Source organism: Actinomadura rupiterrae (assembly GCF_024172125.1).
GTDB lineage: Bacteria > Actinomycetota > Actinomycetes > Streptosporangiales > Streptosporangiaceae > Spirillospora > Spirillospora rupiterrae.
This window is the reverse complement of sequence record NZ_JAMZEA010000005.1, coordinates 1-230,686: the sequence shown is the minus strand read 5'-3', so window position 1 is coordinate 230,686 and position 230,686 is coordinate 1. Positions and strand designations below refer to the sequence as shown.

Annotated in this window: 178 protein-coding genes, 1 tRNA gene and 1 pseudogene (1 of these 180 cut by a window edge); 117 read left to right on the top strand and 63 right to left on the bottom strand. The window is 72.3% G+C overall.

The genetic code is table 11. The features are described 5' to 3' along the window. The 13 genes from mraY to FHU30_RS17880 all read left to right on the top strand — a co-directional run. Positions 1–995, top strand: partial view of a phospho-N-acetylmuramoyl-pentapeptide-transferase gene (mraY, locus tag FHU30_RS17940; RefSeq protein WP_253877130.1) — the 3' portion only. Its footprint begins 64 nt before the window's first position; the window shows 995 of its 1,059 coding nt (coding positions 65–1,059); the start codon falls outside the window, past its left edge; the stop codon is at positions 993–995. Next, the gene (gene murD, locus FHU30_RS17935) at positions 992–2,470 is read left to right on the top strand and encodes a UDP-N-acetylmuramoyl-L-alanine--D-glutamate ligase (RefSeq protein ID WP_308211328.1); all 1,479 of its coding nucleotides are present in this window, start codon (positions 992–994) and stop codon (positions 2,468–2,470) included. The genes mraY and murD overlap by 4 nt, the downstream gene beginning before the upstream one ends. Then, positions 2,467–3,753, top strand: coding sequence for a putative lipid II flippase FtsW (gene ftsW / locus FHU30_RS17930; RefSeq protein ID WP_253877128.1), 1,287 nt, complete (start codon positions 2,467–2,469; stop codon positions 3,751–3,753). The genes murD and ftsW overlap by 4 nt, the downstream gene beginning before the upstream one ends. Positions 3,754–3,844: 91 nt before the next feature. Next, entirely contained in the window at positions 3,845–4,948 is a 1,104-nt protein-coding gene (murG, locus tag FHU30_RS17925) for an undecaprenyldiphospho-muramoylpentapeptide beta-N-acetylglucosaminyltransferase (protein ID WP_253877126.1), read from the top strand. Continuing rightward, entirely contained in the window at positions 4,945–6,366 is a 1,422-nt protein-coding gene (gene murC / locus FHU30_RS17920) for a UDP-N-acetylmuramate--L-alanine ligase (protein WP_253877125.1), read from the top strand. The genes murG and murC overlap by 4 nt, the downstream gene beginning before the upstream one ends. Positions 6,367–6,633: 267 nt before the next feature. Further along, complete coding sequence (locus FHU30_RS17915; protein WP_253877123.1) at positions 6,634–7,518, top strand: cell division protein FtsQ/DivIB; 885 nt, start codon at positions 6,634–6,636, stop codon at positions 7,516–7,518. Between the two features lie 360 nt (positions 7,519–7,878). Further along, complete coding sequence (ftsZ, locus tag FHU30_RS17910) at positions 7,879–9,450, top strand: cell division protein FtsZ (RefSeq protein ID WP_253877122.1); 1,572 nt, start codon at positions 7,879–7,881, stop codon at positions 9,448–9,450. Between the two features lie 2 nt (positions 9,451–9,452). Then, a complete protein-coding gene (pgeF, locus tag FHU30_RS17905) occupies positions 9,453–10,223 on the top strand; it encodes a peptidoglycan editing factor PgeF (RefSeq protein WP_253877121.1) in 771 nt (256 codons plus the stop codon). After that, complete coding sequence (locus FHU30_RS17900) at positions 10,204–10,926, top strand: YggS family pyridoxal phosphate-dependent enzyme (protein ID WP_253877120.1); 723 nt, start codon at positions 10,204–10,206, stop codon at positions 10,924–10,926. The genes pgeF and FHU30_RS17900 overlap by 20 nt, the downstream gene beginning before the upstream one ends. A 120-nt stretch (positions 10,927–11,046) precedes the next feature. Next, entirely contained in the window at positions 11,047–11,610 is a 564-nt protein-coding gene (locus tag FHU30_RS17895) for a cell division protein SepF (RefSeq protein ID WP_253877119.1), read from the top strand. Between the two features lie 45 nt (positions 11,611–11,655). Beyond that, on the top strand, positions 11,656–11,940 hold the full coding sequence (locus FHU30_RS17890; protein ID WP_122199692.1) for a YggT family protein: 285 nt from the start codon (positions 11,656–11,658) through the stop codon (positions 11,938–11,940). 50 nt (positions 11,941–11,990) lie between these two features. After that, positions 11,991–12,929, top strand: a complete 939-nt coding sequence (locus FHU30_RS17885) for a DivIVA domain-containing protein (RefSeq protein WP_253877118.1) — start codon at positions 11,991–11,993, stop codon at positions 12,927–12,929. Between the two features lie 149 nt (positions 12,930–13,078). Beyond that, positions 13,079–14,494, top strand: a complete 1,416-nt coding sequence (locus tag FHU30_RS17880) for a hypothetical protein (RefSeq protein WP_253877117.1) — start codon at positions 13,079–13,081, stop codon at positions 14,492–14,494. A 661-nt stretch (positions 14,495–15,155) separates the two neighbouring features. On the opposite strand, the gene FHU30_RS17875 is transcribed toward FHU30_RS17880, so the two are convergent. Beyond that, positions 15,156–16,043, bottom strand: a complete 888-nt coding sequence (locus FHU30_RS17875; protein WP_253877116.1) for a DUF1707 SHOCT-like domain-containing protein — start codon at positions 16,041–16,043, stop codon at positions 15,156–15,158. A 476-nt stretch (positions 16,044–16,519) separates the two neighbouring features. Then, entirely contained in the window at positions 16,520–19,708 is a 3,189-nt protein-coding gene (gene ileS, locus FHU30_RS17870; RefSeq protein WP_253877115.1) for an isoleucine--tRNA ligase, read from the bottom strand. A 771-nt stretch (positions 19,709–20,479) separates the two neighbouring features. Between ileS and FHU30_RS17865 the strand changes: the two genes are divergently transcribed. From FHU30_RS17865 to FHU30_RS17850, 4 genes are all read left to right on the top strand, one after another. Then, entirely contained in the window at positions 20,480–20,857 is a 378-nt protein-coding gene (locus tag FHU30_RS17865) for a TraR/DksA family transcriptional regulator (protein ID WP_253878032.1), read from the top strand. Next, positions 20,858–21,508, top strand: coding sequence for a signal peptidase II (lspA, locus tag FHU30_RS17860; protein ID WP_253877113.1), 651 nt, complete (start codon positions 20,858–20,860; stop codon positions 21,506–21,508). Continuing rightward, complete coding sequence (locus FHU30_RS17855) at positions 21,505–22,434, top strand: RluA family pseudouridine synthase (RefSeq protein ID WP_253877111.1); 930 nt, start codon at positions 21,505–21,507, stop codon at positions 22,432–22,434. Before lspA ends, FHU30_RS17855 begins: the two co-directional genes overlap by 4 nt. 562 nt (positions 22,435–22,996) lie before the next feature. Then, on the top strand, positions 22,997–24,439 hold the full coding sequence (locus FHU30_RS17850) for an amino acid permease (RefSeq protein ID WP_253877109.1): 1,443 nt from the start codon (positions 22,997–22,999) through the stop codon (positions 24,437–24,439). Positions 24,440–24,781: 342 nt separating this feature from the next. Here the strand turns inward: FHU30_RS17850 and FHU30_RS17845 are convergent, their stop codons facing one another. Next, positions 24,782–25,111 carry a chorismate mutase gene (locus FHU30_RS17845; RefSeq protein ID WP_301323339.1) on the bottom strand — a complete coding sequence of 110 codons (330 nt, stop codon included), beginning with the start codon at positions 25,109–25,111 and terminating at the stop codon, positions 24,782–24,784. Between the two features lie 196 nt (positions 25,112–25,307). On the opposite strand from FHU30_RS17845, the gene FHU30_RS17840 reads away from it, so the two are divergent. Both FHU30_RS17840 and dnaE read left to right on the top strand, forming a co-directional pair. Next, complete coding sequence (locus tag FHU30_RS17840; RefSeq protein ID WP_253877105.1) at positions 25,308–26,495, top strand: AI-2E family transporter; 1,188 nt, start codon at positions 25,308–25,310, stop codon at positions 26,493–26,495. Positions 26,496–27,507: 1,012 nt separating this feature from the next. After that, complete coding sequence (gene dnaE, locus FHU30_RS17835; RefSeq protein WP_253877103.1) at positions 27,508–31,038, top strand: DNA polymerase III subunit alpha; 3,531 nt, start codon at positions 27,508–27,510, stop codon at positions 31,036–31,038. A 63-nt stretch (positions 31,039–31,101) separates the two neighbouring features. Here the strand turns inward: dnaE and FHU30_RS17830 are convergent, their stop codons facing one another. Together FHU30_RS17830 and FHU30_RS17825 are read right to left on the bottom strand one after the other, a co-directional pair. Beyond that, a complete protein-coding gene (locus FHU30_RS17830) occupies positions 31,102–31,986 on the bottom strand; it encodes an LLM class flavin-dependent oxidoreductase (protein ID WP_253877101.1) in 885 nt (294 codons plus the stop codon). Positions 31,987–32,327: 341 nt separating this feature from the next. Then, on the bottom strand, positions 32,328–33,056 hold the full coding sequence (locus tag FHU30_RS17825) for a DUF6882 domain-containing protein (RefSeq protein WP_253877099.1): 729 nt from the start codon (positions 33,054–33,056) through the stop codon (positions 32,328–32,330). A 203-nt stretch (positions 33,057–33,259) separates the two neighbouring features. Here FHU30_RS17825 and FHU30_RS17820 point away from each other — a divergent pair, with 203 nt between their 5' ends. Next, positions 33,260–34,117, top strand: coding sequence for a hypothetical protein (locus FHU30_RS17820; protein WP_253877097.1), 858 nt, complete (start codon positions 33,260–33,262; stop codon positions 34,115–34,117). Here FHU30_RS17820 and ybaK read toward each other — a convergent pair. Both ybaK and FHU30_RS17810 read right to left on the bottom strand, forming a co-directional pair. Beyond that, a complete protein-coding gene (ybaK, locus tag FHU30_RS17815) occupies positions 34,001–34,501 on the bottom strand; it encodes a Cys-tRNA(Pro) deacylase (RefSeq protein WP_253877095.1) in 501 nt (166 codons plus the stop codon). The two genes, FHU30_RS17820 and ybaK, sit on opposite strands and share 117 nt — an antisense overlap. A gap of 41 nt (positions 34,502–34,542) precedes the next feature. Then, on the bottom strand, positions 34,543–35,466 hold the full coding sequence (locus FHU30_RS17810) for an LON peptidase substrate-binding domain-containing protein (RefSeq protein ID WP_253877093.1): 924 nt from the start codon (positions 35,464–35,466) through the stop codon (positions 34,543–34,545). Positions 35,467–35,718: 252 nt separating this feature from the next. On the opposite strand from FHU30_RS17810, the gene FHU30_RS17805 reads away from it, so the two are divergent. Both FHU30_RS17805 and FHU30_RS17800 read left to right on the top strand, forming a co-directional pair. Continuing rightward, a complete protein-coding gene (locus FHU30_RS17805) occupies positions 35,719–35,964 on the top strand; it encodes a hypothetical protein (RefSeq protein WP_253877091.1) in 246 nt (81 codons plus the stop codon). Positions 35,965–36,298: 334 nt separating this feature from the next. Beyond that, positions 36,299–37,120 carry a PhzF family phenazine biosynthesis protein gene (locus FHU30_RS17800; protein WP_253877090.1) on the top strand — a complete coding sequence of 274 codons (822 nt, stop codon included), beginning with the start codon at positions 36,299–36,301 and terminating at the stop codon, positions 37,118–37,120. Positions 37,121–37,368: 248 nt separating this feature from the next. On the opposite strand, the gene FHU30_RS17795 is transcribed toward FHU30_RS17800, so the two are convergent. Further along, on the bottom strand, positions 37,369–37,902 hold the full coding sequence (locus FHU30_RS17795) for a hypothetical protein (protein ID WP_253877089.1): 534 nt from the start codon (positions 37,900–37,902) through the stop codon (positions 37,369–37,371). Between the two features lie 196 nt (positions 37,903–38,098). On the opposite strand from FHU30_RS17795, the gene hisD reads away from it, so the two are divergent. The 9 genes from hisD to FHU30_RS17750 all read left to right on the top strand — a co-directional run bounded on the left by hisD (position 38,099) and on the right by FHU30_RS17750 (position 46,231). After that, positions 38,099–39,406: a histidinol dehydrogenase gene (gene hisD, locus FHU30_RS17790; RefSeq protein ID WP_253877088.1), complete on the top strand. Its 1,308-nt coding sequence runs from the start codon at positions 38,099–38,101 to the stop codon at positions 39,404–39,406. Continuing rightward, positions 39,403–40,491 carry a histidinol-phosphate transaminase gene (locus FHU30_RS17785; RefSeq protein WP_253877087.1) on the top strand — a complete coding sequence of 363 codons (1,089 nt, stop codon included), beginning with the start codon at positions 39,403–39,405 and terminating at the stop codon, positions 40,489–40,491. The genes hisD and FHU30_RS17785 overlap by 4 nt, the downstream gene beginning before the upstream one ends. Then, positions 40,488–41,081, top strand: coding sequence for an imidazoleglycerol-phosphate dehydratase HisB (hisB, locus tag FHU30_RS17780; RefSeq protein ID WP_253877086.1), 594 nt, complete (start codon positions 40,488–40,490; stop codon positions 41,079–41,081). Before FHU30_RS17785 ends, hisB begins: the two co-directional genes overlap by 4 nt. A gap of 92 nt (positions 41,082–41,173) precedes the next feature. Further along, positions 41,174–41,800, top strand: a complete 627-nt coding sequence (gene hisH / locus FHU30_RS17775) for an imidazole glycerol phosphate synthase subunit HisH (RefSeq protein WP_253878030.1) — start codon at positions 41,174–41,176, stop codon at positions 41,798–41,800. A 76-nt stretch (positions 41,801–41,876) separates the two neighbouring features. Next, positions 41,877–42,596 (top strand): bifunctional 1-(5-phosphoribosyl)-5-((5-phosphoribosylamino)methylideneamino)imidazole-4-carboxamide isomerase/phosphoribosylanthranilate isomerase PriA, encoded by a 720-nt coding sequence (gene priA / locus FHU30_RS17770; protein ID WP_253877085.1) that lies wholly within the window; start codon positions 41,877–41,879, stop codon positions 42,594–42,596. Positions 42,597–42,720: 124 nt separating this feature from the next. Further along, positions 42,721–43,482 (top strand): imidazole glycerol phosphate synthase subunit HisF, encoded by a 762-nt coding sequence (hisF, locus tag FHU30_RS17765; RefSeq protein ID WP_253877084.1) that lies wholly within the window; start codon positions 42,721–42,723, stop codon positions 43,480–43,482. Further along, positions 43,479–44,324 carry an ATP-grasp domain-containing protein gene (locus FHU30_RS17760; RefSeq protein ID WP_253877082.1) on the top strand — a complete coding sequence of 282 codons (846 nt, stop codon included), beginning with the start codon at positions 43,479–43,481 and terminating at the stop codon, positions 44,322–44,324. Before hisF ends, FHU30_RS17760 begins: the two co-directional genes overlap by 4 nt. Before the next feature lie 321 nt (positions 44,325–44,645). Next, complete coding sequence (locus FHU30_RS17755) at positions 44,646–45,158, top strand: RNA polymerase sigma factor (RefSeq protein WP_253877080.1); 513 nt, start codon at positions 44,646–44,648, stop codon at positions 45,156–45,158. After that, on the top strand, positions 45,155–46,231 hold the full coding sequence (locus tag FHU30_RS17750) for a hypothetical protein (protein ID WP_253877078.1): 1,077 nt from the start codon (positions 45,155–45,157) through the stop codon (positions 46,229–46,231). The genes FHU30_RS17755 and FHU30_RS17750 overlap by 4 nt, the downstream gene beginning before the upstream one ends. 538 nt (positions 46,232–46,769) lie before the next feature. Here the strand turns inward: FHU30_RS17750 and FHU30_RS17745 are convergent. Both FHU30_RS17745 and FHU30_RS17740 read right to left on the bottom strand, forming a co-directional pair. Beyond that, on the bottom strand, positions 46,770–47,492 hold the full coding sequence (locus FHU30_RS17745; protein ID WP_253877076.1) for a GNAT family N-acetyltransferase: 723 nt from the start codon (positions 47,490–47,492) through the stop codon (positions 46,770–46,772). A gap of 447 nt (positions 47,493–47,939) precedes the next feature. Beyond that, complete coding sequence (locus FHU30_RS17740) at positions 47,940–49,562, bottom strand: alpha/beta hydrolase family protein (protein ID WP_253878074.1); 1,623 nt, start codon at positions 49,560–49,562, stop codon at positions 47,940–47,942. A gap of 65 nt (positions 49,563–49,627) precedes the next feature. Here FHU30_RS17740 and FHU30_RS17735 point away from each other — a divergent pair, with 65 nt between their 5' ends. Further along, entirely contained in the window at positions 49,628–50,065 is a 438-nt protein-coding gene (locus FHU30_RS17735) for a MarR family winged helix-turn-helix transcriptional regulator (RefSeq protein WP_253877074.1), read from the top strand. Between the two features lie 187 nt (positions 50,066–50,252). Here the strand turns inward: FHU30_RS17735 and FHU30_RS17730 are convergent, their stop codons facing one another. After that, entirely contained in the window at positions 50,253–50,654 is a 402-nt protein-coding gene (locus FHU30_RS17730; RefSeq protein ID WP_253877073.1) for a VOC family protein, read from the bottom strand. 80 nt (positions 50,655–50,734) lie between these two features. Here FHU30_RS17730 and FHU30_RS17725 point away from each other — a divergent pair, with 80 nt between their 5' ends. Next, complete coding sequence (locus tag FHU30_RS17725; protein ID WP_253877071.1) at positions 50,735–51,733, top strand: helix-turn-helix transcriptional regulator; 999 nt, start codon at positions 50,735–50,737, stop codon at positions 51,731–51,733. Between the two features lie 1,790 nt (positions 51,734–53,523). Here FHU30_RS17725 and FHU30_RS17720 read toward each other — a convergent pair. From FHU30_RS17720 to FHU30_RS17710, 3 genes are all read right to left on the bottom strand, one after another. Then, complete coding sequence (locus FHU30_RS17720; protein ID WP_253877069.1) at positions 53,524–54,633, bottom strand: alpha/beta fold hydrolase; 1,110 nt, start codon at positions 54,631–54,633, stop codon at positions 53,524–53,526. A gap of 300 nt (positions 54,634–54,933) precedes the next feature. Further along, on the bottom strand, positions 54,934–55,281 hold the full coding sequence (locus FHU30_RS17715) for a VOC family protein (protein ID WP_253877068.1): 348 nt from the start codon (positions 55,279–55,281) through the stop codon (positions 54,934–54,936). A 17-nt stretch (positions 55,282–55,298) separates the two neighbouring features. After that, complete coding sequence (locus tag FHU30_RS17710) at positions 55,299–55,688, bottom strand: RidA family protein (protein ID WP_253877067.1); 390 nt, start codon at positions 55,686–55,688, stop codon at positions 55,299–55,301. A gap of 73 nt (positions 55,689–55,761) precedes the next feature. On the opposite strand from FHU30_RS17710, the gene FHU30_RS17705 reads away from it, so the two are divergent. Continuing rightward, on the top strand, positions 55,762–56,658 hold the full coding sequence (locus FHU30_RS17705) for a LysR family transcriptional regulator (RefSeq protein ID WP_253877066.1): 897 nt from the start codon (positions 55,762–55,764) through the stop codon (positions 56,656–56,658). Between the two features lie 46 nt (positions 56,659–56,704). Here the strand turns inward: FHU30_RS17705 and FHU30_RS17700 are convergent, their stop codons facing one another. The 4 genes from FHU30_RS17700 to FHU30_RS17685 all read right to left on the bottom strand — a co-directional run bounded on the left by FHU30_RS17700 (position 56,705) and on the right by FHU30_RS17685 (position 59,872). Next, positions 56,705–57,034, bottom strand: a complete 330-nt coding sequence (locus tag FHU30_RS17700) for a hypothetical protein (protein WP_253877065.1) — start codon at positions 57,032–57,034, stop codon at positions 56,705–56,707. Continuing rightward, positions 57,024–57,362, bottom strand: coding sequence for a hypothetical protein (locus FHU30_RS17695; RefSeq protein ID WP_253877064.1), 339 nt, complete (start codon positions 57,360–57,362; stop codon positions 57,024–57,026). The genes FHU30_RS17700 and FHU30_RS17695 overlap by 11 nt, the downstream gene beginning before the upstream one ends. A 139-nt stretch (positions 57,363–57,501) precedes the next feature. After that, a complete protein-coding gene (locus FHU30_RS17690) occupies positions 57,502–58,704 on the bottom strand; it encodes a helix-turn-helix domain-containing protein (RefSeq protein ID WP_253877063.1) in 1,203 nt (400 codons plus the stop codon). 430 nt (positions 58,705–59,134) lie between these two features. Further along, positions 59,135–59,872 (bottom strand): class I SAM-dependent DNA methyltransferase, encoded by a 738-nt coding sequence (locus FHU30_RS17685; RefSeq protein ID WP_253877061.1) that lies wholly within the window; start codon positions 59,870–59,872, stop codon positions 59,135–59,137. 107 nt (positions 59,873–59,979) lie between these two features. Between FHU30_RS17685 and FHU30_RS47110 the strand changes: the two genes are divergently transcribed. Further along, entirely contained in the window at positions 59,980–61,731 is a 1,752-nt protein-coding gene (locus tag FHU30_RS47110) for a cytochrome P450 (protein ID WP_253877059.1), read from the top strand. Positions 61,732–61,775: 44 nt separating this feature from the next. Here the strand turns inward: FHU30_RS47110 and FHU30_RS17675 are convergent, their stop codons facing one another. The 5 genes from FHU30_RS17675 to FHU30_RS17650 all read right to left on the bottom strand — a co-directional run bounded on the left by FHU30_RS17675 (position 61,776) and on the right by FHU30_RS17650 (position 69,985). Then, on the bottom strand, positions 61,776–62,576 hold the full coding sequence (locus tag FHU30_RS17675) for an SAM-dependent methyltransferase (RefSeq protein ID WP_253878028.1): 801 nt from the start codon (positions 62,574–62,576) through the stop codon (positions 61,776–61,778). Beyond that, positions 62,573–64,522 carry a GNAT family N-acetyltransferase gene (locus tag FHU30_RS46135; protein ID WP_301323283.1) on the bottom strand — a complete coding sequence of 650 codons (1,950 nt, stop codon included), beginning with the start codon at positions 64,520–64,522 and terminating at the stop codon, positions 62,573–62,575. Before FHU30_RS46135 ends, FHU30_RS17675 begins: the two co-directional genes overlap by 4 nt. 1,045 nt (positions 64,523–65,567) lie before the next feature. Continuing rightward, on the bottom strand, positions 65,568–67,241 hold the full coding sequence (locus FHU30_RS17660; RefSeq protein ID WP_253877057.1) for a CocE/NonD family hydrolase: 1,674 nt from the start codon (positions 67,239–67,241) through the stop codon (positions 65,568–65,570). 26 nt (positions 67,242–67,267) lie between these two features. Next, positions 67,268–68,017 (bottom strand): acyl-CoA dehydrogenase family protein, encoded by a 750-nt coding sequence (locus tag FHU30_RS47105; protein ID WP_253877056.1) that lies wholly within the window; start codon positions 68,015–68,017, stop codon positions 67,268–67,270. An 858-nt stretch (positions 68,018–68,875) separates the two neighbouring features. After that, complete coding sequence (locus FHU30_RS17650) at positions 68,876–69,985, bottom strand: acyl-CoA dehydrogenase family protein (RefSeq protein WP_253877055.1); 1,110 nt, start codon at positions 69,983–69,985, stop codon at positions 68,876–68,878. Positions 69,986–70,055: 70 nt separating this feature from the next. On the opposite strand from FHU30_RS17650, the gene FHU30_RS17645 reads away from it, so the two are divergent. From FHU30_RS17645 to FHU30_RS17630, 4 genes are all read left to right on the top strand, one after another. Next, on the top strand, positions 70,056–70,586 hold the full coding sequence (locus FHU30_RS17645; RefSeq protein WP_253877054.1) for a SigE family RNA polymerase sigma factor: 531 nt from the start codon (positions 70,056–70,058) through the stop codon (positions 70,584–70,586). After that, complete coding sequence (locus FHU30_RS17640) at positions 70,583–71,818, top strand: hypothetical protein (protein ID WP_253877053.1); 1,236 nt, start codon at positions 70,583–70,585, stop codon at positions 71,816–71,818. Before FHU30_RS17645 ends, FHU30_RS17640 begins: the two co-directional genes overlap by 4 nt. Positions 71,819–71,881: 63 nt before the next feature. Continuing rightward, positions 71,882–72,136: a hypothetical protein gene (locus FHU30_RS17635; RefSeq protein WP_253877052.1), complete on the top strand. Its 255-nt coding sequence runs from the start codon at positions 71,882–71,884 to the stop codon at positions 72,134–72,136. 109 nt (positions 72,137–72,245) lie between these two features. Then, positions 72,246–72,992 carry a hypothetical protein gene (locus FHU30_RS17630; RefSeq protein WP_253877051.1) on the top strand — a complete coding sequence of 249 codons (747 nt, stop codon included), beginning with the start codon at positions 72,246–72,248 and terminating at the stop codon, positions 72,990–72,992. Positions 72,993–73,030: 38 nt separating this feature from the next. Here the strand turns inward: FHU30_RS17630 and FHU30_RS17625 are convergent, their stop codons facing one another. The 6 genes from FHU30_RS17625 to FHU30_RS17600 all read right to left on the bottom strand — a co-directional run bounded on the left by FHU30_RS17625 (position 73,031) and on the right by FHU30_RS17600 (position 81,121). Beyond that, the gene (locus tag FHU30_RS17625) at positions 73,031–74,182 is read right to left on the bottom strand and encodes an acyl-CoA dehydrogenase family protein (protein ID WP_253877050.1); all 1,152 of its coding nucleotides are present in this window, start codon (positions 74,180–74,182) and stop codon (positions 73,031–73,033) included. Between the two features lie 28 nt (positions 74,183–74,210). Beyond that, complete coding sequence (locus FHU30_RS17620; RefSeq protein ID WP_253877048.1) at positions 74,211–75,380, bottom strand: winged helix DNA-binding domain-containing protein; 1,170 nt, start codon at positions 75,378–75,380, stop codon at positions 74,211–74,213. A gap of 20 nt (positions 75,381–75,400) precedes the next feature. Beyond that, positions 75,401–75,808 carry a hypothetical protein gene (locus FHU30_RS17615; protein ID WP_253877047.1) on the bottom strand — a complete coding sequence of 136 codons (408 nt, stop codon included), beginning with the start codon at positions 75,806–75,808 and terminating at the stop codon, positions 75,401–75,403. Positions 75,809–75,898: 90 nt separating this feature from the next. Beyond that, positions 75,899–77,215: a HEAT repeat domain-containing protein gene (locus FHU30_RS17610; RefSeq protein ID WP_253877046.1), complete on the bottom strand. Its 1,317-nt coding sequence runs from the start codon at positions 77,213–77,215 to the stop codon at positions 75,899–75,901. Positions 77,216–77,402: 187 nt separating this feature from the next. Beyond that, the gene (locus FHU30_RS17605; RefSeq protein WP_253877045.1) at positions 77,403–79,187 is read right to left on the bottom strand and encodes an ABC transporter ATP-binding protein; all 1,785 of its coding nucleotides are present in this window, start codon (positions 79,185–79,187) and stop codon (positions 77,403–77,405) included. Further along, positions 79,184–81,121 carry an ABC transporter ATP-binding protein gene (locus FHU30_RS17600; protein WP_253878026.1) on the bottom strand — a complete coding sequence of 646 codons (1,938 nt, stop codon included), beginning with the start codon at positions 81,119–81,121 and terminating at the stop codon, positions 79,184–79,186. The genes FHU30_RS17605 and FHU30_RS17600 overlap by 4 nt, the downstream gene beginning before the upstream one ends. Positions 81,122–82,897: 1,776 nt before the next feature. Here FHU30_RS17600 and FHU30_RS17595 point away from each other — a divergent pair. From FHU30_RS17595 to FHU30_RS17535, 13 genes are all read left to right on the top strand, one after another. Further along, positions 82,898–83,104, top strand: coding sequence for a cold-shock protein (locus FHU30_RS17595; RefSeq protein ID WP_030144886.1), 207 nt, complete (start codon positions 82,898–82,900; stop codon positions 83,102–83,104). A gap of 971 nt (positions 83,105–84,075) precedes the next feature. Then, positions 84,076–84,465 carry a phosphoribosyl-AMP cyclohydrolase gene (gene hisI / locus FHU30_RS17590; RefSeq protein ID WP_253877044.1) on the top strand — a complete coding sequence of 130 codons (390 nt, stop codon included), beginning with the start codon at positions 84,076–84,078 and terminating at the stop codon, positions 84,463–84,465. Next, positions 84,462–85,103 (top strand): Trp biosynthesis-associated membrane protein, encoded by a 642-nt coding sequence (locus FHU30_RS17585; protein ID WP_253877043.1) that lies wholly within the window; start codon positions 84,462–84,464, stop codon positions 85,101–85,103. Before hisI ends, FHU30_RS17585 begins: the two co-directional genes overlap by 4 nt. A 4-nt stretch (positions 85,104–85,107) precedes the next feature. Then, on the top strand, positions 85,108–85,785 hold the full coding sequence (locus FHU30_RS17580; protein ID WP_253877041.1) for a winged helix-turn-helix transcriptional regulator: 678 nt from the start codon (positions 85,108–85,110) through the stop codon (positions 85,783–85,785). A gap of 650 nt (positions 85,786–86,435) precedes the next feature. Continuing rightward, complete coding sequence (locus FHU30_RS17575; protein ID WP_253877040.1) at positions 86,436–86,885, top strand: DUF2752 domain-containing protein; 450 nt, start codon at positions 86,436–86,438, stop codon at positions 86,883–86,885. Positions 86,886–87,035: 150 nt separating this feature from the next. Further along, positions 87,036–87,842 (top strand): indole-3-glycerol phosphate synthase TrpC, encoded by an 807-nt coding sequence (gene trpC, locus FHU30_RS17570; protein ID WP_253878024.1) that lies wholly within the window; start codon positions 87,036–87,038, stop codon positions 87,840–87,842. Between the two features lie 228 nt (positions 87,843–88,070). Further along, on the top strand, positions 88,071–89,339 hold the full coding sequence (gene trpB, locus FHU30_RS17565; protein ID WP_253877039.1) for a tryptophan synthase subunit beta: 1,269 nt from the start codon (positions 88,071–88,073) through the stop codon (positions 89,337–89,339). Then, positions 89,336–90,151, top strand: a complete 816-nt coding sequence (gene trpA / locus FHU30_RS17560; protein ID WP_253877037.1) for a tryptophan synthase subunit alpha — start codon at positions 89,336–89,338, stop codon at positions 90,149–90,151. The genes trpB and trpA overlap by 4 nt, the downstream gene beginning before the upstream one ends. A gap of 553 nt (positions 90,152–90,704) precedes the next feature. After that, entirely contained in the window at positions 90,705–91,193 is a 489-nt protein-coding gene (locus FHU30_RS17555; RefSeq protein WP_253877035.1) for a vitamin K epoxide reductase family protein, read from the top strand. Between the two features lie 48 nt (positions 91,194–91,241). Further along, positions 91,242–92,003 (top strand): DsbA family protein, encoded by a 762-nt coding sequence (locus FHU30_RS17550; RefSeq protein WP_253877033.1) that lies wholly within the window; start codon positions 91,242–91,244, stop codon positions 92,001–92,003. Between the two features lie 604 nt (positions 92,004–92,607). After that, entirely contained in the window at positions 92,608–93,375 is a 768-nt protein-coding gene (locus tag FHU30_RS17545; RefSeq protein WP_253877031.1) for a DsbA family protein, read from the top strand. A gap of 143 nt (positions 93,376–93,518) precedes the next feature. Next, the gene (lgt, locus tag FHU30_RS17540) at positions 93,519–95,156 is read left to right on the top strand and encodes a prolipoprotein diacylglyceryl transferase (protein ID WP_253877029.1); all 1,638 of its coding nucleotides are present in this window, start codon (positions 93,519–93,521) and stop codon (positions 95,154–95,156) included. 8 nt (positions 95,157–95,164) lie between these two features. After that, a complete protein-coding gene (locus FHU30_RS17535; RefSeq protein ID WP_253877027.1) occupies positions 95,165–95,896 on the top strand; it encodes a VIT1/CCC1 transporter family protein in 732 nt (243 codons plus the stop codon). A gap of 445 nt (positions 95,897–96,341) precedes the next feature. On the opposite strand, the gene FHU30_RS17530 is transcribed toward FHU30_RS17535, so the two are convergent. Next, positions 96,342–96,518: a hypothetical protein gene (locus FHU30_RS17530; RefSeq protein WP_253877026.1), complete on the bottom strand. Its 177-nt coding sequence runs from the start codon at positions 96,516–96,518 to the stop codon at positions 96,342–96,344. 411 nt (positions 96,519–96,929) lie between these two features. Between FHU30_RS17530 and FHU30_RS17525 the strand changes: the two genes are divergently transcribed. The 8 genes from FHU30_RS17525 (at position 96,930) to FHU30_RS17490 (ending at position 110,537) form a co-directional block, all read left to right on the top strand. After that, positions 96,930–97,781, top strand: coding sequence for a hypothetical protein (locus tag FHU30_RS17525; protein WP_253877025.1), 852 nt, complete (start codon positions 96,930–96,932; stop codon positions 97,779–97,781). Next, positions 97,778–99,337, top strand: a complete 1,560-nt coding sequence (locus FHU30_RS17520; RefSeq protein WP_253877024.1) for a hypothetical protein — start codon at positions 97,778–97,780, stop codon at positions 99,335–99,337. The genes FHU30_RS17525 and FHU30_RS17520 overlap by 4 nt, the downstream gene beginning before the upstream one ends. Before the next feature lie 634 nt (positions 99,338–99,971). Further along, the gene (gene gltB, locus FHU30_RS17515; RefSeq protein WP_253877023.1) at positions 99,972–104,528 is read left to right on the top strand and encodes a glutamate synthase large subunit; all 4,557 of its coding nucleotides are present in this window, start codon (positions 99,972–99,974) and stop codon (positions 104,526–104,528) included. 17 nt (positions 104,529–104,545) lie between these two features. Continuing rightward, a complete protein-coding gene (locus tag FHU30_RS17510) occupies positions 104,546–106,009 on the top strand; it encodes a glutamate synthase subunit beta (RefSeq protein WP_253877022.1) in 1,464 nt (487 codons plus the stop codon). Positions 106,010–107,491: 1,482 nt separating this feature from the next. Then, positions 107,492–108,595, top strand: a complete 1,104-nt coding sequence (locus tag FHU30_RS17505) for an alpha/beta hydrolase (protein ID WP_253877021.1) — start codon at positions 107,492–107,494, stop codon at positions 108,593–108,595. Between the two features lie 394 nt (positions 108,596–108,989). After that, positions 108,990–109,496 (top strand): mycothiol transferase, encoded by a 507-nt coding sequence (locus FHU30_RS17500; protein WP_253877020.1) that lies wholly within the window; start codon positions 108,990–108,992, stop codon positions 109,494–109,496. Positions 109,497–109,522: 26 nt separating this feature from the next. After that, positions 109,523–109,885, top strand: a complete 363-nt coding sequence (locus FHU30_RS17495; RefSeq protein ID WP_253877019.1) for a VOC family protein — start codon at positions 109,523–109,525, stop codon at positions 109,883–109,885. A gap of 295 nt (positions 109,886–110,180) precedes the next feature. After that, complete coding sequence (locus FHU30_RS17490; RefSeq protein WP_253877017.1) at positions 110,181–110,537, top strand: MmcQ/YjbR family DNA-binding protein; 357 nt, start codon at positions 110,181–110,183, stop codon at positions 110,535–110,537. Between the two features lie 326 nt (positions 110,538–110,863). Here the strand turns inward: FHU30_RS17490 and FHU30_RS17485 are convergent, their stop codons facing one another. From FHU30_RS17485 to FHU30_RS47905, 3 genes are all read right to left on the bottom strand, one after another. Next, positions 110,864–111,988 (bottom strand): YncE family protein, encoded by a 1,125-nt coding sequence (locus tag FHU30_RS17485; protein WP_253877015.1) that lies wholly within the window; start codon positions 111,986–111,988, stop codon positions 110,864–110,866. A gap of 31 nt (positions 111,989–112,019) precedes the next feature. Beyond that, positions 112,020–113,477, bottom strand: a complete 1,458-nt coding sequence (locus tag FHU30_RS17480; RefSeq protein ID WP_253877013.1) for an alkaline phosphatase family protein — start codon at positions 113,475–113,477, stop codon at positions 112,020–112,022. Between the two features lie 334 nt (positions 113,478–113,811). Next, entirely contained in the window at positions 113,812–114,600 is a 789-nt protein-coding gene (locus FHU30_RS47905; RefSeq protein WP_504928364.1) for a DUF6597 domain-containing transcriptional factor, read from the bottom strand. Between the two features lie 93 nt (positions 114,601–114,693). On the opposite strand from FHU30_RS47905, the gene FHU30_RS17470 reads away from it, so the two are divergent. Both FHU30_RS17470 and pyk read left to right on the top strand, forming a co-directional pair. After that, positions 114,694–115,248, top strand: a complete 555-nt coding sequence (locus FHU30_RS17470) for a type 1 glutamine amidotransferase domain-containing protein (RefSeq protein ID WP_253877009.1) — start codon at positions 114,694–114,696, stop codon at positions 115,246–115,248. A gap of 262 nt (positions 115,249–115,510) precedes the next feature. Continuing rightward, a complete protein-coding gene (gene pyk, locus FHU30_RS17465; protein ID WP_253877007.1) occupies positions 115,511–116,944 on the top strand; it encodes a pyruvate kinase in 1,434 nt (477 codons plus the stop codon). A gap of 193 nt (positions 116,945–117,137) precedes the next feature. Here the strand turns inward: pyk and FHU30_RS17460 are convergent, their stop codons facing one another. After that, positions 117,138–118,325, bottom strand: a complete 1,188-nt coding sequence (locus FHU30_RS17460; RefSeq protein WP_253877005.1) for an MFS transporter — start codon at positions 118,323–118,325, stop codon at positions 117,138–117,140. An 84-nt stretch (positions 118,326–118,409) separates the two neighbouring features. Between FHU30_RS17460 and FHU30_RS17455 the strand changes: the two genes are divergently transcribed. After that, the gene (locus FHU30_RS17455; protein ID WP_253877003.1) at positions 118,410–118,829 is read left to right on the top strand and encodes a MarR family winged helix-turn-helix transcriptional regulator; all 420 of its coding nucleotides are present in this window, start codon (positions 118,410–118,412) and stop codon (positions 118,827–118,829) included. Positions 118,830–120,554: 1,725 nt separating this feature from the next. Here the strand turns inward: FHU30_RS17455 and FHU30_RS17450 are convergent. Together FHU30_RS17450 and FHU30_RS17445 are read right to left on the bottom strand one after the other, a co-directional pair. Continuing rightward, a complete protein-coding gene (locus tag FHU30_RS17450; protein WP_253877001.1) occupies positions 120,555–121,403 on the bottom strand; it encodes a helix-turn-helix domain-containing protein in 849 nt (282 codons plus the stop codon). 16 nt (positions 121,404–121,419) lie between these two features. Beyond that, positions 121,420–121,492, bottom strand: a tRNA-Leu gene (locus FHU30_RS17445). Positions 121,493–121,578: 86 nt separating this feature from the next. Here FHU30_RS17445 and FHU30_RS17440 point away from each other — a divergent pair. From FHU30_RS17440 to FHU30_RS17415, 6 genes are all read left to right on the top strand, one after another. Then, on the top strand, positions 121,579–122,199 hold the full coding sequence (locus FHU30_RS17440; RefSeq protein WP_253877000.1) for an ANTAR domain-containing response regulator: 621 nt from the start codon (positions 121,579–121,581) through the stop codon (positions 122,197–122,199). 780 nt (positions 122,200–122,979) lie between these two features. Beyond that, on the top strand, positions 122,980–124,152 hold the full coding sequence (locus tag FHU30_RS17435; RefSeq protein ID WP_253876998.1) for a branched-chain amino acid ABC transporter substrate-binding protein: 1,173 nt from the start codon (positions 122,980–122,982) through the stop codon (positions 124,150–124,152). A gap of 105 nt (positions 124,153–124,257) precedes the next feature. Then, a complete protein-coding gene (locus tag FHU30_RS17430; RefSeq protein ID WP_253876996.1) occupies positions 124,258–125,226 on the top strand; it encodes a branched-chain amino acid ABC transporter permease in 969 nt (322 codons plus the stop codon). Next, positions 125,223–126,350, top strand: a complete 1,128-nt coding sequence (locus FHU30_RS17425; protein ID WP_253876994.1) for a branched-chain amino acid ABC transporter permease — start codon at positions 125,223–125,225, stop codon at positions 126,348–126,350. Before FHU30_RS17430 ends, FHU30_RS17425 begins: the two co-directional genes overlap by 4 nt. A gap of 65 nt (positions 126,351–126,415) precedes the next feature. Next, a complete protein-coding gene (locus tag FHU30_RS17420) occupies positions 126,416–127,156 on the top strand; it encodes an ABC transporter ATP-binding protein (RefSeq protein ID WP_301323322.1) in 741 nt (246 codons plus the stop codon). After that, complete coding sequence (locus tag FHU30_RS17415) at positions 127,146–127,982, top strand: ABC transporter ATP-binding protein (RefSeq protein WP_253876992.1); 837 nt, start codon at positions 127,146–127,148, stop codon at positions 127,980–127,982. The genes FHU30_RS17420 and FHU30_RS17415 overlap by 11 nt, the downstream gene beginning before the upstream one ends. Before the next feature lie 108 nt (positions 127,983–128,090). On the opposite strand, the gene FHU30_RS17410 is transcribed toward FHU30_RS17415, so the two are convergent. Together FHU30_RS17410 and FHU30_RS17405 are read right to left on the bottom strand one after the other, a co-directional pair. Then, positions 128,091–128,624, bottom strand: coding sequence for a DUF4352 domain-containing protein (locus tag FHU30_RS17410; RefSeq protein ID WP_253876991.1), 534 nt, complete (start codon positions 128,622–128,624; stop codon positions 128,091–128,093). 454 nt (positions 128,625–129,078) lie between these two features. Beyond that, a complete protein-coding gene (locus FHU30_RS17405; protein ID WP_253878022.1) occupies positions 129,079–129,477 on the bottom strand; it encodes a PaaI family thioesterase in 399 nt (132 codons plus the stop codon). Between the two features lie 83 nt (positions 129,478–129,560). Between FHU30_RS17405 and polA the strand changes: the two genes are divergently transcribed. The 15 genes and pseudogenes from polA (at position 129,561) to FHU30_RS17330 (ending at position 151,982) form a co-directional block, all read left to right on the top strand. Then, positions 129,561–132,257, top strand: a complete 2,697-nt coding sequence (polA, locus tag FHU30_RS17400) for a DNA polymerase I (RefSeq protein ID WP_253876990.1) — start codon at positions 129,561–129,563, stop codon at positions 132,255–132,257. A gap of 171 nt (positions 132,258–132,428) precedes the next feature. After that, positions 132,429–133,556, top strand: a complete 1,128-nt coding sequence (locus tag FHU30_RS17395; RefSeq protein WP_253876989.1) for a polysaccharide deacetylase family protein — start codon at positions 132,429–132,431, stop codon at positions 133,554–133,556. Between the two features lie 565 nt (positions 133,557–134,121). Further along, positions 134,122–135,597 (top strand): 30S ribosomal protein S1, encoded by a 1,476-nt coding sequence (rpsA, locus tag FHU30_RS17390; protein WP_253876988.1) that lies wholly within the window; start codon positions 134,122–134,124, stop codon positions 135,595–135,597. A gap of 320 nt (positions 135,598–135,917) precedes the next feature. Continuing rightward, the gene (locus FHU30_RS17385; RefSeq protein WP_253876986.1) at positions 135,918–137,888 is read left to right on the top strand and encodes an endonuclease/exonuclease/phosphatase family protein; all 1,971 of its coding nucleotides are present in this window, start codon (positions 135,918–135,920) and stop codon (positions 137,886–137,888) included. Between the two features lie 79 nt (positions 137,889–137,967). Beyond that, complete coding sequence (locus FHU30_RS17380) at positions 137,968–138,474, top strand: GNAT family N-acetyltransferase (protein WP_253876984.1); 507 nt, start codon at positions 137,968–137,970, stop codon at positions 138,472–138,474. Between the two features lie 254 nt (positions 138,475–138,728). Next, complete coding sequence (coaE, locus tag FHU30_RS17375) at positions 138,729–139,331, top strand: dephospho-CoA kinase (protein WP_253876982.1); 603 nt, start codon at positions 138,729–138,731, stop codon at positions 139,329–139,331. A 52-nt stretch (positions 139,332–139,383) separates the two neighbouring features. Beyond that, a complete protein-coding gene (locus tag FHU30_RS17370; RefSeq protein WP_253876981.1) occupies positions 139,384–140,145 on the top strand; it encodes a protein phosphatase 2C domain-containing protein in 762 nt (253 codons plus the stop codon). Between the two features lie 65 nt (positions 140,146–140,210). Further along, complete coding sequence (locus FHU30_RS17365) at positions 140,211–141,368, top strand: sensor histidine kinase (protein ID WP_253876980.1); 1,158 nt, start codon at positions 140,211–140,213, stop codon at positions 141,366–141,368. Between the two features lie 133 nt (positions 141,369–141,501). After that, positions 141,502–143,616: an excinuclease ABC subunit UvrB gene (uvrB, locus tag FHU30_RS17360; RefSeq protein ID WP_253876979.1), complete on the top strand. Its 2,115-nt coding sequence runs from the start codon at positions 141,502–141,504 to the stop codon at positions 143,614–143,616. A 68-nt stretch (positions 143,617–143,684) separates the two neighbouring features. Continuing rightward, positions 143,685–144,854 carry an ADP-ribosylglycohydrolase family protein gene (locus tag FHU30_RS17355; protein ID WP_253876977.1) on the top strand — a complete coding sequence of 390 codons (1,170 nt, stop codon included), beginning with the start codon at positions 143,685–143,687 and terminating at the stop codon, positions 144,852–144,854. A 60-nt stretch (positions 144,855–144,914) separates the two neighbouring features. After that, positions 144,915–145,421: a GNAT family N-acetyltransferase gene (locus FHU30_RS17350; RefSeq protein WP_253876975.1), complete on the top strand. Its 507-nt coding sequence runs from the start codon at positions 144,915–144,917 to the stop codon at positions 145,419–145,421. Between the two features lie 637 nt (positions 145,422–146,058). Beyond that, entirely contained in the window at positions 146,059–146,970 is a 912-nt protein-coding gene (locus FHU30_RS17345; RefSeq protein ID WP_253876973.1) for a Cgl0159 family (beta/alpha)8-fold protein, read from the top strand. Between the two features lie 140 nt (positions 146,971–147,110). Beyond that, a pseudogene (iolB, locus tag FHU30_RS17340) lies at positions 147,111–147,947 on the top strand (5-deoxy-glucuronate isomerase); the annotation flags it as partial. A gap of 329 nt (positions 147,948–148,276) precedes the next feature. Then, on the top strand, positions 148,277–150,103 hold the full coding sequence (gene iolD / locus FHU30_RS17335) for a 3D-(3,5/4)-trihydroxycyclohexane-1,2-dione acylhydrolase (decyclizing) (RefSeq protein WP_253876971.1): 1,827 nt from the start codon (positions 148,277–148,279) through the stop codon (positions 150,101–150,103). An 850-nt stretch (positions 150,104–150,953) separates the two neighbouring features. Then, on the top strand, positions 150,954–151,982 hold the full coding sequence (locus tag FHU30_RS17330; protein WP_253876969.1) for an SGNH/GDSL hydrolase family protein: 1,029 nt from the start codon (positions 150,954–150,956) through the stop codon (positions 151,980–151,982). A 69-nt stretch (positions 151,983–152,051) separates the two neighbouring features. On the opposite strand, the gene FHU30_RS17325 is transcribed toward FHU30_RS17330, so the two are convergent. The 15 genes from FHU30_RS17325 to pip (FHU30_RS17255) form a co-directional block, all read right to left on the bottom strand. Continuing rightward, positions 152,052–153,200 (bottom strand): NAD(P)H-dependent flavin oxidoreductase, encoded by a 1,149-nt coding sequence (locus FHU30_RS17325; RefSeq protein ID WP_253876967.1) that lies wholly within the window; start codon positions 153,198–153,200, stop codon positions 152,052–152,054. Positions 153,201–153,403: 203 nt separating this feature from the next. Further along, positions 153,404–155,893, bottom strand: coding sequence for a terpene synthase family protein (locus tag FHU30_RS17320; protein ID WP_253878020.1), 2,490 nt, complete (start codon positions 155,891–155,893; stop codon positions 153,404–153,406). An 85-nt stretch (positions 155,894–155,978) separates the two neighbouring features. Further along, entirely contained in the window at positions 155,979–156,932 is a 954-nt protein-coding gene (gene pip, locus FHU30_RS17315) for a prolyl aminopeptidase (protein ID WP_253876965.1), read from the bottom strand. A 379-nt stretch (positions 156,933–157,311) separates the two neighbouring features. Continuing rightward, on the bottom strand, positions 157,312–157,731 hold the full coding sequence (locus FHU30_RS17310; protein WP_253876963.1) for a Zn-ribbon domain-containing OB-fold protein: 420 nt from the start codon (positions 157,729–157,731) through the stop codon (positions 157,312–157,314). Next, the gene (locus FHU30_RS17305; protein WP_253876961.1) at positions 157,731–158,894 is read right to left on the bottom strand and encodes a thiolase family protein; all 1,164 of its coding nucleotides are present in this window, start codon (positions 158,892–158,894) and stop codon (positions 157,731–157,733) included. Before FHU30_RS17305 ends, FHU30_RS17310 begins: the two co-directional genes overlap by 1 nt. A 129-nt stretch (positions 158,895–159,023) precedes the next feature. Next, entirely contained in the window at positions 159,024–160,556 is a 1,533-nt protein-coding gene (locus tag FHU30_RS17300; protein WP_253876959.1) for an alkaline phosphatase family protein, read from the bottom strand. A 510-nt stretch (positions 160,557–161,066) separates the two neighbouring features. After that, the gene (ehuA, locus tag FHU30_RS17295; RefSeq protein ID WP_253876957.1) at positions 161,067–161,921 is read right to left on the bottom strand and encodes an ectoine/hydroxyectoine ABC transporter ATP-binding protein EhuA; all 855 of its coding nucleotides are present in this window, start codon (positions 161,919–161,921) and stop codon (positions 161,067–161,069) included. After that, entirely contained in the window at positions 161,908–162,561 is a 654-nt protein-coding gene (gene ehuD, locus FHU30_RS17290; protein ID WP_253876955.1) for an ectoine/hydroxyectoine ABC transporter permease subunit EhuD, read from the bottom strand. The genes ehuA and ehuD overlap by 14 nt, the downstream gene beginning before the upstream one ends. Continuing rightward, the gene (gene ehuC / locus FHU30_RS17285; protein ID WP_253876953.1) at positions 162,558–163,265 is read right to left on the bottom strand and encodes an ectoine/hydroxyectoine ABC transporter permease subunit EhuC; all 708 of its coding nucleotides are present in this window, start codon (positions 163,263–163,265) and stop codon (positions 162,558–162,560) included. The genes ehuD and ehuC overlap by 4 nt, the downstream gene beginning before the upstream one ends. Positions 163,266–163,270: 5 nt before the next feature. Then, a complete protein-coding gene (gene ehuB, locus FHU30_RS17280) occupies positions 163,271–164,182 on the bottom strand; it encodes an ectoine/hydroxyectoine ABC transporter substrate-binding protein EhuB (protein WP_253876951.1) in 912 nt (303 codons plus the stop codon). 118 nt (positions 164,183–164,300) lie between these two features. Further along, a complete protein-coding gene (thpD, locus tag FHU30_RS17275; protein ID WP_308211325.1) occupies positions 164,301–165,206 on the bottom strand; it encodes an ectoine hydroxylase in 906 nt (301 codons plus the stop codon). Then, positions 165,203–165,607, bottom strand: a complete 405-nt coding sequence (locus tag FHU30_RS17270; RefSeq protein ID WP_253876949.1) for an ectoine synthase — start codon at positions 165,605–165,607, stop codon at positions 165,203–165,205. Before FHU30_RS17270 ends, thpD begins: the two co-directional genes overlap by 4 nt. A gap of 52 nt (positions 165,608–165,659) precedes the next feature. Continuing rightward, on the bottom strand, positions 165,660–166,922 hold the full coding sequence (gene ectB, locus FHU30_RS17265) for a diaminobutyrate--2-oxoglutarate transaminase (RefSeq protein ID WP_253876947.1): 1,263 nt from the start codon (positions 166,920–166,922) through the stop codon (positions 165,660–165,662). 124 nt (positions 166,923–167,046) lie between these two features. Then, positions 167,047–167,589, bottom strand: a complete 543-nt coding sequence (ectA, locus tag FHU30_RS17260) for a diaminobutyrate acetyltransferase (RefSeq protein WP_253876945.1) — start codon at positions 167,587–167,589, stop codon at positions 167,047–167,049. Between the two features lie 839 nt (positions 167,590–168,428). Continuing rightward, complete coding sequence (pip, locus tag FHU30_RS17255; RefSeq protein WP_253878016.1) at positions 168,429–169,391, bottom strand: prolyl aminopeptidase; 963 nt, start codon at positions 169,389–169,391, stop codon at positions 168,429–168,431. A gap of 538 nt (positions 169,392–169,929) precedes the next feature. Between pip (FHU30_RS17255) and FHU30_RS17250 the strand changes: the two genes are divergently transcribed. The 13 genes from FHU30_RS17250 to FHU30_RS17190 all read left to right on the top strand — a co-directional run bounded on the left by FHU30_RS17250 (position 169,930) and on the right by FHU30_RS17190 (position 184,850). Next, positions 169,930–171,960 (top strand): coiled-coil domain-containing protein, encoded by a 2,031-nt coding sequence (locus tag FHU30_RS17250; RefSeq protein ID WP_253876943.1) that lies wholly within the window; start codon positions 169,930–169,932, stop codon positions 171,958–171,960. Positions 171,961–173,081: 1,121 nt separating this feature from the next. Continuing rightward, on the top strand, positions 173,082–174,770 hold the full coding sequence (gene pyrG, locus FHU30_RS17245; RefSeq protein WP_253876941.1) for a CTP synthase: 1,689 nt from the start codon (positions 173,082–173,084) through the stop codon (positions 174,768–174,770). After that, positions 174,767–175,405: an NUDIX domain-containing protein gene (locus tag FHU30_RS17240; protein WP_253876939.1), complete on the top strand. Its 639-nt coding sequence runs from the start codon at positions 174,767–174,769 to the stop codon at positions 175,403–175,405. Before pyrG ends, FHU30_RS17240 begins: the two co-directional genes overlap by 4 nt. Before the next feature lie 512 nt (positions 175,406–175,917). Then, entirely contained in the window at positions 175,918–176,844 is a 927-nt protein-coding gene (locus FHU30_RS17235; protein WP_253876937.1) for a site-specific tyrosine recombinase XerD, read from the top strand. Positions 176,845–176,993: 149 nt separating this feature from the next. Then, on the top strand, positions 176,994–177,878 hold the full coding sequence (locus FHU30_RS17230; RefSeq protein ID WP_253878014.1) for a ParA family protein: 885 nt from the start codon (positions 176,994–176,996) through the stop codon (positions 177,876–177,878). A gap of 35 nt (positions 177,879–177,913) precedes the next feature. Continuing rightward, complete coding sequence (locus tag FHU30_RS17225) at positions 177,914–179,002, top strand: segregation and condensation protein A (protein WP_308211324.1); 1,089 nt, start codon at positions 177,914–177,916, stop codon at positions 179,000–179,002. A 283-nt stretch (positions 179,003–179,285) separates the two neighbouring features. Further along, positions 179,286–179,867, top strand: coding sequence for an SMC-Scp complex subunit ScpB (gene scpB, locus FHU30_RS17220; RefSeq protein WP_253878011.1), 582 nt, complete (start codon positions 179,286–179,288; stop codon positions 179,865–179,867). Next, complete coding sequence (locus tag FHU30_RS17215; protein ID WP_253876935.1) at positions 179,864–180,595, top strand: pseudouridine synthase; 732 nt, start codon at positions 179,864–179,866, stop codon at positions 180,593–180,595. The genes scpB and FHU30_RS17215 overlap by 4 nt, the downstream gene beginning before the upstream one ends. Before the next feature lie 28 nt (positions 180,596–180,623). Then, positions 180,624–180,986, top strand: coding sequence for a chorismate mutase (gene aroH, locus FHU30_RS17210; protein ID WP_253876933.1), 363 nt, complete (start codon positions 180,624–180,626; stop codon positions 180,984–180,986). A 60-nt stretch (positions 180,987–181,046) separates the two neighbouring features. Next, entirely contained in the window at positions 181,047–182,168 is a 1,122-nt protein-coding gene (locus FHU30_RS17205) for a prephenate dehydrogenase (protein ID WP_253876931.1), read from the top strand. A gap of 139 nt (positions 182,169–182,307) precedes the next feature. After that, positions 182,308–182,970: a (d)CMP kinase gene (cmk, locus tag FHU30_RS17200; RefSeq protein WP_253876929.1), complete on the top strand. Its 663-nt coding sequence runs from the start codon at positions 182,308–182,310 to the stop codon at positions 182,968–182,970. An 80-nt stretch (positions 182,971–183,050) separates the two neighbouring features. After that, positions 183,051–184,472, top strand: a complete 1,422-nt coding sequence (gene der / locus FHU30_RS17195) for a ribosome biogenesis GTPase Der (RefSeq protein WP_253876927.1) — start codon at positions 183,051–183,053, stop codon at positions 184,470–184,472. 132 nt (positions 184,473–184,604) lie between these two features. Continuing rightward, positions 184,605–184,850, top strand: coding sequence for a hypothetical protein (locus FHU30_RS17190; protein ID WP_253876925.1), 246 nt, complete (start codon positions 184,605–184,607; stop codon positions 184,848–184,850). A 103-nt stretch (positions 184,851–184,953) separates the two neighbouring features. Here FHU30_RS17190 and FHU30_RS17185 read toward each other — a convergent pair whose 3' ends face one another. Next, complete coding sequence (locus FHU30_RS17185) at positions 184,954–185,574, bottom strand: hypothetical protein (RefSeq protein WP_253876923.1); 621 nt, start codon at positions 185,572–185,574, stop codon at positions 184,954–184,956. 191 nt (positions 185,575–185,765) lie between these two features. Here FHU30_RS17185 and FHU30_RS17180 point away from each other — a divergent pair, with 191 nt between their 5' ends. After that, complete coding sequence (locus tag FHU30_RS17180; RefSeq protein WP_253876921.1) at positions 185,766–187,013, top strand: nitric oxide synthase oxygenase; 1,248 nt, start codon at positions 185,766–185,768, stop codon at positions 187,011–187,013. A gap of 104 nt (positions 187,014–187,117) precedes the next feature. Here FHU30_RS17180 and FHU30_RS17175 read toward each other — a convergent pair whose 3' ends face one another. Continuing rightward, positions 187,118–187,546 (bottom strand): PPOX class F420-dependent oxidoreductase, encoded by a 429-nt coding sequence (locus FHU30_RS17175; protein WP_253876919.1) that lies wholly within the window; start codon positions 187,544–187,546, stop codon positions 187,118–187,120. 18 nt (positions 187,547–187,564) lie between these two features. Further along, positions 187,565–188,563 carry an alpha/beta hydrolase gene (locus FHU30_RS17170; protein WP_253876917.1) on the bottom strand — a complete coding sequence of 333 codons (999 nt, stop codon included), beginning with the start codon at positions 188,561–188,563 and terminating at the stop codon, positions 187,565–187,567. 288 nt (positions 188,564–188,851) lie between these two features. Here FHU30_RS17170 and FHU30_RS17165 point away from each other — a divergent pair, with 288 nt between their 5' ends. From FHU30_RS17165 to soxR, 6 genes are all read left to right on the top strand, one after another. Next, positions 188,852–189,244: a helix-turn-helix domain-containing protein gene (locus FHU30_RS17165; protein ID WP_253876915.1), complete on the top strand. Its 393-nt coding sequence runs from the start codon at positions 188,852–188,854 to the stop codon at positions 189,242–189,244. A gap of 58 nt (positions 189,245–189,302) precedes the next feature. Then, positions 189,303–190,076 carry a molybdate ABC transporter substrate-binding protein gene (gene modA, locus FHU30_RS17160; RefSeq protein ID WP_253876913.1) on the top strand — a complete coding sequence of 258 codons (774 nt, stop codon included), beginning with the start codon at positions 189,303–189,305 and terminating at the stop codon, positions 190,074–190,076. 68 nt (positions 190,077–190,144) lie between these two features. Continuing rightward, on the top strand, positions 190,145–190,900 hold the full coding sequence (locus tag FHU30_RS17155) for an ABC transporter permease (RefSeq protein WP_253878009.1): 756 nt from the start codon (positions 190,145–190,147) through the stop codon (positions 190,898–190,900). Then, positions 190,897–192,372 (top strand): ABC transporter ATP-binding protein, encoded by a 1,476-nt coding sequence (locus FHU30_RS17150; protein ID WP_253876912.1) that lies wholly within the window; start codon positions 190,897–190,899, stop codon positions 192,370–192,372. The genes FHU30_RS17155 and FHU30_RS17150 overlap by 4 nt, the downstream gene beginning before the upstream one ends. Before the next feature lie 175 nt (positions 192,373–192,547). Next, positions 192,548–194,368 carry a phosphoenolpyruvate carboxykinase (GTP) gene (locus tag FHU30_RS17145; RefSeq protein WP_253876910.1) on the top strand — a complete coding sequence of 607 codons (1,821 nt, stop codon included), beginning with the start codon at positions 192,548–192,550 and terminating at the stop codon, positions 194,366–194,368. A gap of 117 nt (positions 194,369–194,485) precedes the next feature. Beyond that, positions 194,486–195,013, top strand: coding sequence for a redox-sensitive transcriptional activator SoxR (gene soxR, locus FHU30_RS17140; protein WP_253876908.1), 528 nt, complete (start codon positions 194,486–194,488; stop codon positions 195,011–195,013). A 493-nt stretch (positions 195,014–195,506) separates the two neighbouring features. On the opposite strand, the gene FHU30_RS17135 is transcribed toward soxR, so the two are convergent. Next, positions 195,507–197,909: a glycoside hydrolase family 65 protein gene (locus tag FHU30_RS17135; protein ID WP_253876906.1), complete on the bottom strand. Its 2,403-nt coding sequence runs from the start codon at positions 197,907–197,909 to the stop codon at positions 195,507–195,509. Then, positions 197,906–198,658: an HAD family hydrolase gene (locus FHU30_RS17130; protein WP_253876904.1), complete on the bottom strand. Its 753-nt coding sequence runs from the start codon at positions 198,656–198,658 to the stop codon at positions 197,906–197,908. Before FHU30_RS17130 ends, FHU30_RS17135 begins: the two co-directional genes overlap by 4 nt. Before the next feature lie 144 nt (positions 198,659–198,802). Between FHU30_RS17130 and gnd the strand changes: the two genes are divergently transcribed. From gnd to FHU30_RS17110, 4 genes are all read left to right on the top strand, one after another. Next, positions 198,803–200,245, top strand: coding sequence for an NADP-dependent phosphogluconate dehydrogenase (gene gnd / locus FHU30_RS17125; RefSeq protein ID WP_308211322.1), 1,443 nt, complete (start codon positions 198,803–198,805; stop codon positions 200,243–200,245). Positions 200,246–200,331: 86 nt separating this feature from the next. After that, positions 200,332–204,558, top strand: coding sequence for a wHTH domain-containing protein (locus FHU30_RS17120; protein WP_253876902.1), 4,227 nt, complete (start codon positions 200,332–200,334; stop codon positions 204,556–204,558). A 129-nt stretch (positions 204,559–204,687) separates the two neighbouring features. Continuing rightward, positions 204,688–204,834, top strand: a complete 147-nt coding sequence (locus FHU30_RS17115; protein ID WP_253876900.1) for a hypothetical protein — start codon at positions 204,688–204,690, stop codon at positions 204,832–204,834. A 99-nt stretch (positions 204,835–204,933) separates the two neighbouring features. Continuing rightward, positions 204,934–207,441 carry a DEAD/DEAH box helicase gene (locus tag FHU30_RS17110; RefSeq protein ID WP_253876898.1) on the top strand — a complete coding sequence of 836 codons (2,508 nt, stop codon included), beginning with the start codon at positions 204,934–204,936 and terminating at the stop codon, positions 207,439–207,441. A 1,297-nt stretch (positions 207,442–208,738) separates the two neighbouring features. On the opposite strand, the gene FHU30_RS17105 is transcribed toward FHU30_RS17110, so the two are convergent. The 4 genes from FHU30_RS17105 to FHU30_RS17090 all read right to left on the bottom strand — a co-directional run bounded on the left by FHU30_RS17105 (position 208,739) and on the right by FHU30_RS17090 (position 213,389). Then, a complete protein-coding gene (locus FHU30_RS17105; RefSeq protein WP_253876896.1) occupies positions 208,739–209,293 on the bottom strand; it encodes a Clp protease N-terminal domain-containing protein in 555 nt (184 codons plus the stop codon). 3 nt (positions 209,294–209,296) lie between these two features. Further along, positions 209,297–209,530 carry a helix-turn-helix domain-containing protein gene (locus FHU30_RS17100; RefSeq protein ID WP_253876895.1) on the bottom strand — a complete coding sequence of 78 codons (234 nt, stop codon included), beginning with the start codon at positions 209,528–209,530 and terminating at the stop codon, positions 209,297–209,299. A 944-nt stretch (positions 209,531–210,474) separates the two neighbouring features. Beyond that, a complete protein-coding gene (locus FHU30_RS17095; protein WP_253876893.1) occupies positions 210,475–211,509 on the bottom strand; it encodes a hemolysin family protein in 1,035 nt (344 codons plus the stop codon). Further along, positions 211,509–213,389: a hemolysin family protein gene (locus FHU30_RS17090; RefSeq protein ID WP_308211321.1), complete on the bottom strand. Its 1,881-nt coding sequence runs from the start codon at positions 213,387–213,389 to the stop codon at positions 211,509–211,511. Before FHU30_RS17090 ends, FHU30_RS17095 begins: the two co-directional genes overlap by 1 nt. A 295-nt stretch (positions 213,390–213,684) precedes the next feature. Between FHU30_RS17090 and FHU30_RS17085 the strand changes: the two genes are divergently transcribed. Continuing rightward, positions 213,685–214,644 (top strand): MBL fold metallo-hydrolase, encoded by a 960-nt coding sequence (locus FHU30_RS17085; protein WP_253876891.1) that lies wholly within the window; start codon positions 213,685–213,687, stop codon positions 214,642–214,644. A gap of 1,249 nt (positions 214,645–215,893) precedes the next feature. After that, the gene (locus tag FHU30_RS17080; protein WP_308211348.1) at positions 215,894–217,465 is read left to right on the top strand and encodes an FAD-dependent monooxygenase; all 1,572 of its coding nucleotides are present in this window, start codon (positions 215,894–215,896) and stop codon (positions 217,463–217,465) included. A 296-nt stretch (positions 217,466–217,761) separates the two neighbouring features. On the opposite strand, the gene FHU30_RS17075 is transcribed toward FHU30_RS17080, so the two are convergent. Next, positions 217,762–219,150, bottom strand: coding sequence for an EamA family transporter (locus FHU30_RS17075; protein WP_253876889.1), 1,389 nt, complete (start codon positions 219,148–219,150; stop codon positions 217,762–217,764). A gap of 55 nt (positions 219,151–219,205) precedes the next feature. Between FHU30_RS17075 and FHU30_RS17070 the strand changes: the two genes are divergently transcribed. The 7 genes from FHU30_RS17070 to FHU30_RS17040 all read left to right on the top strand — a co-directional run. Further along, entirely contained in the window at positions 219,206–220,180 is a 975-nt protein-coding gene (locus FHU30_RS17070; protein WP_253876887.1) for an ArsR/SmtB family transcription factor, read from the top strand. A 125-nt stretch (positions 220,181–220,305) separates the two neighbouring features. Beyond that, complete coding sequence (locus FHU30_RS17065) at positions 220,306–221,319, top strand: hypothetical protein (RefSeq protein ID WP_253876886.1); 1,014 nt, start codon at positions 220,306–220,308, stop codon at positions 221,317–221,319. Between the two features lie 1,498 nt (positions 221,320–222,817). Then, positions 222,818–223,180 carry a histone-like nucleoid-structuring protein Lsr2 gene (locus FHU30_RS17060; protein WP_253876885.1) on the top strand — a complete coding sequence of 121 codons (363 nt, stop codon included), beginning with the start codon at positions 222,818–222,820 and terminating at the stop codon, positions 223,178–223,180. 14 nt (positions 223,181–223,194) lie between these two features. Continuing rightward, complete coding sequence (locus FHU30_RS17055) at positions 223,195–223,515, top strand: histone-like nucleoid-structuring protein Lsr2 (RefSeq protein WP_253876884.1); 321 nt, start codon at positions 223,195–223,197, stop codon at positions 223,513–223,515. A gap of 2,593 nt (positions 223,516–226,108) precedes the next feature. Further along, positions 226,109–228,538, top strand: coding sequence for a polysaccharide lyase 8 family protein (locus tag FHU30_RS17050; protein ID WP_253876883.1), 2,430 nt, complete (start codon positions 226,109–226,111; stop codon positions 228,536–228,538). 37 nt (positions 228,539–228,575) lie between these two features. After that, positions 228,576–229,430 carry a sugar phosphate isomerase/epimerase family protein gene (locus tag FHU30_RS17045; protein WP_253876882.1) on the top strand — a complete coding sequence of 285 codons (855 nt, stop codon included), beginning with the start codon at positions 228,576–228,578 and terminating at the stop codon, positions 229,428–229,430. A 1-nt stretch (position 229,431) separates the two neighbouring features. Then, on the top strand, positions 229,432–230,686 hold a 1,255-nt coding region (locus FHU30_RS17040), incomplete at its 3' end, for a DUF2264 domain-containing protein (protein WP_253876881.1).

Sequence of the window (230,686 nt, the reverse complement as noted above, 5' to 3'; positions counted from 1 at the left end):
GGATCCGGATCGTGAACCGGCTCGGCTACGGCCAGATGATCCGCCAGGAGGGCCCGGAGGCCCACCTGAAGAAGCGCGGCACCCCCACCATGGGCGGCACGGTGTTCGTCCTCGGGTCGCTCGTCGGGTACGGCGCGGCGCACCTGCTGACCGGCACCAGCCCGACCGTCTCGGGCGGCCTGGTGCTGTTCCTGATGACCGGGCTCGGCGCGGTCGGCTTCGTGGACGACTACATCAAGGTCTTCAAGCAGCGCAGCCTCGGCCTGCGCTCCGGCGCCAAGATGATCGGGATCATCCTGGTCGGCGTCGTGTTCGCGGTCGGGTCGCTGAACTTCCCGAACCACCTGGACGTCACCCCCGCCGACGCGCACCTGTCGTTCCTGCGCGACTTCGGCCCGTCGATCGGCGCGATCCCGTTCGTGATCTGGGCGCTGCTGCTGATCGCCGCGACGTCCAACGGCGTGAACCTCACCGACGGCCTGGACGGCCTGGCCGCCGGCCCGTGCGCGATGGTGCTGGCCGCCTACGTGTTGATCGGCAACTGGCAGCTGCGCAACTCCTGCGAGTTCGCGCTCGCGCCGAACTGCTACAACGTGCGTGACCCGCTCGACCTCGCGGTCGTCGCGGCGGCCGTGCTCGGCGGCGTGTTCGGCTTCCTGTGGTGGAACGCGCCCCCGGCGAAGGTGTTCATGGGCGACACCGGCTCGCTCGCCCTCGGCGGCGTCCTGGTGGGCCTGGCGATCCTGACCCGCACCCAGTTCCTGCTCGGCGTGCTGTCCGGCCTGATCGTGATGATCACGCTGTCGGTGATCATCCAGGTCGGCGGGTTCAAGATGACCAAGAAACGGGTCTTCAAGATGGCGCCCCTGCAGCACCACTTCGAGCTGTCGGGATGGGCCGAGACCACGATCGTCGTGCGGTTCTGGCTGATGTCCGCGCTGTTCACGGCGATCGGCCTGGGCCTGTTCTACCTGGAATGGATGCCCAAGAAGTGACGCAGCAGCCGCCCGAGCCGCCGCAGGCCCGCGAGCCGGACGAAGGGCGCAAGCCGGACGAAGGTGGCCAGTCGTTCGAAGGCGGCGAGTCGTTCGAGGGGCGGCGGGTCGTCGTCGCGGGCCTCGGGGTCTCCGGACGGGCCGCCGCGCGCGTCCTGGCCGGGCGCGGCGCGCACGTGACGATCGTCGACGCCCGCGCGGACGACGCGTCCCGCGAGCAGGCGGCAGAGCTCGAAGCGCTCGGCGTGACCGTCCGGCTCGGTGACGGCGACACCCTCCCCGAGGGGACGGACCTGGTCGTCACCTCGCCGGGATGGAAGCCGGACGTGCCGCTGCTGGCCGCCGCCGCGTCCGCCGGGATCGAGATCTACGGCGAGGTCGAGCTGGCGTGGCGGCTGCGTCCGGCGGGCGCGGCGCCCTGGCTCGCCCTGACCGGCACGAACGGCAAGACCACCTGCGTCCGGATGCTGACGGAGATCCTCGTAGCCGCCGGGCACGACGCGGTGGCGGTCGGGAACGTCGGCACGCCGATCGTCGAGGCGGTCCTGGAGGGCCACGACGTGCTGGCCGTGGAGCTGTCCAGCTACCAACTGCACTGGTCTTCCAGCCTCCGGCCGCTCGCCTCGGCGGTGCTGAACGTCGCGCCCGACCACATCGACTGGCACGGATCGTTCGAGGCGTACGCCGCGGACAAGGCGAAGATCTTCACCCCGGGCGCGGTCGCGGTCGTGAACGCCGACGAACCGGTCTCGGCCGGTCTCGGCCCGGCGGACGCCAAGGCGTTCACCCTCGCGATCCCCGCGCCGGGCCAGGTCGGCGTCGTGGAAGACCTCCTCGTCGACCGCGCCTTCGTGGACGACCCGGCCACCAGCGCCGCCGAGCTGGCCGAGCTGGCCGATGTCAAGCCGTTCGCCCCGCACAACGTCGCCAACGCGCTCGCGGCGGCGGCCCTGGCCCGCGCCTTCGGCGTGCCGCCCGAGGCCGTCCGCGCGGGCCTGCGCGCGTTCGTGCCCGACCCGCACCGCATCGCGCACGTCGCGACCGTGGACGGCGTCGACTACGTGGACGACTCCAAGGCCACCAACCCGCACGCCGCCGCGTCCTCGCTGGCGGCCTGCCGGTCCGCGGTGTGGATCGCGGGCGGCCTGCTGAAGGGCGCCGACGTGGACGACCTGGTGGCGTCCTGCGCCGACCGGCTCCGCGCGGCCGTGCTGATCGGCCGCGACCGGGCGCGGATCGCCGAAGCACTCGCGCGACACGCGCCGGATGTCCCCGTCGTGGACGTTCCGGACACCGACACTGGGGCGATGGACCGAGTCGTGACCCGCGCCGCCGCCCTCGCCGAACCCGGCGACACCGTGCTGCTCGCCCCGGCGGGCGCCTCCTTCGACATGTTCACCAGCTACGGCGCGCGCGGCGACGCGTTCGCCGACGCGGTCCGCAGGCTTTCCGAGCAGGCGTCCGCGCGCGCATGAGCGCGGTGCCCGCCCGGGAGCGGGACCAGGCGAAGACCGGCGGCGACGGCGCCGCGCGGCCCCGGCCGCGCGAGCAGGTCGCCGCCGCCGTCGGGCTGCTGGACCGCCCGCTCACCTCGTACTACCTGGTGCTCGGCTGCTCGGTGATGCTGCTCGGGCTCGGCCTGACCATGGTGCTGTCGGCGTCCAGCGTCAAGCAGCTGCAGGAGACCGGCTCGGCGTACACGCTGGTGCAGAAGCAGGCCATGTGGATGGCGATCGGCCTGCCCGGCATGTGGGCGGCGTCCCGGCTGCCGCTGAAGGGGTTCCGCGCGCTGGCGTTCCCGATGCTGCTGCTGTCGGTCGCCGCGCTCACGCTGGTGCTGGTGCCCGGCCTCGGCCGCGCGGCCGGCGGCGCGACCCGCTGGATCAGCCTCGGCCCGATCCAGATCCAGCCGTCCGAGCCCGCCAAGCTCGGCCTGGTGCTGTGGGGCGCCGACCTGCTCGCCCGCAAGGAGCGGCTCGGCCAGCTCACCGAGTGGCGGCCGCTGCTGATGCCGCTGCTGCCCGGCGCGGGCCTGCTGGTGCTGCTGGTCATGCTCGGCAACGACCTCGGCACCACGCTGGTGCTGCTCACGATCTTCCTCGCGCTGCTGTGGGTGGTCGGCGCGCCCGGCCGGCTGTTCGTCGGCATCGCCGGGCTCGTCAGCCTGCTGGTGTCGATCCTGATCGTGGTCGAGCCGTACCGGATGCAGCGGCTCACCGGCTTCCTCGACCAGTCCGGCAACCAGCTCACCTTCAACTACCAGGGCTCCCAGGGGCTGCAGGCGCTCGCGTCCGGCGGCCTGTTCGGCACCGGGCTGGGGGAGGGCCGCGCCAAGTGGGACTTCCTGCCGCACGCGGAGACCGACTTCATCTTCGCGATCATCGGTGAGGAGTTCGGGCTGGTCGGCACGCTGGTCGTGCTCGGCCTGTTCGGGCTGCTCGCCTACGCCGGGCTGCGCATCGCGCGCCGCGTCAAGGACCCGTTCACCCGGCTCGCGGCGGCGGGCGCGACGGCCTGGCTGGTGGTGCAGGCCATCGTGAACATCGGCGCGGTGATCGGTGTGCTGCCCATCACAGGCATCCCGCTGCCCCTGGTCTCCTACGGCGGATCGGCCCTCATCCCCACGCTGATCGCGCTCGGGATGCTGCTGGCCTTCGCCAAGCGGGAGCCCGGCGCCAGGCAGGCGCTCGCCGCGCGCGGCCCCGGACCGCTGTCGCGGGCCCTAAGCTGGCTAGGACTCGGGCCGCGGGGGTCCTGATCGGACGGAACCGGGGGCGGCCCGTCCGCGAGCGACGCGCACGCCCGCAGACCGAACACGCTGAGGACACGCTGAGGAGTTGTCAACGAGCATGAGGGTTGTCCTGGCCGGCGGCGGCACCGCCGGACACATCGAGCCCGCCCTGGCCCTCGCCGACGCGCTGCGCCGCCACGACCCGAACACCGGGGTCGTCTGCCTCGGCACCGAGCGCGGCCTGGAGACCCGGCTGGTCCCGCAGCGCGGCTACGAGCTCGCCCTGATCCCCCCGGTGCCGCTGCCCCGCACGCTGACCCCGCAGCTGCTCACCGTCCCCGGACGGCTGCGCGGCGCGATCAACGCGGCCGCGAACGTGCTGGACCAGGCGCAGGCGGACGTGCTGGTCGGCTTCGGCGGCTACGTCGCCACCCCCGGCTACCTGGCCGCGCGCAAGCGCAAGGTGCCGATCATCGTGCACGAGGCGAACCCGAAGCCGGGCCTGGCCAACAAGCTCGGCTCCCGGTTCACCGACCACGTGGCCGTGTCGCACCACGACTCGCCGCTGCCGAACGCCAAGTTCGTCGGCATCCCGCTGCGCCGCGAGATCGCCAACCTGGACCGGATGGCGATGGGCGACAAGGCCCGCTCCTACTTCGGCCTGCTGCCCGAGCTGCCGACCCTGCTGATCTTCGGCGGGTCGCAGGGCGCGCGGTCGCTGAACCGCGCCGCGGTCGCCGCCGCGCCCGCGTTCCGCGCCGCCGGGATCCAGGTGCTGCACATCGTCGGCCCGAAGAACCAGGAAGTGCCTGAGCCCGCCCCCGCCGGCGGCCCGCAGTACGTCACCATCCCCTACTGCGACCGGATGGACCTCGCCTACGCCGCCGCCGACATGGCGATGTGCCGCGCGGGCGCGATGACCTGCGCCGAGCTGTCGGCCGTGGCGCTGCCCGCGGTGTACGTCCCGCTGCCGATCGGCAACGGCGAGCAGCGGCTGAACGCCGAGCCGATCGTGCAGAACGGCGGCGGCCTGCTGGTGGACGACGCCGAGCTCAGCCCCGAGTGGATCGCCGGGCAGCTGATCCCGATCCTGCGCGACCCCGCCCGGGTGGCGAACATGTCCGAGGCGGCCGGCCGGATGGGCCGCCGCGACGCCGACGTGGCGCTCGCCCGGATGGTGTACGACGTCGTCCGCGCCGCCCAGCAGGGGCAGGGCCGATGAGCCTGGTCGACCCCGCGGCGGTGGTCCCGGCCGGCGAGCTCGGCCGGGTCCACTTCATCGCGATCGGCGGCGCCGGGATGTCCGGCATCGCGCGGATCATGCTGAAGCGCGGCATCACCGTGTCCGGCAGCGACGCGAAGGACTCCGAGCTGCTCGGGCAGCTCGGCGCGCTCGGCGCGAAGGTGTTCGTCGGGCACGACGCGTCCCACCTCGGGGACGCCGAGACCGTCGTGGTGTCCTCGGCGATCCGGGAGAGCAACCCCGAGCTGGCCGCCGCCCGCGCGCGGGGCCTGCGCGTCCTGCACCGGTCCGCGGCGCTCGCGTCGCTGATGGCCGGGCGGCGCGCGGTCGCCGTCGCCGGGACGCACGGCAAGACCACCACGACCTCGATGCTGACGGTCGCGCTCCAGCACGCGGGGGCCGACCCGTCCTACTGCATCGGCGGCCAGCTGGTCACGACCGGCCTCGGCGCGGACGAGGGCACCGGCGAGGTCTTCGTCGCCGAGGCGGACGAGAGCGACGGCTCGTTCCTGATGTACACCCCGCACGTCGCGGTGATCACCAACGTCGAGGCCGACCACCTGGACAACTACGGCGGCTTCGAGCAGGTCAAGGAGCTGTTCGCGAAGTTCGTCGGGCGGGTGGAGGACGGCGGCGCGGTCGTCGCCGGGGCCGACGACCCGGTCGCTCGCGAGCTGGCCGATCTGGCACGTTCCCGCGGCCTGCGCGTCCTGACCTACGGCGAGGCGGACGACGCCGACCTGCGCGTGACCGGATTCACGCCGCAGGGCCTCGGCTCCCGCTTCGTGATCGAAGGCACTCCGGAGGGGCTGGGCGAGGTCGTCCTCAACGTCCCCGGACGGCACAACTCCCTGAACGCGGCCGCCGTCGTCGCCGTCGCGCACGCGCTCGGCCTCGACCTCGCGGCCGTCCGCGAGGGGCTGCGAGGCTTCGGCGGCGCGATGCGGCGGCTGGAGCTGAAGGGCTCGGCGGCGGGCGTCGAGGTCTTCGACAGCTACGCCCACCACCCGACCGAGCTGACCGCCGACCTGTCCGCTACCCGCGACTACCTGGACGGACGGGACGGCGGCGGCCGCATCGTCGCGGTCTTCCAGCCGCACCTGTACAGCCGCACCCGGTTCTTCGCCGCCGAGTTCGGCGCGGCGCTGGGCCTGGCGGACGTCGCGGTCGTCCTGGACGTCTACGGCGCCCGCGAGGACCCGGAGCCCGGCGTCACCGGCGAGCTGATCTCCGCCCGCGTCCCGGACGGCACCGAGACCGTCTACGCCCCGGTCTTCGACGAGGTCCCGGCCGTCGTCGCCGCCCTGGCCCGCCCCGGCGACATCGTCATCACCCTCGGCGCCGGCGACGTCACCCGCCTGGGCCCCCAGATCCTCACCCACCTAACCCCCTCCTGACCCGCACCAGGCGGCTGCCACCCGCACGGCGGTTCCACGCGTGCGGTGGCTTTCGCCCGGGGTGGCCTTCGCGCGTGCGGCGGGTTTCGCTCGCGTGGCGAGCTTCTCGCGTGCGGTGCTTCGCAGCCGCGCGGGGCTCGTTGCGTTGCGCGGGGGCCGGAATCGGGGGTTCCGGACGGCCGGGGTGGGCGCATGGCGTGACGCGGTGGGCGGGTGGTGCGGCGTGGGGGCGTGGAAACGGGGCGTCCGGCGGCCATCCTTGAGGGCATGACCGAGGCTCGGACGAGGCGGCACGCGGTGCACGGCGGCGGACACGGACGGGACGCGGCGCGCGGGGCCGATGCGGCACGCGGGCGGGACGCGGCCGGGCGCGTTTCGGCGCGTGGTGGGCGGGGCGGCTCCGAGGCGTCCGGTCCGGATGGTCCGGAAGGGCGTGGTCCGGCGCGGCGGCGGGCGCCCTCGCGGCGGCGGCCGAACCGGTGGAAGGTCGCGTTCGTCACGTTGCTGGTCCTCGGCGTGCTCGGCGCGGCCGGGTGGGTGCTGCTCGGGTCGAAGCTGCTCGTCGTCCGCCACGTGGAGGTGACCGGGACGAAGCTGGCACCGCGCGACCGGGTGGAGGCGGCGGCCGGGATCTCGCTCGGCTCGCCCATGGCGAGGCTCGACACCGGCGCGGTGCGCGGCCGGGTGGAGCGGCTGCGCGAGGTCGCCTCGGCGAGGGTCGAGCGGAGCTGGCCCGCGACCGTCCGGATCGTGGTCACCGAGCGGACGCCGCGCGCCGTGGTCGCCGGGCGGGACGGCCGGTACTACCAGCTCGACGCGTCCGGGGTCACGGTCACCGACGGGACGAGCCGCCCGCCGGGCCTGCCGCTGCTGTCGGTGGCGTCGCCGGGGCCGTCCGACCCGTCCAGCCTGGCCGCGCTGCGCGTGGTCGAGGCGCTGCCGGGGGCGCTGCGGCAGAAGCTGGCCGAGGTGCAGGCGCCGTCGCCGGAGGCGGTCACGCTGCGGCTTTCGGACGGCCTGAGCATCGTCTGGGGTTCGAACGAGCGGACGTCCGAAAAGCTGCGCCTGGTGGACGCGCTGCGCCACTCGGCCGCCGGACGCTCGGCGAACACGATCGACGTGAGCTCGCCCGAAGTCGTCACCACGCACTGAGGCGCGTCCGTGCGGGGTAGGCGCGACCACGCTGGGTCAAACTTCCGGAACGCACAGTTCCCGTGTGTCGGAGCGCTTCGGGCGGCGCGATGGGGGAAGCTTGGAGCGGACCGGGGAGCGGGTCGGGGACGGCCGGTACCAACCGGGCAAGTCTCGCCAAGTCCGCGCACCGCGACACGCCGGGGCGGTTGGCGGGAGGTTAGTTGACCCTGGCCGTTAGCCCGCCCTACTGTCCGTATCAGTCATCAGGTTGACATAACTGTAAGCCTCAAGTTGAGGGTGAGGGTTTGTGCCGGGCTCCGCGCCCGGCCCGGTCCCGCCCGCGACTCGATTAGATAGCGAGCGGAAAGGCCCCTCGTCGTGGCAGCACCGCAGAACTACCTCGCGGTCATCAAGGTCGTCGGCATCGGCGGCGGCGGCGTCAACGCCGTCAACCGGATGATCGAGGAGGGACTCAAGGGCGTCGAGTTCATCGCGATCAACACGGACGCCCAGGCGCTGCTGATGAGTGACGCCGACGTCAAGCTGGACGTGGGCCGCGAGCTCACCCGGGGCCTCGGCGCGGGGGCCAACCCCGACGTCGGACGCAAGGCCGCCGAGGACCACCGGGAGGAGATCGAGGAGGTGCTCAAGGGCGCCGACATGGTCTTCGTCACCGCGGGGGAGGGCGGCGGCACCGGCACCGGCGGCGCGCCGGTCGTGGCGAACATCGCCCGCTCCCTCGGCGCGCTCACCATCGGCGTGGTCACCCGGCCGTTCTCGTTCGAGGGCAAGCGCCGCGCGATGCAGGCCGAGGCGGGTATAGAGACCCTGCGCGACGAGGTCGACACCCTCATCGTGATCCCGAACGACCGGCTGCTGTCGATCAGCGACCGCCAGGTCAGCGTGCTGGACGCGTTCAAGGCGGCCGACCAGGTGCTGCTCTCCGGTGTCCAGGGCATCACCGACCTGATCACCACCCCGGGCCTGATCAACCTGGACTTCGCCGACGTCAAGTCGGTCATGTCCGGCGCCGGCTCGGCGCTGATGGGCATCGGCTCGGCGCGCGGCGACGACCGCAGCGTGGCCGCGGCCGAGATGGCGATCTCCAGCCCGCTGCTGGAGGCCAGCATCGACGGCGCGCACGGCGTGCTGCTGTCCATCTCCGGCGGGTCCGACCTGGGCCTGTTCGAGATCAACGAGGCGGCGCAGCTGGTGTCCAACGCGGCCGCGCCGGACGCCAACATCATCTTCGGCGCGGTGATCGACGACGCGCTGGGCGACGAGGTCCGGGTGACCGTGATCGCGGCGGGGTTCGACGAGGGCCGCCCTACCAGGCCGGCGCCGGAGGCTGACGCGCGACGGGTTCCTCCGGCCCGGCAGAGCACCCCCAACCCGTCCCCGGCCCCGGCGCAGCCCGCGCCGCAGCCGCCCGCGAACCCGATCCCGAGCCGCGTCGGCCGCACCGCCGAGCCCGCGTCCGGGACGGGCCAGCCGCACCCGCAGCAGCACGGCCAGCAGCACGCGCAGCCGCACGGCCAGCAGCACCCGCAGGCGCACGGCCAGCAGCACGACCGGGCCGAGCGCCACCAGCCGGACGGGCGGCACGCGCCCACGGTCGCGCAGGCCGCGGCCGCCCCGGCTCCCGCGTCCGCCCCCGCGGCGCAGCCCGAGCGCCCGGCCGCGGCCCCCGCGCCGCAGCCGCAGGCCGCGCCCGCGCCCCCCGCGCAGGCGCCGGCCGGGCAGCCGTCCGCCGCGGCCGACCGCGACGACCGCCGGGCCGAGCCGGCCCCGGCGTCCGACGGCGCCCGCACGCCCTCGCCGCGGCCCGAGCCCGCCCCCTCCCGCGTGCACGCCGGCGAGTCCGGCAACGCCCCCGCGCCGTCCCGCAACCGCCGGGTCGTGTTCGAGGAGGACGACGACGACCTCGACGTGCCCGACTTCCTGAAGTGACCGTGACCTCCTCCCCCCGATTGATCACCCCGGTCGCGCTCGGCGACGGGGTGGGCGCGGCGTTCACCGGCCGGACCGGCGGGGTGAGCTCCGCGCCGTTCGCGGAGCTGAACCTCGGCGGCGCGGTCGGCGACGACCCGGCCGCCGTCCGCGCCAACCGCGACCGCGCCGCCGCCGCGCTCGGCGTCGAGGCCGGCCGCACGGTCTGGATGCGGCAGGTGCACGGCGCCGACGTCGCGTTCGTCAGCTCCCCCTCCGGCCCGGACGGCGCGGTCGACGGCATCGTCACCACCGTCCCCGGCCTGGTGCTCGCGGTGCTGGTCGCCGACTGCGCCCCCGTCCTGCTCGCCGACCCGGTCGCGGGAGTCGTCGGCGCGGCGCACTCCGGCCGCCCCGGCACGCTCCTCGGGGTCGTCCCCGCCCTGGTCGCGCGGATGCGCGAGCACGGCGCGGAGCCCGAGCGGGTGACCGGCGCGATCGGCCCCGCCGCCTGCGGCTCCTGCTACGAGGTGCCCGAGGCGATGCGCGCCGAGGTCGCCGCCCGCGTCCCCGCCGCGTACGCGACCACCTCCGCCGGGACGCCCGGCCTCGACATCCGCGCCGGCATCGTCGAGCAGCTCGCCGCCTGCGGCGTGACCGGCGTGCAGGTCGACCCCCGCTGCACCATCGAGACCCCCGACCTCTTCTCTTACCGGCGGGACGGCTCGACCGGCCGCTTCGCCGGGTTCGTATGGCTGAAGGACGACGAGAGCGATGACCCCGAGGACCTCTAGCGGCACGGCCGCCCGGCAGGACGAGCTGGCGGCCAACCTCGCGGAGGTCAGGGAGCGGATCGCCGCCGCCTGCGCCGCCGCGGGCCGCGCCCCCGAGGACGTCACGCTCGTCGGGGTCACCAAGACCTTCCCGGCGTCCGATGTGCGGCTGCTGGCCGGACTCGGCCTCACCCAGGTCGCCGAGAACCGCGACCAGGAGGCCGCCCCCAAGGCCGCCGAATGCGCCGATCTCGGCCTGACCTGGCATTTCGTGGGCCAGCTTCAGACGAACAAGGTCAAGTCGGTCGCGTCCTACGCCGGGGTCGTCCAGTCCGTGGACCGGTCCCGGCTCGTCCGCGCGCTGTCCCAGGCCGCCCTGCGGGAGGGCCGCACGCTGCGCTGCCTGGTGCAGGTCTCGCTGGACGAGAAGGAGGGCCGGGGCGGCGCGGCCCCGGCCGATGTGCCCGCCCTCGCCGACGAGATCGCCGGTGCGCAGGGCCTTGAGCTGGGCGGGCTGATGGCCGTCGCGCCGCTCGGCGAGGAGCCGCGGCCCGCCTTCGAGCGCCTCGCCCGGATCGGAAATGAGGTGCGGGCCGTCCACCCTGCTGCCACGATCGTGTCGGCGGGGATGAGCGGCGACCTGGAGGCCGCGATCGCGTGTGGCGCGACACACGTGCGTGTCGGCACGGCGTTGCTCGGTGGCCGGAGCGCAATCGTCAGGTAATGTCCCCCCAGTGGCGGCCGTCAGGACGGCGGTTTCCACAGGCAGGCGGAAGAGTCCGACGGCGGCGTCAGGCCCGGCAGGGGGCGCCGGCGCCGCGGCCACAGGACGACGGAGGGGCGTATGGCCAGCGCGATGCGCAAGATGGCGGTCTACCTCGGCCTTGTGGAGGACGACCGCTACGACGAGAAGTTCAGCAAGTACGACAAGTACGACGACTACGACGAGTACGAGGTCTACGACGACGAGACCGACCCGGCCCCCGGCCGGCGCGGCGGCCTCCGCGAGGACGACTCCGGCGGTCAGCCTACCCGAGCCGACGACGCGGCGGACCGGGATCGCGATCTCGTCCCGGCGGCCCCGGACCGGCGTTCGGTGGCGCTCTACGAGTCCTCCGCCACCGCCGACCTTGCGCGCATCACTACGCTGCACCCCAGGACCTACAACGAGGCCCGGACGATCGGGGAGCACTTCCGTGAGGGCACGCCCGTCATCATGAACCTGACCGAGATGGTCGACAGCGACGCCAAACGGCTGGTCGACTTCGCGGCAGGTCTGGTGTTCGGCCTGCACGGGAGCATCGAGCGTGTTACCAACAAGGTGTTCCTCCTGTCGCCCGCCAACGTGGAGGTGACGGCGGAGGACAAGGCCCGCATGGCGGAACGAGGGTTCTTCAACCAGAGCTGAGGGGTTCAGCGCCAGAGCTGAGCAGCCGAGACCGAGAGAGCGTCCGTGCATATCGTTGGACTGATCCTGCAATACGTCCTGTACCTGTTCCTCCTGTTCCTCATCGGGAGGCTGGTCCTCGAAGTCCTGCGGTCGTTCGCCCGGGAGTGGCGGCCGACGGGGGTGGTCCTGGTCATCGCCGAGACCGTCTACACCGTCACCGATCCGCCACTGAAACTTCTCAGGCGTTTCATCCCACCCGTACGGCTGGGTAACGTGGCATTGGACCTCAGCTTCACATTCCTCTTCCTTGTGGTCTGGGTCTTGATCATCTTCGTGCAGATGCTCTGATCAGATACCGTCCTTACCGGACAGACTCCAAGCGCGCCAAGGAGACGAACATGCCGCTGACACCCGCCGATGTGCGGAACAAGCAGTTCAGTACCACCAGGCTCAGGCCGGGGTACGACGAGGAGGAGGTGGACGCCTTCCTCGACGAGGTCGAGTCGGAGCTCGACCGCCTCATCCAGGAGAACGAGGAGCTGCGCGCCAAGCTCGCCGAGTGCTTGCGCGGCAAGGTTCCCGCCATGGCCGCGCCGATCGTCGAGCCCAAGCCGGACGTCACCAAGATCCCCGAGCCGCCGCGGCCGGAGCCGGTGCAGCAGCAGCCCGAGCCCGAGCCCGCGCAGCTCGGCGGCGGGCAGCTGGGCGGCCAGCTCGGCGGCCTCGGCATGGGCCAGCCGTCCGGCGAGGACAACATGGACACCGCGGCCCGCGTGCTGGCGCTCGCGCAGCAGACCGCGGACCAGGCCATCGCCGACGCCCGCCGGGAGGCCGACGAGACGCTCGGCCGCGCCCGCCGCGAGGCCGAGGAGATCCTCGGCAAGGCGCGCCGCCAGGCCGACCAGATCGTCTCCGAGGCGCGGTCCCGCGCCGAGGCCCTCGACCGGGACGCCCAGGAGCGGCACCGCCAGGTCATGGGCTCACTCGTGCAGCAGCGCGAGGAGCTGGAGCGCGAGGTCGACAACCTGCGCGCGTTCGAGCGCGAGTACCGCAGCCGCCTGAAGGTGTACCTGGAGGGCCAGCTGCGCGACCTGGAGGCCGGGTCCGCCGAGAACGGCGCGTTCCCGACCCCCGCCGTCGGCGCCGCGCAGACCGGCCCGCAGCCCATCGCCGCCCCCGCCGACCAGCGCAACGGCGCGTCCTCCGGCGCCGGCTCCCCGACCGGGACCTCCCCCTTCGGCACCCCCGACGCCTCCCAGCACACCCAGCAGGTGCAGCACTCGGCGACCGGGGCCTTCCACGCCGGCGGCGACAACCCGCCGCACGAGAGGCGCTGACGCCCGTCCCGCAGGCGATAGTGTCTTGTCGACAGCCGCGCCGCGGATGGCCACGGGCCATCCCGGCGGCGTCGGCGTCCGGGCACATCGGCGGTGCTCACCGGACCGAACGCGGCCGGGAGCGCGGCCCGTAGGGAGAGAGAGACCCTGTGATCATCCTGAGTGGCGTACTCGTGGTGGTGGCGATCGCCCTGCTGGTGGCGGGGATCGTCGCCGGCAACGGCGACAGCGCGCAGGTGTTCGGTGTGGACGCCATCGTGGTGATCTACACCTCCATCGCGGTCAGCCTGGTGTCGGCGCTCTGCCTGCTCATCGGGGTGTTCCTGCGGCGCAAGGAGATCTTCGGCGGCGGCACCGCGACCTCGCGCCGCGACCGCAAGGCCGCCAAGGGCAAGAAGGGCAAGAAGGGCGCGCCCGCGGGCCGTCCGGTCCCGGCCGGGACCGCGCCGCAGCCCGGCGGTGACGGCGACCCCGACGACGAGGTCGCGATCCCGCCCCAGCCGGTGGACGTCCCGGACGACGCGGTCGTCTTCGTCGTCCGCGGCCGCAAGCGCTACCACCTGGACACCTGCCGCCAGCTCGCCGGACGCGAGAAGGAAGAGCTGACCTACGTCGAGGCGCGCGAGGAGGGCTTCAGCCCCTGCACCGCCTGCCTCCCCGACACCGCGCTCGCCGCGCGCGCGTCCGTCTCGGTCGGCGGGAGCTCCGCCGCCGAGGACGCGAAGCCGGGTGACGCGCCGTCCGGCGCCGGCCCGTCCGGCCCCGTGGCGTCCGCCGCGTCCCCGTCCGCGCCGCCGCGTCCCGAGTCCGCGTCCCCGTCGGTGCCGTCCGCGTGGCCTGCGCCCGCGCCGAGCACGCCGCCGCCCGCCCCGTCCGGACGAGGCGACGTCACGCTCCCCGACATCCGGGTGCCCGCCGAGACCCCGCCGGTGACGCCGACCCTGACCGACCTCCCGGTCGTCACGCCGCCGGAGCCCGCGCCGCGCCCCGAGCCGGAGCCCGAGCCCGCTCCGGAGGCCGCCGCCCCGGCGAAGCCGGACGAAGCCGCCGAGACGCCCTCAGAGCCCTCCAGCGCGGACGAGACGCCCGAACCGGAGGAGAAGAAGGCTCCGGTCGCCACGGTCGCCGAGAAGGCCCCTGCGGCCCCCGCCGAGCCCGAGCCCGCCGAGGAGCCGGAGGTCGAGCCGGCCGAGACGGCCGCCCCCGAGGCCACCGCCCCGCCGCGTCCCCGCGAATCCGCCGACCAGACCGAGGACGACGCGCAGGCTGAGCCCGAAGCGTCCGCAGCCGACGAGCCCGCAGCCCCCGAGGACGCTGAGGACGCCGCGCCTGCCGAGCCCGCCGCCGAGCCGAAGCCCGCCGCCGCGTCCGCCGCCGGGGCCGCGGAGCCGCAGGTGCGCATCCTCAGCGGCACCAAGCGCTACCACCGCCCCGACTGCGCCCTGATCGAGGACATCGGTGACGACGCCGAAGACCTGGAGACCCTCCCGCGCAGCGAGGCCAAGGAGCGCGGCTGCACCCCGTGCCTGGTCTGCCAGCCCGACCGCGAACACGCCCGCGACTGAAAAGACACCACCCGAAACGGCCGCCCCCACAAAGGGGACGGCCGTTTCAATATCTAAACCCCACGTCCAGCCCCCGCCCCCAACGTCCAGCTCCCGCGCCCGCGCCCGCGTCTCAGCCTCCGCGCCCGCGCGTCTCAGCGCCCGCGCCCGCGCGTCTCAGCGCCCGCGCCCGCGCGTCTCAGCGCCCGCGCCCGCGCGTCTCAGCGCCCGCGCCCGCGTCTGGCCTCCGCGTCCGGCCTCCGCGCCCGCGTCCAGCTCCCGTGCCCGCGTCCAGCCCCCCGCGCCTGCGCGTCCAGCCTCCGCGCTCGCGCGTCTCAGCGGCCGCGCCTGTGTCCGGCCTCAGCGCCTGTGTCCGGCCTCCGGCGTCTACGTCCAGCTCCCGCCGCCCGCGTCCAGCCCCGGCGCCCGCGCCCGCGCGTCTCAGCGCCCGTGTCTCAGCGCCGGCGCTCCCGCGTGCGGCCTCCGCGTCCGGCCTCCGCGGCCGGCCTCCCCGCCCGCGTCCAGGTCCCGCGGCTCAGCGGCCGTGTTGTGGGGCCGGCGTGTTGGGCCGCTTCAAGTTCTGCGGCAGAGCGCGCGTTGGGAGGGACGCGGCGCGGGGGTTGCGTGGGCGGGCTCGCGTTGTTGCGCTGGGGCGGTTGTGGGCGGGCGCGTTGGTGGGCGGTCAGTGGCGGTGGCGGCGGCGTTCGTCGCGTAGTTCGCGGAGGTGCTCGCGGCGCTGGTCGCGGCTGCGGATGCGCTCCTCGCGGGCCTCTTCGACCGCGCGGCGGTGCTGCTCGCGGGCGTCCCGGACGGCCTCCCGGCGGCGCTCGTGGCCCAGCAGGTGGTCGTGCACGCGCTCCTCGGCGATCTGCTTGACCCGCTCGGACAGGCTGGCCTCGCCGACCGCGCGGCGGCGGACGCCGATCTGGCCGAGCAGGGTGAAGCCGGTGATCCGCACGGTCGGCGGGTCCGGGTCCTCGGGGTCGTCGAACGGGATCTCGACCTGGCCGAGGACCGCGGTGGCCGAGCACAGCACCCGCACACCCGGCGGGACGATGATCTCGACCTCGCCCAGCACGCAGGAGCAGTTGATCGTCACCTCGCGCTGGGACAGCACGGCCTGCCGCAGGTCCAGCATGACCTTGCCGAGCAGGACGTTGGCGTGCGACTGCGGCTCCACGAGCCAGCGCCCGGCGCGCTTGGTCTCAGTGAGGATCGCGACGGCGGTGCCCGGCTCGGTGCGCGGCGGCGCGGCCGGGGCGCGCCCTGCGGCGTCCACCGGCGCGGACGGCGCGGGACCGCCGCCACCGGGCAGGTCGGCGAGCACCGGTTCCAGCTCGGCGTACGTCTTGGCCTTGTAGACGGCGTCGATCCGCTCGGCGTGCTCCTCCGCGGTGATCCGGCCGTCGGCGAGCGCCTCGCGGAGGCGGTCGGCCACCTTGTCGCGGTCGGCGTCCGAGGCGCGCATGCCGCCCGGGCCGGGGCGCGCCGCCGGGGCCGGCTCCGGTCCCTGCGCCGCGTCCGAGGGCCGCTCCGGCCCGGCGGGAGATGGGGGGTCGGGAAGGTTCACCCCGACATCATGGCAAACGCGATACGTCGTGTCTAAGCCACCCGCCGATCCACCCGCCGCGCCGACCATCGAGACGCACGTCGAGCCCTCCGCCAAGCTCCCCGTCGCGCCGTCCATCGCGTCGTGCCGTCCGCCGTGCCACCGTGCCGACGCGCCGACCGTCGCGGCGTGCCGCCGTGCCATGCCGCCGTGCCGACGTCCCGCCGTGGCGCTGTGCCGACGTCGCGCCGTGCGCCGTGCGGCGTTGCGGTGTGCGGACGTGTCGGTGTGCGGACGTTGCGGTGTGCCGATGTCGCGCCGTGCCGACGTTGCGCCGTGCCGACGTTGCGCCGTGCCGACGTTGCGCCGTGCCGACGTTGCGCCGTGCGGACGTTGCGGTGTGCGTTGCGGCGGGTGTTGAAGGGCGTTGCGTTGTGCGGTGGGGTAATGCGGACGCCGGGCGTCCCTTGGGAGGGGCGCCCGGCGTCGGAGAGGGGTCAGGCGCGGCGGAGGCGGTAGGTGAGGCCGAGCTCGGCGTCGTTGAAGGCCTGGAGGTCGGCGTCGGGGCGTCCCTCGGTGACCGCGACCGCGAGGACCTCGCCCGCCAGGACGCCGGTGTGCTCGCGGAGCGCCTCGGCGAGGTCGCCGCCCGGGGCGTCCCACCACAGCTCGATCCGGTCGGTGACGTCCAGGCCGAGGGCCTTGCGGCTGTCCTGGACGAGCCGGACGACCTCGCGCACCAGCCCGGCCCGACGCAGCTCCGGCGTGACTGTCAGGTCGAGCGCGACGGTCTCGCCCTGCCCGGACTCGACCGCCCAGCCGGACTTCGGCCGCTCGGTGACGATCACGTCGTCCGCGGTCAGCTCGACCGTCCCGACACCCTCGGCGTCCACGCTCGCCGAGCCGGACGGCCCGCGCAGCGCGCCGACCAGCGCGGCCGGGTCGGCGGAGGTGACCGCCTTCGCGACCTTCGGCGCATCCTTCTTGAACCGGCCGCCGAGCGAGCGGAAGTTCGGCTTGACCTCGTACTCGACCAGGTCGCCGCCGATGGACGCCAGGTCCTGGACGGACTGGACGTTCAGCTCGTCGGTGATCTGCGCGCGCAGCTCGTCCGGCAGGGCGGCCCAGCCGGGCGCGCCGGCGAGGGCGCGGCCGAGCGGCTGCCGGGTCCGGACGCCGGACGCGACGCGCGCCGCGCGGCCCAACTCCACCAGCCGCCGGACGAGCGCCATCCGCTCGGTGAGCGCGGCGTCCAGCAGGTCCTCGCGGACGTCCGGCCAGGACGCGAGGTGCACCGACTCGGGCGCGTCCTCGGGCCGGATCACGTCCCACACGTGGTCGGTGATGAACGGCGCGAGCGGGGCCATGAGCCGGGTCAGCGTCTCCAGGCACTCGTAGAGCGTCGCGAACGCCGAGGCGCCCTCGGGCGTCTCCGGGCCCGCCCAGAACCGCCGCCGGGACCGCCGGACGTACCAGTTGGACAGGTCGTCGACGAACTCGGAGAGGCGGCGGCCCGCGCGGGCGGTGTCGAACTCCTCCAGCGCGTCGTCCACCTCGCGGACGGTCCGGTGCAGCTCGGCGAGCGCCCACCGGTCCAGCAGCGGACGGTCCGCCGGAGCGGGCGCCTCGGCGGCGCGGTCCGGCGTCCAGGCGCGCTTGCCCTCGCCCTCACCTGCGGCGTTGGCGTACAGGACGAAGAACGACGCGGTGTTCCAGTAGGTGAGGAGCACCTTCCGGACGATCTCCTCCAGCGCGTTGTGGCCGACCCGGCGGGACGCCCACGGAAGGCCGCTCGCCGCCATGTACCAGCGCAGCGCGTCCGCGCCGTGGTCGTCCATCAGCGGGATGGGCTGCAGCACGTTGCCGAGGTGCTTGCTCATCTTCCGGCCGTCCTCGGCGAGGATCAGGCCGAGGCACAGGACGTTCTCGTAGGACGACCGGTCGAACACGAGCGTCCCGACGGCCATCAGCGAGTAGAACCAGCCGCGCGTCTGGTCCTGCGCCTCGCAGATGAACTGCGCGGGGTAGGACTTCTCGAACACGTCCTGGTTCTGTAGCGGGGCGCCCCACTGCGCGAACGGCATCGAGCCCGAGTCGTACCAGGCGTCGATCACGTCCGGGACGCGCCGGGCGGTGCCGCCGCAGGTCGGGCAGGCGAAGGTGACGTCGTCCACGTACGGGCGGTGCGGCTCCAGCGCGGCCAGGTCGCGTCCGGCCAGCTCACCTAGCTCGGCCAGGGAGCCGACGCAGGTGATGTGGTCCTCGTCGTCCTCGCAGACCCACAGGGGGAGCGGCGTGCCCCAGTAGCGGCTGCGGGACAGCGACCAGTCGACGTTGTTGCGCAGCCACTCGCCGTACCGGCCCTCCTTCACCGTCTCGGGGAACCAGTTCGTCTTCGCGTTCTCCTCAAGCAGCCGCTCCTTGACCGCCGTGGTGCGGATGTACCAGGCGGGGAGCGCGTAGTAGAGCAGCGGCGTGTGGCAGCGCCAGCAGTGCGGGTAGCTGTGGTCGAAGTGGCCGCCCTTGAACAGCAGGCCGCGGATCCGCAGGTCCTCGGTCAGCTCCTCGTCGGCGTCCTTGAAGAACTTGCCGCCGACGAACGGGACGTCCGCGTAGAACCGGCCGTCCGGGCCGATCGGGTTCACGATCGGCATGCCGTAGCTCTTGCAGACGGCCATGTCGTCGCCGCCGAACGCGGGCGCCTGGTGGACGAGGCCCGTGCCGTCCTCGACGGTGACGTAGTCGCCCAGCACGACGTAGTGCGCGTCGGGGATCTCGACCAGGTCGAACGGCCGCTTGTACGGCGTCCGCTCCAGCTCGCGGCCCTGGAAGGACGCCAGGACCTCCGCGCCCTCGCCGAGCACCTGCGCCAGCAGCGGCTCGGCCACCACGAGCACCTCGTCGGAGTCCGCCGGGCGGGCGGCGACGTAGGTGACGTCCGGGTGGACGGCGACGGCGGTGTTCGACACCAGCGTCCACGGCGTCGTCGTCCAGATGAGCAGCTTGGCGCCCAGGTCGGCCAGCGGACCGGACGTGACCGGCATCCGCACGTACACCGACGGGCTGGAGATCGTCTCGTAGCCGCCGGGCTGGCCCAGCTCGTGGTCGGACAGGCCCGTCCCGCAGCGCGGGCAGTACGGCGTGATGCGGAAGTCGCGGAACAGCAGCCCCTTGTCGAAGACCTGCTTCAGCGACCACCAGACGGCCTGGACGTAGGACGGGTCCATCGTGCGGTAGGCCTGGGACATGTCGACCCAGTAGCCCATCCGCTCGGTCATCTCCTCGAAGGCGTCCACGTGGCGCAGGACCGACTCGCGGCAGCGGTCGTTGAACGCCGCGACGCCGTACTCCTCGATGTCCTTCTTGCCGGTGAGGCCGAGCTCCTTCTCGACGGCGACCTCGACGGGCAGGCCGTGGCAGTCCCAGCCCGCCTTGCGCGGGACGTGGTAGCCCTTCATGGTCTTGAACCGCGGGAAGACGTCCTTGAACACGCGCGCCTCGACGTGGTGCACGCCGGGCATGCCGTTCGCGGTGGGCGGGCCCTCGTAGAACACCCAGCGGGGGCCGCCGGCGGTGCGCTCCAGCGACCGCTCGAAGATCTTGTTCTGCTGCCAGCGGCGCAGCATGTCCCGCTCCAGCGCGGGAAGATCGACCTGCGCTGGCAGGGGCCGGAACTGACGGCTCACGGTCGGCGGACCTCCGGATCGGCGTAACGGACGACGTTCCGGAGGGACGAGGCGCGAGCCCCGCGGTACCACCCTCCTTGACCGCGCGCGCGAAGGCGCGGTCCACTTCGTTGAGCCGCTCGGCTGCCGGTTCTACTGGGCCCGGGACGGGCCGTTCCTCCGGCGGCTCCGGGGTGATCAGACCGCCGCGCTCGTCCCCGGGCTCGCACCGTCCCCGGGTCGCTCCTGACTGCCTGCGGCGGCAGGTGTCCCCATCTTCGCCTGCCGACAAGACTGCTGGGACCGAGCGTAACGCACGCCGCCCCCGAACTCTTCCCGATAACCGCGCCACGGGCCGCGCCGCGACCGCGCCGCCTACCGCGCCGCGCGAATTCATGTGAGGTGCGTCACACGGGCAAAGCTTGGGCATCGCTGCCGAACCGGGGGTTTCTCGGCGCGGGGGCACCGGGCATATGTCGGGCTGTACTCGGGCCGGACGCACCGTCCGGACCGCCGCCGCCAGGGGAAACGGGGTCCCTCATGCTGCCCGCACCGTCCGTTGAGAAGTCCAGCGCGAGGGGGACCGGCGAGGCCGCGTCCCACACCACCCGCCCGTCCGCCAAGCGCAAGGCCGCCAAGGCCAAGCCTCCCGCGAAAACCCCCGCCAAGACGCCCGCCAAGGCCAAGACCGCCACCAAGACCGCCACCAAGGCCAAGACACCGGCGGAGACCCCGGTCAAGGCCGCGAAACCCAAGGCCAAGGCCCCTGCCGCGAAGTCGAACGCGGCCGCCCTGCCCGTCCGCCACGGCGAGGGCAACTGGACCGAGAGCGAGCTCGCCGACGTCCGCGCCGGCCTCACCGCCGACATCACCGCCCTCGAAGCGGAGATCGCCGAGCTGTCCTCGCACATCGCCGACGAGGGCGGCGAGGGCGCCGGCGACGACCAGGCCGACGCGGGCGCCAAGACCTACGAGCGCGAACACGAGCTCTCCCTGACCTACAATTCCCGTGACCTGCTCGCCCAGAACGAGCGGGCCATCCAGCGCATGGACGCCGGGACGTACGGGGTGTGCGAGTCGTGCGGCAAGCCGATCGGCAAGGCCCGCCTGCAGGCATACCCCCGCGCCACGCTGTGCGTGACCTGCAAACAACGCGAGGAACGTCGCTGAATGACCTCAGCCAGCCCGCCGGCCGAGACGCCGGAGACGCGAGGAGCCCCACTGAGTGACGAGCGGGGCGCCGGCCCCACCCCCCGGGAGGACGGCGGGCGCGCGCGGCCGCGCCGCGTCGGCGTGCTGGTGGCGGTCGCCGCCCTGGCGCTCGCCGCCGACATCGTGTCCAAGATCGTCGTGGTGGCGACGCTGCGGGACGGTGAGACCGTCCGGCTGCTCGGCGGGCTGCTGACGCTGCGGCAGACCCGCAACAGCGGGGCCGCGTTCTCGATCGGCACGGGCTACACGTTCATCTTCACGATCATCGCGGCCGGCGTGGTCGTGGCGATCGTCCGGACGGCCCGCAACCTGCGCAGCATCCCGTGGGCGGTCTGCCTCGGCCTGCTGCTGGGCGGCGCGCTCGGCAACCTGGGCGACCGGGTGTTCAGGGCGCCGGGGCTGTTCAAGGGGCACGTCGTCGACTGGATCGAGCTGCCGCACTGGCCGGTCTTCAACCTGGCCGACTCGGCGATCTGCTGCGGCGGCGCGCTGGCCGTGCTGCTCGCCGCGCGCGGCCTCCAGGTGGACGGCACCCGCGTCTCGGACGACAGGCGCGAGGGGCGCGGCGGCACCGGCGAGGGCTCCGGCGAGAAGGAGGACGCCGCGTGAGCGACGTGCGCAGCCTCCCCGTCCCGGACGGCCTGGAGGGCGAGCGCGTCGACGCGGCCCTGGCCCGGCTGTTCGGGCTGTCGCGCAGCCGCGCCGCCGACATCATCGCCGCCGGGGACGTCCTGCTCGACGGCAGCCAGGTGTCCAAGTCCGACCGGGTGACCGGCGGCTCCTGGCTGGAGGTCACGCTCCCGCCGCCGCCCTCCGCGCCCGTCCCGGTGGCCGAGCCGGTGCCGGGCATGGGCATCCTCTACGAGGACGACGACATCGTCGTGGTGAACAAGCCGATCGGCGTCGCCGCGCACCCGACGGTCGGCTGGACGGGCCAGACCGTCCTCGGCGGGCTGCTCGGCGCCGGGCACACGATCGCGACGTCCGGCGCGTCCGAGCGGCAGGGCATCGTCCACCGGCTGGACGCCAACACCACCGGCGCGATGGTCGTCGCGAAGAGCGAGATCGCCTACTCGCGGCTGAAGCGCGCGTTCAAGGAGCGCCGCATCGACAAGCGCTACCAGGCGCTCGTCCAAGGCCATCCGGACCCGTTCCGCGGCACCGTGGACGCCCCGATCGACCGGCACCCCTCGCACGACGGCCGATTCGCCGTCGTCGCGGGCGGCAAGCCGTCGGTGACGCACTACGACACGGTCGAGGCGTTCCGCGCCGCGTCGCTGCTGGACGTCGACCTGGAGACCGGCCGGACGCACCAGATCCGCGTCCACATGTCCGCCGTCCGGCACCCGATCGTGGGGGACATGGCCTACGGCGCCGACCCGACGCTCGCCGCCAGGCTCGGCCTGAAGCGCCAGTGGCTGCACGCCGTCCGCCTGGGCTTCGAGCACCCCGTCCAGGGCGACTGGGTCGAGTTCGAAAGCCCCTACCCCCAAGACCTAGCCCACGCCCTAGAAATCGTAGCCTCTGAATCCTGACCCACCCTGTCCCTGACTGGCGCCACCCCCAGCCCCCCGAGCAGCACCCGCCCCGGCCCCCGAGCGGCGCTCGCCCCCGGCCCCTGAGCACGGCGCTGGCCTGTGCGCCTGCCCTGGGGCCTGAGCGGCGCCTGCTCCCGGGCCCTGAGCGGCACCTGGCTCCCCACTTGTGCGGCCTCCGCCCGGCACCCGCCCGCTCCCTGAGCGGCGTCCGCCCTCGGCCCCTGAGCACGGCGTCCCGCCCCCGGCTCCTGACCCCCAACCGGGTGGGTCCTCAGCGGCGCCTGCCTCGGGCCTTGAGCGGCGCCTGCTCCCGGGCCCTGAGCGGGGGCCCGCCTCCGGGACCAGACCCGCAGCCCGGCTGCGGGCGCCCTGAGTGGCGCCCGTACGCGGGATGCAGGCCCTGACCGGCGTCCGGCGCGGGGTGCGGGGCCTGGGCGGCGGTCGGGTGGGGGCCTCCGAGTCTTGATCTTCGTTTGGGGGTCTGCGGTGATGGGGCCGGGTACCACTGCCTGCGTCCCGGCGCCACGGTCCGGCGGCGGACGAGGCGACGGGGGTGCGCGTGACCGACGAGCGACAGGGTGAGGCCGGCGGCCCCGGGGGGCCGCGGGCCGGGCTGCCGCCGGAGGTGCTGCCGGAGGACGAGGGCTACCACAAGTCGCTGAAGCCCCGGCACGTCCAGATGATCGCGATGGGCGGGGCGATCGGCGTCGGGCTGTTCCTCGGCACCTCGCAGCGGCTGCACAACACGGGTCCGGCGCTGGTGCTGGCGTACGCGGCGGCCGGGCTGGCCGCGTTCTTCGTGATGCGCGCGCTCGGCGAGCTGGTCATCTACAAGCCGACCGCGGGCAGCTTCGTCGCCTACGCGCGCGACTTCATCGGCGACTGGGCCGGGTACGCCAGCGGCTGGATGTACTGGCTGAACTGGGCCATGACCGGCGTCGCGGAGATCACCGCGGTCGGGATCTACGTCCACTACTGGGCGCCGGACTTCCCGCAGTGGCTGTCGGCGCTGGTCGCGCTGTCGGCGCTGCTGGCCGTGAACCTGGTGTCGGTGCGGATGTTCGGCGAGCTGGAGTTCTGGTTCGCGGCCCTGAAGGTCCTGGCGATCCTGGCCTTCCTGGTCGTCGGGATCGTCCTGGTGGCCACGCACGCCGGGGTCGGCCCGACCTACCACGCCGAGCTGCCGAACCTGGTGAACAGCGGCGGGTTCTGGCCGAAGGGGCTGTGGGCGGTGCTGCTCAGCCTGCAAGGCGTGATCTTCGCCTACGCCGCGATCGAGATGGTCGGCATCTCCGCCGGGGAGGCGCAGGACCCGCGCAAGGTCATGCCGCGCGCGATCAACGGCGTGGTCGCGCGGATCGCGCTGTTCTACGTCGGCGCGGTGTTCCTGCTGGTCGTCGTCCTGCCGTGGGTGGTGTACCAGCCCGACCAGAGCCCGTTCGTGACGGTGTTCGCCTACCTCGGGGTGCCGGGCATCGGCGGCATCATGAACCTGGTCGTCCTCACTGCCGCGCTGTCGTCGTGCAACTCGGGCCTGTACTCGACCGGACGGATCCTGCGGTCGCTGTCGCAGCGCGGCGAGGCGCCGGCGTTCACGGGGAGGATGTCGTCCCGGCACGTCCCGTACGGCGGGATCCTGTTCACATCGGTGGTCTACTTCGCCGGGGTCGTTCTGAACGTGTTCGTGCCGCACAAGGCGTTCGAGATCGCGACGTCCATCGCGTCCCTGGGCGTTCTGACGACCTGGGCGACGCTGCTGTACGCGCAGATCCGGTTCCGGCGGGCTGCGGCTCGCGGCGAGGTGCGGCGGCCCGACTACCGGATGCCCGGTTCGCCCTACACCAACTGGGTGACCCTCGCGTTCCTACTGGTCATCGTCTGCCTGATGGTGTTCGACAGCGAGCAGCAGTGGGCGGTCGCCGCGATCCCGTTCCTGGCGGTGTTCCTGTTCACCGGCTGGAAACTGATCAACCGCCGCCGCACCGCCGCCACGCGCACCTGACCGAACGCTCGTCCACCCGACCATTTGACCGAACGCTCGTCCACTCGGCCCATTGATCGGACGTTCGTCCACGTGGCCCGTTGATCGGACGCTCGTTCACGCTGTGCTTTGGGCGGAGGTTCGTTCGCGCGGGGCTTTGGTCGGACGCTCGTTCGCGTGGCGCTTTGAGCGGAGGTTCGTTCGGGCGGCGCTTTGAGCGGTCGCTCGTTCGCGTGGCGCTTTGAGCGGTCGACGGTCGTTCGCGGCGACCTGATCGGATGTTCGTTCTTGGTGGTCTGACCTGATGTTCGTTCAGGTGGCCTGCTCGGATGAGCGTTCGTGGGCGACTGATCGGACGTGGGGTCAGGAGGCGGGTGCCGACTCTTGGGCCGATTCGGTGGTGGGCGCTTCGGCGGCTGCTTCCAGGCCGGCCTCGATCACCGCGTTCATGATGCGGGCGAGCCGCTCCTCGCCGAGGGCGGGTGCGCGTTCGGCCATCGCCGCGACGATCTGGCGCTCGCGTTCGGGGTTGCGTCCGGCGAAGCCGCCGACGGGCTTGAGCCGCTGCACCACGGCAGCGACCGCCGCGCGGCGCGCCAGCAGGGCGGCGAGCGCGCCGTCGATGGTGTCGATCGCCTCCCGCGCCGCGGCGAGGTCGGTGATCTCGGCCGGATCGGGCAGGCCGATCCGCAGCTCCTCGCTCGTCCCGGGTCCGCGTGCCACGCCCGCGATGCTACTGGGACGCCGTCGCCGCACGCCAATCCTCAAAACGATCGTCTCAACGGCTGAGACGGCACGGCGCTCGCCTGCCCGAACACACCACACCACCCCGAAGACGCATAACCTTGGCCCAGACGGTTTCCGGGACCATGCACGGACGGGGCGCGCAGTGGCCAACGATCGGACGACGGCCGACCACCAGGCGGCGGGCGGACGCGGTTCGCCGATGGTTCCGCCGCTGCTGAGCTCGGCGGCGGCGTGGGCCTGGCGGCTGATCGCGATCGGGATCCTGGTCTACGGCCTGTCCCGGGTCGTCGGCACGCTCAAGATCGTCTTCCTGCCGTGCGCGGTCGCGCTGTTCCTGACCGCGCTGCTGCGGCCGCTCACCGTCCGGTTCCAGCGGCTCGGCCTGAGTCCGCTGGCCGCGACGTGGCTGACGCTGCTGTTCGCACTGGCCGTCCTCGGCGGCATCGGGACCTACGTCGGCATCCAGGCGAACGAAGAGTTTCCGAAGCTGGTCTCGGAGGTGCAGGACACCTCCAAGTCCGTCCAGCACTGGCTGGAGAACGGCCCGCTGCACGTCCAGCACTCGAAGCTGACCGACGCGGTCGACCAGGGCACCAAGTGGATCGAGGCGCGGCGCGGCAAGCTGGCCAGCACCGCGCTGGACTGGGGCACCGCGACCCTGGAGGCGCTGGCCGCGATCGTCTTCCTGCTGTTCGTGACGTTCTTCCTGCTCAAGGACGGCCCGAACATCTGGCGCTGGACGATCAGCGGCTCCGGCCGGTACCGCGGCCGCATCGACCGGGCGGGACGCGCCGCCTGGGAGACGCTCTCCCAGTACGTCCACGGCACCTGCCTGGTGGCCGCGATCCACGCCGTGGTGCTCGCGATCGTGCTGGCCGTCATGGGCGTCCCGCTGGTCGCGCCGCTGGCCGTGGTGATCTTCCTGGGCAGCTTCATCCCGATCGTCGGGATCTTCGTCGGCGGCGGCCTCGCGGTCGCGGTGACGTTCGGCGCCAAGGGCGGCGTCGCGGCGCTGATCTTCCTCGGCATCCTGCTGGTCGAGCACCAGCTGGAGTCGCACCTGCTGCAGCCGATGGTGGTGGGCCGCTGGGTCCGGCTGCACCCGCTCGCCGTGATCCTCGCGATCACGGTCGGCGGCGTCCTGGCGGGCATCCCCGGCGCGGCCGTGGCGGTGCCGATCGTCGCCGTCGTCTACCGGGCCTGGCCCGCGCTGAGAGGCGATCCCGAACCGACCCCGGCCGAAGATCCCGAGGGCCCACCGGACGACCCGGACACCCCGGCCCGAGCGACCCCCACCGTCACCCCCCCACCCGAACCCGAAGGCACCTGACCACCCGCCCACCCACGCCGTCCGGCCCCGGGACGGGGCGCCCGCACACTCCGTCCGCTGCTGGGCCGGGGCGTCTGCGCACTCCGCCCGCTGTCGGGGCCGGGGCATCCGCGCATGCCGCCCCCCACCGGGGCCGGGCGTCCGCGCACGCCGTCCCCTGCCGGGGCTGAGCGTCCGTGCACCCCGTCCGCTGCTGGGACGGGCGTCTGCGCACCCCGCCCGCTGTCGGGGCCGGGGCATCCGCGCATGCCGCCCCCCGTCGGGGCCGGGCGTCCGCGCATGCCGCCCCCCGTCGGGGCCGGGCGTCCGCGTAGGCCGTCCGCTGCCGCGCTGGGGCGTCCGCGCAGGCCGCCCCCTGTCGGGGCGGAGCGTCTGCGCACCCCGTCCGCTGTCGGGGCCGGGGCGTCCGTGCACGCCGCCCCCGTCGGGGCCGGGGCGTCTGCGCGCGCCGTCCCCTGTCGGGGCGGGGCGTCCGCGCACGTTGTCCCTGTCGGGCAGGGGCGTTCGGGCAGGTCGGCAGCTGCTGGGGCGGGGCGTTCGCGTAGGTCGTCCGCTGCAAGGGGCGGGGGTCCGTGCACGTCGCCCTAGTCCGGGTGGCGGGCTGCAGGCCGTGCGGGTCGGAGGCGGGCCTCCGGGGAGGTCGTTCTGTGCGGGCGAGGGCGTCCTGGGCGGGTGGCGGGGCATCCGCGCGCGCCGTCCGGGGTCTGGAGGTGGGGCGGTCGCGGGCGGGTGTCGGGGGGTTGGAGTGGGGTGGCCGCATTCGGACAGGCGCCAGTGCCGGGCGGGCTTGGCGATCATGGGGTTCGGGGCGGAATGGTCGCCTGATTTCCGGCAAGGCGGGCGTCTGCGTGTCGGGGTCCGGAGTGTCGGCGGGCGGCGTTAGGCTCTTGGAGCCACGTCGTCCCGGAGGGATTCCAGGGCGGCGGTCTTCCCCGGGCCAGGACCGAGCCGCAACGCGTGCCGCCCCGCACGCGGGCGGTCGCATGCGAGACAATCAGGAGGCGCGTCAGCCGTGGCAGACTCGTTCGTACATCTGCATGTCCATACGGAGTACTCCATGCTGGACGGCGCCGCCCGGCTGAAGCAGATGTTCGCCGAGGTCGAGCGGCAGAAGATGCCCGCGATCGCCATGACCGACCACGGCAACATGCACGGCGCCTACGACTTCTGGAAGCAGGCGACGGGCGTCGGGGTCGTCCCGGTCATCGGCATCGAGAGCTACATGGCCCCCGAGTCGCGCTTCCACAAGAAGAAGGTCACCTGGGGCGACCCGTCGCAGAAGCGCGACGACGTGTCCGGCGGCGGTCTGATCAACCACAAGACGATCTGGGCGCGCAACCGGCAGGGCCTGCACAACCTGTTCAAGCTCTCCTCGCGCGCGTACATGGAGGGGTTCGTCTTCAAGTACGCGCGGATGGACGAGGAGCTGCTCGCCGAGCACTCCGAGGGCCTGATGGCCACGACCGGCTGCCCGTCCGGCAAGATCCAGACCCGGCTGCGGCTCGGCCAGTTCGACGAGGCGCTGCAGGCCGCCGCGAACTTCCAGGACATCTTCGGCAAGGAGAACTACTTCCTGGAGCTGATGGACCACGGCCTCGACATCGAGCGCCGCGTCCGCGACGGCCTGCTGGAGATCGGCAAGCGGCTCGACATCAAGCCGGTCGTCACCAACGACTCGCACTACACGCACGAGTCCGAGGCGACCGCGCACGATGCGCTGCTGTGCGTCCAGGTCGGCAAGCAGCTCGCCGACCCGGACCGGTTCCGCTTCGACGGCAGCGGCTACTACATCAAGTCCGCCGACGAGATGCGCTCGATCGACACCTCCGACGCCTGGCAGGAGGGCTGCCGCAACACCCTCCTGATCGCGGAGAGGGTCGATCCGGCCGGAATGTTCGAGTTCCGCGACCTCAGCCCGAAGTTCCCGGTCCCGGAGGGCGAGTCCGAGGAGACCTGGTTCCGCAAGGAGGTCTGGAAGGGCCTGGAGCAGCGGTTCCCGGACGGCCTCCCCGACGGGTACAAGGAGCAGGCCGAGTACGAGATGGGCGTCATCATCGGCAAGGGGTACCCGTCGTACTTCCTCGTCGTGGCCGACTTCATCATGTGGTCCAAGCGCAACGGCATCCTGGTCGGGCCGGGCCGAGGCAGCGCGGCGGGCTCGCTGGTCGCGTACGCGATGGGCATCACCGACCTCGACCCGATCCCGCACGGGCTGATCTTCGAGCGGTTCCTGAACCCCGAGCGCGCGTCGATGCCCGACATCGACATCGACTTCCCTGAAGACCGGCGGGCCGAGGCCATCCGGTACACCACCGAGAAGTGGGGCGCCGACAAGGTCGCCTACATCGCCACGTTCGGCACCATCAAGGCGAAGGCCGCCGTGAAGGACGCGGGCCGCGTCCTGGGCTTCCCGTACGCGCTCGGCGACCGCATCTCCAAGGCGTTCCCGCCCGCCGTCATGGGCAAGGACATCCCGCTCTCCGGCATCTTCGACGACAAGCACCCGCGCTACAACGAGGCCGGCGAGCTGCGCAAGCTGTACGAGGAGGAGACCGACGTCAAGCAGGTCATCGACCTCGCGCAGGGCCTGGAGGGGCTGATCCGGCAGACCGGCGTGCACGCGGCCGGCGTGATCATGAGCGGTGAGACGATCACCGACCACGTGCCGGTGATGCGGCGCGACTCCGACGGCGCGATCATCACGCAGTTCGACTACCCGACCTGCGAGACGCTCGGCCTGCTGAAGATGGACTTCCTCGGCCTGCGGAACCTGACGATCATCCAGGACGCGGTCGACAACATCAAGAAGAACAAGGGCATCGACCTCGACCTGCTGAAGATCCCGCTGGACGACCGGCCCACCTACGAGCTGCTCGGCCGCGGCGACACCCTGGGCGTGTTCCAGCTGGACGGCGGCGGCATGCGGTCGCTGCTGCGGCTGATGAAGCCCACCGAGTTCGAGGACATCTCCGCCGTCGGCGCGCTCTACCGGCCCGGCCCGATGGGCGCGAACTCGCACACCAACTACGCGCTGCGCAAGAACGGCCAGCAGGAGATCACCCCGATCCACCCGGAGCTGGCGGAGCCGCTGGCCGAGATCCTCGGCACGACCTACGGCCTGATCGTCTATCAGGAGCAGGTCATGTCGATCGCGCAGAAGGTCGCGGGCTACACGCTCGGCAAGGCGGACCTGCTCCGCCGCGTCATGGGCAAGAAGAAGAAGGCCGAGCTGGACGCCCAGTTCGAGGGCTTCGAGCAGGGCATGATCGACAACGGCTTCTCCAAGGAGGCCGTGAAGACGCTGTGGGACATCCTCGTCCCGTTCTCCGACTACGCGTTCAACAAGGCGCACTCGGCGGCGTACGGCCTGGTCTCTTACTGGACGGCCTACCTGAAGGCCAACCACGCGGCCGAGTACATGGCGGCGCTGCTCACCTCCGTCGGCGACGACAAGGACAAGAGCGCCCTGTACCTGAACGAGTGCCGCCGCATGGGCATCAAGGTGCTCCCGCCGGACGTCAACACCTCCGAGGCCGACTTCACCCCGATCGGCGAGAAGGAGATCCGGTTCGGGCTGAGCGCCGTCCGCAACGTCGGCGTGAACGTGGTGGACGGCATCATCGCCGCGCGCCGCGAGAAGGGCGACTACACCGACTTCAACGACTTCCTGAACAAGGTGCCCACGCAGGTCTGCAACAAGCGCGTGGTCGAGTCGCTGATCAAGGCGGGCGGGTTCGACGAGCTCGGGCACCAGCGCAAGGCGCTGCTGATGGTGCACGAGCAGGCGATCGACTCGGTCATCGACATCAAGCGCAAGGAGGCGATCGGGCAGGACTCCCTGTTCGGCGCCCTGGAGGACGAGTCGGGCGAGGACGCGTTCGCCGTCGCGATCCCCGAGGACGAGGAGTGGGACAAGACCACCCTGCTCTCGTTCGAGCGGGAGATGCTCGGCCTCTACGTCTCCGACCACCCGCTGCTCGGCATCGAGCACGTGCTGGAGCGCGAGGCCGACTGCTCGATCGCGTCGCTGAACGAGGGCGAGCGCCCGGACGGCCAGGTCGTGGTCGTCGCGGGCCTGCTCAGCGGCCTGCAGCGCAAGGTCACCAAGCAGGGCAACTCCTGGGCCATGTTCCAGCTGGAGGACCTCGGCGGCGCGATCGAGGTGATGTGCTTCCCGTCGTCCTACCAGCTGTGCTCCACGCTGCTGGCCGAGGACGCGATCCTGGTGGTCAAGGGCCGCCTGGACCGCCGCGAGGACGTCGCGAAGATCATCGCGATGGAGGTCACCCAGCCGGACCTCACCGTCACCGACTCGGTCGGCCCGCTCGCCGTGACCCTCCCGATCGGCCGCTGCGTCCCGCCGGTCGTCAGCCGCCTCAAGGAGGTCCTGACCACCTACCCGGGCCACTCCGAGGTGCACCTGCACATCCAGAACGGCCCCCGCACCACGGTCGTCCGCCTGGACGACCGCCTGCGCGTAGCCCCGTCCCCAGCCCTGATGGGCGACCTGAAGCAACTCCTGGGCCCGTCCTGCCTCAGCTGACCTGCACCGCGGCAGAACATGGCCAAGGGGCCGGACGGGATGACCGTCCGGCCCCTTGGCCTGTCAGGAGGCGAGCAGGTCGCGGGTCGCGGGGACGACCTCGTCCGTCCAGAGGCGGAGCTGGTGCTCGTTGGCGTGCTCGGGCCAGTACACGAAGGTGTCGAAGCCGTCCTGCGCGAGGTCGGCGAGGACGCGGGCCCAGGTCGCGGCGTCCGCGCGGATCGGGTTCTCGCCTTCGAGGACGGGCGGACCGGTGGGGGCGTCCTCGATGTGCCCGACCAGCTGCGCCATCCGCATGATCGAGCCCGGGTCGCGGCCCGCCTCGACGGCGGCGTCGGTGATGATCCGCTGCGCCTCGGGCCACTTCTCGTAGTTCAGGTAGTGCGGGATGGGCGCGGCCCAGCCGTCGGCGACGCGGCCCGTCAGCGCGAGCGCGCGCGGGCCGACGCTGCCGAGCCAGATGCCGACGGGGTGCGCGGGCGCGGGCCCGGCGTGCACGCCCTTGACCGTGTAGTACTCGCCCTCGGACCGGACGGTCTCGCCCGTCCGCCACATCGCGCGGACGATCTCGATGGCCTCGGCGAGCGCGGCCAGCGCCTCGGGGTTGGTGCGGGACGGCCCGCCCATCGCCGCGATCGCGGGCCAGAACGCGCCCGCGCCGAGCGCGAGCTCGAACCGTCCGCCGCTGAGCAGGTCCAGCGTGGCCGCCTGCTTGCCGAGCATGGCGGGCCCGCGCAGCGGCAGGGACGCCACGTCCGGGAAGACGGTCAGCCGCTCGGTCTCGGCGAGGACGGTCGCCATCACCGCGAACGTGTCGGCCAGGTCGGCCGCGTAGGGGTGGTCCTGGACGCCGAGCAGGTCGAGCCCGGCCGCGTCGGCCTGGCGGGCGAGCGCGCGGAGGTCGTCCAGCCCGCTCGCCGTGGGGTTGAGTTGGATCCCGAATCGCATGCACCGCAACCTAGCCGAGCATGATCGGCAAAGCCCGCCCGAGGTCCCGCAAGCCCGCGGCGCGACCCCCTGGCCGTCCGGCAACATGCCCCGATCGGCGGCGGGCCGGGCGCGCAGCGCGTGTCGATGGGGCGGACGCCTCAGTGGGCGGAAAGCGTAAGCGTGCGAGTGGGAGGCGTTGGCGGGCGAGCAGGCTGCCCCGGCGGACGGCGGGATGCGTCGGTGGCGGGCGGGGCGTCTCCGCGGATGAGCGGGAGGCGTGAACGGACGAGCGGGGGCGCGTCAGTGGCGGGCAGGCTGCCTCGGCGGAGGGCGGGATGCCTCAGCGGTGCGTGCGTGGGTTAGTGGACGAGGGGGGCGGTTTGGGGGGCTGGGACGGGGGTGGGGGTGAGGTCGGCTTCCCAGCGGGCGAAGCGGCCGCGGTTGTCGAAGACGGCGCGGGCGGTGCCGCCGCCGGGGAGGTAGACCTCGGTGACGTCGCCGCGCTGGCGGTAGGGCACGCGGTGCTGGCTGAGCAGGCGGGCGAGGGTGAGCCGGGGCTCGCGTCCGAACAGGCTGGTCGCGTTGGCGAGGAGGCGGGCGACGGGGACCGGGTCCCAGCCGGCGGGCGGCGCCTGCGGGTCGTCCACGTGCAGGTAGGCAGAGCCGCCGTCGTAGCCCGCGCCGATGTAGCCGCCGCCTCCGAGGACGCCGCCGGCCGCCATGGCGACCAGCTCGCCGCCGTGCCCGGCGGGTCCCTCGTACCAGGACAGGTCGACCTCGGGCGTGGTGAACTCGGGGATGCCGAGCCGCTCGCCGAGCGTCCGGATCGGCAGGGTGGGGACGACGGCGGGGTGGTCCTCGCCGAACTGCGGGTTGGCCCAGCCCCACAGCCAGGTGCGCTCGCGGGTGGCGTAGCTGCCGAGCAGCGCGACGCGGACGGTGACGCCGCCGCTGGTGTAGCTGCGCGCGGTCAGGTCGGCGCTCCAGTCCTCGCGCGGCAGGAACTCCGCGAGCGTCTCCTGCTGCTGCAGGACGACCGCGGAGAGGGCGGCGCCGAGGCGCTCGAACGCGGGGCTGAATCCGGACATGTCGGGCAACATTATCTCAAGAAAACGGCGCTCCGGTGGGGGGAATCCGGCGAAAGAACGCACCCGTTCCCCGTCCGTCCGGGGGCGGCGCGCGGGCGGCGGGGGTACGGTCGTCGGCGGCACCCGGGCGGGCTAGGCTTTCGCTGTTGATCGGTAACGGACGGCGACGGGCGCGGAACGCGGGCCCGTGAGGAGCGTACGACGTGCGGGGACGGTCCCTCAGAGCGGTGCGGACCTTCGCGGTCACCACCGTGGTGGTCGCGGTGCTCGGCCCGCTCGCCGGCGTGCTGTGGCATGCGCTCGCGCCCACGGTCGGCTTCGTCGTCCTGCGCGGCGAGCCCTTCATCTCCGACGGCGAGGGCCAGGGCCCGATCGGCACCGACGCCCGGTTTGCCCTGATCGGCATCGTGGCGGGGCTTTTGTGCGGCGTGGTCGCCTACCGGTTCGGTGGACGCGACAACGACATCCCGCTGATCGCGGGCCTGGCGGCCGGCGGCACGGCGGCGGCGCTGCTCGCCTGGTGGGTCGGCCACCAGTTCGGGCTGTCGCACTACCAGCACGTCGTCCGCACCGGGACGGACGGGACCGAGGTGAACGGCCCGGCCGACCTGCGCGCCCGCGGCGTCCTGGTGTTCTGGCCGCTGCTGGCGGTCGGCGCGTACGCCGTCCTGGAGATGATCGTCAAGCGGCTCCCGGCCGCGGACACCGGCGACCACCCCGCTGACGGCGGTGGCGGACAGGCGGTCGAGGACGGCGGGCACCCCGGCGGCGACGGAGGACAGGCGATCGGAGACGGTCGGCACCCCGGCGGTGGCGGGCAGGCGATCGAGGACGGCGGGCGCCCCGGCGGCGGCGAGGGCGGATTGGCGGCGCGCGATGGCGAGGGCGGGCTGGCGGCGCGCGACAGCGACGATGGGCTGGCGGCGCGCGATGGCGACGGTGGGCTAGCGGCGCGCGATGGGGGCGAGCCGGGCGCCGGTAAGACGGACAAGGTCGGCGGGGGCGAGCTCGATCTGGAGTCCGCGCCGCCCGGCCGAGACGTAGACGGTCGCAAGAGCTGACACCGACGCGTCGATCACGGTCGGCAGGCGCTTCCTCTGGCCGAGCGGGCTGATCCCGCCGACCACGTAGCCGGTGGCGCGCTCGGCGTCCTGCGGATCGGCCATCTGCGCCTTCTTGCCCCCGGCGGCGGACGCGAGGGCCTTCAGGTCCAGCGAGGCCGACACCGGGACGACCCCGACCGTGAGCCTGCCGTCCACCTCGGCCAGCAGCGTCTTGAAGATCCGGTCGTGGTCGATGCCGAGCGCGTCGGCGGCGGCCGCGCCGTACGACTCGGCGTCGGGATCCACCTCGTAGGGGTGCAGCCGGAACTCGACCTTCGCGTTCGCCGCGGCGACCGTGGCCGGGGTCCCGGTGCCGCCCTGCTGCTTCTTCCCCTTCGCCATGCGCCCAGTCTGCCGCAAATGGTGATCAGACGGCGGCCGGGTCAGTTGGGATGGAACGAGGGGTCCAGGAACTGCCCGGCGGGGACGGTCGGCAGCGCGTCCAGCAGGCGGGTCTCGCGGAGCAGCAGGTCGCGCTCGGCGCGCAGCCGGTGCGCGGCGTCCTCGGCGGCGAGCAGCCGCTGCTTGTCCGCCGGGTCGAGCACGGTCGCCGCCGCGACCAGGTAGGACAGCGCGACCGGGTCGTCCGGCAGCTCGGCCGGGTCGCCCGCGTCCGCGCCGGCCGCCGCGAGCCGGTGCCGGTACAGATGGAACAGCCGCCGGACGCGCCGGACCAGATCGCCGCCCGCCGCGCCGGGCTCCTCCGGCAGGAACTCCACGTCCCCGCGCAGGTAGGGCCGGGAACGGTCCAGCTCCTTCAGCCGGAAGCGCCGCCCGCCGACCGTCACGACGTCGAACCGGCCGTCCGGCAGCGGGACGACCTCGTGCAGCTCGGCGATGCAGCCGACCTCTGCCAGCCGCGGTGTCACCGCCGCCCCTGGCGTCTCTGGTCCGCCAAGCCCATCCGACGCGCCCGCCCCACCGAGCCCACCCGGGCCGCCGAGTCCGCCGGGCCCGCCGGGTCCGCCCGCGCCGCCGAGTCCGCCGGGCCCGCCGAGTTCGCCCGGCCCGCCGAGTCCGCCCGGCCCGCCGAGTTCGCCCGCGCCGCCGGGTCCGCCCGCGCCGCCGGGGCCGCCGGGGCGGTCGGAGGCACCGGGATCATCGGGGTGGGCGGGGGCGCTGGGGCCGCCGAAGTCGTCGGTGTCGCGGCCCAGCTCCAGCGCGATCACTCCGAAGCGGCGCGGCTCCGGGCCGTCCATCAGGTCGGAGAGCAGCGCGCGGTACCGGTCCTCGAACAAATGCAGCGGCAGGACGACACCGGGGAACAGCACCGCGCTCAGCGGGAACAGGGCGATCCGATCGGTCATCGCGTCCTCCCCACTCGTGGCCGTCCGGGGCCGTCGGGCGCGACAGGTGCCCTTCCCGCCAGACTACGTCGCCGCATGCGGCGGGCGACAGGAGCGCGACGGGCACTCCGCCGTGGCCGGAACGGGGCATGGATTTATGGTCACCCTGGGCCAGTCCAGGTAAAACCGCCGGTGGCGGGCCCTGCGTGCCGCTAACGTCGTGCCACGTCCCGGGGGGTTCGCCCCCCGGAAAGACCTGGAGAGCGCCCGACAATGTGGCTCAACCTGCTCATGATGGGGGTGGCGAGCCTGGCCGTGGGCTTCGTGCTCGGCTGGATCGTCGCCTGCCCGCGCCGCTGGGACGCGCACTACTGCGACGAGACCGCGCCCGGCCACGACTTCCGCCACGCCCCCGCCCCCCGCGCCGACCAAGCCCCGGCCCCCGCCACGCCCGGCGCCGACCGAGTCCCCGTCCGCGCCCGCCTGACCGCCCTGGCCCGCCACACCATCCGCGCCTAACCCCCGTCCCACACGCCCGTCCCGCGCCCGGCCCGCGCCCGGCCCCGCATCGGTCTCGCACCCCGGGCCGCGGGTCTCGCATCCCGGGCCCGCGGGTCTCGCACCCCGGGCCGCGTCCGGGCCCGCGCTCGTCCCCGCACCGGATCCGCACCCGGCTCCGGCCACGCTGGCCGCGCGCCGGACCGCGTCCGTCTCCGCATCCGGGCCCGTGCTCGGGGCCGCGTTGGGGGCGCGCTCGCGGGGTTGTGCTGGGGTGGGGGTGTGTGGCGGGGAACAGTCCATTGGTGTGGATTGGCCGTTTTGCGGAGGGGACGGCGCGGTTAGCGTCGCAGGCATGAGACTGCTGGTCGTGGACGCCTTTGCCGAGCGCCCGTTCGCGGGCAACCCCGCCGGGGTCTGCCTGCTCGACGCCCCCGCGGACCCGGAATGGATGCAGCGGGTCGCCGCCGAGATGAAGCACTCCGAGACCGCGTTCGTCCGTCCGCTGCAGGACGATCCGGACGCCGACTACGAGCTGCGCTGGTTCACCCCGGTCGTCGAGGTCGTGCTGTGCGGGCACGCGACGCTGGCCTCCGCGCACGCCCTGTTCACCACGGGGACGGCCGCGCCGGACCGTCCGCTGCGGTTCCGCACCCTGCACAGCGGCGTGCTGACCGTGACGCCCTCGCCCGCTGGCGGCGGGCTGGCGATGGACTTCCCGGCCTGCCCGCCCGAGGAGATCCCCGAGGTGGACGGCCTGTCCGCCGCCCTCGGCGCCCCCGTCTCCTGGACCGGGCGGACGCCGGTGAACGACGTGTTCGCCCTGGTCGCCGATGCCAAGACCGTCCGGACGCTCACCCCGGACATCGCGGCGCTGGGCACGGTCGACGCGCGCGGGGTGATCGTCACGGCCGCCGCCGAGCCGGGCGCCGACCACGACTTCGTGTCCCGGTTCTTCGGCGCCCGCTCGCTCCTCGGGGACGGCGAGGACCCGGTGACCGGCTCGGCGCACTGCGCCCTGGCGCCGTTCTGGGCCGCCCGCCTCGGCCGCGGCGACCTCCTGACCGGCTACCAGGCGTCCGAGCGCGGCGGATATGTCCGGACGGAACTGCGCGGTGACCGGGTCGTCCTCACCGGAACCGCCGTGACCGTCCTGGACGGCAGCCTCACCGCCTAACCGACCGTCGGAGGCGCCTTTGCGGGAGCGGACGGCGTAACGCGAGCCGTCCGTGATCGGAAGTCGCCTTTGGAACGTGCTACGCCCCGGCTCCCGCACTGGGAGGGCGGGATCCGGGGCGTGAGCATCGTCAAGCGAGCCACCGCCCGCTCGTCAAGCGCCGCGCCGGGCGCCGCGCCGGGCGTCCGTCAGGCGTGGCACCGCGCGCGCGTCGAGCGAGCCGCCGCGCGCGCCGTGCCGGGGGCTTGTCAGGCGCGGTACCAGACGTAGCCCAGGGGGCCGTCCAGGTGGTAGCCGTGCTTCTTCAGCCACGGGTACTGGGACTTGAGCGCCAGCTTCCAGACCTTGCCGTTGTTCACCCGGAGCAGCAGCGTGCGGGTGGCAGCGGGCTTGGACGAGGCGTACCCGAGGACGCCCTCGTAGCGGAACCGGTGGCTCGCCACGAGCTTGTTCCGCTCCTTGGTGGACATCGTGACCAGGTAGTTCGCGCTCTTTCCGGCCGTCCGCAGCCGGTAGAGGGGCAGGCCGCCGCGGAACGGCTTGGCGCTGAGGTAGCCCAGCTTCGCGCCGGTCGGGCGGAACTTGTACTTGGAGACCGCGAGCTTGGCCTCCGCGGCGCTGGCCGTGTAGAACAGCCCGCCGGTCGGCGTGCTGAACTCGGTCAGCCGCCCGAAGGACGCCTTGGCGGAGGTGACCTCCGAGGCGTTCGCCGGGGCGGCGGCGAGGCCGGCCCCGCCGATCATGGCCGTCGCGGCGACCGCGACCACCGTCGTTCTACGCATGGAACCTCTTCCGGTTGAGGGAGTCTGGTTGGGGGATTCTGGTTGGGGGAGTCTGGCGCAGAGAGAGACGCGCGCCACCGCCGACTGGTTGCACATTTGTCGCATGCGTCACAGGCGTCCCGGAAATGCCCGTGATGAGCGTCTCGGCAGGCGAGACGGTCCCTCGGCGGTTGGACGGCATCCGTAGACTGGCAGGGTGATCTCCCGTATCGACCTGCGCGGCTCGCTTCCCGGCGACCTGCGCTCCGTGCTGCCCCGCGCCGAGCTCGACGTCGAGGCCGCCCTTGAGAAGGTGCGGCCCATCTGCGAGAACGTGCGCCATCATGGGGCTTCGGCGGTGCGGGAGTACACCCGGCAGTTCGACGGGGTCGAGCTGGAGAGCACCCGCGTGCCGGTCGCGGAGATCGAGAAGGCCCTCGCCGAGCTCGACCCGGCCGTAAAGGACGCGCTGGAGGAGTCGATCCGGCGTGCCCGCAAGGTGCACCGCGACCAGCGCCGCACCGACGTGACCACGCAGGTCGTCCCGGGCGGCACCGTCACCGAGCGGTGGGTCCCGGTCAGCCGCGTCGGCCTGTACGTGCCGGGCGGACGCGCCGTCTACCCGTCCAGCGTCGTCATGAACGTCGTCCCCGCGCAGGAGGCGGGGGTCGGCTCCCTCGCGGTCACCTCGCCTGCCCAGCGCGACTTCGGCGGCCTGCCGCACCCGACCATCCTGGCGGCGTGCGCGCTGCTCGGCGTGGACGAGGTGTACGCCGCCGGCGGCGCCCAGGCGGTCGCGATGTTCGCCTACGGCACCGAGGAGTGCCCGCGCGCCGACCTGGTCACCGGTCCCGGCAACATCTGGGTCGCGGCGGCCAAGCGCCTGCTCAAGGGCGTGATCGGGATCGACTCCGAGGCCGGCCCGACCGAGATCGCCGTGCTCGCCGACCGCACCGCCGACCCGGTGCACGTCGCCGCCGACCTGATCAGCCAGGCCGAGCACGACGTGCTCGCCGCGGCCGTCCTGGTCACCGACTCGCCCGAGCTGGCGGACGCGGTCGAGGCCGAGCTGAAGGCCCAGGTGGACCGCACCCGGCACACCGAGCGGATCACCGAGGCCCTCGCGGGCCGCCAGTCCGGCATCGTCCTGGTGGACGACGTGGACGCCGGCCTCAAGGTCGTCGACGCCTACGCCGCCGAGCACCTGGAGATCCAGACCGCGGACGCCGACGCCGTCGCGGCCCGGGTCAGGAACGCCGGGGCGGTCTTCGTCGGGGCGTACGCGCCCGTATCGCTGGGGGACTACCTGGCGGGCTCCAACCATGTCCTGCCGACCGGCGGATGCGCCTGCCATTCGTCCGGCCTGTCGGTCCAGTCGTTCCTGCGCGGCGTCCATGTCGTGAAGTACGACGAGACCGCCCTCGCGGACGCCACCGCGCGCGTGGTGACGCTCGCCGAGGCCGAGGACCTGCCCGCCCACGGGGCCGCGATGAAGGCCCGCTTCAACTGGGAGATCCCCTCTTGACTTCCCTCTCCGAACTCCCCATCCGCGACGACCTGCGGGGCCGGGAGCCCTACGGGGCACCCCAGCTGGACGTCCCGCACGCGCTGAACACCAACGAGAACCCGTACCCGCCGTCCGAGGCGCTCGTGAAGGCGCTCGGCGAGGCCGTCATGGACGTCGCGGGCTCGCTGAACCGCTATCCGGACCGCGACGCCGTCGCGCTGCGCGAGGGCCTGGCGGCGTTCCTCAACTCCGACACGCCCGGGATCGGGCTGACCGGACGGCAGGTCTGGGCCGCGAACGGCTCGAACGAGATCATCCAGCAGATCCTGCAGGCGTTCGGCGGGCACGGCCGGACGGCGCTCGGCTTCGAGCCGTCCTACTCGATGCACCCGATCATCACCGAGGTCACCGGCACCGGCTGGGTGAACGCGTTCCGCGACGAGGACTTCGGGCTGGAGCCCGAGGCCGCGGTCCGCGCCGTCCGCGAGCACCAGCCGGACATCGTGTTCCTGACCTCGCCGAACAATCCGACCGGCACCGCGCTGCCGCTCGCCGCGATCGAGGCCGTCCTGGACGCGGCCCCCGGCATGGTCGTGGTGGACGAGGCGTACGCCGAGTTCCGCCGCGCCGGGACGCCGTCCGCGCTGACCCTGCTGGACGGCCACCCGCGCCTGATCGTCACCCGGACGATGTCGAAGGCGTTCGCGATGGCCGGGACGCGCCTGGGCTACCTCGCCGCCGACCCGGCGGTGATCGACGCGCTGCTGCTCGTCCGGCTGCCGTACCACCTGTCGGCCGTGACGCAGGCCGTCGCGCGCACCGCGCTCGCGCACGCCGCCGAGCTGCTCGGCTCGGTGGACGCGCTGCGCCGCGAGCGCGACGCCATCGTGGAGTGGCTGCGCGGCGAGGGGTTCCGCGTCGCCGACTCCGACGCCAACTTCGTCCTATTCGGGACGTTCCCCGACCGCCGCGAGGTGTGGCAGGGGATGCTCGACCGGGGCGTCCTGATCCGGGAGGTGGGACCGCCCGAGTGGCTGCGGGTCAGCGTCGGCACCCCCGCGGAGATGGCCGCCTTCCAGACCGCTTTGAAGGAGAGCCAGTGAGCCGCACGGGCAGGGTCTCGCGGGGGACCAAGGAGACCGAGGTCTTCGTCGAGCTCGACCTCGACGGGACCGGTGAGGTGGAGGTCGCGACCGGCGTTGGCTTCTACGACCACATGCTCGCCCAGCTCGGCAAGCACGGCTCGTTCGACCTCACCGTGAAGACGACCGGCGACCTGTACATCGACAGCCACCACACGATCGAGGACACCGCGATCGCGCTCGGGCAGGCGTTCCGGCAGGCGCTCGGCGACAAGGCCGGCATCCGCCGGTTCGCCAACGCCTCCGTCCCGCTGGACGAGGCGCTCGCGCAGGTCACCGTGGACATCGCGGGCCGCCCGTACCTGGTGCACAGCGAGCCCGAGGGAATGGCGCCGATGATCGGCCCCGAGTACGACACGACGATGACCCGGCACATCCTGGAGTCGTTCGTGGCGAACGCGGGCGTCTGCCTGCACGTCCACGTCCCGTACGGGCGCAACGCGCACCACATCGTCGAGGCGCAGTTCAAGGCGCTCGCGCGGGCGCTGCGCGACGCCGTCGCGTTCGACCCGAAGGTGCACGGCATCCCGTCCACCAAGGGCGCCCTGTGACCGCCCCGGGCACCGGCTCAGCCGCAGGCACGGGCGCAGCGGCAGGTGCGGACACGAGCGCAGCGGGCGCGGGCGGTGGGCGCGCGAAGAGGATCGTCGTGCTCGACTACGGGTCGGGGAACCTGCGCTCGGCCGAGCGGGCGATCGCGCGGCACGGCGCGGACGTCACCGTGACCTCCGACTTCGACGCCGCGCTCGAAGCGGACGGCCTGGTCGTCCCCGGGGTCGGCGCGTTCGAGGCGTGCATGGCCGGGCTGCGGAAGATCAAGGGCGAGCGGATCATCGGACGGCGCCTGGCGGGCGGCCGTCCGGTGCTCGGCATCTGCGTCGGCATGCAGATCCTGTTCGCGAAGGGCGTCGAGCACGGCGTCACGACCGAGGGCTGCCACGAGTGGCCCGGCACGGTCGAGCGGCTGGACGCGCCGATCCTGCCGCACATGGGCTGGAACACCGTGGACGCGCCCCCCGGCTCGCAGCTGTTCGCCGGGCTCGGCGCGGACGCCCGGTTCTACTTCGTGCATTCTTACGGGGTGCGCACGTGGGAGCTGGAGCCCGACCCGACCGGCAACATCAAGCCGCCGCTGGTCACCTGGGCCGAGCACGGGGACCGCTTCGTCGCGGCCGTCGAGAACGGCCCGCTGTTCGCGACCCAGTTCCATCCGGAGAAGTCCGGCGACGCCGGGGCGCAGCTGCTGGAGAACTGGCTCGCCACGGTCTGACCGACCGTCCGTCCCGTCCTTGTTTCACCCGTCTCGTCCTGATCCACCCGTCCTTCCTGGTAAGGGTCCCTTTCTCATGTCACTGACGCTGCTTCCCGCCGTTGACGTCGCCGACGGCCAGGCCGTCCGCCTGGTGCAGGGCGAGGCGGGCACCGAGACCTCCTACGGCGCGCCGCTGGAGGCCGCCCTCGCCTGGCAGGAGGCGGGCGCCGAGTGGATCCATCTGGTCGACCTGGACGCCGCGTTCGGCCGCGGCTCCAACCGCGAGCTGCTCGCCGAGGTCACCGGGCGCCTGGACGTGAAGGTCGAGCTGTCCGGCGGCATCCGCGACGACGCGTCCCTGGCGGCCGCGCTCGCCACCGGCTGCGCGCGGGTCAACATCGGCACCGCCGCGCTGGAGGACCCGGCCTGGTGCCGCAAGATCATCGCCGAGTTCGGCGAGAGGATCGCGGTCGGGCTGGACGTGCGCGGCACCACGCTCGCCGCGCGCGGCTGGACCCGCGAGGGCGGCGACCTCTGGGAGGTGCTCGCGCGCCTGGAGGACGACGGCTGCCCCCGCTACGTCGTCACCGACGTCACCAAGGACGGCACCCTGCGCGGCCCGAACGCCGACCTGCTCCGCGAGGTCTGCGGCCGCACCGACAAGCCGGTCATCGCGTCCGGCGGCGTCTCGTCCCTGGACGACCTGCGCGTCCTGGCCGGCCTCGTGCCGGACGGCGTGGAGGGCGCGATCGTCGGCAAGGCGCTGTACGCCGGCGCGTTCACCCTGGAAGAGGCCCTGGAGGCCGTCCGATGACCGCCACGCGCATCCGGCCCCGGAACGCCGCCGACACCCGTCGCGCGGCGTCCGCGGCGGGGCGTCGCGCGGCGATCGCCGAGGGGCGTCGTGCGGCGTCCGCCGAGGCTTGCCGGAGGTCGCTGTGAGCGTCGCGGTTCGAGTGATCCCCTGCCTGGACGTGGACGCCGGGCGGGTCGTCAAGGGCGTCAACTTCCAGAACCTGCGGGACGCGGGCGACCCGGTCGAGCTGGCCGCGCGCTATGACGCCGAGGGCGCCGACGAGCTGACCTTCCTCGACATCACCGCGTCCTCCGGGGACCGTTCCACCACCTACGACGTGGTGCGCCGCACCGCCGAGCAGGTGTTCATCCCGCTGACGGTCGGCGGCGGCGTCCGCACCGTCGAGGACGTCGACAAGCTGCTGCGCGCCGGGGCGGACAAGGTGTCGATCAACACCGCCGCGATCGCCCGTCCCGAGTTCCTGCGGGAGGCGGCGCACCGGTTCGGCTCGCAGTGCGTCGTGCTGTCGGTGGACGCGCGCCGTGCCGAGGGCACCGCGTCGGGGTTCGAGGTCACCACGCACGGCGGACGCCGCGGCACCGGCCTCGACGCCGTCGACTGGGCCCGGCGCGGCGAGGAGCTGGGCGTCGGTGAGATCCTGCTCAACTCGATGGACGCCGACGGCACCAAGTCCGGGTTCGACCTGGAGATGCTGCGGCGCGTCCGGGCCGAGGTGTCGGTGCCGGTCATCGCTTCCGGCGGCGCGGGCGCGGTGGGCGACTTCGCCCCCGCCGTCGCCGCCGGGGCCGACGCGGTGCTCGCCGCGTCGGTGTTCCATTTCGGCGAACTCACGATCCCCGACGTGAAGGACGCCCTGCGCCAGGAAGGACTCCCCGTCCGTTGAAGGTAGCCATCGCCACGTTCGCCGCGATCCCCGACGGCGGCGCCGAGGCGGCTCTGCTCCGCTCGTCCCTCGCGAGTCTCGGTGTGACCGCCGAGCCCCTCGCCTGGGACGACCCGGAGGCCGACTGGTCGTCCTACGACCTCACCGTGATCCGCTCCACCTGGGACTACACCGAGCGCCTGGACGAGTTCCTGGCCTGGGCGGACGCCCTGCCAAACGTCGCCAACCCGGCGGCGGTGCTGCGCTGGAACACCGACAAGCGCTACCTGCGCGAGCTGGCCGAGGCGGGCGTCCCGACCGTCCCGACCCTCTGGGACCCGGACGACATCCCCACCGACTGGGACGAGTTCGTCATCAAGCCCGCCGTCTCCGCGGGCTCCCGCGACACCGCCCGCTGGCGCCGCGGTGAGGAGGACGAGCAGGCCCGCGCCCACCTCGCCGCGCTGCGCGGGCGTCCGACCATGGTCCAGCCGTTCCTGTCCGCCGTGGACACCGAGGGCGAGACCGCCCTGGTCTACTGCGACGGCGAGTTCAGCCACGCCGCCCGCAAGGGCCCGATCCTGCGCGCGGGCGCCGGTGTCGAGGGCCTGGTCACCGGCGAGGACGGCCGGGGCGCGATCACTCCCGCCCGGGCCACCGAGGCGCAGCTCGCCCTCGCCGACCGCGCCTTGTCCGCCATCCCGGGCAACCCGGACATCCTCTACGCCCGCGTGGACATGGTCACCGGCCCCGACGGCGCGCCCATCCTGATGGAGCTCGAACTCGCCGAGCCCGCCCTCTTCCTGGACCACACTCCCGAGGCCCCCGACCGCTTCGCCAAGGCCATCGCCGCCCGCCTCTGACCCGCGAGCCTCTGCCCCGTGAGACATCCCCTCACGGGGCATCGCCTTACGACGCACGGCCGCGCGCGGCATGGACGCGCGTGGGCGAGGACGCGCACGGCGAGGACGCGCGGGGCGAGGACGCGCGGGGCGAGGACTTGCGGGGCGAGGACTTGCGGGGCGAGGACTTGCGACGCATGGACTTGCGACGGCGAGGACTCGCGGGGCATTGACCGAATTGCCTGACTCGCGAGCTGACAACGCGCACCCGCCGCACTGACATTCGAGCAAAAAGTTCGGCATCCGAAGCAACCCCGGCCCGTCCGGCGGCGTGTATCCAGTGTGGGACTCGACGTACGAAGACCGATCAGTGATGCGGACGAGGTGCTGGAACCGCTGTTCCGCAGGCACCACCGCCACCTCGTCCGCACCGCGCTGCTCATCGTCGGTGACCGCGCCACCGCCGAGGACGTCGTCCAGGACGCCTTCACGCGCGTCCACCGGCGGCTGCCGAAGCTGACGGACCGCGACGACCTGCTGCCGTACCTCCGGACGGCCGTGGTCAACGGCTGCCGCTCGGTCTTACGGCGCCGGCGCCTGCTGCTGCGCCCGGCGCACGACCCGTCGGTGTGGTCGGCCGAGTCGGCCGCGATGGTCGCCGAAGACCACCGCGAGGTGCACGCCGCCCTCTCCGCCCTCCCGGCCCGGCAGCGCGAGGCGCTCGTCCTCCGCTACTACCTCGACCTGACGGAGGCCGAGATCGCCGAAGCGATGGGCATCTCGGTCGGAACCGTGAAATCGACGACCTCCCGCGCGATGGCCGCGCTCGCGAAGGCACTCGGAGGGAACGCATGAACGACCTGGAAGGAGCGATCCGCGAGGTCTTCGCCGAAGTGGCGGAGAAGGGCGTGCCGAGCACCTCGCCCGTCCTCCTCCCCGAACCGCGCCCGCACCCGGCGGCGGCCCGGCGATGGGCTGTGCCCGCCGCCGCGTCCGCCGTGGTGGCCATCATCGCCATCATCGCCCTGCTCGTCGTAGGAGGAGGCCAAGACGGGAACGCGCCCCGGCCCGGCTCAGTACCGGTGGCCGGCCCGGCCCTGGCGTCGCCCGATTTCATCGTCGTGGCACGAGGCCGCATCGCCGGGGCGCAGGTCCCGTCGATCGAGGTGCGCAACGCCACGTCCGGACGGCTCGTTGCGACCGTGCCGAAACCCCGGGCGGTCCTGTGGTTCGCCGGGGTGACGGCGGCCCGCGACAACCGGATCTTCTTCCTGGACGGCGTGCTCCGCAGCGGCAAGGAGAACTCGCACGGCATCTACCGCCTGCGGCTCGATGACGGGGGAACGCCGAAGGACCTCCAGGAGGTGCGGCTCGCCTCGTTCACCATGGCCGGCTTCCCGGTCATGGCCGCGGCTCCCGACGCCTCGCGCCTGATGTGGACCGAGCCGATGAGGTCCGTCCTGACGATCCTCGATCTGCGCAGCGGACGAATACGCAGGTTCCCCACTGGCGGGATCGTCTCGGCCATCGATCCGCGCTCGACGTTCGACACGGCTCGGGTGATCGGGATCCCGAGGGAGAGCGTCCTGACCCTGTCGGCCAAGGGCGGACGCCCGCACACGTCCCCCCTGCCAGGCGGGATCGTCGCGGCCGCCGCGTTCGCCGGCGACACGATCATCGCCGAGACGGTCGGCTCCGACGCCCGGCGGACGTCGGTGGCGGAGCTGAAGGACGGCACGATGCGCCTGTCCACCGAGACCTGGGACGAGCCGACCGGTTCCTGGGGCGCGATCGTCCCGGACGGCAGCGGCCGACACGTCCTGCTCCAGAAGGACGGCAACCTCGCCCGCTACGACCTGGACACCGGACGCCTAAGCACCCTCCCCGTCCCAGCAGGCAAAAGCGCCCAGCCAGGAGCCGCCTGGTAACCAACCCCCGCGCCGCCACCTGACCAGCGACGCCCACTGCAATCGCCGACCCCAAGCCGTCCGCCTGACGGGCAGTGCTCGGCGCAAGCGTCGATTCCAGCCGGCCCACTTGGCGGACGATGCACCGCGCGAGTGCCGACGCCGGTCGCTCTGCCTGCCGGACAGCGCGCCGCGCCAGTGCCGACCCCGGCTGGTCTGCCTGGCGGGGACGGTGCCCGGCGCGAGCGCCGGATCCAGGCGGCCCGCTTGGCGGCCGGTGTGCCGCGCGACTGCCCACCCCGGTCGGTCTTCCTGGCGGGACGGTGTGCCGCGCGGCCGCCGGACTCAGTCAGTCCGCTTGGCGGCCGGTGTGCCGCGCCAGTGCCGACCTCGCCCGGTCTATCTGGCGGGGACGGTGCTCGGCGCGAGCGCCGCACTCAGTCGGTCCGCCTGGGTGGGTGGAGCGCTGCGCCGCGCCAGTGCCGACCTCGGTCGCTCTGCCTTCGGGACGGTGCTCGGCGCGAGCGCTGACCTCGGTCAGTCTGTCTGGCGGACGGGGTCAGAGGGAGTGGCGGACCCAGACGTTCGGTTCGACGTAGACGGCCTGGTCGTGTTCGAGCGAGCACGTCACCGGAACGAGGGCGCCGGGCACTTCGACCGGGCCGGAGAGGTCGAACGGAAGGTCGGTCCAGTCGCGCCACTGGTCCAGCGAGCCGGCGACGACCATGGAAGCGGGGGCGATCGAGTCGATGACACCGCCGGCCCGGATGTGGACGCGCAGCCACGGGTCGTGGGGCAGGCCGTCCTCGCGGGTGCGGAAGGCGTACTCGGCCATGGACGCCTTGGGTTCGAGGTGCTTGGCGTTCGGCCGGACGGGCGCGACCAGCTCGGAGAAGCCGTGGGCCTTGGCGTTGGCTCGCATCGCCTCCAGCATCCTGCCGGACAGCCCGGTGCCGCGGCGCCCGCCCCGGATGGTGATCTCGATGGCGCTCACCGTGTCGGTCTTCATCTCGGCGGCGTGGTCCCGGAACGCCCAGATCATCACCTGGTCCCAGCCGGTGCCGGGGAGCGCGCCGCGGGAGCGGAACGGGACGCTGAAGCCGCGCGCGACCAGCTCCCGGCCCTCGGTCGCGACGAGCACGAACTCGGGGAAGACCTGCGGGATCTCCGCCCACCGGCTCTGGGTGACGGGCTCATGACCGGTGAATCCGGGCCATTCGCCGCTCAGCTCCAGCAGCGCATGCTCCAACCCCGGCCGCTCCGCCAGCGTGGTGATCTCCATTCCTGCAGGTTAACGCACTGTTGCCCGTTCGTTCACGCGGACGCGGACGCGGGCGCGGCTCACGCGAACCCGGGTGCCCTCCACCCCGGCTCGGTCCGCCGTCCGCGCGGGCTCGGGTGCGGTTGACGCGGGCGCGGGTGCGGGTCGCGCGGCCGGGTGCGCTTCACGCGGGTTTGGGTGCGAGCCACGCGGCCGGGTGCGGTTCACGCGGACTCGGCTCGGGTGCGCCTCACCCCGGCTCGGCCCGCCGTCCACGCGGGCTCGGGTGCGGTTGACGCGGGCGCGGGTGCAGGTCACGCGGCCGGGTGCGCTTCACGCGGGTTCGGGTGCGAGCCACGCGGCCGGGTGCGGTTCACGCGGACTCGGCTCGGGTGCGCTTCACTCGGGCTCGGGCGCGCTTGACGCAGACTCGGGCTTGGGCACCGTTCGCGCGGACTCGGGTGCGGTTCATGCGGGCTCGGGTGTGGTGGCGGTCGCGGCGAGCCACTCGAAGATGGCCTCGTGGGCCTGTTCGAGGGCGCCGGCCTGGCAGTGCAGGTGGCCGCCCTCCGCGGCGGGGAAGCTGTGCAGGCGCGCCGAGCGGGCGTTGACCAGGCGTCCGGTGAAGTCGCGGGCGAGCCCGGGGTCGTAGAAGTGCTCGCCCTCGCCGACCATGACCAGCGTGTCGGCGGTGATCCGGTCGGCCCAGCCGCGGTCGTCGTAGGCGCGCAGCTTGGCGATCAGGTCGGGCAGGCCGTCCGCGCCGAACGTCCAGAGCGCGTTGCCGATCGCCCAGCGGGCTTGCGCGTCGAAGCGGGTGTAGAGCGGGACGGCGGCGCGCAGCCAGCGCGGCACGCGGGTGAACGACCCGCGCAGCGGCGCCGGGACGCTGTGCACGAACGCGTCAAGCATCCCGGGGAAGTAGTCGAACAGGACGACACCGTCATACCGGTCCTCGAACGCGGCGGCGCGGGCGAGGAGGTGGCCGCCGAAGCTGATCCCGATGCCGACGGTCCGGTCGGTGTCGATGTCGTCCTGTCCGTCCAGCCAGTCGAGGACGGCCCGGGTCGGCCGCTCCCACTCGTGCGTGAACGGCAGCCCGTCCTCCCGGAGCGTCGACCCCTGCCCCGGACCGGTGAACATCAGCACGTGGTACCCGCGCTCGGCAGCCCCCGCGCCGACCATGAAGTACAGCTCCTCCAACGTCGAGTCGAACCCGCCCTGCACCACGAGCACCGTCCGCTCACTACGCGCTTTTGGCGAGAGCAACAACGCCTCCAAATGCGCCCCGCCCCCTTCTGGCCGGGCCTCGGACGGCCCGCCCCCGTCCGGTCGGCCCCCATCTGGCTCGCCGCCGTGCGCCCCGCCCGCGTGCACCCCGGCCCCGTGCGGCTCGCCCGTGTGCGCCCCGGCCCCGTGCGGCTCGCCCGCGTGCACCCCGGCGCCGTGCGGCTCGCCTGCGTGCGGCCCGGTGTTGTGCGGCCCGGCGCCGTGTGGGCCGCCCGTGGGCGTCCCAGCGCCGTGCGGCGCGCCACCGTCTGGTTCGTTGCTGTGCGGTCCGCGTTCGTGTGGCCCTTCAGCGTTCGGTGAGTGACCGCTCGGTGTGCGGTGTTCTCTGTCGGTGTCCTGGCGGCTGCGGGCGCCGTGTTCGCCGTGTTCGCGAGGGGCGCCAGGGGCGGAGGAGGGGTTGTAGGGGATGCGTTCGCGGGTGATGGGGATGCCCAGGTAGGCGGTGCCGGCGTCGAAGAAACGGCGTTGTGCGGCGGCGGCGGTGACGCGTCTCGGGTCGTCCGGGCGGAGGAAGAACTCGGCCTCGCGGACGTAGTTGCTCGCCCGCAGCAGCGCCCGCCCGCGCGACACCGGTTCGCCGGTCGCGCGGGCGCGGTCGACGACCCGTCCGGCCATTTCTGACCAGCACCGGTACCAGGACTCGAAGTCGTTCGGCCGCACCCGTTCCATCACCGCGGCGACCTCGCCGAAGTCGCCGCCTCCCGCGGCCGCCGTCCAGACCGCGCGCAGCGCCTCGAAGTGGAACACCGGGGTCCGCGAGAACCTGATCCGCGCCACGCCGACCGCCTCCTTGTATGTCATGACACATATCCAGGGCCGCGGGCAGCATATGCATGTCATGACACATAAGGCAATAGACTCCGGCCGTGGACCCCGTGCTGGAACTGATCATGGCCGTCAAGGTCGCCAACCGTGAGCTGGAGCGCCGGTTCGCGCGGCTGCTGCGCCCGCTCGGCGTCACCCCCGTGCAGGCGGAGGCCCTGGTGATCCTCGCCGAGGACGGCCCGCTCTCGATCGCCGGTCTCGGCGCGCGGATGGCCGCCGACCCCGGGCATCCGAGCCGCCTCGCCGACCGGCTCGGCGCGGCTGGCTGGGTCGAGCGCCGCCCGTCCCCGCTGGACGGCCGGCAGGTCGAGCTCGTCCTCACCGCGTCCGGACGCGAACTCGCCGACCGGATTCGGGCCGCCCGGCAGCCGTTCACGGACTGGGCCGCAACCGCCCTCTCCGAGCAGGGCCTGGACGACGCGCTCCCCACCGTCCGCCGCCTGCTGGAGTTCGTCCGCTCCCTCCCCGAGGTGCCGTAACCCGAAGCCGAGGTGTTGGGCTCCACCGCCCGCACCTGCGTAGGAGCCGCCCGGCCGCCGTCGAGACGCCTCCACGGCACAGATGCTGGCAAAGCGCTCCGTGTCCACCGAGGCATGTAAGGCGCGCCCGCTGGAGCACCTGCACTTTCTCCAGCGGACGGCGTGGTCGTGCAATGCGGACGTCCGGTTATGCGCGTTCCTGCCTCGCGACCGCCTCCGGGGTGACGGGCGTGAAGAAATTGACGAGGTTGCCGTCCGGGTCGCGGAACAGCATCGAGCGGTTGCCCCACGGCATCGTCGTCGGGACGGTGACGAAGTCGTCGACGAGATCGGCCAGGTTCCGGTGCACCTCGTCCACGTCCTCCACGCGGAACTCGATGATCACGCTGTGGTTGTCGGCCGGACGGGCCGAGTCCGGCGCGAACACCGGCACGGTGCGGGTGCTCGCGATCGCGAGCGTGGCGGTGGGGGTCCGGAGCACGGCGAAGTCCTCGGTGGTGCGCGTCGCCGGAAGGCCGGTGGCGCGCTCGTAGAAGTCGGTGAGCCGCGCGACGTCGGCGGTGATGATGCGGATCGAGATGAAGTCCATGTGTTCTCCTTCGGGTTCGCCTCGCACGGTAGACGGGATACTGGACAGAGTCCGTCCGGTATTGGCAATAAACTGGAAACATGTCCCGCCCCACCGGCCGCGTGCTGACCCTCCTGGAGCTGCTCCAGTCGGGCGGCACCCGCACGGTGGCCGAACTCGCCGACCGGCTCGGCGTCGACGGCCGTACCGTCCGCCGGTACGTCGACCAGCTGATCGACCTGGACGTCCCGGTGGAGTCGGTCCGCGGCCGTTACGGCGGCTATCGGCTCGGCCCCGGCTACCGGCTGCCGCCGCTCATGCTCACCGACGACGAGGCGCTTTCGGTGCTGCTCGGCCTGGTCGCGGGCCGCCGCACGGGTCTGACGGCCGACGCCGCCGCGAGCGAGACCGCGTCGGCGAAGATCCGCCGCGTCCTGCCCCGCCACCTGGCCGGACGCCTCGACGGCCTGCTGGAATCCGTGGCCTTCACCGACCGTCCCGGCGAACCCGACGCCCCGGACACCGGCGTCCTGCTCACCCTCGCCGACGCCGTCCGCCACCACCGTCCCGTCTCGATCCGGTACACCGACCGCGAGGGCACGCGCAGCGAGCGCACGCTGCAGGCCTACGGGATCGTCGCCCATTCGGGCCGCTGGTATGTCACCGGTGAGGACGTCCAGATCGGCGAGGAACGCACCTTCCGCCTGGACCGAATCGCGGACGCAAGGACCCTGCCGGGCTCATTCGAACCCCCCGCCAACCAACCGGACCCGGCCGACCGCCTCCTGACGGGTTTCGCGACCGCCGAATACCGCCACGAGGTGTCGCTGCGCATCCAAGCGACCGCCGAGCACATCCGCCGCCACCTCCCCGCCAGCGTCGCCCGCATACACCAGGACGCACCGGACGAAAGCTGGCTCCGTGTCGAACTACGAGCGGAGCGCCTCGACTGGCTACCTCCAGTACTCGCCGCCCTAGACCGTCCTTTCGTCATCGAACACCCCGAAGAACTACGCGCCCTGGTAACCGCCGTAGCCACCCGCCTAGCCACCCACGCCCGCCACCCCCAGCCTCCGCCTCCCAAACCACCCCAAACCTGACAAGCTCGCCCTCGGATTCCGCCGCAAACGCGACTCACCCGCCACGACGGGCACCGACCGCAAACACCTCACGGGACAAACCCCGCCACTCACAGCGCCACCGATCAGGCCCGCCGACCGCGTTGCGCGCAGCCGCGACGGCGCCGGACTTGCCGCCCACCCACCACGACGCGCCAGCCGCAGACACGACGGACCTGACGCCCGCCGAGCATGGCCCGCCGAACACGGCACGCCAGCCGCCTTGCGCGCTGGCCGCGAGGCGCACGGATCGTCGCCGTCCAGCCGCGATGCGCGCCTGCCGCACGCACGCCGGGCATGGCGCGCGGCGTTCATTGCGCCAGCCGGGGACGGCCCGCCGGATGCGCAACGCCGACCGCACTGCGCATCAACCGCGTTGCACGGTGGCCACGAGGCGCGTGGATTTTGCCGCCCTCCCGCTTCGGCGCGCGCTTGCTCTGGGCACGTCGGACGTGACGCTCGGCGCTCGCTGCGCATGGCATGTCGGACGCGGCGCGTCGGCCGCTTTGCGCGCTGGTCGCGAGCCGCGCAGGAATTCCGCCGACCTGCCGAGCGGCGCGCGTGCTGCGGGCAGGTCGGACGTGGTGCCCGGTGGTGGTTGCGTCTGCCGAGGATGGCCCGCCGGACGCGGTGCGTTGGCCGCGAAGCGCGCCGGACGTGATGGCGCTAGCCCTGACAGTCGGCGGAAATGACGCCGCCCGCCGTGGCGCGTGCCGATCGTGGGCGCCTTGGACACGAGGCGGGGCAAGTGCAGCGCTCGTCCAAATGGGCCGCCGGGCGAAGCGTCGGACGTGATGCGCGCTGGTCACGAGGCGCGAGGCGCGTTGATTTTGCCGCCCTCCCGCTTCGATGCGCGCTTGCTCTGGACACGTCGGACGTGACGCGCGGCGGTTGCTGCGTCCGCCGAGCATGGCATGTCGGATGCGGTGCGGGCCGCGTTGTGCGCTGGCATGAGGCGCGCCGGAAGTGCCCTGGCCTGCCACGTTGCGCGCCCGCTGCGGGCATGTCGGATGCAACGCGCGGCGGTTGCTGCGTCCGCCGAGCATGGCATGTCGGATGCGGTGCGGGCCGCGTTGTGCGCTGGCATGAGGCGCGCCGGAACCGCGCTGGCCTGCCACGTTGCGCGCCCGCTGCGGGCATGTCGGACGCAACTCGGCGGTTGCTGCGTCCACCGGGATGGCATGTCGGACGCGGTACGTCGGCCGCTTTGCGCGCTGTTCATGAGGCGCGCCGGAATTTCCGCCGCCTGCGGCGCTGCGCGCCTGTCGCGGTCACGTCGGGCATGATGCCCGGTGCTTGTTGTGCCCGCTGGGGGTTACCCGCCGAATGCTGCGCCGGCCGCGTTGCGCGTTGGCCATGAGACGCGCCGGTTTGGCGCTGGCCTGCTGCGCTGCGCGCCTGCCGCGGGCAGGTCGGACGCGATGCGCGGCGGTCCTTGCGTCCGCCGAGCTTGGCCCGTCGAGCATGGCCCGGCGGACGTTGTGCGCTGGCCGCGAGGCGCGCTGGCCTTGAGAGTTGGCGGAGGTCCCGCCGCCCGCCGTGGCGCTTGCCGATCGTGGTGCCTTGGATACGACGCTGGGCGGGGTGCGATGCCCGCCGAAGCGGCCGTCGGGCGCTGGGTGCTGGAGGTGATGCGTGCTGGTCACGAGTGCCGGGAATCGATATCCGGCTGTCGTGCGGCGCGTTGAGCGTGGCGTCCGGTGGGGACTAAACGATCGGGCCTAGCGGCGGTTGGGGGCGTTGGTGGGCGTCGTCATGCGTGGCGGGCGGGGCTAGGAGTGGTTTGACCTCAAGAAGTGAATGAGGAGGTCGTTGACTCGGGCTGGGCGTTCTTGCTGGGTCCAGTGGCCGCAGCCTGGGAGGATCTCGATGCCTCGCAGGCCAGGGACTCCGGCGCGCATCGGGGTCAGGTCGCTCTGGAAGCGGTAGGCCGAGTCGAGGTCTCCAGTTACGTAAAGGGCGGGCTGGTGGACCTTGATCGTCCCCAGGGACGGCAGGTCGGACCAGTCGAAGTCGAACGTCCGGTAGCGGCGGATCGCTCCGTCGAATCCGGTCCGCCGGAACTCCCGGACGTAGTGGTCGAACTCGGCGTCGGTGAGCCAGGGCGACCAGCGCGACGGGACCCCAGGGTCGGGCAGCGGCGTCAGATATCCGGAGTTCTCGGGCGACTGGAGCAGCCAGCGCGGCACCAGGTCGTCCGGCGCCTGGCCGGACAGCGCGTACATCGTCATGCGCAGCGTCCGGGACGCGTCGGCGTTGAGCTCGGCCTCGGCGACGCCCGGCTCCTGGAAGTACAGGACGACGTTGAACTTGCCCGGATTGTTCTCGCGGATGAGCTGCGTGATCGGCATCGGTAGCCGCGCGCTGTACGGAACGCCCAGCGAAACGACCGACGTGAAGCGTTCCGGATGGAGTTGGGCAGCCGCCCAGGCGATCGTCGAGCCCTGGTCGTGGCCGACAACGGCGGCGGTGCGGACGCTCAGCGCGTCCAGGAGCCCCGTCAGATCGGCCAGGTTCTCGCGCAAGCTGTAGTCGGACGCATCGGACGGCGCGGTCGTCCGGCCGTATCCGCGCAGATCGGGCGCGACGGCATGGAATCCGGCCTCGGCGAGCGCGGGAAGCTGGTGCCGCCACGAGTACCAGAGCTCCGGGAACCCGTGCAGTAGCAGGACGGTCGTGCCGCGTCCCGCCTCGGCCACGTGCATACGGATGCCGTTCGTCTGGACGATCCGGTGCCTGATCTCGTGCCCGCGCGGCTCGGCCCGTCCACCTGCGGCGAAGGCGGCGCCCTCACCACCGGCGGCCGAGGCCGCGAGTGCCAGCCCGGTCGTCCCGGAAACCTGGAGAAAGCGGCGGCGTCCGAACGAATTCGAAATGTCCATGCCCCGATCATCGACACGCCCCGCCGCGCCGGTCGTCGTACGAGCGGAGTGTCCCGGCCTACGCCGAGCGACGTAGGCGGGAATTCGGACGGAAGGGTCTGCCGGACGAGTGTCACCGCCAGAGCGACCGTTGCCCCAAGGGCCAGTGTCGGACGGACCTGTGCTGAGTACGTATTGCGCCGAACGCGTTGTCGGGGGTCAGCCCGCTGCGGGTCAGTCGCCGCCGGAAGGCCCTGCCTCGGACGGGCCTGCGTTGGACGGCCTGCGCTCGACGGGCTTGCGCGGGCGCGCTGCCGCGGGTCAGTCGCCGGTCGGGGGCCCGCCGAAACTGATCTGGTTGCCGTCCGGGTCGTGGAAGGTGGCTTTGCGGACGCCGTTCTCATACGTTTCGGCGGTCGCCGGGGTCAGGCCGCGCTCGGCGATTCCCGCGAGCAGCGCGTCGAAGTCGGCGGCGAAGATGGTCAGCAGCCCGTGTCCCGCGTGCTCGGGGGAGTGGACGACGTACACGTACCGATGCTCGGCGATCTCGAAGACGGACTCGGTGTCGTTCGGGACGAACGCGGGAGCGGCGCCGAAAAGCCGCTCGTACCACTCCAAAGCCGCCGGGTAGTCGCTGACCGGAATCCCCGCGAACAAGTCGATCGACATGTGCCGAGCATAGGAACTCAGGCGCCGGGACGTCGCGCGTCCACCTCGATCTCGATCTTCATCCGGGGATCGGCGAGCCCGCACATCAGCATGGTCGCGGCAGGTCGGACGGCACCGAACGTGCGGCGCAGCAGGGGCCAGCAGGGCTCGAAATCCTCGCGGTCGGGCAGGATGTAGCGGACGCGCACCACGTCGCCGAACCCGCATCCGGCTTCGGCCAGCGCGTCGCCGATGTTGCGCAGGCACTGCTCGGCCTGCTCCCGGACGTCGTCGGAGATCGTCATAGTGGCGTAGTCGAACCCGGTCGTCCCGGAAACGTGCACGCGGTCGCCGTCCACCACGGCGCGGGCGTAACCGATCTGCTCCTCGAACGTGGAGCCGCCGAGGATCGCGCGTCGCTCTGTCATGCGGACGAACCTAGGCTGACCAGCAGCGATATGTCTAATACTTCAATCACTCAACCGTGATATCTCTGGACGTATGGAGCGCCCCGAACTTCCCCTCGCGCAGCTTCACGCGTTCGCCGTCCTCGCCGAGGAGCTGCATTTCGGGCATGCCGCTGCCCGCCTGGGAATCGCGCAGCCGCCGCTCAGCCAGCAGATCCGGCGGCTCGAAGAGAAGGTCGGGCACCCCCTCTTCCACCGCGAACCCGGACGTATCACTCTCACGCCCGCAGGCCGCGAACTGCTCCCCGCCGCACAGCACGCGCTCACCGGCCTCGCCGAGGGCCTCGCCGCAGCGCGAGCCGTCGGCGCCGGACGCGCCGGACGCCTGCGGATCGGGTTCGCCGCATCGCTCGCCCTGACCGTCCTGCCGGATCTGCTGCGCCGCTTCCGCGACCGGTTTCCGGACGTCCTCCTGGACATCCACGAGATGACCACCGCGCCCCAGCTGGCCGCCCTCCGTGACCGGACCATCGACGTCGGCCTGCTGCGCGAACCGCCCGAGGACGACCCCGACCTCGCCTTCGCGACCGTCCTCACCGAGCGGTTCGTGGCGGTGCTGCCCTCCGCGCACCCGCTCGCGGGCAAGCGAACCGTCCCGGTCGCGAACCTCGCCGGCGAGCCGTTCATCCTCCTGCCGCGCGAGGTCGGTCCGCGCCTGTACGACCAGATCACCGGCCTTTGCGTAGCGGCGGGCTTCGCCCCGCACGTCACGCAGAACGCGGTCGAGTGGCAGACCGTCTGCGCCCTCGTGGAAGCGGGCCTCGGCGTGTCGATCGCGCCGGCGAGCATCCGCCGCATGCGCCTCAAAGGCGTCGCGTTCCGCGCGACCGACACGCGCGCCGTCCGGACCCGGGTCGCCGTCGCCTGGCGACGCGACGCCCCGGACCCCCTGACGGCCCACCTCCTCGAAACGGTCAGCGCCCCGGTATGAGGACGTGCTCGACCGCACCCACTAGAGGCCCGCCTTATGGAAGGGGTCAGCGCCCAGGCGTGAGGACGTGCTCGACCGCGCGCGCAGCGCCGTCCGGATCGTCCGCGGGGCCGAGCGAATCGCCCCAGCTCCACACAAACCACCACTCACCCGCCAGCAGATCGCACCGGACGTCCTCGGCGAGCCCCGCCGCCTTCGGGTTCACGACCCGCAGGAACGCGGGCCCCACCGGGACGACCCGCGCCCGCAACCCGGTCAGCTCCCGAATCGCCTTCCCCAGCGCCTCCAGATGGACGCGCCGCGCATCCACCAACGGCGCCTCCGCGAAATCGTGCAGGGCCTCACGACGTGCATGGTCGGCATCGCTACGGCGCATCGCCGTCCTCCTCGGATTCGTCGAGCACATGCACGAACCCACCGGCCCGCTCGACCCGCGCGCACACGTCCAGGAACGCGTCCGGTTCGTCGGACACCTCCCGCCGGGACGCGGCCAGCAGTACCGTGGCGCACCCGGCGTCCAGCAGCCCGAACACGGTCCGCAGCCCGAGCCGCGCCAGCACCGGCCCGTCCGGCGAGATCTCCCGCACCACCGCCACCACCGTCCAGTCATGGCACGCGGCCCACCGCCGGCACCGCCCGACGTCCCGCTCCCGCACATAAACGATCGCTCGAATCCGCCCGAGCCCATAGGTTCGCGCTTCCATGCCCAAAGCGTCGCGCAACGAACACGAAGGGTGAACGCACGCTTACTCTGAAACCTCGGGACCGGCGAGCGCGGCTCGGACAACCCGTAGGAGCCAGTGGGGGAGCAGCGTAGGAATCGGTCAGGGAGCAGCGTGGGAGTCAGTCCGGGAGCAGGGGGACGCCGAGGTGCTGGGTGACCTTGCGGAGGTTGGTGGTCGAGCCGTCGCCGATGCGTTGAGCGACGGCGCCCGCTAGAACCTGGTGGCGGATCCAGTTGGGCGCGCGGTCGCAGACTTCGAGAAGGGTGTCGGTCGCGGCGTCCCAGCGCTTGGCCTCGCTGTAGGCGAGCGCGACGTTCAGCTGATGGCGTCCCCAGGCCGCGAGGGGGACGTCGCGGGGGAGCCGCGTCTCTGCGATCAGGTCGAGAGCCTTGCCGACATTGTCGAAGGCGAGATGGATCTCCAGCGAATGCGTCCGGGCCGTGGTCGGGCCGAAGAGCGTGTGGTAGTGGTCGGCGTCCACACCCAGGCGCGCGGCCGCCGCGTGCGCCTGCGACAGGTAGTCTTCCGCGCGAACGCGGTCGTTCCGGCGCGCGGACGACACGGCGGCGCGCAACATCAGGTTTCCGAACACCGAGAGCTGCTGAGGGTTCGCGCGTCCGAAACTCGGCTCGATCGCGACCGCCGCCGACTCGGACACCGAGACCGCGCGCTCGACATGCCCGTCCCGCAGATGGACCCAGGCGAGCGCGGAATTCAACACTGACGCCAGTAGGACGTCCCCCGACTCGTCCGCCGCGCGAAGGGCATGCGTGATCGCTGCGTAGGCCAGATCGGGCTTGCCGAACAGGTTCGCCACGCATCCCGCGATCTGAAGAACATCCGCGAGCACGGCGAATCCCTGCTCCCGCAGCCGCCCGTCGTGCCGTTCGACGAAGGCGCGCGCTTCTGCGATCAGCTGAGGCGCGATGGCGCAGGCGTTCAGGTAGTCGCCGCGCCAGTACCCGTCCCACGCCCGCGCGAGCGCCGCTTTCAGATCGGCCAGCGGCGGCGGTTCGACGGACGGGTCCGGCGGACTGAGAGCGCTGTCGTGCACGGCCAGCGACATCGCGCGCAAGGCCGTCCGCTCCGCCCGCGACATGGCCCGGCGCGGTGCCTGCTGACCGAGCAGCACCGACACGTCCGCACCGAGCGCGTCCCCGATGCTGATCAACGAGGCGACCTTGACCGTCCCGCCCTGTTCCAGCTTCTGGACGAGCGCGGGCGACACCCCGGCTGCTTCCGCCAGTCCCGCCTGCGTAAGCTCCGTCCCGCGCAGAATCTTCACGCGCTCGCCGGTCGAGTACTCACTCCACGAGGTCATGCGCACGCTCCGTTGCGGTCAGCTCCCCATGACCGATGTTAGGCGGCTGCCTGCTCGATGCAGCCCCGTATCGGTGTTCGCGTGCGTGAACACATCACGTAGTCCGCGTGCGTGAACGCTTCACGGAGTTCGTGTACGTGGACACTTCGCATAGTTCGTGTGCGAACGAATCGCGTAGTTCGCGTGCTTGAACGCATCACGGTGTTCGTGTGCATGGACGCTTCACGGTGTTCGCGTGCTTGGACGCATCAGGCAACTCGCGTGCGTGAACGCAGCGCGCATCGGCTCGTCCAGCGCGGTTTGGAGGCGGTCGGTGACGCTTCCTCCGTCCTGGAGTAAGCACAGTCCGCGTTCGTTCCGTCCGCGTGAGGTCTTCAGGTGGTCGGTTGACCGTATTTCCTCAGATCCGTTCAACTTCTCAGCGCCGAGGTCAGGCGGGCTTCTGCCAGACGGAGACGTGTTCGGTGCTCTCGTGGGTGAACGGTTCGCGCGTCCAGCCGGACCAGCGGTGGACGAGGCGCATGCCCGCGAGGCGGGCCATGAGGTCGAGTTCGGACGGCCAGACGTAGCGGAACGGGATCGTTTCGTGTTCGGAGCGATCGCCGTCGATCGTGATGTAGTGGCCGATCATCGACTGGGTGCTCGTGTCGAGCACGTCGTAGCAGTACTCGGTGGCACTGCTGTGCCACGGGATCATCGTCTGGCCGGGCGGCAGTTTGCGCAGTTCGGGCACGCCGACCTCGATCACGAAGTGACCGCCCGGCTCCAGGTGGGCGGCGGCGTTCTCGAAGCAGGCGACCTGCGCGTCCTGCGTGGTGAGGTTGTTGATCGTGTTGAAGACCAGGTAGACGAGCGTGAACGTGCCGTCCGCGCGGGTCGTGGCCATGTCGCCGACCGTCGTCCGGATCCCATCGCCGCCGGGCTTGGCGTGCAGGCGGCGGAGCATCGCGCGGGACAGTTCGATGCCGTGCACCTCGATTCCGCGCTCCGCGAGGGGGAGCGCGATGCGGCCGGTGCCGACGGCGAACTCAAGCGCGCGGCCGCCGTCCGCGAGGTCGGCGAGGACGGAGGCCGTCCGGTTCACGGTTTCCGGGCGGAACCTTTCCGACGAATCGTCGTCGTAGCGGGCCGCGACCTTCTCGCCGAAACGGCCGTCGGGATCGTCCATGACCCGATCGTAAGGAGGCCGTCCCGGACGGCGCGAAGGGTTTTCACGGGCCCTGGACAGGTGTCCAGAAGTCGGGGGAGACTGACGGTGATCAAGGAGGTGGCGCCGTGCGGGCGTTCCCGTTCGAGGACGAGTCGGAGCTGCCGCGCAGGCTGGCGGACGACCCCCTCGCCCCGGTGCTGCTGCCCAGCGGGGACGAGGCGCTGGTCGCGGTCCGGCACGCGGACGTCCGGCAGGTGTACGGCGACCCGCGGTTCAGTCGCGAACTGCACTATCCGGGCGCGCCCCGGCTGCTGCGCGGGACCGACGTCGGGGACGACCCGTCCGCATTGATCAACATGGACCCGCCCCGGCACACCCGCCTGCGCCGGCTCGCCTCGGTCGCGTTCACACCCCGCCGCATCGCGGCGTGGCGGCCGCGCGCGCAGCAGATCGCGGACGACCTCGTGGACGTGATGTCCAGCCCGTCCGACCTGGTCACGGCGTTCGCGTTCCCGCTGCCGCTGCGGATCATCACCGAGCTGCTCGGCGTCCCGCACGAGGACTGGGACCGGTTCCGCGCCTGGTCGGACGCGTTCCTCTCCACCAGCGACCAGGGCGCGGACGAGCGCGCCGAAGCGGGCCGCGCGTTCGCCCGGTACGTCGCGGGGCTGATCGCGTCCCGCCGCGAGCACCCCTCGGACGGCCTGCTGGACGCGCTGGTCCAGGCCCGCGACGGCGGCGAGGCGATGTCCGAGCGCGAGCTGATGCGCATGATCGTCGGACTGATCATCGCCGGCCACGAGACCACCGCGACCGTGATCGCGCGCGGCGCCCTGACCCTGCTCGCCGAGCCCGCCCGCTTCGCCGCCCTCGCCGCCGCCCCCGAGGCCGTCCCGCCCGCGGTCGAGGAGATCCTCCGCTGGCACGTCCCCGGCGACGGCGGAATGCTGCGCGTCGCCCTGGAGGACGTCGACCTCCCGTCCGGCCGCGTCGCCAAGGGCCAGGCCGTCATGACCTCGTCCGCCGCCGCCAACCGCGACCCCGAAGCGTTCGCCGACCCCGACCGCTTCGACATGACCCGTCCCGAATGCCCCCACCTGACCTTCGGGCAGGGCCCGCACTACTGCCTGGGCGCGAACCTGGCCCGCATGGAACTCCAGGTCGCCTTCGAAACCCTGGCCCGCCGCCTCCCCACCCTCGCCCTGGCCGCCCCCCCCGAACTCCATCCCCTGGCGCACCGGCCTAATGATCCGCCGCCCCGCCCACCTCCCCGTCACCTTCTAACCCTCACACCCAACAGCCCGCACCAGCCCCACCGCACCAGCCCAACTGCGCGAGCCGCGCCGCGCGAGCCGCGCCGGGCCGCGCCGCGCCGCGCCGCGCCGGGCCGCGCCGGGCCGCGCCGCGCCGCGCCGCGCCGCGCCGCGCCGGGCCGCGCCGGGCCGCGCCGCGCTGGGCCGCGCCGCGCTGGGCCGCGCCGCGCTGGGCCGCGCCGGGCCAACTGTGCCGGGCCACCTGCGCGACCCCTGCCGCGCGAGCCTCACCGCGCCAGCCCAACTGCGCCAGCCCAACTGCGCCGGGCCACCTGCGCGAGCTCCACCGCGCGAGCTCCACCGCGCGAGCTCCACCGCGCGAGCCCTGCCGCGCGAGCCTCACCGCGCCAGCTCCCCTGCGCGAGCCTTGCCGCGGCAGCTCCCCTGGGCGAGCCTTGCCGCGGCAGCTCCGCCGCGCGAGCCTCGCCGCGGCATCTCTGCCGCGCCTGCCCCGGCTCCTCGCGGCAGCTCCACCGCACCGGCCGGACTCCTCGCGGCGCGGCTCAGGCATTGAGTCCAACATTGGCGGTTCGATCAGAGCATTGCGGTCGAGGACGCCGCTGACGCGGATTCGGCTTGTCGGGGCAAGACCCGAACACCCGACGCTGTCACGGCTTGATGCCGATGCCTGCGTACATTCCGCGCAGGTCGCCGTCCTCGTAGGGGCGTTCGGGCCACCAGTTCTGGATCCAGGTCAGGCCAGGTGGCATCGGGTCGAGGCCGTCGAAGAAAGGGACGATCTCGTCCCGGCGGCGCAGGGTCAGCGCCTTGTCGGCCTTGCGGTACGCCTCGGCGGACTCCTCGCCGCGCGCGTACGGGCCGTCCGCCGTGCCGTGCGTGATCACGATGCGGCTGCCGGACGGGACGGCGTCGCGTAATGTCGCGATCGCGCCGCGCGGATCCTCGCCGTCCGACACGAAATGCAGGACGGCGACGAGTAAGACCGCGACCGGACGGGTGAAGTCGAGCGCCTGACGCACCTCCGCGCTCGCGAGGATCTCGTCCGGCCGCCGCAGGTCGCCTTGGACGATCGTCGCGCCGCCGCCCGCTAATAACGCGCGCGCATGCGCGAGGACCAACGGGTCGTTGTCGACGTACACGACACGGGCATCCGGGGCATACCGCGCGGCGACCTCGTGCACGTTGTCCTGCGTCGGCAGTCCCGTCCCGATGTCGAGGAACTGCCGGATCCCCGCGTCCTCCACCAGGTGCCGGACGGCCCGGACCAGGAACCGCCGGTTCTCCCGCACCGCCTCGACCGTCCGTGGATCAAGCTTCAGCAGATGTTCGGCGACCGCTCGATCGGCCTCGAAGTTGTCCTTACCGCCAAGGAAGTAGTCATAGATCCGCGCCGCCGATGGCCGCGAAGGATCAATCCCCGGCGGAAACCCACCCTCCGACCCGCTCACGCCCCCACCCCCACCCCAACGCCCGCACCCGCCTCAGCGCCCACCCGCAGCCCCCCACCCGCCCCCGCGCCCCCTTGTCCGTCCGCCCCCGCACCCGCTTGTCCGCCCGCGTCCGCTCGCGCGCTCGTGCGGTCGTTCGCCTCCGACCCCGCTCCCGCGCTCATATCTGTTCCTGCGCGTTCGTTCGCACCAGGTCCGGTGGAAGTGCGCGCTCGCGCTTCCGCGTGTCCGTTCGCGTCCGTTTGCGCGCTCGTGCGGTCGTTCGCCTCCGACCCCGCTCCCGCGCTCATATCTGTTCCTGCGCGTTCGTTCGCACCAGGTCCGGTGGAAGTGCGCGCTCGCGCTTCCGCGTGTCCGTTCGCGTCCGTTTGCGCGCTCGTGCGGTCGTTCGCCTCCGACCCCGCTCCCGCGCTCATATCTGTTCCTGCGCGTTCGTTCGCAGGTGGTCGGGCGCTTGTGCGTGTTCGCGCTTCTGCGTGTTCGTTCGCGTCTGGTTCTGCTCCGGCGCTCGCGTCTGTTACCGCGCGTTTGTTCACACCTGGTGCGACGGTTGTGCGCGCTCGCGCTTCTGCGTGCTCGTTCGCCCCTGGCTCTTCCCCCGCGTTCGCATCTGTTCCCGCGTGTTCGTTTGCGCCAGGTCGGGCGCTTGTGCGTGTTCGGGCTTCTGCGTGTTCGTTCGCGTCCGTTTGCGTGCTCGTATGGTCGTTCGCCCCTGGTCGTGCCCCCGCGTTCGCATCTGTTCCTGCGCGTTCGTTCGCACCTGGTCCGGCGGTTGTGTGCGTTCGCGTTGCTGTGGGTTCGTTCGCGCCTGGGGCTGCTCCCGTGCCCGCGCCTGGGCCTTCGGCTAGGTGCTTGTTCGGCTCTGCGCGTGTGTGCTCGTTCGCGGCTGCTTTGGGGCTCGTGGGTTCGTTCGCGCTCGTTTGGTGGGTCGCGCCTGACACTGCGCGCGCGGGGTTGTGCGCGTTCGGGCCTGCTCGGGTGGGTGTTTGTTGCCGGGTGGTTGCTTCGGCGGGCCTTCGCTCTTGAAGGGGCGTGGCTTTGTGGGTGTTCGTTGCTGTGGGGGTGTTCGCTTGTTCGCTTGTGTTCGGATGGGCGGTTGTTTGGTCAGCGGTGTCGGGGCCGGTGAAGCCGAGCACGATGCGGTCACCGATCGGGCGGTAGCCGAGGGCCTGGTAGATGGCGTTGGTCGTGGCGTTGGCCAGGTCCGTGAAGAGCACGATGTCGTTGACGCCCGAGTCGAGGGCTGAACGGGTGAGGGCGGAGGTCACGGCGGCGCCGTAGCCTCGGCGGCGGTGCTCAGGGGGTGTGTAGACCGGGGCTACGCGGGTCATGCCGTCCACGGCGGGTGTTCGGCCGGCCATGGCGACGGTCTCGCCGTCCACCTCCCACAGCAGGATGCAGCCCGACCGCAGCCGGTCGATCATCGTCTTCGGCGGGACGGCGCCTCCCGCTTCATCGGCGAACCGGTCATTCCAGGTCAGCACGCGGGATGCGTCGGCCGCCGTCGCGATGCGGGCAGTGCCGGGTGGCAAGGGGGCGGGCGGGACGAGGCCGTCGAGCCGGTAGAGGCGCTGGCGCATGAGCGGCCACGATGTCGCGCCCGTCCGCTTGCACCAGGTCTCCGCGAACGCGGCGGCGGCGGACGGTTCGGCGTTCACTCCGGCCGGAGTGATCGGCAGGGCCTCTGCGAGCGCGCGTGCGGCGTCGTCCGGCACCGGTGTCAGCAGCACCGGGAAGCCCGGCGTGCACAGGAACGCCGCGACCGGCTCCGGATCGCCGAGCCAGCCGAAGAGCGGCTCGTCCAGCCCGTAGGCGTGCGGGCCGGTGCGGCGCAGCGCGTCCAGGATGGTCAACTGGGTGGTGTTCCGGACCGGATCCGCCCGCAGGAGGCCGGCGACCGCCGTCTCGAAGGCGGACAGGTCGGCGGTTATCCGCCAGTCGCTCATGATCGCAGGCTACTCCCAAGCACCCCCGCGGACCCGGCCTCCGACCAACGTCCGACCACACACGGTCGCCCACCCGACCGTGCGTGCGCCGCTAGCACAGGCGCATGCCGGGCAGCCGACGTGAGCGCGGGGCGGAGGCGGAGCGGTACCCGCCGGGTGGGTCCGGTGTCAGCGGGGGCGGAGGTGGGGCGGAGCCCGCCGTGCGGCCGTGTGAGCCTGGCCGGTGGGCGGCGCGATGCCCGCCGGGTGGCCGGTATGAGCAAGTGCAGGGGGCCGGCGGAGCGGGGGCGGAGGTGGAGCGGGGGCTCGCCGTGTGGCCCGGAGTGAGCGTGGGCGCTGGGTGGGCGCGCTGCCTACCGGGTGGCCGGGGTTGAGCATGTGCAGGGCGCGGAGCGGTGCCCGTCGGGTGGCCGGGTGTGAGCGTGGGCGGGGGCCGCCGTGTGGCCGGTGTGAGCGTGGGCGGTGGGGGCGCGATGCCTACCGGGTGGACGGGTGTGAGCATGTGCAGAGGGCGGAGCGGCGCCCCGCCGTGTGGCTCGGCATGAGCGCGGGCGGCGGGTCGGCGCGGTGCCCGCCCCCTGGCCGAGGTGAGCATGGCCAGGGGGCGGCGGGCGCCCACCGGGCGGGCCAGTGTGGGCGTGGACCGAAGATGGTGCGGAGTACACCGGGCGACCGGTGTGAGTGCGTGTGGGGGCGGAGCGATGCCTACCGGCTGGCCGGTGTAAGCGCGAGCGGGGGGGCTGAGCGGCGCCCGCCGGGTGGCCCGGGGTGAGCGTGGACCGGGGCAGGGCGGGGCGGAGCGTTGCCTACCGGCTGGCCGGTGTGAGTGCGTGTGGGGGCGGGGCGGCGCCCGCCGGGTGGCCCGGTGTGAGCGTGGACGGGGGCGGGCGGTGCTCATCGGGTGGCTGGGGGTGAGCGTGGGCGGGGTGGCCGCCGGCTGGACGGTATGAGCGAGGGCGGGGCGCTGCTTGCTGGGTGGCCGGGTGTGGATGTGGGTGGTGGGCGGAGCGGGGGCGCCGGGTTGCTCCTGGGGGTGCCCGCGGGGTTACTCCTGGGTGGGGTCGGGGACGGCCGCCTCGGGGGAGCGGTGGACGGTGGGGAGGAGGATGGCGGACGGGTGGTCCGGGTCGTGGAAGATCTCCTGGTCGGCGGGGACGGGCGGGCTGGACGTGCTCGTCAGAGGGTCGCCGGTGCCGGGGTTCGCGGCGACCTTGGGGTAGGCGCCGCTGGTCACGTGGACGCGGATGCGGTGGCCGGGGCGGAAGCGGCGTGCGGTCGGCCACAGGTCGACGGTGACGCGGTGCACGCCGTCGGCATCCGCGGGGTGGACGGGGGTGAGCCGCAGCCCGCCTTCGCAGACGTTGCGCGAAACGCCTTCCTCGTCCACATCGCATAGCCGAACGATCAGATCGGTGTGCGGACGGTTCGAACGAAGGTAGATGTCCGCAGAGACAGGTCCGATCAGTTCGAGTTCGGAGGTGAGCGGTGGTGAAGTGAACACGAGCACGTCTGATCGTTTTTCGAGCGGACGGTTGTCCACCGGCTTCGAACTGCCCAGCAGCGTCGGCCCGCCTAGTGCAGGAGTCGGCCATTCCGGGTCGTACCGGTACTCGCTCGGCGCATGCTGCTGCGGGCCGTCCTTGCCCAGGCCACCGCCCTTGTGCAGGTGCCAGCGTTCTTGGCGCATCCCGGGCGGCGGCCAGTCCCGGTAGTCGCGCCACTCGCGCGCGCCCGTCACGTAGAGCCGGACGGGATGCTTCCGCAGACCGGACGGATCGCCCATCAGATGCGCGCGGAACCAGGCGAGCGACTCGCGGAACGCGACGATCCCGTGCCGCGCGTCCGCGTGCCACCACGGGCCGATCGTCAGGTAGGGCCGTTGTCCGGCGGCGCGCAGCGCGAGGTAGTCCTTCAGCTCCCACGGCAGGAACACGTCGTACCAGCCGCCGAGCAGCGTGACCGGCGCCTCGACCTCACCGACCGTCCCGGAGAAGTCGCGCGTGAGCCAGTAGTCGGAGCCGTCCGCGTGCGCGGCGAGTAGGTCCTGGTAGAAGCGCATCGGCGCGCCGCCGGTCAGGACGTCCAGTTCGGCGAGCGGACGCAGCGACGCGGCCGCCTTCAGTGCCCGGCGCCGCGACACCAGCGGCGCGGTCAGGACACCGAGCCGGCCGTTCTGCCGGTGCGTGAGGTCCGTCCAGGTCAGCGTGGACTCCAGGGCGAACGATCCGCCCACGTACGCGGCCTCGCGGAAGGACGACGCGGTGATCTGCAGCGCCATCGCCCTCAGCTCCGGACCCGCGTCCGCCGCGAGCGCCCAGGCCGAATACCCCAGGTAGGACGCGCCGTAAAGACCGACCGAGCCGCCGAACCAGGGCTGCTCGCGCAGCCAGCGCAGCGTCGCGGCGCCGTCGTCGCGCTCGCTGCCGAGCGGGTCGAACTCGCCGCCCGAACCGAACGTCCCGCGCGCGCTCTGCACGACCAGCTGGAACCCGAACGGCACGAACGGAAGGCCGTTGAGCAGCGCCGCGGGCCCGCGGCGTCCGTACGGGGTCCGGACGAGCAGCGTTGGCGGCGGACGTTTCACCCCGCGCGGGACGTACCGGTCGGCGAGCAGCGTCACGCCGTCCGGCATGGTGACGGGGATGCGCCGGTGCACGGTGTAGCGCGGCACGCGGAGCCGGGGGAGCGGGGGAGTCGGCAGGCGGTCGAGTAGAGCCATGCTTCTCGGTCTCCGTCCGGGGGCTACTACCAGGTAACGGTAGCCGGTTCGCCCTCGGTTCGGCTGACGGCGTTCCACGGCATCCGGCCGAGTTCACCGAGCCGCCGGGCCCAGTACACCTCGCCTCCGAACTCCTCCCGCCACGCCCAGAGCCGCTTGGTCAGCGCGCCGAGCGGATGTTCCGAGGTCACGCCGATGGCGCCGTGTACCTGGTGCGCGAGGTCCGCGACGGCGCCCGCCGCGCGGGAGGCGTTCAGCTTCGCCGCCCCGACCGCGAACTCGTCGTCCGGGACGCGCAGCGCCGCCTTCACCGCCACGTCCGCGACCGTCACCTCCGCGGCCAGCTCCGCGAGCTGCTGCTGGACGGCCTGGAACCGCCCGATCGGACGTCCGAACTGCTCGCGCTCACCCGCGTATTGCACCGATCGATCCAGAACCCGCCGCATCGCCCCCGACATCTGGACGGCCCGGAACAGCGCCCCGCGCAGCATCACCTGCTCGGCCGAAACCGGACACTCCACGGCCGCCTGGTCACTCGCGACCGTCACGTCGTCGCGCGGCTCGCCCGCCACGTTCGTCCCCGGCAGGATCTGCACGTCCTGCGGATCGACGATCGCCGCCCGCCCGCGATGCAGCACGACCAGGCGATACGCCTCACTAGCCCACGGGATGCGCCGCGCGAACCGTCCGGGCACGACCGTCAACGCACCCGGCGGCACCGTATGCACCGTCGCCGCGAGCAGCCGCCCGGCCAGGATCGTTTCCGCAAGCGGCACGGCCGCACCGTGATACCCCTGCACGCGCAGGAGGACGCCCACGTCCGCAAGGTCCCCGCCGCTACCACCCGCATCCTCCGGCACGCCGACGCCAGTCAGCCCCGTCTCCAACAACGCAGCCCACGGATCGTCCTCCGCAAAGACCGCATGCGCGGTCTCTTCAAGCAACTCCACGCCAGCACCCCCTCACTCCAACACCCAGCCCGGTGCCCTCAAACCCCTCCGCCGCGCCCACCCTCACCGCACTCGCAGACCGCTGCGCGGCCAGCGCACCCCGAGCCCGCCTCACGGACGCCGCACCCCGACGCCGGCCCAAGGTTGCTGAGCTCTGAGGCCGTTTCACAGTCAGCACGCCCCCAAACTGCTTCTCGGTCGCCGCGCTCTGAGGCTGGTTCGCGGTCAGCGCGCTCTGAGGTTGCCTCGCGGTCAGTGCGTCCCCAGGCCGGTTCATGCTCAGCGCGCCCTCAGACCGCTTCGCGGTCGCCGCGCTCCGAGGCCGGTTCGCGGTCAGCGCGTCCCCAGGCCGCTCCGCAGTCAGCGCGCTCCGGGACAGCTTTGTGGTCGGTGCGTCCTTGGGCCGGTTCGCGGTCGGCGGAGCCTCAGACCGTTGCGTGGTCAGTGCGCCCCTGGGCTGCTTCACGGTCAGCGCACCATCAGACCGTTGCACGGTCAGCGCACCCTCGGACAGTTGCGCGGCCAGCGCGTCCTGGGACCGGTTCGCGGTCGGCGCGTTCCGAGGCCGGTTCGCGGTCGAGCCGCCCCCAGGCAGGTTCGCGGTCAGCGCACCATCAGACGGGTTCGTGGTCAGCGTGGTCCGGGGTTGGTTTGTGGTCGGGGGGTCCACGGGTTGGGGCATGGTTAGCGCACTCCTAGGCCGCGGGCGATTATGGTGCGGAGGATTTCGTTGGTGCCGCCGCGGAGGGTGAAGCCGGGGGACTGGACGACGGCTTGGGCCAGTAGGCGTGCGGCCTGGTCGGGGGAGGTGGGGTCGGGCTCGACGGCGAGCTGGTCGCGTGCGACGTCGATGACCTCGCGTTCGAAGCGGGTTCCGAGGTCCTTCACCATCGCGGCCTCCAGGTCGGGGGTGCGGCCCTCGGCGAGCGCGCCCGCCACGGCCAGGGACGCCTGGCGCAGCGCCCACAGGCGGCCGAGCAGGCGTCCGGACGCGACGCCCGGTGACAGCGAGCACAGGAGTCTGACCAGCGCGAACGTGCTCAGGAACCGCTCCGGCCCGGACCGCTCGTAAGCCAGTTCCGCCGTGACCTGCCGCCAGCCGTCGCCCTCGGCGCCCAGCAGCTCGGCAGGCGCGCCGTCGAACACGACCTCGTTGAAGTGGTGCTCGCCGGACAAGCCGGGAATCGGGCGGATCGTCACCCCGTCCGCGGGCAGCTCCACGATGAACTGGCTCAGCCCCTCGTGCCGCGTCGCGCCCGGCGTGCTCCGTGCGAGGACGACCATCGCGTGCGCGATATGCGCTCCGCTCGTCCAGACCTTGGTGCCGGTGAGCCGCCAGCGGCCGTCCGCACCGCGCTCCGCCCGCGTCCGGACCGACGCGAGGTCGGAGCCGGAGTCGGGCTCGCTCATCCCGATCGCGAAGAAGCACTCGCCGCGCGCGATCGCGGGCAGGAACCGCCGCTTCTGCTCCTCCGTCCCGTTCGCGAGGACGGACGGCCCCATCTGCCGGTCCGCGATCCAGTGCGCCCCGACCGGCGCGCCGATCGCGAGCAGCTCCTCGATCACCACGAAGCGCTCCAGCGGCGACCGCCCGTGCCCGCCGTACTCCTCCGGCAGCGTCATCCCGAGCCAGCCGCGCGCGCCGAGCGCCCGGCTGAACTCAGGGTCCGTGCCGGTCAGCCACGAGTCGCAGCGCGGCTCGAAATCCGTTGTCGCGAGGAAGTCCCGCACCTCCCCGCGCAGCCGCTCGGCCCCGGGCGGCAGCACCCCCGGCTCCAGCTCGGGCAACGCCATCGGCCGCACCCCTCCCCAAGAAAGTATGGACTTACGGTAAACCCCCGGGCCCCAGGTTCGTCTCTGGTGCGTGATCCAACACCTGACAGCGGAGGGCGTCGCCTTGCCCGTCCCCGAGGTGCCCTACGACGAGCTGTTCGAGGCGCACTTCTGGGGCATGGTGCGGCTCGCGCAACTCCTCGGGGCGGACGATCCGGAGGACGTCGCGCAGGACGCGTTCGTCCGCCTCCACCGGAGACGCCGCCTCCTCCGCGACCCCAACGCGGCCCTCGCCTACCTGCGTTCGAGTGTGTGCAACGCGTCCCGCAGCAGGCTCCGGCACCTGCGCATGGCACGCCGCCGGCACGCCCAGCTCGCCGACGCGCCCACCGTGTCCGGCACCCCCGAGACCGCCGCCGTCGACCACGAGGACGTCGCGGAGCTGCTCCGCGCCGTGGACGCCCTCCCGCACCGCCAGCGGGAGGTGCTCGTCCTGCGGTACTGGCTCGAACTCACCGAACGCGAGACCGCCGACGCGCTCGGCATCGCCGTCGGCACCGTCAAGGCCCACGCGTCGCGCGCCATCGCCGCCCTCGGCAAGCAACTCAAGGACTCGCCATGATCGACATCGAAGGCCGCCTGAAGGAGGCGTTCGACGCGCGGGCCGCGACCGTCCGGCCCGGCCCGAACCCCGCCGCCGAGAACCGCTACCGCGTCCACCGCGCCACGCGCCGCCGCCGCGCCGCCATGGCCTGCGCCGCGGCCGCCGCGGTCATCGCCGTCACCGTCCCGATGGCCGTGAGCGGCGGCCTCCCGGATTCCCATGTGGCCACTAACCGGGCTGCCGACGCCCTCGTCAAGAAGTCGGGCGACCCCGCGGACTTCACCGGAGCCCCGGCGCCGTTCGAGATCCCCACGTCGGCGAGCGGCCGTCTCACGCCGGTCGCGCTCTCCCCGGACGGCTCGTTCCTCGGGCGCATCGGCCAGCAGCTGTGGGCACTCGGACCCCGGAGCATCGCCAAGGAAGCCGGCGTGCCCCAAAAGCTTTTCTCGGCCGTGGCGGCGACTTCCCGGATTTCGGCGACGACGTTGGCCACGACCGGCTTCGGCATCACCCCCCGTGCGCGTGTGTTCCTTCAGCGGGGCCTAGGCGCGAGCGCCAGCCTGACGTGCTCGGTCACCCCGCCCGCTACGACCGGAATGGCGGGCGGCGTGGACGGGATCGACCCCACACGGCCGGTCTGGCTCGATGGAGACCATCTCGTCTACGCGGAGCCCAACGGCGGGGCGACGCGACTCCTCATCTCTTGCGACCGTGCGTCGTTCGGCCAGCAGACGGGAGAAGGCGGGGCCACCTGGTTCGACAAGGCGCATGCGATCCCGGTCGCCCTGGCCGATCCCACGCTTTTCTACCTGGATTCGACGAACCTCACCACGCTGAACCAGGTCGATGTGAACGCACTCCCGCCGGGGAGCGGCACCCGCCACGTGCTTGACCGCCGGTTCCTTCCGGCCAAGGCGTCCGACGTCGGCCGCACGTGGGTCGCCGGAGCCACCAAGCGGACCTTCGCCTGGGTGGACGGCGATTCCCTCAACATCGTGGATCGTACGGCCCGGGAGCCCTGGACGCCCAAGACGATCCGTCCGATTCCGAAGATGAGCGGGACCGGGCAGCTGACCGTGGGCGACCACGTCATCGCCTACACGGTGACCAACGCGCGCGGACGCGTCGGTTCGTTCATCTACAACATGCGCAGCGGCAAGCGCATCACCTGGCCGGGCCGGGTTTACGCGGCCGGGGACTGGCTGCTGTGGCAGGACGGCGGGACGGCGAAGATCGCGAAAGTCCGCTGACGCCGGGAACCGAAAACACGGGTGCGGGGAACAACAGGTAAACGGGGCTGAGGAGAGGCCAGGATGAGCGGACCTTACGCGACCGAGAACGACGCCTACATCGAGGTGCGGGACATCTACGCCGCGCACGGCAAGCGGGGTGTCATGCAAGCCCGCACGCACGACCTGCTCGTCTCGGTCTGCGCCCAGCACGACGTGGAGCTGGGCGAGTACGACAAGGCCGTCCTGAAGTGGCTGGCCCGCCAGCCGCCCGAGACCGCCCAGGTCATCGCCGGGATCATCGACCGCGCCGCGAAGGCGGCCTGCGAGAAGGGCTGATCCGGCGCGACACAATGGTGGGCCGGGCCCGCGGCCCGGCCCACCATCCTCGCCAAGCCTCCTCGAGAAGGGACGGGACGGCTCCGGGCAACGAGGCGCGGAGTTCACGTTGCCGGTGCCGCCGCTCCCGGAGCCGGACGAGCGTCCGCCGGCGAAGGCCAGGAACCTGAGCTGGACGGGCGAGGACGTCGCCATGCGTCCGGTCGGGCCGGCGGACGCCGCGGCCTGGAAGGCGGACGGCAGCCCGGACAGGATCAAGCTGAACGCCGGGGAACCGGACCGGTCCATCGGTCCGGAGCGCAGCGGCGGCCCGGTGCTCGACTTCGGGGACGCCGCCGCTCGCCGCCTTCCGACCGACCCGGCGAAACTGCGGGCGGCGCTCCTGAACTATGCGTTGAGCGTCGGGCACGAGCGCGTCCCGAACCCGGACGAGTACCTCTACCGGAGCGCGTCGTTCCTGCTCGTGGACACGCCGGTCCGCGACGACCTCCGCATCGCGACCTACCGGCTGCTGGCGAGCCTGCGCGGCGTCCGGACCGTGACCACGCAGGACGCGACCGGCGTAGTGCGGCAGGGCGTGGCCCTGCGCACCACGACCCCCGAGTACGGGACGGTCGATTCGGAGCTGCTGATCGACCCGAGGACGGGCCGGCTCGTCGCCGGCCAGGAGGTCGTCGTCAAGCCGGGACCGCGCACGGCCGACCTGCGTCCCGGCGTCCGCTGGCGGTACGAGATCGTCCGGTACGCGGGCTGGACGAACCGCCCCGCCGAAAGCCTCCTCTACCGCTACGGAAAACCTGACGGACCGGACGGGCCCCCGAAGATGATCCAGCCCGAGGTTCCCACCCGGCCCTGAGCCCCGCGATGTGCCCCGACCAGCACGTCCAAGGCGGGTCAGAGGCGGACGGACGAGGCGAGGTGGCGGCCGATGACCATGCGCTGGATCTGGTTGGTGCCCTCGAAGATCTGCATGACCTTGGCCTCGCGCATGTAGCGCTCGACGGGGAAGTCGCGCGTGTAGCCGTAGCCGCCGAGGACCTGGACGGCGTCGATGGTGACCTTCATGGCGGCGTCCGTCGCGACGAGCTTGGCGATGGACGCCTGCCGGGCGAAGGGGAGGCCGCGGTCCTTGCGGCGGGCGGCCTCCAGGTAGGTGGCGCGGGCGGACTCGACGGCGGCGGCCATGTCGGCCAGCAGGAAGGAGAGCCCCTGGTTCGCGATGATCGGACGGCCGAACTGCTCGCGGCGGGCGGCGTAGTCGACGGCGTGGTCCAGCGCGCCCTGGGCGAGCCCGACGGCGCAGGCGGCGATGCCGAGGCGTCCGGAGTCGAGGGCGGAGAGGGCGATCGGGAAGCCCTCGCCCTCCTCGCCCAGCCGCCGGCTGGACGGCACGTAGGCGTCGTCGAAGCGGAGTTCGGCCGTGGTCGAGCCGGTCAGGCCCATCTTGCGTTCGGGCGGGCCGAAACTCAGGCCCTGCTGGTCGCCGTCCACGAGGAAGCAGGAGATGCCGCGGCCGCCCGTGTCGGACGTCCGGGCGAAAAGGGCGTAGAAGTCGGCCTCGCCGCCGTGCGTGATCCAGGTCTTGGTGCCGGTGACGCGGTAGCCGTCGCCGTCCGGGACGGCCCGTGTCGACAGCGCGCCCGCGTCGGACCCCGCGTGCGCCTCGGAGAGGGCGTAGCCGCCGAGCAGCTCGCCGCCGAGCAGGTCCGGAAGGCGCTTCTTCTGGTCGTCGGTCCCGTATGCCCAGAGCGGGAAGCAGGACAGCGTGTGCACGCTGACGCCGACCGCGACGGACGCCCAGACCGCCGCGATCTCCTCCAGGACCTGCAGGTACACCTCGTACGGCTGCCCGCCGCCGCCGTCCGCCTCCGGGTACGGCAGGCCGAGCAGGCCCGAGCGGCCGAGCAGCCGGAACACCTCGCGGGGGAACGCGCCGGCCTCCTCGGCGGGCGCGGCGCGCGGCGCCAGCTCCTTGGCCGCCAGCTCGCGGGTGAGCGCGATCAGGTCCTCGGACTCGGGGGTGGGAAGCATCCGTTCAGCGGGCATGGCCCCATCTTCGCGGATGCGCGCTCCGTCACGACGACAGTTCGCGTTCCAGGGGAGTCCGGAACCTGGGGATGATCCGGACGCCGCCCAGGAACGCGGACATCCGCGCCGCCTCGGCCTCGACGGCGGCCACCGCGTCCGACCCGGCGTCCTCCAGCAGGCGGAACACGACGCCGCCGTCCGGATCCTGGCCCCAGCCTCCGACGACGCGCCCGTCCCACCAGACCGTCGGACCGATATTGCCGTTCCGGTCGAACAGCGACGGGACGTGCGCCGGGTCGAGGAAGAAGTCGCGTTCCTTCCAGCCCATCGGCGTGGCGTCCAGCGCGGGGAGCAGCGCCGCCCACGGCTCGGGCGCCTCGACCGGTTCGAGGTCGTCGGCGAGGACGATCCCCGCGTCGGTCTCCGCGGTGTCGAGCCCGGCGAGGCCCTTCCTCACCTCGGCCGCCGTCCAGCCCGTCCACCACTTGAGGTCGAGCGGGGTCACCGGGCCGAACGTGCGCAGGTAGCGGCGGACGACCTCGGCGCGCGCCTCGTCCGCCGGCATCGACGGCACGCCGTCCGGCAGCCACGACTCGACGGGCGACCACACGTACTGGCTGCTGACCCACGTCCCGTTAGGACGGCCCCGGACGATCCGCCCCTCGCAGCCGAGCGTGACCAGCACCCACGTCGTGATGCCCGTCGTGGTCCCGTAGGACTTGCCGGGGGCGAGCTCCACCTTCGTCCGCAGCCTCGGCTCGGCCGCGCTCAGCTGGGCGCCGGTCGCCGCGCCCAGCCCGATCAGCGCCTTGTGCGTCGCGTCCTCGACGTCGCGCAGCCAGCCGTCCAGGTCGCCGTCGCCCACGCCCGCGTCGGCCATGAGCTTGCCGTACCGGCGGCGCTGCCTCACGGCGAGCTGGTCGGCGACGGCCGCCTGCAGCGCCGGGAGGAAGTCGGTCGGGACGACGAACATCGTCCGCCGCATCGCCAGCAGCCGGAGCAGCGCGCGGTCGTCGTACAGCGCCTGCTCCACATGCGCCGTCCCGGCGGTCCTGCTGCGCGCCGCGACCTGCACGTACACCGACGCCGGATCGGTCGCGTGCAGGGCCGTCATGGACCGGGCGATCTCCACCGGGTCGTCGCTCCGGACGTCTATGGCGAGGCGGTGCCGGACGCCCAGCCGGGCCCGCCGCTCGGCGACGCTGATCGAACGCATGAACGAATTGTAGGGGCGGATCAGTGCTGGTGGGCGCTGCCCGACATGATCATTCCGCCCAGCCTGGCGCGGAGCGCTTCGAGCGTCGCGGGGGTGCCGACGGCGACCCAGCGCGTCCCGACCAGGTACGACCCGCCCCACGGCTTCGCCTCGCCGAGCCAGGCGTCCCGATCCCTGTCGCTGTCGAAGCCGACGAGCGTGTACCGGCCCTGGGACGTCCGGCACGCACCCTGCTGCAGCTGCTCGGAGCGGCGCGTACCGGTGAGCGAGCAGCCCGTCCTGGCGGCGAGCTGCTCAATCGACGCGACGCCCTGCGCGGACGATCCGCCGACCATGCCACCGTGCCCACTGTCGTACGGGCTTCCGTGGCTGCCGCAACCCGCCGCGGTCACGCCGACGAGCAGCATCGCCGCGAGTTCGCGCTTCATCGCACCTCCCGGAGTGTGGGGTCGCGCACTGGTACGCGCCACTCCGGAAGCAGGTTCACCCTGAAACGCGGCTGTGCGGGTGGTGGGGAGTCAATGGGCGAGCCGGGACGCGGCGGACGCGCGGACCTCGGGGCTCTCGGGGGAGTCGTGCTGGAGCCGCTGGAGCCGGGTGCGGGTCTCCTCGGTGATCGGCGCGGCCTCCACGGCCGTCCGCCGGACGGGCTCCTCGCAGTCCCACAGGCCCTCGACGGCGTAGGACTCGGCGGTGTGCGGCGCGGTCCGGATCAGCGCGGTCAGGATGCGGCGGCGCAGGTAGGCGTACTCGGTGTCGAGCCAGGCCGACTTCAGCAGCGGGACGGCCTGGCCGGCGCGGAGCCTGCCGAGGCCCTCGACGGGCTCGGCCGCCGAGCCCCAGTCGCCGCGCTCGACGGCGTCGGTCAGCTCGTCCATGAGGAGGGGGATGTCCTGGCGGGTGCCATGGTTCGCGATCAGGCGGAGCCCGACGTACGAACAGGGGCCGGGGGAGTTCGCCCACACGCGCGCACGAGGCAGCGCGTCCGGACCGTAGAACTCGACCGCCTTGCCCACCGCGCCGATCCAGCGCGGCTTGCGTTGCGGGAGCAGCTCCTCGGCCAGGTCCAGCAGCGCGGGAACGCGTCTGCGGCCCAGCTCGAACAAGGCCGCGACGGCCGTGTCGTCCCCTTGGCGGGCCAGCTCGACCAGCTCGGTATCGGACGGTCCGCCCGCGTCGCCGCCCGTCCCGGCGGCGGAACCTCCGGCGCGCGCGAAACGGTCGCGGGGGTCGCGGAACCGTCCGACCGGACGGCGCGCCCGCCGCTCGCGCTGCTCAGCGAGCGCCGCCGCGATGCGCGGCTTCCGGGCGGCCCACATCTCCAGCACCGGATTGCCCGTCTCGAACGCCAGGTCGGCCAGCTCGCGGTCGTCGCAGCGGCCGTCCGCCAGATCGTCCAGATCCCAGGTCAGCGCCGGATCCCGCAGCTGGACGAGCAGCTCCAGCGCGTCGAACCAGTGCGTGCCCTCCCGGGCGTAGCGGCGCAGCGGCTCGGCGGCCTCGCGGCGGCTCAGCCGGACCAGGTCCGAGAGCACGTCGAGGGTCAGCCCCACGCGCCGGCCCTGCCACCTGCCGTCCTCGTCGTCCTGGTCGGCGGCGTCGAAGAGGTGGTCGGAGAGCGGCCCGACCGGCAGCTCCAGATCGACCATCAACCGCGCGTAGTACAGGCCGCGTGACTCGCACTGGCGGTCCCATCGCGGGTCGCGCCGGACACAGTCATAAACGTACTCACCGGCGCCGCGACGCTCGGCGGCGCGGCGCGCCGCCCTGCCGAGTCCACGCTGAAGCTGCCCCTGGAGGGTGCTCGCCGATTCCACCACGACCTCGTTGTTCACCCCAGCAGAATGCGCACTCGACCAGATATCGGGCAAGTGCTTTCCCGGGCCGCGACGCGTCCGTACCCCCGCGAACCCGCCTCCAACCCACCCGCTGAGACCAGCATCACCCCGCAAACCCCAAGCGTCCCCGCCCGCCCGATCCAAGCGCACTGGCCTTGGGACCACGCGGGCGGGGGCGGCGGGGTCAGATCTTGCGTTGGGCCACCCAGGAGGCGTGCAGGTCGGCGTAGACGCCGGGCTGCTTGACCAGCTCGGACGCCGGGCCGCGCTGGACGATCCGGCCCTTGTCGAAGACGATCACCTCGTCCGCGGCCTCGGCCGTGGAGAGGCGGTGCGCGATCGACACGGCCGTGCGGCCGCGGGTCACGCCGTCCAGGGCGCGCTGGATGCGGACCTCGGTCGCGGGGTCCACGGCCGAGGTCGCCTCGTCCAGGACGAGCAGGTCCGGGTCGGCGATGTAGGCGCGCGCGAGGGCCACCAGCTGCCGCTCGCCCGCCGACAGGGACTCGCCGCGCTGCCCGACCGGCGTCGCCAGGCCCTGCGGCAGGCCGTCCAGCCAGTCGGCGAGGCCCAGCTCGGTGAGCGCGAGGCGCAGGTCGGCGTCGGACGCGTCCGGGCTGCCGTAGCGGATGTTGTCCGCGAGCGACGCGTCGAACAGGAACCCGTCCTGCGGGACCATGACGATCCGGTCGCGCAGGGACGCGAACCGGACGCGGCGCAGCGGCACGCCGTCCACCCGGACCTCGCCCTCGGACGGGTCCATCAGCCGCGTGAGCAGCTTCGCGAACGTCGTCTTGCCCGATCCGGTCTCGCCGACGATCGCGACCCGCGTGCGCGGCGCGATCCGCGCGTCCACCCCGTGCAGGACGGGCGGGCCGCCCGGGTAGGCGAACCCGACCCGCTCGAACTCCACCTCGATCGGCCCGCGCGGGAGGGTCTCGCCGTCCGCGCCCGGGTCGGCGACGTCCGGCTCGGTGTCCAGGACGGACAGCACCCGCCGCCAGCCCGCGATCGCGTTCTGCGCGTCGTTCAGCACCTCGGTCGCGGTCTGCATCGGCGACACGAACAGCGTCACCAGGAACAGGAACGCGACCAGCTCCCCGGCGGTCAGGTGCCCGCCGAGGCCGAGCAGCGTCCCGCACACGACCACCGCGGCCGTCGCGAGCGCCGCGACCAGCTCGCTGGACGGGAACGTCATCGCGATCAGCCCCTGCGCGCGGGTCTGCGCGGCGCGGGTCGCGTCCACCGTCTCGTCCACCCGGCGGGCGGTGCGCTCCTCCGCGCCGTACGCGCGGATCACCGGCGCGCCGACGACGCTCTCGCTGACCACCGACAGCAGGTCCCCGGTGCGCTCCCGGACCCGGGTGTACGCGGCGGAGATCATCCGCTGGAACCGGCGCAGCGCCCACGCCAGCGGCAGGAACGACGCCCACACCAGCAGCATCAGCGGCCACGAGTAGACCGCCATCAGCAGGCTCGCCACCACCAGCTGCCCCGCCGACACGATCACCATCAGCCCGCCGAACTGCATGAACTGGCTGATCTGGTCGACGTCGCCGGTGACCCGGGACACCAGCGCCCCGCGCCGCTCCCCGCTCTGCGTCAGCATCGACAGGTCGTGGACGTGCCGGAACGCCCGCACCCGCAGCGCCGCCAGCCCGGTCTCGCTGCTCCGGTACAGCCGGACGTTCATCAGGTACGCGCAGACGGCCGTGACCAGCACGCCCACCGCGCACAGCGCCACCGCCGTCCGGACGAACGGCAGGTCCGGATGAGCCCCGTCCTTCCCGAGGCCCTTGTCGATCACCTGCTGCACCGCGACCGGGACCACGATCCGGCCCGCCGTGGCGACCAGCGCCAGCAGCAGCGTCCCGGCCAGCCCGGCACGGAACTCCGGACTGATCCGCAGGCCCCGCCGCAGCGTGCTCAGCGCGCTCTCGAACGAGGCGGACTCGCTCAGCGCCGTCATGCCCTGCCTCCCACTCCGCCGCTCTCCTCCACGTCCCCTGCCGCTTCCACGTCAGCCGCCGTTCCGGCCCCGGCTTCCGCCGCCTTTGCGGCTTCCGTTTCGGCTTCGCCCCCGGCCCCGGCTCCGGCCCTGGCCCCGGCTCCGGCTTCCGCCTCGGCCTCGGCTTCCGCCTCCAGGGCCTCCTGCTCGGCTTCGGCGCGCTCGTAGGCGTTCACGAGGTTCCGGTAGCCCTCGGAGCGTTCCAGCAGCTCCGCATGCGCGCCCCGGGCGGCGACGCGGCCGTGCTCGATGAACACGACCTCGTCGGCGAGCGCGATCGTCGCCTTCCGGTAGGCGACCACGACCACCGTCGCCGCCTCGTTCTCCTCCGACTCGCGCAGGCCCGCGAGGATGCGCTGCTCTACCTGCGGGTCCACCGCCGAGGTCGCGTCGTCCAGGACCAGCAGCCGCGGCCGCCGCACCACCGCGCGGGCCAGCGCCAGCCGCTGCCGCTGCCCGCCGGACAGCGTCGCGCCGCGCTCGCCGATCCTGGTGTCCAGGCCGTCCGGGAGGGCCGCGACGAACCCCTCGGCCTGGGCGAGCCGCAGGGCCGCCCAGACCTGGTCGTCCGGGACGTCCAGGCCGAGCGTGATGTTGCCCCGGACGGTGTCGTCGAACATGAACGTCTGCTGCGGGACGAGCGCGGCGGTCGCGGCGATGCCGCCCGCCTTCACGTCCCGCGCGTCCAGGCCGTCCAGCAGGACCGCGCCGTCCGCCGGGTCCACCAGGCGCACCAGCAGCGAGGTCAGCGTCGACTTGCCGGAGCCGGTCGGGCCGACCACCGCCACCGTCCGGCCGGGGGACGCCTCGAACGTCACGTCCCGCAGGACGTCCGCCGGGGGAGCGCCCTCGGCCGGCTCGTAGCCGAACCGGACCGCCTCGACCCGCAGCGCGGCGGGCGCGCCGCCCTTCAGCTCGGCCTGCCCGTACGGCATCGAACCGCCCGCATCCAGGACGGACCGGACCCGGTCCCAGCCGACCACGCTGCGCGGCACCTCGGCCAGCACCCAGCCCAGCGACCGGATCGGGAACGCCAGCAGCGTGAACAGGTACGCCACGTGCACCAGGTCGCCCGCCGTCATCGCGTGCGACTGCAACCGCACCGACCCGATCAGCAGGACGGCCAGCACGCCGAGGTTCGGCAGCGCCTCCAGCACCGGGTCGAACATCCCCCGGACGCGTCCGACCGCGATGTTGGCGTCCCGCAGCGCGTCCGCGCGCGCCGCGAACCGCTCGGTCTCCGACTCCTCGCGGCCCAGCGTCTTGACGACCAGGCCGCCCTCGAAGCTCTCGTGCGCCACCTCGCTGACCTCGGCCCGCAGCTGCTGCGCCCGCGTCGCGACCGGCGCCAGCCGCCGCTGGTACACCACGTTCAGCAGCGCGATCGCCGGGAACACCAGGAACCCGACGATCGCCACGACCGGATCGGTCAGCAGGATCGACACGGCCGCGACGACCAGCATGAACACCACGCCCACCGCCATCGGCAGCGGCGCGATCGGCGCCCACGCCGCCTCGACGTCCGCGTTGGCGTTCGAGAGGAGCTGCCCGGTCGGATGCTTCTGGTGCCAGGCGAGCGGCAGCCTCAGATACTGCCGCGTGACGGCCCGCCGGTAGCGGGCCTGCATCCGGTACTGCATGAGGCCCGCGTAGAAACGCCGTCCGGCCACGCCGAGCGCCTTGAGGAACGCCACGCCGAGGATCACCAGCGCGGCCGCGGTCAGCGCGCCCGCCGTCGTGTGCCCGCTGTCGAACGCCGGCAGGACGGTGTGCTGCGTCGCCCACCCGAGCGCCTGCGCCGTCCCGACCGTCATCGCCCCGTAAAGGGCGCTGGCCAGCACCGATATGGCGAAGACCTTCGGCTCGGCCCGGATCGCCACCCCGAGGACGCGCATCCCTTCCCGCAGGATCTGCCCTGTGGACGAGGCCCCGTCCGCTCCCAACTGCTCCGCGGCCCCTTCGCCCACTGCGGCATCGTCCGGCGCACCCGCCGGCCCCGGAACCACAACTCCGCCGACGCCGTTCCCGCCCCCAGCCACACGGCTGGCGCCGTTTCCCGGCTCTGCCAGGACGGCGGCATCGGTTCCGGCCTCGGCTCCGGTGTCGGGCTCGGGTGCGGCACGATCGGTAGGCGAGGCTCCGCCTCGGGATGAGCCTGCTGGCACGGGGGCTCCTAAGATCAAAATGGTTGAGGGCGCGACTATCCCTACCATCCGGGCGTATCGGGTATTCCCACCAAGATCGCACCCCTGTCGCCCGTCCCCGCCGAGGTCGGCCCCAGACCACTGCGTCCGGACGCCCCGGAGCAGCGCCCGGACGCCTCTCCCGCCCGAGACCGAAGACTCCCGCTCTAGGCCAAAAGTCCCAGTCGGCCACCCCTCAAGATCAAAGCTCCCACCCCCTCCCGGCCAGCTGTAGCCCAAACCAGGACAGCCATCCTGCTCCTCGCCGCACCCGTACGGCGGACCGAAGCTCCGCCGCCGACCCGCTCCCGACTCGACCCAGGGACCAGGACGAGTGAGCTGGACGGGCTGCCGCAGGAGCGGGGGTGGAGCTCTGCGTCGCGGGAGCGGTCTGCGGCGCAGGAGAGGGGTGCGGAGGTCTGCGTCACGGGAGCTGGGGTCCGGAGGCCTGCGGCGCGGGAGCGGAGGTTGCGAACGGTCTGCGTCACACGAGTGGGCCTGGACGTCCGCATCGTGCGTCCGATGGCGCAGAGGGCTCCGGAGACCGGGCGCGGCCGCTCTTGTCTCCCCTTCGCTCTCCCTTGACACGCCAATAAAGAGAAGGGAACGGCGTCCCACGCCTTTGTTCACCGCGGCGACATCCAACGTGCACGCAAGGGCCGGATGCGTCTCGAACGCGCGTCCGCGCAAGTGGAACTCGTCGAGAACGTATAAAAATTGCCCGCTATGTCCTTAAAAATGTATCGGCGGTGGACAGGTTCGCCATGCCCGGCGACAGCGCGGCACGCGTCACAGCCGGACCGCCGAGTCGTCCCCGGATCGGGTTCCGGCGGAACCGGATGGGGTGGTTCCGGCGATATCGGGCCGGGGCGCCGGCGTGGCGCGGGAGGTTCCAGAGGTTCCAGAGGTTCGGTATCTCCTGGTGTACCGCGCCGATCGGCCCCGCCTGCCCGTCTGCGCGGCCGCGAGCCTTCCCGCGCCCGGCCGCGTCGAGGGGCGCCGGTGTCCGAAACGCGAGGGCCGCCGATCCCGCGCTCCGCTCTCGGCGGAACTTCTTAGTCTTTACGAATCGGCGAGTCCGCTTGGCAAGCCGCTTCCGGCCACCGCGCCGACACGCCGTCCGGCGCGTCCGGAATCACGCCTGTCTCCACGGTGGCCAGCGGAAATCCGCGCCTCTCGCGGGACCCGACAAGCGCAGAACTCCCATCGACGGATGTCCGTCAGGTGTTCCCCTGATGTGTCGCGCGGGCGGGCGGCGCTCGGGGCGGCGATCGAAAGGGCGGCGGCTCCTGCGTTTTGCGCGGATCCGGTGATACTGTGGTCCGGTCGGTTGCAGTCGTGGTTCTCGATCGTTTGTATGGACGCCCGCGGACTGATGGCAGCGGGCGTTTTGGCTTTCCGGGACCATCCCGGCGGCGAGAGCGTTCCGCTAGCAGCCGCGCTGGGCCCGCGAGGTGTGGGCCCACGTTTTGCCGCAAGGAGAAAGACATGCCCCAGCAGGGCACCGTGAAGTGGTTCAACGCCGAAAAGGGCTTCGGCTTCATCGCCGTCGACGGCGGTGGCCCCGACGTCTTCGTGCACTACTCGGCGATTCAGTCCTCCGGGTACCGCTCGCTGGACGAGAACCAGCGCGTCCAGTTCGAGGTGACGCAGGGTAACCGGGGTCCGCAGGCCGACCAGGTCGTCCCCCTGTAACACCCGCAGTCGTCCGCGCGGCCCGCGTTCCTCCGGAACGCGGGCCGCGCTGCGTCTACCCCGCCACTCCACCTCGCACCCAACAACCCACCCCGCGGCTCTGGGCCCCATCGCCGTGTGCGCCCCTACCAAGGCCCGCGCCCAACGCCCCGCATCCCCTGACGCCCTTGCCCGTGACCATGCGCGCCGTCCCGCCACACGCCAACCCGCCCTGCTCTGAGCCAACGCCCCGTGCCTCGTGGCGCCCAGCTCATGAGGATGCGCCTTGCCGTCGGTCGCCAACCCGCTCCTGCCTCGCGCCTCATAGGCCGGACGTTCCGTAGTGACCTGCCTCGGATGGGGGTGCACTGCGTCGCGGGGTGCGCCATGCCGCCGCGAGTCAGCCCACCCAGGCCCCAAGCGCCCCGAATCTCGTGGCGTCCGGACTCGGAAAGGTGCGCGTCGTCCGTCGCATGCGAGCCCGCCCCACCTTGCGGCTGACAGGCCCCGCGTCCTGTGGCGTCCGCCCTGGAAGGGTGCGCGCCGCGCTGCCGCACGCCAGCTTGCTTATGCCCTCCAACGCGCCCCGCGCCCCGCGCCTCGTGGCGGCCGACCCGTGAGGACGCGCCGTCCCGCCGCAGGCCAACCCGCCCTGGTCTGCGTCTGATGCAGCCTGCGCCTAACCTCCCGCGTCCCGTGGCGAACCAGACCTTGAGGGTGTGCGCCGTCCCGTTGCGTGCTTGGCCGTCCTGCGCCGTTTGCCTCGTTCCGGGCCCCGGGCAGTACGCGCTTGTGCCAGGCGCGCCGGGCGCATACGGCCCGTGCCAGGTGCGTTGTCGTGACTTGGGGGGCTGTGCGGGTTGGGGCCGGGGCGGTCGGCTCTGCGCGTGTGCGGGGTTTGGTTTTTGAGGGGTGGGGGTGTTCCGGGTGGTGGGGGCGCCTGGGTGGGGGTTGGACGCGGGGGGTGGGGTGACTGCGGCAGAATGGAGGGCATGTCCGCAGCCCCTTCCGAATCGAACCTCGACCCCAAGATCGCCGCGCGGCTGAAGCGCGACGCCGACGGGCTCGTCGCCGCCATCGCCCAGCAGTACGACACCGGTGAGGTGCTCATGCTGGCCTGGATGAACGACGAGGCGCTGCACCGCACGCTCACCACCGGACGCGCCACCTACTGGTCGCGCAGCCGCCAGGAGTTCTGGGTCAAGGGCGAGAGCTCCGGCCACCAGCAGTGGGTGAAGTCCGTCGCGCTCGACTGCGACAAGGACGCGATCCTGATCAAGGTGGACCAGGTCGGCGGGGCCTGCCACACCGGCGACCGGACCTGCTTCGACGCCGACGTCCTGGACGCCGCCGTCGGCGAACGGCCCGCCGGGCAGTCGTGACCCCCGCGCGGGAGCGCGGCGTCGCGGCGCTGGTGTGTGCCGCCGGGGCCGGGCTGACGCTGCTCGCCGCCGGGCAGCGCTGGGCCACCGTCCGCGCGGAGAACGCGATCACCCCCTTCACCCAGCACCTGTCCGGGCACGATCTCGGCCAGTTCGCGTCCGCGCTCGGCTGGGCCGGGCTCGCCGGGCTGGCGGCGCTGTTCGCGACGTCCGGACGGGTCCGGGCGGCGGTCGGGCTGCTGCTCGCGCTGTTCGGCGCAGGCGTCGTGGTGGCCTCGGTGACCGCGTCGCGGCCCGCGCACGTCGCGAAGGTCGCGGGGGAGAAGAGCGCGCTGATGAAGCTCGGCGCGCACCCCGTCGTCCATGTGGAGCCCTGGTGGGGCCTGTCGATGGCAGGCGGCGTGCTGCTCGCGACGGCCGGGCTGATCGTCCTGGTGAAGGGGTCGCGCTGGCCGGGGCTTTCCGCCCGGTATGCACGTCCGGAGCAGGCCGCGAGGCCGGTCTCGGCCCGTTCTGGAGAGGACGCCGCCGACAAGAAGGGCGCCGACGACGCGTCCGCGCTCTGGAAGTCCCTCGACCGCGGCGAGGACCCGACGGCCGACGAGGACGCCGCCGACACCGCCAAGCGGCGCCGGTGAGGATGTGACCGGTTCGGGGGAGCTCGTCCTGGTCGTCGAGCATGATCCGGCCGTGGCCGAGCTCCAGCGGCGCTGCCTGACCCGCGAGGGGTACCGGGTGGAGGTCGAGCCCGACCCGTCCGGCGCCCCCGATGCCGCCGCCCGGCTGCGTCCGGACGCGGTGGTCCTCGACCTGTCGACCGCGGCGCAGCCCGTCGAGCTGTACCGGCGGGTCGTGCAGGCCCTGGTCACGCGGCCCGGATCGTCCGGCGGACGGGTCGTCGCCGTCGTCGGGCCGCTCGATCCGGCGGTCGCGCGCGGTCTAGGCCCGCATCGCGTGGACCGGCCGTTCGGTCCGCGCGCGCTGGTTCAGGCCGTCGCGGTCGCGATGCGGCGCGGCTCGTCCGACGGGACGCCGGAACTCCGCGCGGGCGCGCTCACCCTCGACACCGCCGCCCGCACCTGCGACGCGGACGGCGCGGACGTCGCCCTCACCGCCACCGAGTTCGACCTGCTGCGCTACCTCGCCCGCAACCCCGGACGCGTCTTCACCCGCGAGCAGCTCCTGGAGTCCGTCTGGGGGCCTGGCGCGGGCGCGGGAAGCCGCACCGTGGACGTCCATATCGCCCAACTCCGGGCAAAGCTCGGCGACGCCAGCCCGATCCGCACCGTCCGAGGCGTCGGCTACCGCCTGGACCCCTGACCCCGCACTGGATCACCGTCCTCGCCGTCCCGGCCAGGACCTCGGCTCCGGGCGGTCTTCGGTCGGCCACCGCGACGATCCCCGGACCCGCCCACGCATGGCGCAGCTACCAAGGCTCGGCACCGCCACAACCTGACGCGTCCAAGCGCCGCTTCGAACTCGCCTCTCCCACACCCCGGTTCCAGCCGACCTGACCGATTCCGCGGGCCTGGGCACGCCGGGGGTACGCCGGGTGCACTGACCCACCCGCCACCCTTTCCTATCCGTCCCGCACGACAGAGGCCCCCAACGCGCGGACGACCTCACCCGCCCACCCGGAGCAGTGCGGACGGCTGAGCGGAGCGGACGTTCGGGCAGGGCAGGTGTTTGACTCTGAGCGGACGTTTGGCCTGGCGAGGTGCCCAAACCGTCGCTCGGCCCTGCGCCTGTCGCGGATGCCCTGCGCCTGTCGCGGACGCTCGTGCGGTTGTGGTTGCCGGAGGGGAGGCAGGGCTTTGGGCTTGTGCGGACGATCGGGCCAGGACGGGATACAGGTCGGGGCGCCGCTGGGCGGGGCGGGCCTGCGTCGAGGCGGCACTCGCGTCGGGCCCGAGGGCTTGGGCTGGGGTGGACGGCTGAGGGCGGGGGCGGGTTCGGCTTAGGGTGGTGGGGTGAGCCAGGGGATACCTGACGCGCTGGGCGCGGTGGGGCGGGGGACGCCTCCGGTGGGGCGGCGGTTGCGGGGGCCGGCGGCCGTGTTCGGGACGGTCGCGGCGGCCACGGTCGTGGTGACGTTCGTCGATCCGCACACGCCGGGGCACTACCCGACCTGCCCGTTCCTGTTCCTGACCGGGTACTACTGCCCGGGCTGCGGCGGGCTGCGCATGGTCAACTCGCTCACGCACGGCCATGTCGGGACGGCGTTCGGGTTCAACCCGCTGGCTTTCGTCCTGCTGCCGGTGCTCGTCTACCTGTGGGGGCGCTGGACGTACTGCGCGGTCCGCGGCGAGCGGGTCACGACCGTCCTGCTCCGGCGCGGCGTCCTCGCGGGGGTCGTCGGGCTGCTGCTCGTGTACTGGGTCGTCCGGAACCTGCCGTTCGCGCATGCCTTGGCCCCGTAACAGGAGGTTGGGGATGGAATGGGGCTGGACGGCCGGTTCGGAGCCCGGCCCCGGGTGCGGGCGCTGTCGGCGGGTGAGGCTACGATCGGTGCACGGATCGACCGGAAAATAGGGGGCTCCTGCGTGACCGAGGGCGAGCGTGGGCACGGCGTGAGCGTGCTGGACGAGATCATCGAGGGGGTCCGGGCCGATCTCGCCGACCGGCAGCGGACGGTGTCGCTCGACGACCTCAAGGCCAGGGCGGCGAAGGCGCCCGCACCCCGGGACGCGCTGGCGGCGCTGCGCGCGCCCGGCGTCGGGGTGATCGCCGAGGTGAAGCGGAGCAGCCCGTCCAAGGGCGCGCTCGCCGCGATCGCCGACCCGGCCGCGCTGGCCCGGGACTACGAGGCGGGCGGCGCGAAGGTCATCAGCGTGCTCACCGAGCGCCGCCGGTTCGGCGGCAGCCTGGACGACCTGGCCGAGGTCCGCGCCACCGTGGACATCCCGGTCCTGCGCAAGGACTTCATCGTCACCTCCTACCAGCTGTGGGAGGCCCGCGCGTACGGCGCGGACGTCGCGCTGCTGATCGTCGCCGCCCTGGAGCAGGACGCGCTGGTCTCGCTGGTCGAGCGCGCCGAGTCGATCGGCCTGCTCCCGCTGGTCGAGGTGCACACCGAGGAGGAGGTCGACCGGGCCGTCGACGCCGGCGCCAAGGTCATCGGCGTCAACGCGCGCGACCTGCGCACCCTCAAGGTCGACCGCGACACCTTCGGCCGCGTCGCCCCGCGCGTCCCGGCGGGTGTCGTGAAGATCGCCGAGTCCGGCGTCCGCGGCCCGCACGACCTGCTCGCCTACGCCTCGTCCGGCGCGGACGCGGTCCTGGTCGGCGAGAGCCTGGTCATCGGCCGCGACCCCCGCTCGGCCGTCGCCGACCTCGTCGCCGCCGGCGCCCACCCCGCCCTCCGCCAAGGCGGCTGACCTCCCCTGCCTCACGCCCGGTTCCCCAAGGAGCCGGGCGTCGTCATGTCCCCCCAGGACCGCTCCGTCCAGCGGAGGGCGTGGTTGGGGTGGGGTTCTCGGAGATGGGGTTTGGGCGGGGGCGGTAAGGTACGGGCATGCTCGCTGAACCGCTGCGCGAACGATGGCGCGCTCGTCCGGTTTCCCACTGACCCGACGAGCCTTCTCCTGAGAGACGAGACCAACCTCATGACCATCGACGCCGCGCGCGGCGCTTCCGGCGTTTCTTCGCAGACGTCCCTTTCGTCCGGAGCGCCTGTTCCGGATGAGTCCGGCCGCTTCGGGGCCTTCGGCGGACGGTTCGCCCCCGAGGCCCTCATGGCCGCCCTGGACGAGCTGACCCGCGAGTTCGAGGCCGCCAAGCCCGACCCGTCCTTCACCGCCGAGCTGGACGACCTGCTCGTGAACTACGCGGGACGGCCGAGCCTGCTCACCGAGGCCAGGCGGTTCGCCGAGCACGCCGGGGGCGCCCGGATCCTGCTCAAGCGCGAGGATCTCAACCACACCGGATCCCACAAGATCAACAATGTGCTCGGTCAGGCGCTGCTGACCCGGCGCATGGGCAAGAAGCGCGTGATCGCCGAGACTGGCGCCGGCCAGCACGGCGTCGCCACGGCCACCGCCGCCGCGCTCCTCGGCCTCGAATGCACCGTCTACATGGGCGAGGTCGACACCGAGCGGCAGGCCCTGAACGTCGCGCGCATGCGGATGCTGGGCGCCGAGGTCGTCCCGGTGAAGACGGGCAGCCGCACCCTCAAGGACGCCTGCAACGAGGCGTTCCGCGACTGGGTCGCGTCCGTCGACAGCACGCACTACGTGATCGGGTCGGTCATGGGGCCGCACCCGTTCCCGATGATGGTCCGCGACTTCCAGCGGATCATCGGCGTCGAGGCCCGGCAGCAGAGCCTGGACCTGCTCGGCAGGCTCCCGGACGCCGTGGTCGCCTGCGTCGGCGGCGGTTCCAACGCGATCGGGATGTTCCACGCGTTCGTCCCGGACGAGGGCGTGAAGCTGTTCGGGTTCGAGGCGGGCGGCGACGGCGTCGCGTCCGGGAAGCACGCGGCCACCCTGGTCGGCGGCTCCCTCGGCGTGATCCACGGCATGCGCACCTACCTGCTGCAGGACGACGACGGCCAGACCATGGAGACGCACTCGATCTCCGCCGGACTCGACTACCCCGGCGTCGGCCCCGAGCACTCCTACCTGCACGACACCGGGCGCGCAGAGTACCGCGAGATCACCGACGCCGAGGCGATGGACGCGTTCTCGCTGCTCTGCCGCACCGAGGGGATCATCCCGGCGATCGAGTCCGCGCACGCGCTCGCGGGCGCGATCAAGGTCGGCAAGGAGCTCGGCCCGGACGCCACGATCGTGGTCTGCCTGTCCGGACGCGGCGACAAGGACATGCACACGGCCGCCGGCTACTTCGGCCTGATGCCCGAGGGAGAGGCCAAGTGAGCAGCGTCAAGACCGCCTACGACAAGGCGAAGGCCGAGGGCCGCGCCGCCCTCGTCGGCTACCTGCCCGCCGGGTTCCCGTCCGTGGACGGCGCGATCGACGCCGCCAAGGCCATGGTCGAGGCCGGCTGCGACGTCATCGAGATCGGGCTGCCCTACTCCGACCCGATGATGGACGGCCCGACCATCCAGGACGCCGTCCACCAGGCCCTCGTCGGCGGCGCGCGCGTCGCCGACGTGTTCCGCACGGTCGAGGCCGTCGCCGCGACCGGCGCCCCGACGCTGGTCATGACCTACTGGAACCCCGTCGACCGGTACGGCGTGGACGCCTTCGCCCGCGACCTGAAGTCCGCCGGCGGCGCGGGCCTGATCACGCCGGACCTCAGCCCCGAGGAGGGCGGGGACTGGCTCGCCGCCGCCGACGCGCACGAGCTCGACAAGGTCTTCCTGGTCGCGCTCAGCTCCACCGACGAGCGGATCGAGAAGATCACCGCCGACTGCCGCGGGTTCGTGTACGCCGCGTCCCTGATGGGCGTCACCGGCGCCCGCAAGGCCGTGGACACCGGCGCGCCCCGGCTGGTCGAGCGCACCCGCGCGATCATCGACAAGCAGGGCCTGGACCTGCCGATCGGCCTCGGCCTCGGCGTCAGCGACGGCGCCCAGGCCGCCGAGGTCGCCGGTTTCGCGGACGGCGTGATCGTCGGCTCCGCCTTCATCCGCCGCCTCCTGGACGCCCCGGACCCCGCCTCCGGCCTCGCCGGCATCCGCGCCCTCACCGCCGAATTCGCCAAGGGCGTCCGCCGAGCCCTCTGACCCCGCAGACCAACCCCGAGCCCTCTGACCCCGCAGTCCCACCCCCGAGCCCGGACACCCAACCGTCCGGGCTCGGGCAGGGCCAAAGAAGTCCGAGCGCGCAATGGCGGCCAAGGCCGCCCCGGTCCGTCCGCTCCGGCGGTCGTCACCGAGCCGGGGCCAGGGCGCTCGATCCCGGACACCTCGCCGCGCCTCGTCCAATCCCGGACGACGCCAACCTGTTCACCTGACCGCAGCGATCACGCATCCTGCTCACCTGGGTCGATGCGTTCGAGTTGGGCCCGTTGATCGAATCCCGAACAGGCGAGTCCATCTGATCGGGTTCTGACCGTGTGAGCTTGGCTGCAAGGTTTTGGTCGTTCGAGCAGAAGTCATCGAGCCGGGATGCCGAGGGGCTTTGTTGCCAAGTCGTTTCACGGTTCGGGAACTCCGTCCGACGCCCCGTAGGTTCAAGCTGATGAGTTCGGCCTCACTCCCGTAAGGTGTGTGTTCGCCCGCCGTGACCCGGTGCGGACGGGCGGCCTTGGACGGGCGGTCGTGGAAGGATCAACCGATGACGCAAGACACAGCGGCACGCGCGGACGCCGCGCCGGCCCGGCCCTCGGGCGGGCGCTGGTTCCCGGCGCTGGCCTGGCCGCTCACGCTGGCCGGGCTCGGCATCTCGATCTACCTGACCTACACGCATTACCACAAGAAGGCGCTGATCTGCTCGGCCAACGCCACGATCGACTGCCACGCCGTGACGACGAGCAAGTACTCCAAGCTGCTCGGCGTCCCGCTGCCGCTGCTCGGCCTGCTGTTCTTCGTCGGATTCGCCGTGCTGATCACGCCGTGGGCGCTGAAGTCGGCATCCCCGCTGTTCCGCTGGGCCCGTCTGGGGTCGGCCGCGATCGGCGTGGTGTTCATCGTCTACCTGGTGACGGTCGAGCTGGCCGTCCTGGAGAAGATCTGCCTGTGGTGCACCGGGGTGCACATCATCACTATTCTGCTCTTCGTCCTGGTCCTGGCCGACGAGTTCCGGCGGCTCGGCGAGGTCGACTAGCCCCCTGAAAGCCCGAAGAGCAGCACCTCCACCCATAGGAGAACAACAATGAGCAAGGCCGCACGGGAGCGGTCGGCCCGGGAGCGCCTGGCCGAGGAGCGCAGGCGCCAGCAGGCTCGGCAGAAGCAGGTCCGGCTTCTGACCGCCGTGCTGGGCGCCGTGGTCGTGGTCGCCGTGGCCGTCGTGGTCATCGTCGTCGCCATGAACTCCAGCAAGGACGACAAGAAGGTCACCGCGAACCTGTACAAGGGCGCGACCGCGCCGGTCCAGGTCGCCGCGGACGGCACCGTCACGATGGGGCAGCCGAACGCCAAGGGCCCGACGGTCGACCTCTACGAGGACTTCCAGTGCCCGATCTGCAAGGAGTTCGAGAAGGCCAGCGGCGACACGATCAAGAAGCTCGCCGCGGACGGCAAGATCACGGTGAAGTACCACATCCTGTCGTTCGTGAACCCCGAGGGCTCGCCGCGCGCGGCCGTCGCGGGCTGGTGCGCCGCCGACTCGGGCAAGTTCCTGCAGTTCCACGACGTCGCGTACCAGAACCAGCCGGACGAGCGTAAGGCGCTGAGCGTCGACACGCTGAAGAAGTTCGGCGCGACCGCCGGCGCGTCCGGCGACTACGACAAGTGCGTCTCGGACCAGAAGTACAAGTCGCAGGTCAAGAAGAACAACGACGACGGCCTGAGCACGCTCCAGCAGAAGTTCGGCGGCAAGGCGGGCACCCCGTCCATGCTCGTCAACGGCAAGCCGGTCGACCAGAACGCCATGTTCGACCCGAGCGCCCTCCAGAAGGCCCTCGGCACCGCCTGACCCACGCCGTCCCAGAACGCTCGGGCACCCGAACATCCGGTGCCCGAGCGTTCAGCATTGAACATCCGAAGCCCGAACGTTCGCCCCCGAACACCCGATGTCCGAACGCTCACCCCCGAACACCACCCCCGCGAACGCCGACCCGCCCGCACGCCCCGAACCCTGCCCGACCCCACCCGTCCGCGCGCACCCCGCCCGTCCATAAGCCCCCGCCCGCCCATCCACGCGCGCCGCCGTGCGCATCCCTGGCCCATCCGCTGCGCCGCCGTGCGCATGCCTGGCCCGTGCGCATGCCTGGCCCATCCGCAAGCGCCGCGCGTTCACCTGCGCCGCGCATTCGTTCGCGTGCGCCGTTCGTTCGCGTGCCCGCCCGCGGTGTGGGCCGCCCGCCGCGCAGCGCCCCGCCCCGTCCGCCGTGCGCTGCTCGCCGTGCGCTGCCCGCCGCGCGCCGTCCGTCTGCACGTTGCGTTCGTTTGCTTGCGACGTCTGCTTGCGACGTCCGTTGGTTCGGGGGCGAAGTGTTGTGATTACGTCCCGTGGTGGGGTGACGACGCTACGCTCTGCAAGCGTCAGTGGAAGGTGGAGTCGATCGGGGGATCGAGTGGTGAGCAAGGCCGACAGGACGCGGACGGCGCGGGAGCGGCTGGCGGCGGAGCGGGTGGCGGATGCCGCTCGGGTCCGCCGCACCAGGTTGCTCTTGGTCGTGGCGGGGGTCGTGGCCGCGGCGGCGGTGGTCGCCGTCGTGGTGGCCGTGGTCGCGGGGCAGAAGGGCGGGAACGGCGGCGGGGGAGCGGACGCGGTGACGTACAGCGGTCCGTCCGCGCCCGTCGGGCGGGAGGCGGACGGCTCGGTCACGATGGCGAAGACGGGCGTGTCCAAGCCCGTCCTGGAGGTCTTCGAGGACTTCCAGTGCCCGGCGTGCAAGGCGCTGGAGGCGTCCCTCGGCGGGACGATGCGGAAGCTCGCCGCGGACGGGAAGGTCAAGCTCGTCTACCGGCCGTTCCACCTGTTTCAGCAGGAGCCGCTCAGCGGCAACTCCGAGCGCGGTGCGAACGCCGCCCTGTGCGTCCCGGCGGACAAGTGGCTCTCGTACCACGACACGCTCTACAAGAGGCAGCCGGAGGAAGGGGACAAGGGCTTCTCCCCGGACGAGCTGGTGAAGTGGGGGCACCAGCTCGGGGTCGGTGACGCGAACTTCGAGCCCTGCGTCCGCGGGATGCAGAAGAAGTCCCAGGTCGACCAGATGACCACGTACGCGCTCGACACCCGCCACGTCCAGGGCACGCCGACGATGTTCCTCAACGGCCGCAAGCTTGAGGTGAACAGCGAGGACGGCCTGACCAAGGCCGTCGAGCAGGCCGCCGGCAAGTAGCCGCGGCGGACGCCGGAGACGGCGGCGGAGCGCGGTCGTCCGCCGCCGTCCGGTATCCGATCCGCCCGGAAGACCCGGCGATCGGGTGTTCCGGCGCGGGACGTGCGTCCCCGTACCCTCCGGACGCGGTAACGTCAACGCTCATGCAGCCGGTGGCCTTCATTCCTAGTCCCTCCCAGGGCGTCTGGCACCTCGGGCCGATCCCGATCCGCGCCTACGCACTCATGATCATCCTTGGCATCGTCGTGGCGGTCTGGCTCGGCGAGCGCCGCTGGGCGGCCAAGGGCGGACAGCCCGGCACCGTGATCGACGTGGCGGTCTGGGCCGTCCCGTTCGGTCTGGTCGGCGGGCGGCTCTACCACGTGATCACCGACTACCAGCGCTACTTCGGGGACGGCAAGGACCCGGTCAACGCGCTGAAGGTCTGGGAGGGCGGCCTCGGCATCTGGGGCGCGGTCGTGCTCGGCGCGGTCGGCGCGATCATCGGCTGCCGCCGCCGGGGCATCTCGGTGCTCGCGCTCGGCGACGCCATCGCGCCCGGTATCGCCCTCGCCCAGGCGATCGGCCGCTGGGGCAACTGGTGGAACCAGGAGCTTTACGGACGTCCGCTGCACACCTTCTGGGCGCTGAAGATCGACCAGGCGCACCGTCCCCGCACGGCGGACGGCACGCTCGACCCGAAGTACGCCGACGTGGCCACCTACCACCCGACGTTCCTGTACGAGTCGATCTGGTGCCTCGGCGTCGCGATCCTGGTGATCTGGGCCGGCCGCCGCTACAACCTCACGCACGGCCGCGCGTTCGCGCTCTACATCGCCGCCTACACCCTCGGACGCTTCTGGATCGAGGCCCTGCGCATCGACGACGCCCACCACTTCGCCGGGCTGCGGCTGAACGACTGGACCTCGATCATCGTCTTCCTCGGCGCGGTCGGCTACCTGTACTGGGCCCGCAACAAGACCGGCCCCGAAGCCGTCGGACGCCCCGCCCCGGCCGTCGCCGATGCGCCTGTTGCCGACGAGACCGTGGTGGACGACCAGACCGCGGTCGACGAGCGGCCTGAAGTCTCCGACGCGGACGAGTCGGCTTCTGGAGACTCGGCGGCCGGCGAGTCCGAAAAGGCCACGAAGGGCGACAGTGACGGCGCCGTATCCGGTGCTGAGGTGGAAACCACCAAGGCTGACGCCGCCGAGGCGAAGCCCGCTTCCGAGGACGCCGCTGCTGCAGACGGCTCGTCCACGGAGTCCTCGAAGACTCAGGCGGCCGACGCGTCCCAGGCCGAGCCCGAGTCCGAAACGGGCGACGCGTCCGAGCCCGAGCCCGAGGCCGAGGCGGACGACGCGTCCAAGACCGAGGCCGAGGCTGAGGCGGATGACGCGTCCGACGCCGACGCTCGCGTCGCGGACGAGGCCGACGCGGACGATGTGTCCCAGGCGGACGCGGACGGCGCCCCTGGAGCGGCTGAGGACGCGGCCGTGAAGGACGAGCAGGCCTCCGAGGCGACCGCTGAGGCGGACGGACCGAAGGCGTCCGAGGCGGAGGACGCCTCGGACGAGGCGAGCGCCGAAGCGTCCGACACCGCAGACGAGGCTGAGGACCGTCCGGACGACGAGTCCGAAGCGGCGCGCGGGAACGCGGCCGAGCCCAAGGCCGAGACCAAGAGCGAAGCCGAAACCAAGGACGAGGCCGGAACCAAGAGCGAGGTCGGAGTCGAGGACGAGGCCGGAACCGATGATGGGGCCGGGGCGGGCAAGGGCGAGCCCGTCCGGGACGCGAAGTAAGGACGCACGTGGGGGGATTGACCGCGGAGGAAGAGCCCGAGACGGTGGCGGAGCATCACCACCATCATCGGGACGTGACGGGCGGCTGGCTGCGGCCCGCGGTGTTCGGCGCGATGGACGGCCTGGTGTCGAACTTCGCGCTGATCGCCGGGGTCGCGGGCGGTAGCGCGTCGCAGAACGTGGTGCTGCTGGCCGGGCTCGCCGGGCTGGCCGCCGGGGCGTTCTCGATGGCGGCCGGGGAGTACATCTCGGTCGCCTCGCAGTCGGAGCTGGCGCAGGCCGAGATCGAGGTCGAGCGGCTGGAGCTGGCGCGGCATCCGGCGGCTGAGGAGCGGGAGCTCGCGTCGGTCTTCGAGCGCCGCGGTGTGGACCCGGCCACGGCGGCGGAGGTCGCGCGGCAGCTGTCGCGCAATCCCGAGGACGCCCTGGAGGTCCACGCCCGCGAGGAGCTGGGCGTCGCACCCGGGGACCTGCCGTCCCCGCTGCTGGCGGCCGGGTCGTCGTTCGTGTCGTTCGCCGTGGGCGCCGTCCTGCCGGTGCTGCCGTACCTGCTGGGCGCCCAGAACCTGTGGCCCGCCGCGATCCTGGCGGCGCTCGGGCTGTTCGGCGCGGGTGCGGTCGTCGCGCGCGTGACGACCCGTTCGTGGTGGTTCGGCGGCCTGCGGCAGCTGGCCTTCGGCGGCGCCGCCGCGGCGATCACGTTCGGCGTGGGCGCGCTGATCGGCCAAACCGGCCTCTGACGCGCCCACCACCACGTCCGCCGAGCCGGTCCCGGGCCCAAACCCCGCTCGGCGGACGCGACGCCGGGCCTCCCGCAACGGGACGCGACGCCGGGGCCTCCCGCAACCGGACGCGACGCTGGAGCCTCCCACGAATGGCCGTGAGGCGGGGCACGCAATGCACTTCGCGGCCGAGCAAGCCTCAGCTCGCCTCTGGCCCCGACGCCAGGCCCGGCATGCGCCAGGAACGACGGTGATGCCGACCCGGCGGCCTGACCGACAGCGCGGTCCCGGCTTCCGAGTCGGTGGCTGCGTCAGTGCCGAGCGGCGCGCGCGTCAGTAAGCGGCGCGAGCATCAGTGGCGAGCGGCGTGTGGGGCTCGTTGCGTCCGGCGCCGCGTGCGCCGCGAGGTCTGCCGACACATCGGCCGTCACGTGCGTCGCCGCGTCTGCCGCCAGGCTGGCCGTCACGCTCGCGCAGCGTCCGCCGCCAGGTTGGCCGTCACGTGCGTCGCCGCGTCCGCCGTCATACCCGCCGTTGTGCCCCGCGTCACGTCCGCCGTCATGCCCGGCGTCACGTCCGCCGTCATGCCCGGCGTCACGTCCGTCACCGCGTCCGTCACCGCGTCCGCCGCCGTGCCCACCGCAGGATCCGGCGCTGTGCCCGGTGCCGTCCGTGCCCGCTGCCGTGCCCGCTGCCGCGTCCGCCGAAGGAGCAGGCGGTACGTGCGTTGTCGCGGTGCTGGGCGGGTCCTGGGGACTCAGGGGCTGGTTGGCGGGCGCGATGTCGGGGGCTCTGGCCAACGGTCCTGGGGGCGCGTGATGCATCGCGCGGCCGATCAAGCCCCAGGGCGGCTCAGAGGCCCGCCGTGAGGGCTCAGGGTGCGCCAGGAGGCGCTGCGGGGCGTCTTGGTGGCCTGCGGGGACGGGGTTTGGAGGGGTTTGGGCGGTCGGTTCGTGTCAGTCCGGACTGTGACGGTGCCGGACCGGTGCGTAGCGACCGGAAACGCCCTTTTGTGCGCGCGTGGGCGGCTGGAGCGATAGGCTCCCGCACTGTGATCGAGGCTCGTGACACAGGCGCATCCCCGGGATCGGACCCGTCCGGATCCCCGTCCGGCACCAAGACCGGCGGGCGTGACTTCTGGCCGGCGGACTCCGGCGGCGGGGACGGCAAGGGGACGAAGGGACCGAACCCGAAGATCCTCATCGGCGGGGCGGTGGCGCTCGTCGTGGTGGTCGCGGCCGTGGTCGGTGTCGTGGTGATGTCCGGCGGCGGGGGCAAGAAGTCCGGCGGGTCCGCGTCGGCGGGCGAGCAGATCGTCCCGACCGCGTTCACCCCGTGGGCCCCCGAGAAGGAGATGGCCAAGATCGCCGACCGGCAGGCCGACGCGCGGCCGGTCACCGAGGGCGAGGTCTTCCCTGCGGACGTGAAGACCGTGGCGTACAAGAAGTACTCCTTCACCCTCGCCGGGACGAACCTGGCGAGCGACTGCAAGCAGGCGGCCTGGGGCCAGCGGCTCCAGGGAGACCTGGCCAAGTACCAGTGCACGCAGGTCGCGCGCGGCGCCTACGTGAGCCAGGACAAGCAGCACGTCGGCCAGTTTGCGGTCCTGAACATGGCGAACCAGGACGGCGCGCAGCAGATCGTCCGCGACCTGGACCCGGCGACCGGCTCCGGCTTCGTCCGCGCCTACAACCCTGACGGCGCGCCCGCCTTCCACTCCGGGTTCTCCGCGGCCTACGCGCACACCTACGGCCACTTCGTGATCATGTCCTGGGTGCAGCGGGCGGGCGGCGCGCAACCGGCCAACCTGTCCGAGCTCGTGGACCTCAGCCTCGCCGTCGAGAAGCCCGCCGACTTCGTCTGGGGCCGCCTGGAGATGGCCGGGGACAACACCAAGCAATGAACCGGCCCGCCGCCCGGTCCCGCGTTCCGGCCCAGGCCCGCCGCTCGCGCGGCGCCCGCCCCCGCGATGACCGCCGCTCCCAGCCGTCCGCCCCGCGCGGGGACGGCCCGCCGAGCGACGCCTACGGCAACCCCGCACCCGGCGTCCCCTACCAGGGCTCCTACGACGACCCGCAGGGCGCCTACGACGCCCGCGCTGCCGAGCAGGACCGAAACAAGCGCGCCCCCCGCCGCGAGGACGCACCCAAGCAACGCAAACGCAGCACCCGCAACGGAACCACCAGACGCGCCACCTCCGACAGCGCCACCCGCTACGAGGACGCCACGCGCGCCGGCTACCAGGACGAGACGCGCGGCGCCGGTTATGAGGGCGACTCGCGCGGCGCCCGCTACGAGGGCGAGACGCGCGGCACCGGTTACCAGGACGGCCCGCGCGAGGCCCGCCTTGAGGACGGCCCGCGCGGGGCCCGCTACGGGGGCGAGACGCGCGGCACCGGTTATCAGGACGGCCCGCGCGGCGTTCGCTATGAGAACGGCCAGCCCCCCGCGTTCGGTGCAGGCGTGCCCAGCCCTCGCGCAGCGGCGACTGGACGCGGCGACTCGCGCGGTTTTAGCAGCGAGGAGCGTGGTTACGACGAGGCCGCACCCCGCCTAGGACACGAGCCGCAGCGCGGTGCGTCCGGGAGGCCGGTAAAGGGCGTCCGCAAGGGAGCCCCACGAGGTGGTCGGCGAACCGAAGAGCCGAGCAGGGGTTCGTACGGGGACGATCACGGACCCGACGGCCTAGGCGGGCAGTCGGCGAAGCGGAAGCGGGGCCCTTCGGCTCGGGCGTACTTCGGATGGGCCGCAGGGCTTGCGGTGCTGCTCGTGGTCGGGATGGCGGCCTTGCTGGTCGGGACGCACGACACGCGCGCGAAGGGGAAGCCGGACGACGGGGCTTCCGGGCAGGCGGCGCAGAACGGCGTGTCGCCCTCGACGTACTCCAGCTCGCCCTCGACCCGCGCCTACGCGGGGATCGAGAAGCGGTCGGCCGACACGGCGCCGTTGACCGAGGGCGAGGCGTTCCCGCCGGACGCGACGACGGTCGAAGTGTCCGGGAAGGCGAAGTTGACGCTGCGGGCCAAGCAGCTGAGCGGCGACTGCACCTCGGCCGTGTGGGGCTCGGACATCGCGAAGGGCCTGCACCGCGCGGGCTGCACCCAGGCCGCCCGGACGCTCTACGCCGACACGGCGCACGGATACGCGCTGTCGGTGACGGTGTTCAACCTCGTGGACGCCCCGTCCGCGAACGCCGTGGTGGACGCGCTGGGCCAGGGCCGCGGCGGCGGGTTCGCCAAGCCCCTGACCTCGGACGGCCCGCTCGGCACGTTCGGACAGCAGGGCTACGGCGCGGCACGCGGTGTGGCCATGGGCCACTTCGCCGTCGTGGCCTGGGCGCAGCACCTCACGGGCACCGGCGACGCCGCGAGCGCCGCCAAGGACGAGACGCTCCTCTCGATCCTGATCGAGGGCCAGAAGGCCCCCGCCCCCCTCGACCGAGCCGCCCGCACCAGCTGACCCCGCACCGCCAAAACCCGCACCAACCCGCCCACACCACCCGCCTCCACGCCCCCTGACCTGCACCGACCCGTCAGCACCGCGGCTGGGCACGCCCCGACTGGTCCGCGCGTTGGTTGCTTCCTCAACAGTTGGGCGGCTGGGTAGGCGGGGCGGTCGGCGCCAGGGGTTCACAAGGGCACAAGGCGTGCTTCTGGTCGCGCTCTTGGTTTGGGAGGTGCCGGTCCCGTGCGTCCCCCGGAGGGTGCTTGGGGAGTTCGTTAAAGGGGATTTTGGGGTGGTTGGGGGTGTCCACATAGTGAGATTGGGGTGGGTGGGAGGGGGTGGGCGGGCGATGGTGGGGGCGAGGCGGAGTCTTCCTGTTGCGGGCGGGGGCTAAACGTCTGCGCGGCGGTGACGATGATCACCCCAGGTCAGCGCGTTTTGGCGGGTGAGGGGGCCACTAAGCTGGTCTAAACCACGCGGAGATCTACGAGATCGACGAAGATCATCGGACCCGGACACGTTTCGCGATCTAGGCGTCTCGGGCATGATCCCGGCAGTGATGTAATGTCATCTCACCGCAGCAGGGCCAATGCCGTCCCGTGCTTGCACTGACATCCCAGCCAGTGACACCACGACGACGGGAGGGTTGATGGCCGCTGCTGCCCTCACACCGGGCCTGCCCCAGAACCAGGGTCTGTACGACCCGGCGAACGAGCACGACGCGTGCGGCGTCGGCATGGTGGCCGACCTGCACGGTCGCAAGAGCCACGACATCGTGAGCAACGCCCTGACCGTCCTGCGCAACCTCGACCACCGCGGCGCGGTGGGCGCCGAGCCGGACGACGGCGACGGCGTGGGCATCCTCGTCCAGATCCCGGACGCGTTCTTCCGCGAGGTCTGCGATTTCGCGCTGCCCGAGGCGGGCGCCTACGCCGCCGGCCTGGCGTTCCTGCCGGTGGACGCGGACGAGCGCGCCGCGGCGGTCGAGCGCATCGAGACGCTGTGCGTCGAGGAGGGCCTGACCGTCCTCGGCTGGCGCGAGCTGCCGGTCGACGCCGAGCACTGCGGCCCCGCCGCGCGCAGGGTCATGCCGCACTTCGCGCAGCTGTTCGTGACGGCCGCCGCGCACGGACCCCACGCCGGCAAGACCGGTATCGACCTCGACCGCGCCGTGTTCTGCATGCGCGAGCGCGCCGAGCAGGACACCACCGCCTACTTCCCGAGCCTGTCCAGCCGGACGATCGTCTACAAGGGCATGCTCACCACGCCGCAGCTGGAGCCGTTCTTCCCCGACCTGTCGGACGAGCGGTTCGCCTCGGGGATCGCGCTGGTGCACAGCCGGTTCTCGACCAACACGTTCCCGGCGTGGGAGCTGGCGCACCCGTACCGGTTCATCGCGCACAACGGTGAGATCAACACGGTCAAGGGGAACCGGAACTGGATGCGGGCCCGCGAGGCGCTGCTGAAGTCCGACCTGATCCCCGGCGACCTGTCCCGGATCTTCCCGGTGATCGACATCGAGGCGTCCGACACCGCGTCCTTCGACGAGTGCCTGGAGCTGCTGCACCTGGGCGGCCGGAGCCTGCCGCACGCGGTGCTGATGATGATCCCGGAGGCGTGGGAGAACCACACCGAGATGGACCCGGCGCGGCGCGCCTTCTACGAGTTCCACTCCACCCTGATGGAGGCGTGGGACGGCCCGGCGTCGGTGACGTTCACCGACGGCACGGTCGTCGGCGCGGTGCTGGACCGCAACGGCCTGCGGCCCGGACGGTACTGGGTGACCGACGAGGGCTTCGTGGTGCTGGCGTCCGAGGCGGGCGTGCTGGACATCCCGTCCGCCAAGGTCGTCCGGAAGGGCCGGCTGCAGCCCGGCAAGATCTTCCTGGTCGACACCGAGGCCGGCCGGATCATCGAGGACGACGAGGTCAAGGCCGAGCTCGCCGCGCAGCACCCGTACGGGGAGTGGCTGCACGAGGGCCTGGTCCGGTTCGAGGAGCTGCCGCGCCGCGAGCGCGAGATCCCGACGCACGAGACGCTCGTCAAGCGCCAGCAGACCTTCGGCTACAGCAACGAGGAGCTGAAGGTCATCCTCACGCCGATGGCGCGGACCGGCGCGGAGCCGATCGGGTCCATGGGCACCGACACCCCGATCGCGGTGCTGTCGGAGCGGCCGCGGCTGCTGTTCGACTACTTCAAGCAGCTGTTCGCGCAGGTCACCAACCCGCCGCTGGACGCCATCCGCGAGGAGCTGGTGACCAGCCTGCAGTCCACCCTCGGCCCCGAGGCGAACCTGCTGGAGCCCGGCCCGGACTCGTGCCGCCGGCTGGTGCTGCCGACCCCGATCCTGGACAACGACGAGCTGTCCAAGATCATCCACATCAACGACGAGGGCTCGCTGCCGCACCTGTCCGCGCACGTCGTGCACGGCCTGTACGACGTGCACGGCGGCGGCGCGGCGCTGCAGAAGCGGCTCGCCGAGATCTGCGCCGAGGTGTCGCGCGCGATCCAGGGCGGCGCGCGGATCATCGTGCTGTCCGACCGCGGCAGCGACTCCGGCCGCGCGGCGATCCCGTCGCTGCTGCTCACCGGCGCCGTCCACCACCACCTGATCCGGGAGAAGACCCGGACCCGGGTCGGCCTGGTGATCGAGACCGCCGAGGCCCGCGAGTGCCACCACATGGCGCTGCTCATCGGGTACGGCGCGTCCGCGGTGAACCCCTACCTCGCGCAGGAGACCATCGAGGACCTGGTCCGCGCCGGCGTCATCAAGGACGTGGACGAGGCCAAGGCCGTCCGGAACCTGGTGAAGGCGTACGGCAAGGGCGTCCTGAAGGTCATGTCCAAGATGGGCGTTTCCACCGTCGCGTCCTACACCGGCGCGCAGATCTTCGAGGCGATCGGCCTCGGCGCCGAGGTCGTGGACCGCGCGTTCACCGGCACCACGTCCCGGCTCGGCGGCGTCGGCTTCGACGTCCTGGCGGCCGAGGTCGCGCAGCGGCACGCCCGCGCCTACCCGGCGAACGGCAACGACCCCGCGCACCGGACGCTGGAGGTCGGCGGCGAGTACCAGTGGCGCCGCGAGGGCGAGCCGCACCTGTTCAACCCCGAGACCGTGTTCAAGCTGCAGCACGCCACCCGCACCCGGCGCTACGAGATCTTCAAGGAGTACACCTCCAAGGTCGACGAGCAGGCCGGGAAGCTGATGACGCTCCGCGGGCTGTTCAAGCTCAAGGAGGGCGAGCGGCCGCCGGTGCCGATCGACGAGGTCGAGCCCGCCTCGGAGATCGTCAAGCGGTTCTCCACCGGCGCGATGTCCTACGGGTCGATCTCCGCCGAGGCGCACCAGACCCTCGCGATCGCCATGAACCGGCTGGGCGCCAAGTCCAACACCGGCGAGGGCGGCGAGGACCCCGAGCGGTTCGTCCCGGACGCCAACGGCGACCTGCGGCGCAGCGCCATCAAGCAGGTCGCGTCCGGACGGTTCGGCGTGACCAGCGAGTACCTGGCGAACGCCGACGACATCCAGATCAAGATGGCGCAGGGCGCCAAGCCCGGCGAGGGCGGCCAGCTGCCCGGCCACAAGGTCTACCCGTGGATCGCCAAGACCCGGCACTCCACCCCCGGCGTCGGCCTCATCTCTCCGCCGCCGCACCACGACATCTACTCCATCGAGGACCTCGCCCAGCTCATCCACGACCTGAAGAACGCCAACCCGGCCGCCCGGGTGCACGTGAAGCTGGTCGCGGAGGTCGGCGTCGGGACGGTCGCGGCGGGCGTGTCCAAGGCGCACGCGGACGTCGTGCTGATCTCCGGCCACGACGGCGGCACCGGCGCGTCCCCGCTCACCTCGCTCAAGCACGCCGGCGCGCCCTGGGAGCTCGGCCTCGCCGAGACCCAGCAGACGCTGCTGCTGAACGGCCTGCGCGACCGCATCGTGGTGCAGACCGACGGCCAGCTCAAGACCGGCCGGGACGTGATCGTCGCCGCGCTGCTCGGCGCCGAGGAGTACGGCTTCGCGACCGCGCCGCTGGTGGTGTCCGGCTGCGTGATGATGCGCGTCTGCCACCTGGACACCTGCCCGGTCGGCGTCGCGACGCAGAACCCGGTGCTGCGGGAGCGGTTCAGCGGCAAGCCCGAGTTCGTCGTCAACTTCTTCGAGTTCATCGCCGAGGAGGTCCGCGAGTACCTGGCCGCGCTCGGCTTCCGCTCGCTGGACGAGGCGATCGGGCGCGTCGAGATGATCGACACCAGGGACGCGGTCGAGCACTGGAAGGCGTCCGGGCTGGACCTGGCGCCCGTCCTGCACGCCCCCGAGCTGCCGGCCGGCGCGTCCCTGCACCGCACCACCACCCAGGACCACGGCCTCGACAAGGCCCTGGACAACACGCTGATCCAGCTCGCCGAGGGCGCGATCGCGTTCGGCGACAAGGTCACGCTGGAACTGCCGATCCGCAACGTCAACCGGACCGTCGGGACGATGCTCGGCAACGCCGTCACCGCCAAGTGGGGCGGCAAGGGCCTGCCCGACGACACCATCGACGTCACCTTCACCGGCTCGGCGGGCAACTCGTTCGGCGCGTTCGTGCCGCGCGGGATCACGCTGCGGCTGGTCGGCGACGCCAACGACTACGTCGGCAAGGGCCTGTCCGGCGGGCGGCTCACGCTGCGTCCTCCGCTGGACGCGCCGTTCGAGCCGTGCGGGCAGATCATCGGCGGCAACGTCATCCTGTACGGCGCGACCTCGGGCGAGCTGTTCGCCCGCGGCGTCGTGGGGGAGCGGTTCTGCGTCCGCAACTCCGGCGCCACGGCCGTCGTCGAGGGCGTCGGCGACCACGCGCTGGAGTACATGACCGGCGGACGCGCGGTCATCCTCGGGCACACCGGCCGCAACCTCGCGGCGGGCATGTCCGGCGGCATCGCCTACGTCCTGGACCTGGTACCCGAGCGGGTCAACCCGGAGATGGTCGACCTGGAGCCGCTGACCGCGCAGGACGCCGACTTCGTCCGCGGCCTGGTCGAGCGGCACCACGCCGAGACCGGCTCCCGCACCGCGGCCGAGCTGGCCGCGGACTGGGACACCGCCGCCGCCCGCTTCACCAAGATCATGCCGCGGGACTACCGGCGGGTGCTGGACGCGGCCGAGGCCGCCCGCGCCGAGGGCCGCGACGTCGACGAGGCCATCATGGCCGCCGCGCAGAGCTGAGAGGGGGACTACCGAACATGGCTGACCCGAAGGGTTTCCTGACCGCCGGGCGGGAGCTCCCGCAGCGCCGCCCCGTGGACGTCCGGATCAAGTCCTGGTCCGAGGTGTACGAGGAGTTCGCCCGGCCCAAGGTCGAGCGGCAGGCGAGCCGCTGCATGGACTGCGGCATCCCGTTCTGCCACCAGGGCTGCCCGCTCGGCAACCTCATCCCCGAGTGGAACGACCTGGTCTACCGCGGCGACTGGCAGGACGCCATCGAGCGGCTGCACGCCACCAACAACTTCCCCGAGTTCACCGGCCGGCTCTGCCCGGCCCCGTGCGAGAGCGCCTGCGTCCTCGGCATCAACCAGGACCCGGTGACGATCAAGCGGGTCGAGGTCGAGATCATCGACCGGGCGTGGGCCGAGGGCTGGGTGCGCCCGCAGCCCCCGACCGTCCGGACCGGGAAGAAGGTCGCGGTCGTCGGCTCCGGCCCCGCCGGGCTCGCCGCCGCGCAGCAGCTCACCCGCGCCGGGCACGACGTCACCGTCTACGAGCGCGCCGACCGCGTCGGCGGCCTGCTCCGCTACGGCATCCCCGAGTTCAAGATGGAGAAGCGGCACCTCGACCGGCGCGTCGAGCAGATGCGCGCCGAGGGCACCTCCTTCCGGACCTCGGTGAACGCCGGGGTGGACGTCACGGGCGACGAGCTGCGCGAGCGCTACGACGCGGTGCTCCTCGCGGGCGGCGCGACCGCGTGGCGGGACCTGCCCGTCCCCGGCCGCGACCTGAACGGCGTCCACCAGGCGATGGAGTACCTGCCGCCGGCGAACAAGGTGCAGGAGGGCGACCTCCCCGAGTCGCCGATCTCCGCCAAGGGCAAGCACGTCGTCGTCATCGGCGGTGGCGACACCGGCGCGGACTGCATCGGCACCGCCCTCCGGCAGGGCGCGGCGTCGGTCACCCAGCTGGAGATCATGCCGATGCCGCCCGCCACGCGGCCCGGCCACCAGCCCTGGCCGACCCACCCGATGCTGTTCAAGATGGAGAGCGCGCACGAGGAGCTCCGCGACGCCGGCGGCGAGCGGCTCTACGCGATCAACACCGTCGAGTTCCTCGGGGACGCGGACGGGAACCTGCGGGCGCTGAAGGTCGTCGGCGTCGAAGGCCCGGAGACCGGGTTCAAGCCGGTCCCCGGCACCGAGCGGGAGATCCCGGCGCAGCTGGTCACCCTCGCGATGGGCTTCCTCGGCCCCGAGCGGGACGGGCTGCTCGCGCAGCTCGGCGTGGACCTCGACCAGCGCGGCAACGTCGCCCGTAACGCCGACTACGCCACCAGCGTCGACAAGGTCTTCGCCGCCGGCGACATGGGCCGCGGCCAGTCCCTCATCGTCTGGGCCATCGCCGAGGGCCGCGCCGCCGCGCACGGGGTCGACAAGTACCTCGCCGGCCAGACCGACCTCCCCTACCCCATCCCCCCCACCGCCCGCCCACTCACCTAACCCCACCACCCAACCGAACGCTCACCCGACCGCCCGCCCGAAGGATCGCTCACCCGACCGCCCACCCGAGCGATCGCTCACCTGACCGTCTGCCCGAGCGATCGCTCACCTGACCGTCTGCCCGAGCGATCGCTCGCCAGACCAGGCGAGCAATCGCCTGGTCGAGCGCTCGCCCGATCGGGTGATCGATTGAGTGTCTGGGTGGACGATCGTCCGGCTGCTCGTTCGATCGTCTGGCTGCCCGTCCGGTCATTTGACCGGGCGGGCAGTCGTGTGGTCGAAGGAACTTTTGTGCGATGGCCCGATCGCGTGATTAAGCGATCGCCTGATCGGGTGAACGATCGCCTGGTCGAGCGATCGTCTGGTCGGGCGCGCGCTTGTCTGGTCGGGTGATCGAGTGAGTGTCTGGGTGGACGAGCGTCCGGCTGCTCGTTCGATCGTCTGGCTGCCCGTCCGGTCATCTGGCCGGGCGGGCAGTCGTGTGGTCGAAGGAACTTTTGTGCGATGGCCCGATCGCGTGATTAAGCGATCGCCTGATCGGGTGAACGATCGCCTGGTCGAGCGATCGTCTGGTCGGGCGCGCGCTTGTCTGGTCGGGTGATCGAGTGAGTGTCTGGGTGGACGAGCGTCCGGCTGCTCGTTCGATCGTCTGGCTGCCCGTCCGGTCATCTGAGCGGGCGGGTAGTCGTTCGGTCGAACGAACTTTTGCGCGACGGTGCGATCGCGTGATCAAGCGAACTGATCGCTTGTGCGGACGGCCCGTTCGATCCATTTGATCGGACGGGTCGTCCGGGCGCCCGGGCGCCCGGGGGCGCTTTGCGGGCTTGCGTGGGTGCGGGTGGCCGGTGTGGTTCCGGGCAAGGGAGGTTGGCCCGGGTGTGGTTCCGGACGGAGGAGGTTGGCCCGGTGTGGGTTCGGGCGGGGGAGGTTGGCCCGGTGTGGGTTCGGGCGGGGGAGGTTGGTCCGGTGTGGGTTCGGGCGGGGGAGGTTGGTCCGGTGTGGGTTCGGGCGGGGAGGTTGGCCGGGTGTGGACAGCGGGGGCGGCGCGGGTGGTGCCCGGATCGTGGTGGGGTGCGTCGTTCGGGTGGTTGTCCGTAATGCGGGTGGACGGCGGGTTGCGGCGCGGCGGCTGAGTAAACGTTCCGGGGCGTCCGAGAGGTCCCTGGACGGACCCTGATCATCGCCTGAACACTGCCTGACAGGCGCGAACGCCGCGTTTCAGAGGGAAAACGGGGGCGTGGGGGGCGGGCGCGCGGGCCACTGGAACCGCGTTGTCCAAGGTTAGCGGCAGGTGAAAAAGCGGATATCGAGCATCGGGTCGGACTTTTTTACCGTTCTCCTGTCCTATAGTTGATCAGCCGCCCGGGGTATTAACGGCCTGTTGCCATCGCTTGGCCGTGGTATGGCCTCCCCGCGGGGTGGCGGCTTGAAGCGAACCGCGGGTCCCTGCGTGGGCCCGCGACACGGGGGTTTGCGCGAACGATGGGTCCTCATAGCACGGTCACGCTGCTCCTGGCGGTGTTCCTGGCCGTCCTGGCCTTCGCCGGCTGCATGGCCGTCTGGAACCGGATACCGGGACCGGGCGCGCTCCGGCATATCGGCCGGGCCGGAATGATCGTGTGCTGCCAGATCACCGCGCTCGCCCTGGTCGGGCTGCTGATCAACAACGCCCGCGGGTTCTACGGCACCTGGGCCGAGGTGTCGGCCGACTTCCTCGGCACCAGCTTCGACGACGGCGGCGGGATGCAGAGCACCGTCGGCGGCGGGGGCGGCGGCAAGGGCGCGGGGATGGTCGGCCGCGGCCCGCTCACCCAGAAGCACTTCAAGGTCGACACGGGCCGCAAGAGCATGGAGGCCAAGTTCACCGGCCCCGCCTCGCACGTCACCGGCCGCGTCGTGATCTACCTCCCGCCCGGCTACAAGCAGGACGCGACCGCGACCTACCCGGTCGTCCAGCTGTTCGGCGGCACCCCCGGCGAGCCCACCACCTGGTACGGCGACCTGAACGTCGGCAACCAGCTCGACCGCATGATCAGGGACGGCAAGTCCAAGCCGTTCATCCTGGTCTCGGCGTCGATCAACGTCGCCGGCGGGAAGCCGAACGAGTGCACCGACATCCCCGGCCAGGTCCCCGTCGCGACCTGGCTGACCAGGGACGTCCGCGACTTCATGTACCAGAACTTCCGCGTGAAGACCGACGCCGCGTCCTGGGCGACCATGGGCTACTCCGAGGGCGCCTACTGCGCAGTCAAGTTCCCGCTCCAGCACCCGAACCTGTACAAGGCGGGCGTCGGCATCGCCGGGACGTACGAGTCGACCAACCCGTCCATCCTGCACAACCCGAAGCTGCTCAAGGCGAACGCGCCGTACGAGCTGCTCGCCAAGTCCCCGGCCGTGAAGATGCTGCTGACCACAGGCGGCAAGGACCCCGAGGCCCCGCCCGCCGAGATCGACAAGTTCCTCGGGCACGTCCGGCCCCCGACCGAGGCGACCAAGTACACCACCAAGCTGGGCGAACACGGCACCGTCGTGTGGCGCAACATGCTCCCCTTCATCTTCGGATGGCTCAACAAGCAGGTCTCCTGACACCCCTCCTGACACGGCCGCCCCTTGTGCCGCGGCCCGTATTCGGATAATTTCCGGGCGCCGGACCGGTGTCGCCAGGACCCCGCGACCGCCCGCCCCGCGTCACCGTCCCGGACGCCGCGGCCACGGCACCCGTCCCGCCCCGCCCGGGACCGAGGGCCCGGCCACCCACCGCTGGGGTGGCCGGGCCCACCCCGGCCCTCTCCGCCGCGATGGCATCCCGCAGTCGATGCAGGTCAGTCGCCCGCTTGTCCGAGTGCGGGCGTCCAGCGGGTCGGTTCCTGCCTGGCTGTGTGCGGGCGTCCAGCGGGTCAGTGGATGGACTGGCCGCGTGTGGGCGTTCATCGGGGCGGGAACCGCGGAATGTCGGAGGGGCGCACTAAAGTCGCGGGGCATGAACGTCAACGAGGTGTTCGGGGAACTGTTCGGCCGCATCCCGCCGCTCGTCCGCGGCGCGGTGGCGGGGCTCGACCCGGCCGCGCTGGCGACCGCGCCCGAGCCGGGAGCGAACACGGTCGGCTGGCTGGTGTGGCACCTGACCCGCGTCCAGGACGCCCATCTCGCCGAGATCCTCGACGACGAGCAGATCTGGCGGAGCGGAGGCTTCGCGGACCGCTTCGACCTGCCGTCCGACCCCGGCTACACGGGTTACGGTCACACTCCGGACGAGGTCGCCGAGGTGCAGCCGACGGCCGAGCTGCTCATCGAGTACTACGACGCCGTCCACGCCCGCACCGAGGAGTTCCTCGCCGATCTGGTCCCGGACGACCTCGACCGGATCGTCGACAAGCGTTGGAACCCTCCGGTCACCCTCGGCGTCCGGCTCGTGAGCGTCGCCGACGACAGCCTCCAGCACGCCGGGCAGGCCGCCTACGTGCGCGGCGTCCTGCAGCGCCGCTGACACCCCCCGACGGAGAGGAAGCGCCGATGACCGTTGAGTTCCTGGGCCTGCGGACCGTGATCTACCCGGCTCCCGACCTGGACGCCGCCAAGAGGTGGTGGAACGGCGTGCTCGGCTTCGAACCCTACTTCGACCAGCCGTTCTACGTCGGCTACGAGGTAGCCGGGTACGAGCTGGCCCTCGACCCCGACGGCGACCCGAAGGACGGCCCGATCGTCTACTGGGGCGTCGAGGACGCCGCCGACGCCGAAGCGCGCCTCCTCGCGGCGGGCGGGGAGTCCCACACGGCATGCCACGAGGTCGGCGGCGGCATCGAGGTCGCGGTCGTCCGCAACCCCACGGGCGAACTGGTCGGCGTGATCCGCAACCCGCACTTCAAACTCCCGTGACACCGACCAGCGCGGAGTCCGGCCAGCGCAGCGCAGTACCGGCCATGGAACTCTCCGACCAGCGCAGAGGTGCACGTGTCCTCAAGCCCTCCCATCCGCGCAGTGGCGCACGTGCCCTGAAACCCTCCGACCTGCGCCGTGGGGCACGTGCCCTGAAACCCTCCGGCCAGCGCAGTGGGGTGCGTGCCCTGAAACCCTCCGATCAACGCAGTGGGGTACGTGCGCTGAAACCGTCCGACCAGCGCAGTGGGGTGCGTGCCCTGAAACCGTCCGGCCAGCGCAGAGGAGTGTGGTCATGAAGCCCGCCGAGGTCACCGCGCACTGCCTCGGGCTCGCCGAAGCCACCGAGGACTTCCCGTTCGGCGACCAGCCCGCCGTCTACCGCGTCGGCGGGAAGATCTTCGCGCTGCTCCGCGAGGGCGGCGACCGTCCTGCGGTCTCCCTGAAGCTCCCGCCGGACGAGGTCGCCGCCCTGCGTGCCGAGCACCCCGACACCGTCCTGCCCGGCTACCACCTCAACAAGCGCCACTGGGTCACCGTCCTCCTGGACGGCGAGTTCGACGCGGAGACGGTACGCGAACTGATCGGCGAGGCCTACGACGTCGTGGTCGCGTCCCTCCCGCGCCGCCTCCGCCCCACCCCCACCACCTGAGCCCGCCTCACCGCCGAATCTCAGACCGCCAGGCTTCGGTCCGCCAGGGCTCGGTCCGCCGAATCTCGGTTCGCCAGGGCTTGGTCCGCCGAATCTCGGTTCGCCAAGGCTCGGTCCGCCAGGGCTCGGGCTGACCAGGGCTCGGGCTGGCGAGGCTTGGGCCGACCAGGGCTCAGGGTGCCAAGCTTCGGGGCGCCGGGCCTCCGGACGCCGAGCTTCGGGCCGCCGGGGCTCAGCCACCAGGGCTCGGATCGTCAAGCGCCCGGCCACCAGGGCCCGCCGCCAAGGCTCGGGTCGGCCAGGGGCCGGGCAGTCTGTGGGGACGGTCAGGGGGTTGGGGCGAAGGTTATGGATTGGGGGGCGGCGTTGATGGGTTTGGTGCCGGTGCCGCCGACGATGGTGGCCGTGACGCGGTTGGACGCGGTGTCGATGACCGTGACGCTGCCGGAGAAGATGTTGCCGACCCACGCCTCGCGGCCGTCCGGGGTGATGGCGACCGGGGCGGGCAGCCTGCCGGCCTTGATCTGCGCGGTGACCTTGCGGGACGCGAGGTCCAGGACGGCGACGTAGCCCGCGTTCATGCGGGTCACGTAGGCCCTGCGGCCGTCCGGCGTGATCGCCGCGCCCCAGGGCTGGTCCGGGGTGGGGATCTTCGCGGTGACCTTGCCGGACGCGGCGTTGACGAGCCAGGTGTCGCCGGCGCGCGGGTTGGTGACCAGGAGGGTCCGGCCGTCCGGGGTGACGGCGACACCTTGGGCGCCGGACGGGTCGGGGATCTTCCGGACGACCGCGGCCGTGGCCGTGTCGATGACGCCGACACCGCCCGCGTAGGAGACGTACGCGCGGCGCCCGTCGCGGGAGAAGGCGATCTGGCGCGGCGCGGTGCCGACCTTGATCGTCTTGGTGACGCGGTCGGCGGCGGTGTCGATGACCTTCACCTCGTCCGAGCCGCCCGCGCCGGTGTCGCCGCCGGTGACCGCCGCGTACACCGCGCGTCCGCCCGGCGCGACCGCCACCGCCTGCGGGTACGGCCCCACGAAGATCTTCTTCACCGCGCCGGACGCCGCGTCCACGGCCGCCACGTCGTACTGGCCGGTATCGGCGACGTAGACCTTCCGGCCGTCCGGCGTCACCGCCACGCCGCGCGCCGCGTCCGTCCGGATCCTCGTCGCGACGATCAGGTGCGTCGCGACGTCCACCTGCGCGATCCGGCCCTGCGCGGACAGCGCCACGAACCCCTGCGGCGACCCGGACCGCGTGCGGACCATGCCCGGCGCGGGCGTCCACGCGTTCGGGTTCGGCGCGGCGTTCGGCGGACGCGGCGGCGGGGGCGTCGACCCGCCCGTCAGGCCCAGCGCGCCCGCCGTAGGCCAGGCCGCGGCCGCCGCGGCCGCCGCGACGGCCAGCGCGGCCGCCGCGAGCCCCGCCCGCCGGGTGATCTTGACCGGCATCTGCTGCCTCCTTCGAAGTCGTCCGGCGGGTTCAGCGCCGCGGCCTGGGACGCGACCCGTGCCGCTGGTGCGGCGGGCTCTGCGCGCCGCCCGGGAACGCCGGCGCGGGCAGGTGCGCGACCTCGTCCACGGCCCGGCGCAGCTCCTTCTTGGTGTCGGGCAGCCGCGGCGGGCGGGCGCGCGGCGGCACGCCGAGCGCCGTGGTCAGGTCGCCGAAGGCCCTGCGCCGCCACGATGTCAGGTTCGGCACCCGGACGCCCGTCAGCCGCTCTAGCAGCCGCAGCGTCGAGGTGTGGTCGAACGGCTCGGACGCCACCCAGCCGCCCTGCGTCCACGGTGATACCAGCAGGCACGGCACCCGGAACCCGCCGCCGACCGGCTGCCCGCCGACGAACTCGCCTTTCGTCCCCGCCGGGGGAGTGGGCGGCGGGACGTGGTCGAAAAGCCCGTCGTTCTCGTCGTAGTTCAGAATGAACAGCGTCTTCTTCCAGACCTCCGGATTGGACGCGATCGCATCGATCTGGCTCGCGACGAAATCCGCGCCCGCAGCCGGGGTGTAATCCGGATGCTCCGACTGGTAGCTCGTCGGGATGATCCACGACACCGTCGGAAGCTTGTCGTGCTTGGCATCATAGGCGAACTGGCCCGCGTCATAAGTGCGAAGGCCGTTCTTATAGAGCGGGGATTTCTCGGACGCATCCTGGAACGACTTGAAATACTCCAGGACGTTGCAACCGTAATTGTCGGTCTGCTGGTACACCTTCCACGACACACCGGAATGCGTCAGCGCCTCCGGGTACGTCTTCCACGTGTACGGCGCCGGATCCACGTTCGAGGTCACCGGACCGCCGTGCCCGCCGTCCGCGTCGATCGACGCCGACATCAGGTACAGCCGGTTCGGCCACGTCGGGCCGAGCACCGAGCAGTGGTACCGGTCGCACACCGTGAACTGCTCGGCCAGCGCCCAGTGGAACGGGATGTCCTCGCGCGTGTAATAACCCATCACGTACGGGTAGTTCGCGCCGTCCGCGGTCCTGGCCGAATGCGCGATCAGCCACCGGTCCATCTTCCCCTGGTTCCAGGAGTCGTGCTGGACCTGCCACGCATGACTCGTGGACGGGATCGCCTGAGCATTCGTCCGCCGCGAATCCAGATGGAACGGCAGCAGGTACCCGGCGGGATTGTTCGGATCCGGTTGGTAGAACACCGGCTTGCCGTCCGGCAGTTTCGGCGCGTGCGGATCCGAGAATCCCCGCACGCCCGGCATCACCCCGAAGTAGTGGTCGAAACTCCGGTTCTCCTGCATCAGGATCACGACGTGCTTGATATCGCGCAGCCTGCCGTTGCGGGCCGGCCCGGCCGTCTCGGCCATGGCCTTTCGCACGTTGGGCGGCAGCACCTCGGCCGCGAACGCCGCGGCCGCGACCGCTCCCGCCGCCCCCAGCAACCGCCGCCGGCTCAGCCCCGCATCCGGATCCGTCTCCGGCATTCCGGCTCCCGTCTCTCTCCGATCGTGGGAAATGCCGGAACGAACCTGCCGCAACACCGGTAACGCGCGTAACGGTGCCAGGTGAGCATGTTCCTAACCCAGCGTTCAAGATCATATACAGGGGCGGAAAGGCGCAGCTCAGCCGCCCTGTGGGAACGCTCCAGAGAAGCGGCCGATACCGGACGTCAACCCCGCGCACCCCATCCGCGTCGTCCAATCACCGGTGCTTCCGGACCGCACGCAGGCGCCTCTGGACGGCCCCTGACCGGCCGCTTCTGAGCAGGCCATGGCGCGGAGGCGTCTGGCCGGGCTTGATGGCGCGACGGCGGTCGGGTCAGTCGGAGCGTCCCAGCAGGACGCCCAGGGGGACGCCTGCCAGCTCGCGCACCTCATGCGACATGTGCGCCTGGTCCGCGTAGCCCGCGTCCAGCGCGGTCTCGGCGAGGGGCGCGCCCGCTCGTGCCGCGCGCAGCGCCTGCTGGAACCGGAGGACGCGCTGCAACACCTTCGGCCCGTATCCGAACGACGCCAGCGCCCGCCGCCGCAATTGCCGCTCGCCCAGCCCCACCGCATCTGCCACGTCCCGTACGGACGCCCCGGACGCGAGCCCGGCCACCACCGGACCCACGATCGGATCATGAGGCTCCGCCGTCCGAACCCGCTCTTCAACGGCTGCGACCAGCAATTTCGCCGCCCCGGCCAACTCGACCGCCTCAACTGGCCCTGACGGCGAACCTGGATGCCGAAGCGTTCGCCCTGATGGCGAATCGGAGGTCGTATCCAGGCCGGTCGGGACAGTGAGCCGGTCGTGGAGGCGCGCAGCGCTAGGGCCCCACAGGTCGGTGAGAGGGATGCGCGCGTTGCGGAGGGCGTCAGCCGGGACGCCAAGGGCGGATGCCGCCCGTCCTGGAGCGAAACGGACGCCCACCAGCGCCGCACCGGGCTCCAGAGGCGTCGGCATCGGGCCGGTGTCCGGGCCCGCCACCATGATCTCCGCGTCAGCCGGCCACCAGATCAGGTCTACGCAGCCGTCCGGCACCACCAGCTGGACGAACCGCTCCGCATCACCCGGAACCGTCTGGAACCACCAGCAGGTCAGGCCCAGACCGGCCGGGACGGCCATCTCCCGGTATCCCACACCCGCGCCCCTTGAATAACCCGCCCTGACCAGGGCAGGGCCTCCAAGGTAACCAGACCAGGACGGAGGGGGCACATCATGAGCACCACCCTGAAGGACAAGACGATCGCGTTCCTCGTGGCGCCCGAAGGCGTCGAGCAGGTCGAGCTCACCGAGCCATGGAACGCCGTGGAGCAGGCGGGTGGCACCCCGCGCCTCGTCTCCACCAAGTCCGGGCGCGTCCAGGCGTTCAACCACCTCGACAAGGCCGACACCTTCGCCGTCGACACCACGGTCGACGTCTCAAGCCCGGACGAGTTCGACGGCCTCGTCCTGCCCGGCGGCGTCGCCAACCCGGACTTCCTGCGGACCGTCCCGAAGGCCGTCGCCTTCGCCCGCGGGTTCTTCGATGCGGGCAAGCCCGTCGCCTCGATCTGCCACGCGCCCTGGACCCTCGTCGAGGCCGACGTCGTCCGCGGCCGCACCCTCACGTCCTGGCCCAGCCTCCGCACCGACCTCGCCAACGCCGGGGCGACCTGGGTGGACGAGGAGGTCCACATCTGCGACTCGGGCCCGAACCGCCTGGTCAGCAGCCGCAAACCGGACGACCTCAAGGCCTTCTGCCAGGCCGCCGTCGAGGCCTTCAGCGGCTGACCCACGCCCGGCGGCCCGAGCCCCGCCGGAGGGCGGCCCGAGCCCCGCGCCCGGCGGCTGGAGCCCCGCGCCCGGCGGCCGGAGCCCCGCGCCCGGCGGCCGGAGCCCCGCGCCCGGCGGCCCGAGCCCCGCCGGAGGCGGCCCACCCGAGCGGGGGAGTGCAGTGGTCCAGACCAATGGGCTGGACCACTGGATGAACCTTGGAGGTCGATGAGCTGCCCAAATACCGATACCGGCAGGTAACTCGATACCGTTGTGCTACGTGACCCGTCGAGCGAAGATCATCAGCACCATCGGCCCCGCCGTCTCCAGCCCGGAGCGGATCGACGCCCTCGTCGAGGCCGGCGTCGACGTCGCCCGGCTCAACATGAGCCACGGCGACCACGCCGTCCACGAGGAGGTCTACCACCGCATCCGCGCCTCCGCCGAACGCCTCGGCCGCGCGGTCGGCGTGCTCGCCGACCTCCAGGGCCCCAAGATCCGCATCGGCCGGTTCCCGGACGGCCCGGTCCGGCTCACGCTCGGCGACACCTTCGTCATCACCACCGAGGACGTCCCCGGCACCCGCCGCGAGGTGTCCACCACCTACCAGGGCCTCCCCGGCGACGTCTCGCCCGGTGACACCGTCCTCATCGACGACGGCCGCGTCGCCCTCCGCGTCACCGCCGTCGACGGCCCCAGCGTCACCACCGAGGTCACCGTCGGCGGCATGGTCTCCGACAACAAGGGCCTCAACCTCCCCGGCGTCCCCGTCAGCGTCCCCGCCCTCACCGCGAAGGACGAGAAGGACCTGCGCTGGGCCCTGCACCTCGGCGTCGACATGGTCGCGCTCTCCTTCGTCCGCACCCCGGAGGACGCCGAGACCTGCTACAAGATCATGGACGAGGAGGGCATCCGCGTCCCCCTCATCGGCAAGATCGAGAAGCCGCAGGCCGTCCGGAACCTCAAGGAGATCGTCGCCGCCTTCGACGGCATCATGGTCGCCCGCGGCGACCTCGGCGTCGAGCTGCCCCTCGAAGAGGTCCCGATCGTCCAGAAGCGCGCCATCGAGCTCTGCCGCGACAAGGCCCGCCCGGTCATCGTCGCCACCCAGATGCTCGAATCCATGATCAGCGCGCCCCGCCCCACCCGCGCCGAGACCAGCGACGTCGCCAACGCCGTCTTCGAGGGCGCCGACGCCGTCATGCTCTCCGGCGAGACCAGCGTCGGCCAGTACCCCATCGAGGCCGTCCGCACCATGAGCCGCATCGTGCAGACCGCCGAGGAGGCCAGCCTGCACGCCACCCACACCCTCGACCGCATGCCCGAGACCGTCGGCGGCGCCATCGCCCGCGCCGCCGCCGAGGTCGGCGCCACCGTCGACGCCAAGGCCCTGGTCGCCTTCACCATGTCCGGCGAGACCGCCCGCCGCCTCTCCCGCTACCGCTCGCCCATCCCGCTGCTCGCCTTCACCTCCGTCCCCGCCGTCCGCGGGCGCCTCGCCCACGTCTGGGGCGTCGAGACCTTCATCGTCCCGTTCGCCGACCACACCGACGAGATGGTCCGCCAGGTCGAGCAAGGACTCCTCGAATCCGGACGCTGCCAGAAGGGCGACCGCGTCGTCATCGTCGCCGGCTCCCCGCCCGGCACCCCCGGCTCCACCAACGCCCTCCGCGTCCACCGCATCGGCGACGCCATCGCCCACCTCAACGACTGACCCAGGACGCCGTCCCCACGGGCCCGCGCCCGACCCCGCACCGGCCGGGACACGCACGGAGGCCGAACCCCGCCTCCACCCGCGTCCCGGCCGCCACCCGCCGCGAACCAACCGCCCCCGCAGCGCCGAAACCGAACCGGCCGACCGCGTCCGTCGCGCGAACCGCCACCTTGCCGTCGCGCGAGTGGCCGCCTCACACTCGTTCGACCGCCTCGGGCTCCGCGGACGGCGCCTGACCGCCCGCACGTTGATCGCTCAGCAGTAGGGCCATGGCCACCAGCAGTCCCGCTGCCGTCAGGCCCGCCGCCACCGGATACAGCCCGCGCGCGTCGCTGCCCGCGTCGATGACCCGGCCGCCGAGCCAGCCCGCGAACGCCGCCGCCACCTGGAAAGCCGACGCGTTCACCGCCACCGCCAGCACCGGAGCCGTCCGCGCGGACGTCACCACCCGCGTCTGCATCCCCGGGACGACCGCGAAGGCCAGCGCCCCCAGGACGAACACCAGCACCCCCGCCGACACCCGGTTCCCGCCCGCGAACCAGCCCGCGCCCAACACGACCGCCAGCACCGCGAGCAGCCCCGCCACCGACGGCATCAGCGCGCGGTCGGCCAGCCATCCGCCCCCGAAGTTCCCCAGTACCGCCCCCGCCCCGTACACCAGCAGCAGCACCGGAACCGCACCCGACGCGAACCCCGCCACGTCCGTCATCAACGGCGCGATGAAGCTGAACACCATCACCACGCCGACATTGCCCAGCACCGTCATCCCGATCGCCGCCAGGACGCCCCGGTCCGCGAACGCCCGCAGACCCGCCCCCGCCGACACCCCGTCCAGCGCCGCACCACCACCCGGGACGGCCCGGACCACCAGCGGCAGCGCCACCAGCACGAGAACCGCCACCGCCCCGAACGACGCACGCCACCCGACCGCGTGACCCACCAGCGTCCCCAGCGGCGTCCCGAGAACCATCCCGAGGTTCATCCCGACCGTCAGCCGCGCGACCGCCCGCGCCTGCCCGCCCTCCGGCGCCAGTCCCACCGCGGTCGTGATCGCCACCGCGAAGAACGTCGCGACCACCAGCCCCGCAGCGAACCGTCCGACCAGCAGCGACGCGTAGCCCGGCGCCACCGCCGACCACGCGTTCGCCACCACCGCCACCGCCACCAGACCCGCCACCAGCGCCCTTCGCGGCACCCGCGCCGTCAGGACGGTCACCACCGGCCCGCCGACGATCATCCCCACCGCGTACGCCGTCACCAGCAGCCCCGCCGCCGGCACCGACACTCCGAGGCTCCCCGCCACGTCCGGCAGGATCCCCGCCACCACGAACTCGCCCGTCGTCAACCCGAAGACGACGAGCATCAAGGACCAGAGCAGCATGCGGCGCCACGCTCCAATTAGTTATGGTTCGAATGATTCGAGTCATAACTATCACAGCTCGAAGCACCTGACTACACTCGTCCCATGCACCGGCCCGCCTCCGACACCCGCCTCGACAGCGACATCTGCAAGCTCGCCCACCGCCTCACCCAGCGCCTCGACGCCCACGCCCGCGCCGCCGCCGACGACCTCGACCTCACCCCCGCCCAGGTCATCGCCCTCCGCGAGCTCACCGAACCCATCACCGCCCGCGAACTCGCCCACCGCATGGTCTGCGAACCCCCCAACGCCACCTTCGTCATCGACCGCCTCGAAAAGCAGGGCCTCATCGAACGCCGCCCCCACCCCACCGACCGCCGCGCCAAGCAGATCGTCCTCACCGGAACCGGCCACCAGCGCCGCGCCGAGGTCCTAGACCGCCTCGCCGCCCACACCCCCCTGACCGCCCTCACCCCCGACCAGCAGGACACCCTCCGCACCCTCCTCCAAACCCTCGTCCCCTGACCCACCCCAAGCCGCACCCCGAGCGCTCCCAGTCCCGCACAACTCAGCCCACCCCTCAGCGCCCACTCCTCAGCCCGTGGCGCCCACCACCCGCACCCCGGACGACATCCCAGAGGCCGCCCAACCCGCCACGCCCGCCCAGGACGCGCGCGGCCCCGACGTCCCAGACCGATCAGCCCAGCATCCAGAGCCCGTCCGGCCTGGCAAAGGCCGCCCGCCCGGCACGCCCGGTCCGGACGCGCAACTCAGCAGCCGCGCGTCTCAGCGCGCGCAGTTCACCGGCCGCACCCGCGGAGCGCATGCCGGAGGACACCCAACTCGGCGCGCCCGCCCCGACGCGCGACCCGGCGCTCACCTCCCAGACCGATCAGCCCCAGCAGCCGCGGCCCCCGGCTGGCGTGCCGCAGCCCGCCCGCCCGGGGCGCACCCGTTCAGGGCGCCCGACGCAGAAGCCACGCGTCTCAGCGCGTCCAGTCGACCGGCCGTGTCCTCGAAGGGCGTGCCGGGGACACCCAACCTGGCGCGCCCGCCCAGGACGCGCGCCCCCGGGCCCGCCCGCCCCAGACCGATCAGCCCAGCGGCCGCAGCCCCCGGCCAGCGCGCCAAAGGGCTGTGCGCGCCGGAGCGCACGTTCAGGGCGCGCGACTCAGTAGCTACGTGTCTCAGTGTGTGCAGTCGACCGGCCGTGTCCCCGGAGGGCATGCCGGGGACACCCAACCTGGCGCGCCCGCCCAGGACGCGCGCCCCGGCACATCCCAGACTGATCAGCCCAGCGCCAGAGCCCCGTCCCGTAGGCCAAAGGCCGTCCGGCCAGCGCGCCCGGTCCGGACGCGCGACTCAGCAGCCGCGCGTCTCGGTGCGCGCGGTTCACCGGCCGGGCCCGCGGAGCGCATGCCGGAGGACGCCCGCCCCGACGCGCCCGCCCCGACGCGCGACCCGGCGCTCACCTCCCAGACCGGTCAGCCCCCAACAGCCGCAGCCCTTGGCCGGCGTGCCGCAGGCTGCCCACCCCGGCGCGCCCATTCAGGACGCGCGTCCCGACCAGGCCCCAGACCGATCAGCCCAGCAGCCGCAGCCCCCGGCCGACGTGCCAAAGGCTGCCCCCCGCCCGTTCAATGTGCGCGACTCAGTAGCCACGCGTCCCAGACCGCGCAGCCCACCGGCCGTGTCACCGGAGGGCATGCCGAAGGGCGCGCGCCCGGCGTGCCCACTTAGGGCACGCGTCTCAGCGCCCACGTCCCCGGACTCGTTGGTCCAGCGCTCGCAGTCCGGTCGGCATGCCCAGGCCGTTCGCCCGGCACGCGCGTTCAGGGCGCCCGACTCGACAGCTGCGCGTCTCAGTGCGTGCGGTCCACCGGCCGTGTCCCCGGAGGGCTGGTCAGCGAACACACGACTCGGCGTGCCCGCTCAGGACGCACGGCTCGGCGCCCCGTCCCCGGGCCTGTCGGTCCCAAAACCGCAGCCCCCGCTGGCATGCCAGAGGCCGCCAGCACGGCCCGCATGCTCAGGACGTGCGACTCAGCAGCCACTTCTCAGCGAGTGCGGTTCAGCGGACGCGTCCCCATGACATGCCAGAGGGCGTGCGGTCTGGCGCGCACGTTCAGGGCGTGCGAATTGGCGGCTACGTCTCTGCGCGTGCAGTCCAGCGGCCGCGTCGCCGAGGACGTGACCTCGGACAGCTCCGGACGGGGTGACCTTGGCGAGGTGGTCTGGGATGGCGTGACGTCAGTACTTGGGTCCCACGAAGTCGTCCAGCCGCGCCACCGCTTCCGCCTTCGCGACTGAGATGTTCCGCTCGTTGTTCTGCTTCCACTCGATGCCGAGGGCATCGAGCGCGTCCGTGTAGAGCTTGCGGATGTCGTCGGACGCATTGGTGAAGAAATAGCGCGGGTACTCGTAGTGCCGGTCTCCGTCCTTTCCTGGGCGCCGGACGCGGTTGAGGCTGCGGCAGCCATCCGAATGCACGAGCCCTCGCACGAATCCTTCAAGGTGCCCGTTGACGACGGCCTCCTGCCAGGTGGCGAGTTCGATGCTCCGGGTGTGCTTGGGCCCAGGCCCGTGCTGCGGGAAGAGACAGGGCCAGTGCTTCGACTGGCTGTGCACCTCGATCGCTCCCCGGCGCTCTCGGCGATGGACTTTCGACAACGGCATGGTCGTGCTCATGGCCGTCACCGCGGCTTCGACGAGGCCCGGCCAGGACGCCGTGCAGCTGATGGTAAGGCGGTAGCAGCCTTTCGTGGTGGCCACGATGTGGCCGTCGCCGAGGTAGAGGCCCAGGAGGTAGGCGTACGCGGGCTGGGGGAGCGGACGCTGGAAACAGCGCGGGCAGTCCTGCTTGATGCGTCCGTCATGGGCGCCGGCGGCCGCCGGATCAGGGGCCCGTCGCCTCGTCCCATAGCGCCATTTGCGGACGGCGCCCGCCGAAACACCGCAGAGTTCGGCAACGGCGCGGTCGGAGAACCCCTCCCGCTGCAGATCGAGTGCCTTGTCGATGATCTCCCGTTGATACATGGGACAAGTGTCACGCAGGGGTACGACAAAAATGCCGCCCGTAGTGGGCGGCGTTTTGTTCATGTCATTTCCCTATTTGTGCCCCGAGTGGGATTCGAACCCACACTTGATGTGGTTTGAGCACATTTCCTCTGCCATTGGGATATCGGGGCATATTTTGGACATCTGGCGCTATGTCCGGTTCGGTGTCCTAGGGAGAGGGGTCACGGGGACCAGGGTAGCGGACGCCGGTAGGCTCGTGCGCGTGACGGAGAGCGCTCGGCGAGTTGTGATCGCAGAAGATGAGGCCCTGATCCGGCTGGACCTCAAGGAGATGCTTCAGGAGGACGGCTACGAGGTCGTCGGCGAGGCGGGGGACGGTGAGGCCGCGGTGCGGCTCGCCGTCGAGCTGAAGCCCGACCTGGTGATTCTCGACGTCAAGATGCCGGTACTGGACGGGATCAGCGCGGCCGAGCGGATCTCGGCGGAGCGGGTCGCGCCCGTGGTGATGCTGACCGCGTTCTCGCAGGCCGAGCTGGTGCAGCGGGCGACCGAGGCCGGTGCGATGGCCTACCTGGTCAAGCCGTTCACCAAGACGGACCTGCGGCCCGCGATCGAGGTCGCGGTGAGCCGGTACACCGAGCTGCGCGCGCTGGAGGCCGAGGTCGCCGGGCTGGCGGACCGGCTGGAGACCCGCAAGGTGGTGGACCGCGCGAAGGGGCTCCTGCAGGCGGCCCACGGCTGGACGGAGCCGGAGGCGTTCCGCTGGATCCAGAAGACCTCCATGGACCGGCGCCTCACGATGCGCGCCGTGGCCGAGGCCGTCATCGCGGGCGCCGGTGGCGCCGCCGGCCCGGAGGACGAGCCCGCCGCCGACTGATCCGTCCCAGCCCGGCGGTCGGTTGATCCAACTCGGTCCACCGTCGGCCGATCCGGCCTGGCTCACTGTCGGCTGATCTGGCCCAGTCGGCCGGTCGGCTGATTCGCGTCAGCCTGCCGCGGCCTGACCTGCGCCGACCCGCTGCCGACCGATTCGCGCCCGCCCGCCATCGGCTGATTCGCGTCAGCCCATCGCCGGGCCTGGCCTGTGCCGTCCGTCCCAGTGGGTCGGCCTCGGGCTGACGTCGGGTGGTCTGTTCTCGTCCGCCGCGCGGCGAGGCCTGCGCTGCGCGTTGCCTGGTTCGTCCTGTCCTGCCGAATGATCCGTCCCGCTCCCGTGTGGGCTGTGCCGTGCTCGGGGATGCTGCGCTGTCGCGTGGCGTCCTGTTGGGGCCGCGTGGGGGCGGGGTGTGCTCAACGGCGCGTCGCGAGGTTAAGGGGGGTTGACCTGCGGGGGCGTGGGGTTGGCGGGGAACGGGCCGGACGGGCGGTCCGGGCGGGGTTTCGGCGGGGGTGCTACGGGTGTCGTTCGGTGACGCCGGTGCGTGGTCGGAGCGATCACGGAACGTGATTCGCGCTGTATATCGGGGCGTGCGGGGAGGGCACGGGGGAGTAACGAACGAGTAACCCTTCTGCCCGGGGGGCCTGTTTCGTCGGCTCTGCTCGGTGTACGACATACCTGGTCCCCGAGTGACCGATATCTCCTCCCAGGGTCTCGGACGCGTCGGGGCATGACTCGTACCCGATCCCTCCCCGGATCCGGATGGAAAGGTTGGGCACCTTGCGGCGCAACATGATGAGGGTCACCGGTGCTGTGGCGGTGAGCGCGGTGCTGGCGCTCGGTGCCGGCGCGTGCAGCAGCAGCAAGAAGTCGGGCGGTGGCGACGAGGTCACGATCGGGTTCATGGGTGACCTGACCGGTGAGAACTCGGGCCTGGTGATTCCGCCCAAGCAGGGCGCGCAGCTCGCGATCGAGCAGTACAACGCGACGAACCCGAAGGTCAAGATCAAGTTCAAGACCTACGACTCGCAGGGCAAGCCCGAGCAGGCGACCACGCTGGCGCAGGGCGCGATCAAGAACGACAAGATCGTGGGCCTGATCGGCCCGGCGTTCTCCGGCGAGTCGCAGTCGGTGAACCCGATCCTGAACGAGGCGAAGATCCCGTCGGTCACGCCGTCGGCGACGAACATCACGCTGGCGACCAAGGGCTGGAGCTTCTGGCACCGGGTGGTCGCGAACGACACCGTGCAGAGCGCGGGCGCGGGCACGTTCATCGCGGACACGCTGAAGGCCAAGAAGGTCTTCACGGTGGACGACAACCAGGACTACGGCAAGGGCCTGGCGAGCGGCATCAAGGCCGCGGTGACCGGCAAGGGCGCGCAGGTCCAGAGCGACTCGGTGGACGACAAGGCCACCGACTACTCGTCCACGGTGAACAAGATCAACCAGTTCAAGCCGGACGCGGTGTACTTCGGCGGCTACTACTCGGTCGCGGGCCGGCTGTTCAAGCAGCTGCGCGAGACCGGGTACAAGGGCAAGCTGATGTCCGGTGACGGTTCGGTGGCGGCCGGTCTGATCGAGGCCGAGGGCCAGCAGAACGCGCAGGGGACGTTCCTTTCCTGCGGCTGCCTGATCGACCCCGAGGGCAAGTCGAACGACACGGCGAAGAAGTTCGCGGCCGACTACAAGACCAAGTTCGGCGCGGACGTCGCGATCTACTCGACCGAGGGCTACGACGCCGCGACGGCGTTCATCAAGGCCATCTCGGCGGGCAAGACGACGGCCGAGGACATCAACTCCTTCCTGAAGACCGAGAGCTTCGCGGGCGTCGGCAAGGAGATCAAGTTCGACGACAAGGGCGAGCTGGCGGCGCACGACATCTTCATCTACGAGGTGGCGAGCAACAAGATCGGGCTGCTCGGCAAGGCCGGCGAGGCCAAGCCCACGAGCTGAGGCTTCCGCCTCTCCGGCTCCGGCCTCTCGTAGGAGGGGCGCCTTGACGGTGCGGGGGCGGGAGCGCCACAAGCGCTCCCGCCCCTTTTGACAAGGGCGACTCAGGTGCACTTCTCAGACTTCATTCATCAATTCTGGCCGTCGACGATCGACGGCCTGTCACTCGGCGCGGTGTACGCGCTGGTGGCGCTCGGGTACACGATGGTGTACGGCGTCCTGCGGCTGATCAACTTCGCGCACGCCGACATCTTCATGGTCGGGACGTTCGCGGCGATGTGGACGGTCAAGACCATGGGGGTGTCGAACCTGGGCGGGTTCGCCCTGGTGGGCGCGATCCTGCTGTCGGCGGTCGTGGCGGGCGCGGTGTCGGGCGGCGGGGCGGTGGTGCTGGAGCTGCTGGCGTACCGCCCGCTGCGGAAACGGGGGGCGTCGCGGCTCGCGGCGCTGATCTCCGCGATCGGCGCGTCCATCGTGATCGAGCAGCTGTTCGCGACGATCGTGGTGCCGCGGGTGTTCGATCTGCCGAAGGAGAAGGGCAAGATCGCGCAGGCGTACCACTTCGTGCACCGGACGGATCTGATCGACCTCGGTCCGATCAAGATCAGTAACGACCGTGTCATCATCTTCGTCGGGGCGATCCTGATCATGGTGGCGCTGGACCAGTTCGTGAACCGCACGAGGCTGGGCCGCGGGATCCGCGCGACCGCGCAGGACCCGGAGAGCGCCGTGCTGATGGGCGTGGACATCGACCGCGTGGTGACGGCGACGTTCCTGGTCGGCGGTGTGATGGCGGGCGCGGCGGCGGCGCTGTACTACGCGCGGTTCGAGGAGGCCTGGTACTTCGCGGGCTTCCTGCTCGGCATCAAGGCGTTCACGGCGGCGGTGCTCGGCGGTATCGGCAACATCCGCGGGGCCCTGGTGGGCGGTATAGCGCTGGGCGTCTTCGAGTCGTACGGTTCGAGCCTGTTCGGGTCGCAATGGAAGGACGTCGTGGCGTTCTCGGTGCTGATCCTCGTTCTGATGTTCCGTCCCACCGGCATCCTCGGTGAGTCCCTCCAGCAGGCGCGCGCATGAGCGGGGGCAACGGAACGGGACGCGCGGGCTTCTCGCTGGACCCGCTGCGGGACCGCTGGGCGGCCGCTCCGGGCTGGGCCCGCTGGGTGGTGTACCTGCTGCTGGTCGCCGGGGCCCTGCTGCTGCCGAGCCAGGCGATCGGGTCGTTCATGGCGCCGTCGGACACCGACTGGCCGACGATGCTGAGCGACGAGATCGGCATCTACGTGCTGCTGGCCATCGGCCTGAACGTCGTGGTCGGCATGGCGGGCCTGCTGGACCTGGGGTACGTGGCCTTCTACGCGGTGGGCGGCTACACGATCGCGATCTTCGCGACGAAGTACCACTGGAGCTTCTGGGAGACGCTGGTCCTGTCGATCCTGTTCGCCGCGCTGGCGGGCGTCCTGCTGGGCGCGCCGACGCTGCGGCTGCGGGGCGACTACCTGGCGATCGTGACGCTGGGCTTCGGTGAGATCGTCCGCAAGACCGCGCAGAACATGAACTACGTGAACGGCCCGCGCGGCGTGCAGGGCATCCCGCACCCGCCGTCGCTGACCGAGTGGACGATCCCGGGCCTGGAGGTGCAGCCGTTCAAGTACGGGCTGCTGGACTCGCGGCCCTACTACTACCTGCTGGTCTTCTTCATCGTGATCGCGATCATCTTCGTGAAGCGGCTGGAGCGGTCCCGGGTGGGGCGGGCGTGGGCGTCGATCCGCGAGGACGAGGACGCGGCGGAGCTGATGGGCGTCCCGACGTTCAAGTTCAAGCTCGCGGCGTTCGCGATCGGTGCCGCGATCGGCGGCTCCGGCGGCGTGGTGTTCGCGGCGAAGCAGACCTCGATCAACCCGGACAACTTCCAGTTCATGGTGTCGGCGCTGATCCTGGCGGCGGTCGTGCTGGGCGGTTCGGGGAACATCCCGGGCGTGGTGCTGGGCGCGTTCGTGCTGTCCTGGCTGCCGGAGCGGTTCCGGTTCCTGGCCGACTACCGGATGCTGATCTTCGGTCTCGCGCTGGTCGTGATGATGATCTTCCGTCCGGAGGGGCTGTGGCCGTCCCGGCAGCGGAAGGCGGAGTTCGCCGAGGGTGAGGGCGGCATGGGCTCGCTCGCCGGTCCCGGCGCGGCGGCCACGGAGGTGACCAAGTGAGCGACCAGGCGACGGCGGAGACGGTGACCGAGCGGAAGCCGGTGCTGGAGCTGCGCAAGGTCGTGATGCGCTTCGGCGGCGTCGTGGCGATCAACGACCTCGACCTGACCGTCCGCGAGGGCGAGATCTTCGCGCTGATCGGGCCGAACGGCGCGGGTAAGACCACGGTGTTCAACGTGACGACCGGGGTGTACCGGCCGACCGGGGGCCAGGTGGTCTTCGACGGGCGGCGCATCGACGGCCGCAAGCGGTACGCCGTGACCAAGCTCGGTGTCGCGCGGACGTTCCAGAACGTGCGGCTGTTCCACAACATGACGGCGCTGGAGAACGTGATGGTGGGCGCGGACGCGCACCACCGGACGGGTCTGGCCGGCGCCGCGCTGGGCCTGCCGTGGCACCGCCGCGAGGAGCGCGACGGCCGCGCGAAGGCCGCCGAGCTGCTGGAGTTCGTCGGGGTGGGGCACCGCCGCGGCGAGGCGGCGAAGAACCTGCCGTACGGCGACCAGCGGCGGCTGGAGATCGCGCGGGCGCTCGCCACCGACCCGAGGCTGCTGCTGCTGGACGAGCCCGCCGCGGGCATGAACCCGGCGGAGAAGGTCGACCTGCAGGGGCTGATCCGCAAGATCCGCGACTCGGGCGTGACCGTGCTGCTGATCGAGCACGACATGTCCCTGGTGATGGGGATCAGCGACCGGATCGCGGTGGTGGACTTCGGGCAGAAGATCGCCGAGGGCCTGCCGGCCGAGATCCAGAACGACCAGCGGGTCATCGAGGCGTACCTGGGGGCTCCGGCCGATGCTTCTTGAGATCAACGACATCCACGTCCACTACGGCAAGATCGCCGCGCTGAAGGGCATCTCCGCCGAGGTCGACGAGGGCGAGATCGTCACGCTGATCGGCGCCAACGGCGCCGGCAAGACGACCACGCTGAAGACGGTCTCGGGGCTGCGCCCGCTGAGCTCGGGGTCGATCCGGTTCGCCGGGCAGGACATCAGCAGGATGCCGGGGCACAAGCGGGTGCTGGCGGGCATCGGGCAGTCGCCGGAGGGCCGGGGCGTGTTCCCCGGCATGACGGTGGAGGAGAACCTGCTGATGGGCGCGTACGCCCGGCGCGGGGACGTCTCCAAGGAGCTGGCCGAGGTCTACGAGCTGTTCCCGCGGCTCGCCGAGCGCAAGACGCAGGCGGGCGGGACGATGTCCGGCGGCGAGCAGCAGATGCTCGCGATCGGCCGCGCGCTGATGGCGAACCCGAAGGTGCTGCTGCTGGACGAGCCGTCCATGGGCCTCGCGCCGAAGCTGGTGCAGCAGATCTTCTCGATCATCGTGGAGATCAACCGGCGCGGCACCACGGTGCTGCTGGTCGAGCAGAACGCCAGCCAGGCGCTGCAGATCGCGCACCGCGCGTACGTGCTGGAGACCGGCCGGATCGTGAAGTCGGCGCCGGCCGCGGAGCTGCTGGACGACCCGCAGGTGCGGGCGGCCTACCTCGGCGGCGGTGCGGACGCCCCGGTCGAGGCGTCCGACGAGGCCCCCTCGGTCGCGGCGCCCGACACCACGGTCGCGGACACCGCCGCTCCGGACACCGCCGCTCCCGTCACGGTCGAGGAGGACACCCCCGACTCCGACGCGTGACGCGGGTGGACGGGACGGACGGCCCGCCGCCGTCCCGCTGAGCCGGCACGGCCGCCGTCGCCCCTTCCCGGGGTGGCGGCGGCCGTTTCGCGTCCTGGGAGGGCCAGGTCAGGGGAGGGGGATGTCGGCGGGCGGCGGGTCGGTGACCATCCCGACGGAGGGAGAGCCGAACAGCCGGACGGACTTGATCTTCGCCCCCTTCGGGACGTCGAACCACAGGTCGAACTCGGCGCGCATGTTCGCTCCGACCGAGAGCCGCTCGGGCTGCCGCTTGACCATGGTGCCGTTGACGTCCGCGCCGAGCTGGCGCCCGTCGGCGAGGACGAGCCGCTGCGCCCAGGTGTCGAAGACCTGGATGTCGCGCCCGGTGTTCACGCACAGCAGCCGGAGCCGGGCGAACCGCCCGTGCGGGTCCATCTCGGCGTGCGTGCCCAGGATCGAGGTGATGCCGTCGGTGTAGGCCACGACGGTGAACTGCATGTCGCTGCTGCGGCCGGTGCGGCCCTTCTCCGCCCTCTCGCCCTCGCGGAGCTTCTCGGCGGGCAGCGTGTACCCGCGGTCCTTGTGCTCCGAGCAGCCCTGCAGGGAGCCCAGCAGGACGGCGGCGGACACGGCGGTCGTGAGCGGTCTCACCCGGCGCATGCCCTGAAGTTAGGCGGACCGCGGGCGGACGTGAAGATCCGGAAGGTTTCGCAACCGAATCGCAACCGGTGAAACCCGGACACAGGTGTCGCGACGCCCGCCCGCGCTCCCGCGCCCGTCCGCGCCCAGTGCCCGCGTCCGTCCGTGCCCGCGTCCGTCCGCGCCCGCGTCCAACGCCCGTCCGCGCACGTCCGGGGGCGGGAAAGTCGTTGGCCCGAGGCCACCTTTGGGGCCGCAACGCGTCCTTCCGGACGCGTGCGTTGTCTACTCGGTGGCCTCGGGCCTTCCGATCCACGTTACCGACACGGCCATGCCCGCCGCAAAGGAAGCGGCCGACAGGTTCGATCTTTCTTCGATCGGACGCCGGGGCCGACGCCGGGGGTGATCCAGAGGGCGCCGAGCGTGACGCGGAGGTGCCGGGGGTGACGCGGGGGAGCGGGGGTGGCGCGCGGGGTCAGGAGCCGGGGGCGTCGCGGAGCATGCAGGTCAGGCGGGCGGTGCAGACCCGGCGGTCCCGGTCGTCGCTGATCACGATGTCGTAGGTGGCGAGGGTGTTGCCGCCGTGCACGCGCGTCGCCACGCCCGTGACGTAGCCGGACGTCGCGGACCGGTGGTGGGTGGCGTTGATCTCGATGCCGACCGCGATCCGGCCCTCGCCGGCGTGCAGCGCCGACCCGACCGAGCCGAGCGACTCGGCCAGGACGCAGGACGCGCCGCCGTGCAGCAGCCCGTACGGCTGGGTGTTGCCCGCGACCGGCATCCGGCCCACCACGCGCTCCGGGGTGGCCTCCAGGTACTCGATCCCCATGGACGTGGCCAGATCGCCGGTAACGTCCAGGCCCGCGAAGTCCATGCCGAGCTTCTCGGCGAGGATCCGCTGCTCCTCCGTCACAGAGCCTCCCTCAAACTGTCGTACGCGCAGACTAGAGTCCTGGTGTGGCGACCCAAGCACCGACCCCTGACAAGCACGACCGGCTCCTGCTGCTCGACGGGCACTCCCTGGCCTACCGGGCGTTCTTCGCGTTGCCGGTGGAGAACTTCAACACCACCGACGGGCAGCCCACCAACGCGGTGTACGGCTTCACCTCGATGCTCATCAACGTGCTGCGCGACGAGCAGCCGACGCGCATCGCCGTGGCGTTCGACCGGTCGGAGCCGACGTTCCGGCACGAGCAGTACGTGGAGTACAAGGCCGGCCGGGCCAAGACACCCGACGAGTTCCGCTCCCAGGTCTCGCTGATCTTCGAGGTGCTGGACGCGCTGCGCATCCCGCGCATGTCGGTCGCCGGCTTCGAGGCCGACGACATCATCGCCACGCTGGCCACGCAGGCGTCCGCGCAGGGCATGGAGACCCTCGTCGTGACCGGCGACCGGGACGCCTTCCAGCTGGTCGACGAGCACGTCACCGTGCTGTACCCGATCCGCGGCGTGTCCGAGCTCGCCCGCATGGACCCGGCCGCCGTCGAGGCCAAGTACGGCGTCCCGCCGGAGCGGTACCGCGAGCTGGCGGCGCTGGTCGGCGAGTCCAGCGACAACCTTCCCGGCGTCCCCGGCGTCGGCCCGAAGACCGCCGCCAAGTGGCTGGTCAAGTACGGCGACCTCGACACCCTGGTCGCCAGGGTGGACGAGATCAAGGGCAAGGCCGGCGACAACCTGCGCGAGCACCTCGCCGGCGTGCTGCGCAACCAGCAGATCAACAAGCTCGACCGCGACGTGGCCCTCGACCGGGGCCCGGCCGACCTCGCCATGGGCCAGTGGGACCGCGAGGAGATCCACACCCTGTTCGACTCGCTCCAGTTCCGGGTGCTGCGCGAGCGGCTGTACGCGTCGCTGAGCGCCGCCGAGCCCGAGGCCGACGAGGGCTTCGAGGTCGAGCTGGACGCCCTGGAGCCCGGCGCGCTCGGGCACTGGCTTGAGGTCAACGCTCCCGTGGGGGAGCGGCTCGGCCTCGCTGTCACCGGTACGTGGGGGCGCGGCACCGGCGAGATCACCGCGCTGGCGATCGCGTCCACCAAGGGCCCGGCCGTGCACCTCGACCCGGCCGAGCTGATCGCCGACGACGAGCGCGCGCTCGCCGCGTGGCTCGCCGACCCGTCCCGGCCGAAGGCCGTGCACGACACCAAGGGCCCGATGCTGGCGCTCGCCGCGCGCGGCCTGGCCCTCGACGGCGTCACCACCGACACCGCCCTGGCCGCCTACCTGGCGCTGCCCGGGCAGCGCACCTTCGACCTCGCCGACCTCGTCCTGCGGTACCTGCACCGCGAGCTGACCAACGAGTCGCAGGACTCCGGCCAGCTCACCCTGGACGGCTCCGGCGAGGAGGAGGCCGCGCAGGAGCTGGCCGTCCGCGCGCGTGCGGTCGCCGAGCTGGCCGACGTGCTCGACGCCGACCTCGACAAGCGCGGCGCGACCCGGCTGCTGCGCGACGTCGAGCTGCCGCTGACCCGCGTCCTGGCCGACATGGAGCGCGCGGGCATCGCCGTCGACGCCGACCACCTGGCGTCGCTGTCGGCCTCGCTCGGCGGCCAGGTGAAGGAGATGGAGCAGCTCGCGCACGACGCGGTCGGGCACGAGTTCAACCTCGGCTCGCCCAAGCAGGTGCAGCAGGTGCTGTTCGAGGAGCTCGGCCTCCCGAAGACCAAGCGCACCAAGACCGGCTACACCACCGACTCCGAGGCGCTGACGACGCTGCTGGCGAAGGACGGGCACCCCGTCCTGGAGCACATCCTGCGCTGGCGCGAGGTCGCCAAGCTCAAGTCGATCGTCGACTCGCTGATCCCGATGGCCGACGACGCGGGCCGCATCCACACCACCTTCAACCAGATGGTCGCGGCCACCGGGCGGCTCTCGTCCACCGACCCGAACCTGCAGAACATCCCGATCCGTACCGCCGAGGGCCGGCAGATCCGCGAGGCGTTCGTCGTCGGCGACGGCTACGAGTCGCTGCTCACCGCCGACTACAGCCAGATCGAGCTGCGCATCATGGCCGACCTGTCCGGCGACGAGGCGCTGCTGGAGGCGTTCAACTCCGGCGCCGACTTCCACACCATCACCGCGTCCCGCGTGTTCGGGCTGCCGCCCGAGCAGATTGACTCCGAGCTGCGCGCGCGGATCAAGGCGATGAACTACGGCCTCGCCTACGGTCTGTCCGCCTACGGGCTGTCCGGCCAGCTGCGCATCCCGGTGGACGAGGCGCGCCACCTCATGGACGAGTACTTCGAGCAGTTCGGCGGCGTCCGCGACTACCTCACCGACATCGTCAAGCAGGCCCGCGACACCGGCTACACCGAGACCATCCTCGGCCGCCGCCGCTACCTGCCCGACCTCAACTCCGACAACCGGCAGCGCCGCGAGATGGCCGAGCGGATGGCGCTGAACGCGCCCATCCAGGGCTCGGCCGCCGACATCATCAAGGTCGCCTCGCTCAACGTCGACCGGGCGCTGCGCGAGGCGGGGATGCGCTCGCGCATGCTCCTCCAGGTCCACGACGAGCTGGTGATCGAGGTCGCGCCGGGCGAGCTCGACGCGCTCAAGACGCTCGTCGCCGAGCAGATGGCGGGTGCCTACGACCTCCGCGCGCCCCTGTCGGTCTCCATGGGCACCGGCCGCACCTGGCAGGACGCCGCCCACTGACCTTCCGAGGCCGCCGCGGCCCCGCCGTCCTCCGGGATGGCGGGGCCGTTTCTTTTGCGTTCCTTTGATGTTGCGTGCCCGGGGCTTGGGAGCGGCGCGGGCTTAAGGTAGATCACTCGGATAGGTCATGCTTGTCCGTGCCCGCGTAGGTTTCGACCCGACGGGAGGCCCGTGCCGCTCCTCCACAAGATCGCAGCTCTCGTGGTCGTCTGCTCCCTGGTGCTGGGGCTGGCGTTCCAGGACCACCGGCCGAGACACGCGCATCGCGCCGAGACGACCGGCGCGCACGGGAAGGCCCCCGCCGAGCGGCTGTCGGGACGTCCGTCCGCGACGCCCAGTACGGCGCCGAGCACGACGGCCCCGGCCGGGACACCGTCCGCCACGCCGTCCGGCGGCGCGACCGCGGCTGCGGCGCCCGCGGCCGTCCAGGCGAAGGCGAACGAGCTGGGCCAGATCCCGGTGTTCATGTACCACCGGATCATGAAGCACCCGGAGGCGTCGCTCGACCGCTCGACCAAGGAGCTGTACACCGAGCTGACCCGGCTGGCGACCACGGGCTACTACCCGATCACCGCCGCCGAGTTCGCGTCCGGACGGCTCGACGTGCCGCTCGGCAAGCACCCCGTCGTGCTGACCTTCGACGACAGCACCCCCGGCCAGTTCTCGCTGGACGCGCAGGGCAACCCCGCCCCCGACACCGCGGTCGCGATCATCCAGCAGGTCGCGCGCGAGCACCCCGGGTTCCGGCCGGTCGCGACGTTCTACTGCAACGACGACCTCTTCGCGCTGGGGCCGCGCGCCGCCGACGGCCTGCGCTGGCTGACACAGAACGGCTTCGAGGTCGCCAACCACACCGTCACCCACCCCGACCTGCGGACGCTCGGCAAGGCCGGCGTCCAGAAGGAGATCGGCGGCATGGAGGACAAGCTGCTCTCCCTGACCGGCCGGCACACGACCACGTTCGCCTACCCGTTCGGCTCGATCCCCCACAACCGGACCTGGGCGCAGCGCCTGGACGGCCGGTACTCCTTCCAAGCCGTGTTCCTCGCCGGCTGGAAGCCGTCGGAGTCGCCGTTCGACACGGTGTTCGACCGGTGGGCCGTCACCCGCATCCGCTCCGAGGGCAAGATCAAGGAGAACGACTGCCGGACGTTCTGCTCCACCGCCTGGCTGGACTGGCTCGACGCGCACCCGCAGGAGCGCTACACCTCCGACGGCGATCCGGGAACCGTCACCTTCCCCAAGACGTTCGAGAAGCGACTGGCCAAGCAGTTCCGCCCCTACGCACGCGAGTACTGACACCGGACGGACGCCCGCGAGACCCCGGGACGGCCGGGCCCGAGGCCACGGGACGGCCGGGCCCGAGGCCACGGGACGGCCGGGCCCGAGGCCACGGGACGGCCGGGCCCGAGGCCACGGGACGGCCGAGCCCGAGGCCACGGGACGGCCGGGCCCGGGACCGCGGGACGGACGGACGCGGGGTCACGGCGCAGACGAGAGCGGGGGCCGGGCACGGACGGGCGGTACGGCCCGGCGCGGACGGGCGCGGAGGCCGGGCGTGTCGTCCGAAAACCCGCGCCGCGGCCGGGACCGGACGGGATTTCCGGCCGGTGAGCAGGTGAAGGCCGCGCCCGCGATTGACCGGAGGGGCCTGGTCCCATATCCTGATCGCTGCGCTGTGGGCTTGCGCGGCTTCGGACGGAGCAGGCTCGCGCTCGGTCAGGTCGTCGACATCGGTTCGGTCAACGGCGCGGGTTCCCTCCGGGGAGCCCGGCGTCTCCTCCGGTCCTCGGCAGGGCGGAAACCGGCCCTCCGCGCAGCTTGAAGACACCTCTCAATGTCCGTATCCGGAGTCAGCCGACACATGACGAGCAGCACCGAGGCCACCTCGACCACCCCGCAGGTAGCGGTCAACGACATCGGGTCCGAGGAAGCCTTCCTCGCCGCGATCGATGAGACCATCAAGTACTTCAACGACGGCGACATCGTCGAAGGCACCGTTGTCAAGGTCGATCGAGACGAGGTCCTCCTCGACATCGGCTACAAGACCGAGGGTGTCATCCCGTCCCGTGAGCTCTCCATCAAGCACGACGTCGACCCCAACGAGGTCGTCGCCGTCGGAGACCACGTCGAGGCCCTCGTCCTCCAGAAGGAGGACAAGGAGGGTCGCCTGATCCTGTCCAAGAAGCGCGCCCAGTACGAGCGCGCCTGGGGCACGATCGAGAAGATCAAGGACGAGGACGGCATCGTCACCGGTACGGTCATCGAGGTCGTCAAGGGCGGCCTCATCCTCGACATCGGCCTGCGCGGCTTCCTGCCCGCGTCGCTGGTCGAGATGCGCCGCGTCCGCGACCTGCAGCCGTACGTCGGCCGCGAGCTCGAGGCCAAGATCATCGAGCTGGACAAGAACCGCAACAACGTGGTCCTGTCCCGCCGCGCCTGGCTGGAGCAGACCCAGTCCGAGGTCCGCCAGACCTTCCTCAACACGCTCCAGAAGGGCCAGGTCCGCAAGGGCGTGGTCTCCTCGATCGTCAACTTCGGCGCCTTCGTCGACCTCGGCGGCGTGGACGGCCTGGTGCACGTGTCCGAGCTCTCCTGGAAGCACATCGACCACCCCTCCGAGGTCGTCGAGGTCGGCCAGGAGGTCACGGTCGAGGTCCTGGACGTCGACATGGAGCGCGAGCGCGTCTCCCTGTCGCTCAAGGCGACCCAGGAAGACCCGTGGCAGCAGTTCGCCCGCACCCACCAGATCGGCCAGGTCGTGCCGGGCCGCGTCACCAAGCTGGTGCCGTTCGGCGCGTTCGTCCGGGTCGAGGAGGGCATCGAGGGCCTGGTCCACATCTCCGAGCTGGCCGAGCGCCACGTGGAGATCCCGGAGCAGGTCGTCCAGGTCGGCGACGAGATCTTCGTGAAGATCATCGACATCGACCTCGACCGGCGCCGCATCAGCCTCTCGCTGAAGCAGGCGAACGAGGGCGCCGCGGCCATGGAGGAAGAGGACTTCGACCCCACCCTCTATGGCATGCCCGCCGAGTACGACGAGCAGGGCAACTACAAGTACCCCGAGGGCTTCGACGCCGAGACCGGCGAGTGGCTGGAGGGCTACGACACCCAGCGCGAGACCTGGGAGCGCCAGTACGCCGAGGCCCGCGCCCGGTTCGACGCGCACCGCAAGCAGATCGAGGAGGCCCGCAAGGCCGAGGCCGAGGCGGAGGGCGCCCCGGCGCCGGCCGGCGAGACCTCCTACAGCGGCGGCGCCGAGACCGAGACCACCGGCGGTGCCCTGGCGACCGACGAGGCCCTCGCGGCCCTGCGCGAGAAGCTGTCCGGCGGCCAGTGACCCGCTGACCGCCCGGGGCCCCAGCGGCCCCCGGTGACCGCCTGAACCGCGGCCGGAACGTCCCCCACGGGACGCTCCGGCCGCGGCTTTTTCGTTGGTCGTTGGTCGGTGGCGGGTTGGGGTGGGGTGTCGGTTATGGTGCTTTGCTGCGGCGGTGCGGGTGTCGCGTCGCGAAGGGGCGGGGGTGTCTGGGACACTGGTCGTCTCCGGGAGGGGACGGCGGAGCCGCCCGCCCGGCCGCGCGGACCGCGCGCCCTCCCGCCCGCTGAACCCGAAAACGCCCGTCACGTCCGGCTCGTCCCCCGGGAGCATCTGTTCCATTGGCCAGCACAGACGCCTCGACCACTGCAGGCACCACCGAAGGACGCCGCGCCGGAGGCGCCGCGCGGGGGCCGTCCATGGTCCCGCAGGGCCCGGCCCGGCTCGCGCTGATCGGCGTCACCACCGCCGTCCTCGCGCAGACCCTCCGGTTCGCGCTGCCGCAGCTCAACCACTTCGCCGACGACGCGGGCGCGGGCGTGGCCGCGCCGGTCGTGCTGGCGGTCTTCCTCGCCGGGTTCCTCGCGCCGCTGGTGCGGCGGGTCGCCGGGCCGAGCGGGCTGCTCGCGGCCGGGGTGGGCGCGCTGCTGCTCGTCCGGCTGCTCGCGCAGGCGATCACCCCGCAGACGTGGCTCGCGCTGGTCGGCGTCGCGGTCGGGACGCTCGCCGTGACCGCCCTGTACGAGGGCGCGCGCGGGCTGTCCGGCGTCGGGTTCGCCACCGCCGCCGTCGCGGGCCTGTCGGTCGACACCGCCGTCCGGGTCGCGTTCGCGACGTGGGACCCGGTGTGGCGGTCCGGGATCGGTCCGTGGCTGGTGTGCCTGGTGTTCGTCGCGCTCGGCGCGCTCGCGCTGTACCGCGAGCTGGCGTCCGGTGCGGTCGAGGCACCGGGCGTGTCCTGGCGGGACGCGCTGGGCGCGGCGGCGTTCGGGCCGTTCATGGCGCTGCAGGTGCTGGTGCTGTCCAGCCCCGCGTTCGTCGCGTCGTCCGGCTGGCGGTCGCTGACCACCGCGCACGTGATCGTCGTCGTCGGGCAGGGCCTGGCGCTGGCGTTCCTGGCGTCCGGGCTGGCCGTGCGCGCGGTGCCGGGCGGTGTCGCGGTGCTCGGCGGGACGGTCCTGGGCGTCGGCGCGGGCGCGATCGCCGGGACCTACGCGGTCGCCGGCATCGAGGTCGTGCCCGTCGTGATCGTCGGGCAGGTGCTCGCCGCGTGGCTGCTGGCCGTCGCGTCCCGGGCCCCGCTGCGCCGCGCCGGACGCGGCGGCGCGGTCTGGCGGATCGACGTCGGCGCCGCGCTCGGCGGCCTGCTGGTCGGCGTCATCCTGATCTCCTACCAGGTCAGCGCGCTGGAGCCGCTGCCGTTCCCGAACAACGCGCTGCCCGGCCTGGCCGGGATCCTGCTCGGCGCGCTCGCCGCGATCACCGCCGCGCGCGGCGGCCCGCTGCCCGCGCGCGCCCCGCAGCGCGCCCTGACCGCCGGCGCCGCGGCGCTGGTCCTGCTGCTCGGCACCCTGGTGTTCAGCCTGGCCGCGCCGTCCCGCGATGCGAAGGCCGCGCCCGCCGGGGGGCAGGTGCGGGTGGTCAGCTACAACATCCACGACGCGGTCGACCGGCACGGACGGCTCGACCCCGAGGCCGTCGCGCGGACGCTGGAGGCCCGCCGCGCCGACGTGATCCTGCTCCAGGAGGCGGGCCGCGGCTCGCTGCTGTCCGGCACCACCGACGTGGGCGTGTGGCTGTCCCGGCGGCTCGGCATGAAGCTGCTGTGGGGCCCGGCCGCGGACGGCCAGTTCGGCAACGCGATCCTGACCTCGCTGCCGGTGGAGCGGTCCGGCATCGGCCGGATGCCGCGCGGCGACTGGTCGCAGATCCGCGGGTACGTGTGGGCGAAGCTGAAGGTCGGCCCGTCCAGCCTGGACGTGTGGTCCACGCACCTGGAGAACGGCGGCGACCAGGGCTCCGAGCGGCTCCGCGAGGTCTCGGCGCTGCTGCGCGCCTGGGGCGGCGGGCCGCGCACGATCGTCGGCGGCGACTTCAACGCCGGTCCCGGCTCCGAGGAGGTCGAGCGGATGACCGACGGCACCGGCCTGCGCAGCGCCGCGGTCGGCGGGGACGCCTCGCCGACCACCTCCGGCGGCGACCGGCTCGACTGGATCTTCGGCACCGACGACCTCACCTTCTCCGGCTACCAGGTCGCCCCGGCCGGGTCCGGCCACTATCCGGTCGCGGTCACCGTCCGCGTCGGCGGCTGACCAGGACGGACACGGAGCGTCCCGTCCCGGCCGGTCCGCACTCCGGGACGGGGGCGCCGCGCGCCGTTAGGGTGCCCTCATGAGCACTGTGGAGGCCCGGATCGGCCGGGCCGCGCCCGAGGACGCGGGGGAGATCTTCACCGTCCAGCGCGCCGCCTACGTCGCCGAGGCGCAGCTGTACGGCGACCCGTTCATCCCGCCGCTGGTGGAGTCGCTGGAGCAGGTGCACAAGGCGCTGACCGGCGGGGTGGTGGTGCTCAAGGCCGTCCTGGACGGCCGGATCGTCGGGTTCGTCCGCGCCCAGTTCAGCGACCACACCTGCCTGGTCGGACGCCTCGCCGTCGCCCCCGACCAGCAGGACACCGCCGTCGGCCGGCTCCTGCTGGACGCCCTGGAGGCCGAGGTCTCCGGCCGCGCGACCGCCTGCGTCCTGTTCACCGGGCATCTGAGCGAGGCCAGCCTCCGCCTCTACCGCAGCCTGGGCTACAGCGAGACCCACCGCGAACGCGTCGCCGCCCACCTCACCTTCGTCCACATGCGCAAGGCCCTGCAACCGGCCGACCACCCGGCCCCCGACCCCGCCTGACACCCCGCAACAGGACGGCTCCGACAGGCCCGGCGCATTGGGCTGGGCCCGGAGCCGGGCCGGCTGGCCCGGCCGGGCCCGAGGGCGGCCTGATCCGGCTCGGTGGGCTGAGGCAGGGCGGAGGGCGGGCTGATGGGCTCGGCGCGCTGGGCCGGGGGTGGGCTGATGGGCTCGGTGGGCTGAGGCGGGCCCGGGGTGGCCGGAAGGCGCGGTGGGCCGGGGCGGGGCCGGGGGCGGGCCGGTAGGCTCGGCGGGTGCTGAAAGTGGGACTCACCGGCGGGATCGGTGCGGGTAAGAGCGAGGTGTCGCGGCGGCTCGCCGCGCGTGGCGCCGTGGTCATCGACGCGGACCGGATCGCGCGGGAGGTCGTCGAGCCCGGCACGCCCGGGCTGGCCGCCGTCGTCGCCGAGTTCGGCGACGGGGTGCTGCTCCCGGACGGCGCCATGGACCGCGAGAAGGTCGGCCAGATCGTGTTCGCCGACCCGGAGCGGCTCGCGGCGCTGAACGCGATCGTCCACCCGCTGGTGGGGGAGCGGATGCAGGAGCTTATGGACGCCGCGCCCGAGGACGCGATCGTCGTCTACGACGTCCCGCTGCTCACCGAGAACAAGCTCGCGGACATGTACGACGTCGTGATCGTTGTGGACGCGCCGGTGGAGCTGCAGCTCGACCGCCTCACCACCCGGCGCGGCATGACCGAGGAGGCCGCCCGCGCCCGGATCGCGGCGCAGGCGTCCCGCGAGGAGCGCCGCGCCATCGCCCACCACGTGATCGACAACTCCGGCTCCCTCGGCGACCTGGACGCCCAGGTCGCCGAGATCTGGTCCGACCTCACCCGCCGGGCCCCCGCCGCCTGACCCCCGAGCCGCCGGGCTGCGGCGGCGGACCGAAACCCCCTGCGAGGACGCGATGCGGGTCACCTGGACCACCGATCAAGGCAGTCCCGAGCGGCGCAACGAGGATTTCGTGGCGGCCGCTCCCGGCGCGGTGGTCGTGCTGGACGGCTGCGGGCTGCCGCTCGGCACCGAGCTGGGCTGCGTGCACGGTACGGCCTGGTATGCCCGTTCGCTCGGCACGCGGCTTCTCGCCCGGATCTTGGACGGCCTGGGCGACACCCCGCCGGCGGGCCCGCCCGTCGGGCCGCCCGAAGGCAGGCACCGGCCCGGGAACCGGCCGCTGGTGGCGAGGCTGGCCGGGGCGATCTCCGACGTCGCGGCGTCCCACCAGGCGACCTGCGACCTGGCGCATCCGAACTCGCCCGCCGCGACCGTCCTGGCGGCGCGGGTGCGCGGCGACCTGCTCGACTACCTGGTGCTGGCCGACTCCACCCTGCTCCTGGACGGCCCGGACGGCATACAGGAGATCACCGGCGGCGTGGCCTACGCGTCCGCCGATCCGCGCATCGCCGAGTACGCGATCACCGGGACCGTCCCGCTCGCCGACCTCCGGAGCGTCCTGCTCCTCACCGACGGCGCGACCCGGCTGGCCGACATGTTCGGCGAAACCGACTGGACGGGGCTCGCGCGCATCGTCCAGAAGGACGGTCCGGAAGCGCTCGTCGCGCGCACGCGCGAGGTCGAGGCCACCGATCCGCACGCCGTCCGCTGGCCGAGGACGAAGCCGTCCGACGACGCGACGGTCGCGCTCCTGGGGTTCGTGGGTGATTTGTAACGCCCGGGCGGGGAGATCGAACAGACCAGCGGATCTTCCCGGCCGCTGGCTATAGGCTCGGCCCCATGGACCTGCGGGGGTGGTGGACGGAGTCGTGGCCGACGCGGCGGTCCCGCCTCCTGGACGTCTCGCTGGCGGTCGGGGCCGCCGTCGGCGACTTCGCGATCATGTGGGCCGGGACCTCGTCGAAGTTCTGGCTGCCGAACTACGTCGTGGCCTCGCTCTGCTCGGTGATCGGGCTGGCCCTGGTCTTCCGCCGCCGCTACCCCGTCCACCTGGCCCTGTTCGCCCTGATCATCGGCACCGCGGCGGGCGGCGGCCCGATCAGCGGGCTGATCGCGCTGTACTCGCTGGGCGCCTACGCCGCGTCCCGCTGGACGGCCGTCGCGATCGCCGCGACCAGCTACGTGCTGTTCCTGGTCGTCCCGTCGCCGAACGGGGACAGCGGCTCGTTCGCCGCGAGCGCCACGTTCGGGCTGCTGTTCACCTCGTTCCCGGTGATCCTCGGCATGTACATGGGCGCGCGGAAGCAACTGCTCGCGTCCCTCCAGGAGCGCGCGTCCCGGCTGGAGCGCGAGCAGCACCTGCTCGCCGAGCGCGCCCGCTCCGAGGAGCGCACCCGGATCGCCCGCGAGATGCACGACGTGGTCGCCAACCGGGTCAGCGTCATGGTCGTCCACGCCGGGGCTTTGAAGGCCGTCGCCGCCCGCGACCCCGACCGGGCCGTGCAGACCGCGACCGTGATCGGCGACATGGGCCGGCAGGCGCTGGAGGAGCTGCGGCAGGTGATCGGCGTGCTGCGGCAGGGCGAGGACGAGCTGGCCACCGCGCCCACCCTGGACGACGTCCGCAGCCTGGTCGGCCAGTCCGGCGCGGCCGGGCTGCTGGTGGACCTGGTCGTCCTCGGCGAGGAGCGGCCGATGCCGTCGGCGATCTCCCGGACGGTGTACCGGATCGTCCAGGAGGCCCTGACCAACGTGCACAAGCACGCGGGTGGCGCCGCCACGCGGGTGGACGTGCGCCTCCCGCCGGACGCCGTGGAGGTCACCGTCGTCAACCGGCCCGCCCCCGAGGGCGCGGCCGAGCACGGCCTGCCGAGCGGCGGGAACGGCCTGGTCGGGCTGCGCGAGCGGGTCGTCGCGCTCGGCGGCCACTTCGAGGCCGGGCCCAGCCGGGACGGCGGTTTCGCCGTCCGCGCCCGCCTCCCCGTCCCGACTTCGTGAGCCTGGCGCCGATTCTGCCCCTCTGACCTGGGGAAATAAGGCGGCGTCGGAGTTTGTCGTAGGCGGTACGTAGAGTGGGTCGACCGGGACGGAACCACGCCCGGTCCTCGGAAGATCACTTGGGAGAGGCCAGATGCGACCGGTCACCGACCTGCAGCGCAGGGTAGCGCCGTTCGAGGTCGTCAGCGACATGACGCCGTCCGGCGACCAGCCGCAGGCCATCGCCCAGCTGACCGAGCGGGTCTCGCGCGGCGACAAGGACACGGTGCTGCTCGGCGCCACCGGCACCGGCAAGACCGCCACGGTCGCCTGGCTGGTGGAGAAGCTCCAGCGCCCCGTCCTGGTCATGCAGCCGAACAAGACGCTCGCCGCCCAGTTCGCCAACGAGCTGCGCGAGATGATGCCGAACAACGCGGTCGAGTACTTCGTCTCGTACTACGACTACTACCAGCCCGAGGCGTACATCCCGCAGACCGACACCTACATCGAGAAGGACTCGTCGATCAACGACGAGGTCGACCGGCTGCGGCACTCGGCGACCAACTCCCTGCTCACCCGCCGCGACACCGTGGTCGTCGCGTCCGTGTCCTGCATCTACGGCCTCGGCACCCCGCAGGAGTACGTCGACCGCATGGCGCGGCTGAAGGTCGGCCAGCAGATCGAGCGGGACGACCTGCTCCGCCGCCTGGTCGAGATGCAGTACAGCCGCAACGACCTGGCGTTCACCCGCGGCACCTTCCGCGTCCGCGGCGACACGATCGAGATCATCCCGCAGTACGAGGAGCTCGCCGTCCGGATCGAGATGTTCGGCGACGAGATCGAGAAGCTCGCCACGCTGCACCCGCTCACCGGCGAGGTCCTCACCGAGGACGACGAGGTCTACGTCTTCCCCGCCTCGCACTACGTCGCCGGCCCCGAGCGCATGGAGCGCGCGATCGGCGCGATCGAGGCCGAGCTGGAGGGCACCCTCGCCGACATGGAGCGGCAGGGCAAGCTGCTGGAGGCGCAGCGGCTGCGCATGCGCACCACCTACGACATCGAGATGATGCGCCAGGTCGGCACCTGCTCCGGCATCGAGAACTACTCGCGGCACATCGACGGCCGCGAGGCCGGCACCGCCCCCAACACGCTGCTCGACTTCTTCCCCGAGGACTTCCTGCTGGTCATCGACGAGTCGCACCAGACCGTCCCGCAGATCGGCGCGATGTACGAGGGCGACGCGTCCCGCAAGCGGATGCTGGTCGAGCACGGCTTCCGCCTGCCGTCCGCGATGGACAACCGCCCGCTGAAGTGGGAGGAGTTCCTGGAGCGCATCGGCCAGACCGTCTACCTGTCGGCGACTCCCGGCTCGTACGAGCTGGGCCGCGCCAAGGGCGACGTGGTCGAGCAGGTCATCCGCCCGACCGGGCTGGTCGACCCCGAGGTGATCGTCAAGCCGACCAAGGGCCAGATCGACGACCTGGTGCACGAGATCCGGCTGCGCACCGAGAAGGACGAGCGGGTCCTGGTCACCACCCTCACCAAGAAGATGGCCGAGGACCTCACCGACTACCTGCTCGAACTCGGCGTCCAGGTCCGGTACCTGCACAGCGAGGTCGACACGCTGCGCCGCATCGAGCTGCTGCGCGAGCTGCGCGCCGGCGAGTTCGACGTCCTGGTCGGCATCAACCTGCTCCGCGAGGGCCTCGACCTGCCCGAGGTGTCCCTGGTCGCGATCCTGGACGCGGACAAGGAGGGCTTCCTGCGCTCCGAGACGTCCTTGATCCAGACCATCGGCCGCGCCGCCCGCAACGTGTCCGGCCAGGTGCACATGTACGCCGACACGGTCACGCCGTCCATGCAGCGGGCCATCGAGGAGACCAACCGGCGCCGCGCCAAGCAGGAGGCCTACAACGCCGAGCACGGCATCGAGCCGACCGCCCTGCGCAAGAAGATCGCTGACATCCTCGACTCCCTCGCCCGCGAGGACGCCGACACCGAGACCCTGATCGGCGGCGCGGGCCGCCAGCAGTCCCGCGGCAAGGCCCCCGTCCCGGGCCTGGCCTCCCGCCGCGAGGCCGGCCGGCACGCCGCCGACCTGGTCGGCGAGCGCCCCCGCGCCGAGCTGGAGTCCCTCATCGAGCAGATGACCACCCAGATGCACCAGGCCGCCACCGACCTCCAGTTCGAGCTCGCCGCCCGCCTCCGCGACGAGATCAAGGAGCTCAAGCGCGAACTCCGCGAGATGAAGGAGGCCGGCGTCAACTGACCCGCCCCTGGAACGCCGTCCGACCTGGGCGGACGCGGCGTGATCCACCCGGCCGGTAGCTTGTGGGTATGTCGTTCGCGCCGCCGCCTGCCGATATGTCGTTCGTCGCCGCGTACCCGCCGGAGGAGCGCGTGCTCGGGTGCCTGCTGGGCGGCGCGATCGGGACGGCGCTGGGCATGCCCGTCGAGGGCCTGTCGCTCGCGGAGATCCGGCAGCGGTACGGCGCGACCGGCCTGACCGACTACGTGGACGGGCGGGCCCCCGCCGGATCGATCTCCGGCGACGCGCAGCTGATGCTGCTCACCGCGCAGGCGCTGGTGCAGTCGTCCGTGCGGGCGCGGTCCCGGGGCATCGGCGGCGCGACGGGCGGACTGCTCCAGATGGCGTACCTGTCCTGGTTGCAGGGCCAGGGCGAGACCATCCCCGATCAGGGTTGGCTCAGCGGCGGATGGCTGACCTCCGAGCCCGCGATCACCGCCCGCCGCAGCCCCGGACGGACCCTCGTCGCGGCGCTCCGCAAGGCCGCCGAGAGGCGCAAGCCCGGCTGGCCGCTCGGCACGGTGGACGAGCCGATCAACGACTCCAAGGGCTGCGGCGGCGTCACCCGGACCGCGCCCTGCGGCTTCGGCACGCCCACGGCCCGCGCCGCGTTCCTAGTGGGACGGGACGCCGCGGCGCTCACCCACGGCCATCCCAGCGGCCACCTCCCCGGCGGCGTCCTCGCGGCGACCGTCTGGGGCCTCGTGCGCGGGCAGGCCCTCCCGGACGCGCTGGCCGTCGCGCGCGGCGAGCTGGCCGTCCAGCCCGGCCACGAGGAGACCACCCGGGCCCTGGACGCCGCCATGGCGCTGGTCGCCGAGGGCGAGCCGACACCGGAGAAAGTCGAATCCCTAGGCGCGGGCTGGACCGGCGAAGAAGCCCTCGCAATCGGCGTCTACGCGGCCTTCGCCGCAGAACGCTGGACCCAACCGAACGGCCCAGGCGGCCTGGGCCTCCTGGTCGCGGTCAACCACTCCGGCGACAGCGACTCCACGGCGATGATCTGCGGAAACCTCCTCGGCGCCGGCCACGGCCCCGAAGCCTTCCCCCGCCCCTGGCGCGACCGTCTGGAGGCCGCGGACGCCGTCCGCCGCCTCGCCGCCGACTGCGCCCTGGAGTTCGGCCCCGCCCCACCCGCCGACGCCGGCACCGGCGGCGCCCCACCCCTCCCGTGGACATCCCGCTACCCCGAGGGCTGACCCGCGCGCACCAGAGCGCCTGGAGTGGAGGCGCTGACGGAGCGGGCTTACGATCGGTCGGTGAGCACTGATCCGTACGAGATCCGTCCGGCCTCGCCGGCCGACCTGGACCTGCTGCCGCCGATCGAGAACTCCGCGGACCGGATGTTCGGCGCCGTCGGGATCGAGTTCCCGCCGGGCCCGACCGTGGTGGAGCAGATGATCGGCCGGGACGCGGAGATCCTGGTGGCAGGGGACCCGCCGGCCGGCTACGCGGTGCTCTCCCCGCTGGACGGCGCGACCCACCTGGACCAGATCTCGGTGCACGCCGACCTCACCGGCCAGGGCATCGGCACCCGCATCCTCCAGGCCGTCCTGGCCCACGCCGCGGCCGCCGGCTCCCCCGGCGTCAGCCTCCTCACCTTCCGCGACGTCCCCTGGAACGCCCCCTGGTACGCCCGCCACGGCTTCACCGAACTCCCCGACCACCACTGGACCCCCGGCCTCCGCAACCACTGGAACGCCGAAATAACCGCCGGCCTCCACACCCTGGGCCCCCGCCTAATCATGTGGCACCCAACCACCTAACCCCACCCTCCAAACCACCCCACAACAGCCGCCAACAACCCAGCCCGCACCGAGCACGCAACACACACCGACCACACGGCCTGCACCAGAGCGCGGCACGAACGAGAGCGCGGGACGCGCCGAGCACGCGGCACATGCCGAAGGCGCAGCACGCGCTGAGGACGCGACGCGCACCGAGGACGCGGCACATGCGAGAGCGCGGGATACGAGAGCGCGGGATACGAGAGCGCGGGACGGCCGAGCATGCGGCACATGCCGAGGACGTGGCATGCGCTGAGGATGTGACGGGCGCCGAGCATGCGGCATCCGCCGAGGGCGCGAGACGTGCCGAGGACGTGGCACGCCGGGGACCCACGAGACGCGCGGAGGACGTGGTGCGGGCGGGATGCGCGGGTGGCGCGGGTTCGGCGTGGGCGTGAGCGCGAGTTGGGGTGCGGCGCGACGCCAGTGGGAGAGCGTCGCAAGGCACGGTGGGCATGCGGCGCGGCCTGGCGGAGAGTGGCGGGTGAGCGCGCGGGGCGGGGTGTGGGGGGCTTGGCGGGAGGGGGATTGTGGCGCTGGGGGAGGGGTTGGCTTGCGGGCGGTGGGGTGGGAGGGTCGTACTGAGAACGTTCCATTTCGGACGTGAGGTGAGGCCGTGCTGGCGTCGACCGGGTGGGCGGAGCGGGTTGCGGGGCTGACGGCGGTGCGGGTGCGGTCGCCCGAGGCGGTGGCCGAGCGGGCGGCGGCGCGGGTGCGCAGGACGCGGCCGGTGGGGGAGTCGGGGCGGCTCATGATCGTGGCCGCGGACCATCCGGGACGCGGCGTCCTCGGAGTCCGCGCGGACCCGCACGCGATGGCCGACCGGTCGGACTACCTGGAGCGGGTATGCACGGCGCTGTCGCGGCCCGGTGTGGACGGCGTGCTCGGCACCCCCGACATCATCGACGACCTGCTCCTCCTCGGCGTCCTGGACGGGTTGGTCGTGCTCGGCTCGATGAACCGGGGCGGGCTCGCGGGCGCGGCGTTCGAGACCGACGACCGGTTCACCGGCTACGACGCGGCGGCGGTCGCGGAGGCCCGGTTGGACGGCGGCAAGATGCTGCTCCGCATCGACGAGGCCGATCCCGCGACCGCGCCGATGCTGGAAGCGTGCGCCCGGGCCGTGTCGGACCTGGCCGGGCGGGGGCTGATGGCGGTCGTCGAACCGTTCATGGCCCGGAGCGAGGGCGGCGGCCTGCGCAACGTCCTCACGCCGGACGCGATGGTCCGCGCGGTCTCGGTGGCGTCCGCGCTGGGCACGACCTCGGCTCGGACGTGGCTGAAGGTCCCGGTCGTCCCGGAGATGGATCGCGTGATGGCGGCGACGACGCTGCCTGCGCTGATCCTCGGCGGCGAGGTCTCCGGCGATCTCCAGGACGTCCTGGCGGGCTGGCGTCGCGCCCTGCAGCCTCCGAACGTCCGCGGACTGATCGTCGGACGCTCGCTGCTCTACCCGCCGGGCGGCGACGTCCGCGCCGCTGTGGACGCAGCCGTTGAAGTCGTCGATACAACCGTCCGTCCGTTGTGACTTGATCCGGTCGTGAGAGCGCGTTTGTGTGGTGATATCACGACGCTTTGGTGAGAGCTTGGCGCGTTGGTTAGAGGTTATAACTTGTGTGTGGGGTCGAAGCGGTCGCTTGAGGTTGGGGCTGGTGTTTAGGAGGCGCTGTGGCGTACTTGCCTGGTGGGAGTCGGACGGACGGGCCCTACGTTCTGGAGGTCACGCCGGAGAAGGCCGGGTGGGCGTTCAGCGCGCTCCGGGTGCTGGAACTGGAGCCGGGGCAGGCGCACGCGCTGGAAACAGGGGAGTTCGAGACGCTTGTGCTGCCGCTGGAGGGCGGTTGCACGGTCGAGTGTGACGGCGATGAGTTCGTGGTCGAGGGGCGGACGAGCGTGTTCGGACGCGTCACCGACTTCGTCTACCTGCCGCGCTCGGCGCGAGCGACGATCACCAGCGAGCAGGGTGGACGGTTCGCATTGCCCGCCGCCCGGTGCGAGCGTCGGCTGACCGCCCGGTACGTCCCGGCCGAGGACGTTCCGGTCGAGTTGCGCGGTGCCGGGCAGGCCAGTCGGCAGGTCAACAACTTCTGCACGCCCGAGGCGTTTCCGCACGCAGACAAGCTGATCGCCTGCGAGGTGCTCACGCCTGGCGGTAACTGGTCGTCCTTCCCGCCGCACAAACACGACGAGGAAACGCCGACCGAGAGCGTCCTCGAAGAGATCTATTACTTCGAGGTCGCGGGCGAGCACGGCATGGCCTACCAGCGCGTTTACGGCAGTACCGAGGTGCTGGCGGAGGTCCGGAGCGGGGACGCGGTGCTGATCCCGGACGGCTGGCACGGACCGTCCATGGCGGTGCCCGGATACGACCTGTACTACCTGAACGTGATGGCCGGCCCGTCCGCTGAGCGGGCCTGGCGGATCTGCGACGATCCCGCGCACGCCTGGGTGCGCGGCACGTGGGAGGGACAGCCGGTCGACCCCCGACTACCCCTGACCAGCGCGGCCCCAGAGACGCGGAGCGCGAAGGCGAAGGGCCCGGAGGGTAACGGCGCGGAGGTTAACCGTGTGGAAGGGCGGGGCGCGGACGCGAGCGGTCCGGAGGTGAACGGTCCGGGCGCGAACGGCCCAGGGGTGAACCGCGCGATGGTGAAGGATGCGGAGGCGAAGGGCCCGGAGCCGAAGGGTGCGGAGGCGCAGGGTGGCTCAGGGGCGAACAGCACGGAGCCGAAGGGTGCGGCAGTTAAGGGTGCGGGGGCGCGGGGCGTGGAGGTGGACGGTGGGGATGGAGGGGCGGGGGCGTGAGTTCGCGGTTGACTGTGGGGCAGGCGGTTGTGCGGTTTCTGGGGGCGCAGTGGTCTGCTCGGGACGGTGAGGAGCGGCCGTTCTTCGCGGGCTGTTTCGGCATCTTCGGGCACGGCAACGTCGCGGGCCTCGGGCAGGCGCTGCTCCAGTACGCGGACGAGCTGCCGTACCACATGGCCCGCAACGAGCAGGCGATGGTGCACATCGCAGCGGGATACGCGCGGGCGAGCGACCGGCTGGCGACGTTCGCCTGCACGACGTCCATCGGCCCGGGCGCGACGAACCTGGTGACGGGAGCGGCGCTGGCGACGGTGAACCGGCTGCCCGTCCTGCTGCTGCCCGGCGACGTGTTCGCGACGCGTCCCGCCAACCCCGTCCTCCAGGAGTTGGAGGATCCGCGCTCCTACGACGTTTCGGTGAATGACGCCCTGCGGCCGGTCTCGCGCTACTGGGACCGCATCAACCGGCCCGAGCAGCTCGTCCCGGCGCTGCTGGCCGCGATGCGTGTGCTCACCGACCCGGCGGATACCGGCGCCGTGACGCTGGCCCTGCCGCAGGACGTCCAGGCCGAGGCGTTCGACTGGCCCGAGGAGCTGTTCGAACGGCGGGTCTGGCGCGTTCCAAGGGCGGTGCCGGAACCGTCCGCACTGGAAGAAGCCGCCGACTTGCTGCGCGGTGCCGAACGTCCGCTGATCGTCGCGGGCGGTGGCGTGATCTATTCGCGCGCCACGGAGGCCCTGAGTGAACTGGCCGGACGGACGGGCGTCCCGGTCGCCGAGACGCAGGCGGGAAAGGGAGCGCTGCACTGGGAGCATCCGCAGGCCGTCGGGGCGATCGGCGCGACCGGGACGTCCGCCGCCAACGCGCTCGCCCGCCGAGCGGACGTCGTGCTCGGCGTCGGGACCCGCTACAGCGACTTCACCACGGCCTCGCAGAGCCTGTTCGCATGCCCGGGCGTCCGGTTCGTGAACCTCAACGTCGCGTCGTTCGACGCCGCGAAGCAGGCCGCCGCCGTCCCTCTGGTCGCCGACGCGCGCGAGGGCTTGCGCGCCCTCGACCGGGCCCTGGACGACTGGACGGTCCCCGCCGCCTACCGGGAGGAGACCGCCGGCCTCGTCCGCCACTGGAACGCCGAGGCCGACCGCGCCTGCGCCGTCACCGGGCGGACGCCGCCGACCCAGGCGGAGATCATCGGGATCGTCAACGCCGAGTCCGGCCCGCGCGACGTCGTGGTGTGCGCCGCCGGGTCGATGCCGGGCGACCTGCACCGGCTGTGGCGGCCGCGCGACCCGAAGGGCTACCACGTCGAGTACGGCTACTCCTGCATGGGCTACGAGATCGCGGGCGGCCTCGGGGTGCGGCTCGCCGACCCGTCCCGCGAGGTGTTCGTCCTGGTAGGGGACGGTTCGTACCTGATGATGGCGCAGGAGCTCAGCACCGCCGTCGCCGAGGGCATCAAGATCGTCGTCGTGCTGGTGCAGAACCACGGCTTCGCGTCCATCGGCAACCTGTCGGAGTCGGTCGGCGCGCGCCGGTTCGGCACCCGGCACCGCCTCCGCACGCCCACGGGCCTGGACGGCGACGTCCTGCCCGTCGACCTCGCCGCGAACGCCGAGAGCCTCGGCGCGGACGTGCTGCGCGCCAAGGACGCCGACGACTTCCGCGCCGCCCTCCGGACCGCGATCGCCTCGCCCCGCACCACCGTCGTCCACGTCGAGACCGACCCGCTCGCGAGCCCCCCGGGCGGAGACGCCTGGTGGGACGTCCCGGTCGCCGAGGTCTCCACCCTTGACGAGACCCGCCACGCCCGCGCCCAGTACGAGAGAGCCAAACCCACCCAACGCCGCCACCTCTGACCCCGCCGGCGAACGTCCCGACTCCGCCCCGCGATGTCGCGCCCCCCGCCCGCACGACGCCGCGAACCTCCGCCCGCGTGGTCGCGAACGCCCGCCTGCGGCGTTGCGAGCGCCCGCCTGCGGCGTTGCGGATCGCCCGGCCGGGGCGTCGTGAACGTCCGTCTGCGGGACGTCGTGAATCTCCGCCTAGCGTGTCGCGAACCCGTGCTCGCGAGGTCACGAACGGCTCGGCCGCGGCGTGGCGAACCTCCGCCCGCGTGGTCGCGAGCGCCCGCTTGTGGCGTTGCGGATCGCCTGGCCGGGGCGTCGTGAACGTCCGTCTGCGGGACGTCGCGAACCTCCGCCCAGCGTGTCGCGACCCCCTGCCCGCGAGGCCGCGAACGGCTCGGCCGCGGCGTGGCGAACCTCCGCCCGCGTGGTCGCGAGCGCCCGCGTGCGGCGTTGCGAGCGCCCGCTTGCGGCGTTGCGGATCGCCCGGCCGGGGTGTTGCGAACGTCCGTCTGTGGGGCGTCGTGGACTCGCGCTCGCATTGGCGCGAAGCTTCGTCTGCGGCGTTGCGAGTGCTCGGTTGGGGGCTTGGGGCCGGGGTCTTCTCGTTCGCACGCTCGGGGCGCGGCCTGCCGTCTTCGTCCAGGGGGTTTCGAGGGGGGGATCATGTTCTTCTTGCGGATTGGAGGGATCCGGTGGGAGGGGGGTTGACCTGCCGGTTCTCCCGGAGGGGGCAAGGATTAATGGGATAAACCGGATCTACTGTGTAAAGGTGGGAACCTGGCGGGCATGACGTTCGTCAATACGGTCGGGACGAGGGACAGGGAGGACGATGGCGGGGCCGGGGACATGGCCGGCGCGGGTGCGAGCCCGTATCGGTGATCGGGGTCTCGCCGTCGCCCTCCTTCTCGTACTGCTCGCGGTGGCGATCGTCCCGCTGGTGGCGCTGCCCGCGGTCCGCTGCGAGGCGTTCGGCGCCGGATGCCGCGCGCCGCTTCCCGGCATCCAGGCCCAAGCCGCAGCCCGCGACAGGGGGCAGCCGCTCAGTCCGGTCGCCGCGGCCACCCGCGGGTCCTACGTCGCCCTCGGCGACTCCTACTCGGCGGGTGTCGGGGCCGAGGCCACGCTGGCCGACCAGAACCCGCTCAGCCAGTGCCACCGGACGTCCAAGGCGTACTACCACACGGTCGCCAAGACCTTCCGGTTCGCGGGCGGCAGCTCGTTCTGGGCCTGCTCCGGCGCGACCACCCGCGACGTCCGCAAGGGCAGAGGGGGCGAGCCGTCCCAGCTGAACCGGGTGGACGGCAACACCACGCTCGTCACGATCAGCGTCGGCGGCAACGACATCGGCTTCGCCAAGATCATGGCGGGCTGCGTGGTGAAGCTGCCCTGGTCCCGGGGGTGCGAGAAGCAGGGCGGCGACATCGCCGAGCGGATGGCCGGGCTCCGCGAGAGCCTCCCCGAGCTCGTCCGGCAGATCACCACCCGCGCGCCGCGCGCCCGCGTGATCATGATGGGCTACCCGCGGCCGTTCTCGGAGGTCTCGGTGACCGGCGGCGACAACCTCACCCTGGACGACCAGCGCTGGCTGAACGGCCGCGCCCGCGACCTGAACGAGCTGATCCGGCAGACCGCGACCGAGGCCGACCAGCACCTCGCCGCCGCGCACGCGCCGGGCAGTGTCGAGTTCGTGGACGCCTACAGCGCGTTCTCCGGGCACGAGGCGGGCAGCGCCGACCCGTACATGAACGGCCTGTCGGTCAACCTGAGCGCGCTGGCCGCCGAGCCGCGCAGTTACCACCCGACCGCCAAGGGCCAGGACGCCCTGGCCAAGCTGTTCGTCGACCAGATCAACAAGGGCCCCGGCCGCCCCCTCAACCAGACCGGCTGAACCCGGCCGAGGCCCCTCGCGACCTTCGGGCAGAGCGGTTGAGTCCGTCCGGAGGCGGTGGGGCGGGGGTCAGTCGGTGGTGGTGATGCGGTCCAGGCGGTCGACGGCTTCGGCGAACTCCTCGATCATGTCGTAGACGACCTGGCGGGCCGGTTTGACGGTGTTCATCAGGCCGACGCACTGGCCGACGAAGTAGTTGGCCAGGTCGCGGGCGCCTTCGTTGCCGCTCTCGGCGACCTTGGAGATCTGCCGCATCGCGCCCTCGGCGATGATCATCTGGAGCGGCATGCCGAGCGGGCCGGGGCTGGCGGCCGACTCCCACTCGTCCGTCCAGGCGGAGCGGAGCTGGCGGGCGGGCTTGCCGGTGCGGGACCGGGAGCGGACGGTGTCGCGGGACGAGGCGGCGAGCATCTTGGCCTTGACCGCGGGGGAGGTCTCGGCCTCCTCGGTGGTGAGCCAGACCGAGCCGCACCAGACCCCGGACGCGCCGAGCGCGAGCGCCGCGGCCATCTGGCGTCCGGTGGCGATGCCGCCGGCGGCGAGGACGGGCAGCGGCGCGACGGCGTCCACGACCTCGGGGACGAGCACCATGGTGGAGATCTCGCCGGTGTGGCCGCCGGCCTCGCCGCCCTGCGCGACGATCAGGTCCACGCCGGCGGCGACCTGGCGGCGGGCGTGCTCGACGGTCCCGACGAGCGCGGCGACCGGCACGCCGGCGGACTTGGCGCGCTCGACCATGAGCGGCGGCGGGGTGCCGAGAGCGCTGGCGATCAGCCCGATGGGGTGGGCGAGCGCGACGTCGATCAGCTCGGTCGCGCCGCGCGTGGTGACCTGCGTCCCGCCGCGTCCGCCGGCGCGCTTGGCCGCCTCGAAGTCAGGCAGCGGGACGCCGTACTTCTCGAACAGCCCGAACAGGAAGTCCCAATGCTCCTTCGGGACGGCGGCGAGCATGGTGTCGAGGCCCCCGTCGCCGCGCGCGGCGCGCTCGGCGGACTCGTCGATCTTCGCGGGGACGAGCACGTCCACGCCGTAGGGGCGGCCGCCGACGTGGTCGTCGATCCAGCGCAGCTCCTCCTCCAGGCGCGCGGGGGAGTAGGCGACGGCGCCGAGCACGCCGAAGCCGCCGGCGTTGGTGACGGCGGCGACGACGTCGCGGCAGTGGGAGAAGGCGAAGAGGGGGAACTCGATACCGAACTGTTCGCAGACGTCGGTGCGCATGCCGCCGACGGTACTGGACCGAACGTCATTCGGTCCAGGGTGCGCCCCAGCGCCGGCGGCCCAGCTCCTCGTCCTCCAGGGGCGTCCCGGAACTGGCGGCCCAGCTTTCTCGTCCTCCAGAGTGGTGACGCAGCTCCTCGTCATCCAGGGTGGTGGCGCGGCTCCTTGTCATCCAGGGTGCGCCCGAGCGGCGCGGCTCCTCGTCATTCGGTCCAGGGGGCGACGCGGTAGCGGCGGCGGAGGTCCTCCTCGCCATAGCGGCGGACGGTCCAGTGCCAGTGCAGGATTCCGGACATCCAGTTCTGGAGGTCCCGCACCAGCACCCCGAGCCCCGCCCGCCCCTCGTTCGACAGCTCCATGTCGTCGCACAGGACGGGCAGCTCGTTCACCACGACGTGCTGGAACTGCCGCATCCGGGACGCCGCCAGGTCCGCGACGATGCGCAGCGCGGCCGGGTAGTCGCAGCCGAAGAAGTTCTGGACGACGAGGATCGCGTTGTGCAGCTCGTTCTCGAACTCGATCTCCTTCTGGAACGAGAACATGTCGTTGACGAGGCATGCGAAGTCGCTCCCCGAGTGCAGCAGCGACTGCACGGGACCGGTGCGGAACACTTCGTCCGGGATCGCCGCGGCCCTCCCGAGACGGGTCAGGCGCATCGTCATGTCGGCCCCGAAGGTGTGGCGGCGCATCTCCATGTAGTCGACCGGGTCGGGGACGCGGTTCTGGACGTGGTTGGCCAGCTCCCACAACCAGCTTTCGAGCATCGCCTCGATCGCCGCGCGGAACCGGAGCCGCGGCTCGCGGTCCATGGACGCGGTGGTGCGCCGCCACAGGTCGGCGAGGCCGCGTTCGAGGCCGGTCGTCGCGGGCGGGACGGGCGCACCGTCGTCCACGGGCATGAACAGCGCGAGTCGGGCATTGCTGGCACGCGCGCCGGCGAAGTCGCGGACGCGGCCGAAGACCGCCGGGTAGTAGTCGTCGGCGTAGGTGCCCCAGGTGAGCCACTGCGCGCCGAGGTCGAGCTCGTCGGGCCCGGCGTCCGGGGCGAGCCCGGCGGCGCAGAGCGCCAGGTCGAAGCCGGTGAACAGCCCCTCGTTCCAGACGTCCGATCCGGGGACGCCCGGCTGCCCGCGCAGCAGGCGCATCCGCTCGGCCCACGCGGCCAGGCGTTCCCGTGCGCCGGACAGGTGCGGGTTGAGCGTTAGCTCGAACGGCATCTCGATCTCGGGGATCACCGACGGCCCGACCCGCCTCGGCACGTGCGCGTACTTCCGCAGCCGCGCGACGGCGGGCGGCCCGAACAACGACCGCACATCCAACCCACTCGTCCCAAGCCCGCTCGTGCCGAGGCCAGCCGTGCCGAGCCCGCTCGTGCCCAGCCCGGCCGTCCCGAGCCCGCTCGTGCCAAGGCCAGCCTTTCCCAGGCCAGCCGTCCCCAGCATGCTCGCGCTGAGCGCGGCCGTACCCAGGTCGGCGGTTCCCAGCCCGCTCGTGCCGAGCCCGGCCGTTCCCAGGCCAGACGTCCCCAGGCCAGACGTCCCCAGGCCAGACGTCCCCAGGCCAGACGTCCCCAGGCCGGCCGTTCCCAGCGCGGCCGTTCCCGGCGCCTGGACGTCCAGTCCGGCGGCGGACAGGGCTTCCAGGGCGGTCGTTCCGGGGTCGGTTGAGGCGCGGTCGTCGAGGGCGCCCTTGTTCATGTAGCGGGACGAGCGGAGGTGCCACTCCTGGCCGCCGGACTGCCAGTCCTGGAGGCCCTTGATGTACGCGCCGACGCGCGCGATCTCGAACGGGTCGAGGCCGGCCTCGACGCAGAGCGGCGGGACCTCGGTGAGGGCGGTGTGCTCGAACTGCTGCATCCGGGACGTCAGGACGTCGTTGACCGCCTCGGCCGCCTCCTGCGTCGTGCAGCCGAAGAACGTCTCCAGCACGAGGACGCCGTTGCTGAGCTCGCCCTCGTCCATCACCTCGCGCTGGTAGGAGAACAGGTCGTTGCGCAGGTGCACGGCGTCGGAGAACGCGTCGCGCAGCACGCCGAGAGGCCGCGACCCGGCGACGCGGGCGGGGATCTCGGCGTTCGCGGCGTGCTCGACCAGGCACGCCGACCAGGGCGCGCCGCCGACCCGGCGGCGCATCTCGATGTACTCGACCGGGTTCGCGATCCGGTGCGCGTTGATGTTCGAAAGCTCCCAGAGCGACTCGTTCAGCAGGTGCTCGGTGCGTTCGGCGAACCGCTCGCGCCACGCCCGCGACATCGCCGGGACGGTCCGGGCCCACAGGTCCGCAAGGCCCGCCTCGACCGGGTTGGACGGCTCGGGCACGCCGCTCATGTCGCCGTCGAGCGGCATGAACCGGGGCAGCCGCGCCAGGTGGTCGCGGCCGCCCTCGCGGTCGCCGGTCCGCTTGTACCGCTCCAGGAAGTGGTCGTCGAAGTAGAACACCCACACGTACCAGTCGGTGATCAGCGCCAGTTCCGCCGCGTCGCAGTCGGGATGGGTGTAGGCGCAGAGCAGCGGGTAGTCGTGGGCCTCCAGGTCGGCGGTGTCCCAGACGCCGGAGCCCTCCAGCATGCCCATCGCGCGCGCCCACGGCACCGAGTGCGCGCGGGCCGCGTCGAGGTTGGGGTTCAGCCGGGCGGGATACGCGGTGTAGAACCTCGGCAGCTGGAACGGTTGCGCCGTGCCGACCACGCCCATGGAATGACCACCCTCTCGCCTCGCCACCCGGAGCACTCTCCCGATGCGAAGTCTTACAGAGCGTGAGCGTTGCCCCGTGGTGAGATCAGCGTGCCTCCCGGAACCGGTCTGTGGCCTCGATGAGACGGTTCAGCGTGCCGGGTTCGTCGAAGCCGTGGCCCGCGTCCGGGATGATGTGCAGTTCCGCGTCCGGCCAGGCCCGGTGCAGCGCCCAGGCGGCGTCCGGCGGGGTAAGCAGATCGTAGCGGCCGTTGACGATGACGCCCGGGATGCCCTTCAGGCGCGGGGCGTCCCGGAGCAGCTGGCCGGGTTCGAGGAAGCAGCCGTTGCCGAAGTAGCGGTTCTCCAGGCGGGCCACGGCGACCGCCGAGCGGACGTCCTCCTCGTCCTCGCGCTGGATCAGGTAGCAGGTCGCGTCCTCCCAGCGGGTCCAGGCGAGCGCCGCCGGGACGTGGACGTCCGGGTCCGGGTCGGCGAGGCGGCGCGCGTAGGCGGCCATGTAGTCGCCGCGCTCGTCCTCGGGGATCGCATCGCGGAAGCCCTCCCACGCGTCCGGGAACAGCCGGGACACGCCGCCCTCGGCGAAGCACCACGGCTCGTCCGCGGGCAGGACGAGGTAGACGCCGCGCAGCACCAGCGCCCGGACGCGCTCCGGATGCGCCTGCGCGTACGCGAGCGACAGCGTGCTGCCCCACGACCCGCCGAACACCACCCAGCGCTCGATGCCGAGGTGGACGCGCAGCGCCTCCATGTCCGCGACCATCGCCGCCGTCGTGTTGGCGGACAGGTCGATGTCCGGCTCGGACGCGTGCGGCTTGCTGCGCCCGCAGTTGCGCTGGTCGAACAGGACGATCCGGTACGCGTCCGGATCGAACAGGCGCCGGCTCGTGGGCGAGCAACCGCCGCCGGGCCCGCCGTGCACGAACACCACGGGCGTGCCGTCCGGGTCGCCGCAGGTCTCCCAGTAGATCTCGTCCTGCCCGCCGACGGGCAGCATGCCGACCGCGTACGGCTCGGCCGGTGGATAGAGGCCTCTCATGATCACAGTCTCCCGCACCCGCCGACCCCCAGAGCCCCCGGCCACCCGCAGCCCGGTCCGTCCGCAGCCCGGTCCGTCCGCAGCCCGGTCCGTCCGCAGCCCGGTCCGTCCGCAGCCCGGTCCGTCCGCAGCCCGGTCCGTCCGCGCTCCGGTCCGTCCGCGCCCCGGCCCGGTCCGTCCGCGCCCCGGCCCGGTCCGTCCGCGGCTCGGTCCGTCCGCGCCCCGGTCCGGTCCGGTCCGCAGCCCAGCTCGTCCGCAGCCCGGTCGGTACGCGGGGCGAGCTGTCCGTCGGGCCTGTCCGTCCGCTGGCTGAGCTGTCCACTGGGCCGGGCCGCCCGTGGTGGGCCGGGCCGTCCGCTTGGCCAGCGCTGGTGGACGGTCAGGCGGGGATGAAGAGGGGGTACGCCTCGCCCTCGGGCGGGTGGACGAACCGGGCCCGCAAAGCCAACCCCTCACGCAGGTCGGACGGCGCCAGGTCGTCCAGGCGCGCGTACAGCCACGGGCCCTCGGCGAGTTCGACGAGGGCGATCAGCGCGGGCGGGGGAGTCGTGCCGTCCTCGGCCGGGCGGCCGTGCAGGATCGTCCAGGTGACGAGGGTCGCCTCGCCCGAGACGTCCGCCCAGTCCAGGTCCTCGGTGCCGCAGTCCGGGCAGGACGTGGCGTCCGGGGGCAGGAAGGCGGCCGCGTCCGGGGCGGCGGCGGTGCAGGACGGGCAGCGGCGGACGGCGAGGCGGTCGCGCGCGGCGGCGTCGAAGAATCCGTCGGTGCGGCCGTCGCGGCGCAGGATCCCGATGTCCATCAGGCCCCCTTCCGGTGTGGGCTGAGGACCAGCGTGGCGTGGTGGTCGAGGATGCCGCCGTTGCCGCTGACCAGGATCATGTCGCTGGGCGCCTGGCGGTCGCCGCCGTCGCCGCGCGCCTGGATGACCGCCTCCGACACCGGCGTCATGCCCCACATGTAGTAGCCGGACAACTGCCCGCCGCCGGTGTTGGTCGGGAGCGCGCCGTCCGGTCCGAGCGCCCCGGACGCGGCGAACGCGCCGCCCTCGCCCTTGCCGCAGAAGCCGTAGTCCTCCAGCGACACCAGCACCGTGTAGGTGTAGCAGTCGTAGAGCTGCGCCTGCGTGACGTCCGCCGGGGTGATCCCGGCCATCTTCATCGCGATCGGACCGGACGTCGCCGCGCCCGTGGTCAGCCCGAACGCGCTGCCGCGCTCCTTGCGGTGCCCCGGATGGCCCTGCCCCCACCCCCACAGGTGGACGGGCGGACGGGCGAGGTCGGCGGCGCGGTCCGCGGACGTCACCACGACCGCGATCGCGCCGTTGGACACCAGGCAGCAGTCCAGCAGGTGCAGCGGCTCGGCGACCCAGCGGGAGTCCTGGTGGTCCTGGAGGGTGATCGGGTCGCGCATCTGGGCGAGCGGGTTGCGGGACGCCCAGTCGCGCGTGCTGACCGCGATCGCGCCGAGCTGCTCGCTGGTCGTGCCGTACCGCGCCATGTGGCGCTGCGCGGCGAGCGCGTAGAAGGCGTTCACGCTGCGGAGGCCGAGCGCGGCGGTCATCCCGCCGAACCCGTACCACTCGGCCGCGTCCCGGTGGTAGGCCGAGCCCGCCGACTGCTTCGGCTTGAGCGGCGCGTCCGCGAACACGCAGGCCACGGTCGTCGCCGCGCCGGACAGCACCGACATCGCCGCGTACGACAGCATCGCCCCGGCGGTCGCGCCGAAGGAGTTCATCTGGGTGAGCAGCCGCAGGTCGCGCAGGCCGAGCGTGTCGGCCACCTCGATCCCGGGCGAGCCGCCGAGCCCGTGGCTGACCAGCAGCCCGTCCAGCTCGCCGAGGCCGAGGCCCGCGTCGGCGACCGCCGCGCGCACCGCGTCCGCGGCGAGCCTGCGTGGGCTGCGCCCGTACACCCTGCCGAGCTCGGTCATGCCGAGCCCCGCGATGGCCGCGCCGTCTCTCATCCCACCACCGTACCGAACGACATTCGGTACTGGCCACGCCCCGACCCGGTGATCGCAATCACCGAACCGCGCCCCCCGCACCGCTACCAGCGGGGCGGGGGGCGTTGGGGGCTGGGGCGGCGGGGTGGGTCAGGAGACCTGCGGGTTGTCGATGGCCCAGTACCAGTTGTTGTTGCCGTTCGACAGGCGCCAGGTGACGGTCATGTTCTGCGCGCCGCTCGGCACGGACACCGCGAGGTGCTCGATGCGGGCCTGCGCGTCGCCGGTGTACTTGAGCACCTGCGTCTGTGCGCCGCCGTCGAACGAGACGAACACCTGGGCGGTCTCGTTGCCGTCCTTCAGGTAGTGCGAGCCGAACGAGAGCGTCACCTGGCTCTTGCCTGCGACCGGATAGGCGGGCGAGACGAGGTTGCTGTTGAACGTTCCGCTAAAGGTCTTATCGGCCCATTCGTCCGAGTCGGCGACCGCGAACACCCCGCGCGCCCGCACGTTGGTCTCGCGTCCCTGGCCGCGCTGGGTGGACGTCCAGAACTCGTCATCGGTGAACGACCAGCCGCGCCACTCGCTGACGCCGCCGGTGCCCATCCCGGTGTTGTCGATCTTCCACCCGGACGGGGTCTGCTGCGTCCAGCCGAGCGTCGAGGACGGGATGCCCGTCTCGTCCACCCGCGGCTTCAGCGCGCCCGCGAGCGTGTCGAACGGGTCGGACGACGCGGTCGTGACGTCCTGGCCGTCCAGCGCGGACGGGCGGGCGATGCCGAGGTAGTCCAGCGCGGTCGCGGCGATGTCCACGTTCTTGCCGGTGATCGGGGGAGTGGTGTGCGGGACGCCCGGCCCGGCCGCCACCACGAACGAGCGCCGCTCCTCGGGCGTGTTGCCGCCGTGCCCGCCCGCGTCGGTGTGCCCGTGGTCGGTCGTCACCACGAACAGCCACTGCTCGGACGCGTACGTGGGACGGCTCTTGATCGCGCTGATCACCTGCCCGATCTGCTTGTCGACCGTCTCCACGGCCGTCCGGTACTGGGTGCTCGCGCCGCCGTACTGGTGGCCGGCCTCGTCCACGTTGCCGAAGTAGACGAACGACGCGTCCGGGCCGGTGTCGCGGATGTAGGCGGACGCCGTGTTCGCGATCTTCGCGTCGTCGCCGGGGTAGCCGTCGGTGTCGCCGTCCAGGACGTCCTTGCGGTCGACACCGGCGCCCAGGATGTAGGTGCCGATCGGCTTCCAGTCCACCGCCGCGTACGTCCGGAACGCCGAGTTCGCGGTCTTGATCCGGGTCAGGAAGTCCGGGTACTGGGCGATCTGGTTGCCTGTGAAGGCGTTGTCGACGACCTTGTGCTTGTCCGGCCAGACGCCGGTCAGGTTCGTGGACCAGCCGGGCCCGCTCAGCGTCGGCGCCATCGGCTGCGCGTACAGCCAGGACGGCGTCGCGTACCCGGCGCTGATCAGGGACTTGATCGTCGGGGTGTCGTACGCCAGGACCTTGTCCCAGCGCGTCCCGTCGGTGCCGAACACGACCACGTGCCGGTTGGACGGCGCGGGCTGCGCCAGGGCCCGCGGCGCGGTGGGCGCCGGTGCGGCGGCGGAGGTGGCGGCGGGGGAGAGCGCGACGGCGAGTCCGGCGGCGGCCAGACACGGTAGGAATCGGACGGTTCGGTGCATCGGGGGCAGCCTCTCTGGGGGAGGAACGCACGGGGATTCCGCCCGTTATGGAACCTCCGCCGGGGCTCCCGTCCCAGAGTGATCGCACGATGGCCGCCATAAGCAACGCCTATGGGCGAGGCGCCGCCGAGGTCACGGCCGCGCCCCGCCCCCGTGCTCCGCCCGCGTTCACGCGAGCTTCACACACCGCTCCCCGACCCGCCCCCGCATAAACGGCTCGACCCCGACCGCTCGCCGCGCGCGAACGACCGAGCGCCACCCGCCGCATGGACGGCTCGACGCCGACTGCTCGCCGCGCGCGAACAGTCGAGCGCCGCCAGCCGGATGGACGGCTGAGCCCGACTGCTCGCCGCGCACGAACAGTCGAGCGCCGTCCGCCATGTGGACGGCTCGACGCCGACCGCTCGCCGCGCGCGAACGACCGAGCGCCGTCGCTTGCGTGGGCGGGCCGTGCGGCACGGCGGGGCCGTCCGCCGCGCGCGGGCGGCGCCGCCGTGCCGGGGAGTGGGGTCAGGTGGCGAGGATGGCGCTGAGGAACTCGCGGGTGCGGTCCTCCTCCGGGTCCTCGAAGATCGCCTCCGGCGTGCCCTCCTCGACGATGCGGCCCTGGTCGAACATCAGGACGCGGTTGGAGATGTCCTTCGCGAAGCCCATCTCGTGGGTCACGCAGAGCATCGTGACGTCGGTGTTGGCCGCGATGTCGCGCAGCAGGTCCTGCACGCCGACGACCAGCTCGGGGTCGAGCGCGGAGGTCACCTCGTCCAGCAGCAGGACGGTCGGCTCCATGGCCAGCGCCCGCGCGATCGCGACGCGCTGCTGCTGGCCGCCCGACAGCTGGGTCGGGTGCGCGTCCTCCTTGTCGGCCAGGCCGATCATGTCCAGCAGGCCGCGGGCCCGCTCGACCGCCTCGTCCTTGCCGAGCCCGAGCACGTGCACGGGGCCCTCGGTGAGGTTGCGCAGCACGTTCATGTTCGGGAACAGGTTGAACTGCTGGAACACCATCCCGATCCGCTTGCGCATCTCGTGCAGGTGCCGCTCGTTGGCCTTGACGAGCTTCCCGCCGCGCTCCATGTGCCACAGCGGGTCGTCGCCGACGCGGATGATGCCGCCGTCGGGGTGCTCCAGCGTCATCAGCAGCCGCAGGATCGTGGTCTTGCCGGACCCGGACGGCCCGATCAGCGTGACCCGCTCCCCGGCCGCGACCTCGAAGTTCAGGTGGTCCAGCACGACGTTGTCGCCGAACCGCTTGACCACCTTCTCGAACTTGATCCCGCACGGCACCCGCGTGGGCGGCTTGCCGGGCGTGCCGTCCGCCGCCCGCTCCGGCAGCGGATCGGCGGGCGAGGTTGTGTCAGTTGGTGGCATATCGATGCTCCAGACGTCGCAGGGCCAGGGACGACACGACGCTCACGGCGATGAAGAACAGCCCGGCGACGGTGATCGGCTCCAGGTACTTCAGGCTGTGCGCGCCCGCGTCGTACGCACTGCCCAGCAGTTCGACCACGGTGATGCCGAGCAGGAACGGCGTGTCCTTGAACAGGGCGATCAGGTAGTTGCCCAGCGTCGGGATGATGCGCCGGACCGCCTGCGGCAGGATCACGGCGAACCACACGCGGCGGCGGGGCAGGTTCAGCGCCCTGGACGCCTCCCACTGGCCCCGCGGCACGTCGTCGATGCCCGCCCGGTACACCTCGGCGGTGTAGGTCGAGTAGTGCACGCCGAGGCCCACGATCCCGGCGGTGAGCGCGCCGAGCGTGACGCCCCAGGCGGGCAGCACGTAGAAGATGAAGAACAGCTGCACCAGCAGCGGGGTGCTGCGGATGAACTCGGTCACCCACCTGACGGCCTGGTTCAGCACCCGCGAGGGCGAGCGGCGCAGCAGCGCCCAGACCAGGCCGAGGACCAGGGCGATCAGGTAGCCGAAGATCGTCGCGATGATCGTGACGCGCAGGCCGTCCAGCAGGTCGGGGATGACCTGGCCGCTGTAGTGCCAGTCCCAGTTCACGGCGACACCACCTCCCCGGTGGTCGCGGCGATCGGGGCGGGACGGGTCGGCAGGCGGCGCCCGAGCACCCGGTCGGACCGCCGCTCGGCGAGCCGCACCAGCACCTGCAGCGCCTGCGCGATGACGAAGTACATCACCAGGATGACCACGAACGTCGCGGCCGTCTGCCCCGTGGACGCCTGGATCTGCTTGGCCCGGAAGGTCAGGTCGGCGATCCCCACCAGCGACACGCCCGCGGTCGCCTTCATCAGCTCGATGAACAGGTTGCCGAACGGCGGCAGCATCAGCGCGAACGCCTGCGGCAGCAGCACCCGCCGCAGCCGCTGGAGCGGCGTGAAGTTGATCGCGCAGGCCGCCTCCCACTGGGCCCGCGGGACGGCGTTCACCGAGCCGCGCACCACCTCCGCGCCGTACGCGCCGTAGTTCAGCCCGATCGCCAGCACGGCCGCCGCGAGCGGGGTGAACCGCAGCCCGAGCAGCGGCAGAGCGTAGAAGAACCAGTACAGCAGCACCAGAGCGGCGATGCCCCGGAAGAACTCCACGTAAACCCGGTTGACGGCACGCAGCAGCCGGCTGCGGGCGGTCCCGAGCAGGCCGAACACCATCGCCAGGACCAGCGCGAACGCGGCCGCGTAGAGCGTGATCTGGATCGTGAGCCAGGCGCCCCGGAGCAGCTGCGGGTAGCTGTTGAGAACCTCTGACATGGGCGTCAGCCCTGGCAGAAGCGCGCGGCGGTGTCGTTCGGACCGGGCAGCTCGGCCTGGCTGAACCCGAACGGCTTGATCACCGGCAGCAGCCGGTTGCCCGTCTTCAGCTCGCCGAGCTTCTGGTTGAACGCCTTCACCAGGTCGGTGTCGGCCTTGCGGAACGCGAACGCCCCGGCGCCGAACTGCTCCTTGCCGTCGATGATCGGCACGTACGCGTCGGTCACCTCGAAGCCCGAGCCCTGGTGCTTGTTCAGCGTGTCGACCAGCGAGATGCGGGTCAGCGCGATGCAGTCGATCCGGCCGGCCTTGAGGCCCTCGAAGGCGCTCGGCTGGTCCGGGAAGGTCTTCAGGTCGCCCTTGGACACACCGAGCTTGGTGGCGTAGTCGCCCTCCACCGCGCCGGTCAGCACGCCGACCTTGAGCTTCTTGGCCGCGGCGTCCTCGAACTTGTGCACGCCCTTGGGGTTGCCCTTGGGCACCATGAACGCCGACTTGGCGACGTAGTCCGGGTCGGCGAAGGCGACCTCGGCGCACCGGGTCGGGGTGACGAACATGCCGGCCGCGATCACGTCGAACCGCTTGGCCTTCAACCCGCCGATGAGCCCGCCGAAGTCGACGTTGACACCCTCCACCTTGTCGATGCCGAGCTCCTTGAAGATCACCCGGGCCAGCTCGGGCGCCTCCCCGGTGAGCTTGCCGCTCTTGTCGGTGTACCCGTAGGGCGACTCGTTGGCGAACCCGATGGTGATCTTGCCGTCCTGCTTGGCCCGCTTCAGCGTGCCGCCGCCCTGCTGCTCGGCCTTCGGGTCGGTGGTGGAACAGCCCGCCGCGGCCAGCGGCACCGCTGCGCCGAGCAGCGCCGCTGTGCGCAGGAACCCGCGCCGGTCGGTGCCGGACGCTCTGTCGTTGCTCATCTTCTTCGACTCCTGGGGTGCGCCGCGTCCGCCGGGCCCCCTCGCGGGGACCCGGCGGACGCGACTTCGGGATCTGGGGACGGACAATGGATGTGGTCGCGGCCTGGTCGGCGGACGGTCAGCGGATCGGGGTGAAGTCGCGGGCGCCGATGAACGGCGGCCGCGGCTGCTTGGCGGAGAACGGCTCCTCGCAGGCGTTCTCGACGCTGTTGAACACGACGAAGACGTTCGACCGCGGGAACGGCGTGATGTTGCCGTTCGAGCCGTGCATGCAGTTGCAGTCGAACATCGTCGCCGAGCCGGCCGGGCCGGTGAACAGCTCGATCCCGTGCTTGTCGGCGAGGATCGACAGGCTGCCCGGGTCGGGCGTGCCGACCTCCTGGTTCTTCAGGGACTCCTTGTAGTGGTCGTCCGGGGTCTCGCCGACGCAGGACACGAACGTCCGGTGCGAGCCGGGCATGATCATCAGCCCGCCGTTGTGCACGAAGTTCTCGGTGAGCGCGATCGAGATGCTGACCGCGCGCATCCGCGGCATGCCGTCCTCGGCGTGCCAGGTCTCGAAGTCGGAGTGCCAGTAGAAGTCCTTGCCGGTGAAGCCCGGCTTGTAGTTCACCCGGCTCTGGTGGACGTACACGTCCGAGCCGAGGATCTGCCGGGCCCGGCCGACCACCCGCTCGTCCCGGACCAGCTCGGCGAACACCTCGCTGATCTTGTGCACCTCGAAGATCGAGCGGACCTCGTCGGTGCCGCGCTCGGTCACCGTCCGCTCGTCGGCGAGCATCGCCGGGTCGGACGCGAGCCGGCGCAGCTCGGCCCGGAAGCCCTCGACCTCGTCCGGCTCCAGGAGCCGGTCGATGGTCAGGAAGCCGTTGGCGTCGTAGCCGTCCAGGGTGGCGGCGTCGATCGGGCCGTCGGCGGGGGTCCCGTAGACCACCGGGTCCTGCCGGTAGAGAAGGGCCGCCTCCTCGCACTTGCGGGTCGGATAGGAGTCGTCGATGCTCGGATGGGTCTCGATCACGCTCACGCGTCCGTTCCTTCCTGCTCGGTGATCAGCGGGTAGACGCCGTTCTCGTCGTGGACCTCCCGCCCGGTGCACGGGGGGTTGAAGACGCAGACCGTGCGCACGTCGGTGTGGGCGCGCAGGGTGTGGTGCTCGTGGCCGTCCAGCAGGTACATCACGCCGGGCTCGATGCGGTGCTTGTCGCCGGTCTCCTCGTTGACCAGCTCGCCCTCGCCGGCGATGCAGTACACCGCCTCGATGTGGTTGGCGTACCACATCCGGGTCTCCGTCCCCGCGTACAGGACGGTGTCGTGCAGCGAGAAGCCGACCTTCTCCTTCGCCAGCACCAGCCGACGGCTCGCCCAGGTCTCGGCCTGGACGTCGCGGTCGGTGCCGACGATGTCGTTCAGCGATCGGACGATCAACTGGGTCTCCTCCGTGTCGGGATCGCGGTGTCGGATCGGGTGGACGGACGGTTCAGGCGTGCACGGCGGTGCGGACGGCCGCGACGGAGTCGGCCAGCACGTCCAGCCCCTCGGCCAGCTCCTCCGCCGTCGTGGTCAGCGGCGGCAGCAGCTTCACGACCTCGTCGTTCGGTCCGGACGTCTCCATCAGCAGGCCGCGCCCGAAAGCCTCGGCGCAGATACGCGACGCGGTTTCCGGGTCACGGGTCTCCATACCCCAGACCAGCCCCCTGCCACGCACGTCGGCGATGGCGCCCGCGTGCTCCAGGGCGATCTCGTCCAGGGCGAGCTTGACCTGCTGGCCCTTGGCGAGGGTCTGCTTCTCGATCCCCTCGCCCGTCCAGTGGTCCTCCAGGGCCCCCACGGCCGTGACGAACGCGGGGTTGAAGCCGCGGAAGGTGCCGTTGTGCTCCCCGGGCTCCCAGACGTCCAGGTCCCGCCGCATGAGCGTGATGGCGAAGGGAAGGCCGTATCCGGACAGGGATTTGGACAGGCAGACGATGTCGGGGGTGATCCCGGCCTCCTCGAAGCTGAAGAAGGCGCCGGTCCGGCCGCAGCCCATCTGGACGTCGTCGACGATCAGCAGGATCTCGTGCCGGCGGCACAGGTCGGCCAGCTGCCGCAGCCAGTCGGCCGAGGCGACGTTGATGCCGCCCTCGCCCTGTACCGACTCCACGATCACCGCGGCGGGCTTGTCCAGGCCGCTGCCCGAGTCGTCCAGCATCGTGTCGAGCAGCAGGAAGTCGGGGGTGCGGCCGTCGAGGTAGTTGTCGTAGGGCATCGCGACGCCGTGCCCGAGGGGGACGCCCGCCCCGGTGCGCTTCATCGAGTTGCCGGTGACCGCGAGGGCGCCGAGCGTCATGCCGTGGAAGGCGTTGGTGAACGAGACGACGGTCTCGCGGCCGGTGTACTTGCGGGCCAGCTTCAGCGCCGCCTCGACCGAGTGGTTGCCGGCCGGGCCGGGGAACTGGACCTTGTAGTCGAGATTGCGCGGCTTCAGCACGATCTCCTCGAAGGCTTCGAGGAACCGGCGTTTGGCGGCGGTGTGCATGTCGAGCCCGTGGACGATGTTGTCCTGGGCGAGGTACTCGATGAGCCGCTGTTTCAGGGCGGGGTCGTTATGTCCGTAATTGAGCGTTCCGGCGCCCGCGAAGAAATCGAGGAAGGAACGTCCGTTCTCGTCGGTGAGCCGGCTGCCCCGCGCGGTGGTGAACACCGTGGGCCAGCCTCGGCAATAACCGCGAACTTCCGATTCCAGGCGCGCGAAAACGTCCATCTGGACCTCCGGAGGTTGGAGCTTGGGATTTGCGGGGTGGTTCTGGCAGGGCGGGTGCGGGGTTGCGGGCGGGAGCTGGGTGGCATGCGGGTGCGTCGCGTGCGGAACCGTCATGAAGGCGCGGTCAGCCCCGCCCGAGCGGGCCGATCCGGAACAGCACCTCGGGCTCGTGCCCTCCCGGCAGCAGGTCCGGACCGAACAGCGGCGTGCGGGTCAGCTCGGCGCCCTGGTCGCGGGCGAACGAGGTGAACAGCGCGGTGGAGGCGGTGTTGTCCGGGGTGACGGTGGCCTCCAGCGCGCGGGCGCCGCGGGGCACCAGGCGCTCGGCCAGGCCGTCCAGCATGCGCCGCGCCAGACCCTGGCCGCGGTGCGCCCGGTCGACGGCGACCTGCCACACGAAGAGCGTCTCGGGGGCGTCCGGGCGCAGGAATCCGGTGACGAACCCGCACGGCCGGCCTTCGGACGAGGCGTCGCGGGCGACGATCGAGGTCGCCGCGAAGTCCCGGCACCAGAGGATGTAGCTGTACGGGGAATTGACGTCGAGCGTCGCGGAGTCGCGCGCCATGCGCCACAACTCCGGTCCGTCCCGCAGGATCGGTTCCGCGAGGACGAATCCGGTGCCGGGTTCGGCTCGTCCGGTGGCGGAACGCAGAGGTTTCACTGCCATGTCCAGGCAACTTAGCGAATCGCGGAGACCATCGTTATCTTTCGTTATCTTTCGAATGTTTGGTCATGCCGCGAATGGGTAGGGTGACCAGCTTGCAATTTTACGGATTATTTCGTCCGTGTTTCGGGCGCCCTTACGGACGTCCTTTCCCAGGCTGCCCAGGGGAGACGCGGAGCCTCAGTGGCACGGGCCCGGCGCGTTCGGGCGCAGCACGACCCCCCGCCCGGGCGGCACCCTCGTCCAGGGGATCCGGTCTCAATTTTGTGAGGTGAATCACATCACCTTTGTGTCATCGAGAGGGACCCCGCGCGCGTCGGGCGCCCGGCCGCTCAGAGGAATCACGGTAGGGGCGCGCCCGCCAACGCGGAAGGGCCCCACGCAGAAGCGTGGAGCCCTCCCAGGTCAGCGGCCCTGCCGCCCGGCGCGCCGGGACCGTCCGAAGATCGCCTCGGGCGCTCTCGGGGCCGCCCGGAGGCCCTCCGGGGGAGGCCCAGGCCGCCTGGCGACCGTCTTAAAACCGTCCGGCAGGCGACTTGTGGCCGTCCGGATGTGTCACGCGTCGTTCGGAAGTGTCAGCCCTCGTCCCGGACAAGTCGGTTCCTGTCCCGGGCGAGCCGCTTCCCGCGCCGGGCGAGTCGCTTCCTGCGCCGGCGAGTCGCGTGCGGGCGCGCGTCCGCTGGCCGCTTCTCGGCCGGACGGGTCCGCTGGCCGCTTCTCGGCCGGACGGGTCCGCTGGCCGCTTGTCGGCCGGGCGCATCCGCTGGTCGCTTGTCGGGCGGAGGCGTCTGCTGGTCGCTTGTCGCCCGGGCGCGTCTGCTGTCCGTTCTCGGCCGGGCGGGTCAGTCCTCGTTCGCGAAGCGGTCGGTCGCCGCGATCAGGCGGTCCAGGATGCCCGGCTCGTTGTAGGCGTGCCCGGCGTCCGGGACCAGGTGGAAGTCCGCCTCCGGCCAGGCCCGGTGCAGGTCCCAGGCCGTCGCGGCCGGGGTGCACACGTCGTACCGGCCCTGGACGATCACCGCCGGGATGTGCCGGATCCGGTCGACGTCCCCGATGAGCTGCTCGTACTCGAAGAAGCCCTCGTTGACGAAGTAGTGGTTCTCGATCCGGGCGAACGCGACCGCGTAGTCCGCCTCGCCGAACTCCTCCACCCGCTCCGGGTTCGGCAGCAGCGAGACCGTCGCGCCCTCCCAGGTCGCCCACGCGCGCGCCGCCTCCTCGCGCGTCTTGCGGTCGGGCGAGTTCAGCCGCTCGTGGTAGGCGGCGAGCATGTTCTCCCGCTCGTCCTCGGGGATCGGCGCGACGTAGCTCTCCCAGAGGTCCGGGAACAGCAGCGACGCGCCCTCCTCGTAGAACCAGGCCAGCTCGAACGGGCGCAGCGTGAAGATGCCGCGCAGCACCAGCGCGGTCACCCGCTCCGGATGCTTCTGCGCGTAGGCCAGCGACAGGGCGCTGCCCCAGGAGCCACCGAACACGAGCCACCGGTCGATGCCGAGGTGCTCGCGCAGCTTCTCCATGTCGTCGACGAGGTTCCAGGTGGTGTTGTTCTCCAGCGACACGTCCGGATCGGACGCGTGCGGCGTGCTGCGGCCGCAGTTGCGCTGGTCGAACAGCACGATCCGGTACTTCTCGGGGTCGAACTGGCGGCGGTGGTCCGCGCTGCAGCCCCCGCCCGGCCCGCCGTGCAGCATCACGGCCGGCTTCCCGTCCGGGTTGCCGCAGACCTCCCAGTAGACCTGGTCGCCGCCGCCCACGTCGAGCATGCCCGTCTCGTACGGCTCGATCGGCGGATAAAGGCCGCGCAGCTCGGTTCCCACGCTTCACACTCCTGTCGGACAGCTCCTGATGGGGGCGCGACCGGCGGCGTCCCGCGCGCCGGCCTCGTCCGCCGCCCAAGGTAGCGGCGGGCGGCGCCCACCGGTGAAGGGCGCGCGGGGCCGTCGACGCGACCACGGGGAGGCGCGGACGATCGGGGGAGCCGTCCAATTCAGCTGGACGGCCGGACAGGATCCCGGCGGACGGGCGGGGAGGAGCGGGCGGACGGCCCGAGAGGATCCGGCGGACGGGTGGAGAGGAATTGGTCACGCCCGGATCGGGGTGCCGGAGAGGTCCGGTCGAACGGTAATGAGCTGTGACTTTCCGCGCTCGCCCGGTGGCCACGAGATCGTGAGGATCAAGGAACTGAACCCCAAACTGGGCAAACGTTCTACCCGTCGGCACTAGAGTGCCTTTGGTGAGCGAAGCGACGAGCCGTGCGGCGGCGAGCGCCGCGATCGCGACGGTGCCCCCCGAGCGACCGGCCCGCAGCGGGAGACGGCTCGCTGACTCCAGGCGAGGGATGCGGTGAGCGAACTGAACGGATCCGGCGGCTCGCGCGGGGTCCCGGGCGCCGACTCGGCCTGGCCGGTGCTCGGCCGGGACACCGCCCCCCAGCCGGACGTCCCGGTGCAGGCGGCGGGACCGGCGAACGGGCAGGGCGTCCCAGGGCAGGTGGTGCCCGGGCAGGTCGTGCAGAGCCACAACGGGCACGGACCCGGCGGCCACGGCTCGAACGGGCAGGGCCCGGGCGGGCAGGCGCACGTCCCCGCCGCGGACGGCGAGGCCCAGCCCTGGGACATCGTCGAGCGGCTCCGGCAGATGGCCGACCTCATCGGCGACGCCCTCTCCGCCGGCGAGCGCAAGGTCGAGCAGACCCAGACCGACGCGGCCACGCAGGTCGCCGCCCTCCAGAGCGAGCGCGAGTCGGCGCAGCGCGACGCGGCCGCCGCCTGGGGCGAGGTGCAGCGCGCCCGCGGCCAGGCCGAGCAGGCCGACCGCCGCACCGTCGACGCCGAACGTCGGCTCGCCGAGGCGCAGGCCGAGGCCGCCGCGCAGATCCAGGCCGTCCAGGCGGACGCCGCGGGCCAGATCAGCGCCGCGCAGGCCGAGGCCGCGGCGCAGGTCCAGGCCGTCCAGGCCGAGAAGGAGACCGCGCAGCGGGACGCCGCCGCCGCGTGGGGCGAGGTGCAGCGGGCGCGCGGCCAGGCCGAGCAGGCCGAGCGGCGCGCCGTGGACGCCGAGCGCCGCATGGCCGAGGCGCAGGCCGAGGCGGCCGCGCAGGTCCAGGCGATCCAGGCCGAGAAGGAGACCGCGCAGCGCGACGCCGCCGCCGCCTGGAACCAGGCGCAGCAGGGCCGCCAGCAGGCCGACCAGGCCCGCGCGCAGATGGAGCAGGCGCAGGTCCAGGCCGAGCAGTCCCGCGTCCAGGCCGAGCAGGCCCGCAACGCGATGGAGCAGGCCCGCCAGCAGGAGCAGCAGGCGCGCGCCGAGGCCCAGGCCGCGGCCGGCCGCGCCGAGGTCGCCGAGCGCCGCACCGCCGAGGCGGAGGCGACCGTCCGGCAGGCCATGACCCAGCGCGACCAGATGAGCGAGGCCCGCGACGACGCCCTGCGCGCCGTCGAGGATGCCGTCGCCGCCCGCCGCGCCGTCGAGTCCGAGCGCGACCGGCTCGCCGAGCAGGCGGGCGAGCTGTCCCGCGCGCTGGAGGGCGCCCGCGCCGAGCTCGCGCAGGCCCGCGCCAAGCTCGCCGACGCCGAGATGCAGGCGCAGAACCTCCAGCACGCCGTCGCCGCCGCCGCGAAGGAGGCCGAGGAGGCCCGCAACCTCGCGCAGGCCGCCGAGACCCGGATGCGCGCCGCCGAGGCCCGAGCGAACGAGGCCGAGCGCCGCACCCAGGAGTTCGAGGTCCGCGCCAAGGCCGGCGAGAGCCGCGCGTCCGAGAGCGAGCGCCGCACCCAGGAGGCCACCCAGCGCGCCGCCGAGGCCGACCGCCGCGGCCAGGCCGCCGAGACCCGGATGAAGGCCGCCGAGTCCCGCGCCGCCGAGGCCGAGCGCCGCCTCGCCGAGGCCGACCGCCGCGCCGCCGACGCCGACCGCCGCGCGGACGCCGCCGAGGCCGAGCGCAAGCAGGCCCTCGACACCGCCGCGCAGAGCCTGGAGGCCGCCAAGAAGGCCGAGCGCGAACGCGACACCGCCGCCGCCGCGCTGGACGCCGCCGAACGGCAGCGCGAGAGCGCCGTCCAGGCCCAGGCCCGCGCCGACTCCGAGCTGACCATCGCCCGCGGCCGCGCCGACACCGCCGCCCGCGAACGCGACCAGGCGACCGCCGCCCTGCGCCTGCTCGCCACCGAACGCGACGCCGTCGCCGAGAAGCTCGCCGAACGCGACCAGTGGGTCGACCAGCTCGCCCAGGCCGTCACCGAGCAGCGCGCCCAGATCTCCGACCTCACCCAGGAGCGCGACGCCGCCAAACAAGCGTCCGAACAGGCAAGAGGCCTGATCGACGAACTGACCCGCCAACTAAGAACCATCATGCCCTCAGCCGCGCAGCGCTAGCTTGGCTCGCTGCGCTCGCTTGGGCCCTGGCCTCTAGAGCGGGCGGTCTTCCCTCGTCGCTTCGCTCCTCAGTCCAGACCGCCCGCGGCCAGGGCCCCATGCCACGTCCGGAACAAGGGTTTCGGAGGACGGGGCCGGGGCCACAGGGCCGTGAGCTCTGGGCCTTCGGGCCGTGAGGCGTGCCTGCGGACCCGCGGTGCCTGGGCCTGCGGGGGAGTGAAGCCCGAGCCTGGGGCCCGTGAAGGCGCAGGGCCTTTTGGGGGCGTGCGAGAGTTCCGCGACGCGGGCGCATCGTCGCAACGCGACACGGTGCGGAGGGCCCGGAGTTCTGGACCCAGGAAACGCCGCGCATGGTGGATTCCCCCTCCGGGAGCCGGGGAACGCGAACACCGCGGCCCCTGTGGACGGCCCCGGTGGCCCCTGGGCCTGCGGGCCAGGGATGTGGCCAGTGGGCGTGAGGTGTGCCTGCGGGGCCGGAGTGCCTGGATTTGCGGGGAGTGAGGCCTGGGCCCGGTGCGGCCCTGTGAAGGCACGTCCCGCGGGGCCGTGGGGCCTGGGCCTGCGGGGAGTGAAGCCCGGGGCTGGGGCCCGTGAAGGCAGGGCCTGCGGGGGCGCGTGAGACCTGAACTTGCGGGGCCGTGAGGGCTGCGGCCTGTGGGGCCGTGAGGTGTGCCTACGGGGCCGTGGCGCCTGGATCTGCGGGGTTTTGAGGGCGGACCTGTGGGGGCCCTGTGAAGGCTGGGTCTGCGGGGTGGTGAGGCCTGGACCTGTGGGGGCTCTGTTCGGGCTGGGCTGCGGGGCGGGGTGGCTGGTTTTGTGTGGGTTTGGTGGGAGTGCGGGGGCGGTCGGGGCGTTGGCTGGGAGGCGTTCTGGGGGGTTGTGCGGGCGACGAGCCTTGGGGCGGGGCTTGGGGGTGGGCTTCGGATTGTTCGTGTCGGGGGGGTGAATGGGCTTGGATCGGCGGTGGGGGGCTTCGGGGGTTGCCCTTGGGAGGGTTCGGCGCGCCGGGGTGGGGTCGGGGCGGATGTCGCGCGGTCGGCGGATGATATCCTGGTGGCCCGTGGACAGTGCGGGACCGATCTCCGGTTCATCCGCCTCGTTTCGACCACGGGAGAGTCTTCTTGCCTTCGGCCACCACTGGTAGCTCGCGTCCTACCAAGCATCTCTTCGTCACCGGCGGTGTCGCCTCCAGCCTCGGCAAGGGACTGACGGCCTCCAGCCTGGGGCGACTGCTCGCGCTGCGCGGCCTGCGGGTCACCATGCAGAAGCTCGACCCCTACCTCAACGTCGACCCCGGCACGATGAACCCCTTCCAGCACGGTGAGGTGTTCGTCACCGACGACGGCGCCGAGACCGACCTGGACGTGGGCCACTACGAGCGGTTCCTCGACACCGAGCTGCACGGGTCGGCGAACGTCACCACCGGCCAGGTCTACTCCAACGTGATCGCCAAGGAGCGGCGCGGCGAGTACCTCGGCGACACCGTGCAGGTCATCCCGCACATCACCAACGAGATCAAGGACCGCATCCGCGGCATGGCCGACGGCCAGGAGGTCGACCTGGTCATCACCGAGGTCGGCGGCACGGTCGGCGACATCGAGTCGCTGCCGTTCCTGGAGGCGGTCCGGCAGATCCGGCACGAGATCGGCCGGGACAACTGCTTCTTCCTGCACGTCTCGCTGCTGCCCTACATCGGGCCGTCCGGCGAGCTGAAGACCAAGCCGACCCAGCACTCGGTGTCGGCGCTGCGCTCGATCGGCATCCAGCCGGACGCGATCGTGTGCCGGTCCGACCGGCCGATCACCGACGGGCTGAAGCAGAAGATCAGCCTGATGTGCGACGTGGACCGCGAGGCCGTCGTGTCCGCGGTGGACGCCGCGTCCATCTACGACATCCCGAAGGTGCTGCACGCCGAGGGCCTGGACGCCTACGTGGTGCAGCGGCTCGGCCTGCCGTTCCGGGACGTCGACTGGGGCTCCTGGGACGAGCTGCTCCAGCACGTCCACCACCCGTCGCGCGAGGTCACGATCGCGATGGTCGGCAAGTACATCGACCTGCCGGACGCCTACCTGTCGGTCACCGAGGCGCTGCGGCACGGCGGGTTCGGCAACGACGCGCGGGTCACGATCCGCTGGGTCAAGTCCGACGACTGCGAGACCCCCGAGGGCGCCAAGCGCGAGCTGGACGGCGTGGACGGCGTGCTGATCCCCGGCGGCTTCGGCGTGCGCGGCATCGAGGGCAAGCTCGGCGCGATCCGGCACGCCCGCGAGAACCGCATCCCGCTGCTCGGCATCTGCCTGGGCCTGCAGTGCATGGTCATCGAGGCCGCCCGGAACCTGGGCGCCCTGCCCGACGCGGGCAGCGCCGAGTTCGACCCGGCCACCGCGCACCCGGTCATCGCGACCATGGCCGACCAGCTGGACGTGGTGTCCGGCGAGCGGGACATGGGCGGCACGATGCGGCTCGGCCTCTACCCGGCCGACCTCGCCGAGGACTCGATCGTCCGCGAGCTGTACGGGGAGGCCAAGGCGTCCGAGCGGCACCGGCACCGCTACGAGGTGAACAACGCCTACCGCGCGCAGATCGAGGCGACCGGGCTGCGGTTCTCCGGCCTGTCCCCGGACGGGCGGCTGGTCGAGTACGTCGAGCTGCCGCGCGAGTCGCACCCGTTCTTCGTCGGCACCCAGGCGCACCCGGAGTTCCGGTCCCGCCCGACCCGGCCGCACCCGCTGTTCACCGGGCTGGTCGCCGCCGCGATCGACTACGCCGCCGCCCGCGAGGCCGGCGCCTCCGCGGCCGGCGCCCCGTGACCGGGTTCGGGCCCGGGGACGTCCGGGACGTCCCGGAGCGCTGGCACACCGAGGACGCCGAGGAGGTCTTCGCCGGGCACATCTTCCGCGTCCGGCGGGACCGGGTCCGCATGCCGAACGGCCAGGGCACCGAGCTCGTCGGCCGGGACGTGATCGAGCACCCGGGGTCGGTCGGCATCCTCGCCCTGGACGGCGAGGACCGCGTCCTGCTGCTCCGCCAGTACCGGCACCCGGCCGGGCACTACCTGTGGGAGGCGCCCGCCGGGCTCCGCGACGTCGAGGGCGAGCCGCTGCACGTCCTCGCCGCGCGCGAGCTGCTGGAGGAGGCCGGATACCGGGCCGGGCGGTGGGACGTCCTGGTCGACGTGTTCCCCTCGTCCGGCATGTCGGACGAGCGGACCCGGATCTTCCTGGCCCGCGACCTCGTCCAGGTCCCCGCCGACGAGATCGACTTCGAGCGGGTGCACGAGGAGGCCGACATGCCGGTGGTCTGGGTGCCGCTGGAGGAGGCCGTCCGCAAGGCGCTGGCCGGTGAGCTGCACAACATGATCGCCGTGACCGGGGTGCTCGCCGCGCATGCGGCACGCGCCGGCGAGTTCGCCGGTCTGCGTTCTGTCGAGGCGCCGGAGGGCTGACCCGCCGGACGGCCGGCGCCGTCACCGCCGGTCATCGCCGAATCGTTATCGCCACGCCCCGCCGTCCTGCCGGACGCGCGGGGCGTTGACGCATCCCCGGCGGGCCCGAGGGGGCATGATGGGGCGCGGGTTCCCCCGACACGGTGACCGAACACCGCACGAGTGATCGAGCACCGCGCGAGTGATCGAGCACCGGCTGAACGGTTGAGCACCGGCTGAACGGTTGAGCACGGAATGGATGGTCGAGCAGCGATTGAATGAATGAGCAGCGGCCGATTGATCGAGCGGCGGCCGAGTGTTCGAGCAGCGGTTGAGTGGTCGAGCACAGTGACCGAGCAGAGTGAGCGAACGAGCGTCCGGAACGAGGTCCCGCACTGACACCGAGCACGACCGGCCGCCGCGCCGCGCGCACCGAGACCGACCCTTCCGGGGCTGCCGCGGAGCCCGCCCCCGAGCCCGCCTCCGGCAGCCCGTCCTCCGAGGCCGCGGCCGGGACCGCGCTGGAGTCTGCCGTGCGCACCTACCTCGGGCACCTGGCGGTGGAACGCGGCCTGGCCGCCAACACGCTCAGCTCCTACCGCCGCGACCTGCGCCGCTACGTCGAGGTGCTGGTCGGGCGCGGCCGGACCGCGATCGACCGGGTCACCGAGGACGACGTCCGGGAGTTCCTGGTCGGGCTGCGGCAGGGCGACGACGACCACCCGCCGCTCGCCGCCGGGTCGGCGGCCCGCGCGGTCGTCGCCGTCCGCGGCCTGCACCGGTTCGCGCTGCGCGAGGGCCTGGCGGGGGACGACCCGGCGCGCGAGGTCCGTCCGCCCACCCCGCCCCGGCGGCTGCCGAAGGCGATCTCCCTGGCCGACGTGGAACGGCTGCTCGACGCCGCGTCCGGGCCGGGCGAGGGCGACGCCGGCGACAGCACCGCCGCCGCGCGCGCCCTCCGAGACCGAGCCCTGCTGGAGCTGCTGTACGGCTCGGGCGCCCGCATCTCCGAGGCCGTCGGCCTGGACGTGGACGACGTCGACCTCGGCGACGGCTTCGCCCGCGTCTCCGGCAAGGGCGGCAAGACCCGCATCGTCCCGATCGGGGAGTACGCGCGCCGCGCCGTCGAGGCCTACCTCGTGCGCGCGCGTCCCGAACTCGCCGGCACCGGACGCGGCGGACCCGCCCTGTTCCTCAACGCCCGCGGCGGACGGCTCTCCCGGCAGGGCGCCTGGATGGTCCTGCGCGCCGCCGCCGACCGGGCCCGGCTGACCGACGTGTCCCCGCACACGCTCCGGCACTCCTTCGCGACGCACCTGCTCGACGGCGGGGCGGACGTCCGGGTCGTCCAGGAGTTGCTCGGACACGCCTCGGTGACGACGACGCAGGTCTACACTCTGGTCACGGTTCAGCTGCTGCGCGAGGTCTACGCCACGTCGCATCCGCGGGCACGCGGCTGACCGGCCAGGGCGCGCGGCTGACAAAACGCGACGCATCGACCGCGAGTCGGCTTGAGACGGCGGCGGCGGGGCCATAGAGTCCCCGTCCTGGAGGCATTTTCGGGCCGCCGGGGAGGGATCTGGTGACAAGCACACGGGCTTCGGAGGGCATGCTGTCCTCCGCCACCATCGAGACCGATCCGAGTCGCGCCCTGGGCCCGACGCAGCGCCCGGTCCCCGTCTTCCCCGATCCCGAGCCCCTCGCCGAGCACGGCCCGGCGCGGATCGTGTCGATCTGCAATCAGAAGGGCGGCGTCGGCAAGACCACCACCACCATCAACCTGGGCGCGGCGCTCGCCGAGTACGGCCGCCGCGTGCTGCTGGTCGACTTCGACCCGCAGGGCGCCCTGTCGGTGGGCCTGGGCAAGGGCGACCCCCGCCAGCTGGAGGTGACGATCCACAACCTGCTGCTCGAACGCGACACCGAGTGGGAGGACGTGGTCATCGAGACCGGCGTGGACGGGATGGAGCTGCTGCCGTCCAACATCGACCTGTCCGGCGCCGAGGTCCAGCTGGTGCACGAGGTCGGCCGCGAGTACATCCTCGCCGGGGCGCTGAAGTCGGCGATCCCGCACTACGACTACATCCTCATCGACTGCCAGCCGTCCCTGGGCCTGCTGACGGTCAACGCGCTCGCCGCGAGCGAGGGGGTGCTGATCCCGCTGGAGTGCGAGTACTTCGCCATGCGCGGGGTCGCGCTGCTCATGGAGACCATCGACAAGGTCCAGCAGCGCATCAACCCGTCGCTCGCGATCGACGGCGTGCTCGGCACCATGTACGACTCGCGCACCCTGCACACCCGCGAGGTGCTCGGCCGCATCGTCGAGGCGTTCGGCGACAAGGTCTTCCACACCGTGATCAACCGGACCGTCCGGTTCCCGGACGCCACCGTCGCGGGCGAGCCGATCACCTACTTCGACCCGTCCTCGATGGGCGCCAACGCCTACCGCAGCCTGGCCCGCGAGGTGCTGGAACGCTGGAAGCCGGAGGCCTGAGCGGGCACTCACCCCGCTCGGTTACCGTTCTCCCCGTGCACCAGCCCGCCCCGCCCCTGACGAAGGCCGACCAGAAGGCCGAGGCCGAACCGATGGCCGACGCGCCTGATGACGCCGCTCCCGGCGACGACCCGTCCGCTGGCGGCGATCCCTCTCCCGACCCCGCCCCTGGCGACGACCCGTCCGCCGGCGGCGACCCCTCTGCCGACCCCGGCCCCGACGGCGGCGCGGCGTCCGCCGAGGAGGAGGACGGCGGCAAGGGCTTCCGGGTCGAGCTGGAGAACTTCCAGGGCCCGTTCGACCTGCTCCTCGGGCTGATCTCCAAGCACAAGCTCGACATCACCGAGGTGTCGCTGCACAAGGTCACCGACGACTTCATCGCGCACATCCGGGCGCACGGCAAGGACTGGGACCTCGACCAGGCCAGCCACTTCCTGCTCGTCGCGGCGACCCTGCTGGACCTCAAGGCCGCCCGGCTGCTGCCGTCCGGCGAGGTGGAGGACGAGGAGGACCTCGCCCTCCTGGAGGCCCGCGACCTGCTGTTCGCCCGGCTGCTCCAGTACCGCGCGTACAAGGAGGTCGCCAAGGACCTCACGGCCCGGATGGCCGAGGCGTCCCGCCGGTTCCCCCGGATCGTCCCGATGGAGCCGCGGTTCGCCAACCTGCTGCCGGAGGTGCTGATCGGCCTCGGCCCCGACCAGTTCGCCCGGCTCGCCGCCCAGGTGTTCACGCCGAAGACACCGCCGGGCGTGAACGTCGAGCACATGTACCAGCCGAAGGCGAGCGTCCGGGAGCAGGCCGAGGTCGTGGTCGCCAAGCTGCGCGCGCTGCGCCGGGCCACCTTCGAGCAGCTCACCGACGACGCCGAGGGCACCTTCGAGGTCGTCGCCCGGTTCCTGGCCCTGCTGGAGCTGTACCGCGAGCGCGCCGTCACCTTCGAGCAGGACGAGCCGCTGGGCGTGCTGAACGTCACCTGGACGGGCTCCGACGAGGGCGAGGTCGAGGTCGGCGACGACTACGAGGGCGCCCGCGACCTGGACGCCGTCGCCGAAAGCGGGGACGGCGGGGACGGCGAAGGCGGGGACGGCCCGTCCGACGAGACCGAGGAATCCACCGATGACTGACCACGCCGAGGACCCCCAGACCCCCGAGGACCCCGACGTCCCCGAGGAGCCCGCCGCCTCCGAGGGGCCCGACGTCCCGGAGGAGCAACCCGTCCCCGAGGAGCCAGCCGCCTCCGAGGAGCCAGCCGCCTCCGAGGAGCCAGCCGCCTCCGAGGAGCCTGCCGTCCCGGAGGAGCGGCCCGTCCGGGAGGAACGGCCCGTCCCCGAGGAGCCAGCCGTCCAGGAGGAGGCGGCCGTTTCGGAGGAGGTTTCCGAGGGCGTCTCCGCCTCCGAGGGCGTCTCCGTGACGGAGGACGAGCCGGTGGACGGCGCCGAGGACGGCGGGCCGTCGTTGCGGGCGCAGGTGGAGGCGATCCTGCTGGTCGTGGACGAGCCGGTGGCCGAGATCACGCTCGCGCAACTGCTGGAGCGGCCCGTCCCGGAGGTGGCCGCCACGCTGCGCGGGCTGGCCGCGGAATACACCGAGCAGGGCCGCGGGTTCGACCTACGGGACGTGGCGGGTGGCTGGCGCTTCTACACTCGTGACATATGCGCGCCGGTGGTGGAGAGGTTCGTCACCGACGGGCAGCAGGCCCGCCTGACCCAGGCGGCGCTGGAGACCCTGGCGGTGGTCGCCTACCGCCAGCCGGTCAGCCGCGCCAGGGTCTCGGCGGTGCGCGGGGTGAACAGCGACGGGGTCATGCGGACCCTGGCGCTGCGCGGCCTGATCGAACAGGCCGGGCAGGACCCCGAGTCCCAGGCCACCCTGTTCCGCACCACCGGGTACTTCCTGGAGCGGCTGGGCCTGCGGAACCTGGACGAACTGCCGGAACTGGCCCCCTACCTGCCCGATGACCTGCCAGAAGAGATAGTCGAGGAAGCGTGAGCGACAACGAGGGCGTGCGCCTGCAGAAGGTCCTGGCCGAGGCCGGGATCGGCAGCCGCCGCCACTGCGAGGAACTGATCGGCGAAGGCCGGGTCGAGGTCAACGGCGAGCGGGTGTTCCGGTTCGGCGAGCGGGTCGACCCCGAGCGCGACGTGATCAGGGTGGACGGCCGCCGGGTGGAGACCCGGTCCGAGACCCGCTACTACATGATCAACAAGCCGCGCGGCGTGGTGTCCACGATGAAGGACGAGCGCGGCCGCAAGTCCCTCGCCGAGTACGTGGAGGTGCCCGAGCGGCTGTTCCACGTCGGGCGGCTCGACACCGACACCGAGGGCCTGATCCTGCTCACCAACGACGGCGAGCTGGCGCACCGGCTGACCCACCCGAGCTTCGGCGTGAGCAAGACCTACCTCGCCGAGATCCACGGGCCGATCCCGCGCGACCTCGGCCGCCGGCTGCGCAAGGGCGTCGAGCTGGAGGACGGCTTCGCCAAGGCCGACAGCTTCCGGATCTTCGACCAGGTGGGCCGCCGGATCCTGGTGGAGATCACCCTGCACGAGGGCCGCAAGCACATCGTCCGGCGGCTGCTGAAGGAGGTCGGGTTCCCGGTCCAGCAGCTCGCTCGCGTAGAGTTCGGACCGCTCAAGCTCGGCGTGCTGAAGCCGGGCCACATGCGGGCGCTGACCGTCCGCGAGGTCGGCGAGCTGTACAAGGCCGTCGGCCTGTAGCGGGCGTCCGGACGACGGGAGGGGACCCATGGCGGTGCGGGCGATCCGCGGCGCGACCCAGGTGGAGGCGGACGACCGGGACCAGATCCTGGCCGCCACCACCGAGCTGGTCACCCAGGTGATGGAGCGCAACGCGCTCACCACCGACGACGTGATCAGCGTGCTGTTCACCGCCACCCCCGACCTGACCGCCGAGTTCCCGGCGCTCGCCGCGCGCAAGCTGGGCTTCCAGGAGGTCCCGCTGATGTGCGCGAGCGAGATCGCCGTCCCGCACGGGCTGCCGCGGGTGATCCGGCTGATGGCGCACGTGGAGACGGACCGTCCGCGCGCGGAGGTCCAGCACGTCTACCTGCGCGGCGCCGCCGCCCTCCGCCTCGACATCGCCCAGTAGCCCGCCCCGGCCGCCGCCCAGGCGGACCGGGCGGGCGCTCCGGGCCAGTAGGCTGGATCGGTGGCAGAGACCCCAGTCCCCGAGCGTCCCGGAAGCGGCGGCAGCGGCCCCGGCCGCGTGGTCGTCATCGGCACCGGCCTGATCGGCACGTCGATCGCGCTGGCCCTGCGCGCCCGGGGTTCGGAGGTCTACCTGTCCGACCGGGACGCCGCCGCGCTCGACGTGGCGGTGCAGATCGGCGCGGGCGAGCCGCTGCCGGACGGCGGGCTCGACGGGCCCGCCGACCTCGCGGTGATCGCCGTCCCGCCCGCCGCCGTCGCGGTGACCCTGCTGGACGCGCAGAAGCGCGGCCTGGCGGAGGTCTACACCGACGTGGCGAGCGTGAAGGCGCTGCCGCTGGCGCAGGCGGCCGAGGTCGGCTGCGACCTGGCGTCCTACGTTGCGGGGCATCCGCTGGCGGGGCGGGAGCGGTCCGGGCCGTCCGCGGCGCGCGACGACCTGTTCCTGGGCCGTCCGTGGGCGCTGTGCCCCAGCCCGCGCACCTCCCCGGAGGCGCTCGCGGCGGTGGAGGGGCTGGCGCGGCTCTGCGGGGCCATGCCGGTCACCGTGGACGCCGCGCACCACGACCGCTCGGTCGCGCTGGTGTCGCACGCCCCGCACGTGGTGTCGGCGGCGGTCGCGGCCCGGCTGACCGGCGCGGACGACACCGCGCTCGGCCTCGCCGGGCAGGGCGTCCGGGACGTGACCCGGATCGCCGCGTCCGACCCGCGGCTGTGGATCGGCATCCTGGCCGCCAACGCCGAACCGGTCGCGGACGTCCTGGAGGCCGTCGCGACCGACCTGGCGGTGGCCGCCTCGCTGCTGCGCGACGGCAGCGAGGGCGCGGCGACGCACGTGGCCGACCTGCTGCTGCGCGGCAACGCCGGACGCGCCCGGATCCCGGGCAAGCACGGCGGCGACCAGCGCAGCTACGCGACCGTCACCGTGGTCATCCCGGACCGTCCGGGCGAACTGGCGATGATCTTCCAGGCGGCGACGATCGCCGGGGTCAACGTCGAGGACGTCTCGATCGAGCACTCGCCGGGCCGCCCGGTCGGTGTGCTGGAGCTGTCGGTCCAGCCCGAGGAGGCCGCGAAGCTGGCCGACGAGCTGCGCGCGCGTGGCTGGTCGGTCCCCGGCTGACCGGTACCCTGGAATGCTGGCCGGGCCGTGCCCGGTCCGCGTCCGCACGGGCCACGCACCACCGCCGCGCCCACCGCAACACCGCCCCATGCACCACCGCCCCACGCCCCACCGGCGCAGACACCGAAAGGCAGCGATCGTGTCGCTCGTCATCGCCATGGACGGCCCGTCCGGTTCCGGCAAGTCCAGCGCGTCCAAGGGCGTCGCCCGCGCGCTCGGGCTGCGCTACCTCGACACCGGCGCGATGTACCGCGCCATGACCTGGTGGATGCTGCGGCACGGCGTGGACGTCGAGGACGGCGAGGCGGTCGCGGCGCGCGCGGCCGAGGCGGTGCTGGTCTCCGGCACCGACCCGGACCGTCCGACCATCCAGGCGGACGGCGAGGACGTGTCCGAGCCGATCCGCACCCGGGAGGTCACCAACGCGGTGAGCGCGGTCAGCCGGGTTCCGGCGGTCCGGGAGCGGATGGTCGCGCTGCAGCGTGAGATCATCGGTACCGGGGGCATTGTGGTGGAGGGCCGCGACATCGGCACGGTCGTCGCGCCGGACGCGCCCGTCAAGGTCTACCTGACCGCCAGCGAGGCGGTGCGGGCGGCGCGGCGGGCCAAGGACCTGGCGGCCGACCCGGGCGCGTCGGTGTCGGTCACCCAGGCCGAGCAGGCGCGGCGCGACCGGCTCGACTCCACCCGCAAGGCGTCCCCGCTGGCCAAGGCGGCGGACGCGCACGAGATCGACTCGACCGAGCTGAGCCTCGACGAGGTGATCGAGGCGGTCGTCCGCCTCGCCAAAGAGCAGAACTGAGCACCGGGCTCGGCAACGAGCGCACGAGCGAGCCGGGGGACGCCGGGAGGCGTACCCGACCGGCGAGCGGGGACATCAACGTGACTGACAGCGAATACGACTTCGACGCCGCCGCACTCGCGGCGGCCGAGGGCTTCGACGAGGGCTTCACCGGCGACCCGGGGGAGGACGAGGGGCCCGCGCCGGTGGTGGCCGTGGTGGGCCGGCCGAACGTCGGCAAGTCCACCCTGGTCAACCGGATCATCGGCCGCCGCGAGGCCGTGGTGGAGGACGTGCCGGGCGTGACCCGGGACCGCGTCGCCTACGACGCGACCTGGTCCGGCCGCCGGTTCACCGTCGTGGACACCGGCGGCTGGCTGCCGGACGCGGCCGGCCTGGCCGCCGCGATCGCCGAGCAGGCCCGGATGGCGGTCGACCTCGCCGACGTGGTGATGTTCGTCGTGGACGCCACCGTCGGCGCGACCGACGTGGACGAGGCCGTGGTGGAGATCCTGCGCCGGTCCGGCAAGCCGGTGGTGCTGGTCGCCAACAAGGTCGACAACGCCGGCACCGAGTCCGACGCGGCGCTGCTGTGGAGCCTCGGCATCGGCGAGCCGCACCCGGTCAGCGCCGTGCACGGGCGCGGCTCGGGCGACCTGCTGGACGCCGTCCTGGAGGCGCTGCCCGAGCAGGCCCCGCGGGAGACGTTCGGCGCCGAGGCGGGCGGGCCGCGCCGGGTGGCGCTGCTGGGCCGCCCGAACGTCGGCAAGTCCAGCCTGCTGAACCAGCTGGCCGGGGAGAAGCGGGTCGTCGTCGACTCGGTCGCGGGCACCACCCGCGACCCGATCGACGAGGAGATCGAGCTCGGCGGCAAGACCTGGCGGTTCATCGACACCGCCGGCATCCGCCGCCGCCACCGGGAGAACCAGGGCGCCGACTTCTACGCCACGCTGCGCACACAGTCGGCGCTGGAGCGGGCCGAGGTCGCGGTCGTGATGATCGACGCGACCGAGCCGCTGGCCGAGCAGGATCTGCGGATCATCTCCATGGTGATCGAGTCCGGCCGGGCCCTGGTCATCGCCTACAACAAGTGGGACCTGCTGGACGAGGAGCGCCGCCACTACCTGGAGCGCGAGATCGACCGGCAGCTGCACAACGCGCGCTGGGCGCCGCGGGTGAACGTGTCGGCCCGCACCGGACGGCACATGGAGAAGCTCGTCCCGGCGATCGAGACGGCCCTGGCGGGCTGGGAGACGCGCGTCCCGACGTCCAAGCTGAACCAGTTCTTCGCCGACCTGGTGTCGTCGCACCCGCACCCGATCCGGGGCGGCAAGCAGCCGCGGGTGCTGTTCGCGACGCAGGCGGGCGTGCGGCAGCCCAAGTTCGTCCTGTTCACCTCCGGGTTCCTGGAGGAGGGCTACCGCCGGTACATCGAGCGGCGGCTGCGCGAGGAGTTCAGCTTCGAGGGCACGCCGATCGCGGTGACCATGAAGATCCGCGAGAAGCGCGGCAAGCGCAAGTAGCGGGGCGGAGATCGCTTCGAGGCCCGCCCGGGGGTTCCCCGGGCGGGCCTCGGCGTGCCAGGATGCTGCTCCACGGCCCCGCGTAAGTTCTCGCTTACTCGTTGACCGTGCAATTGGACTCATGGTCTAGTGGTGCGTACCACGGTGGTCAGGGCGCGGGTCGAGGGGTGGGACGTGAAGCTTCTGCTGTTGGTGCTGGTGGCCGCCGCCTTCGTGGCGGCCGGTTTCTACTGGCAGCAGCCCTGGATCGGCGCGGTGGGCCTGCTGGTGATGTTCGTCGGCATGTTCACCGACCGCGACGACGTCGCCAACGACGACGAGAAGCGCAGCTTCGAGACGACCAAGTCCGTCCGCAACATGCGCACCCGCGACCGCTGACCCCTGCTCTCCGCCGAGGCCCCGTGCCCCGCTCAGGCCGCGTCCCTGCTCGGGTCGCGTCCCTGCTCGGGTCGCGTCTCCGCTCAGCGGACCGCGTTCCTGCTCAGACTCCGTGCTCGTCGGGGGCCACGCGGCGGTCCTCGACGTCCGGCTGGGTCTGGTGCTGGGGCCGGCGCGCGTAGCGGCCGTAGGTCGGCCTGCTGAGCGGCTGCGTGACGTCCGATTCCTCCGCGGTCGGGGCGGACGACTCGGACGGCGCTGGAGCGGCCTCGCGGACGCCGACGACCGCGAACCGGCCGAGCGCCAGCGCGGACAGGAAGACGATCGCGGCGCCGAGCGCGGAGAAGCCGGTGAGCTGCTCGGCGAGGTGCCGACCCTTGGTCGTCCCGAGCGGGTCGCCGATGCCGTTCGCGTCCCACAGCACCGCGACCTGCGTGCCGATGACGAACCAGGCGCCGCCGAGCGCCGCGAGCCAGCCGCCGAGCGAGGCGAGGGCCCGGTGCGAGCTGGACAGCGCGACCAGGCCGCCGAGCGCGGTCGCCGCTCCGGGCGCGATGCACAGTTCGAGCCGGTCCGTCCCGTAGATCCAGGTCTCGTCCGGATGGAAGCCGAAGTGCGCGTACGGGCCGACGAAGGGCAGCAGCGCCCCCCAGAGCCCGAGCAGGACGAGCAGGACTCCGCTGAACGCGCCGCGGCTGCGCGGCACGCGCATGGTTCCGGTCATGATCGCCGCCTCCCGATGAGGTCGGATATCTAGTTTTGAATCGGGCTTTACCCTTCGATTCCGCCTTCATGCGGAGCTGACGCAGCGTCGCGACATGGAGCCAATCGCGCAGAACGCGCCCCCGGAGCGGCCGCGCATGCCATTCTGTGACCCTTGGTGATCATTTACTCACTTTCAGGTACGAGGTCGCGATGGCACTGTTCGTCCGCAGGGGGAGGAGAGCCGCTCTCGAACGGGACGCGGTGGATTTCGTCCGGCAGTTCCACGCCGAAACCGGGGGCAAGGCCGGGGACGAGGGCGGGGGCGGCGTCGCGTCCGGAGGCGGGGCGCTGGAGGCGCGGCTGGCGGAGGTGCGCGAGGAGATCCGCGCCACCGGCACCTACCGGCACACCGGCGCCGAGCTGGCGTTCGGCGCGCGCGTCGCGTGGCGCAACAGCAACCGGTGCATCGGGCGGCTGTACTGGCGCGGCCTCCGGGTCCGCGACCGGCGGCACGTGCGCGACGCCGCGGGGATCGCCGCCGAATGCGTCCGGCACCTGGACGAGGCGGGCAATGGCGGCCGGATCCGCCCGCTGATCACCGTGTTCGCGCCCGACGCCCCGGACCGTCCGGGCCCGCGGCTGTGGAACGACCAGCTCGTCCGGTACGCCGGGCACGTCCAACCGGACGGCTCGGTGGTCGGCGACCCCCGCAACGTCCCGCTGACCGAGGCCGCCCGCGCGCTCGGATGGACCGGTGCGGGCACCTCTTTTGACCCGCTGCCGCTCCTGGTGGACGCGCCGGACGAGCCCGTCCGCATGGTCCCGCTACCGGAGCGCGCGGTGCTGGAGGTCGAGCTGAGCCATCCCGATTTCCCCTGGTTCGCCGACCTCGGGCTGCGCTGGCACGCCGTCCCCGCGGTGTGCGACATGACGCTGGAGATCGGCGGCCTGACCTACCCGTGCGCGCCGTTCAGCGGCTGGTACATGGGCACCGAGATCGGCGCCCGCAACCTCGCTGACGCCGACCGCTACGACCTGCTGCCGCGCGTCGCCGAGCGGCTCGGCCTCGACACCCGCCGCGAGGCGTCGCTGTGGCGGGACCGGGCGCTGGTCGAGCTGAACGTCGCGGTCCTGCACTCGTTCCGCGCGGCGGGCGTCACCATGACCGACCACCACACCGAGTCCCGCCGCTTCCTGGCCCACGTGGACCGCGAGGAGTCCGCCGGACGCCGCTGCCCGGCGGACTGGACCTGGATCGTCCCGCCGCTTTCGGGCGCCGCGACGCCGGTCTTCCACCGCTACTACCACGACGACGCGGACGTCCGCCCGAACTTCGTCCGCCGCGAGAACCCCCTCCCCGTGCCCGACGGCGAGCACGGCCGAGCGGTCCTGGTGCCGCGCCGGGTCTCCGTCCCGGCCCAGCGAACGGCACCGTGGGACGCAGACAACAGGCGATAAGGGGCCGGGCGTCAGGTTTTGGAGCGGGCGTTAGTGGACCGGGCCGACGTCGGGGACTGAGCCGTCGTCCGGGACCGAGCCGTCGTCCGGGGATCGGAGCGGTGTTACGGGACGGAGCGGGACGAGCCCTCGGGGTTCGCCGGGTCGATGTGCCAGCTGATGATCCGGGCCGGGTGGATGCGGATCAGGTCGTCGCTGAAGAAGCCCTCGCCGATGTGCATGCGGCCCTTCACGAACTCGACGCGGCCGCGGATCTCGACGCCGCGTCCCCAGCCGGGGCGGACGGCGTCCGGGGCGTCCGGCGGGGTCATGTCGTCCACCAGGAACGAGACGTTCGGGTTGGCCTGGGCGTTGCGGTACTTGCGGCTGGCGGCGTGGTTCGGGCCGCCGATGTCGATCGTGCCGTCGTCGTTCAGCCGGAACCCGACCGGGCGGACGTTCGGCGTCCCGTCCGGGCCGGTGGTGGCGATGCGGCCGAGGCTCTGCGATCCGAGGTACGCGCGCTCGGCGTCGGTGAAAGGCGTGGTCGTCATGGCACCGACGCTAGGACCTCAACTCGTCTTGAGGTCAACCTCGCCGCCGCGTTTCGCGAACGCGCCGCGGACGAACGCGCCCATGTCGGAGATGGCCGTCCGCGATTCCGGCAGCAGCGGGCCGAACATCTGGAACACGTGCAGCTGCCGGTCCCAGACCTGGAGCGTCGTCGGCACACCGGCCTCGGCGAGCCGCCGCGCCATGATCTCGGCGTCGCAGTACAGCAGCTCGGTCGAGCCCGCCGTCAGCAGGACGGGCGGCAGCCCGGCGAGGTCCGCGCGGATCGGCGAGACCTTCGGGTCGCCGAGGTCCAGGTGGCCGAGGAAGCTGCGCACCAGCCACTCCAGCAGCGGGCCGGGCGCGGACGGGTCGAGCTTCATGTTCGCGTGCGCGAGCTTGTCGGTGAGGTCCATGTCGAGCATCGGCGACAGCGCCACCAGCCCGGCGGGCAGCGGCAGGCCCTCCTCGCGGGCGCGCAGCGCGGTGGCGAAGGTGAGGTAGCCGCCCGCCGAGTCGCCCATGATCACGATGTCGGACGCGTCCCGGTCCGCCAGCAGGCTCCGGTAGGCGGTCAGGCAGTCCTCGACCTCCTCCTCGAACGGGACGGCCGGGATCATCCGGTAGTCCACCGACAGCGCGGGCACCCCGGCGGCGGCGCTGAACCGCGACACCATCCGGCGGTGCGTGTTCAGGCCGCAGCAGACCCAGCCGCCGCCGTGCAGGTAGAGGATCGCCTGGTCGCGGTTCCGGCCGACGCCCGGCCCGTGCGTCCACTCGGCGCGGAACCCGTCGAACGCGACCGGCTGGAACCGCGCCCCGCGCGGCGGACGGGCCCGTGCGGCCAGGCCGTCCAGCATGGCGGCCCGGCGCAGCGCCCGGTCGTCCGGCGGGAGCGCCGCGGCCTTGGCCAGCCGGGGCGCGAGCAGCCGCCGCACCCCGGCCGCGACGGCGCGCGACCGCAGGCTCGCCGTCCCGCGCCTGTCGATCACCAGCGTGGTGGGCTCCGCACGCGTCACGACCACTCCTCGCCGCCGGTCCGTCCGCGTCCCGGCTCGCTGCCCCGGCTTGGACCGGCTCGCTGCCCCGGCCCGGACCGGCTTGATGCTCCGGCTCGATTCCGAACGTGATTCTGATCGTCCCATCGCGCGGTGCCGCTGAACAAGCACTCGCTCAGGTGCCGTTCCTCTCACCGGACGGCCCGTCCTCGCTGGAGCAAAAGCCAGGGCGGAGCGCTGGCACGGCTCGCATTTTCTGGTGGATGGTCCAGATGTGGTGTGCAGGTGCGAGGGTCTAGGGTGGTCCGCGTGACGAGCTTCCGGATCAGCGAGGCCGCGGCCCTGCTCGGGGTCAGCGCCGACACCGTGCGCCGCTGGGTGGACGGCGGGCGCCTCCCGGCCGTCCGGGACGAGCACGGGCACCGCATCGTGCCCGGCGCCGAGCTGGCCGCCTTCGTGCGCGGCCAGTCCCGCGAGCAGGGGGAGAGCTTCTCCTCCGCGCGCAACCGGATGCGCGGCATCGTCACCGACGTGGTGCTCGACACGGTCATGGCCAAGGTCGAGATCCAGGCCGGGCCGTTCCGGATCGTCTCGCTCATGAGCCGCGAGGCCGCCGAGGAGCTGGGCCTGGAGGTGGGCGTGGTCGCCGAGGCCGTCGTGAAGTCCACCACCGTCGTCGTTGAACGTCCCGACGTGGGCTGACCCCTGATGCGTCCCCCCGGCGCGAGCCCTCCGCTGCGAACCCCCTCAAGGAGTCGTCGTGTTCCAACGTTCGTCCGCGGCCGCGCTGGCGGCACTGTCCCTGGTGGCCCTCGCGGGCTGCGGTGACACCAAGGACAAGTCCTCGTCGGGCGGGTCCGGGAAGACGGTGACGGTGTTCGCCGCCGCGTCGCTCACCGAGACGTTCACCAAGCTCGGCAAGGACTTCGAGGGCTCGCACCCCGAGGTGAAGGTGCGGTTCAGCTTCGGCGGCAGCTCGACGCTGGCGCAGCAGATCACGCAGGGCGCGCCCGCCGACGTGTTCGCCGCCGCGAGCGGGACGACGATGAAGACCGTCACGGACGCGGGCGACGCGTCCGGGCAGCCGACCGTGTTCGCCAAGAACCGCCTGGTCATCGCCGTCCCGAAGGGCGACCCGGGCAAGGTGCACGCGCTCGCCGACCTGGCCGGGGCCAAGCTGAAGGTCGTGCTGTGCGCCGAGCAGGTGCCGTGCGGCGCCGCCGCGAAGAAGGCGCTCGCCGCCGCGAACCTCAAGGTCAAGCCGGTGTCGCAGGAGCAGGACGTCAAGGCGGTGCTGACCAAGGTCCGGCTCGGCGAGGCGGACGCCGGGCTCGTCTACCGCACCGACACCAGGGCCGCCGCCGGGCAGGTCGAGGGCATCGAGTTCCCAGAGTCGGCCAAGGCGATCAATGACTACCCGATCGCGGCGCTGAGCAAGGCGCCGCAGCCGGCGCTGGCCAAGGAGTTCGTCCAGTTCGTCCTGTCGCAGCAGGGGAAGGCGGCGCTCGGCGCGGCGGGGTTCGAGGCGCCGTGACCGTCCTGCGCGGGCGGCGGACGCAGCGGAGCGCGGACCGGACGCGGGGGCGTCCGCCGCTCGTGCTGATGCTGCCCGCGCTGGTCGGCCTGGCGTTCCTGGTGCTGCCGCTGGCCGGGCTGCTCTGGCGCGCTCCCTGGTCCACGCTCGGCACCCGCCTCGGCGAGCCGCAGATGCTGGAGGCGCTGAAGCTGTCCCTGGTCAGCGCCACGATCGCGACCGGGCTGTGCCTGCTGTTCGGGGTGCCGCTGGCGTGGATGCTGGCGCGGGCGCCGTTCCGCGGCGTCCGGCTGGTGCGGGCGCTGGTGACCGTCCCGCTGGTACTGCCGCCGGTCGTCGGCGGCGTCGCGCTGCTGCTGGTGCTCGGACGGCGCGGGCTGGTGGGGGAGTGGCTCGACCGCGCGTTCGGGATCACGCTGCCGTTCACCACGTCCGGGGTGGTGCTCGCCGAGACGTTCGTGGCGATGCCGTTCCTGGTGATCAGCGTGGAGGGCGCGCTGCGCGCCGCCGACGCCCGCTACGAGGAGGCCGCCGCCACGCTCGGCGCGGGCCGCTGGACGGTCTTCCGCCGCGTCACGCTGCCGATGGCCGCGCCCGGCGTCCTCGCGGGCGCGGTGCTGTGCTGGTCCCGGGCGCTCGGCGAGTTCGGCGCGACGATCACCTTCGCGGGCAACTTCCCCGGCCGCACCCAGACCATGCCGCTGGCCGTCTACCTGGCGCTGGAGACCGACCCGCAGGCGGCGATCGTGCTCAGCCTCGTCCTGCTGGCCGTCTCGGTCGCCGTCCTGGCCACCCTCCGCGCCCGCTGGACGGCCACCCCATGACCCACCCCAACGACCCGCCAGACCTGGCCGACCACGACAACCCGGCCAGCCGGGGCGCCTGCGACGACCCGGCCGGGCTGGCCGACTCGGCCCGCCTAGCCAACCCGGGCGACCGGGCTGACCGGGACGCCCGAGCCGACAGGGACGCGCGGGCTGGCCGGGACGCGCGGGGCGACCTGGACGCGCGGGTCGACAGGGCCGACCGGGACGTCCGAGCCGACCGGGATGCGCGGGCTGGCCGGGACGTGCGGGTCGACCGGGACGCGCGGGCTGGCCGGGGCGGGTTGGATGCGCGGATCGTTGTGCGGCGGGCCGGGTTCGACCTTGATCTCGCGTTGACGGCGGCGCCGGGGGAGATTCTGGCGCTGCTCGGCCCGAACGGCGCCGGCAAGAGCACGGCGCTGCGCGCGCTCGCCGGGCTGACACCGCTCGCGGACGGCCACATCCGCGTGGACGGACGGGACCTGACCGCGCTGCCGCCCGACCAGCGCGGCGTCGGCATGGTGTTCCAGGACTACCTGCTCTTCCCGCACATGTCGGCCCTGGAGAACGTGGCGTTCGGGCCGCGCGCCCAGGGCGCGGGCAAGCGGGAGGCGCGGCGGCGCGCCGCCGAATGGCTGGAGCACGTCGGGCTCGGCGAGCAGGCGTCGGCTCGTCCGCGCGCGCTGTCGGGCGGGCAGGCGCAGCGGGTCGCGCTGGCGCGGGCCCTGGCCGTCCGGCCCGGGCTCCTGCTGCTGGACGAGCCGCTCGCCGCCCTCGACGCGCACACGCGGCTGGAGGTCCGCGCGGCGCTGCGCCGGCACCTCGCCGGGTTCGCGGGCGCGGCCGTCCTGGTCACCCACGACCCGCTCGACGCGCTGACGCTCGCCGACCGGCTGGTGGTCGTGGAGGGCGGGCGGCTCGTCCAGGAGGGCGCCCCGGGCGACGTCGCGCGCCATCCGCGTACCCCCTACGTGGCGCGCCTGGTCGGCCTGAACCTCTTCCGAGGCCGCGCCGACGACGGGACGACCACCCTGGCCGACAGTGCGACCGGGGCGCCGACCGGCGGCGCGGCTGAGACGCGGGGCGGCGGCGCGGCGGTGACCGTTGCCGTGGCGGACGGGCGGCTGAAGATCGATGCCGTGACCGCGCTCCGGGGTGAGGTTTTTCTCGCTTTTGAACCTTCTGCCGTCGCGCTGTACCGGTCCAGGCCGGACGGGAGCCCGCGGAACCTCTGGCCCGCCCGGGTTTCGGCCGTCGAGAGCCACGGCGACCGGTTCCGGATCCGCCTCAAGGCCGTCCCAAATGCCGAACCGGGTTCTGAAACCGGGGGAACCCGGGACGAACGGCGGGAAACGCGCACGGGACGCGGGGACGGCCCGGAGGTGGCCGCGGACGTGACCGCCGCCGCCGTGGCCGATCTCGGACTGGCCGAGGGGAGCCCGGTCTGGGCCTCCGTCAAGGCCACGGAAGTGCGCGTTTACCCCGCGTGAGCGCGGGCATGAGCGAGGTCTCGCAGGCTTCGCGGCGGACCGTTTCCCGGTGACATCAATCACAAATGGGCTCGGCGTGCCCCAAAACTCCGCTGGATTGGTCCAGACCAAATGGAAAAAGCCGCGAGTTTTGCTCATGATGCAAACATCCTGCGAACAGCTGAAGGAGTTGCCCGTGTCCAACCAGGAGATCCCCGGCCTCGACCAGGCCCCGACCAGTCACCGCGAGCTCGTGGACTGGGTGCGTGGGATCGCCGAGCTGACCCAGCCCGAGCGAGTCGAATGGTGCGATGGTTCGGATGCGGAATGGGAACGCCTGACCTCCCTCCTCGTGGAGCAGGGCACCTTCAAGAGGCTCAATCCGGAGAAACGCCCGAACAGCTTCTACGCCGCGTCCGACCCGGCCGACGTCGCGCGCGTCGAGTCCCGCACCTACATCTGCTCCGAAAAGGAGGAGGACGCGGGCCCGACGAACAACTGGATCGCGCCGGACGAGATGCGGGCGACCTTCGGCGAGCTGTTCCAGGGCGCGATGAAGGGCCGCACCATGTACGTGGTGCCGTTCTGCATGGGCCCGCTCGGCGGCAACATCTCCCAGCTCGGTGTCGAGATCACCGACTCCCCGTACGTCGCGGTCTCGATGCGGATCATGACGCGGATGGGCGAGGGCGCGCTGCGCCTCATCGAGGAGCGCGGCTCGTTCGTGAAGGCCGTCCACTCGGTGGGCGCGCCGCTGGAGCCGGGCCAGCAGGACGTACCGTGGCCCTGCAACTCCACCAAGTACATCTCGCACTTCCCCGAGACGCGTGAGATCTGGTCCTACGGCTCGGGCTACGGCGGCAACGCGCTGCTCGGCAAGAAGTGCTACGCGCTGCGCATCGCCTCGACGATGGCCCGCGACGAGGGCTGGCTCGCCGAGCACATGCTCATCCTGAAGCTGACCCCGCCGGAGGGCGAGACCCGCTACGTCGCGGCCGCGTTCCCGTCCGCCTGCGGCAAGACCAACCTCGCCATGCTGGAGCCGACCATCCCGGGCTGGAAGGTCGAGACCATCGGCGACGACATCGCCTGGATGCGGTTCGGCGAGGACGGCCGGCTCTACGCGATCAACCCCGAGGCCGGGTTCTTCGGCGTCGCGCCGGGCACCGGCGACGCCACCAACGCCAACGCGGTGAAGACCTTCTACGGCAACTCCATCTTCACCAACGTGGCGCTCACCGACGACGGCGACGTGTGGTGGGAGGGCCTCACCGAGGAGCCGCCCGCGCACCTCACCGACTGGAAGGGCAACGACTGGACGCCCGAGTCGGACACCCCGGCCGCGCACCCGAACGCCCGCTTCACCACCCCGGCCGGGCAGTGCCCGATCATCGCGCCGGAGTGGGAGGACCCGAACGGCGTGCCGATCTCGGCGATCCTGTTCGGCGGCCGCCGCGCCTCCGCCGTCCCGCTGGTCACCGAGTCCTTCGACTGGCAGCAGGGCGTGTTCCTCGGCGCGAACATCGCGTCCGAGAAGACCGCCGCGGCCGAGGGCTCGGTCGGCGAGCTGCGCCGCGACCCGTTCGCGATGCTGCCGTTCTGCGGCTACAACATGGGCGACTACTTCGGCCACTGGCTGAAGATCGGCCGCTCCACCGACGCCGAGAAGCTGCCGCGCATCTACTACGTGAACTGGTTCCGCAAGGACGCCGATGGCCGGTTCATCTGGCCGGGCTTCGGCGAGAACAGCCGCGTCCTGAAGTGGATCGTCGAGCGCCTCAACGGCAAGGCCGACGCCGCCAAGTCCCCGATCGGCCACCTGCCGACCCGGGAGGCCCTGGACCTGTCCGGCCTGGACCTGTCCGACGCCGACCTCACGACGCTGCTCACCGTCGACAAGGACGTCTGGCAGCAGGAGGCGGCGCTCGTCCCGGCCCACTTCGAGACCTTCGGCGACCACCTGCCGAAGGAGCTGTGGGACGAGTACGAGGCCCTGGTCAACCGCCTCGGCGAGTGACCGCCTGACCCTCGCACCGTGACGAGAGGGGCCGCGCCTTCCGGGCGCGGCCCCTTTTCGCCATGGACGGCCCGCTCGCTTGGTAAGGAACCCGGTGCCGGCCGGTAACCTCGGGGTATGTCGAGGTTGGAGTTCCGGGTCCACGAACTGACGGTCGGGCAGCTCGCCGAGCGGAGCGGGGTCGCGGTGTCGGCCCTGCACTTCTACGAGTCCAAGGGGCTGATCAGCAGCCGCCGGACGGCGGGCAACCAGCGCCGCTTCACCCGCGACACGCTGCGCCGGGTCGCGTTCGTCAAGGTCGCCCAGCGCGTCGGCATCCCGCTGGACCGCATCCGCGACGCCCTCGCCACCCTCCCCGAGGAGCGCACCCCCACCACCGAGGACTGGGCGCGCCTCTCCGAGACCTGGCGCACCGAGCTGGACGACCGCATCGCCCAGCTGGAGAAGCTGCGCGACGACCTCACCGACTGCATCGGCTGCGGCTGCCTGTCCATCAAGACCTGCGCCCTGGCCAACCCCTACGACCGCCTCGGCGACGAGGGTCCCGGCCCCCGCCGCCTGCTGGTCGAACGCCACCGCGACCGCCCCAAGAGCAGCGGCAAGGCCGCCGCGGCCGCCACCAACCCCTGCACCGACTGCCCCTGACCCCCGCCGCCCGCACGGCGCGGCTGTCTCGTCCGGGCGCGGTCGTCCCGCCCGCGTGGCTGCCTCGCCCCGCGTGGACGTCTCACTCGGTGCGGCTGCCTCGCTCCGCGTGGACGTCTCACTCGGGGCGGCTGCCTCGCTCTGCGCGACCGCGATCGCTCGCTCAGCGCGACCGCTCGCTCAGCGCGACCGCTCGCTCAGCGCGACCGCTCGCTCTGCGCGAACACGATCGCTCGCTCTGCGCGAACACGATCGCTCGCTCTGCGCGAACGCGATCGCTCGCCCAGCGCGACCGCTCGCCCAGCGCGACCGCTCGCTCAGCGCGACCGCTCGCTCAGCGCGACCGCGATCGTTTGCTCAGCGCGATCAACTTGCTGAGCGTGGTGGTCTCGCACGGCGTGGTCGTCTCGCCCGTCGCGGTCGTCTCGATCAGCATGGCCGTTGACCGCCGGTGGCCGTTGGGCCACCGGCGGGTTTGCGGTCGGGGGATCGGTCAGCGGACGCGGCGGCGGTTGCGGTCGTGGGGGTCGATGCGGCGCGGGATGGGCTCGCGGCCCGCGGGCTGGGACGGTGGGATGGGCGCGGGCTCCTGGACGATCCCGCGTTCCACCGGGTCCTTCTCCAGCCGGAACTCCTCGCCGTGGTGGGCGAGGACCAGGCCCGGGCCGTCCAGTAGCTCGTAGGTCGCCTGGTCGCCGGTGACCGTGACCTTGATCAGGTTCTCGCGGTAGCGCATCCGGAACGCCAGCCGGCTGATGCCGCCGGGCAGGCGCGGCGCGAACCGGAGCTTGCCGCGGCTGGCGCGCATGCCGCCGAACCCCGCGACCAGGGCCGTCCACGCCCCGGCGAGGGACGCGATGTGCAGGCCGTCGCGGGTGTTGCGGTTGAGGTCGTGCAGGTCCATCAGCGCGGTCTCGCCGAGGTAGTCGTGCGCGAGCTCCAGGTGCCCGCACTCGGCCGCGACGACGGCCTGCGTCTGGGCCGACAGGGACGAGTCCCGGACGGTCAGCGCCTCGTAGTAGGCGAAGTCGCGCGCCTTCTCCTCGGCGGTGAACAGCTCCCCGCAGAGGTGCAGCGCCAGGACGGTGTCCGCCTGCTTCACGACCTGCTTGCGGTAGAGGTCGAAGTACGGGACGTTCAGCAGCAGCGGGTACTGGTCGGGTTTGGTTGCGGCGAAGTCCCAGCGGGCGTGGTCGGTGAACCCGTCGCACTGGGGATGGACGCCGAGCCGCTCGTCATAGGGGATGCGCATGCGCTCGGCCGCGTCCCGCCAGGACGCCGCCTCCTCGGTGGTGACGCCCAGCCGGTCGGCGATGTCCGGGTGGCGCATGGCGGTGTCGGCGGCCTCGATCAGGTTCCGGCGCGCCATCAGGTTCGTGTAGACGTTGTTGTCGACCACGGCGGTGTACTCGTCCGGGCCGGTGACGCCGTCGATGCGGAAGACGCCCTCGACGTCGTGGTGGCCGAGGCCGCGCCACAGCCGCGCGGTCTCCACCAGCACCTCCAGGCCGACCTCGCGCTCGAACTGCTCGTCCTGCGTGGCGTCCAGGTAGCGGACGACCGCGTCCGCGATGTCGGCATTGATGTGGAACGCTGCGGTTCCGGCGGGCCAGTAGCCGGAGCACTCCTGGCCCCGGATCGTCCGCCACGGGAACGCCACGCCCGACAGGCCGAGCTGGGTCGCGCGCTCCTTCGCCAGCGGCAGCGTCATGTGCCGCCAGCCGAGCGCGTCCGCCACGGCGTCCGGGTAGGTGTAGGTGAGCACCGGCAGGACGAACGTCTCGGTGTCCCAGAACGTGTGGCCGTCGTACCCGGGGCCGGTCATGCCCTTGGACGGGATCATCCGGCGCTCGGCGCGCGCGCCCGCCTGGAGGATGTGGAACAGCGCGAACCGGACGGCCTGCTGGACCTCCGCGTCGCCGTCCACCTCGACGTCCGCGCCCTGCCAGAAGTCGTCAAGGAAGTCGCTCTGCTCCTTCAGCAGGCCGTCCCAGCCGGTCTGCCGCGCGGCCGCGAGCGCCCCGACGACCTGGTCGTTCAGCGCCGACCGGGACCGCTGGCTGGACCAGCCGTACGCCATGTACTTCACGACCCGCAGCTTCTGCCCCGGTTTGAGGCGGGTCGCGATGGTCAGGCGGCCGATGTCGGGGAGGCTCTCCAGCGAGTGGTCGGCGTCGTCCGGGCAGTCGAACTGGTGCGACATGCCCGCCGCCATCCGCAGCCCGCTCTCGCGCGTGCGGTGCACCAGGACGACCCGGTGCCCGTTCGACATGTGCTCCTCCGACACCAGCGGCGACTCCAGGATCGCGCTGGTCCGCGGGTCCTTGCCGAGGTCGGGCAGGCCCTCGTTGGCGACCAGCTCGCTCTGCAGGACGATCCGGACCGGGTCGTCCACCGCCTCGACCTCGTAGCAGATCGCCGCGACCGCGCGCTGCGTCAGCGACACCAGCCGGGTCGAGGTGATCTTGACGCGGCGGCCCGCGGGGGAGGTCCACTCCACGTCCCGGGACAGCGTCCCGGCGCGCAGGTCCAGGACCCGCTCGTGGAAGTGCAGCCGGCCGTACCGGACGTCGAACGGCTCGTCGTCCACCAGCAGCCGGATGACCTTGCCGTTGGTCACGTTGATCACGGTCTGGCCGGTCTCCGGCACCCCGTAGGCGGCCTCGGCCTGCGGCAGCGGCCGGCGCTCGTAGAACGAGTTCAGGTAGGTGCCCGGCAGCCCGTGCGGCTCGCCCTCGTCGAGGTTGCCGCGCAGGCCGAGATGGCCGTTGGACAGCGCGAACACCGACTCGCTCTGGGCCAGCCGGTCCAGGCGCAGCTCGGGCTCGCGGACGCACCAGGGCTCCACCAGGTAGTGCGGCCCCGTGGTCGCGGCTCGGATGTCCCGCTCGGTCACTGGTCCCCCTTGAGAAGTTCGGAGAGGTCGTCCACGACGGTGTCGGCCCCGTGCTCGCGCAGCCCGTCGGCGTGCGCCTCGTCCAGCCGGTTCACCCCGACGACGTAGGCGAAATGCCCGCGGCTGCCGGCCTGGACGCCGGCCAGCGCGTCCTCGAAGACCACCGCGCGGTCGGCCGGGACGCCCACGGCGCCCGCCCCGGCGAGGAAGGTGTCCGGGGCGGGCTTGCCCGGCAGCTGCCGCTCGGCGGCCACCACGCCGTCCACCACCGCGTCGAACAGGTCGGTGATCCCCGTGACCCGCAGCACCTGCCGCGTGTTGGCGCTGGACGACACGACGGCGGTCTTCAACCCGTCCGCGCGCGCCGCCCGGACGAACGCCACCGACCCGTCGAACACCCGGACGCCCTTCTCGTCGATGAGCTTCAGCACCAGCTCGTTCTTCCGGTTGCCGAGGCCGCGCACGGTCTCCGCGCCCGGCGGATCGTCCGGCGAGCCCTCCGGCAGGTGGATCCCGCGCGACTCCAGGAACGAGCGGGTGCCGTCCTCGCGCTTCTTCCCGTCCACATACGGACCGTAGTCGGCCCGGATGTCGAACGGTACGAACGGGCCGCCGTGGCGCAGCGCCCAGTCCTTGAGGAACCCGTCGAACATCTGCTTCCACGCGGCCGCGTGCACGGCGGCCGTGTCGGTCAGCACTCCGTCGAGGTCGAAGAGGCACGCCTCGACGCCCTCCGGCAGTCCCAGCATCTTTCCCCTAAGTGGTCCGGTTTCTTGATCGGCGCCTACCCCGTGGCCAAGTACATACCCGGAACAACGGGCTTCGCCGCCCGGTTGGCCGAACAGAGGGGTAGGACACCTGAAGCGATGCGGACGACGAATGAGGAAATCCAAGTGACCAGCAGTCAGAAGGCGAACATCGGCGTCACCGGTCTGGCCGTCATGGGCCGCAACCTCGCGCGCAACCTGGCGCGGCACGGGTACGCGGTCGCGCTGCACAACCGGACGCACGCGCGGACGAAGGCGCTCGTGGAGGAGTTCGGCGACGAGGGGACGTTCCTGCCCGCCGAGACGGCCGAGGAGTTCGTGGCGTCCCTGGAGCGGCCGCGGCGGGTCGTGGTGATGGTGAAGGCGGGCGCGCCGACCGACGCGGTGATCGAGGAGTTCGCGCCGCTGCTGGAACCCGGCGACGTCATCGTGGACGGCGGCAACGCGCACTTCCTCGACACCCGCCGCCGCGAGGCCGCGCTCCGCGAGCGGGGCCTGCACTTCGTCGGGACGGGCATCTCCGGCGGCGAGGAGGGCGCGCTGAACGGCCCGAGCATCATGCCGGGCGGCTCGGCCGAGTCCTGGGAGTCGCTCGGCCCGCTGTTCGAGTCGATCGCGGCCAAGGCCGACGACGGCACGCCCTGCACCACCCACATCGGCCCGGACGGCGCGGGCCACTTCGTCAAGATGGTGCACAACGGCATCGAGTACGCCGACATGCAGCTCATCGCCGAGTCCTACGACCTGCTCCGGCACGCCGGCGGCTACGAGCCGGCGGAGATGGCCGAGATCTTCCGGACCTGGAACGCGGGCCGGCTCGACTCCTACCTGATCGAGATCACCGCCGACATCCTCGCCTACCGCGACCCGGAGACGGGCCGCCCGTTCGTGGACGTCGTCCTGGACCAGGCCGAGCAGAAGGGCACCGGCCGCTGGACGGTCCAGACCGCGCTGGACCTCGGCGCGCCGGTCAACGGCATCGCCGAGGCGGTCTTCGCGCGGTCCGTTTCCGGCCACGCCGACCTGCGCGAGCCCGCGCGGACGCTGCCGGGACCGTCCCGCGCGCCCGTCGACGACCGCGCCGCGTTCGCCGCGAAGGTCGAGCAGGCGCTCTACGCGTCCAAGATCGTCGCCTACGCGCAGGGCTTCGACGAGATCCGGGCGGGCAGCGAGGAGTACGGCTGGGACATCGACCTCGGCGCGACCGCCGCGATCTGGCGCGGCGGCTGCATCATCCGCGCCAAGTTCCTGGACCGGATCCGCGCCGCCTACGAAGGCGACCCGGCCACGCCGACCCTGCTGACCACGCCCGACTTCTCGGGCGCCCTAGCCGACGCGCAGGACGCGTGGCGCGAGGTCGTCGCCACGGCCGTCCGGCTGGGCATCCCGGTCCCGGGCTTCTCGGCGGCCCTGGCCTACTACGACTCGCTCCGCGCCAAGCGCCTGCCCGCCGCGCTGATCCAGGCGCAGCGCGACTTCTTCGGCGCCCACACCTACCGGCGCGTCGACAAGGACGGCTCTTACCACACCCTGTGGGCCGAGGACCCGCGCTCGGAGGTCACCGCCTGACCGTCCGGGGGCTCGGGATGCCCGAGCCCCCGGATTTGCCCCGATTCCGGCGCGATGTGGTGTACATACGCTCTGTGGGCCAAGGCATGCCGATCAACCGCGACAGCTGGCCGGCCGACGGGCCGCTCCGGCGGCTTGTGGAGTTCCTGGACGGCGTCCATCGCGAGCACGGGATGCGAAGCCTCAGCACGGTGGCCTCCGCGATGGCCATGACGAGCAGGACGAACCTCAGCGACATCCTGCGCGGTAAGCGGCCGCCCGCCGACCACCGCCAGGCATGGGACCTCGTGCTGGCGCTCGGCGGCAGTCCGGAGCAGGCGCGCGAGGGCGTCGCCCTGTTCGCCGCCACCAAACCAGGCCGTCCCGACCAGCACCCATGGGCGCTCCGGGCCTCCGCCCACGAGGTCTGGACGCGGGTGGACGACGCGGACGCCTGCTCGCGCGCCTCGTCCATGGCCGGATTCCTCGGCGCCCTGGCGGACGAGGCCGCCGCCGGGCTCGCCGACGACCCGTGGCTCGACACCGGCCTCGGGCTGCGCATCACCGCGCGGGTCGAGGGCCTGCTGCGCGGGCCCCTTCGCGACCTGGACGCCCTGAGCCCGGCCGAGGCGTCCCTGCTCGCGCTCATCCCCTTGCTGCACCAGACGCACGTCCTGCGCGCCCTCGCGCGCCTGCGCCTCGTCGACCCGCTCGCAGTCTGCCCCACCGACAAACCGCCCTCTCCGCCGGCAGGCCCGCCTTCGCCTTCGTCGGCGCAGCCATCGCCCTCGTCGGCGGCGGCTGCGCCGGTGGCTTCGCCTTCGGCGGCTGCGCCGGTGGCTTCGCCTTCGGCGGCTGCGCCGCTGGCTGCGCCTTCGGCGGCGGCTGCGCCGGTGGCTGCGCCTTCGGCGGTGGGTTCGGCTGTGCCGTCGTCGGCGGCTTCGCTGTCGTCCGAGCGGCGCGCGTTCGAGGTGTTCCTGCGCGAACACCCTGAGCTGACGGCACGCGCTCAGGCGCCCGAACTTCCCGATCGGAAGAACGCGCGCGGGGAGATCGGCTGGTGGCTCTTCCACCGCTGGCTCGCCCGCTACCCGCGCCTCTACAACCTCTCGGAGATTCGCTCGCTCCTGGGTTCGGACGACCTTCTGGACGCCGAGACCGTCCAAAGGCTGCTGTACGCGCTGCGGCTGGACGTCTCCGAACTCACCTCCGACGACCGGGGCAAGGCGCTGCGCCGGGAGAGCCGGACGGCGGACGGCGAGCAGGTCGTCCGCGAGCAGCTCCTGGGACACGTCTTCGCCGTGGCGGCCGGCATGGCGATCGACCTGACGCGGCTGCCGGACGTGGTCGTCCGCCATCTGGGCATTCCGGGCGCGCTCGACCTCGCTGACCTGCGCAACAACGTGACCGGGCGCGTCCGCTGGATTCCCGGCCCGGACGCGCTGCTCCTTTCGGCGCGCTGCGGGCATCCGGCCGAGCTGGAAGGCTTGAACGGCTATGCGGCCCGCGTGGACGGCCTGCTCCACGCCGTCCGGCGGGCGGCGCGCAAGCACGCGCACCTGAGCCAGCTCGCCGCGCTCCCGTCCCGCGCGACCGCCGACGAGGTCACCGCCGGAACGGACGAGGAAGGCCGTCCGCTGTTCCAGGGCGTGAGCCGGTTCCGCCTGGACGAGCGGCGCGTCCAGGAGCTGCTGATGGGGGAGCAGCTCTACCAGGACCGGAGCCTGGCCGTCCGCGAGCTGTACCAGAACGCGCTGGACGCCTGCCGCTACCGGGAGGCCCGCATCGCCCACCTGCGCCACCAGGGCCTCTGGCTGGACGACTGGACGGGCCGGATCGCCTTCCGCCAGGGCACCGACGAGAACGGCCGCGCCTTCATCGAGTGCGCCGACAACGGCATCGGCATGACCGAGTCCGTGCTGACCGAGGTGTTCGCGCAGGCCGGAACCCGCTTCACCGACATGCCGGACTTCCTGGACGAAGCGGCCGAATGGGAGGCGGCCCGTCCGGCGGTGCCGTTCTTCCCGAACAGCCGGTTCGGGATCGGCGTCCTGAGCTACTTCATGCTCGCGGACGAGATCGAGATCACCACCCGTCCGATGGGCCGCCGCGGCGACCCGCAGCCCACCCTCAAGGTCTCGATCTTCGGTCCCGGCCACCTGTTCCGGATCGAACACGTCGCGCTCGAACGCTCACCCGGCACGACCGTCCGCCTCTACCTGCGCCCGGGCGATCGTTCGAACAGAAGCGAACATGAGGTCGACTGCATGGACGCCCTCAACGACTGGCTCTACATCGCCCAGTTCGACACCACCGTCACGCTCGACGGCGAACTCCGCGGGGACTGGCGCGCGGGCGAACTGGGCGGCAGCGGCGAGGCCGAGGCGGACGTCCTCGCGTCCTGGGCCGAGCCGGGCGGCGGAACGGTCACCTGGGTCCGGCGCGAGGGGGCCGTCCTCGTGGACGGCCTGCTGATGGAACCGCCGGGACGGACCATGCTCAGGGACCCTGCCAGGCCGCACGGCTTCGTGGTCAACCTGACCGGGACCCGCACCCCGCCCCGGATCTCGGTCGACCGGCGCAAGGTCCTGTCGGACATCTCCGCGGACGTCGAGGACCTGATCAAGCAGGCCGCGCCCGCGCTGGTCGGGCCGGACGCCCCGCCGCTCACCGCCGAATGGCTGTTCTGGCTCACCGACTTCAGCCCCCGGACGGCCGACACGGTCGTCGCCGCCGCCATCGAGGCGGGCGGCCGGATCGAGCACGGCGCGGGCGTCTGGGACGCGTCCCGGACAGGCTGCTTCATCCTCGACGCCCACCTGACCTGGAGCAGCCGGCGGCACGCGCCCTGGGACTGCTTCGCCGGAACCGGCAGGCCGGTGGTGTTCAGCCTCCACGATGTGGGAGAGATCTCCGACGGCGTCGTCCTGTGGCGGGTCCTGGCCCACGGGCTCGGCGCCGAGCTCGGCCTGCCCGGCCTCGACGACCTGCCCGACGTGCTCCCGGCCCTGCCCAGCGATGTGATCGTCCTCGGCGAGTACACCGGGACCCACTGGGGCGGGAACGGGACCTTCGCGGCCTGGAAGAAGCTCCACGAGGCGGCGCACATGGCGGAGATGGCCCCCCGCGACCTGCTCGAACGCGCGAAGGCCCTGCGCGCCCCCGAGCGCGGCCCCGCGGACCTCGCCGACATGCCCGAACCCGATCCGGGCCGTTGGAGCACCGAGCTGGTGATCAGCTCCGACCCGGAGACCGCCGCGCCGCTGCTCTCGGCGATCTTCGCGCACGGCGCCGATCTCGACGCGATCGGGCCCGCGCAGATCGAGACGCTCCGCGAACGCCTCTGGTCGTACGGGTGCTCCCGCCGCCGGACGGACGCGGACGAGGCATGCTTCGAGGGCCGGGTCGACCTGCCCGTCCTGCTCCGCGAGACGCCCGTCCCGCTCTTCTCGCAGATCGTCGTGGCCGCCTGGTTCGGCCTGAGCGTCGAACGTGTCCGAACCGTCCTGGGCTGGTTGGGTTTCAAGCCCGACCGGCGCGATATCCCGCAGTCCGCCGACCTCGTCCACAAGGCCAAGGAGATGTGGCGAACGTTCCGCGAAGACCGGGCGATCCGTCCGACCGGAATCTGCCGGGCGGCCATTGCCCTGGGCATCTCGCCCGCCGCCGTGGCCGAACTCCTCACCGCCTGGGACGTCCACGTCGGGTTCTCCCTCCCGGACGACCTGGAAGACACCGACCTCCGCCTCCTGGAGACCTACGCGGGAGTCCGTCCGGCGCCCCTGCCCGAAACCCGGCTGGAGCTCACCCGCGTCGTCCGCGCCGCCGAAACCGCCGGCACGACCGTCGAGACCGCCGCCCGCAGGCTCGCCGCCTACGGCTACCCGCCGCTCCCGAACGGCGTCCCCGAACTGGACGGCATCACCCGGCACATGATCGCCCATACCCTGCCCCTGAGCGGCCCGGACGGCCCGTTCACCACCGTGACCATGGCCGACCTCATCCGCATCCAGGCCGCCCAGGGCGCCGAGTTCGCCGAGACCGCCGCCCGCCTCGCCGGCTGCGGCTTCACCGTCCCCGACCTTGACGGGTGGGTCCCCGATCCCGACGACGTCCGTATCCTCCGCCGCGGTGCCGGGTCCTCCGGGGGGTGGCTGGACCGGGACCGCCCGGTCGGCCTCCTCCACCTCGTCCGCGCGGCCTGGGAGACCGAGCGGACCGTCCCCGAGATCGCCGGACGCCTCCGCCTCCTCGGCATGAACGTCCCGCCCCTGGACGAGACGATCAAGACCGCCCTGACCCGCGTCCCCCGTGCCGCGCCTGTGCCGTCCTGACCCCGTCCCCGCAGCTCACCCCTGTACCGCCGCACGCCACACCACCCCGGCACACCGCCCCCCCTCCCGCCCTCGTCCGCCCTGGCCCGACGCTGAAGCCGTCCGTCCTACCGAGCCAGGGAGCCCGAGATGACCCACGACCCGTCCACCTGGATCCCCGTGATCACCAGCGCCTGCGCAGTCGCCACCGCCGCCCTCCGCCTCGCCACTGCCGTGATCACCCGCCGCCGGAAGCGCGCACCGGAATCGGTTCCGGACGAGCCCGCCGGCCGGTGAGGCCGGAACCCAGCCGGGGACGGCCCGGTTGCGAGGCGGAGGGCCTGGTTGGGGGCGGATATGGCGTGGGCAGTGGGTTGTGAAGGGCAGGATGGTTACGTGAACCTTCTCGACCAGTTGCCTTCCGGGACCGACGCCGATGCCGACAGCCTCTTCGAGGCGTTCGAGAGATGGGTGTCGGGGCGGGGGATCACGCTGTACCCGGCGCAGGAGGAGGCGCTGATCGAGGTGGTCTCCGGGAACAACGTGATCCTGGCGACGCCGACCGGGTCCGGGAAGTCGCTGGTCGCGGCCGGGGCGCTGTTCGCGGCGCTCGGCCGGGACCAGGTCGGGTTCTACACCGCGCCGATCAAGGCGCTGGTGTCGGAGAAGTTCTTCGACCTGGTGGAGATGTTCGGCCGGGAGAACGTCGGGATGATGACCGGGGACGCCTCGGTCAACCCGGACGCGCCGATCATCTGCTGCACGGCCGAGGTGCTCGCGAACATGGCGCTGCGGGACGGCCGGGACGCCGACATCGGCGTCGTGGTGATGGACGAGTTCCACTTCTACGCCGAGCCCGAGCGCGGCTGGGCGTGGCAGGTGCCGATCCTGGAGCTGCCGCAGGCGCAGTTCCTGCTGATGTCGGCGACGCTCGGCGACGTGGAGTTCCTGCGCGCCGACCTCGCCCGCCGGACGGGCCGGACGACCGCGCTGGTCACGTCTGCCGAGCGGCCCGTCCCGCTGAAGTACGAGTACCGGATCACGCCGCTGCACGAGACGATCGAGGAGCTGCTCGGCGAGCAGAAGGCCCCGATCTACCTGGTGCACTTCACGCAGGCCGCGGCGATCGAACGAGCACAGTCGCTCATGAGCATCAACGTGTGCACCAAGGAGGAGAAGGCCCGGATCGCCGAGCTGATCGGCAACTTCCGCTTCACCACCAAGTTCGGGCGCAACCTGTCCCGGTTCGTCCGGCACGGGATCGGCGTGCACCACGCGGGCATGCTGCCGAAGTACCGGCGGCTGGTCGAGCGGCTCGCGCAGGCCGGGCTGCTCAAGGTCATCTGCGGCACCGACACGCTCGGCGTCGGGGTGAACGTCCCGATCCGGACGGTCGTGTTCACCGCGCTCAGCAAGTACGACGGGCACCGGGTGCGGCGGCTGCGGGCGCGCGAGTTCCACCAGATCGCCGGACGCGCCGGACGCGCCGGGTTCGACGTCGTCGGGTACGTCGTCGCGCAGGCCCCCGAGCACGTCGTGGAGAACGAGAAGGCCCTCGCCAAGGCCGGGGACGACCCGAAGAAGCGCCGCAAGGTGCAGCGCAAGAAGCCGCCGGAGGGCTTCGTCGGCTGGGACGAGGAGACCTTCGCCAAGCTCCAGCAGGCCGAGCCGGAGCGGCTGACGTCCCGGTTCCAGGTCAGCCACGCGATGCTGCTGTCGGTGATCGGCCGTCCCGGCAACGCGTTCCAGGCGATGAAGCGGCTGCTCACCGACAACCACGAGGACCGCTCGGCCCAGCGCCGGCACATCTCCCGCGCCATCGCGATCTACCGCTCGCTGCTCGCCGGCGGAGTCGTCGAGGCCCTGGACGAACCGGACGAGCAGGGCCGCTACGCCCGCGTCGCCGTCGACCTCCAGGAGGACTTCGCGCTCAACCAGCCGCTGTCGGCGTTCGCGCTCGCCGCGTTCGAGATCCTCGACCCGGTGTCCCCGACGTACGCGCTGGACGTCCTGTCGGTGATCGAGTCCACCCTGGACGACCCGCGCCAGGTGCTCGCCGCGCAGGAGAACAAGGCGCGCGGCATCGCCGTCCAGGAGATGAAGAGCGAGGGCATCGAGTACGAGGAGCGCATGGAGCTGCTCCAGGACGTCAGCTACCCCATGCCCCTCGAAGAGGAGCTGGAGGCCGCCTACGAGGTGTACCGGGCGGGCCACCCGTGGGTCGGCGACCACCCGCTCAGCCCGAAGTCGATCGTCCGGGACATGTACGAGCGGGCGATGACCTTCACCGAGTACATCGGCCACTACGAGCTGGCCCGCACCGAGGGCCTGCTGCTGCGCTACCTGTCCGGCGCGTACAAGGCGCTCCAGCAGACCGTGCCGGAGTCGATCAAGAACGACGACCTGATCGACCTGATCGAATGGCTCGGCGAGCTGGTCCGGCAGGTCGACTCCAGCCTGCTGGACGAGTGGGAGCAGCTCGCCAACCCGTCCGACGAGGACCTGGCGACCGCGATCGAGGAGAAGGTCACCCGCGTCACCGCCAACACTCGCGCGTTCCGCGTCCTCGTCCGGAACGCCCTGTTCCGCCGGGTCGAGCTGGCCGCGCTGGAGCACTACCGCGAGCTGGGCGAGCTCGACCCGGACTTCGGCGCGGACGCCTGGGCGGACGCGATGGACGCCTACTTCGAGGAGCACGACGAGCTCCTCACCGGCCCGAACGCGCGCGGCCCCAAGCTCCTCCAGATCGAGGAGGTGCCGGAGGACGAGCTGTGGCGCGTCCGGCAGGTCTTCGACGACCCCGAAGGACACCACGACTGGGGCATCTCGGCCGAAGTCGACCTCGCGGGCTCCGACCAGGCCGGCGAGGCCGTCATCCGCGTCACCGCCGTCGACCGCCTCTGACACCTCTTTGCCCTTTCCGGACGAGGGTTAGGTAGCGCCTTGGCAACGGTGTGCGGGTTCGGCGCGTCCGGATGGTTGCGGAGGGTGACGATGAGAGGGTGCCCCTCTCCGATCACGACTACCTTCCCCCCGCCGGACGGCACCGCGCCGCGCCCGTCCCGCCGAGCCTTCTGAGCCGGCTCAAGGCGCGCCCGCGCTGGCTCGCCGCGGGAGTGGCCGCCGCCGCGCTGACCGGCGGAGTCGCGGCGGCCGTCCCCTGGGCGCCTCCGGCCCGTCCGGGCGCGGCCGGACGCCTGGTGACCGGCCCCGGCCAGTGGACGACCCGCCCCCACCGCCCCGTCGTCCCCTTCCCCATCCCGCACCCCGAAGCATCCGAGACCGGCCCCCCACGACACCCCGGACCGCAGACCTCCGCTTCGCCCCCCACCGCAAAACCTCCGACTTCGTCCCCCGAAGAACCACCCACCTCGCCCGGCGGGGGCAGCGCTTCGCTCTCCCCAGCGACACCCCGCTCCGCCCCACCGGGCGCCGTATCGTCCACCGGCAAAAGCACAACCAAAGGATCTGGCTCATCCCCGGGCCAGCCCCACCCCCACGCGACCCACAACGAGCCCAGAAAAGGAAGCACCTGGGTGCGCTCCGAATGCACCCACCGCTTCCCAACCGACCCCCGCCGCCGCCACGCCTGCGAACTCTTCCTAACCCGCTTCCTCAACCACTGAAAACCCAAAAGCCCCACCCACAACCACCCCCCCAAACGCACCCCCTGCGCACCTTGGCCCCTGCGCGCTTTGGCCCCGCGTGCCTGGGCTCACGCATGCCTGGGCCCCGCGTGCCTGGGCCTTCGCAAGTCCCCCTTGAACGCGCGACGTAGCCTTCTACGCACTTCCCATCCGCGCGCTCGGTTCCGCGCTCGTCCTCTCTGTACGCGCGAGTTCGCCCTCTACACGCTCCCCATGCGCGCGCCTTGGTTCCCCGCGCGCAGCGGGCAGCGCGACTCGGTTGCCCGGGTGCGGCCCGCCGCGCGTGACTCGGAACCTTGCGTGGGCCGATGCGTGGTTCGATCCGGCGCCCGCTTGGCCCCGTGCATGTGCTTGCCCGCTGTGCGCGCTTGGTCGCGTGCGCATCTTGGACCTGTGCCTGTGTAAGGCGGCTGCGCGTGCTTGGCCTCGGGTGGTGCTCGGCGCGTTGTGCCTTGGGTGTACGCGTCTTGCCTCTGGAGCGTGGGTCTGCTCGCTGGGCTGCCGATCCGGGGCTCGGCAGTGCTCGCGGTTGGGCGAGGCCTGGATGTTGCGGGTCAGGCGGCCTTGGGCGGGATGCGGCGGATCACGTCCGCGCGCAGGGCTTCCAGATCCATGCCTGCTCCGGACAGGGCGCGGGCGGCACGGAAACGGCGGTCCTGGAGGAGGCCGAGAAGGATGTGGCCCGAGCCGATGTATCCGTGCTTGAGGTTCAGGGCCTGGCGCAGGCTCAACTCCAGCGCCTTCTTCGATTCCGGCTTGAACGGAATGTGGCCCTTCGGGGAGCGGTTGCGGCGCGAACCCGAGGGAGCGTCCAGGGCGCCCGGGCCGAAGGCGTCCTCGGCGGCCTCCCGGACGGCGTCCAGGTCGATGCCGAGGAGCCGGAGAGCTTCGCCGTCCAGGCCGCTCGGGTCGGGGAGGGCAGCGACGGCGTCGCCGGCCGCGCCGCGGAACAGGCCGCTGTCCCGGAGCGCCTCCCCGGCCGGGCCGTCGTCGCGGGTGAGGGCGAACAGCAGGTGCTCGGTCCCGATCGCGCGGTCGCCGCGGCTCCGGGCCTCCTCCTGCGCGTCCTTCACGACCTTGCGCGCGCCGTCGGTGAACCGTTCGAACATCTCCTAGCGCTCCTTCTTGAGGATGCGGCGCCCCGCGCCGTGTTTCTTGTGGACCGCCTGCCGGCTGACGCCGAGGCAGACCGCGATCTCCTGCCAGGACCAGCCCTGCTCACGGGCGTTGCTCACCTGCAGCGCCTCCAGCCGTTCGGCCAGCTCGCGTAGTGCGCGGACGGCCCGCAGGCCGACCGCCGGATCCCGGCTGCTCGCTTCCTGGGCGAGCCGTACTCCATCGCTCATGATGTCAATGTAGGTTGACGCCCGGTCGATGTCAACCCGAGTTGACGTCAGGGGTGCTCGGAGGTTCCGCCAAGAGCGCCGAACGTCCGAACACGAACGTCCGAACACGAACGTCCGAACACGAACGTCCAAACACGAACGTCCAAGGCGCGAACGTCCAGGGCACCCATGTTCGGTCGGATGTCCGGGCACGGGCGGGTCGGCTGGGGGTTGTTCGGACCTGAAGCTTCGAGCGCGAACGTCCAGGGCGCGAACGTCCAGGGCGCGAACGTCCAGGGCGCGAACGTCCAGGGCGCGGATGTTCGGGCGTGGGTGTTCGGATGCGAACGTTCAATGCACCCTTGCTCGGCTTGGACGTCCGGGTGCGTGCGGTTCGGGGCAGGTGTTCGGACCCTGAACGTCGGAACGCGAACGTCCGGGCGGCCGACGGTCGGCAGGGACGGTCGGACGCGGGATTTTCGGACGTGAACGTTCAGGCGCGAACGTCCAGACACCGATGTTCAGCTCGCGTTCGGGTGCGGGCGGTTTGGGCGCAGACGGTCAGACGTGAACGTCCGAACGCGAACGTGCAGGGTGCGAACATCCGGGGCGCGGATGTTCGGGCGTGGACGTTCGGTCGCGAACGTCCAGGGGGCCGACGTAGGGCCTAGACGTTCGTGCGCCGACGGTTCGGCCGGGGTGTTCGGATCCTGAACGTCGAACGCGAACGTCCGACGTGAACGACCGAACGTGAACGACCAAACGTGGACATCCGAACGCGGATGTCCGGGGTGCCTTGGTTGGGGGCGGACGTCCTGGGGCGCTTTGGTTGGGGTGCGGACGTCCTGGGGTTTGGATGCTGGCAGTTGGGTGTGGGGGGTTGGGCGGGTGTGAGTGCTTGGTGCGGAGTGCCTGGCGGGGGATCGGGTGAACGGGCGGCCTGCGGTGGTTGCGGCGCTCGGGGGTCAGGTAGCGGGGGCTAGGAGGGTGGTTAGGAGGTCGTCCAGGCTGACCAGGCCTGCGGTGCGGCCGGTCTTGTCGAGTACTAGTCCCAGGTGGCTGTGGTCGTCGCGCAGGGCCGCGACGGCGTCGGCGACCGGCGTTGCGACCGACAGGTGCGGCATCGGGTGCGCCAGCTTGCCGGCGGGTGTGTCGTTGCCGCGCGCTCGGGCCAAGTAGGCGTCGCGGACGTGGACCATCCGCGCGGTGCCCGGGCCGGACGAGGTGACCACCGGGTCGGCGACGACCAGACGGGTGTGCCCGGTTTGCAGGACAGTGTCGATGATGTCCTGCGGGGACGCGGACGCCGGCACCGACACGATCGCCTCGACGGGTATGACCAGCTCCGCGAGTGGGGCGCGCGGCGCGTCCAGGGCGGCGGTCAGCAGGTTTAGGTCGGTCTCGGCGATCAGCCCGAGCCGTCGCGACTCGACGGCCAGGCTGCGCAGCTGCTCGGGCGTCCGGGACAGCTCCGCGTCGTCCTTCGGACGGACGCCGACCAGCCGCAGCAGCATGTTCGTCACGCTGTTCAGCGCCGCCAGCGCGGGCCGGACGACCCGGGTGAACGTCCGGAACGGCGGCGCGAGCATCGTCGCCGACCGCTCCGGATCGATGATCGCCCACGACTTCGGCGCCATCTCGCCCAGCACCATGTGCAGGAACGTCACGAACGCCAGCGCGAGCACGAACGCGACCGGATGCGCCGCGCCTTCCGGTACGCCCACGTCGTGGAACAGCGGCGCAAGCGTCCCGGCGAACACCGGTTCGGACACGACACCGAGGCCCAGCGAGCACATCGTGATGCCGAGCTGCGCGCCCGCCAGCATCAGCGACAACTCGCGGATTCCCGCGACCGCCGACGCCGCCGCGCGACTCCCCTCGGCCGCCGCCTTCTCCAGCCGCGGCCGCCGCGCCGCGACGAGCGCGAACTCCGACGCCACGAAGAACCCGTTGCCCGCCAGCAGCGCGAGCGTTAGCAACAACCCGACAGGCAGGCTCATCACTTCCCCTTCCGCCGGCCGTGCCGCCCATCGTCCGAGCGCGACACCGCATCGTCCGAGCGCGACACAACATCGTCCGGGCGCGAAGACGTATCGTCCGGGCGCGACACCGCATCGTCCAGTGACGCATCGCGCGGTGACGCATCGCGCGGTGACGCATCGCGCGGTGACGCATCGCGCGGTGACGCATCGCGCGGTGACGCATCGCGCGGTGACGCATCGCGCGGTGACGCGTTGTGCGGGGGCGCGTTGTCGGAGGACACGTCTTCCGAGCGCGTGTCGCCCGGGCGCGTGTCGCCCCAGCGCGTGCCGTCCGGGCGCGTGGCGCTCCGCTGCGCGTCCTCTGGGGGCGTGTCGTTCGGGGACGCGTTGTCGGACGCTTCGTTGTCTGAGTGCGCGTTGTCGGAGGGCGCGTCGTCTGAGCGCTTGCCGTCTGAAGGTGTGCCGTCCGAGGGTGTGCTGTTCGACGGTGCCTTGTTTGGGCGTTCGCTGTCTGGGCGTGCCTTGTTGGAGGGCGCGTTGGGGGAGTGCTTGTTGTTTGGGGGTGGGTCGTGCGGGAGGGCGCCGGATGGGATGACGCGGATGCGGATCAGTTCCGGGACGTGGCGGTGGACGGTCACGACCTCGACGACGGCCTCGCGGGGCGGGTCGTCCAGGCGTTCGCGGGGGAGCTCGACGTGGACGACGTCGCCTTCCTCGGCGACGCGGCCGAGGCGGCGGAGGAGCAGGCCCGCGACGGTCTCGTAGTCGCCCTCGGGGAGCGGGATGCCGGTCTCGTGCTCCACCTCGTCCACCCGCAGGCCCGCGTCGGTCGTCCACCACTCGCCGGAGCGGATCGCGAGGTCGGGGTCCTCGTCGTTCTCGTCGGCGATCTCACCGACCAGCTCCTCCGCGACGTCCTCCCAGGTCAGCAGCCCGGCGAAGCCGCCGTACTCGTCCACCACGCAGGCCAGCGGGTCGCCGTGCCGGCGCAACTCGGCGACCACCTGCGGCAGCGGCAGCGACGACGGCAGCAGCACCGCCGGACGGACCAGGTCCCGGACGCGCGTCACCGCTGCCTGCTCCGGGCTGAGCCGGATCAGCTCGTCCAGCCCGACCACGCCGATCACGTCGTCCACGCTGTCGCCGACCACCGGGTACCGCGAGTGCCCGTGCGCGGTGACGACGTCGCTCAGCTCGGTCGCGAGCGCCTCGGCCGGGACGGTCACCACGTCCACCCGCGGGACCATCACCTCCTCGGCGTCCCGGTCGGAGAACTCCAGCGCGCGTTCCAGCAGGTCGGCCTGGTCGCCGAGCTGCTCGCCGGACTCGCCGATGATGTGCCCGAGCTCCTCCAGCGTCGCGCCGTGGTGCAGCTCCTCGACCGGCTCCATCCCGGCCGCGCGGACGAGCCGGTTCGCCGCCGCGTCGAACAGCCTGATCACCGGCCCGGCGATGGCCAGGTACACCAGCGTCGACCGGGCCAGCGCGCGCGCCAGCGGCTCGGCCCGGGCCAGCGCCAGGTTCTTCGGGAACAGCTCGCCCAGCACCATCTGGACCACCGTCGCCAGGACGAACCCGGCGGTCACCGAGATCCCGCCGACGGCGCCGTCCGGAACGCCGAGCCCGCGCAGCAGCGGGGCGAGCAGGTCGGCCAGCGCGGGCTTCGCGATGAACCCGACCACCAGCGCCGTCACCGTGATGCCGAGCTGCGCGCCCGACAGCATGAACGACAGCCGCTCCATCACCCGGACGGCCCGCTCCGACGCCCGGTCGCCCTGCGCCGCGCGCTCCGCCAGCATCGGACGGTCCGCCGTCACGAACGCGAACTCCTGCGCCACGAAGTAGCCGGTGGCGGCCGTGAGCACCAGCACCGCGAGCAGACCGAGCGCCGCGGCCATCCATGCCTCCTTCAGCGCGCGCCCGCCCACGCGCGCGCAGCGTTCCCGATACTTTCCCCGAACCTGATCTTCCCTACCCTCCCAGGCCCGAGGGGGTGTCGGCGCCACGGGCATCCCGTTTCCGGGCCCGGGACCGCTTCTCATCCTCGTCCAAGCCGCCGCGTGCCGGGCGCGGGTTCGGTGGTTACCGCTCGTCCGGTCGTGGAATGAAACCTTCGCCCCGGTGGCGACGGTCCCCCCGCCGCGTCCCACCGGGCGCGTCCTCCCGAGCGCCCAGAGAGAGCGAGGGGCAACGATGCCCAAGCCGTTCGCGTCGTCCGCCGACATGTCCGCCAAGACCCAGACCCTGGAGATCCTCGCGGACGGTGTCTACGCCCTGACCGCCGAAGGGGACCCCAACGTGGGCGCGGTCGAGGGCGAGGACTTCGTGGTCTGCTTCGAGGCCCTGGCCACCCCGGCGGCCGCCCGTGACTGGCTGATGATCCTTCGAGCGCACACCGACAAACCGATCAGGCACCTGGTGCTCTCGCACTATCACGCTGTTCGAACGCTCGGCGCGAGCGCTTTCGGAACAACTTCGGTCATCGCGCACGACAAGACCAGGGAGCTGATCGCCGAGCGCGGCAAGCAGGACTGGGAGTCGGAGTTCGGCCGGATGCCCCGGCTCTTCAAGGACCCGGCGAGCATCCCCGGCCTGACCTGGCCCACCGCCACCTTCAGCGACGACATGTCCATCGACCTCGGCGGGGACCGGGGCCCGCTGGTGCTCCGGCACTGCGGACGCGGCCACACCGAGGGCGACATCGTCGCCTGGCTGCCGCGCCACCGCATCCTGTTCGCGGGCGACCTGGTCGAGACGCAGGCATCGCTCTACACCGGCGACGCCTTCCACCGCGACTGGGCCGGCCCGACCCTCGACCGCGTCGCCTCGTTCGGCGCGGATACCCTGATCGGCGGACGCGGCGAGGTCGCGCACGGCCGCGAAGCGGTGCGCGCCGCGATCGGCCAGACCCGCGACTTCCTGGAGACGATGCTCCGCGAGGTCCGGGACGTCCGCAAACGCGGCGGAACGCTCCGCGAAGCCTTCACCGCCGTGCACGCGGCACTCGAACCGTCCTACGGCGGCTGGCCCATCTTCGAGCACTGCCTCCCCTTCGACGTCTCCCGCCTCTGGGACGAACTGGAAGGCATAGAACGCCCCCGAATCTGGACCCCCGAACGCGACCGCGAAGTCTGGTCCACCCTCCAACCCTGACCCCCATGACACACCCCCAGAACACCCGACCCCCAACACCCGCCCCAGCCCCCACACCCACCCCTACTCCCGTCCTTGCGCCTGCCCCTGCGCCCGTCCTTGCACCTGGCCCTGCGCCCGTCCTTGTACCTGGCCCTGCGCCCGTCCTTGTACCTGGCCCTGCGCCCGGCCTTGCGCCCTGCCTTGTGCCTGGCCCTGCGCCCGACCTCGCGTCCGCGCCCGGGCCTGCACCCTTGTGTGCTTCTGCGCCCCCGCCTGGGGTTAGGCCCGCGTCTGCACTCACGCCTGGGGTTGGACGCGCGCTTTGGCCTGCGCCCGGTCCCCCGCCTGCGTCTGGGCTTCTGCCCGGCCCCGGGCCCGCGCCTGGCCCCGGGGCCGCGCCTGGCGCCGGGCCCGCGCCTGGCCCCGCGCCCGCGTCCATGTCTGCGCCCATACCTGCGCCTGCGCCCATACCTGCGCCTGTGGCTGCGCCCATACCTGCGCCTGCGGCCGCGCCCACACCTGCGCCTGGGCCTGGGCCTGCGCCCGCGGCTGGGCCCACTGCTGCGCCTGCGGCTGGGACTGGGCCCGCGCACACGCCTGCGGCTAAGCCCGCGCGGGGCTATGCGTCTAGGCCCGCGCCTGGACCTGGCTCTGCGCTCACGCCCGGGCTTGGCTCTGCGCCCGTGCCTGGGGCGGCGCCCTTGTCCGCGCCCACACCTGCGCCCGTGCCTGGGTCTGCGCCTGCGCTCATGTCTGCTCGTGCGCCCACGCCTGGTCCTGGGGTTGTGCCTGTGCCCGCGTCTGAGCCTGGGACTGGGCCCGCGCCTGGCCTTGCGCCCGTGTTTGTGACTGGGCCCGGTTTCGCGCCCACGCGTGGGCATGGGGCTGGACCTGCGTCCGTGTCCGCGCTTTGGCCTGGGCCTGGTACTGCGCCCACGCCTGCGCCTGGGTATGAGCCCGCGCCTACACCCGGGCCTGGACCTGCATCCGCGGACGCGCCTGGACTTGGGTCCGCGTCCGCGCCTGGCTCTGCGCCCACAGCTGCGCCCGTGCCTGGGGCTGCGCCCGTGCCTGGTTCTGCAGCCACCCCTGGGGCTGGGCCCACGCTTGGTTCTGCGGCCGGTTCTCCGCCCGCGCCTGGTCCCGGGCCGGGGCCTGGCCCTGCGCTTGGGGCTGCTGCTGGGGTTGGGGTTGCGCCGGTGGTGGTTGTTGGGGCGGGGCCGGTCGGGCTGACGGCGGCGTTGTTGCTTGCTCGTTGGGGTCTGCGGTGGTCGTGCTGGAGCGGCGTTCTCGGCGGACGGCGATCGGGTCGCGTTCGATATGCCAGCAACGGGACGTGCTGGACATCTGGGCCTCGGTCGGCGCGGGCTCGATCGCCGACGAGGGCCTGACCTGGACGACCGGCCGCATCTTCCATCGGGGCAAGGAGCTGACCTCGTGGCGGTTCGACGCCGCCGGCCCGCTACCGCCCTTCGTCAACATCTCGCAGAGCCGCACCGAAGAGATCCTTCAAGAACTCGCCGACGCCGACCCCCTGATCACCATCCGCTGGGACCACGACGTCACGGACCTGGAGCAGGACGCCACCGGGGTCACCGCCCGATGCACCACCGGCGCGTCCGGCGCGTCCGGCGCGTTCGTGCGGGGATCGTTTGTGGTCGTTTGTTCAGGTGGACGTTCGGTTGCGCTGCGTGATGCTTTGGGCGTCGATTTCCCGGGGGAGAGCGGCGGTGATCGTTTCCTGATCGTCGACGTTCGGACGGACTGGCCCGGTCGCGAGACCGAGCGGCACTTCCACTTCGATCCGCCGTGGAACCCGGGTCGGCAGGTGCTCATCCATCCCTGCCCGGATTCGGTGTACCGGATCGACTGGCAGGTGCCGCCCGAATTCGACCTCGATGCCGAACGCGCGGAGGGACGTCTCGACGCCCGCATCCGCCAGGTTCTCGGGGACAGACCGTACGAGGTGCTGTGGGTGACCGAATACCGGTTCCACGCGCGCGTCGCGTCCCGGATGGCGGTCGGACGCGTGCTCCTCGCCGGGGACGCCGCGCACGTGTACGCCCCCTTCGGCGCGCGCGGCCTCAATTCCGGGGTTCCGGACGCCGAGAACGCTGCCTGGAAGATCGCGTTCGTGTCGCGCGGTTGGTCTCCGCTTGCTCTGCTCGACACCTATGACATCGAGCGCCGGGCCGCCGCCTTGGAGAACCTGGACGTTACGACGGCGACCATGCGCTTTCTCGCCCCGTCCACCGAAGCTGAACGTGCACACCGCCGCGACGTGCTTGAACGCGCTTCCGCCGGCGCTGTGAAGGCCGGAGACATCGATTCCGGACGCTTCGCCGAGCCGTACTGGTACGACCGGTCGCCTCTGACCGTCCCCGAACCGTCCCGCCCGTGCGTAGGACGTCCGCCCAGAGGAACTTCCTCGCCCGTCGCGCCCGGCGTCATCGTTCCGGACGTCCCGTTCCGCATTCCATCCGAACAGGGCGCAACCTCTGAGCCGCAGTTGGACGGTTCGTCCCACGGAGACGACCAGGCTCCCGCAGCGGGACGGACCGTGCGACTGCGCGCCCTGCTGCGGGACGGAATCACCTTGCTGGCCGACCCGTCCCTGCCGCATCGCGAACTCCTCGCCGCGGCTGAGAAGGCGACGTCCGCCCCGGTCAGTTGCCCAGCCCCGGCGGCGGTCCAGGAAGCGCTGCCCGACCTGCGCCCTGGCGAGTTGTGGGTCGTCCGGCCTGACGCCCACATCGCCGCCATCCTTCAGAACCCCGCCCCGGAAGCCGTCGCCTCCGCCGTCCGCAAAGCCCTCGGCCACGACCTTCCCGCGACCTGAGCAGGACGCCCCGCCCGCACCCACGCCCTGAACGTGACGCTCTGCCCGCGATCTCTGACCCGTGCACGCCCCTGAGACCAGCACGCCCCGTCCTCTGAGCTGCCAAATTCCGGCGATGAGGACGGCCCTGCTCAAGCTCGGTAAGGGGTGACGGCCCTTGGCTTCTGCTCAGCGCTAGCTGCGGTGACGATGCCGCCCCGGCTTGTGATCTGCCTAAGCCGCGTCGATGGTGACGGCCTTCGCTTGTCCTTTGCTCAAGCTCTGTTGGTGGCCACGACCCATGACCTCGGCCCCGCTCACGTCCCGGTGATGAGGACGACACCGAGTGCGACCACGCATGCGGCGGCGATGCGGCGTCCGCCCATTCGCTCGGCGAAGAACACCGCGCCGATCACCGCGCCCGCGATGACCCCGGTTTCGCGCAGCGCCGCCACGGCCGCCAAGGCGCCGCGCGTCTGCGCCCACAGGACGATCCCGTACCCCGCCATCGCCAGGACGCCTCCCGTGAGGCCCATCGCCCACGTCCGGACGGACAACCCCGACAAAGCGCGCCGCCCGCGCAGTGCCAGAACGATCGCGACCGTGATCGGTGCCTCCAAAGCGAACAACCAGGACGAGTATCCGGACGCGCCATGCGCGGCCCGCACCCCGATCCCGTCCAACACCGTGTACGTCGCGATCGAAACCCCCGTCGCCAACGCCGCCACCACCGCCCGCGGCCCCCGAGCCCCTGCCTTCCGGGTTTCGTCCGCGCCTGGCTCCGCGTCCTCCGAAGTGCGCTGCGCATCTTGGCCCGACGTCGCGTCTTCGACCGGACGGTGCGCCTCTTCCACAGGATGCTGAACGCGCCCAGACGAACCTGCCGCGCCATCTGCACCGGGCGCACCACTTGCGCCGGGCCCGACGTCCGCGCAGGGCCCGACCGCTGCGCCAAGCCCACCGTCTGTGCTGAGTCCGATACTTGCGCCGAGCTGGACGTCTGCACTGGCTCCGACATCCTTGCCGGGCGCACCGCTTGCGCTGAGCGCGCCATCTGCGCCGGGCCTGACTTCTGCGCCGGGCCTGACTTCTGCGCCGGGCCTGACTTCTGCGCCGGGCGCGCCATCCGCGCCGAGCCCGATGTCCGTGCCGGGACCGCCGTCCGCGCCGAGCCGGATCTCTGCGCAGGGCCCGGCGTTTCCTCGGAGTGTGCCGTCCACGGCGGGGGTGGGAGTGGCGAGTGCTGTTGCTGTACCTGCCGGCGCTGGGCGAGCCGGGCCCAAAGCTGACCCGGCGGCGGCGTCCTTGGGTTTTGCGAACGCCAGGACGCCCAGGCCGCCGCAGATCGCCGCGACCCCGGCGAACTGAAGAGGGGAGAGGCGCTCGCCGAGGACCGTCGCCGCCACCACCGCGACGATCAGCGGCGCGCTGCCCCGCGCCAGCGGGTACACCTGGCTGAAATCGCCCAGCTGGTACGACGTGAGCAGCAGCCCCATGTAGACCAGGTGCAGCGCGACCGATCCGAGCAGCCATGGCCAGGACGCCGCCGCCGGGACGGGCATAAAGGCCAGCAAAGGGACGATCAGGACGGCCTGCCCCATCCCGATGAGGGCGAAGGAGGCCCAGCGGTCCGAGCCGCCCTTGGCGATCGCGTTCCACGTCGCGTGGAGCACCCCGGCGAAAATCACTGCCAGCGCTGTGGTCATGGCCTCACCTCAGCGCGGACGCCCCGATCCGGGCAGGCTTTTAGACTTGGCCTAAATGATCGAACTGCGCCTGGACGTCGAGGACCTCGCCGACACCCGCTTCGTCATCTCCCCGCTCGCCGAGACCGCGCTGTCGCTCCGCGTCTGGCTGCTCCCGCACTACTACGTGCTGCAACTGCCCTGGCTGCGCTCGGCGGCCGGCGCGCTCGGCGACCTGGACATCCGGCTGCTGCTGGCGCTGGTCGGCACGCACCGGGCCGTCCCCGACTTCCTCACCGCCCGCCCGGACGACCCGCTGCCCGATTTCGCCGCCGAGCTCGACCGCGTCCGCCGCGTCCCGCCGGACAAGGTCGCCTCCGACATCCGCGTCGCGCTCCAGGGACGTCCGACACCCGCCGTCCTCGCCGAGGAGCTCGACCGCCCCGCGCGGCTCCGCGACCGCCTCGCCGAACTGCTCGCCGCCTACTGGGACGCCGTTCTGGCCGCGCAATGGCCGCGGATCCGGGGCGTCCTCGAAGCGGACCTCCTCTACCGCGCGCAGCGGCTCGCCCGCGGCGGCGCCCGGCTGCTGTTCGCCGACCTGCACCCGACGATCCGCTGGCGGGACGGGATGCTGCGCCTCGACCTCAGCTATCCGCACACCGAACTGCGCATCCCGATCACCGGCCGCGGCCTCGTCCTGATGCCCGCCGTGTTCCTCCGCACGCCCGGCCTGCCGCTGAACGTGGACGAACCGCCGGTCGTGTCGTATCCGGCGCGGGGCATAGCGACCGTGTGGGAAACCGCGCCTCCGACGCGTCCTGGCGTTCTGACCGATCTCATAGGACGTCCTAAAGCGACCCTGTTGGCATGCCTGGACGGACCTACCTCAACCACAGACCTGGCACGCCGCCTAGGCGTCACCCCCGGCGCGGTATCCCAACACCTAGCCGTCCTACGCGATGCGGGCCTGGTGACCCGTTCCCGTGCAGGACGCTCCGTCCTCTACGCCCGCACCCCTCTCGGTGACCGCCTCCTACACCCCTCCTAGGGACGGACGGGACGGGATGTGCGGATGTTGCGAGGAATCCAATGCGCGCTGGAAGCGCCCGCACGACCCGTGATAGGCACGGAAGGGCCACCGGACGCACCTGCCTCGAAGCGGTGGGAGTTGCCATGCCCGACGACCGCCCCCGGCCCGTCATCGACCCCTCCCTCCCGGCGGCCGAACGCGCGCTGCTCGCCGCCGCACCGGAACACCTCGTGGCCGCGAGCCTGCCCCCGCCGCCGGCCCCCCGGCTGAGCCCCGCCACGATCGCCGCGCGGCTGATCTGGATCCCGGTGTTCGCGTTCTTCTACGGCGTCCTGCCCGGCGGCTGGATCCGGCTGTTCTTCCTCGCCTCCCTGGACGACGACGACCTGCTCAGCGGCGCCCTGCGGTGGGGACGCGGCGCCGTCCTCGCGATGCTCGCCGTCCCGGTCGTCCAGGTGTCGCTCCTGCTGGCCGGCCAGCCCGAGGTCGCCGCCGCGCTCGCCACCGCCGGATTCGCCGGCTGGACGGTCGGCGCCCTCCGCCACCTCCGCGAACCCGCGCCCGCCCGCGTCGCCCGCGAGCTCCACGGCCGCTACCTGCTGCCCGCCGACTTCGACCGTCCCGCCGCCCGGCTCCTCGTCCGCGCGCAGCGCGCCATCGACACCGTCCTGAACTCCCGGTCCCAGGCCGCCGGACTCCTGGACGCCATCGACAACACCGCCGAACTGCCCCGCCAGGAATGGGCCATCGCGTCCGCTTTGGCCGAGCACACCCGCCTCCGCCGCGAACGCCGCGCCCAGCAGCCCGACCGCCTCTCCGCCCCCGTCCGCGCCCTCCTCGAACCCCAGCGCCGCGCCCTCGACCTCTCCGTCCGCTCGATCACCGACCGCATCGAGGCCCTGGAGTCCTACGCCCGCTCCGCCCAGGCCGCCGACGAGGCCTACCACGAGTGGCGCGTCCTCCGCGTCCTCCCCGACCAGAACGCCCGCTACCGCGACCTCCTCGCCGGCACCGTCCGCGACACCCTCGCCGTCGACGTCATAGAACGCCTCGAATCCGACGCCCGCCGAGCCGAAGCCGTCCTCAGAGCCCGCATAGCCTCCGCCGTAGACACCGGCCAAGAACTCTCCACCGGCCCACCCCACCCCACCTCCTAACCCACCCTCCCGCGCCCTTCGTCCACTCAGGCCCTTCGTCAACCCGCGCCCTTCGTCCACCGACACCCTTCGTCCATCCAGGCCCTTCGTCCAGTCACGCCCACCCAGGCCTCGCCTACCCACCAACTGCAACTCTCCGCCTGCGCGCCGACCCTGCCCTGTGCCCTCGCCCGCCCGAGGCTCCGGAACCTCCTGTAGGTTCCCGGCCATCTCGTCCGTCCGGGGTGTCTCCTGACCCGCTTGACCGCCCTGCCTTCTTGACGGCCTGGGCCTCCCCGCCCTGCTGTCCGGGCGTGGGCCTCACTGCTCTCCTGCCCTGGCCCGTGTCACCCCGCGCTCCTGCCCGGGCCTGGGCTTCCCTGCCCTCCTGCCCGCCTGAATCTCCCCGCCTTCTCGCGCGATCGGGTCTTCGTGGCATCTGGCCTGGCTGGGCCCCTGTCTCGCGTGCCTGGCTCTTCCGCGTTCTCACCCACCTGAGATCCCCTGGCCTTCTCGCTGGCCCGAGCCGACCGCCTCGTTCGCACCAATCTCCAGACCTCGGCTGCCGAGGCGAGCTGAGCCCAGGATTCCGGCCACTGCGCCGGGCACCGCACCCCCCGGCAAAGCAGCATTGCCGCGGGTCATTGCCCCTTCGCCAAGCAGCAACGTCGGGGGGCATCTCCGCTGACTTCATCTGGACGAGCTGGAAGTCGCCGATGGCCTCGCCGCCCGGGTCGCGCTCTCGTGCACCTGCGCAAGCAGCACGGCCGCGCCGATTGCCCAGGCATCGCAGCAGTGACCGATGCGCTCCTGCCCAGCCCGCCACGCCAGACGTGAGGGGCTTCAATCAGCGCGTGGGACGGCCCGCCCAACGGACGACGCCGGACCAGCGGCCCGCACTCCCACCTCAACCCCGCACCTCGGACTTCGGACGTCGCGCCAAGTTCGCGGCTCGCGCCAAGTTCTCGCGCCAATGCCCCGCGCTTCGCGCTCAGCGCCCCCCGAAGCTCGCGCCCAGAGCCCGAAGCTCGCGCCCAGAGCCCGAAGCTCGGGGCCATTGCCCGAAGCCTGCGTCCGGATCCGAATCCGAACCTGGGTCCGGATCCGAACCCGGGCCCGGCCCAGCCTGGGGCGGCGAGCCCATCAAGTCCGTCCTCCCGGCCCGGAGCCATCTCGTGGACGCCGTAGTCCCGCGTCTCTCCCTCCCCCCGAGCTGCCGTATCGGAGTCCCTGCCGAGGGAGAGCAGGGCACAAAACACGGACCCCGCGCGTTCTCCCATCGCTGCGTCCGTTCCCTCTCCGACGGCGCCGGCAATGGGACGTCTCTGTGACTCGCGTCCCTCCGCCGTTCAAGCGGCCCGTCAGAGCGCCGGACGGCGTTCAGGCGCGCGCCGGGCAAGCCGTTCCGGAGGAGGTTGGGGCCCCGATCGGGAAAACGCTTGTTGGACGCGTTCGTGAGTTGAGCGATGAGGTGCGAAAGTCCGCTACCGTAAAGGGCGCTCGATTCAGAAAGGAACGCATGGCTGAGAAGGTCATCTTGGTAGACGATCTCGATGGCGGCGAGGGCGAGGATGTCCGCAAGCGCGACTTCGAGATCCTGGGGCGGATTTTCACCATTGACCTGTCCGACGACAACGACGTGCGGCTGCGTGAGACCCTCGACACGCTGACCCGCTATGTCGAGAAGTCGCGTGAGGTGAAGCAGGCAGGGCGCTCGCGCAAGCCCCGGAAAAGCCCGGTGAAGCTCAAGGGTTTCACCAACGCCGACGTCCGCACGTGGGCCAAGAACGAGGGCCTTGAGGTCCCGGACCAGGGTGCGCTGCCCGACGCCGTCTATGCGGCGTTCGTCCAGGCACACCCCGAAGCCAGCCCAGACGCGTAACGCAGGGAGTCCCCGTGGCACAGAAGACCATCGTCGTCATGACCGACGACCTCGACGGCGGTGACGCCGAAGAGACCGTGTCCTTCGCACTCGACGGCGTGGGATACGAGATCGACCTGAACGCGGCGAACGCCGCGAAACTGCGTGAGCGGTTCGAGCCGTTCGTGGTGAACGCCCGTAAGGCCGCTCGCCGCCCGGCCAAGCCCTCACGCAGCGCGGGCAACCGCGAGCAGAGCGCCGAAATCCGTGAATGGGCCAAGCAGAACGGCATCCCGGTGAACGACCGCGGGCGCATTCCGGCCAAGGTGATCGAACAGTACAACGCCACCCACTAGCACCGCCCCCTTCGGGCCCCGCTCGGGACCCGTTTCAGTCCCTGCGCCCGCGAATAAGGCGGTACGGCACGAAGCCACCAGGGACACCAAGCCCCACCCCAATCCCGCCCCCGCCCCCGCCCTCCAACACCTACCCGCCCCACAAGCCCCTCTGCACCCCCACCCCGCCCACCGCTCCACGCAGCGCTCCACACCCCCGCGCGCGCCCCTGCGCGCCGCACCTCCCCGCGCTGCACCTCCCCGCCCTGCACTGCGCCCTCCACGCTGCACCCTCTGCTCTCCACGCTGCGCCTTCCTCCATCTGCCCTCCGCGCTGCGCGCTGCGCTCCCTGGGCTTCGCCGTCCACGGATTGCGCGGGACGGGGTGGCGGAGCTTGTCAGGTCCTTGGACTCGACCTGCCGGATGCGCTCGCACGTGACGCCAAACTCCCGCGCGCTGCGGGTCCGGGCTCCGCGGTCTGCGTTGCGCATTGCGCCCACCCCGGTCCGCGGATTGCGCGGACCGGGGTAGCGGAGTTTGGCCAGGGTCCTGGACTCGACCCACCGGATGCGCTCGCGCATGCCGCCAAACCCCCGCGCGCCTCGCGCTCCGCGCCTCGCGCTCCGCGCCCCGCGCCCCGCGCTGCCGGCCCCGCGTCTCGCGGTCCGGGCTCCGCGCTGCGGGTCCCGTGTCTCCCGCTCCGCGCTCCGCGCTGCACCCACCGCGGTCCGCGGATTGCGCGGGAGGCGGTGGCGGAGTTTGGCCAGGGGCTTGTACTCGATCTACCAGATGCGCTCGCGCGTGATGCCAAACTCTCGCGCGGTCTGCGGTCTGCGGTCTGCGGTCTGCGGTGCACCGTCCGCCTTCGGTGCTACGCGCGCCGGGCTCAAGCACACCACGTCGGGGAGCGGACGAGGCGCGACACCGCCAACTCACAGACCGGGCTTCTGCCGCTCAAGCGTCCGCGCAGTACGCCAAGGGGGTGTAGCTCCGGGCTCGACTAGGCTGTGTTTCAAAGTCCCGGCCCACTGCGCTCGCCTAGCGGCTCGCTCCGTAACCGTGCCTGGGCGAACGCGGCATCGCTTCGCGATCAGCGCGATGCCGCTCGCCTCCGGCGTCGCGGCACCGCGCTGGTCACGCGTTCGCGCGCGCGGCCGAGGCCACTTCGAAACAGGCCCTAGTCGCAGACGACCAGCACCTCGGTTGTCCGTAACGACGGCGATCCCTTCGGCATGCGAGATCAGGTTCCGCGCCCTGAGAGCTGGCTGGACGCCGTAGCGGGCGAGTTCGCCGGGGCCTGCTTCCAGCAGCGCGACTGGAGCATGCCGTCCTGGGGCAGGAAGCCTTGCAGGAGCGCGGCGGGGCCTTGCGCGCGAAAAACGGCGTCCAAGATCTGCGTGAAAGTTCAGAGGCTGGAGCAGGCCGCGACCGCGCCCTTCCACGCGGCGGACTCTCCAGCGGCAGCCTATCGAGCGGAACTCCTTCGAACAGCGCACACCCTGGAGCGGACCCCCGAGGGGGGCGGTCCTCCAGGGAGCGTCCAATCAGCGGCCTTCCAAAGATCGGGCTCCAGCAGCGCTGCCCCGAGATGCCCCTCTGAGGAGCAACCCTCCGAGGATCGAATTCCGAGCAGCGCTCCTCCGAGCAGCGCTCCTCCGAGCAGCGCTCCTCCGAGCAGCGCTCCTCCGAGCAGCGCTCCTCCGAGCAGCGCTGCTTCGAGGGACGCCCCCTCACGAACGGACTTTCGAGCAGCGGACTTCCGGCCTGCGGGCTGTCGAGGATCGGTCCTCCGAAGAGCGGACTTCTGAGGCTGGTGGGCGGAGGGCAGGCGCGAACGAGCGGGTGGGCCGAACGGTCAGGTGGCATGAACGGGTGGTCGGGCGGGTGCGGCGCGAACGGGCCGAGTGCGGGCGGGGGCGAGGTGCGGACAGTGCCAGGTGCGGCGGGTGCGGCGGGTGCGGTGCGAAAGTGCCGGGTGCGGGTGCGGGCGGGGGCGAGGGCTGGACAGCGCCGGGTCGGGTGGGGCGAGGTGTGGACGGAGCGGCGCGAACGAGCGGGTGGGGCGAACGAGCGTGTGCGAATGGGCAAGAGGCGGGAGCGGGTGGCGCGAACGGGCAGGTGGCGTGAACGGGTGGGCCGAGTGGGCGAGGTGCGAACGGGCGAGGGGGGGGCGGCTGTGGGCGAGCGAAGCGGGCGGGAGCGGGGTGCATCCGAGCAAAGCTGGCGGGGTGGGGACGGGTGAACGGGGGGATGTTCGTATGTTCATTCATGTTCGTATCGTGGTTGAATGCTTGACCTTGATCGGATCTGTGCGAATGATGTGTGATCTGTCGTCACGCTTCGGGAGTCGCCGCCATGTCCGATGCCCCCACCCCGGCTCGTTCGGTCAGTCCGTCCCTTCCCCCTGGTTCGGCCCGTCTGGGCGTGCCGTTCGCGCGCCGGACGGTTCTGTTGGGTGCCGCGTCCGTTGCCGCCGCGGCTGCCGCTCCGGGCCTCGGCGGCACGCGCGCCGCTCATGCTGAGGCAGCGCCTGTTGTCCGGAAACCCGGCACGCCAGGCCTTCTGACCGGGGACGCGGACATCGCGGCGGCCGTTCAGCGGTGGCGGGCCCTGGTGACCGGCGGCGACGCGGTCGATCCTGCTCAGACGGACACCGCGGCCGCGCTCAAGAGGCTCGACGGCCAGGTCGAGGGGTTCCGGTCGGCCCTCGTGACCTCGCCGGACCGGACGTATCTGTGGCCTGACCAGACCGGCACGGACGATGTCACGACCGCGGCCTCGGCGCAGCGGCTGGCGACCATGGCCACCGCCTACGCGACCAAGGGCTCCCGCTTCGCCGGGGATGCCGAACTCGCTTCGCTGGTCGCGGAAGCGCTGGCCTGGCTCCATGACCAGCGCTACCACCCGGGCATGACCGAGACCGGAAACTGGTGGAACTGGGAGATCGGCACCCCGTCACGCGTTCTGGATGCCGTGATGCTGCTGGGCTCGGCCGCACCGGACGCCTTGCGCGCGAACCTCGTGGCGGCCGTTGCCGCGTGGGTTCCCGATCCGGCGCGCCGCAAGGTGAACGGGGTGACGGAGACCGGCGCCAACCGGACGGACAAGGCGTGGATCACCATCCGCCGCGGGCTGCTCGCCTCGGACCCGGCCGTGATCGGTCTGGGCCGGGACGCGCTGAGCCAGGTCTTCCCCTATGTGACCAGCGGGGACGGCTTCTACAAGGACGGTTCGTTCATCCAGCACACCTACATCCCGTACATCGGTACCTACGGTGGCGTTTTGTTCGCGGGGCTCTCATCCGCGCTCGCCGTGCTCGCTGGATCACCTTGGGACGTGACCGATCAGGGACGATCGAATGTGTTCGACTGGATCAGCCGAAGCATCGAACCGATGGTGTTCCGCGGCCAGATGATGGCGCACGTGCGCGGCCGAGCCATCTCCCGCCAGGCCGAGGACGACCACGCCGACGCCCGCGCGCTGATGATGCCGCTGACCGGCCTCGCCGCGGCAGGGACCCCGCAGCAGAGGGCGCGGATCGCCGCGATGCTCGCTGAGTGGGTGGCGTCCGATACCTATGCTCCAGTGCTGGCGAGCCTGCCCGCCGCACAGATCGCCAATGTGCGAAAACTGATCGATGGTGTTCGCCGACGCGGTGACCTGGTCGGACATCGGCAGTTTCCTGCGAACGATCGACTCGTGCATGCCCGTCCCGGTTACGTGTTCGCGGTGTCCGCACGTTCATCGAGGATCGCCGCCTACGAGTCGGGCAACCAGGAGAACCGCACTGGTTGGTACACCGGCGAGGGCGCGACGTACCTGTACACAGGGGACGGCGCGTCCTACAACGACGGCTGCTGGCCCACGGTCGATATGTACCGCCTTGCGGGGACGACCACCGCGACACGTGAGACGTACCCGCGCGCGAACCACGACGGGAACTGGGCGTCCTACCTGGGCCCGGACGACTGGGTAGGCGGCGCATGGCTCGACCGCGCGGGCGCCTACGGGATGGCCTTCACCGCGCAGCGCGACCCTTTCTCGAACCGGCCCATCGACCTGCGCGGACGCAAGTCCTGGTTCGCCGTGGACGACGTGGTGGTGGCGCTCGGCGCCGGCATCACCGCGACCGATGTGGCCGCCCAGACCACCATCGAGAACCGCATGGTCGAAGCGTCCGCCCGGTTCCTCGTCGATGGGAAACCGACATCTCCGGAGCAGGCCGACCTCGGCCGCGCGCGCTGGGCACACCTGGACGGAACCGGTGGCTACATCCTCCCAGCCGCCTTCGCCGCTCACAGGTCGCACGATCTCCACGCTCAGAAGGACCCGCACGGACTACTCGCTGAGGAAGACTCGCGCGGACTAGCTGCTGGGGAAGGCCCTCGTGGCCTTCGGCCAAGTGGTGCGTTCGGCCAGTCGCGTGACCATTCGATCAGCGATGTTCATTCGGACAAGGATCTCGCGGGCCTACTTAGCGGCCGTCTCCTGGGGCTGCGTGAGCGGCGGACGGGACGCTGGTCCGACATCGGTTCGGGCTCGCGGACCGCGCCCGGAGACGAGGTCACCCGCGAATACGTCACGCTCTGGTTCGACCACGGCGACCGACCGGACGGCGCCGCGTACGCCTACTACCTGCTTCCAGGGCGCTCGGCCGGCCGGACGGCCGCCTATGCGGCGCTGGTCGGTGCGGGCCGCGGGCTCCAGGTCGGCTCCAACTCCACGACCGTCCAATCCGTCCATGGCGAGGGTTTCACCGCCGCCAACTTCTGGACGGCGGGGGAGACCCTCCAGACCGTCCGCGCCGAACAGCCCGGTTCGTTCGTGATGCGCGAGCACGACGGCGAGCTGGACATCGCGGTGAGCGATCCCACGCAGAAGCAGAAGGAACTGGTCTTCAAGGTCGCGCGCCGAGCCCTGGCCGTCCTCCACGCCGATCCGGGAGTGTCCGTCACCGCGCTCGGCCCGCAGCTGACCTTCCGAGTGGACGTTTCCCAAGCACGCGGTGTTCCTTCGCGCCTCCGTGTTCGATTTGCGCGATGAACGAACAGGCGATGATGCTTTGAGGAGGACGAACAGCGTGGTGAAGACGGCGGTGAGCACGCTGGGGATGCCCGGATGCGGGCTCGCCGATGCGATCGAGCTGGCGACCGCGTTCAAGCTGGACGGGTTGGAACTGCGTCTCCATCCGGACACCGGCATTCACGCCGGCCTGCCGGGGGAGGAGCGACGGGCCGTCCGCGCCGCGATCGAGGACGCCGGCCTGGAGATCCCGGTGCTCGCCGGGTATGTCCGTATCGCAGCCGAGGGACCGGACGAACCGGCTGTCGCCGCCCTCCGCGCTGACCTGCAACTGGCCTCCGACCTGGGCGCTGAGGCCGTCCGTGTCTTCCCCGGCGGGAATGATCTCGATGCCGCGACCCGCCGCCTCCTCGCCGTGGCCGACCTCGGCGTCCGAGTGCTGGTCGAGATCCACGACGACTTGCCCACCGGCGCGTCCGTCGCAACCCTCCTCAACCGCGCGTCCGCTGCTGCGCCGGCTGCTCCCCGCCGGCGTCCGCCGTCCCGGCCGCCGAGTTCGCCCTCGCCTGGCCCGGACACACCCCCCATCCGCTCCGGCGAACAGCTGCAAGTCGGCGCGATCTGGGATGTCCTGCACCCTTGGCGATCGGGTGAACATCCTGATGCGACCGTTTCTGCGCTCGGACAGTGGCTCGACTACGTCCAGATCAAGGACGCTGCATCCGACCTCACCCCAGTTCCGCTCGGCACCGGCGGCGTTCCCCTGGACGAGGTGAGAGAGGCGCTCGCGGCCGTCGGATACGAGGGCTGGATCTCGCTCGAATGGGAGCGCACCTGGTACCCCCACTCCGTGCCGGTCGAAGAAGCGCTCCCGGGCGCATTGGCCTGGATCGACACCTACCGGAAGGCATGACGTGCGGCTCCCGGATCCCGACTTCTCGCTCAGCCCGATCACGGGGTACACGCGGGCGCACTGGGAGGCTGCGGCGGACGGCCTGCTTGCCGGCGTCCGCCCGTACTTCGATGCTTCCGGCGCGCTTGTCCGGCTCCCCGGTCGCGCCAGCGCGTCTGGACGCGAATCGGACGGACTGGAAGGTTTTGCGCGGACATTCCTCCTCGCCGCCATCCGCGTCGCAGGTGCAGGCGGTCACGATCCGGACGGCCTGCTCGCCCCCTATGCGGACGGCCTGAAGGCAGGGCCGCGCGGAGCATGGCTTCCGATCACGGATCGTGCTCAACCGATGGTCGAAAGCGCATCGATTGCGATCGCTCTCCATCTGACCAAGCCCTGGCTCTGGGACAAGCTGGATCTTGAGACGCGGGAGCGCCTGGCCGACTGGCTCGCCGACGCGCTCACCCACCGTCCCGTGGACAACAACTGGATGCTGTTTCCCCTGCCTGTCGCCGACTTTCTCGCCGCAGCGGGCGTGCCTCACGACGATGCCGCCGTGGAACGCGGCCTGGCACGCCTGGAGGACTTCTACGTCGGCGGCGGCTGGTATCGGGACGGTGAACGACGATCGTTCGATCACTACAACGGCTGGGCCCTGCACCTTTACCCGAACCTTCGCCTGCACCTGAACGGCTTTGTTGCTTCGTCCACGTCCAGTGCTCGCACGGCGCCAGGCACCTCGCCGACCACTTCCGCACCCTCACCCGGTTCGGCGACACAGCCGCCGGGGTCGGACGGTCCGGACGCCGTCCACACACCTGGCGGCCGCGAGCCCGGAACGTCCGCGACCACACCTGCTTCAGATACGTCCGGCGGCCTGTGGACGGCTCCGCTTGCGCCCACCCCCAACAATTCGGTGCTTCCGAATTCCGCCATCACGGCGACCTCCGGCGGGCCCGAGCCGAGCACACCCTCGGAAACTTCAGAAAACTCCACGGCCGCGTCAGGACGGTTGAGGTCCGGCGGAACCGGGGCACCATCCTCCGCGGCTGAGCCGGGACGGTCTGCATCCAGCGTGCCAAGGGGGGAGACCATCGCGCCCGTATCGCACCCCCTCGCGCGCGAAGCACGTACGAACACGCCCGGGACGTTGCCCGCCCCGCCCGTCCCGTCCCTCCCGTTCGGGTCTCGTGCAGACGATCGGTATCGATCACGGTTGCGCGAATTCCTGTTCGCTTACGCAGAATGGTTCGGTGCTGACGGAGCGCCCATCCATT

Coding starts and splice junctions, on each gene's coding strand:
- ftsW (WP_253877128.1), top strand. CDS start 2,467: ATGAGCGCGGTGCCCGCCCGGGAGCGGGACCAGGCGAAGACCGGCGGC.
- murG (WP_253877126.1), top strand. CDS start 3,845: ATGAGGGTTGTCCTGGCCGGCGGCGGCACCGCCGGACACATCGAGCCC.
- murC (WP_253877125.1), top strand. CDS start 4,945: ATGAGCCTGGTCGACCCCGCGGCGGTGGTCCCGGCCGGCGAGCTCGGC.
- FHU30_RS17915 (WP_253877123.1), top strand. CDS start 6,634: ATGACCGAGGCTCGGACGAGGCGGCACGCGGTGCACGGCGGCGGACAC.
- FHU30_RS17900 (WP_253877120.1), top strand. CDS start 10,204: ATGACCCCGAGGACCTCTAGCGGCACGGCCGCCCGGCAGGACGAGCTG.
- FHU30_RS17895 (WP_253877119.1), top strand. CDS start 11,047: ATGGCCAGCGCGATGCGCAAGATGGCGGTCTACCTCGGCCTTGTGGAG.
- FHU30_RS17885 (WP_253877118.1), top strand. CDS start 11,991: ATGCCGCTGACACCCGCCGATGTGCGGAACAAGCAGTTCAGTACCACC.
- lspA (WP_253877113.1), top strand. CDS start 20,858: ATGACCTCAGCCAGCCCGCCGGCCGAGACGCCGGAGACGCGAGGAGCC.
- FHU30_RS17830 (WP_253877101.1), bottom strand. CDS start 31,986: ATGCGATTCGGGATCCAACTCAACCCCACGGCGAGCGGGCTGGACGAC.
- FHU30_RS17825 (WP_253877099.1), bottom strand. CDS start 33,056: ATGTCCGGATTCAGCCCCGCGTTCGAGCGCCTCGGCGCCGCCCTCTCC.
- ybaK (WP_253877095.1), bottom strand. CDS start 34,501: ATGGCGAAGGGGAAGAAGCAGCAGGGCGGCACCGGGACCCCGGCCACG.
- FHU30_RS17810 (WP_253877093.1), bottom strand. CDS start 35,466: ATGACCGATCGGATCGCCCTGTTCCCGCTGAGCGCGGTGCTGTTCCCC.
- FHU30_RS17805 (WP_253877091.1), top strand. CDS start 35,719: ATGTGGCTCAACCTGCTCATGATGGGGGTGGCGAGCCTGGCCGTGGGC.
- FHU30_RS17800 (WP_253877090.1), top strand. CDS start 36,299: ATGAGACTGCTGGTCGTGGACGCCTTTGCCGAGCGCCCGTTCGCGGGC.
- FHU30_RS17795 (WP_253877089.1), bottom strand. CDS start 37,902: ATGCGTAGAACGACGGTGGTCGCGGTCGCCGCGACGGCCATGATCGGC.
- priA (WP_253877085.1), top strand. CDS start 41,877: ATGTCACTGACGCTGCTTCCCGCCGTTGACGTCGCCGACGGCCAGGCC.
- FHU30_RS17750 (WP_253877078.1), top strand. CDS start 45,155: ATGAACGACCTGGAAGGAGCGATCCGCGAGGTCTTCGCCGAAGTGGCG.
- FHU30_RS17745 (WP_253877076.1), bottom strand. CDS start 47,492: ATGGAGATCACCACGCTGGCGGAGCGGCCGGGGTTGGAGCATGCGCTG.
- FHU30_RS17740 (WP_253878074.1), bottom strand. CDS start 49,562: ATGACATACAAGGAGGCGGTCGGCGTGGCGCGGATCAGGTTCTCGCGG.
- FHU30_RS17730 (WP_253877073.1), bottom strand. CDS start 50,654: ATGGACTTCATCTCGATCCGCATCATCACCGCCGACGTCGCGCGGCTC.
- FHU30_RS17725 (WP_253877071.1), top strand. CDS start 50,735: ATGTCCCGCCCCACCGGCCGCGTGCTGACCCTCCTGGAGCTGCTCCAG.
- FHU30_RS17720 (WP_253877069.1), bottom strand. CDS start 54,633: ATGGACATTTCGAATTCGTTCGGACGCCGCCGCTTTCTCCAGGTTTCC.
- FHU30_RS17715 (WP_253877068.1), bottom strand. CDS start 55,281: ATGTCGATCGACTTGTTCGCGGGGATTCCGGTCAGCGACTACCCGGCG.
- FHU30_RS17710 (WP_253877067.1), bottom strand. CDS start 55,688: ATGACAGAGCGACGCGCGATCCTCGGCGGCTCCACGTTCGAGGAGCAG.
- FHU30_RS17705 (WP_253877066.1), top strand. CDS start 55,762: ATGGAGCGCCCCGAACTTCCCCTCGCGCAGCTTCACGCGTTCGCCGTC.
- FHU30_RS17700 (WP_253877065.1), bottom strand. CDS start 57,034: ATGCGCCGTAGCGATGCCGACCATGCACGTCGTGAGGCCCTGCACGAT.
- FHU30_RS17695 (WP_253877064.1), bottom strand. CDS start 57,362: ATGGAAGCGCGAACCTATGGGCTCGGGCGGATTCGAGCGATCGTTTAT.
- FHU30_RS17690 (WP_253877063.1), bottom strand. CDS start 58,704: ATGACCTCGTGGAGTGAGTACTCGACCGGCGAGCGCGTGAAGATTCTG.
- FHU30_RS17685 (WP_253877061.1), bottom strand. CDS start 59,872: ATGGACGATCCCGACGGCCGTTTCGGCGAGAAGGTCGCGGCCCGCTAC.
- FHU30_RS46135 (WP_301323283.1), bottom strand. CDS start 64,522: ATGAGCGACTGGCGGATAACCGCCGACCTGTCCGCCTTCGAGACGGCG.
- FHU30_RS17660 (WP_253877057.1), bottom strand. CDS start 67,241: ATGGCTCTACTCGACCGCCTGCCGACTCCCCCGCTCCCCCGGCTCCGC.
- FHU30_RS17650 (WP_253877055.1), bottom strand. CDS start 69,985: ATGGCGTTGCCCGAGCTGGAGCCGGGGGTGCTGCCGCCCGGGGCCGAG.
- FHU30_RS17640 (WP_253877053.1), top strand. CDS start 70,583: ATGATCGACATCGAAGGCCGCCTGAAGGAGGCGTTCGACGCGCGGGCC.
- FHU30_RS17635 (WP_253877052.1), top strand. CDS start 71,882: ATGAGCGGACCTTACGCGACCGAGAACGACGCCTACATCGAGGTGCGG.
- FHU30_RS17625 (WP_253877050.1), bottom strand. CDS start 74,182: ATGCCCGCTGAACGGATGCTTCCCACCCCCGAGTCCGAGGACCTGATC.
- FHU30_RS17620 (WP_253877048.1), bottom strand. CDS start 75,380: ATGCGTTCGATCAGCGTCGCCGAGCGGCGGGCCCGGCTGGGCGTCCGG.
- FHU30_RS17615 (WP_253877047.1), bottom strand. CDS start 75,808: ATGAAGCGCGAACTCGCGGCGATGCTGCTCGTCGGCGTGACCGCGGCG.
- FHU30_RS17605 (WP_253877045.1), bottom strand. CDS start 79,187: ATGACGGCGCTGAGCGAGTCCGCCTCGTTCGAGAGCGCGCTGAGCACG.
- FHU30_RS17600 (WP_253878026.1), bottom strand. CDS start 81,121: ATGCGCGTCCTCGGGGTGGCGATCCGGGCCGAGCCGAAGGTCTTCGCC.
- FHU30_RS17595 (WP_030144886.1), top strand. CDS start 82,898: ATGCCCCAGCAGGGCACCGTGAAGTGGTTCAACGCCGAAAAGGGCTTC.
- hisI (WP_253877044.1), top strand. CDS start 84,076: ATGTCCGCAGCCCCTTCCGAATCGAACCTCGACCCCAAGATCGCCGCG.
- trpB (WP_253877039.1), top strand. CDS start 88,071: ATGACCATCGACGCCGCGCGCGGCGCTTCCGGCGTTTCTTCGCAGACG.
- FHU30_RS17555 (WP_253877035.1), top strand. CDS start 90,705: ATGACGCAAGACACAGCGGCACGCGCGGACGCCGCGCCGGCCCGGCCC.
- FHU30_RS17550 (WP_253877033.1), top strand. CDS start 91,242: ATGAGCAAGGCCGCACGGGAGCGGTCGGCCCGGGAGCGCCTGGCCGAG.
- lgt (WP_253877029.1), top strand. CDS start 93,519: ATGCAGCCGGTGGCCTTCATTCCTAGTCCCTCCCAGGGCGTCTGGCAC.
- FHU30_RS17520 (WP_253877024.1), top strand. CDS start 97,778: ATGAACCGGCCCGCCGCCCGGTCCCGCGTTCCGGCCCAGGCCCGCCGC.
- gltB (WP_253877023.1), top strand. CDS start 99,972: ATGGCCGCTGCTGCCCTCACACCGGGCCTGCCCCAGAACCAGGGTCTG.
- FHU30_RS17510 (WP_253877022.1), top strand. CDS start 104,546: ATGGCTGACCCGAAGGGTTTCCTGACCGCCGGGCGGGAGCTCCCGCAG.
- FHU30_RS17505 (WP_253877021.1), top strand. CDS start 107,492: ATGGGTCCTCATAGCACGGTCACGCTGCTCCTGGCGGTGTTCCTGGCC.
- FHU30_RS17500 (WP_253877020.1), top strand. CDS start 108,990: ATGAACGTCAACGAGGTGTTCGGGGAACTGTTCGGCCGCATCCCGCCG.
- FHU30_RS17495 (WP_253877019.1), top strand. CDS start 109,523: ATGACCGTTGAGTTCCTGGGCCTGCGGACCGTGATCTACCCGGCTCCC.
- FHU30_RS17490 (WP_253877017.1), top strand. CDS start 110,181: ATGAAGCCCGCCGAGGTCACCGCGCACTGCCTCGGGCTCGCCGAAGCC.
- FHU30_RS17485 (WP_253877015.1), bottom strand. CDS start 111,988: ATGCCGGTCAAGATCACCCGGCGGGCGGGGCTCGCGGCGGCCGCGCTG.
- FHU30_RS17480 (WP_253877013.1), bottom strand. CDS start 113,477: ATGCCGGAGACGGATCCGGATGCGGGGCTGAGCCGGCGGCGGTTGCTG.
- FHU30_RS47905 (WP_504928364.1), bottom strand. CDS start 114,600: ATGGCCGTCCCGGCCGGTCTGGGCCTGACCTGCTGGTGGTTCCAGACG.
- FHU30_RS17470 (WP_253877009.1), top strand. CDS start 114,694: ATGAGCACCACCCTGAAGGACAAGACGATCGCGTTCCTCGTGGCGCCC.
- FHU30_RS17460 (WP_253877005.1), bottom strand. CDS start 118,325: ATGCTGCTCTGGTCCTTGATGCTCGTCGTCTTCGGGTTGACGACGGGC.
- FHU30_RS17455 (WP_253877003.1), top strand. CDS start 118,410: ATGCACCGGCCCGCCTCCGACACCCGCCTCGACAGCGACATCTGCAAG.
- FHU30_RS17450 (WP_253877001.1), bottom strand. CDS start 121,403: ATGAACAAAACGCCGCCCACTACGGGCGGCATTTTTGTCGTACCCCTG.
- FHU30_RS17425 (WP_253876994.1), top strand. CDS start 125,223: ATGAGCGGGGGCAACGGAACGGGACGCGCGGGCTTCTCGCTGGACCCG.
- FHU30_RS17420 (WP_301323322.1), top strand. CDS start 126,416: ATGCGCTTCGGCGGCGTCGTGGCGATCAACGACCTCGACCTGACCGTC.
- FHU30_RS17415 (WP_253876992.1), top strand. CDS start 127,146: ATGCTTCTTGAGATCAACGACATCCACGTCCACTACGGCAAGATCGCC.
- FHU30_RS17410 (WP_253876991.1), bottom strand. CDS start 128,624: ATGCGCCGGGTGAGACCGCTCACGACCGCCGTGTCCGCCGCCGTCCTG.
- FHU30_RS17405 (WP_253878022.1), bottom strand. CDS start 129,477: ATGGACTTCGCGGGCCTGGACGTTACCGGCGATCTGGCCACGTCCATG.
- rpsA (WP_253876988.1), top strand. CDS start 134,122: ATGACGAGCAGCACCGAGGCCACCTCGACCACCCCGCAGGTAGCGGTC.
- FHU30_RS17380 (WP_253876984.1), top strand. CDS start 137,968: ATGAGCACTGTGGAGGCCCGGATCGGCCGGGCCGCGCCCGAGGACGCG.
- FHU30_RS17370 (WP_253876981.1), top strand. CDS start 139,384: ATGCGGGTCACCTGGACCACCGATCAAGGCAGTCCCGAGCGGCGCAAC.
- FHU30_RS17365 (WP_253876980.1), top strand. CDS start 140,211: ATGGACCTGCGGGGGTGGTGGACGGAGTCGTGGCCGACGCGGCGGTCC.
- uvrB (WP_253876979.1), top strand. CDS start 141,502: ATGCGACCGGTCACCGACCTGCAGCGCAGGGTAGCGCCGTTCGAGGTC.
- FHU30_RS17355 (WP_253876977.1), top strand. CDS start 143,685: ATGTCGTTCGCGCCGCCGCCTGCCGATATGTCGTTCGTCGCCGCGTAC.
- FHU30_RS17325 (WP_253876967.1), bottom strand. CDS start 153,200: ATGCGCACCGACGTCTGCGAACAGTTCGGTATCGAGTTCCCCCTCTTC.
- FHU30_RS17320 (WP_253878020.1), bottom strand. CDS start 155,893: ATGGGCGTGGTCGGCACGGCGCAACCGTTCCAGCTGCCGAGGTTCTAC.
- pip (WP_253876965.1), bottom strand. CDS start 156,932: ATGAGAGGCCTCTATCCACCGGCCGAGCCGTACGCGGTCGGCATGCTG.
- FHU30_RS17310 (WP_253876963.1), bottom strand. CDS start 157,731: ATGGACATCGGGATCCTGCGCCGCGACGGCCGCACCGACGGATTCTTC.
- FHU30_RS17305 (WP_253876961.1), bottom strand. CDS start 158,894: ATGAGAGACGGCGCGGCCATCGCGGGGCTCGGCATGACCGAGCTCGGC.
- FHU30_RS17300 (WP_253876959.1), bottom strand. CDS start 160,556: ATGCACCGAACCGTCCGATTCCTACCGTGTCTGGCCGCCGCCGGACTC.
- ehuA (WP_253876957.1), bottom strand. CDS start 161,921: ATGCCACCAACTGACACAACCTCGCCCGCCGATCCGCTGCCGGAGCGG.
- ehuC (WP_253876953.1), bottom strand. CDS start 163,265: ATGTCAGAGGTTCTCAACAGCTACCCGCAGCTGCTCCGGGGCGCCTGG.
- ehuB (WP_253876951.1), bottom strand. CDS start 164,182: ATGAGCAACGACAGAGCGTCCGGCACCGACCGGCGCGGGTTCCTGCGC.
- ectB (WP_253876947.1), bottom strand. CDS start 166,922: ATGGACGTTTTCGCGCGCCTGGAATCGGAAGTTCGCGGTTATTGCCGA.
- ectA (WP_253876945.1), bottom strand. CDS start 167,589: ATGGCAGTGAAACCTCTGCGTTCCGCCACCGGACGAGCCGAACCCGGC.
- FHU30_RS17230 (WP_253878014.1), top strand. CDS start 176,994: ATGCTGTCCTCCGCCACCATCGAGACCGATCCGAGTCGCGCCCTGGGC.
- aroH (WP_253876933.1), top strand. CDS start 180,624: ATGGCGGTGCGGGCGATCCGCGGCGCGACCCAGGTGGAGGCGGACGAC.
- FHU30_RS17185 (WP_253876923.1), bottom strand. CDS start 185,574: ATGACCGGAACCATGCGCGTGCCGCGCAGCCGCGGCGCGTTCAGCGGA.
- FHU30_RS17180 (WP_253876921.1), top strand. CDS start 185,766: ATGGCACTGTTCGTCCGCAGGGGGAGGAGAGCCGCTCTCGAACGGGAC.
- FHU30_RS17175 (WP_253876919.1), bottom strand. CDS start 187,546: ATGACGACCACGCCTTTCACCGACGCCGAGCGCGCGTACCTCGGATCG.
- FHU30_RS17155 (WP_253878009.1), top strand. CDS start 190,145: ATGCTGCCCGCGCTGGTCGGCCTGGCGTTCCTGGTGCTGCCGCTGGCC.
- FHU30_RS17150 (WP_253876912.1), top strand. CDS start 190,897: ATGACCCACCCCAACGACCCGCCAGACCTGGCCGACCACGACAACCCG.
- soxR (WP_253876908.1), top strand. CDS start 194,486: ATGTCGAGGTTGGAGTTCCGGGTCCACGAACTGACGGTCGGGCAGCTC.
- FHU30_RS17130 (WP_253876904.1), bottom strand. CDS start 198,658: ATGCTGGGACTGCCGGAGGGCGTCGAGGCGTGCCTCTTCGACCTCGAC.
- FHU30_RS17120 (WP_253876902.1), top strand. CDS start 200,332: ATGCCGATCAACCGCGACAGCTGGCCGGCCGACGGGCCGCTCCGGCGG.
- FHU30_RS17115 (WP_253876900.1), top strand. CDS start 204,688: ATGACCCACGACCCGTCCACCTGGATCCCCGTGATCACCAGCGCCTGC.
- FHU30_RS17105 (WP_253876896.1), bottom strand. CDS start 209,293: ATGTTCGAACGGTTCACCGACGGCGCGCGCAAGGTCGTGAAGGACGCG.
- FHU30_RS17100 (WP_253876895.1), bottom strand. CDS start 209,530: ATGAGCGATGGAGTACGGCTCGCCCAGGAAGCGAGCAGCCGGGATCCG.
- FHU30_RS17095 (WP_253876893.1), bottom strand. CDS start 211,509: ATGAGCCTGCCTGTCGGGTTGTTGCTAACGCTCGCGCTGCTGGCGGGC.
- FHU30_RS17090 (WP_308211321.1), bottom strand. CDS start 213,389: ATGGCCGCGGCGCTCGGTCTGCTCGCGGTGCTGGTGCTCACGGCCGCC.
- FHU30_RS17085 (WP_253876891.1), top strand. CDS start 213,685: ATGCCCAAGCCGTTCGCGTCGTCCGCCGACATGTCCGCCAAGACCCAG.
- FHU30_RS17075 (WP_253876889.1), bottom strand. CDS start 219,150: ATGACCACAGCGCTGGCAGTGATTTTCGCCGGGGTGCTCCACGCGACG.
- FHU30_RS17070 (WP_253876887.1), top strand. CDS start 219,206: ATGATCGAACTGCGCCTGGACGTCGAGGACCTCGCCGACACCCGCTTC.
- FHU30_RS17065 (WP_253876886.1), top strand. CDS start 220,306: ATGCCCGACGACCGCCCCCGGCCCGTCATCGACCCCTCCCTCCCGGCG.
- FHU30_RS17060 (WP_253876885.1), top strand. CDS start 222,818: ATGGCTGAGAAGGTCATCTTGGTAGACGATCTCGATGGCGGCGAGGGC.